Origin of the sequence: Pseudomonas sp. WMBT8 (assembly GCF_050916005.1) — a bacterium.
GTDB lineage: Bacteria > Pseudomonadota > Gammaproteobacteria > Pseudomonadales > Pseudomonadaceae > Aquipseudomonas.
Genome location: NZ_CP188096.1, coordinates 4385038 through 4610306, shown reverse-complemented (window position 1 = coordinate 4610306; position 225269 = coordinate 4385038). Strand labels below are relative to the sequence as shown.

Below are 225269 nucleotides of genomic sequence, written 5' to 3'. Positions count from 1 at the left end.
CTGCTCCATGAGTCCCGGCGCCCAGCCCGGTTATCGCCCGCTGCTGAGTTGGTGCTGCTGGATGAACAGGACCGGACGTTGTGGGATGCCGCGTTGATTGCCCAGGGCTGCGCGTTGGTGGAGCAGGCCCTGGCCACCCGGCGTTTTGGCCCTTACGGCCTGCAAGCAGCAATTGCCGCGGTGCACGCCGAGGCGCCGAGTGCGGCGCAGACCGATTGGCCACAGATTATTGGCCTGTATGACGTGCTGCTGAGGATGCTGCCGTCCCCGGTGATCGAGCTCAACCGCGCCGCCGCCGTGGCCATGCGCGATGGGCCATTGGCGGGGTTGCAACAGGTCGAGGGGATCCTGGCGCGCGGCGAGTTGCTGGATTACCACCTGGCGCATTCAGCGCGTGGCGAGTTCTGCCGGCAATTGGGGCGGATGAAAGAGGCGCGCCAGGCGTATGAAAAAGCCCTGTGCCTGACCCAGCAAATGCCAGAAAAACGCTTCATCGAACGACGCCTGGCAACCTGCACCGATAGGCCTGTGTAGGCGCCGGCGGAGGTTATTCGAGCATCTTTTCCAGCAACCAACTCCCCGCCGGGCCCGGCGGGTGTTGCCGCGACCACAACGCATCCACCGCCACCGAGCGCGGCCAGCCGCGAGCCTTGAGCTCCACCAGTTGGCCATTGGCAAAGCGCTCCACCAACCAGCTCGGCAAGGGGGCCCAGCCAAAACCGAGGATGGCCATTTCCATCAGCATCAAAAAGCTGGGGGCGGACCAGACTCGGCCGGTCAGCCGGTTTTCATTGGGGTTGATGATGCTTGCCAGGCGCAGCTCCCGGTGCTGTTGCAGGGTTTGCTGGTCGATGCCATCGAGGCTGGCCAGTGCGTGCCGCGGGGACACAAACAGCGCAAGTTGTGCGCGCTCCTCGATGGTGGCATGGGTCAGGTCTGGCGGGTAGACCTCCTGCGCCTCGATAAACGCCAACTGCGCGCGCCCGCTTTGCACCAGGGCGATGAGGTCTTCGCATTCGGCAATCAACCACTCCAGCTCCAGGTCCGGATAGCGCTGCTCCAGGGAGCCGAGCAGCGTTTCAAAGCGCCCCGACTGATAGGTATCAGACATGGCAATACTGAGCTTGGGCTCCAGCCCCTGGGATAACTGGCTGGCGGCAAGCTCCAGGCGACTGCTGGCCTCCAGCACCTGCTCGGCCCGTTGCAGCAGAACGTGCCCGGCCGGGGTCAGGCTGGGCTTGCGGCTGCTGCGGTCGAACAGCACCACGTCCAGATCAATCTCCAGGCTGGCCACTGCGGCGCTGACTGTCGACTGGCTCTTGCCCAGCTTGCGCGCCGCCGCCGAAAACGAGCCTTGGGTCGCCGCCTGCACAAACGCTTGCAACACTTCATGAGAAGCCATGATCTATCGCCTTGATCGATGGTTATTGATTATGAAGTATCGTTTCAGAGCGCGATGATGGCAACCCAAGACATTCACAGAGCAACACCTATGAACACCACCAAGTCCATCACCGAACGTGTTTTCCAGGCCCTTGGCTTCGAAGGCCTGGCCTTGCTGATCTGTACCCCGTTGCTGGTCTGGATCACCGGTCGCCCAGCGCTGGAAATGGGCGCGGTGACCCTGGCCATCAGCCTGTTGGCGTTGACGTGGAACATGATCTTCAACAGCGTGTTCGATCGCCTCAAGGTGCGCCTGCAACTGGCCAATAGCGTCAAGACCCGGATCATGCACGCCCTGCTGTTCGAGGGTGGGCTGATTCTGTTTGCCGTACCGCTGATTGCCGCGTGGCTCAATATCAGCCTGATGCAGGCGTTTATCCTGGATATCGGCGTGCTGCTGTTCTTCCTGCCGTACACCTATGTGTACCACTGGGGCTACGACGTGCTGCGGGAAAAGTTCCTGCAGCAACGTGCGCCAGAGCAAGTGTGAGGGTCAGACGAACATTCCGCCCGACGCCTCGATACGCTGCCCATTGATCCATTTGCTGCCATCGGCCAGCAAGGTGGAGATCGCCCCGCCAATGTCGTCCGGCAAGCCGACCCGACCCAGGGCCGTGTTGCTGGCGACAAAGGCATTGATGCCGGCGTTGTCGCGTACCGCGCCGCCACCGAAGTCGGTCTCGATGGCACCGGGGGCGAGGGTGTTGACGCTGATCCCCCGTGCGCCCAATTCCTTGGCCTGGTAACGGGTCAGCACTTCCACCGCGCCTTTCATTGAGGCGTAGGCGGCATAACCGGGCAGGCTGAAGCGGGCCAGGCCGCTGGAGATATTGATGATGCGCCCGCCATCGACGAGCAGCGCCAGGAGCTTCTGGGTCAGGAAGAACGGGCCCTTGAGGTGGATCGCGACCATTTGATCGAACTGCGCTTCGGTGGTCTCGACAAAGCTGGCATGGGTGCCGATCCCGGCGTTGTTGATCAGGAAATCGAAATGCGCCTGGGCGAAATGCGCTTGCAGGACCTCGCCGAGCTGGCTGACAAACCCGTCGAACGTGGCGCTCTGGCTTACATCCAGTTGCAGCATGGCGGCGCGGCCGCCGAGCTGTTCAATCTCTGCGACCACCGCCTGGGCCTCAGCGGCCTTGCTGTAGTAGGTGCCGACAATGTCGATGCCTTGCGCGGCCAGATGCAGGGCAGTGCTTTTGCCCAAGCCACGGCTGGCGCCGGTGATCAATGCGATTTTACGGGTCATGGTGCAGTCCTCGGAGCGGGTGGGTAATGGTGGAATGAGTGTATTTGTCCGGGTATTGCGTGATAAACAGAGTGAATCCGGAATCACTGGTCGGATCAGTCGAACAATCACGGGGCACCACCATGAACAAGCTGGACCTGTTGCGTACCTTTGTGCGGGTCACCGAACTGTCGAGTTTCACCCAGGCCGGCGACAGCCTGGGGCTACCGCGCTCGACGGTGTCCGAGCAGGTGCGCGCCCTCGAAGACCTGTTGGGCACGCGCCTGTTGCAGCGCACCACGCGCAAGGTGCAGGCGACCCAGGACGGGCGCGTGCTGTATGAGCGCAGCAAGGACCTGCTGGCCCATATGGAAGAGCTGGAGGGGTTGTTTCGCCAGGACGAGGCGCAATTGACCGGGCGGATCCGTATCGACATGCCCAATGTGATGGCACGTAAGGTGATCCTGCCGCACCTGCCGGAGTTTATGGACCGGCACCCCTTGATCGAGCTGCAAATCAGCAGCTCCGACCGCCAGGTCGACCTGCTGGCCGAAGGTTTTGATTGTGTGTTGCGCGTGGGCGTACAACCAGACCAGTCCGTGGTGGCGCGCCTGTTGTGCAGCATGCCGATGATCAACTGCGTAAGCCCCGGTTACCTGCAACGCTATGGCGAACCCAAGACCCTGGGCGATCTGGCCGCCCATCAACTGGTGCATTACGTGCGGCCGCTGGGTGCGCGCTCCGCGGGTTTTGAATATGTGCAGGGCAACAAGGTGCAACGTATTGCCATGGCCGGGCGGGTCACGGTCAGCAGCACGGATGCGTACCAGTCGGCATGCCTCGCCGGTTTCGGGATCATTCAGGTACCGGGGCTGGGCATCCGCGAATTGCTCGAAAAGGGCGAATTGGTGGCGGTGCTCCCCGACTATCCCGCGCCTGCGCTGGATGTATCGATGCTGTATGCCGGCCAGCGCCACTTGCCGCTACGGGTACGGGTGCTGATGGACTGGTTGTCGGCCACCTTGAAGGCCCAGCTTTAACGGCGTGTCGATAGTTGCTGGGGGGCGAGGAAGGCATCGTGGAAGTAGTCGCGAAACGCCTGCATCGCCGGGGTAAAGGTGCGCTCACGGTGCCAGGCCAGGCCGACGCTCATGGGCGCGACCTTGTCAGTCACGCTCAAGGTCTCGATGCGCTTGCCTTCCAGGGACCAGGGGCGGTGGACCAGGTCGGACAGAATCGCCACGCCACTGCCATTGGCCACCATACTGCGCACCGCCTCTACCGAACTGGTGCGCAGCCGCACCTTGGGCGTCTGCCCGGCCTGCTCCCAATAACGCATGGCACTTTGCTCGGCCTCGTCCACAGTCAGCAGGATATAGGGTTCCTGCGCCACATCCGCCAGGCTCACCGCACGCCGTTCACACAGCGGGTGGTGGCTGGGCAGCCACAGGCGGCGTTCGGAATTGAACAGGATTTGCGAGACGATATCCGGGTGGGTGAGGTTGGCGGTGAGCACCACGGCCATCTCGAACTGGCCATCCAGCATCCCTTGTTCGATGGCCTGGCGCTCCTGCTCGAAGACTTCGATGCTCACGTCCGGGTGCCAATGCTCCAGGCGTTGCAAGTGGTGCGGCAGGAAGTAACCCAACACCGTGTAACTGGCCGCGACTCGCAGCACGCCGCTGGCGCGCAAGTCTGGCAGCGGGCTGCTGAGGGCATCGTCGACACTGCGCACAATCACGTAGGCACGGTTGAGAAAATGCCGGCCGGCGTCGGTCAGGTTCATGCCCTGGGCCGAGCGTACAAACAGCTGGGCGCCGAGCATGGCTTCCAGCTCCTTGATCGCGGTGGTCACTGCCGACTGGGAGATATTCAGGTGAATCGCCGCCTGGGAAATCTGGCCGATTTCGGCGGTGGCGACAAAGTAGCGAACCTGGCGCAGCGTAAGCGACATGGGGATTTCTCTTGGGGGTATCTGATTTTCCGAAGATACCCTATCTGATAATAGATCTTCCCAAGGGGTCAAGGGCCAGCCTATTTTCCTTGGCACGAACCCTTGCGGAGCAGCCCCGATGCAGACAGTGGATTTCAACTCGGACATGGGCGAAAGCTTCGGCCCCTGGACCATTGGCGACGGTGTGGACAATGAGCTGATGGCGTTTATCAGCTCCGCCAACGTCGCCACCGGCTTTCATGCCGGCGACCCCGGCACCATGCGCCGCACCATCGAGCGCGCCAAGCAGTTGGGCGTGGCCATTGGCGCGCACCCGGGCTTTCGCGACCTGGTGGGGTTCGGCCGCCGCCACATCAACGCCCCGGCCCAGGAACTGGTGGACGACATGCTCTACCAACTGGGCGCCCTGCGCGAATTGGCGCGGGTGCAGGGCGTGACCTTGCAGCACATCAAGCCCCATGGCGCGCTGTACATGCACCTGGCCCGGGACGAAGAAGCGGCCCGCCTGCTGGTGGAAAACCTGCAACGCCTGGAGCCTGAACTGCTGCTGTATTGCATGCCCGGCTCGGTGATCTGGCGCATTGCCAAGGAACTGGGGCAGCCGGTAGTACGCGAGTTTTATGCCGACCGTGAGTACGATCTGTCCGGCTCCATCGTGTTTACCCGCAACGTGCGCGCCCTGGACCCGGCGACAGTGGCGGCGCGTGTGCTGCGGGCCTGCCAGACGGGGCTGGTGCGCACCGTCGAGGGCGAAGACCTGTTTATCGAATTCGATTCCATCTGCCTGCACAGCGATACGCCGGGCGCCCTGGACCTGGTGGAGGCGACCCGCAGGGCCCTGGACCAGGCGGGGATCGTGGTGCGCACACCCGTCTGAACCGCAGCCCCTGCATGATTTTTGCCTGCCTTTCTACAATGATTCCAAGAGGAACAGACATGGCTGAAACATCCCCGATTCGCTACAGCTTTGGCGCCGATGAGCATTTGTTCGCCGAGGTCAGCGAAAGCATGTCCCTGGAGGCGTTCTTCAAGGGCATGGCCGTCACCCGTGCGGTGCAGCGCCTGGAGCTGCCCGGCGTGCTGGATATCTGCCTGGCCAACGCCTCGTTCCAGATCCGCTTCGACCCCGACCTGATCGCCCCCCAGGTGCTGCTCGATGCGGTGCAAAGCGCCGAGGCCCAGGCCGTGGCCGAGCGCACCTTGCACACGCGGATCATCGAGATTCCGGTGCTGTACAACGACCCCTGGACCCATGAAACCCTGATGCGTTTTCGCGACCGACACCAGGACCCGACGGGCACTGACCTTGAGTACGCGGCGCGGATCAATGGCCTGGCGGATGTCGAGGCGTTTATCGCAGCCCATAGTGGCGCGCCGTGGTTTGTGTCGATGGTCGGCTTTGTGGCGGGCCTGCCGTTCATGTTCCAGATGGTCGAGCGCGAACGCCAGTTGCAGGTGCCCAAATACCTGCGCCCACGCACCGACACGCCAAAGCTGACCCTCGGCCATGGCGGCTGTTTCGGCTGTATCTACTCAGTGCGCGGCGCGGGGGGTTACCAGATGTTTGGCGTGACCCCGGCGCCGATCTACGACCCGGCCCAGCAGTTGGCCTATCTCAAGGAACACATGGTGTTCTTCCGCCCCGGCGATATCGTGCAATTCAAGCCCATCGACCGGGATGCCTACGACTTGGCGGTGGCCGAGGTGGAGGCCGGGCGTTTCGATTTGCGCATTCGCCCGGTGGAATTTTCCCTGGACGCTTTTTTTGCCGACCCGGTCGGCTACCCGAAAACCCTGCAGGAGGCGCTCGTATGATCAAGGTGCTCAAGCCCGGCCTGGCCACCTCCGTGCAGGACCTGGGGCGTGAAGGGTATTACCACTTGGGGATCCCGCCGTCCGGCGCCCTGGATCAGTACGCCTTGAGTGCGGCCAACCATCTGGTGGGCAATCCGGCGGGGGCGGCGGGGTTGGAATGCACACTGATTGGCCCGCAGCTGGAGTTCCAACAGGACGCCCTGGTGGCACTCAGTGGCGCGCTGATGTCTGCGCGCCTGGACGGTGAAGTGGTGCACCAGGACACGGCGTTCCAGGTGCGTGCCGGTCAGGAGCTGCGCTTTGAGTTTCCCCTGGCCGGGGCGCGCACCTACCTGGCGGTGGCCGGGGGGATCGACGTGCCGCTGGTGTTGGGCAGCCGCTCCACTTACACCCTCGGTGCGCTGGGCGGTTTCCACGGGCGGCGCTTGCAGGAGGGCGATCTGTTGCCTATCGGCCAGACCTGCGGCCAAGGCCGTGCCGGCAATAGCTTGCCGATGGCCTTGCGCCGCTCGGTGGGCGGCGATGTGACATTACGCGTGGTGCCGGGCTTGTACTACGAGCGCCTGACGCCCGCAGCCAAAAGCAGCTTTTTCGCCGAGCCCTGGACCGTGGGTTCCGAGGCCGACCGGATCGGCTACCGCTTCAAGGGCGGCAGTGCCTTGAGCTTCCAGCCACGGGAGCAGCCATTTGGCGCGGGCTCCGATCCATCGAACATCGTCGACAGTTGCTACCCCATCGGCTCGATCCAGGTCCCGGCTGGCCTGGAGCCGATCGTGCTGCACCGCGATGCGGTATCAGGCGGCGGCTACGCGATGATCGGCACGGTGATCAGCGCCGACCTGGACCTGATCGGGCAGATGCAGCCCAACCAGCGAGCGGGGTTTGTCGCAGTGACGCTGGAGGAGGCGCTGGAGGCGCGGCGGGTGTACAAGAAGCGGCTCAAAGCGATGGCTGGCTTATTCGCGGGCTAAGCCATCACACAAAAAAATGTGGGAGCGGGCTTGCCCGCGATAGCGGTGTGTCAGTCAAATATTTCTAACCTGATCCACTGCCATCGCGGGCAAGCCCGCTCCCACATTTTGCTGTGTGGTGATTCAGAAGATTTGGGTAAACAGCCAATACAGACTGCCCGACAGTACAATCGCCGCCGGCAACGTCAGCACCCAGGCCATCAGCAAATTGCGGATGGTCTTCATCTGCAAGCCGCCGCCATTGGCCACCATGGTCCCGGCCACGCCCGAGGACAGCACATGGGTGGTGGATACCGGCAAGCCAAACATATCGGCAGCGCCAATCGTCAGCATGGCCACGGTTTCGGCCGAGGCGCCCTGGGCGTAAGTCAGGTGGGTCTTGCCGATTTTCTCGCCGACGGTCACCACGATGCGCTTCCAGCCGACCATGGTGCCCAGGCCCAGGGCGATGGCCACGGCGATCTTCACCCACAGCGGGATAAAGCGTGTGGCGTTGTCGATCTGTTGCTTGAACAGTTGCAGCTTGCCCTGGGTGTCGGCATCGAAATGACCGACCTTGCCCTTGTCCATCAGGCGAATGGTTTCGCTGGTCAGGTACATGTCGTTACGCACGTTGCCCATCGCCTCGGCCGGTACCTTGGCCAGGGAGCCGTAGCCTTTGACTTGCTCACCGATATGCCCGGTCAGGGCGGCGAGGGCGGGGATCAGCTCGGGCGTGACGTCCTTGGTGCGCACATAGGTCGACAGAATCGGCCGTGGATCGGCTGGCGCCGCTTGTGGTGCGCTCTTGACCAGCGCTTGCTGGGTGACTTCTGCCACAGCGGCAAATTGCAGGGATTGATCGGCCGGCATGGTGCGGTTCAAGGCGTAGGCCATGGGCAACGTGCCCACCAGGATCAGCATGATCAGGCCCATGCCTTTTTGGCCATCGTTGGAGCCGTGGGCGAAGGACACGCCGGTGCAGGTCACGATGAGCATGCCGCGAATCCACCACGGCGGCGGGGTGTTGCCCTTGGGCGCCTTGTACAGCGCGCGGTTTTTCACAAAGGCCCGCAGTGCCAGCAACAGCAGGGCGGCAAAGCCGAAGCCGATCAGCGGTGACAGCAGCAGCGCATAGCCGATCTTGATCGCCTGGGCCCAATCCACGCCGCTGGTGCCGTCACGGCCATGCATCAGGGCATTGGCCACGCCCACGCCGATGATCGACCCGATCAGCGTATGGGAAGACGACGCCGGCAGGCCCAGCCACCAGGTGCCGAGGTTCCACAGGATCGCGGCGATCAGCAGGGCAAAGATCATCGCAAAACCGGCGGAAGAACCGACCTGCAAAATCAACTCCACCGGCAGCAGGGCAATGATGGCAAAGGCCACCGCGCCACTGGACAGCAGCACCCCGAGGAAATTGAAGAACCCCGACCAGACCACGGCGAATTGCGGCGGCAGCGAGTTGGTGTAGATCACGGTCGCCACGGCGTTGGCGGTGTCATGGAAACCGTTGACGAATTCGAACCCCAGGGCAATCAACAAGGCCACGCCCAGCAGCAGGAATGGGGTCCAGGTGGTGACCACCGTTCCCAGTTCGTGCATGTCGTGCATCAGGCTGTAGGCGGTGAACAACAGGCCCATGGCGAGCACTGCGAAGAACATGATCACCGTGAACAGGCCGGGTTTCTTGTCCAATTGCGGTTTTGCGTCAGTGGCGCCAGCCTGGGGCGAGGCAGTCAGGGAAGGGGTGGCCATGCCGGAGCATCCAGTGTGGGGAGGATGTTTCCCATGATCGTTGCAGAATGTTACAGAGATGCTGCGTCAAGTCAGTGTTTGGTGGATTGAGATAACCGCCGGTCCACAAATTCTGGGTAGGCGCCGGTTCAGTAATCCTGGCGCTTGCGAAATGCCCATCTGCCGGCAATCAAGGTGAACGTCGCCACCAACGCCACCAGGATCCAGAACCCCTCGGGGTCCTGGGATAGCGGCACACCTCCGACGTTCATGCCAAAAAAACCGGCAATGATATTGATCGGCAGCGCCAGTACCGTCACCACCGTCAAGGTGAACAGCGTGCGGTTGCTTTGTTCGTTGAGGTTGGCGGCGATTTCTTCTTGCAACAACTTGATCCGTTCGCCCAGGGCCGTGAGGTCGTTGATGATCAGGGCGAACTCTTCGGTGGATTTGCGCAGCTCCTTCACGTCCTCCTTTTGCAGCCACTGCGGCGGGCGGTTGAGCAGGCGCAGCAGCGAGCCCGGCTCCAGGGCCAGCAGGCGTTGCAGGCGCACCAGCACCCGGCGCATGGCCCCCAGTTCGGCGCGGTTGGTGGACAGGCGCGAGGACAGCAACTGGTCTTCGATCTGGTCGACGCTGAGGCTGGTCTTGCGCACGATCTGCGTCAGCACCTCGCCTTGGTCACGCAGCAGATGCACCAGCAACTCCAGGGGCGAGCGGAAGTGTTCGCCGGCCTTTACCGATGAGCGCAGCTTGTCCACCGAGTGCAGCGGTTGCAGGCGCGCACTGATCAGCAGGCGGCTGCGAGCGCAGACCCACAAGGTGGAAATGTCCGATGACATCATGCTGCTGAAGTTGAACACCACGTCGTTGACCACCGCCAGCAAGGCCGAGTCCACATGTTCGATACGGGTGGAGCGCGAGCCCTCGTGCAAGGCCTCGAAGAACTCCGGCGGCAACTCCAGGTGCGCCTGCATCCAGCGCTGGCAGGCGGCGTGGGTCAGGTTCAGGTGCAGCCACAGGAATTCATCGGGGTCGGCCGGGGCGTGCAAGGCCTTGAGCACGGTTGCCGAGTCGATCTGCTCGGCTTTCTCGCCGGGCCGAAAGCGGAAACCGTAAAGCAGGCCAAACAGGTCGGAGTCCTGGTGGCCGTGGTCGATGCTGTGGTTCATGGGGGCTCGCAGAGGCAGGCGATGGGCGCGCGTTGCGCAATCATTGCAAGGGGATTTGACAGTTTTGTGTCAGCTACGGGTCGCTCCCGCCCGACCGCTCATCCACTGGGCTCAAGAAGCGTCTGGCCCGGCCGATTCAAGGCGCAAGCATGCCATTGGATTGGCTGTGCGTTGGTTGACAGGGATGTTGCGGTGCAGGTCCCCATTTCCCTGTTTCGAGGCTTTTCCCCGATGAGTTTTTTGCGAAAGTCCTTGAGAGCACAGATCCTGTCGTTGCTCGGTGGCAGCTTGTTGGCAATGCTATTGATTGCCTTGGCGTGTTTTCATTTTCTCTCCAGCGGTGTGCAGAGTTATCGCAGTTTGCTGGAGGGGCCGTTGCAGACCTCACAGCTGATCGATGAGGCCAACGTGCAATTCAAGGTCCAGGTCCAGGAATGGAAAAACGTCCTGCTGCGTGGCAAACAGCCCCAGGACATGGACAAGTACTGGGGGCAATTCCAGGATCGGCAACGGGAAGTGCAGGGCATCCTCGCGCGCCTGGTGGCCAACACCGAGGGCGATCCAGGCTTGAGCCGTCGCCTGGACACCTTGCGCCAGGAGCACCAGTTGCTGGGCGTGGCTTACCAGAAGGGGCGTGATGCGTACGTGGCCGCCGGTGCCGATGCGGCGGCCGGGGACAACGCGGTCAAGGGCGTGGACCGCGCGGTGAGCGAACAGATGAGCGCGCTGGTCACGCAACTGCATGAGCAGGGCAAGTTGCAGTCGCTGGCAATCAGCGCCTATGCCGAACGTACCGTGATGCTGGGCTTGGCGGTGATGGTGCTGTCTGGGGTGCTGATCGGTCTGTTCAGCCTGTGGTTGATCAACCGCAACCTGATTTTGCCGATCCGGGGCCTGATCGACTATGTAGCCCAATTGAGCCATGGCCGGTTTGCCGAGCGCGTTGCCAGCCAGCGCCAGGATGAGCTGGGGCACTTGGCCCAAGCCGCCAACACGTTGCGTGATTTTCTCGCCGAAACCTTCGGCCGCCTGCAGCGCAGTGCCAAGGACCTGGTGAGCGCCAGTGGCGAGCTGAATTCGATTGCCGGGCAGATGGCGACGGGCACCCAGGACCAGTTCAGCCGGACCGACCAGGTGGCGACGGCGATGACCGAAATGTCCGCCACCGCCCAGGAAGTCGCGCGCCACGCGGCCAGTGCCTCGCGAGCGGCGGACGAGGCCGATCACTCGGCCCGTGAAGGCGGCCAGGTGATGCAAGTGACCATTGCCACCATCGGCCAGATGCGCAACGAGATCCTCAACACCGGTGGCATCATCCGCCGCCTGGAAGCCGACAGCGTGCGCATCGGCACGGTGCTGGAAGTGATTCGCGGGATCGCCGAACAAACCAACCTGCTGGCCCTCAATGCGGCAATCGAGGCGGCGCGAGCGGGCGAAGCCGGGCGTGGCTTTGCGGTGGTGGCCGATGAAGTGCGCAGCCTGGCGCAACGCACGGCGGCGTCGATCATCGAGATCAACCAGATTATCCAGGCGGTGCAGACGGGGGCGGTGGACGCCGCCGAGGCGATCATCAGCGGCCAGTCGTGCAGTGACGAGAGTGTCGAAAAAGTCACCCAGGCCGGGGCGATGCTCAGTCATATCACCCAGGCGGTGGAGGCGATCCGCGACATGAACCGGCAGATCGCCACGGCGGCCGAGGAGCAAACCTCGGTGGCCGAGGATATCTCGCGCAACATCACGCAAATCACCACGGTGGCCACCGCCAACCTGGACAACGTGCAGCGCACCGAAGCCGCCAGTCATAACCTGCGGGGCTTGTCGGCCGAGCTCAATGAAGTGACCGCGCGCCTGAGTGCCTGACCAGACACAACTGCGCCGCCCGAAGGCGGCGCGTTGTGTGGCTGGGGCAACTTAAGTGTCTTGTTTGTTTTCCAGCACTTCGCCGGTCTTGGCGTCGAGCTTCACATCCCACTTCTTGCCAGTGGTGTCGGTCAGGTCAACTTCGTAGACCAGGCGCCCGGCTTCGTTATCCAGCTCAGTGTCGTTGATGGTGGCGCCGGCATGTTTGGCCAGGGCGGCGGCGTTCAGCTGTTCAAATGGCTTCACGGCGCCCGATTGCAGCAGGCTTGGAATCTGGTCCGGGCGAACATCGGCCTGGGCCAGGCCGGCGGTCAGGGTCAGGGCGGCAGCGGCGAACAGAGCGGTCAGGTTTTTCATGATGGAGTCCTTTGGGGTGAGCTGTTTAAGTGGGATCAGATTACCTCGCGCAACTTAATTCACCCTTAATTGTGTAGGACGTTTGCGTTGTTTGTTCAATCGCCCCGTGCCGGGAGATTTCATGCTGGTGTCTCACCCACGGGAGACACTTATGAAACAGATATTGGCTTGGCTATACGCCCCCTTGTTCTGGGCAGGGTTTATTGGCGCGGGGCTCTGGTTGGTCACCCTAGGCGCCTCGCAGTGGCTGCTGGCGGTGTTTGCGCTGGCCATCGGCGTGTCGTTTATCGCCGAGCTGTGCTTGCCCTACGAGCCCCAGTGGAACCGCAGCCTGGGCGACCGACGCCGGGATGTCCTCCACGCGCTGGTCAATGAAAGCCTGAACGCCCTGGGCTTGCTGGCATTGCCGCTGCTCACGGCATGGCTGGCCATCGAGGGCGCCTGGCCGCGCGCCTGGCCGCTGTGGGCGCAATTGCTGTTGGCGATCATCATTGCCGACGCGGGCATCACCCTGATGCATTACGCCAGCCACCGCATCGCCGCACTCTGGCGTTTGCATGCGGTGCATCACAGCGTGCAGCGGCTCTATGGGTTCAATGGCTTGATGAAGCATCCCTTGCACCAGATGCTCGAGGCCACGGCGGGTTTGCTGCCGCTGATCCTGCTGGGCATTCCAGGGGAGGTGGCGATGCTGCTGGCGTTGGCCATTGCGATCCAGTTGCTGCTACAGCATTCCAATGTCGATATGCGCCTGGGGCCGCTGCGCTGGGTGTTTGCCTGGGCGCCGGTGCATCGCTTTCACCATATGAAATACGGGCGCGCGGGGGATGTGAATTTCGGTTTGTTTTTCAACCTGTGGGACTGGCTGCTGGGGACTGCGTTTTACACCGAGGATTATCGAATGGGCGAGGGCGACCTGGGGATTGGCAGCCGGCCGGACTATCCGCTGGATTACGTCGAGCAGTTGCGTGAGCCCTTCAGCCCCGCGCGATTGAGCAAGGAACCCCCGGTACCCACCGCACTACGGTAGGAGGTGTACTTGAAGATGGCGCAATGAGGCCCCGGCGGTCACGCCAAACAGCTGCTTCATGGTCCGCGAGAAGTGCGCCGAGTCGGCAAACCCAGCGCCGTGGGCCGCTTGGGTCAGGGTGTCGCCGTTCAGGGCCAGGTCCAGTGCCAGGCGCAGGCGGCGCCACATCACCAGGCGCCGTACCGGCACGCCGAGCTGGCTGACGAACAGGCGCTCCAACTGGCTCAACGACAGGTGCGCCGCCTGTGCCAATGATTGCGCCGAGACCTTGCCGCTCAACTGTTGATCGAGGGTGTGCAGGGCGCGTTGCACGCGCTCATCGTCTGCCTGGCGACGTGGCAGCTGGCGCAATGTCTGCGCAAGGCGCTCATGGGAAAAATCGGCGGTATCCAGGGCGTGTTGCAACGACTCGCGATCAAATGCACCGGGCTCCACATAGGCCATCAACACCGTGCCAGGGGCATGGACGATGGCATGGGGCTGGCGAGAGGGGATGAACAGGCGATACGCCGTTTGCAGCTGCCCATCAAGGCTGACCGTGATGGGGCTATGCGCGCACAGGATAAATTGATGGGCATAATGGGCGTGGGGCGCCGTGCGCCCCGTCTCACCGAGGATCAGGCCGTAATCCGGCCCCAGCCACAGTTGGCCTGACCACTCGCTCACTCAGTAACCGTTGTCCTGCAGCAGGTCCTGCACGCTGGACGACGGCCAGCGCTTGTAGAACTTCAGCAGTTCGGCGGCGCGGTTGGTGAAGATGCCATCGACCCCGGCGCTCATGACCTTCTCGAAATCCACCGGCTCGTCGACGGTATAGACGTGCACCAGCAGGCCCTTGTCGTGGGTCAGTTGGTTCATCTCGGGCTTGACCAGGTCCGAATAGCTCTGGTCGCCCAGGGCCGTCAGTTGTGCAGACGGGCCAGTGCCAATCGCACCGAGGCTCTTGGCTTCATCGACCCACTTCTCGAACTCGGCAGCGTCCTTGGGTTCCTGCTTGGCATAGTAGGCCGCCTTGGTTGGCTCGCCGGACTCGGCGAAGGTCACCTTGGACTTGGGCTCGATGCTGCCTTCACCCACCCACAACAGCAGGATTTTCGGGGTGTTGGGCATTTCTTTCTGCAGTTCCTTGAGGCTGGCCGTCTCGAAGGTTTGCAGCACTACGCGGCCCTTGCCCTGGCCGACGCCGGTGTTGCTCTTGCCCAGCTTGGAACCCACGGAACTCAGCCAGCCCTTATCCAGCAGTTTGTCCTTCAGATCGGCTTCGATCCCCGGAAACTGCTTGGGCTCCTTGGTTTCGATGTACAGGCCGGGTTTGTGCTGGGGGTTGCCTTCGGCGATCTTGATGATTTCGTCCAGGCTGAGGATTTTCAACCCGACGAAGCCCGGGCGCGCACGCTCCGGGTAGGCGGTGTTGAACCAACTGCCGGCATCCAGGGTTTGCAGCTCTTTCCAGGTGAATTCGTTGGCCGGGCTGTCCTTGCGCTCCGGGAACTTGGTGGCCACGTCGGTGGTGCGTTGCAGGTTGTTGTCGTGCAGGGCAAACAGCACGCCATCCTTGCTGCGCTGCAGATCCAGTTCCAGGTAGTCGGCACCCAGGTCGCGCGCGACCTTGTAGGCGGCAGCGGTGGACTCCGGCGCATCGAAGGACGCGCCCCGGTGGGCGATCACGGCTGGGTGGGGGATGCCGTCCTTGGTCGCCAGTTCAACCGGGCTGATGGGGCTTGCAGCCTGTGCGTGGCCAAGGCCCATCATCAGAGCGAGCAGCAGGGCACTCTTGGTAAACGTAGCAGGCATGTGCGAGGTCCTTTCGTGGAGGTAGCTTCAAGAAGGGTTCCTTTTTAACAATTGCATGCAAATCGCGCTATCACCAAACCGACATTAACGTGCGCATGCGCTATTTTTTCTGCGCTTTTGTGCCGTGCTATGCAGTATTCTTGGCCCGAGTTTCCCCGCCAGAGGGAACCCCATTGCCTTATTTCGCCGCCTCGCGTGTAAACCATCGTTCACTTCCCCTATGGGATTTTTCAGTGAGGTTTAGCATGCGCATCACATCGGAACTCATCTGCCAGGCCGCCGACCAACTCAACGGCTTTGTCGGCCTGAACCGCAAGACCGGCCAGTACATCGTACGTTTCAGCGAAGACTCGTTCGGCATGGACGTCGCCGACGACGGCATCATCCCCACCAGCGAGTTCGTCTGGCAGCCGGCGGCCGACCAGGCCATGACCCTGTCCCGCGAGCACATCCAACTGCTGCTGGACCAGAACATCGATGATCGCATCAACATCACTGAGCCGTTGCGCGTGTATATGCGCCGGGTCGAGATCCCGCAGATCAGCGCGGTGCGCAGCCTGGTGGGTTGATCACCATCACGCAAATCCCGTAGGCGTTGGGGCCGGCGCTCACGGGTTACGACACCGCCTTGTGGTTGCTGACGCGCCCGGACTGTCGGGCGCTGCTTTCAGTGGTGACGTTGTTCGACGAGCTGGGCCGGCACCTGAGCCATCCCTCGTAAGCGCCTACAACCCCACCCGCTCATTGGCAAACATACTCACCGCCCGCACGGCATCGCTGGCGCCTTCGCGAATCTGCAGGATCACCGTGCCGGCCTGGTTGGCCAGGCCCACGCCCTGGGCTGCGCGGTCGCGGGTGTTGTCCATGCTGTCGATGGCCTGGCGGGTCTCGCTCTGGATCATCTCGATCATGCTCGAGATCTCCGCCGTGGAGCCGCTGGTGCGTGCGGCCAGTTGTCGGACTTCATCGGCGACCACCGCAAATCCGCGGCCCTGGTCACCCGCGCGGGCGGCCTCAATGGCTGCATTCAAGGCCAGTAAGTTGGTCTGGTCGGCAATCGCGCGAATGGTGTTGACGATGGCGGTGATCTGCTGCGAGCGCTCGCCCAACTTGGCGATCAGTCTGGATGAGCTTTCAATGTCGGCGGCAATGTCATGGATGCCGCTGGCGGTCTGCTGAATCACCTCGGCGCCTTTTTCGGCGATGTCCCGGGTCTGTAGGGAGATGTGATAGGCCTGGGTTGCGCTCTGGGCATCTGCGGCGTGTTTTTCCACCATCGCGGTGACGTCGGAGGCGAACTTCACAATCTTGCACAGGCGCCCGCTGGCGTCGTACACCGGGTTGTAGTTGGCTTCCAGCCACAGCGTCTGGCCGGAGCGGGTGATGCGCTCGAACTGGCCGCTGAACAACTCACCCTGGTTCAGCCGGCGCCAGAAGTCCGTGTATTCCTGGCTGTTGGCCAGCTCCGGCTTGCAGAACAGGCGATGATGCTTGCCCTGGATTTCTGCCAGGTTGTAGCCCAGGCGCTGGAGGAAGTTCTGGTTGGCGGTGATGATGGTGCCGTCGAGGTTGAACTCGATCACGGCCATGGCCCGGTCAATCGCCTCGAGCTTGGCATTGGCTTCGCTTTCGGCCTGCATCCTGGCGCTTACGTCCAAGGCATATTTGATGATTTTCACCACTCGGCCGGCCTGGTCGCGTACCGGGTTGTAGCTGGCCTCCAGCCACACCGAATGACCGTCGGCGGCGACGCGCTCGAAGGTGCCCGATTGGAACTGGCCATTGCGCAGTTGCGTCCACAACTGGCTGTAGTCGGCGCTGCGGGCAAACGCCGGGGTGCAGAACAGGCGATGGGACTGGCCGACGACTTGATCCTCGCGGTAGCCCATGGTCTTGAGGAAGTTGTCATTGGCGCGCAACACACTGCCTTGTAGATCGAACTCGATCACGGCCATGGAGCGTTCGATGGCATCGAGCAGGCCAGCTTGTTGGCTGACAGTTTCTTGTAGGGTGGTGATGGTTTTTTTGTGGGCGGTAAATAGCATGGTTGCGTGCTCAGTGATGCAACGTGCGTGGATGTATCCATGGGTGCGCTTTCGCGCCGTGTAGCCCCAGGCCCACGGCAGACGTGCTTATTGCCGGCTTCCGTTATACCGGCAGACAGTACAGCTGGGAGCTCTGAGTCATGGGCACCAAAGGAAGTTCTATTCAGGCAGAGCGGGCGACCAGTGATTCGGCAACCGTCACCCGGTTGCGCCCGGTGCCTTTGGCGGCGTACAGCGCCTGGTCTGCGGCATTGAGCCACATATGCGCCTGGGTGAATTGCACCTGGTAGGCCGCCAGGCCAATGCTCAGGCTGACCCGCAGTTCCGGAACCTGCGGGTCGCGGTAGCGGCTGAACATTTCCCGCAGGCGCTCCATCACATAACTGGCCTGCTCCAGCGGCACGTCCGGGAGAATCACGCAGAACTCGTCGCCACCGTAGCGGCCCGCCAGGTCATTTTCCCGCACGTTGCGCTGCAATTCCTTACTCAGTTGTCGCAGCACGCGGTCACCGACGATATGGCCATAGGCGTCATTGATCTGCTTGAAGTGGTCGATATCGATCAACGCGATGGTGGCCTGGGACTGTTGCTGCTGGCACTTGTGGAACTTCAATTGCAGCAGGTCTTTCCAGGAACCGTGATTGAGCAGGCCGGTGAGGCTGTCGGTACGACTCAGGGCGCTCAGGGCACGTTTGTGTTCCGAGAGCTTGATGGCCAGGCGATAGCTGGCCATGCCGATGGCGACGGGGTAAAGGATCAACATCGGTAGGCACGAATACACCTGGATCAGGCCGACATTGGGGTTGAACGAGGGGCCGAATACCAGCCAGGCCAGCGCGACGCCCACCAGTTGCGCGAGCATGCCCTGGATCATCAACTGTTTGCCGCCCGCCGCGACGTTATGCATGGTCATCATCGCGAGGATGGTCACTGCGGTCAGCGGTGTGAATTGCGTGGCTGCGGCCCAGAACCCACCGGACAGTGAGTCATAGAGCAGGTTGCGGCGCTCAGCCTGGTAGGGAAATGCCGAATGACTCGACAGTTGGTACGCCAGGTGCGGCCAGATAAATGCGTTGAACAGCCACAGCGCCCAGATCCATCCGGGCATGGCCAGCGGGTACAGGGCGGCCAGCACGCAAATGCTGCCAACGCCCAGCCCGATAATGCGCGGCCGATAAATGCGCCGGGCAAACGACAGCCCTTTGCCTCGAAGGTTTTCCATAGATCCCTGCGTCAGGTTTTTCTTTTTTTTAGTGGCGAAGGCGTAGGTTATTCAAAGGCCATTTACGCCAGATGACAGGCGATTATTGTCAGTTATTTACGTGGGAATAATCAGTGTCCTTCCGGGCCATTTGCGTGGAGATCCAGAGGGATTACGGTAAAAACGACTTCTGAGCGTCGTATTGGCGACACAAGGGCTTATCGGGGAAGGGGAGCAATCTCGTAGCCGGCCAGGAACAGGTCCATTGCCGACTCGATCACGTTGGCCTGGGTAGCCAAGTCCAGGGTGGGCTGGCCGAGGGTGATTTGCGGCCAAAAGGCGAACGCCTTGAGCAGGCTTTGCACCTGATGGGCGGCAAAGCACGGGTCAACGGGTTTGAGACGCCCGTCTTCCTGGGCTGCACGCACCCACAAAGTAAACCCTTCTTCGCGCTCGCTCAGGCGATTGACGATGTCCTGGGCGCGTTCAGGAGAGTGGATGGTCGCAGCAATCGCTACCCGGGCCAGGTCGAGGAAGTTGGCGTCCGACATCATTTTCATCTTCGCTTCCAACAGCACTCGCAATTGGTCGCGCAGGGGTTGTTGGCTGCTGTAGCTGACATCCAGTTGCGCGACGCTGCTGGCCCACAGTTTATGCAGGATTTCGGTAAACAACTCCTCCTTGCTGGGGAAGTGGTTGTACACCGTGCGCTTGGAGACGCGGGCCGTGGCCGCAATCTTGTCCATGCTGGTGACCTCGAAACCGTTGTCGCGAAACTCGGCAATGGCTGCCGCCACAATGGCTTCGCGTTTACGGTCGGTGAGGCGTTGGGGTGCAGTCATGGGGCTATTCGGCTCTGGGAAGAAAATTACACTCGGTAGTTTACTTGGTCCGGGTTTTGTTGCAATCTTGAAACTACACTGTGCAGTGTAGTTGTTGATCTGCATCAGCAGAACGTACCGGAGTCACTTTGTAATGGCCACGATCTCTAACCGTCTCGACACCCCCTCTGCCGCGCTCAAGCCATCCGAGCAGCAGCAAGGCCACTTCAACAATCATGCGCCGGTCAATCGTGCGGGCTTTGGCAAAACCCTGCAGATTTTCTGGAAGATGCTCTTTCACAAGCCCCGCAGTACGCGGCCCGTGGGGGAGATTCCGGTGCAGCGCCTGACGCGTGAACAATTGCAGAGTGCCCCGGACCACAGTGTCTACCGCCTGGGACATTCCACCGTCCTGCTGAAAATGCGTGGCAAGTTCTGGCTGACCGATCCGGTGTTCGCCCAGCGTGCTTCGCCTTTCAGTTGGGCCGGCCCCAAGCGCTTTCATCAGCCACCCATCAGCCTTGAAGAACTGCCGCCGATTGAGGCGGTGATCCTGTCGCACAACCATTACGACCACCTGGACCGCCAGGCGGTGGTGCAGTTGGCGGTCAAGACCCGCTATTTTCTAGCGCCGCTGGGCGTCGGCGACACCTTGATCAAATGGGGTGTAGCGCCCGACAAGGTGCGGCAACTGGATTGGTGGCAGGGCACCGAGGTGGACGGTATCCGTTTTGTCGCAACCCCGGCCCAGCACTTTTCCGGGCGTGGGCTGTTTGATGGCAACCAGACGCTGTGGGCCTCGTGGGTGATGATTGATGGCGCCCGGCGTATCTTTTTCAGTGGCGACACCGGCTACTTCGATGGCTTCAAGCGCATTGGCGAGCAATACGGGCCATTTGACCTGACGCTGATGGAAACGGGAGCTTACAACGTCGATTGGCCCCATGTGCACATGCAGCCCGAACAAACCTTGCAGGCCCATATCGACCTGAAGGGGCGCTGGTTGCTGCCGATCCACAATGGCACTTTTGATCTGGCATTCCATGCCTGGCATGAGCCATTCGACCGCATCATGGCCCTGGCCTGGGAGCGCAATGTGTCGATTACCACGCCCGCCATGGGTCAGGCTTTCACGCTGGCGGCACCTGAGCGCGGGCATGCCTGGTGGCTGGACGTCGAGGCCCAGGTGACACAACCGCTGGCGAGTTGAAGGTGTTTGCAACGTTCTGTCTGTAAAAGGGCTTTTCAACGTATTTCTGCCATGAGAACCGACCGGAAAAGGATGGGATGATCTCGGGGAATTCATTTCCTGGGAGTGGGCCTTGATGGAGGACAAATGTAGGAAAATCCTGGCGCCAGGTGCTGCCTGTTCAGGGGGGCTACCTTTGCTGCTCAACATCCTTAACGCAGTGCCTTGTGCGCCGATAGCCCCCGCTGGGTCGACGGACAATGGGGCAACACCTCGGGGGGGCATTGAGTTCCAGCCTGCCGCAGCACCTGTTGTCCAGGGCCCCAGGTTCGATGTCCCGGGGCCGATGATGAAGACTGTGCGTGATCCGTCGTTATCGCTCATAGCCCTGAGCGGCGTCGACCCTGCGGGCCCGGTCATGGTGGCAGTCCCGCCAGTCATGGAAAACAATGCAGCGAAATCTGCTCCTGTCCTGGCCGATTGGCGTATCGGTTTTGCCGACCAATACCTGCGCAACGGTGTGCGTGAAACGGTGGAGCACTCCAGCGGATTTCTCCAAGCCTTGGAGGTGTTAAAGGATGCCGGTGCCGAAGTGGTGCCAGTGCAGGCGCAGTTACCGGATGCCGCTGCGTATTTCACCCTGGCGTCCAGCAACCAAATCGATGAGCGGGTGAGCGAACATCGCCTCGACGCGCTGGTGTCCGATGGCCAAAGCCCAGCTTTTCACGGCTTCTGCAAAACCGGATACCCAGGCGTATGCCAACTATTCAACGACGATCTCAACGGCACCAAGGTCGTGCTCTGGTTCTATGGTGCCCGCTGGGCGCGGGACTCGCTGTCGGCCTTGGTACGGATCTATCAACAGGCGATGCAGGCACGCGCCGGCATGTACGCGAGGTGAACCCGCTGCGCGGTCAGCGGGCCTATGCGCCGTTGGGATGAGGCGTATTCGACGATGTCGAGCCCAGCAGCCGTGCGATAAGGCTACGGCGACCAGGTTCGGCATCAGCCTGTGGTGTTGGGGAGCGACGCCCGCTCATGCCCCACCCCGGCGCAAACCCCGGGAAAAACACCAGGCCTTCGTGCTCAAGGCGAAATGCCAGGGCGATGCGGATGGCGTCATCCACCTCTTGATGGCTTTCAAAGCGCTGGACAGCGTCCACCCCAACCCCGGCGTGCCGGGCCAGGTCTTCCCGGCTCCAGCCCAGCAGCGCGCGGGCCTGCACACTGTGCCGTGGGGTGAACTGATGAAGGACGATTTGCTGATCTACGGTGGTGCTCACTGCCAGAGAGGACATGGGGGTTCTCCAGGAATCCAACGGGGGAGAACAAACTATACTGTGTTTTTGTACAGTTGTTTTGACCGTTCATCAACTCGATCATTTCCTGGATAGCTGGCCCGCGATTGGTGGACGCCTCAATTCATTTCTCCACCAGCCCCGGCGCCTCGCGGATCAGCAGGTGGTCAAGGTTCTGGATATCGGCGCTGAACACCCCGAATGTCTGCTCGGGGGTTTTCTTGCTCGGTACCTGTTTCAACTCCGGCGTCACCCCATAGAAGAAGCAATACAGCGGGCGTTCACTGTCTACAGCGGCCTTGATCTGCTCCAGGAACGCCTTGCGCTTGCGGTAGTTCTCGATCAGCTTTTTGTTCAGGTACACGTTGACGGAGTAGGGCTTCTTGTCGAGCCACACCTTTTTTTCGAAGTCGATGCGAAAGCTGCTGGTGTAGTCCTTGATCGCCTTGATCCGGCCCCAATAGATCAAGCCCTTGTTGTCTTGCAGGTATTCGATTTTCTTGAAAAACGCCCAATAGCTCGCGGTCTGCTCGCCGATCTTCAGCGGCATGCCCTTGAGCTTTTCCTTGTCGTCGATGTTGGACACGTAGCATTCGACCGGGTGGGCGAAGACGCTGGTCTTGTCTGGTGTGGTTTCGCTGGCACTGTGGGAAGTATTGGAGATTTCCGAAGGTGCTTTCGCCAGATCCTGTGGGAGAGTGTCTGTGGCGCCGCGGATGGCTGCCTTGCGTTCATACTGACGCCGAGTCAGCACAAATTCCGACGGAAAGTTCTCCTCGCGCCCATCCTCGGCTTCTCCTGGCACGGCTTTGTGACTGGCATAGCGGCAGCCGTCGATATGCCGGGTGCTGGGCAGGTTTTTGAAATGCGGGGTGCGCAGGTAATTGACGTTCTTTGCATTGAACGTACCCAGCACATTGCCCGTTGCAAACGCCGCACGGCAATCATCGTTGGGGCACAGGAAACTGTCCTTGTCGGAATCGAAGGCGGCGGTTTCGTCGAAATTCAGGTCGCGCACGTCATAGATCGACAGCTTTTCGTCCAGGCTCAGGCAATAGGCTGTGTCGAATTTCATCGGGGCGGGTCCGTGGGAAGATTCGCTATTAATAGCGGGGTTGTGCGGGTAGCACAAATGTCCGCTATCAGGGCGCAGCCCTTTCAACGCGTCTGAAAGGGCGGGTTCCAAGCGGCTTACGGCTTCGACTTGCCTCGACGCTTGGCCGAATGAAAATGCCGCCAATGCGCATCCTGCGCCGCCGCCAACAACTCGCGATCCCCGCGCGTGTCGCCCCAGGCCCTGAGCCGATACTCACCCAGGTCGCCATACACCGCTTCAAGCCGCAGCACCTTGTTCTCACAACGGCAGTTGTTACCCGTGAGGCGCCCACTCAACACCCCATCGACCACCTCAAGCTCGGTCCCGATCAGCTTGATCCCCAGGCGATCGGCAAAAGGTTGCAACACGATTGCCGGCGAAGCCGAACACAATGTCACTTCGGCGCCGGAGCCGATCTCATCGGCCACCGACTGCAAACCGGCAGGGCGCATTAGCTTGTTCCAGTAGGTCTTGCAGTATTCCTCGGCTTTCTGTTGCACCCAGGCTTTCTCAACGCCGGTCATAAAGGTGCGAATCAACTGCGCCTTGAGCTCATCCCGGCTCATCCGGCGCAACAGAAAACGCAAGCCCGGCAGCGCCAGCTTGAGCATCCGGCGATTGAATTCCTGCTTGCCGAAAGCAAACTTGAGAAACGGTACAAAACTGTCGTGGCGGGTCAGGGTGCCGTCGAAGTCGAACACTGAAAGTACCTTGGCGCCCACTGGGCCGGCTTCTAGCATGTCTGGGTTCACGGGGTGGCCTCGGTCCTATCTACTATTTTTTTGGAATGCATAAGCTGTGACCGCAGGAGTCTACTCCGGTATCAATCTGCTGATTCTCGAGTAAAACCCCGCAGTGAAATCATCCCGGTCACTCGACCGGTGACAACGCTGATGGCAATTGGGGCATAAGGCTACAGCATTGGAGATGCGATCCGAACCCTTCCGGGCCAGGTGCTTGAGGTGATGTACTTCAAGAAATGGCAAGCCGGCTCCCATAAAAAAGCCCTGGGTACGACCCCAGGGCTTTTTTCACGTCGCAACTATGAGCCGATCAATCCCAGCTCAACGCCCCACCGGTCTGATACTCGATCACCCGGGTCTCAAAGAAGTTCTTCTCTTTCTTCAAGTCCATGATCTCGCTCATCCACGGGAACGGGTTGGTGGTGCCTGGGTATTCTTCCTTCAAGCCGATCTGCGACAGACGACGGTTGGCGATGAACTTGAGGTAGTCCTCCATCATTGCCGCGTTCATGCCCAACACGCCGCGCGGCATGGTGTCGCGAGCGTATTCGATCTCCAGCTGGGTCCCTTGCAGGATCATCTGGGTCGCTTCTTCCTTCATCTCGGCATCCCACAGGTGTGGGTTTTCGATTTTGATCTGGTTGATCACGTCGATGCCGAAGTTCAGGTGCATCGACTCATCGCGCAGGATGTACTGGAACTGCTCGGCCACGCCGGTCATTTTGTTGCGTCGGCCCATGGACAGGATCTGGGTGAAGCCGCAATAGAAGAAGATGCCTTCCAGCACGCAGTAGTAGGCGACCAGGTTGCGCAGCAGTTCTTTATCGGTGTCGACGGTGCCGGTCTCGAATTTCGGATCGGAGATCGAACGCGTGTATTTCAGACCCCAGGCGGCTTTTTTCGCGACCGACGGGATCTCGTGGTACATGTTGAAGATCTCGCCTTCATCCATGGCCAGCGATTCGATGCAGTACTGGTAGGCGTGGGTGTGGATCGCCTCTTCGAAGGCCTGGCGCAGGATGTACTGGCGGCACTCCGGGTTGGTGATCAGGCGGTACACGGCCAGCACCAGGTTGTTGGCGACCAACGAATCGGCGGTGGAGAAGAAGCCCAGGTTGCGCATGACGATGCGACGTTCGTCGTCGGTCAGGCCTTCGGGGTTTTTCCACAGGGCGATGTCGGCGGTCATGTTGACCTCTTGCGGCATCCAGTGGTTGGCGCAGCCGTCGAGGTACTTCTGCCAGGCCCAGTCGTACTTGAAGGGCACGAGTTGGTTGAGGTCGGCGCGGCAGTTGATCATGCGTTTTTCGTCAACGGCGACACGGGCGGAGGCGCCTTCCAACTCGGCGAGGCCTTCGGCGACGTCGAGTTTGTCCAGGGCGGCCTTGGCGCGCACGATGGCGGCGGAGTCATTGGCGGTGACGGCGCGGGCCTCGATGGCGGCGGCGGCACCGGCACCGTCGAGGCGGTCCATGTTGGCTTCGGTGGCGTGGCCGGCGTTGGCGCCTTTAGCGGCTACTTCGCCTTCTTCTTCTTTGTCGAATTCGTCCCAGCTCAGCATGACGTGTCGTCTCCTGCGTGAGGGCCAATGGTGCCCGTGTGAAACCGGATGGTTGGGTGTTCACACGGCCCAGGGGCCGCGGTGGATCTTTAAGGAATCGTTTGTTGCAACAGCTAGCGCAGGCATTAAACGGAATAGGGCTACGGGTGCTCTGCATGAGGTCTGAGGGGCGGAGCGACTGTGTCTTACTCCTGCGGGGTCTCAGGTCTGGCTCGTTACCCCATGTAAAGGGATATTACAGGCCCGATTTACCCGCGCATTATAGGGAAAAATTTGCCTTTGTGTTGCGGCGGATGGTCTCGGTGGGCCGCCAAATTGACGGTGTTTGCGGCCAGAGTGCGGGTTTGCAAGGGTTTGCCAGCTGCGGATTTTTTTGACGGGCGGTAGGCGCTGCTTTTAATGCGCCAGCCGCAGGTAGATTTGGCATCGCAGTTCTTGCGCCCCTTGGCGCAAGAACTGGCCGCAGGGCCTTACTGTGCCGCCGCCTGAATGCTCGCAAACATCTGTTTCCCGGCCTTGGCCGGATCCGCGTTTTTATCGCTCATAAAGTGGCTGACCACATCAAACACCGCCCCTTGCACTGCCTGGGAAGTCGACATGTTGAACGCCATGCTCGGGGCCAGGGTGCCGGTTTTTTCGGCTTCGGCGAAATCCTTGGCGGAGGCCTGGGCGCAACTGTCGAACTGGCTCATGTCCAGGCCCGTGATCACCGGGATGGAGCCTTTGTTCTGATTGAATACCGTTTGAAATTGTGGCTCCAGGGCGATCTTGGCCAGGTCGTCGCGCGCGGCATTGTTGCCCGGTGTGTCATTTTTGCTGGACAGCTTGAACATCGCCAGGGAGTCGATGGTGTAGCTATAGATGCCTTGGGAGCCCGGGAAGGGCGCGCATTCATAATCGAGACCGGCCTTCTTGCCGGCGGCGCTCCATTCGCTCTTGGCCCAGTCGCCCATGATCTGCATGCCGGCCTGGCCCTTGATGACCTTGGCGGTCTCCATGTTCCAGTCCTGGCCCGTGCCGTCGGGGTCCATGTAGGTCTTGAGTTTGCGCAGTGCTATAAACACTTCGGTCATTTTCGGGCCGGTGAAGGTGGCTTCGTCGTGATCGATAAAGGCTTTCTTGAAGCCATCCGCGCCGAGGATGCTCAGCACCAGGCCTTCAAATACCGTGGTGTCCTGCCAGGGTTGGCCGCCGTGGGCGAGCGCAATAAAACCGGCGGCCTTGAGTTTGTCACCGGCGGCATACAGTTCTTCGAGGGTTTTCGGTACGTGGGACACGCCGGCCTGCTTGAGTACCGTGGGGTTGGTCCAGAGCCAGTTGATACGGTGGATATTCAGCGGCACGGCGACATAGTGGCCATCATATTTCATCAGTTGGGCAATGCTCTGGGGCAACAGCTTGTCCCAGTGATTGGCCTTGGCCACGTCGTCGATACTGGTCAGCAAGCCCAAATTGCCCCATTCCTGGATATCCGGGCCCTTGATCTGAGCGGCGGAGGGCGGGTTGCCGGACACGGCGCGAGTCTTGAGCACCGTCATGGCCGCTGCGCCCCCGCCACCGGCTACGGCGCTGTTTTGCCAGGTATAGCCGTCTTTTTCGATCAGTTGCTTGAGCACGTCCGCAGACTTGGCTTCCCCGCCCGAGGTCCAGTAATGCACGACTTCCACGCTGCCCTTGCTCTGGGCCCCATGGGCGCTGACTGTGCAAAGGCTGGCGAGGGAGATGGCAACGGCAAGGCGATTGACGATTTTCATAGGGAGTGGCCCTTTTTTGTTTTTGTGGTGAGAGGAGGGTACTTATTCCAGCCCCAGCCCTTTGCGGCCGAGGGCGTTCAGTTGCGAGGTCATGAAGCGGTCGCTCCAGTGCTTTTCGTAGTCTTCGCGGGGGAAGTCATCCGGCGAGGCACCTTGTTCGAAGGCCCGCAACACATCCCTGGCATAACGCAGATTTTTCAGACACATGGGGGCGGCTGGTACGTACATCACATTGCCCCAGCCCTGCTGGTTTTCGACGGGGGCGACGCTATGGACTACATCGCAGTGCCACCACACCGAATCGCCAGCCTGCACGTCCGGAATCGGTGACATGCCCTGGACCAGCAGCGGGTGCCACTTCTCCAGGATCGGCAGCACCTTGCCTGGCGCAACGCCACACAGCTCATCCTCGGGCACGTCATCGAGCAGCGGGCGCAGCAGCAGGTAGGCCATGGCCTTGGGGATCGGCAAGGTATGCAGCACGCCCTGGTCGGCATTCATGTCGCACAGCGCGGTCCAACCCTGGAAGGTGCGAAAGGCCGAGCATTTGGTACCTGGGTAGGCATATTCATCGACTTCGGTACGATGGGCGGCGTCCCACGGGTCGTAGGATTTGAAGTCATTGCAGTAAATCTTCTCGAACACCTTCAGGTAGGCCGGGTGCAGCCAGCGCTCCAGCGCCCCGGAGTCGGTGTGCGGGCCGAGGCCTTTGGACGTGGTGCCGGGCGGGCGCCGCCGTACGCGGTCCGGGTACAGGGCGTTGGTGTCGGGGTCGAACCACTGCTGGCCGTGGGAGTCGATGGTCCACAGGCGGTTCAAGAACGATTGGGCGCAGCCCATGCGCTCATGCTGGCGCAGTTGCATCTGGGCCTTGGACCAGTAGATCGGGAAGATTTCCGGGCGCGAGGCTTCCAGGTTGCCGAAGAAGTTGTCGGCAGGGCCCCGGTAAACCGCGTCGAACTGGTTGTGGTCCAGGTAGTCCAGCAGGCTCTTGTCCCACTCCAGCACCTGCTGCCTGGGAAAGTGGTTGCGGATCACCAGGCAGCCTCGGCGCTTGATCAGCGCGCGTTGTTGTTCTGTGACCTGGCCGTTGGCGAGGGTGGCAAAGTCCAGTTCGGGCCAGGCCGAGCCGGTCAGGGCTTGCTGGGCCTTGATCGCGGCGATTTCCGTGGCGATAAAGGCGCTGACTTCGGCAAACAGCGCGGGCACGTCGCCGATCTGTGCGCGCAGTGCCTTTTTCATGGCGACGATGCTGCGTTTGTAGTCGTCAGGTAGCTCGGCACTTGCGAAGGATGGGGAATTGTTCATGGGGTGGCCTGCATTTTTATTATTCATGCAGGTATGGAATCACTCCGGACGGCCTGGACGGCAGCCTCATTTGGCGCGTTGAGCAATACGATTGTGGCGTTTGATCATGTGCCTACAGAAGAATCGGCTTAGCCGTGCCTGGCTGGAAGTGATGCCCATGCTGACCACGGAAGTCTGAAGGCGTCATGCCCTTTTGCGCCTTGAACTGACGGTTGAACAGGGCCTGGGACGCGTACCCGACCTGTTCGGCGATGGTGCTGACGGCCAGGTTGCCTTGCATCAACAGGGCGCATGCGTGTCCGATGCGCAGCCGCACGATGTAGTCCAATGCTGTGCAGCGTGTGTGTTTGCGGAACATGCGGTGGAAGGCGGAAACGCTGACGCAGGCCATTTGTGCCAGCTCAGGGATGCTCAGGGGTTGCGCATAGTGGCCGTGCAGGTAGTCCAGGACCCGGCGGATGCGCGCATCTTCAATGATGTGAGGGGTTTGTTGCACAGCGATGCGCTGCGCCGCGACATCCCGTGACAGGGTATTGAGTACCGTCAGCAGGGAAATCAGGCGCTGGGAGGCGTCTTGCTCGACCATCGCCTCGATCACCGGGCGCAGGGCGCGCGAGGTGGCGTCGCTGAAACTCAGTGCATGCCGCGCGGCCGCCAGCAGGGCGCGGGTCGAGGCCATTTCCGGAAACAATTTGACCAGTGAATCGGCCCAGGCTTCAGAAAACCAGATGACCAGGGCGATGTGCGGTTGGGTCGGGTCGATAGTCTCGGCCGACGACCAGCTATGGGGAACATTCGGGCCCACCAGCACCAGGTCGCCATCATCGTAGCGTGCCACATCGTTGCTGATGTAACGGTGCCCACGACTGTTGAGGGTGAGGGTCAGCTCGTACTCAGGGTGGTGATGCCACTCAAACGGGATCGCCTGTGGCAGGCGCCTGTTGAGCAGGGTCCAGGAGGTGTTGGCCTCGGTGGGGATTTTCTCGAAACTGGCTCTCATGAACCCATCCTGCTGTGCAGAGGGAATAGCAACGCCACAATCGTAGCATTCGGTTCAAGCGAGAAGGGGAAGGTGCCGTGAACAAGTCTCTTTGCCGCAAGAACGATTCCTTGCGGCGAACATTGCCAGGTTAGGTTGTAACTAACTAAGTTATTAACCGTTAGAGCAACCGTTACCCATGACTTTGTAATTAAGGATATGACGCTGGCCTTGGTGATCTTCATATTCCATGCGTGCTGGAACAACTTCGCAGACATTCGGAATGGAACTCATGGACACCACCTTGGCAATATCCAGATCAGTGGCGTAGGTGTATTCCTCAACAATAGCGGTGTGCTGGCTGGCTACGTCAGTCGGGATCTCGTCGGCCAGGGCGGCGGTGGCGCACAGGCTGGCAAGGGCCATAACTAATAAAGCTTTCATTTCCAATTTACCTTTTTACAGTCGAAGGGGGTCACGGGGCCCTTGTGAGGCCACGTGTGTAACTTAAGTAGAGAGTTCGGATTAACGTGCCTTCGTGGGGGCTGCAACTTGGTTAATCACAGTGCCTTGTTGGCGAGGTTGATTTTAGGCGCCTGGGTTGCATTCATATACCCGTACTTTTGATAAACACTTTTGGTGGTTTTCGTAACAATCCACGACAGAGGTTTTTTCCGGTAGCGCAAAACGCGCTACAGGCCCCGGACCAGAGCGGTGCACGCACATATCAGGGCAATTTGTAGGGGCTTGTTACTACCATCGTCGAATGGTTCTATAGGCCTGCCCCGGCTACAACAGGGCCATACAACAACAACTATAGTCACCGAGGTAAGAAAGATGAGTGCGGCTTCCCTGTACCCCGTTCGCCCCGAAGTAGCAGCCAACACGCTGACTGACGAGGCGACCTACAAGGCCATGTACCAGCAGTCGGTGGTCAACCCCGACGGCTTCTGGCGCGAGCAAGCCAAGCGTCTTGACTGGATCAAGCCTTTCACCACGGTCAAGCAGACCTCGTTTGACGACCACCATGTCGATATCAAGTGGTTTGCTGACGGCACCCTCAACGTCTCCTACAACTGCCTGGACCGTCACCTCGCCGAGCGCGGCGACCAGGCGGCGATCATCTGGGAGGGCGACGATCCTTCCGAAAGCCGCACCATCACCTACCGCGAGCTGCACGAGCAAGTCTGCAAGTTCGCCAACGCCCTGCGCGGCCAGGATGTGCACCGCGGTGACGTGGTGACCATCTATATGCCGATGATCCCTGAAGCTGTGGTCGCCATGCTGGCCTGTACCCGCATCGGCGCGATCCACTCGGTGGTGTTCGGCGGTTTCTCCCCTGAAGCCCTGGCCGGTCGCATCATCGACTGCAAATCCAAGGTGGTGATCACCGCCGACGAAGGCATTCGTGCCGGCAAGAAGGTACCGCTCAAGGCCAACGTCGACGACGCGCTGACCAACCCGGAAACCAGCAGCATCCAGAAAGTCATCGTGTGCAAGCGCACCAATGGCCAGATCAAGTGGAACCAGCATCGCGACATCTGGTACGAAGACCTGATGAAAGTGGCGGGCACGGTCTGCGCGCCAAAAGAAATGGGCGCCGAAGAAGCGCTGTTCATCCTTTACACCTCCGGTTCCACCGGCAAGCCCAAGGGCGTGCAGCACACCACGGGCGGCTACCTGTTGTACGCCGCCCTGACCCACGAGCGCGTGTTCGACTACCGTCCGGGCGAAGTCTACTGGTGCACCGCTGACGTCGGCTGGGTCACTGGCCACACCTACATCGTCTATGGCCCGCTGGCCAATGGCGCGACCACGCTGCTGTTCGAAGGCGTGCCGAACTACCCGGATATCACGCGGGTCGGGAAAATCGTCGACAAGCACAAGGTCAATATCCTCTACACCGCGCCGACCGCGATCCGCGCGATGATGGCTTCCGGCACCGCCGCCTGCGAAGGTATCGATGGCAGCAGCTTGCGCCTGTTGGGGTCGGTGGGTGAGCCGATCAACCCGGAAGCGTGGGACTGGTACTACAAGAACGTCGGCCAATCCCGTTGCCCGATTGTCGACACCTGGTGGCAGACCGAAACCGGCGCGACCCTGATGAGCCCATTGCCGGGCGCTCACGCGCTCAAGCCGGGGTCGGCGGCACGTCCGTTCTTTGGCGTGGTGCCAGCGTTGGTGGACAACCTGGGCAACATCATCGAGGGCGCTGCCGAAGGCAACCTGGTGATCCTCGATTCGTGGCCGGGCCAGGCGCGTACCCTGTACGGCGACCATGACCGTTTTGTCGACACTTACTTCAAGACCTTCCGTGGCATGTACTTCACCGGCGACGGCGCGCGTCGCGATGAAGACGGCTACTGGTGGATCACCGGTCGCGTGGATGACGTGCTCAACGTTTCCGGGCACCGCATGGGCACCGCCGAGATCGAAAGCGCCATGGTTGCCCACCCCAAAGTCACCGAGGCGGCCGTGGTCGGCGTGCCTCACGACATCAAGGGCCAGGGCATCTATGTGTATGTCACCTTGAAAAACGGTGAGGAGCCGACCGAAGCGCTGCGCCTGGAACTGAAGAACTGGGTGCGCAAGGAGATCGGCCCGATTGCATCGCCGGACGTGATCCAGTGGGCACCAGGCTTGCCTAAGACCCGGTCGGGGAAAATCATGCGCCGTATCCTGCGCAAAATTGCCACGGCCGAGTATGACGGGCTGGGGGATATCTCCACCCTGGCTGATCCAAGTGTGGTGCAGCATCTGATCGATACCCACAAGACCATGAACGTCGCGTAAGCGGGTTTATGGGACCAAGCCCCATCCGGTGTAGGCCGGATGGGGCTTTTTTGTGGGGCCTCACTATGAAATACCATCAATGTAGGAGCCGGCCTGCCGGCGATAACGGTGGGTCAGTCAGCCCATTTGATACAGGCCCGCCGCTATCGTTGGCAAGCCAGCTCCTACATTGGATGGTGGGGGATGACAGACCGTCCTCAGCACCAAGCCAATAAATATCGGTTTATCTAGTAGGGCGTTTCTGAATGTTACCCGGTGGTGCAAATGTGTAACCTTGCGCCCAAACATGAGGCAAAGTGCTACATCCGCGCCCCGAAAACGCCCGTTTTAGACACCCTGAAAAATTAGATCAAACGCTACACTTGCCGGAATAGAAGGGTTTGCGAATAATAGGCCCGCAATTTGCAGCGTTAATAGGTTTAATATCTTTTGCCTCTGCATAAAAATCAGGGGTTGTCAATGGGTTGGAGTCGCTTTCTCGGTGCTTCTGTAAATTGTTGTCGCATTGAGGAAATATCGGCTTCCGGCCTGTCGTTAGAATGCCGATCACTCGCTCGTCGTCGCCGTGTTGAACTGGTGTAGGACGCAGCACCGCTATTCGGTTTCACTCAGTCGCATCGTGGGCCATGGCTCATACTGCTGTTTTTGTCCTATACCGATGGAGTCCCAAGATGAAGAAACTCGTGCTGTTGGGCGCCCTGGCGCTGTCCGTGCTGTCCATGCAGGCCTTCGCTGAAGAGAAACCGCTGAAAATTGGTATCGAAGCAGCCTACCCTCCGTTTGCCTCGAAGGCGCCGGACGGCAGCATCGTCGGTTTTGACTACGACATCGGCAACGCCCTGTGCGAAGAGATGAAGGTCAAGTGCACCTGGGTCGAGCAAGAATTCGATGGCCTGATCCCGGCGCTCAAAGTGCGCAAGATCGACGCAATCCTGTCGTCCATGTCCATCACTGACGACCGCAAGAAGTCCGTGGATTTCACCAACCGCTACTACCTGACCCCGGCACGCCTGGTGATGAAGGACAGCGTTACCGTCAGCGACAGCCTGGTTGAGCTCAAGGACAAGAAGATCGGCGTACAGCGCGGTTCGATCCATGACCGTTTCGCCAAGGAAGTCCTGGCGCCTAAAGGTGCGACCATCGTTCCCTACAGCACCCAGAACGAGATCTACCTGGATGTGGCGGCCGGTCGCCTTGATGGCACCGTGGCTGATGCGACCCTGCTCGAAGACGGTTTCCTGAAGACCGACTCAGGCAAAGGCTACGCGTTCGTAGGCCCTGCGTTCACCGACGCCAAATACTTCGGCGATGGTATTGGTATCGCGGTACGTAAAGGCGACAAGGCCAACCTGGACCGCATCAACGCAGCCATCGCCGCGATCCGCGCCAATGGCAAGTACAAAGAAATCGAGAAAAAGTATTTCAACTTCGATATTTACGGCGCTGACGCCAAGTAAACCTTCGCAGTTGTCTGTCCAGAATGGCGCAAGCACCAGGGTCTCTGAAGTTTGCGCCATTTTTTCATCCGCCTTTTCGAGGACCTGAATCATGTTGAAAGGCTACGGGGCCGTTATCCTCGATGGCGCATGGTTGACGCTTCAGCTCGCCTTGTCGTCCATGGCCTTGGCCATTGTTCTGGGTCTGATTGGGGTCGCATTGCGCCTGTCGCCGGTACGCTGGCTGGCTTGGCTGGGTGACCTGTACTCCACGGTGATCCGCGGGATCCCCGACCTGGTGCTGATCCTGCTGATTTTCTACGGCGGCCAGGACCTGCTCAACCGCGTCGCGCCGCTACTGGGCTACGACGACTATATTGACTTGAACCCCTTGGCCGCCGGTATCGGCACCCTGGGCTTCATCTTTGGCGCCTACCTGTCGGAAACTTTCCGCGGTGCGTTCATGGCCATCCCCAAGGGCCAGGCCGAAGCGGGCATGGCCTATGGCATGAGCCCGTTCCAGGTGTTTTTCCGGGTGATGGTGCCGCAGATGATCCGGCTGGCAATCCCCGGCTTTACCAACAACTGGCTGGTACTGACCAAGGCCACCGCGCTGATTTCGGTGGTGGGCCTGCAAGACATGATGTTCAAGGCCAAGCAGGCGGCAGATGCCACCCGCGAACCTTTTACCTTCTTCCTCGCGGTGGCGGCGATGTACCTGGTGATCACCAGCGTCTCGTTGCTGGCCCTGCGTTATCTTGAGAAGCGCTACTCGGTAGGCGTAAAGGCGGCTGATCTATGATCTTCGACTACAACGTCATCTGGGAGGCCATGCCGCTGTACCTTGGCGGCTTGCTGACCACCCTGAAATTGCTGTTGATCTCGCTGTTCTTCGGCCTGCTTGCCGCCGTGCCCCTGGGCCTGATGCGAGTGTCCAAGCAGCCGCTGGTCAATGGCTCGGCCTGGCTCTACACCTATGTGATCCGCGGTACGCCGATGCTGGTGCAGCTGTTTTTGATCTACTACGGCCTGGCCCAGTTCGAAGCGGTGCGCGAGAGTTTCCTCTGGCCGTGGCTGTCCAGCGCGACCTTCTGTGCGTGCCTGGCCTTTGCCATCAATACCAGCGCCTACACCGCCGAGATCATCGCCGGTAGCCTCAAGGCCACGCCCCATGGCGAGATCGAAGCGGCCAAGGCCATGGGCATGTCGCGCTACAAGCTCTACCGCCGCATCCTGCTGCCCTCGGCCCTGCGCCGGGCGCTGCCGCAGTACAGCAACGAAGTGATCATGATGTTGCAGACCACCAGCCTGGCCTCCATCGTCACCCTGATCGACATCACCGGTGCCGCGCGCACGGTGAACGCCCAGTACTACCTGCCGTTCGAAGCCTACATCACCGCTGGCCTGTTCTATCTGTGCCTGACGTTCATCCTGGTGCGCCTGTTCAAGCTGGCCGAGCGCCGCTGGTTGAGCTACCTGGCTCCCCGGAAGCACTGATATGGAACGCATCGAGCACGTACTGCCCTGGGGGCACCTGGGTTGCGAGCGCCAGTTGACGGTGTTCCGTTTCGGCCATGGCGAGCGCAAGGCGTATATCCAGGCCAGCCTGCACGCCGATGAGTTGCCGGGGATGCGCGCGGCCTGGGAGCTGAAAAAGCGCCTGGCCGCACTCGAAGCGCAGGGCGCCCTCAACGGTGTGATCGAGCTGGTGCCGGTGGCCAACCCGATGGGCCTGGGTCAGCTGCTGCAAGGCAGCCACCAGGGGCGTTTCGAGGTCGGCACCGGGAAGAACTTCAACCGTGATTTCGTCGAGTTGAGCGAGCCGGTTGCTGCCTTGCTGGAAGGCAGGCTGGGAGATGATCCCCACGCCAATGTGCGCATGATCCGCCAGGCAATGAGCGATGCGCTCAATGCACTGCCCGAGCCGAGCAGCCAGTTGCAAGGTATGCAGCGGGTTTTGCTGAGCCATGCCTGTACTGCCGATGTGGTCCTCGACCTGCACTGCGACGCTGAAGCCGCGCTGCACATGTACGCGCTGCCCCAGCACTGGCCGCAGTGGCGTTCGTTGTCGGCGCATTTGAATGTGAAGGTCGGCCTGTTGGCGGAAGATTCCGGCGGCAGCTCGTTCGATGAGGCCTGCTCGTTGCCGTGGCTGCGTTTGTCACGGGCGTTCCCCGAGGCGCAGATCCCTCTGGCATGCCTGGCGACGACCCTGGAGCTGGGCGGTCAGGCCGATACCGGTCGGGATGAGGCGATCTTCCACGCCGAAGGTATCCTCGCGTTCCTCGCCGAGCAGGGCCTGATCAAGGGAGAGTGGCCGGCGCCGCAACATGAACCGTGTGAAGGCGTGCCCTTCGAAGGCACTGAATTGCTGTTCGCGCCCCACGCCGGGGTGATCAGTTACTTGCGTAAAGCCGGTGACTGGGTGGAAACCGGCGAGCCGATTTTTGAAGTGATTGATCCTTTGGCCGACCGCGTCAGCATTGTTTGCGCGGGCACGTCAGGGGTGTTGTTTGCCGTTGAACGGCTGCGTTATGCCCAAGCGGGTTTCTGGCTGGCCAAGGTGGCGGGGCGCGAAGCGCTGCGTCACGGGCGCTTGCTCAACGACTGACCAACTGTTTTTGTGAGAACCGACCGCATGTACAAACTTGAAGTCCAAGACCTGCATAAACGCTATGGCAGTCATGAAGTGCTCAAAGGCGTGTCCCTGGCCGCCGCGGCCGGTGATGTGATCAGCATCATCGGTTCCAGTGGCTCGGGCAAAAGCACCTTTTTGCGCTGCATCAACCTGCTGGAGCAGCCTCACGCCGGCAAGATCCTGCTCAATAACGAAGAGCTGAAGCTGGTGGCCAACAAAGACGGCGCGATGAAAGCCGCCGACCCCAAGCAGTTGCAGCGTATGCGTTCGCGTCTGTCGATGGTGTTCCAGCATTTCAACCTGTGGTCGCACATGACCGCGCTGGAAAACGTCATGGAAGCCCCGGTGCATGTGCTGGGCATGTCGAAAAAAGACGCCCGTGAAAAGGCCGAGCACTACCTGGCCAAAGTCGGCGTGGCTCATCGCAAGGATGCCTTCCCCGGCCATATGTCCGGTGGCGAGCAGCAGCGCGTGGCGATTGCCCGGGCGCTGGCGATGGAGCCTGAGGTGATGCTGTTTGACGAGCCGACCTCGGCCCTTGACCCGGAGCTGGTCGGCGAAGTGTTGAAGGTCATGCAGGACCTGGCCCTGGAAGGCCGGACGATGGTGGTAGTGACCCACGAAATGGGCTTTGCCCGTGAAGTGTCCAACCAGTTGGTGTTCCTGCACAAAGGCATTGTCGAAGAGCGCGGCAACCCGCGTGAAGTGCTGGTCAACCCGCAGTCCGAGCGGTTGCAGCAGTTCTTGTCCGGTAGCTTGAAGTAAACAAGGCTGCGTTTATGCACTGAAATAGTGCATGCTTCGCAGCCTTGAGGTTGGCCTCGATTCCTTGTAGGAGCCGGCTTGCCGGCGATAGCGGTAAGCCAGTCCCACCGCTATCGCCGGCAAGCCAACTCCCACATTAGATCTCTGTTTGTTTTGAGATTTGTGTTGGTTTACGGGCTAGCATTGGCCCTTGTCTTCATTACCGTTTTCGTTTCGGATAGCCCTCCATGACAGCCCATCGCATCGGTTTCCTGATTTGGCCCAGCACTAAAGCCCTGACGCTTGCGCTGGCTGAGGAGGCCTTGCGTGTGGCCCAGCGGGTGCATCCAGACGTGGTCTACGAGGTGTCATTCCTGCAGGCCGAGCCGCCGGTCGAGGGTGACTGGAAGCTGCCCGGCGAACCCTGGGCCGGCAAGCTGGAAGGCTTCCAGAAGCTGTTCCTGCTGGCCGACGAGCCGCCCACCGTGATCGCGTCCCAGTTGGGCACCGCGCTCAAGCAACTGGTGCGTGCCGGCTGCGTGATCGGCGGCTTGTCGGCGGGCGTGTATCCGTTGGCGCAACTGGGTTTGCTCGACGGCTATCGCGCCGCCGTGCACTGGCGCTGGCAGGATGACTTTGCCGAGCGTTTCCCCAAGGTCATCGCCACCAGCCATTTGTTCGACTGGGACCGTGATCGCCTGACCGCCTGCGGTGGCATGTCGGTGCTCGACCTGCTGCTGGCGGTGTTGGCCCGTGATCACGGTGCCGAACTGGCCGGTGCGGTCTCCGAAGAATTGGTGGTAGAGCGCATCCGCGAAGGTGGCGAACGCCAGCGCATTCCATTGCAGAACCGCCTGGGGTCCAGCCATCCGAAGCTGACCCAGGCAGTGTTGCTGATGGAAGCCAATATCGAAGAGCCGCTGACCACTGACGAAATCGCCCAGCATGTGTGCGTGTCGCGACGACAACTGGAGCGCATCTTCAAGCAGTACCTCAACCGCGTTCCCAGCCAGTACTACCTGGAGCTGCGCCTGAACAAGGCGCGCCAGATGCTGATGCAAACCAGCAAATCGATCATCCAGATCGGCCTGTCCTGCGGCTTCTCCTCGGGGCCGCACTTTTCCAGCGCCTACCGCAACTTCTTCGGCGCCACCCCCCGTGAAGATCGCAACCAGCGGCGCAGCAGCAGCCCGTTCGAGTTGTCGTCGGTGCCATCCGAGCGCGGCTGAGCAGGGCCTTGCCCTGCGGATGCAGCTGAGCAAAATTCCCACGGCACTGCCGCAACCGCCTGTCTTCTGTTTAAACTGCGCCATTGCGAAGCTATTTGTCGCATTGGCGTAAACCCGCGTAAAACGGGGGTTGGCGCTATAAGAAGTTGTCGCTTGGCGGCAAGGCCGCGCTGAAAACTGTCCTTACAATCCCTGCATCGCCCGCCAGTTCCAGGCAGGCGTTCCTCTTCAGGAGACTCCGATGTCCGTTGAGCAAGCCCCGGTGCAACGTGCCGATTTCGACCAGGTCATGGTGCCCAACTATGCCCCTGCCGCCTTTATCCCTGTGCGTGGCGAAGGTTCCCGCGTGTGGGACCAGTCGGGTCGCGAGCTGATCGATTTTGCCGGCGGCATCGCAGTGAACGTGCTGGGCCATGCCCACCCGGCGCTGGTCGGTGCACTGACCGCCCAGGCCAACAAGCTGTGGCACGTCTCCAACGTCTTCACCAACGAGCCGGCCCTGCGCCTGGCCCATAAGCTGATCGACGCCACCTTTGCCGAGCGTGTGTTCTTCTGCAACTCGGGCGCCGAAGCCAACGAGGCCGCCTTCAAGCTGGCCCGTCGCGTGGCGTTCGACCGTTTCGGCAGCGAGAAATACGAGATCATCGCCGCCCTGAACAGCTTCCACGGCCGCACTCTGTTTACGGTCAACGTCGGTGGCCAGTCGAAGTACTCCGATGGTTTCGGTCCTAAAATCACCGGCATCACCCACGTTCCTTATAACGACCTGGACGCGCTGAAAGCCGCGGTGTCGGACAAGACCTGCGCCGTGGTGCTGGAACCGATCCAGGGCGAAGGCGGCGTGTTGCCGGCTGAGCTTGCGTACCTGCAAGGTGCCCGCGACCTGTGTGACGCCAACAACGCGCTGCTGGTGTTCGACGAAGTGCAGACTGGCATGGGCCGCAGCGGCCATCTGTTTGCCTACCAGCACTACGGCGTGGTACCCGACATCCTCACCAGCGCCAAGAGCCTGGGCGGCGGCTTCCCGATTGCCGCGATGCTGACGCGCGAAGACCTGGCCAAGCACCTGGTGGTCGGCACCCACGGCACCACCTACGGCGGCAACCCGCTGGCATGCGCGGTGGCCGAAGCGGTGATCGACGTGATCAACACCCCCCAGGTGCTGGCCGGCGTCAATGCCAAGCACGAGCTGTTCAAGGCCCGCCTGGAGCAGATCGGCCAGCAATACGGGATCTTCACCCAAGTACGTGGCATGGGCCTGCTGCTCGGTTGCGTATTGAGCGACGCGTTCAAGGGCAAGGCCAAGGACGTGTTCAACGCGGCCGAGAAAGAAAACCTGATGATCCTGCAGGCCGGCCCGGACGTGGTGCGTTTTGCGCCAAGCCTGGTGGTGGAAGAGGCGGACATCAATGAAGGTCTGGACCGCTTTGAACGTGCTGTAAAAACGCTGACGCAAGCTTGATAGATACACATTTATCTAACGAACCGGATCAAATGTGCGAGCGGGCTTGCCCGCGATAGCGATCTGTCAGTCGACGTTGTTGTGACTGGCCCACCGCAATCGTGGGCAAGCCCGCTCCCACATTGGAACCTGGGTGATTCCAGGTTCAGTGTCCGGCATTTTTTTATGAAGTTTTCGAGTTAAGGAGTGACACCATGCTGGTGATGCGCCCCGCGCAAATGGCTGATCTGGGCGAGGTACAGCGTCTGGCTGCGGACAGCCCGATTGGTGTCACCTCCCTGCCGGATGACGTTGAACGCCTGAGCGACAAAATCGCCGCCAGCGAAGCGTCCTTCGCCGCCGAAGTGAGTTTCAACGGTGAAGAAAGCTATTTCTTTGTCCTCGAAGACACCGTCGCCGGCAAGCTGGTGGGCTGTTCGGCCATCGTTGCCTCGGCCGGTTATTCCGAGCCGTTCTACAGCTTTCGCAATGAGACCTTCGTCCACGCGTCCCGCGAACTGAAGATCCACAACAAGATTCACGTCCTGTCCCAGTGCCACGACCTGACCGGCAACAGCTTGCTGACCAGCTTCTACGTGGTGCCGGAACTGGTGGGTTCGGCCTGGTCGGAACTCAACTCCCGTGGCCGCCTGCTGTTTGTCGCAAGCCACCCCGAGCGGTTTGCCGACTCGGTGGTGACCGAGATTGTCGGCTACAGCGACGAGAACGGTGATTCGCCGTTCTGGGACGCCATTGGCCGCAACTTCTTCGACCTCAACTACGCCGCCGCCGAGCGCCTGTGCGGGTTGAAGAGCCGCACCTTCCTCGCCGAGCTGATGCCCCACTACCCGATCTACGTGCCGCTGTTGCCCGACGAAGCCCAGGAAGCCATGGGCCAGGTGCACCCGCGTGCGCAGATCACCTTCGACATCCTGATGCGCGAAGGTTTTGAAACCGATCATTACATCGACATCTTCGACGGTGGCCCGACCCTGCATGCGCGGGTCTCGGGCATCCGTTCGATCGCCCAGAGCCGCGTGGTGCCGGTGAAGATCGGCGAGATGGTCAAGGGCGTCGGCCGCCAGTACCTGGTGAGCAACGCGCAGTTGCAGGATTACCGCGCAGTGATGCTGGAACTGGACTACGCGCCGGGCAAGCCGGTGACCCTGGACCTGGAAGCGGCCGAAGCCCTGGGCGTCGGCGAAGGCGCCAGCGTGCGCCTGGTAGCGGTTTAAAAAGCAGAGTTTCGCGGGTGGCTGCAAAGCGGCCCGTCTGAGGAGATAGCATGATCGTTCGTCCCGTACGCAGCAGCGATTTACCGGCCCTGATTGATCTGGCGCGCAGCACCGGCACCGGCCTTACCACCTTGCCGGCCAATGAAGAGCGCCTGACCCACCGGGTTGGCTGGGCTGAAAAGACCTTTCGCGGCGAAGCTGGGCGTGGTGATGCCGACTACCTGTTCGTGCTGGAAAACGACGAAGGCCGGGTGGTGGGGATTTCCGCCATCGCTGGCGCCGTCGGCCTGCGTGAGCCGTGGTACAACTTCCGGGTCGGCCTGACGGTCAGCGCCTCCCAGGAGCTGAACATCTATCGCGAGATTCCTACGCTGTTCCTGGCCAACGACCTGACGGGCAACTCCGAGCTGTGCTCGTTGTTCCTGCATGCCGATTACCGCAACGGCCTCAATGGCCGCATGCTGGCCAAGGCACGGATGCTGTTCATTGCTGAATTCCCGCAGCTGTTTGGCAACAAGATCATTGCCGAGATGCGCGGGGTGTCCAACGACGCCGGGCGTTCGCCGTTCTGGGAAAGCCTGGGCCGGCACTTCTTCAAGATGGAGTTCAGCCAGGCTGACTACCTCACCGGCGTAGGCAACAAGGCGTTTATTGCCGAGCTGATGCCCAAGTTCCCGCTGTACACCTGCTTTTTGTCCGAGGACGCGCGCAACGTGATCGGCAAGGTCCATCCCGACACCGAGCCGGCCCTGAGCATGCTCAAGAGCGAAGGCTTCAGCTACCAGGGCTACGTCGATATCTTCGACGCGGGCCCTGCGGTGGAGTGTGAGACCAGCAAGATCCGCGCGGTGCGTGACAGCCAGGCGCTGGTGCTGGCCATCGGCACGCCGGGGGACGACGCCACGCCGTTCCTGATGCATAACCGTAAACGTGAAGAGTGCCGCATCACCGCCGCACCGGCGCGCCTGGCTGCGGGCACCCTGGTGGTCGATCCGCTGACCGCCAAGCGCCTGCAACTGGTGGCCGGTGATCAAGTGCGTGCCGTACCGTTGTCTGCTGCCCGGGAGTCGAAATAATGAATTCGTTGTATATCGCAGGGAGCTGGCTGGCTGGCCAGGGTGAACGCTTTGAGTCGCTGAACCCGGTGACCCAGCAGGTGATCTGGGCCGGCAATGGCGCCAGTGTCGAGCAGGTCGAGTCCGCCGTGCAGGCTGCGCGCCAGGCATTCCCTGCCTGGGCCAAGCGCCCCCTGGAAGAGCGCATCAGCGTGCTGGAAACCTTTGCCGCCACCTTGAAGAGCCGCGCCGATGAAATCGCCCGCTGCATTGGCGAAGAAACCGGCAAGCCGCTGTGGGAGTCGGCCACCGAAGTTACCAGCATGGCCAACAAAATCGCGATCTCGGTGCAGAGCTACCGCGAACGTACCGGCGAGAAGAGCGGCCCCCTGGGCGACGCCACGGCGGTGTTGCGCCACAAGCCTCACGGCGTGGTCGCAGTATTCGGTCCTTACAACTTCCCCGGCCACTTGCCCAACGGGCATATCGTCCCGGCCTTGCTCGCGGGCAATACCGTGTTGTTCAAGCCGAGCGAGCTGACCCCTAAAGTGGCCGAGCTGACGGTACAGTGCTGGATCGAAGCCGGCCTGCCGGCGGGCGTGTTGAACCTGCTGCAAGGCGCGCGGGAGACCGGGATCGCCCTGGCCTCCAATCCAGGTATCGACGGCCTGTTCTTCACCGGTTCCAGCCGCACCGGCAATCACCTGCACCAGCAGTTCGCCGGGCGCCCGGACAAGATCCTCGCGCTGGAAATGGGCGGCAACAACCCGCTGGTGGTGGACCAGGTGGCCGATGTGGATGCAGCGGTCTACACCATCATCCAGTCGGCCTTTATTTCTGCCGGCCAGCGCTGCACCTGTGCCCGGCGGCTGCTGGTGCCGGAAGGCGCCTGGGGCGACGCACTGCTGGCGCGCCTGGTTGCCGTCAGTGCGACCATTGCCGTGGGGGCCTTCGACCAGCAACCACCGCCATTCATGGGCTCGGTGATTTCCCTGGGCGCGGCCAAGGCCTTGATGGCGGCCCAGGAATTGATGCTGGCCAACGGCGCCGTGGCGCTGCTGGAAATGACCCAGCCCCAGGCGCAGGCAGCCTTGCTGACACCTGGCATCATCGACGTGACCGCCGTGACCGAGCGCGAGGACGAAGAGCTGTTCGGCCCGTTGCTGCAAGTGGTTCGCTACACGGATTTCGAAGCGGCGATCAGCGAGGCCAACAACACTCAGTACGGTTTGGCCGCAGGGTTGCTGTCGGACTCCGAGGCGCGCTACCAGCAGTTCTGGCTGCAAAGCCGTGCGGGTATCGTCAACTGGAACAAACAGCTGACCGGCGCGGCGAGCACCGCGCCATTTGGTGGGGTAGGGGCGTCGGGCAATCATCGCGCCAGTGCCTATTACGCGGCAGATTACTGCGCGTACCCGGTGGCATCCCTGGAGACACCGAGCCTGGTCTTGCCAGCCGCGCTGACGCCGGGTGTAACGCTGAACTAAATGTGGGAGCGGGCTTGTGTGGGAGCTGGCTTGCCTGCGATGGCATCCCCTCGGTCTGGCTGAAAGACCGAGGTGCCCGCATCGCAGGCAAGCCAGCTCCTACACAAGCCAGCACCTGCAGTTGATCGGGTTTGCAAAGACAGGTTTGTGGTGTGTTGAAGACCTTTGATGCCTATAAAAACAGATGTTCGTGGAGCCTCGCCGATGAAATCCTGTGAAGTCAATTTTGACGGTCTCGTGGGGCCGACCCATAACTACGGCGGTTTGTCCTACGGCAACGTCGCGTCCCAGAGCAACAGCCAGCAATCTTCCAACCCCAGGGAAGCGGCGCTGCAGGGCCTGGCGAAAATGAAAGCCCTGATGGACATGGGCTTTGTGCAAGGTGTGCTTGCTCCCCAGGAACGTCCGGATGTCGCCGCGCTGCGCAGCCTTGGCTTTGCCGGTACAGACGCCCAGGTGATCCAGCAGGCGGCCAAGCACGCCATGCCGTTGCTGGTGGCCAGTTGTTCGGCCTCGAGCATGTGGGTGGCCAACGCCGCGACGGTCAGCCCGAGCGCCGACACGTTTGACGGCCGCGTGCATTTCACCGCCGCCAACCTCAACTGCAAATACCACCGCAGCATCGAACACCCGACCACCAGCCGCGTGCTGGGGGCGATGTTTGCCGATCAGCAGCACTTCGCCCACCACGCCGCGTTGCCGGCCGTGGCGCAGTTCGGTGACGAAGGCGCCGCCAACCACACCCGCTTCTGCCGCGAATATGGCGAGGCGGGCGTGGAGTTTTTCGTGTTCGGCCGCAGTGCGTTCGACACCCGCTACCCGGCGCCGCAAAAGTACCCGGCGCGCCAGACCCTCGAAGCGTCCCAGGCGGTTGCGCGTTTGCATGGCCTGCAGGATGACGGTGTGGTCTACGGCCAGCAGAACCCGGCCGTGATCGATGCCGGGGTGTTCCACAACGACGTGATCGCAGTGGGTAACGGCGAAGTGTTGTTCTATCACGAGGATGCGTTCCTCAATACCGAGCAGATGCTCGCTGAACTGCAGGCCAAGCTGGGCAAGCTCGGCGGCAATTTCCAGGCAATCTGCGTACCCCGCGCCCTGGTCAGCGTCGAAGACGCCGTGCGCTCCTACCTGTTCAACAGCCAGTTGCTGAGCCGCGCCGACGGTTCGATGCTGCTGATCGTGCCCGAGGAGTGCCGCAACAACGAGCGTGTCTGGCACTACCTGCAAAGCCTGACCAGTGCCGGTGGGCCGGTCGGCGAAGTGAAAGTCTTCGACCTCAAGCAAAGCATGCAGAATGGCGGCGGCCCGGCCTGCCTGCGTTTGCGCGTGGCGTTGAAGGAGGCTGAACTGGCGGCGGTCAATCCAGGGGTTATCATGACTGCACCGCTGTACGAAACGTTGACCCAATGGGTCGGCAAGCACTACCGCGACAGCCTGCGTGAAACCGATCTGGCTGACCCGCAGTTGCTGCTCGAATGTCGCACGGCATTGGATGAACTGACGCAAATCCTTAAACTGGGCTCGGTTTATCCTTTCCAGATCAATTAAAGCCACACGGCTGAGACTTATTTATGACCACCGATACCCTGAAGCTGATCCTTGAAGACACCGACGGCACCCAGCTGGAAACCTCCTGCACCCGCCTGGCCGTGGTGTGGCAGGGCAAGGAAATCTGGATCCAGCACGATGGCCGTGGCCAACTGCTGATCGGCGTGGACGTGGAAGAAGGCGACGCCGAGTACGCCAACCTGCTGATGCGCCCGCTGGCCACCAACCTGATGAGCCTGCAACTGGAAATGGAACCGGCCGACGTTGAAGGTGATGACGACGATCACGTCCACGGCCCAGGCTGCAACCACTAAGGAAGCTGCTCTATGCTCGCCCTCGGCAAACTGCTTGAACTGACCCTCGCCGGTCGTGAACCGGCGCAAAAAATTCAACTGACTGTCGACGGCGTGCAAATGCGCTGGCTCAGTGAGGGCGCACTCGAGGTGCGGCCTCCTGAGGCACGGGACAACGGCGCCGATGTGCTGCTGTCGTCCGGCATCCATGGCAACGAAACCGCGCCGATCGAATTGGCCGACCGCCTGTTGCATGGCATCGCCCGCGGGGAGATCAAGCCCCGTACCCGTATTCTGTTCCTGTTCGGCAACCCCGAGGCCATGCGTCGCGGCGAGCGTTACCTCGAGCAGGACGTCAACCGGCTGTTCAACGGCCGCCACGAACAAAGCATCGGCCCCGAAGCCATGCGCGCCGCCGAGCTTGAGCAGTTGGCCCGCACCTTCTTCAGCGTGCCCGGCCGTTCGCGCCTGCACTACGACCTGCACACGGCGATTCGCGGTTCGAAGATCGAGCAGTTCGCCCTGTACCCCTTCAAGGAAGGGCGCCAACACTCCCGCACCGAACTGGCCCGCTTGCGCGCGGCCGGCATGGAAGCGGTGCTGTTGCAGAACAAGACCTCCATCACTTTCACCGCGTTTACCTACGAGCAGCTGGGCGCCGAGTCGTTCACCCTGGAACTGGGCAAGGCCCGTCCATTCGGGCAGAACCAGGGGGTGGATGTATCGCGCCTGGAAACCCGCCTCAAGCAGATCATCGAAGGCAACGAGCCGGCCGCCGAGGGCCTGGACGGCCTGAAGTTGTTCAGCGTGGCCCGGGAAATCATCAAGCACAGTGACGCCTTCACCCTGCATTTGCCGGCGGATGTGGAGAACTTTTCGGAACTGGAGAAGGGCTACCTGCTGGCCGAGGACATCGCCAAGACCCGCTGGGTGATCGAGGAGGAGGGCGCGCGCATCATCTTCCCCAACCCGAAGGTCAAGAATGGCTTGCGGGCGGGCATCCTGATTGTGCCGACCACAGATGTTGGCCTGGCCTGAACCTTGGGTTCAGCGCGGTCAACTGTAGGAGCTGGCTTGCCTGCGATAGCATCAACTCGGTCTGTCAGTTACCTCGAGGCGATGCTATCGCAGGCAAGCCAGCTCCCACCCAGACCCAGTTTTTACACTGGGTTGGGTAGGGTTGCTTAGACTGCTAAGGCACGCGGCTCATTGCGGCGGATCGCGCGGATCTTGTGCAGGGTATCGGCGCAGGTCTGCGCAGCTTCCTTGCCCTTGTGCACAAAGTGCTCAAAGAAGAAGTTGTGGTGCTCGCTGCCCGCGTGGAAGTGATGCGGCGTCAGGGACACCGAGAACACTGGCACTTCGGTTTCCAACTGCACCTGCATCAGGCCGCTGACTACCGATTGTGCGACGAACTCGTGGCGATAGATCCCACCGTCCACCACCAGGGCGGCGGCGACGATGCCGGCGTAGCGGCCGGACTTGGCCAGTAGCTTGGCGTGCAGGGGCATTTCAAAGGCGCCGCCGACTTCAAAGAAATCGATGTCCGACTCTTGGTAGCCCTGGACGAGCATTTCGGCGAGGAAGCCTTTACGGCTCTGATCAACAATATCTTTGTGCCAGCAAGCCTGGATAAACGCGACGCGCTCACCGTGGTGGTTTTTGCTCTTGCTGTCGATTGCGGTGGGTTGCATGTTCTGACTCCTGTTTATGAAAAAAACAGGGCGTTATGAATCGAATGGGATTTAAGGGTACGAGCAGCTGTGTCATGCAGGCATGAAATCAGCACACGGCCCTTAGGCGCCAATCCCGTTCTCTCTTCATCCGGACTATGACCGTCGGCCCCGGGATCACACCGGGTCTGCTGACCTTGCCGCCGTCCTGCGTGAGCAGTTCGAGGCGCCAAGCGCTCGCGGGCTATGCGCATTGCGCGCAATTACCGCCGGTGGGGAATTGCACCCCGCCCTGAGAACGTTGCCGCCAGAACCCTGGCGGCGGAGAGTTTTTACCATACATTTCGAAAAACTGCATAGGGTGCTTGTTAATATCGACTATCGACAGGTTTGCCGATCAGCCTTGTAGGCGGTTGATATCTGTGGGCGATGCCCGCAGTAATCGGTTACAACAGGTCATTCCCCACTCGCAGAGGCCCGCTTGATGTCCGTTATTGATCTTCGTAGTGACACCGTGACCCAACCCACGCTGGGCATGCGCGATGCCATGGCCAGCGCACCGAGCGGCGATGATGTCTACGGTGAAGACCCCAGCGTCAACCTGCTGGAAGCCGAACTGGCCAAGCGCCTGGGCTTTGCCGCCGCGCTGTTCGTGCCGACCGGCACCATGAGCAACCTGTTGGCACTGATGGCCCACTGCGAGCGGGGCGAGGAATACATCGTCGGGCAACAGGCCCACACCTACAAATATGAGGGCGGCGGCGCGGCGGTGCTGGGTTCGATCCAGCCGCAGCCCCTGGAAGTCCAGGCGGACGGTTCGCTGGACCTGGCCCAGGTCGCAGAAGCGATCAAGCCGGATGACTTCCACTTCGCCCGCACCCGGCTGTTGGCGTTGGAAAACACCATGCAAGGCAAAGTGTTGCCCATGAGCTACCTGGCCGCTGCACGCGCATTTACCCGCGAACATGGCCTGGCCCTGCACCTGGACGGCGCGCGCCTGTACAACGCGGCGGTCAAGCTGGGGGTGGATGCGCGGGAGATTGCCGGGTATTTCGATTCGGTCTCGGTGTGCCTGTCCAAGGGCCTTGGCGCGCCGGTTGGCTCGGTGCTGTGCGGCTCCAGTGCGTTGATCGCCAAGGCCCGTCGTTTGCGCAAGATGGTCGGTGGCGGTATGCGCCAGGCGGGTTCTTTGGCGGCGGCGGGGCTGTACGCCCTGGACCATCAGGTAGCGCGCCTGGCCGAAGACCACGCCAATGCCCAGTGGCTCGGCGATGAGCTGCGCAAGGCCGGCTACAGCGTGGAGCCGGTGCAGACCAATATGGTCTACGTGCAGATCGGCGAGCAGGCCCAGGCGCTGAAGGCCTTTGCCGAAGCGCGTGGGATCACGTTGAGTGCCGCCCCGCGCTTGCGCATGGTCACGCACCTGGACGTCAGCCGGGCACAGATGGAGCAAGTGCTGGCGACATTTGTCGAGTTTTCCCGGAAATGACAGTGCAGGCCGTCTAATTGACTGTTTCTATCGTATAAACACGCTGTACCACGGGCAAAGGGCCGATATAATGCGGCCCTTTGCCGTCGCTCCGTCTGATGACGTTTAGCACTGGCCTTTGGCCGCAGCCTCCGTGGAAGAACCTAATGAAAAGCGCAGAAATCCGTGAAGCCTTCCTTCGCTTCTTCGAAGAGCAAGGTCACACCCGTGTCTCCTCCAGCTCCTTGATCCCAGGCAATGACCCAACCCTGCTGTTCACCAACGCGGGGATGAACCAGTTCAAGGACTGCTTCCTGGGCCAGGAAAAACGCGCCTACACCCGCGCCACCAGCAGCCAGAAGTGCGTGCGCGCCGGCGGCAAGAACAGCGACCTGGAGAACGTCGGCTACACCGCCCGTCACCACACCTTTTTCGAAATGCTCGGCAACTTCAGCTTTGGCGATTATTTCAAGCAAGACGCGATCAACTTCGCCTGGACCTTCCTCACTGGCGTGCTGAAGCTGCCGAAGGAAAAACTCTGGGTCACCGTCTACGCCACCGACGACGAAGCCTACGACATCTGGACCCAGCAGATTGGTGTGCCGGTCGAGCGCATGATCCGCATTGGCGACAACAAGGGCGCGCCTTACGCCTCCGACAACTTCTGGACCATGGGCGATACCGGCCCGTGCGGCCCGTGCACCGAGATTTTCTACGATCATGGCGCCGACATCTGGGGTGGCCCGCCGGGCTCGCCGGAAGAAGACGGTGACCGTTACATCGAGATCTGGAACAACGTGTTCATGCAGTTCAACCGCACCGCCGATGGCGTGTTGCATCCGCTGCCTGCGCCGTCGGTAGATACCGGTATGGGCCTGGAGCGGATCAGCGCGGTGATGCAGCACGTTCACTCCAACTACGAAATCGACCTGTTCAAGAACCTGCTGAGCGCGTCGGCCGCGGCCATTGGCTGCGCCAACGACAACCAGTCTTCGCTCAAAGTGGTATCGGACCATATCCGTTCCTGCGGTTTTCTGATTGCCGACGGCGTGCTGCCCTCCAACGAAGGCCGTGGCTACGTGCTGCGCCGCATCATCCGTCGCGCCTGCCGCCACGGTAACAAGTTGGGCGCCACGGGTAGCTTCTTCTACAAAATCGTTGCCGCGCTGGTGGCCGAGATGGGCGAAGCCTTCCCGGAACTCAAGCAGCAGCAAGCCAACATCGAGCGCGTGCTCAAGGCTGAAGAAGAGCAGTTCTCCAAGACCCTGGAGCACGGCCTGAAGATCCTGGAACAGGACCTGGCTGAGCTCAAAGGTACCGTGGTGCCGGGTGATGTGGTGTTCAAGCTGTATGACACCTATGGCTTCCCGATGGACCTGACGGCCGACATCGCCCGCGAGCGTGAACTGACGGTCGATGAGGTTGGTTTCGAGCGTGAGATGGAAGCCCAGCGTGTACGCGCGCGTTCCGCAAGCTCTTTTGGCCTGGATTACAACACCTTGGTCAAGGTTGACGTGGCGACCGAGTTCACGGGTTATCAGGCCACCGTCGGCTCGGCCAAGATCGTGGCTATTTATAAAGATGGCCAGTCGGTCGATGTCTTGAGCGAAGGCGAAGAGGCGGTGGTGGTGCTCGATCAGACGCCGTTCTACGCCGAATCTGGCGGCCAGGTCGGTGACTGTGGTTTCTTGCGCTCGACATCCGGTCGTTTCGACGTGCGCGACACCACCAAGACCGGCGGTGCTTTCCTGCATCACGGTGTGTTGGTGCTGGGTAACCTGACGGTCGGCGCTCCGGTAGAGACTCAGGTTGATGCTGATGTGCGGCATGCAACCGCCTTGAACCACTCGGCTACCCACTTGCTGCACGCGGCGCTGCGCCAGGTATTGGGCGAGCACGTCCAGCAGAAGGGGTCGTTGGTCGACAGTCAGCGCCTGCGCTTTGACTTCAGCCATTTTGAAGCGATCAAGCCTGAGCAATTGAAGGCATTGGAAGACATCGTCAACGCCGAAATTCGCAAGAACACTGCGGTAGAAACTGAAGAAACCGATATTGAAACCGCCAAGAAAAAAGGCGCCATGGCGCTGTTCGGCGAGAAATACGGCGACAACGTACGCGTGCTGAGCATGGGCGGCAGCTTCTCCGTGGAACTGTGCGGCGGTATCCATGCCAAGCGCACCGGTGACATCGGCCTGCTGAAAATCATCAGCGAAGGCGGCGTGGCTTCCGGTGTACGGCGTATCGAGGCGGTGACCGGTGCTGCGGCCCTGGCCTACCTCAATGCGGCCGAAGAACAACTCAAGGAAGCGGCGACCCTGGTCAAGGGCAGCCGTGACAACCTGATCGACAAGCTCTCTGCCGTACTGGAGCGCAACCGCCAGCTGGAAAAACAGCTGGAGCAGTTGCAAGCCAAGGCGGCCAGCGCAGCGGGTGACGACCTGTCAGCCTCGGCACTGGACATCAAGGGCGTGAAGGTTCTGGCCGCGCGCCTGGACGGTCAGGACGGCAAGGCGCTGTTGGCCTTGGTCGATCAGTTGAAGAACAAGCTCGGCCGCGCAGTGATCCTGCTCGGCAGTGTCCATGAGGAAAAGGTCGTACTGGTTGCCGGTGTAACCAAGGACCTGACTGGCCAACTCAAGGCTGGTGATTTGATGAAACAAGCCGCTGCGGCAGTGGGCGGGAAGGGCGGTGGTCGTCCGGACATGGCGCAAGGCGGTGGTGTAGACGCTGGTGCCCTGGACGCGGCCCTGGCCCTGACCGTGCCATTTGTCGAGGCCGGTATTTAAGGCGCTGTTAATGAGTCCATGGTCTAGTCATGGGCTCGCTTAGCTGCTGGAAGATTTGTTTATTGGGCGCCCCTTTACGGGCTGAGGCGGCTTAGAAATGGCTTTGATCGTACAGAAATTTGGAGGCACCTCGGTCGGCTCTGTCGAACGAATCGAGCAGGTCGCCGACAAGGTTAAGAAATTCCGCGATGCCGGCGACGACCTGGTGGTGGTGCTGTCGGCCATGAGCGGCGAGACCAATCGCCTGATCGACCTGGCCAAGCAAATCAGTGGTGATCAGGCTCCGCTGGCGCGTGAGCTGGATGTGATCGTGTCCACCGGTGAGCAGGTGACCATTGCTTTGTTGGCCATGGCGCTGAACAAGCGTGGCGTGCCGGCGGTGTCCTACACTGGCACCCAGGTACGGATCCTCACGGACAGCGCGCACACCAAGGCGCGCATCCTGCAGATCGACGACCAGAAGATTCGTGGTGACCTGAAGGCCGGTCGCGTGGTGGTTGTCGCCGGTTTCCAGGGCGTTGACGAGCACGGCAATATCACGACCCTGGGCCGTGGCGGTTCCGACACCACCGGCGTGGCGCTGGCGGCAGCCCTGAAGGCTGACGAATGCCAGATCTACACCGATGTGGACGGCGTCTACACCACTGACCCGCGCGTAGTGTCCGTGGCCCAGCGCCTGGACAAGATCACCTTCGAAGAGATGCTGGAAATGGCCAGCCTCGGGTCCAAGGTGTTGCAGATCCGTGCGGTGGAGTTTGCCGGCAAGTACAACGTACCGCTGCGCGTATTGCACAGCTTTAAAGAGGGTCCGGGCACCCTCATTACTATTGATGAAGAGGAATCCATGGAACAGCCGATCATTTCCGGCATCGCCTTTAACCGCGATGAAGCCAAGCTGACCATCCGTGGCGTGCCAGACACCCCGGGCGTGGCCTTCAAGATCCTTGGGCCGATCAGTGCGGCGAACATTGAAGTCGACATGATCGTGCAGAACGTCGCACACGATAACACCACCGACTTCACCTTCACCGTGCACCGCAACGAGTACGATGCGGCCGAGCGTATCCTGCAGAACACTGCCCAGGAAATCGGGGCGCGTGAAGTGGTCGGCGACACCAAGATCGCCAAGGTGTCGATCGTTGGTGTGGGTATGCGCTCCCATGCGGGCGTTGCCAGCCGCATGTTCGAGTCCCTGGCCAAGGAAACCATCAATATCCAGATGATCTCCACATCGGAGATCAAGGTGTCGGTGGTGATTGAAGAGAAGTACCTGGAGCTGGCTGTGCGTGCACTGCACACCGCTTTCGAACTGGACGCGCCGGCCCGACAGGGCGAGTAACGCGTTGCCAGGAAGGCGCGGTTGATCCGCGCCTTTCTTTTTTGCCGGGTGATGGCCCAGGCCTGTTCTTTTGCCCGTGCTCGACAATACTTAGGCATGCAGGGCCATGGCCGATGGGTTATAGGCCCAAGGCCTTTTTTTGCAGACTGTTGTTCCCGAAATGAAATGCGTGAGGAGAAAGGTATGCTGATTCTGACTCGTCGATGCGCAGAAAGCCTGATTATTGGTGATGGCGAAATCACCGTGACCGTGCTCGGCGTCAAAGGCAATCAAGTGCGGATTGGGGTCAATGCCCCCAAAGAGGTGGCCGTCCACCGTGAGGAAATCTACCTGCGGATCAAGAAAGAGAAGGACGACGAACCAAGCCATTAATTTTTATCGTTTTTTATGTTTGCAAACGGGGATGAAGCTGGTTAATATACGCCCCGTGTTGCGGAGAGCTGGCCGAGTGGCCGAAGGCGCTCCCCTGCTAAGGGAGTACACCTCAAAAGGGTGTCGGGGGTTCGAATCCCCCGTTCTCCGCCATTATTTGCTTAGTACGTTGCAATCTGGTTTTTTCGCTAAGTTGTTGAAATTAAACGAAAAAATAGCTTTACATAGAGATTGAACGGCCTATAATGCGCGGCAACAAATGCACTCGTAGCTCAGCTGGATAGAGTACTCGGCTACGAACCGAGCGGTCACAGGTTCGAATCCTGTCGAGTGCACCATTTAAGAGTTAGTTGCAGAAATGCAGGTAACTTGGCTCCAACCAGTTGTGATCTGGTATAAAACCACAATCTGCACTCGTAGCTCAGCTGGATAGAGTACTCGGCTACGAACCGAGCGGTCACAGGTTCGAATCCTGTCGAGTGCACCATACAAACAAAAAGCCCGCCTAGTGCGGGCTTTTTGCCGTCTGGGGTTTTTACTTTCCTGGCGGCCTGCGTAGGAATAGTCTCGGCCACGCAGGTTTTTCTCTCGCCCATGTGTTTTCTTTTCTATGGCTGTCGTCGCAGTTTCATACGTGTGGCCAACACTCAGCTTTGTTGTGCAAGCGCTTGTTCTTTCCAGTTTTTTAACGTTTAAAGCGGGCGCACGGTGTATCATTGCGCCCGTCAGCCCCGCCGGGGCTTGTGGAATACCTCCATGGACTTACCCAGTAGTTACTCAGTACCCCGTTTTACCAATCATGAATTGACTGATTGATCCTTCCGGCGTGCCCCGCTGCTGGGAGTGGAGTTCGCCTATGACCGAAGTAGAAGTAAAGAAAACACAAGAAAGCCTGCAGGATCGTCTGGCTCAAGTCGTCGAGCTGCTGCAGCGCCAGCGTGTGGTCGAAGATCTGACCCATCGCCAGGAAGGTCCTCATCAAGACCGGGTCGAGAACCTGGTCCATCGGCAGAATCTCGTCGAATTGCAGCGCAAGCTCGATGACCTGCACTCTGCCGACGTCGCCTACATCCTTGAAGCCCTGCCGCTGGACGATCGTCTGACGCTTTGGCAGTTGGTCAAGGCTGATCGCGATGGCGACATCCTCCTTGAAGTATCCGACTCGGTGCGTGAGACCCTGATCGCCGACATGGACGATCACGAGCTCCTGGCTGCGGCCAAGGAGATGGACGCCGACGAACTGGCCGACCTCGCCCCTGAGCTGCCCCGTGATGTTGTCCATGAGCTGATGGAGACCCTCGACGGTCAGCAGCGTGAGCGCGTGCGCTCCGCGTTGTCCTATGACGAGGAGCAAGTCGGCGCATTGATGGACTTCGAGATGGTGACTATCCGTGAGGATGTCAGCCTGGAAGTGGTCTTGCGCTACCTGCGGCGCCTCAAGGAACTGCCGGGGCACACCGACAAGCTGTTTGTGGTCGACTACGAGGGCATCCTCAAGGGCGTGCTGCCGATCAAGCGCCTGCTGGTCAACGACCCGGACAAACAAGTGGCCGAGGTCATGGCCAGCGATCCGGTGAGCTTTCATCCCGATGAAGACGCCTACGATGCCGCCCAGGCATTCGAGCGTTATGACTTGATTTCGGCCCCGGTGGTCGACAAGAACGGCAAGCTGATCGGCCGTTTGACCATCGATGAGATGGTCGACCTGATCCGTGAGGAAAGCGAAAACGAAGTCCTCAACATGGCGGGTCTGCGTGAAGAGGAAGATATTTTTGCGTCAGTCTGGCGATCCCTGAGCAACCGTTGGGCGTGGCTGGCGGTCAACCTGATTACTGCGTTCATTGCCTCGCGGGTGATCGGCCTGTTTGAAGGCTCTATCGAGAAGCTGGTGGCATTGGCGGCGCTGATGCCGATCGTGGCCGGTATTGGTGGTAACTCGGGTAACCAGACCATCACCATGATCGTGCGGGCGATGGCCCTGGACCAGGTGAGCACGGGTAATACCTCGCGCCTGATGCGCAAGGAATTGGCGGTAGGCCTGATCAATGGCCTGGTGTGGGGGGGCGTTATTGGGGTGGTGGCCTATCTGCTGTATGGCAGTTGGTCCCTGGGCGTGGTCATGACTGCGGCCATGACCCTCAACCTGCTACTGGCGGCCTTGATGGGGGTGTTGATCCCCATGACCCTCGCGCGCCTTGGGCGCGATCCGGCGATGGGCGCCAGTGTGATGATCACGGCCATGACTGACAGTGGTGGCTTCTTCATCTTCCTGGGCTTGGCGACGATCTTCCTGCTTTGAACCCAATAGGGGCCGGCAAGCCGGCTCCTGCATCCAAAGTAAAAAAACCACGCAAAAAAAAGCCAGCGCAAGGCTGGCTTCAGCTTTCAGTTGCCGGTTATTCGGCTTCTGCGGCTGCCTCAACGTCATGGGCAATCAGCGACACAAGCGCATTTTGCTGACGGTGGGACAGTTGGCGAAACCGCTGTAGCAGCTCGCGTTCGTGCAGTGACAGCTCCGGGCTGTCCATACGCATGCTCAGCTCATCACCCAGCGCGCCTTCCTGAATAAGGCTTTGCTCCATGCGCGCGATGATTTCAGAGTTCATGCTGCGGTGATGATTGCGAGCCACCTCGGCAATGCGTTCCCGCATTCCGTCTGGCAGACGTACGACGAACTTGTCAGCCGTACGGCTGGAATAAATTGCCTGTTTCAATGGGCGCATATATTTAACCGGTTAGTTCAGGGGAGCGGTTTTTGGAATTGGCCGCAACATGTGTGTTAGGACAAGGTTTGCGGACAAATGTTCAACCTGAATTGCAAAGAGGCCGCATCATGCCTCAGATTTGCCGGTTCCTTGGCGTCAATTCTGTGACAAATATTGAACTGACTACAGGCTTTATGCCAGTACTCATTATCAAATTTGCGGACTGGTTAGAAAACTTTTCTGCGCAGTATTCGCAGCGCAGGCTCTCGATGCCCGAGGGTCTTGCGGCGCACATCCTATAGCAATGTGGCCTTTTGCCCTTATTTTTAAGACTAGTGGCAAATGGCCGATTTGCGCGCCCAGGCGACATAAGGTCGGGTGAGAGGTGAGGGGGGGGGGCGGCGGGGGTGAATCGGTTGTTCAGCGCAGAACCGGGTCGAACTTGAAGCGACGCCCGACAATTGCGGCAATCACCCACGCGCTGGCGAACACGGCGCAGGCGCCTAGGGAAAGGGTGTGCCAATCATTCGACGTGGCGCTGAGCCCCATGACGCCGGTGATGAGGGTCAGAATGAAAAACAGCCAGGTGGTCTTGGTCATGATCGGCTCGCTTAGAAAATCCAGTGCTCAGAAGTGCCGGCGGCCTGCGCGCCTTGTGCCAACTGAACAGAGGGTTGCCCATTGGCTGTCATCAGTGCCAGTTGCGCGCGTTGCTGGGTCTGGTGGCTGCCTGTGTGGCTGATCTGCGCTGCATCGCTATCGCCACTGGTCTGGAACTGGAACATCACCAGTACCGCCAGGGCCAGGGCATTCAGAAGCAGGAGGGTGCTGTTCATGGGTGTTTCCCCGTGTTCATGTGCAGGACAGATTGTTAAGGGTAAAGAGTGCAGTCATCGTGCCAGCTGCTATTTTGATAAAAATCCTTAAAAAACAGTATGTTAGATTGATCTCAAAAGTATGGCTCGTTGCAAGATGCAATGATGGCCTTTCGTGCTAGTGCATTTTGCACGATGGGTCTTGGCAGCCCTGTAGGCAGGAGGTGGGCGCGTTAACGGCTTACGCCTAAAAAGCTTGCGGACGACATGACAAAACTCACCTTGGCCGTTAACATGCACGCCGTCTGTCGCGACGCCATTTGGCCTTGCGCCTGTCATAAGTCCCAGTAGCTCAATTGGATAGAGCATCCCCCTCCTAAGGGGAAGGTTGGCCGTTCGAACCGGCCCTGGGACACCATTTGCAGTCTCACCTCTACCCTGGCCGAGACGCTGAAAAACCCCGATCAGAATGCTCTGGCGGGGTTTTTTTATGGGCGGCTGTTTTCTTGGCCGCTTGGCCAGTGCCTTTGGGCTGGCTGGCGAGATATATTGTTAAAACCTTGTACCTCGCCCCCGGTCTGGATGCGTCTGACACGTAGCTGAACAGCGAAGGAACTGTTGGGTGCCAAGTTCATCGAAGGCTGCATGCTTCGGTGATCCCGAGGTTGTGCCGCTTGCTGGATCAAAATGCCCCTGGGTGCCTGTGTAGTTGGGTGCCTGGGCTTAACGACGCTTCGCCCTCAGGCTATGCGAATTGCCTGACACCCACTGCAAGGAGCCGCTCGGAACGCCGATGCGCCAGATCTGGAAATCTTTTCGAGCCCTTTATTTCGCCTCCTTGATGATGCTGATCGGCTCCGGCCTGCTCAGTACTTACCTGGCCTTGCGCCTGGCGGCGGATAACGTCGACAGCCTATGGGTCGGTGCGCTGATGGCGGCCAACTATTTTGGCCTGGTGCTGGGTGGCAAGATCGGGCATCGCCTGATCGCCCGCGTTGGTCATATTCGGGCCTATGCCACCTGTGCCGGAATTGTCGGTGCGGCGGTGCTGGGCCATGGCCTGGTGGACTGGCTGCCGGCCTGGATCGTGCTACGGATAATCGTCGGCCTCGGCATGATGTGCCAGTACATGGTGATCGAGAGCTGGCTCAACGAGCAGGCGGATGCCAAGCAGCGTGGCGTGGTGTTCAGCGGCTATATGATCGCGTCGTACCTGGGCCTGGTGCTGGGCCAGCTGATTCTGGTCATGCACCCCCAATTGGGACTTGAGTTGCTGATGCTGGTGGCGCTGTGTTTTGCCCTGTGCCTGGTGCCGGTCGCCATGACCCGGCGTATTCACCCCGCGCCCTTGCATCCGGCGCCGATGGAGCCGCGCTTTTTTATCAAGCGCGTGCCGCAGTCTTTGAGTACGGTGCTGGGGGCGGGCCTGATCGTCGGCTCCTTCTATGGCCTGGCGCCGCTGTACGCGGCCCAACAGGGCTTGAGCACCGAGCAGGTCGGCCTGTTCATGGGTAGCTGCATTTTTGCCGGCCTGTTGGTGCAATGGCCACTGGGCTGGCTGTCCGATCGCTATGACCGCGCCTTGTTGATTCGCTGTTTCGCCCTGTGCCTGGCGGTGGCGGCATTGCCGCTGGCGATCATGACCCAGGTGCCGCTGGAAGTGCTGTTTATTGCCGGGTTCCTGTGCTCGTTGGTGCAGTTCTGCCTCTATCCGCTGGCCGTGGCATTTTCCAATGACCATGTCGAAGGTGATCGCCGAGTGTCGCTCACCGCGATGTTGCTGGTGACCTACGGGGTGGGCGCGAGTATCGGGCCGTTGCTGGCCGGCGTGGTGATGAAGCTGTTTGGCAACCAGATGCTCTATGCCTTCTTCAGCCTGTGCGCATTGATCCTGGTCTGGCGTATTCGTCCCAAGGCTGTGACCAACCTGCATCAGGTGGACGACGCGCCGTTGCACCACGTGGCCATGCCCGACAGCATGTCCAGTTCGCCATTGGTGGCAGCCCTCGACCCGCGGGTGGATGAGCAGGTGGTCCAGGACCAGATGCAAACCGCCGCGCCAGAGCCTGCGCCCGACGCAGAGCCGGAGATGGAGCCGCAGCCCGAGCCCGAGCCGCCGGAGCATCCTGACCCGGATGAACACCCGCATGACCTGAGCCGGGCCCGTCCCTGAAACAAAAAACGGGCAGTTCCCAAAGGAGCTGCCCGTTTTTTTGTGCCTGTGGTTTGGCGCTTACATGTCGTCGTCTTTATCGAACCGTCGCGCCTCGCGCTGCAGTTGGTAGACAAACCGCTCAACCTGGCGCTGCACCAGGCCGCTCATGTTGTGAAAGCGCACACCGGCAAAGGTGGTGTTGATCCTTTCTTCGAAGTGCAGGTAGCGCAGCTCCACCGCCGTGGTCATGCTGCCGAAGGGCAGGGCGGCGATAAAACGGTCGTAGACCTGGCCTAGTTGCAGGCGCTCGGAGATATCACCTTCAAAGCGCAGCTTGCAGCCGGTGGCGGAGATATCCAGCAGCTTGCCACTGATAGGCGCCTTGAGTTTCTCACCACCCAGTTCGATATTCACCAGTTGCGCCAGTTTCAATGCCGCGCGAAAGGCATTGCGGCGCTGATGGTAGACCACTTCTTCTGGCAGGCTGCCTTTATAGATGCGGTGGCCGTCCTTTGCACCGATGGTCAGCGGGCCATTGCTGTCCCAGGCCACGCGCACGCCTTCGTGAAAGCCTTCGATACGAAATGCTTCGCCATTCTCCAGATAGCGTTCACCTTCGGGCGGGATCATTTCGTCCAGGCTCAGGGTCTTGCTGTCCTTGTCGACATCCACCAGGTAGCTTTGGAAGCGCTGGTTGCGTTCGTGGAAGGTGATGATCAGCGGGTCGTGGCTCTCTTGCAGCAGCCGCAGGGTGCTGGCAATTTCCAGAGGGGTGGTGAGGACCTTGGGGGGCTGCGGAGCATCTTCCGCGCTAAGGGTGTTGAACACGGTTCTTCCATCTCCAGACAAAATACGACTACACGCAAGAACCGGCATTTTGCCAGCATGTGGCACGCCTTGATAGGGCGCGCAATAAACCGGCGTCAGGCTTGGCTGAGTGTGCTGGGCTTGACCAGCCGTGAGGTGGAGCCCTGGGCGTTATACAGTGCTGGAGGTTCGCCGCCATGGAGGATGCGCAGCTGGTTGGCGGTGGTGGCTTGCTGCAGTTGGATCGACTGGCCATTGAGCACATTGGCTTGCTGGCAGTTGATCAACAACTCATTGAGCGCTGCGCTCTGGGCCAGCAACTGGTCGCCGACCGACGAGTGGCTGGCCAGTTGCTCCAGGCCGCTGTGATCAGCGGGCAGGCCCAGGCTGAGCAGGATCTGGCTGCGTTTCTGGCCGTGTTGTTCAAGCAGGATGATCAACGATTGCTTGCGTGCCAGGATATCTTCCAGCAGGCGCATATCGCGGCCGCACAGGGCTACGAATTCGTCTTGAAGCAGCTCCAGCAGGTGTTGCGCGGGAGCCAGGTCTTCAGTGATCAGGTGCAGCAGATTTTCGTCGTGCATGGCTGGCCTTGGGTTTTAAGCGTCCAAAAGCCTGGCGCAGGCCTTGGCCTAGCGCTCGGCTTTGATGATTTTGCCGGCTAAACGGTCGTTGTCGATCTGATAGCTGCCATCGGCAATCGCCTGTTTCAACTCGGCCACGCGGGCTTTATTGACAACTGGCTGATCGCGCAGCGAGTCCGTGATCTTCTGCAACTGTTGAGCCTCGTTGCTCAAATGCACCGATTCGCCACTTTGGGTCGAAGCGGTTTGTTCTGCCTTGGCGGGCAGTGCCGGGGCCTTGGCTTCAACGCTGTCCTTGGCCGCGTTGGTACGCGTGCCGCCGGGCGTTGCCTGGGCGCTGTTCAATCGGCTGAAATCAATGACCATGTTAAAAAACCTCTGGGTATTTGGACGCTTGCCATGTTTTCGGCCATACCCGGACAAACTTTAGGCTCGATCGACAATAAACCTGTGTACAGCGTGATCTCGGCACAGTGTAGGAAAAGCCAGCGTCCCACGCCAGTGATCTATAGCGCGACCTCCACCTGGCCAGGCGCTGTTACCCGGGCCTTGATCACGCGCTTGGAGTTGAGGTTCTTCACGCGAATCTGTTCGCTCATCCCGCCATTGGCCAGGGCTTCCCCCGGCATTTTCACGTTCAGGCCGCCACTGCTGGCGGATATCACCACCTGGTCACCTTTGCGCACCACTTCTGCCTGTTCCAGGTGAACCAGGGTGATGACCTGGTCGGTTACCATTGGTCGGGTCAGTTTCTGCCCGACCGCCTGGTCCACGGAGGTGAGGTAGCCCTGGCTGATCTGGCTGATGTCCCGCTCGCGCAGGGCCACGTCTTCATAGCCGATGATGCCGGTACGCTTGAGCGGGCGAGTAACGGTCACTACGTCACGAAACAACCGGACCTGGGCCGGCACGAACACGGTCCAGGGCGAACTGCCGTCGCAGCGCACGCGCACGGTCACGCGACCAATGGGCTGGGCGGGGCTTTCCAGGGAGCCTGTCAATTCCTTGTCGCACATGGGCATGCGCAAACGCGGGTCCAACTGGTTGACCTGGATTTCATAACGGCCCGGTGTCTGGGTGCTCGCCAGATAATCTTCTACAGTGAACTCAAGAAAGCCTTGAGTGACGCCGATAAGCAGATCAGGCAAGGTGACGTTGTCGGCGCGGGCCTGGTGGCCTGCGCCCAAGGCAAGCAACGCCATCCAGGCGCAGAGTAATCTGCGGTACTGTGGCGAGCGAAGGCGTCGGGAAACTGTCGTTTTGATGTCCATGGCCAATAAAAAGCAAAGCGCGTGCCGTTTCGTGTTGGGGGCGCGTCGTACCCGTAAGTTTTGTAGCGTAGGAGTCTGGGCATGGCGGGTGTAATGGATTCAGTGAACCAGCGCACACAGCTGGTAGGGCAGAATCGCCTGGAGTTGTTGCTGTTTCGACTCGATGGCAAGCAGCTATATGGCATCAACGTCTTCAAGGTGCGGGAGGTGCTGCAATGCCCCAAGCTCACCATAATGCCCAAGTCCAACCCGGTGGTGTGTGGCGTGGCCAACATCCGTGGCTCGACGATTCCGATTCTTGACCTGGCGATGGCCACCGGTTCTGCCGGTTTGCAGGATCGCGAGAACCCGTTTGTGATCATCACCGAGTACAACACCAAGACCCAGGGTTTCCTGGTGCGCTCGGTGGAACGTATCGTCAACATGAACTGGGAAGAGATCCATCCACCACCCAAGGGCACCGGGCGCGACCACTACCTCACGGCAGTGACGCGGGTCGATAACCAGTTGGTGGAAATCATCGACGTGGAGAAGATCCTCGCGGAAGTGGCGCCGACGTCGGAGCATATTTCGGTGGGTGTGGTGGATGAGCAGACCCAGCAGAAGGCCGTGTCCCTGCGGGTGTTGACGGTGGATGACTCGTCGGTGGCGCGCAAGCAGGTGTCCCGGTGTCTGCAGACCGTCGGTGTCGAAGTGGTGGCGCTCAATGACGGCCGCCAGGCGCTGGACTACCTGCGCAAGCTGGTGGATGAAGGCAAGAAGCCGGAAGAGGAATTCCTGATGATGATTTCCGACATCGAGATGCCGGAAATGGACGGCTACACCCTCACGGCCGAGATACGCAACGACCCACGCATGCAAAAATTGCATATCATCCTGCATACTTCATTGTCCGGTGTATTCAACCAGGCAATGGTCAAGAAGGTCGGTGCCGATGACTTCCTGGCCAAATTCCGTCCTGATGACCTGGCATCCCGGGTCGTTGAACGGATCAAATCTGCAGATCACGGCTAGGGGCTTTCTCCCTGGCGGTCACACGAGTTAAGAGGCGGTTTCATTGTCTACGGGTAATTTGGATTTCGAACAGTTCCGGGTCTTCCTGGAAAAAGCCTGTGGCATATTGCTCGGTGAAAACAAGCAATACCTGGTATCAAGCCGTCTCAACAAATTGATGGAGCAGCAGGGCATCAAGTCCCTGGGCGAGTTGGTACAGCGCATCCAGGGCCAACCGCGCAGCGGGCTCAAGGAGATGGTGGTCGATGCCATGACTACCAACGAAACCCTGTGGTTTCGTGACACCTACCCCTTCGAGGTGCTCAAGAACAAGGTATTGCCCGAGGCCATCAAGGCTAGCCCTGGCCAGCGCTTGCGCATCTGGTCGGCGGCGTGTTCGTCTGGGCAGGAACCCTATTCGCTGTCGATGTCCATCGATGAGTTCGAACGGACCAATATGGGCCAGTTGAAGGCCGGGGTGCAAATTGTTGCCACTGACCTGTCCGGCACCATGCTGACCAACTGCAAGACCGGCGAATACGACAGCCTGGCCCTGGGCCGCGGCCTGTCCCCGGAGCGCCTGCAGCGTTACTTCGACCCCAAGGGCGCCGGGCGCTGGGCGGTCAAGGCGCCGATCAAGAGCCGGGTGGAGTTCCGCTCGTTCAACCTGCTGGACAGCTACGCCAGCCTTGGCAAGTTCGACATCGTGTTTTGCCGCAACGTCTTGATCTACTTCTCGGCTGAAGTGAAGAAGGACATCCTGCTGCGCATCCACGGTACGCTCAAGCGTGGCGGCTATTTGTTCCTCGGCGCGTCCGAGGCGCTGAACGGTTTGCCGGATCATTACCAGATGGTGCAGTGCAGCCCAGGCATTATCTACCAGGCCAAGTGATGGCTTGAGCCGAGCCGACGCAAAAGGGAGCCCCCAGGGGCTCCTTTTTTTTGTCCGGCGATCCTGGGGCGTACCCTGCTGGAACTGATGTTTCCTTCCTCACCACCCAGCATTGGGTGGGCAAATTCAGCCCGCCCAATACGAAAGGTCGTGTTTGCGACGGTGGGATTGACTCTTCGTCGCGCTCACCAGAAGGAGGGTGTATGGGAAACGTTTCATCAGGGTACGGTCCGCAAGGTGCACGGTTTGCATTCGATTCTTCAGTTGAACAGCGGCGTATCGATGATCCCTTGGCGGGAAGAGGGCAGGCAGGTTCAAGGCCTGTATTTGGCGCCCATGGCCCCAGGCCGCCGGGTATGAATTTTGTCTCGGGTAATCCCAGGGCTTCGAGCCAGCCTTTCAATTATGGCGCTTATCCATCCGGCGGTAATTCTGCCCTGGCTCACAACAATTTTTTTCCTTCCAATAGCGCGACGCCGGGGAGAAAAACCGCGGATATTTTTGGCGGTTTTTTCCAGAGTGAAAACGGCAACTGCGCCACTATTTCAGCCATCAAGGCCTCAATGCAGCGTTTTGGCCAGAAACCGACCGATATCTTCAAGGACGTGAAGAAAACCGCCAATGGCTACCATGTCACCATGCGGGATGGGAAAACCGTGGATTTGACCCGGCAGGAACTGCAACAGGCCACCCAGCACGCCGGGCTCAAAGGAAGTGATCCCGCGATGATCAAGGACGCCAGCTTTATATACGCCGTCAGTGCCAAGCGGGCGCAGAACGAAAACCACGAAGGATCAGGGCACAGCTATGCCAAGGCCTTGGACTCTCTTAAAAACGGGGAGTACACCAAGGATGTGTTTGTCCGGTTGGGCCTGAAGGATCATGTCAGACAGGGGACTTTGCGCGACTTGCAAAGTGGCATGGTGGGTACGATAGACAAGGATGTGGGCGGTGCCGGTACCGCGCACTCGATGGCGGTAATTGGGGGAATGGAGGAGCGCTGGGGCAAAGTGGGACAGCGAGCCACGGCGGGCAAGATTTCCGATGGCAGGGGGCACGAATGGAAAGAGAACGTATTGGTTCTGACTTGATGGCACTCCTCCAGGCCACCTCCGCAGGAACCGGCAATCCGGCTCCTGCCGCTTTCTTTAAACGGCAATGCCCATTGCCGCTTTCCTGACGTTTCGCGGAAAAGCGTTGCCGCTTTTGCGCCATTGCCGCCGGCAATGCCTGCCTAACCCCTTGATTTATTGGGGTTGATAAACCTGGCATGGGGCTTGCTATAACCCTGTTACGAAAAGCAGGTCAGCCCCTAAAGGTTTCCGCCATGAGCATCAGCTTCGATAAAGCGCTCGGTATCCACGAACAAGCCCTGGGCTTCCGCGCCCAGCGTGCCGAAGTCCTGGCTAACAACATCGCCAACGCCGATACCCCGAACTACAAGGCTCGGGACCTGGACTTTGCCGCCGTGCTCGCCGCACAGAGCGACAAGACCAAGAACGGCTCCTTCGCCTTGAACATGACCAATAACCGTCATATCGAAGCCCAGGGCCTGAGCAGTGGCGATGAGTCGCTGATGTATCGCACGCCGATGCAGCCGTCGATCGACCAGAACACCGTCGATGCGCAGCTGGAGCAATCGAACTACGCCGAGAACTCGGTGAACTTCCAGGCCAGCTTCACCCTGCTCAACAGCAAATTCAAAGGGCTGATGTCAGCCCTGCGCGGAGAGTAAGCCATGTCTCTATCCAGTGTTTTCAATATTGCCGGTAGTGGCATGAGCGCCCAGACCACGCGTCTGAACACGGTCGCCAGTAACATTGCCAACGCCGAGACAGTGTCGTCGAGCATCGACCAGACCTACCGCGCCCGGCACCCGGTGTTCGCCACCATGTTCCAGGCCGGTCAGAACGGCGGCAGCGATTCGTTGTTCCAGAGCCAGGATGCTGCCGGCCAGGGCGTCCAGGTGCTGGGGGTGGTCGAAGACCAGAGCAACCTCGAAGCGCGCTACGAGCCCAATCATCCTGCCGCGAACGAAAAGGGCTACGTGTACTACCCCAACGTCAACGTGGTCGAGGAAATGGCTGATATGATTTCCGCCAGTCGCTCGTTCCAGACCAACGCGGAAATGATGAACACCGCCAAAGCCATGATGCAGAAGGTCCTGACCCTCGGTCAGTGATAAGGGGCGCTAAAGCATGTCTGTCACTAACGATGTGTCGAATCAGTCGACGATCCAGAGTCTGTTCGACTCCAAGGTCAAGGATGCCAAGTCCACCCAGGGCAACCTGGCCGACACGGCCAAGGCGGCCTCGGGCAACCAGTCCCTGGGCAAGGATGCGTTTCTGCAACTGCTGGTTACCCAGCTCAAGAACCAGAACCCGCTGTCGCCCCAGGACAACGGTGCGTTCGTCGCGCAACTGGCGCAGTTCAGCAGCCTGGAAGGCATCAACACCCTGAACGACTCGGTGAACACCATCACCGGCAACTACAAGTCGTCGCAGGCGCTGCAAGCCTCGTCGCTGGTCGGGCGTTCGGTAATTATCGAAACCAACAAGGCCATGGTCGACACCAGCAAGAGCTTCACCGGCTCGGTCGCCGTGGGTTCGTCGGTGGGCAACGTCACCGTCAAGGTCACCGACAAGGACGGCAAGCTGGTCAAGACCATCGATCTGGGCGCCCAGAGCGCCGGCAAGTCGGACTTTATCTGGGACGGCAAGAACGAGGCGGGCGAGCAGCTGGATTCCGGCACCTACACCTTCGCGGCCAGCACCAAGAATGACGCTGGTGATTCGGTTGCCCTGAAAACCTCGCTGCCGGCCACGGTCACCAGCGTGACCTTGAGCCAGACTGGCGGCGAAATGCTGCTCAATCTTTCTGGCGGCATGGGCAGCATCAAGCTGTCGCAAATTCAGACTATCGGTACATAGAGCCGGCTAGATACGGCAAGAGGAGAGAAACATGTCTTTTAATATCGGCCTTAGCGGCCTCTATGCGGCCAACAAACAACTGGACGTGACCGGCAACAACATCGCCAACGTCGCGACCACTGGCTTCAAGTCGTCCCGCGCAGAGTTCGGCGACATTTATGCGGCGTCCCGCTTGGGCACTGGCAATAAAACCATCGGCACGGGCGTTAACCTGGCGGCGGTCTCCCAACAATTCACCCAGGGTGAAGTCAACGGCAGCGGTGGCGTGTTGGACATGGGTATCCAGGGCGGCGGCTTCTTCGTGCAGAAGGGTAGCGACGGCTCGCTGGAGTACACCCGTAATGGCTCGTTCCAGGCGAACAAGGACGGCTACATCACCAACAACACCGGCACCTCGCGCCTGCAGGGCTACGCTGCCGATGAAGATGGCAAAATCTCCAAGAGCGGCCTGACCGACCTGCGGATCAACCTGTCCAACTTGCCGCCCAAAGCGTCGACCAAGGTTGATTCCAGCAGCAACCTGAACTCCTCCAAGCCGGTGATCGACCAGACGACCAGCCCGTTTGATCCGACTGAAGCGAGCACGTTTACCGAGCAGTACGGCACCACTTTGTATGACACTCAAGGCAATGCCCATGAGATGGTGCAGTACATGGTGAAAACCGGCTCCAATACCTGGAAGTCCTACACCCTGATCGACGGACGCAATCCTGACGGTACGCCGGTCAAGGGCACAGGTGCGGTTGCGCCGGTGGCCTCCACGGTGACATTTGATACATCAGGCACGCTCAAGGGGATCGTCACTCCGCCAAGCACCGTATCCAACACCACCCTGACCATCAGCAACTGGAAGCCGGGCGTCATGGACAATGGCGTGTGGAACCCTGACAACGGGGCTGCTGCCAACCCGGGCGGTATTGCGATCAACATGTCTGATATCACTCAGTACAACTCGGCCAGCTACCGCAACCCGCCGATCACTGATGGCTATGCCACCGGCGAAATCACCGGGCTGAAAATCGACGGCAGCGGTGTGCTGTTCGCCACCTTCAGCAACCAGCAGAGCAAGGCCATCGGCCAGATCTCCCTGGCCAGCTTCAATAATGAGCAAGGCCTGCAGCCTGCAGGTGGCACCACCTGGAAAGAAACCTTCGCCTCGGGCCAGCCTGGCTACGATGCACCAGAAGCCGGGACCCTGGGCTCGATCGTGGCCAACTCCCTGGAGAACTCCAACGTCAACCTGACCAATGAGTTGGTGGACCTGATCAAGGCCCAGAGCAACTACCAGGCGAACGCCAAGACTATCTCCACCCAGAGCACCATCATGCAGACCATCATTCAGATGACCTGATGCGCTAGTGCTGCACAAGAAGCCCCTCCTAGGAGGGGCTTTTTTGTGGGCGTAGGAAAACCCAGCGCAGAGCATCAGGTAACGCGTTGAAATGCATGGGAAGGAACACTCCGCTCCTGCTTCGCCACTGATGGGGCCAGAGCCCTGTTGGCTCACCAATCTTGGGAGGGCGGAGCATGGAGAGTCTAGGGTGGTCTGCACCAGGTACGGGGCGCGTGATGTTCACACCGGCTGCGGCACCGACGGTGTTGCCTGCCGTTGGGCCTGCTGGCGAAGCGTCGACGGTCAAGACGTTGCTCAGCCAACTGTTCGATGCCGAGCAAGCCGGCAAGACCCAGACGGTGCAGGATCTGCGCGACAAGTTGAATGATCTGCGCCAGAAAATGGGTGACGAAAAATTCAAGGAGGCGCTAAACAAGCTGGGCGAGAGCGCGGATAGCAAGTTTCTTGAGTTTCTCAAGCGGATGCTGGACGAATGGTTTCCCAGTGATGACGTAGCGCCACCCAGCCCGCCATCGCCAAGAGGTGGCGGTGGCGGCGGTGGAGGCGGCGGTAGAGTGAACCCTGCGGGGTTTGGCCCTGCCGAAAAAATGTCCGATAAGCCTTATACCAACGGGAGGAATTATTTCAACTACAAGCCTGATAACAGCAACCCCGGGCAAAAGCCGGGAACCGGTAAAGAGTCGGGCAATATCTGGAGTGGTTTCAAGCAAGGGCCTGACGGCAATTGTGTGACGGTTTCCGCAATAAAGGCCGCCATGATGCGGTATGGCAAGGAGCCTACGGATGTGTTCAAGGAGGTTAAAGGGGCGGGCGATGGCTATGACGTGACGATGCGCGATGGATACAAGGTTCATTTTTCCAAGGAAGAATTCAAGGAGGCCGCAAAGGAGGCCCGATTCGAGGGAGATGATCCTTCGATGATAACGTCCGCCAACTTCATATTTGCCGCGAGCGCCAAGCGGGCCCAGATGGAAAACAACGATGGTAAGGCTGCGCGCAGTTTCAAGGATGCCATCAAGACCCTTAACGATGGAGAGTACTCGCGAGAGGGTTTGGACCGCATAGGGCTCAAGGGGCTTTACAGGCAGGCGACCGATGCCGACTTGAGGAACAGCAAGGTCGGGACGGTGGAGTACGGCGGCCATTCGATGGCGGTGATTAACGGCCGCATTGAGCTGTGGGGGCAGCGAGGCGGTGTGCCTGCATCGGGTATAGCCACCGTGTTGATCTAGTCTCGTACGAGGGTTTTTCCGGGCAAAAGAAAGCCCCCGATACACTTTGGGTGTATCGGGGGCTTTTCAGCCTTGGAGGGTTAGCCCCAGGGCGGGCTCAGCTTATTGGCAAGCTTCGCAATCCGGCTCGTCAATCGCGCAGGCCTTTGGCACTGGCGCCGGACCGGCTGGAGCAGCCAGCACCGAATCATCACCGTGGTTGCCGCTGGATACAGCGTTCAGCTTACCGGTGTTGATGGTCGACTTCTCGGTGCTGGTCGCGGCCAGGGCACGGAGGTAGTAGGTGGTTTTCAGGCCACGGTACCAAGCCATGCGGTAGGTCACGTCGAGCTTCTTGCCCGAAGCACCGGCGATGTACAGGTTCAGGGACTGGGCCTGGTCGATCCACTTCTGACGACGGCTGGCGGCGTCAACGATCCACTTGGTGTCCACTTCGAAGGCCGTCGCGTAGAGCTCCTTGAGTTCTTGCGGGATGCGCTCGATCTGCTGCACCGAACCGTCGTAGTACTTCAGGTCGTTGATCATGACCGAGTCCCACAGGCCGCGGGCTTTCAGGTCGCGGACCAGGTACGGGTTGATCACGGTGAATTCGCCCGACAGGTTCGATTTCACATACAGGTTCTGGTAGGTCGGTTCGATCGACTGCGATACGCCAGTGATGTTGGCGATGGTTGCGGTCGGTGCGATGGCCATGATGTTGGAGTTACGAATACCTTTCTGCACACGGGCACGTACCGGCGCCCAGTCCAGGGATTCGTTGAGGTCAACGTCGATGTACTTCTGGCCACGCTGCTCGATCAGGATCTGTTGCGAGTCCAGCGGCAGGATGCCCTTGGACCACAGCGAACCCTGGAACGTCTCGTAGGCGCCGCGTTCGTCGGCCAGGTCGCAGGAAGCCTGGATCGCGTAGTAGCTGACCGCTTCCATGGACTTGTCGGCGAATTCGACCGCAGCGTCCGAACCGTAGGGAATGTGCTGCAGGTACAAAGCATCCTGGAAGCCCATGATCCCCAGGCCGACCGGACGGTGCTTGAAGTTGGAATTCTGCGCCTGTGGCACCGAGTAGTAGTTGATGTCGATAACGTTATCGAGCATGCGTACGGCGGTGTTGACGGTGCGTTCCAGCTTGGCGGTGTCCAGCTTGCCGCCCACGATGTGGTTCGGCAGGTTGATCGAGCCCAGGTTGCAAACGGCGATCTCGTCCTTGTTGGTGTTCAAGGTGATCTCGGTGCACAGGTTCGAGCTGTGGACCACGCCCACGTGCTGCTGTGGGCTGCGCAGGTTGCACGGGTCTTTGAAGGTCAACCATGGGTGGCCGGTTTCGAACAGCATCGACAGCATCTTGCGCCACAGGTCTTTGGCCTGGATGGTCTTGAACAGCTTGATCTTGCCTGGGTACTGGGACAGGGCTTCGTAGTACTCGTAGCGCTCTTCGAAGGCCTTGCCGGTCAGGTCGTGCAGGTCTGGTACTTCGGACGGCGAGAACAGGGTCCACGGGCCGTCATCGAAGACGCGCTTCATGAACAGGTCAGGGATCCAGTTGGCGGTGTTCATGTCGTGGGTACGACGACGATCATCACCGGTGTTCTTGCGCAGCTCGATGAACTCTTCAATGTCCATGTGCCAGGTTTCCAGGTACGCACACACTGCGCCTTTGCGCTTGCCGCCCTGGTTTACCGCGACGGCGGTGTCGTTCACTACCTTGAGGAACGGCACGACGCCCTGGGACTTGCCGTTGGTGCCCTTGATGTACGAACCCAGTGCACGCACCGGAGTCCAGTCATTGCCCAGGCCGCCGGCGAATTTGGACAGCATGGCGTTGTCGTGGATCGCGTGGTAGATGCCCGACAGGTCATCCGGCACGGTAGTCAGGTAGCAGCTCGACAGCTGTGGACGCAGGGTGCCGGCGTTGAACAGGGTCGGGGTCGACGACATGTAGTCGAAGGACGACAACAGGTTGTAGAACTCGATGGCACGGTCTTCTTTGTTCTTCTCTTCGATCGCCAGGCCCATGGCCACGCGCATGAAGAACACCTGCGGCAGTTCGAAGCGGATCCCGTCCTTGTGGATGAAGTAACGGTCATACAGGGTTTGCAGGCCCAGGTAGGTGAACTGTTGGTCACGCTCGTGGTTGATGGCCTTGCCGAGTTTTTCCAGGTCGAAGGTGGCCAGGATCGGGTTCAGCAATTCGAATTCGATACCCTTGGCGATGTAGGCAGGCAGGGCCTTGGCGTACAGGTCAGCCATTTCGTGGTGGGTAGCGCTCTCGGCGACTTTCAGGAAACCCAGGCCTTCGGCACGCAGGGTGTCCATCAACAGGCGGGCGGTGACGAACGAGTAGTTCGGCTCACGCTCAACCAGGGTACGGGCGGTCATCACCAGGGCGGTGTTGACGTCGGTCAGGGCCACGCCATCGTACAGGTTCTTCAGGGTTTCACGCTGGATCAGGTCGCCGTCGACTTCTTCCAGGCCTTCGCAGGCTTCGGTGATGATGGTGTTCAGGCGGCCCAGGTCCAGGGGCGCGAACGAACCATCAGCCAGGGTGATGCGGATCGACGGGTGAGCTTGCACGGCTTCGGCGGACGGTGCGTGTACGGCACGTTCCTTGGCACGCGAATCACGGTAGATCACGTAGTCGCGGGCCACTTTCTGCTCGCCGGCACGCATCAGGGCCAGTTCGACCTGGTCCTGGATTTCTTCGATGTGAATGGTGCCGCCCGAGGGCATGCGACGCTTGAAGGTCGCGGTGACTTGTTCGGTCAGGCGGGCAACGGTGTCGTGGATACGCGACGAAGCGGCAGCGGTGCCGCCTTCAACTGCAAGAAACGCTTTGGTGATGGCGACGGTGATTTTGTCATCGGTGTAAGGAACGACAGTGCCGTTACGCTTGATCACGCGCAATTGGCCGGGCGCGGTGGCGGACAGATCCATATTCGAATCAGCGCCCTGCGGCACGGAGCCTTGCGGGTTCTCGCGAGTTGTGTCGGTTTGCATGGGGGGTTGTCTCCACATTCTATATTTATTTGGGCACCATCACGGTGCCCACCGTTCCGTCCTGAAGCACTTACAACAGGCCTTGGCCTGGCATAACAACCTCGGGACAGGAGGAAGGGAGCTGTTCGCGCCGCTTCCATGCCGAAGTCTTCGGCGCCGAGCCTTGGGCTCTTTGCCGTATTCCTGAGTGGGTGTGGTTCGTATTGCAACACCCGTACCGCTTTCTCCCCTTCGGGCTTGAAAACAGCAGCCATCCGCGTGCGCGGTTTGGGCTTTCGAAAAAGGTTTAAGTTCCACCAAACAGGAGCAAGAAAGCACTTGAGTTTCTTGTCTGATTTGTGTTTGGTCTTTTCGCTTGAAACCCTACATGTAGGGTTTTTTTGGCGACGAGGTACAAGATAATGCGTTTTGGGGGGCTTAGCAACGCACTACCTGTGGATAACGCTGTGGGTAAAATGTGTATGAAAGGTAGAACCACCGTGTAGGCCGCAGTACTGCTGCATCGCACCGTTTGTCACCGAATATTCCAAGCTGAAAACACCCGGTTGGATTTTTGCGGGCGCGAACCCTATCACAAAAAAACGCGATCACCGAATGCATTTCCTGGCTTGTGTTTGAGGGTTGGGCCATGGCTACAATCGGCCTTTTATTCCTACACGGTTATGCCCTTTGTGCATGACAAATTAGGTATGGCTGGCGAAGATCCAAATGTGGGGGCGGGCTTGCCCGCGATAGCAGTGTGTCAGGCAACATATCTACTACTGATCCACCGTTATCGCGGGCAAACCCGCTCCCACATTTGGAACTGCGCAGTCCGGACAAATCCCTTATAAAAACGAGGACCACCCGTGGAGCAAGAAGCCTGGCAGGTACTGATTGTCGAGGATGACCAGCGTCTGGCTGAGTTGACCCGTGACTACCTGGAAAGCAACGGCCTGCGGGTCGCCATAGAGGGCAACGGCGCCCTGGCGGTGGCGCGGATCATTGCCGAGCAGCCGGACCTGGTGATCCTCGACCTGATGCTGCCCGGCGAAGACGGCCTGAGCATCTGCCGCAAGGTGCGCGAGCGCTACGACGGGGTGATCCTGATGCTCACCGCGCGTACCGACGACATGGACCAGGTCCTGGGCCTGGACATGGGCGCCGATGACTATGTATGCAAACCCGTGCGCCCGCGCCTGCTGCTGGCGCGGATCCAGGCCTTGCTGCGGCGCAGCGAAAGCGCCGAGCCCGCCGCCGCGGAAAAACAGCGGCGCCTGCAATTCGGCCCGTTGGTGGTGGACAACGCCTTGCGCGAAGCCTGGCTGCACGACGACGGCATCGAGCTGACCAGCGCCGAATTCGACCTGTTGTGGCTATTGGTGGCCAATGCCGGGCGCATCCTGTCCCGGGAAGAGATCTTCACCGCCCTGCGCGGGATCGGCTACGACGGCCAGGACCGCTCCATTGACGTACGCATCTCGCGGATCCGCCCGAAAATCGGCGACGACCCGATCCATCCGCGGTTGATCAAGACCATTCGCAGCAAAGGCTACCTGTTCGTCCCCGAAGCTTGCGCCGATATGCTGTCGTGAACTCGATCTTCCTGCGCATCTATGGCGGCATGTGTGCGGCGCTGATCCTGGTGGCTCTGCTCGGCGTCCTGGCCCTGCATCTGCTCAATGAGGTGCGCAGCGGCCAGTACCGCGAGCGCCTGGCCCACGGCACGTTTGCCCTGATGGGCGACAACCTGCAACCCATGAGCAGCATCGAGCGCCAGCGCGCCCTGGCGGTGTGGGAGCGTTTGTTGGGGATTCCCTTGCAATTGCAGGCGGTGGCGGATGCCCGCCTGGACCTGAGCCAGCGCAATCGCCTGCAGCGTGGCCAGGTCCTGGTGGAGCAGACCGGGCCCCATGCGGCCCGGGTGTTGCGCCTGGTCAGTGAAAAAGAGCAACTGCTGCTCACCGGCGAAGTGCAGCAGATCAGCGAGCAACTGGCCCGGGCCACCATTTATTTGCTGGCCGACGAACTCGTGCGGTTTCCGGTGGCCGAGCAGCCGCAACGGTTGGCAGACCTGAAGGAGGCCAAGGGTTTCGGCTTTGAAATGCACCTGCTGAAACCGAACGAAGCCGACATGGACGAGGACCAGCGGCGGCGCGTGGCTGAAGGCGACACGGTGATGGCCCTGGGTAAGGGCGGCGACTCGATCCGCGTGTTTGCCGGCATGGTCGGCACGCCGTGGGTCCTGGAAATCGGTCCGCTGTACCAGATGAACCCTTACCCGGCGCAATGGCTGGTGCTGATCGCCTTGATCGGCCTGACCCTGATCGGCCTGATCGTGTATTTGCTGGTGCGCCAGCTGGAACGCCGCCTGCGCGGGCTGGAAGCGGCCGCCACGCGCATCGCCAAAGGCAACCTGGAAGCCCGGGTGCCGGCGCGCGGTGCCGACTCGGTAGGGCGCCTGGCATCGGCCTTCAACGGCATGGCCGAGCACTTGCAGCGCCTGCTGGCGATCCAGCGCGAACTGGTGCGCGCGGTGTCCCACGAACTGCGCACGCCGGTGGCGCGCCTGCGTTTTGGCCTGGAGATGATCGGCGAAGCCGCCACCCCCGAAGCCCGGCGTAAATATATGGAAGGCATGGACAGCGATATCCAGGACCTCGACGGCCTGGTGGACGAGATGCTGACCTATGCCCGCCTGGAGCAGGGGTCGCCGGCCTTGAGTTTCCAGCGGGTCGACCTGAGTGCCTTGCTCGACCAGGTGATCGGCGAGTTGGCGCCCCTGCGGCCGGGGATCGACGTGGCGCGGGGGGTGTGCCTGTCATCGGCGCACCTGGACGGGGCCTGGGTCGATGCCGAGCCGCGCTATCTGCACCGCGCCCTGCAAAACCTGGTGAGCAATGCCATGCGCCATGCCCAGTCGCGGGTGCTGATCAGCTACCAGGTGGGCCAGGTGCGTTGCCGTATCGATGTCGAAGACGATGGCCCAGGGGTTCCGGAAAGTGCCTGGGAGCGGATCTTTACCCCCTTCCTGCGCCTGGATGACAGCCGCACCCGGGCCTCGGGCGGGCATGGCCTGGGCTTGTCGATTGTGCGGCGGATTATCTACTGGCACGGCGGGCGGGCGTTGATCAGCAAGAGCAACAATCTGGGTGGCGCGTGTTTCAGCCTGAGTTGGCCTCGGGATCAGGACAAACCTTGAGACCGACATCCCAGGCAAGCCCCACATTTTGATGGGTGAACACCGTCAAATGTGGGAGCGGGCTTGCCCGCGATAGCTATCTATCAGGCGCCGATAGCCACCACACTCAACAACTGCCCCTCATGCACCACAAACTGCGCCTCCAACTCCTTGCCATAACACCACTCACTGGACAACTCCGTCAGCAACCGCAGGCGCAGCGAGCCTGTATCAGACCACTCCAGCACCTCGGCATGCTCAAAATAGAAGCGCTTGTGCACAATCGGGTAGAGCGCCTTGAACAGGCTCTCCTTGGCCGAAAACGTCAGGGTCACGCACTGCGCAATCTGCTCCCGTGGCCCGGCGGCCATGCGTTGCATCTCATCGGCGGTCAGGATTTCCCCGGCCAGGCGCTCGGCCCGTTCCAGGGGCAGCAGGTTTTCCAGGTCCATGCCCAGCCCGCGCCATTGCGCCTTGTGCCCGACGATAGCCGCTGCATGCCCCGTGCTATGGGTGATCGAGCCGCTGATATGAGCGGGCCAGACCGGCGCGCGGTCCTCACCGATGGCGGGGATGCAGTCCAAGCCATCGAGCCGTTGCAAGGCACTGCGGGCGCACAGCCGTCCGGCCAGAAACTCCGCCTGCCGCTTGGCCACCGAACGCTGGATACTGGCCGGTGGCGGCACGGCGCAGCGCTGGAAGTCACCGGCCTCGAGCAGTTTGGGTTCGAAACGGGTGCTCAGGAACACCGTGCCGGGCAAGGCGACGGGCAGCGGCCAATGATCATCAAGTGGGGTGCAGCAGGCGGGTATCAGGTTCATGGCGGCTATTCTGCACGGGGCGGCACACACCTGGGTAGCCCGCCGGTTCAGACTGTGTTCAGTTCAACGGCCGTAAACTGCACAAGCATACCTTCAGGGCCGCTATGATGTTTCCCTGCGGGACAGTGGATTGGCCTTGGAGAGCGTTATGAAATTGCTGGTTGTCGAAGATGAGGCGTTGTTGCGCCATCACCTGTTGACCCGTCTTGGCGACAGCGGCCACGTGGTCGAAGCCGTGGCCAACGCCGAAGAGGCGCTGTACCAGACCGGGCAATTCAATCACGACCTGGCGATCATCGACCTGGGCCTGCCCGGCATGGGCGGCCTGGACCTGATCCGCCAACTGCGGGCCCAGGCCAAGACCTTCCCGATCCTGATCCTGACCGCGCGTGGCAACTGGCAGGACAAGGTCGAAGGCCTGGCCGCCGGGGCCGACGACTATGTGGTCAAGCCCTTCCAGTTCGAGGAACTGGAGGCACGGATGAACGCACTGCTGCGTCGCTCCAGCGGTTTTACCCAATCGACCATCGTCGCCGGCCCGCTGCTGCTGGACCTCAACCGCAAGCAGGCGTCCCTCGACGAACAGCCCCTGGCGCTGACGGCCTATGAGTACCGGATCCTCGAATACCTGATGCGCCATCACCAGCAAGTGGTGGCCAAGGACCGGTTGATGGAACAACTCTATCCCGATGACGACGAGCGCGACCCGAACGTGATCGAGGTGCTGGTCGGCCGCCTGCGTCGCAAGCTCGAAGGCCCGGCCGGGTTCAAGCCCATCGATACCGTGCGCGGCCTGGGCTACCTGTTTAACGAGCGCTGCCGTTGATCCGTTCGCTCCGTGTGCGCCTGATGCTGGCGGCCACCACCCTGGCCGTGTTGTTCATGCTGGCGCTGTTGCCGGCGATGCAGGGCGCGTTCAGCCTGGCGTTGCAGGATTCCATCGAGCAGCGCCTGGCGTCGGATGTGACCACACTGATCTCTGCCGCGCGGGTTGATAACAACCGCTTGCTGATGCCGGCGCAGTTGCCGGACGAGCGCTTCAACCTGACCGACAGCCGCCTGCTGGGCTACATCTATGACCGCGAAGGCCACCTGGTCTGGCGTTCGCGGGCGACCCGCGAAGAAAACATCAACTACCGCCCGCGCTACGACGGGCGCGGCAATGAGTTTGCGAAGATTCGCGAGGCCAACGGCCAGGAATTCTTCGTGTATGACGTCGAGGTCAAGCTACTGGGGGGCAAGAGCGCGGCGTTCAGTATCGTCGCCCTGCAACCGGTGCGCGAATACCAGGTGACCCTGGAAGGCCTGCGGGAAAACCTCTACCTGGGCTTCGGCGCCGCCTTGCTGGTGCTGTTGAGCCTGCTGTGGATCGGCCTGACCTGGGGCTTGCAGGCCTTGCGCCGGCTGAGTCAGGAGTTGGATGAAATCGAAGGCGGCACCCGCGAAAGCCTCAGTGAGCAACACCCACGGGAGCTGCTGCGCCTGACCGGCTCCCTCAACCGCTTGCTGCACAGCGAGCGCGAGCAGCGCACCCGTTACCGTGACTCCTTGGACGACCTGGCCCACAGCCTGAAAACCCCGCTGGCGGTGTTGCAGGGCGTGAGTGAAGACATGGCCCAGCGCCCCCAGGACCTTGAGCAGGCGAGGGTCCTGCAGTCGCAGATCGAGCGCATGAGCCAGCAGATCAGCTACCAGTTGCAGCGCGCCAGCCTGCGCAAAAGCGGCCTGGTGCGCCACCAGGTGCGCTTGCGGCCGGTGCTGCAAAGCCTGTGTGACACCCTGGACAAGGTCTACCGCGACAAACGCGTGCGGGTGTCTTTCGCGTTGCCGGAGCAATGCGACGTGCCCATCGAGCAGGGCGCCTTGCTGGAATTGCTCGGCAACCTGCTGGAAAACGCCTACCGCCTGTGCCTGAGCGAAGTGCGCGTGACCCTGGATGAAGGTGCCGATGGCGTGCGCTTGTGCATCGAAGACGACGGCCCCGGCGTGCCTCCCGACCAGCGTGCGCGGATCCTGCAGCGCGGCGAGCGTCTGGATCGCCAGCATCCGGGGCAGGGGATCGGGTTGGCGGTGGTCAAGGATATTATTGAGAGCTACGGCGCGCGGTTGACCCTGGGGGATTCGCCTTTAGGAGGCGCGGCGTTCAGGATTCATTTCCCGGCGCTGTGATCTTTGTTGATTCGCCGGGCGCATCGCAGGCAAGCCAGCTCCCACATTTAATTGTGTTTACACATCAAAATGTGGGAGCTGGCTTGCCTGCGATGGCGCCCGACCTCAACTCTCCTGCGCCCGATAAGCCCCCGGCGTCACCCCCGTCCACTTCTTGAACGCCCGATGAAACGCCGACGGCTCGGAAAACCCCAACTGCTCGGCAATCTCCTGCAACGACAGATCCGCCCGCCCCAGATGAAAAATCGCAATATCGCGGCGCAATTCGTCCTTGAGTGCCTGGAAGCTGGTGCCTTCGTCACGCAAATGCCGGCGCAAGGTCTGGGGGCTGATGTGCAGGTGCTGCGCCACGGCCTCCAGGTCTGGCCAGGGCGTGCGGTCGCGGCTCAGCAGGCGGCGTAACTGGCTGCGCAGGCTGTCGCCTTCGTCTGGCCGGGACAGCAGGTCGGCGGGTGAGCGTTCGAGGAAGAGCTTGAGGGTGCGCTCATCCTGTAGCAGAGGCAGGTTCAGGTAGCGGCAGTGGAACAGCAGGCTGCTGCTGGACGCGCTGAACACCAGAGGGCAGGGGAACAGCAGGTCGTATTCGCTGGCATGGGCCGGCATCGGGTAGCTGAAGGTTGCCTGCTCCAGGCGGATACGCTGGCCAATCAGCCAACTGCCGAGGCGATGCCAGATCACCAGCAGGCTTTCGCTCAAGAAATGATCCGGGTCCCACAGTTGCGAGTCATCCAGGCTCAGGCGCGCCATGTCGCCTTCACGGCTCAGGCGCCAGCGTGGCCCCTGGGGGAACAGGCTGTAGAACAACAGCCCGCGCTCCAGGGCCTTCTCCAGGGTGCGGCAGTGAATCAGTGCGTGGCACATCATGGCAAAGGTGCCGCGCTTGCTCGGTCCATCGGCGAAGCCCAGGTATTCGTCATCCAGGGCCAGCCACAACCGCTGCAACAGTTGCGTGAACTGCTCCGGCGCGATGCGCGCGCGGGGTTCTGCCAGCAGTTCCGGGGTAATCCCCAGTTGCTGCAACAGCGTCGAGCAGTCGTAGCCGGCCCGGCGCGCGCCGCCCAGGGCGGCGCGGGCGTAATGACTGGCGATGGTGCGTTCGCGCATGCAGGGGCCTCGTCCATTGAGTGGCCGATGGTAGCCATCGTGCTGTGGGTGGACAAGGCGGATATCCGCCAAATTGTAGGACGAGATCGGATCGCTGGGCGGATATCCGCCACCTGTCGTCATCTGCAAAACCACCGCTGATAGCCATCAACCCCCATGTTTTGCGGGCTCCAGGGCTTTTGAGGAAAGTGGCACGCCGTTTGCGATAGGGATTACAGATCTGCCAGCCAGCAGCTCGCCAAAACAAATCCCTCCAGTGCAGGAGGGTTCGCAATTCAAGTGTCGTGGGCAATGGCGGATATTTGCCCCACGGGACTCTTGAGGAAACTTTGCAATGACGACTCGTCAGCCGTTCTACAAAACCCTGTATTTCCAGGTAATCGTTGCCATCGTTATCGGTATCCTGCTCGGTCACTTCTACCCGCAGACCGGTGTGGCCCTCAAGCCATTGGGTGACGGCTTTATCAAGCTGATCAAAATGGTCATCGCCCCGATCATCTTCTGTACCGTGGTCAGCGGCATCGCCGGCATGCAGAACATGAAGTCGGTGGGCAAGACCGGCGGCTACGCGCTGCTGTACTTCGAAATCGTCTCCACCATCGCCCTGCTGATCGGCCTGGTCGTGGTCAACGTGGTGCAGCCAGGCGCTGGCATGCACATCGACGTTGCGACCCTGGACGCTTCGAAAGTCGCGGCCTACGTCACTGCCGGTAAAGACCAGAGCATCGTCGGCTTTATCCTCAACGTGATCCCCAACACCATCGTCGGCGCCTTCGCCAACGGCGATATCCTGCAAGTGCTGATGTTCTCGGTGATCTTCGGTTTCGCCCTGCACCGCCTGGGTGCCTACGGCAAGCCGGTGCTGGACTTCATCGATCGCTTCGCCCACGTGATGTTCAACATCATCAACATGATCATGAAGCTTGCGCCAATCGGTGCCCTGGGCGCCATGGCGTTCACCATCGGTGCCTACGGTGTCGGCTCGCTGGTGCAACTGGGCCAGTTGATGATCTGCTTCTACATCACCTGCGTGCTGTTCGTGCTGGTGGTCCTGGGTGGCATCTGCCGCGCCCACGGCTTCAGCGTCCTGAAACTGGTGCGCTACATCCGTGAAGAGCTGCTGATCGTCCTCGGTACTTCCTCCTCCGAATCCGCACTGCCGCGCATGCTGATCAAGATGGAACGCCTGGGTGCCAAGAAGTCGGTTGTAGGCCTGGTGATCCCGACGGGCTACTCCTTCAACCTCGACGGTACTTCGATCTACCTGACCATGGCTGCCGTGTTCATCGCCCAGGCGACTGACACCCACATGGACATCACCCACCAGATCACCCTGCTGCTGGTGCTGTTGCTGTCCTCCAAAGGCGCTGCGGGCGTGACCGGTAGTGGCTTTATCGTCCTGGCCGCAACCCTGTCGGCGGTTGGCCACCTGCCGGTTGCCGGCCTGGCGCTGATCCTCGGTATCGACCGCTTCATGTCCGAGGCCCGTGCCCTGACCAACCTGGTCGGTAACGCCGTGGCGACCATCGTCGTCGCCAAGTGGGTCAAGGAACTGGACACCGACAAGCTGCAAAGCGAGCTGGATTCCGGCGGTACCGGTATCTCCGAAACCCGCGAACTGGATGACCTGGGCGTGGCCGAAGGCCCGGCACCAGCGATCGAGTAAACGCTGGCGCAGTCCTGAAAAACCCATCTTCGGATGGGTTTTTTTATGGGCGCACGAGCACAACGGTCACTGTCGATGATGCTTACGGTAATTGCCGCTGTTGCCCAAGGCTGACTACTCTGTGCCCCATCGAACTGGAATCGGAGCTCCCATGTCAGGCCCCTTGGCGTCCCTTAAAGTGCTGGATTTCTCGACCTTGCTGCCGGGGCCTTTTGCCTCGCTGCTGTTGGCGGACATGGGCGCCGAGGTGCTGCGCATCGAATCCCCCACGCGCATGGACCTGCTGCGGGTGTTGCCGCCCCACGACCGTGGCGTGTCGGCCAGTCATGCCTACCTCAACCGCAACAAGCGCAGCCTGGCCCTGGACCTCAAGCAGCCCGAGGCGCTGGAGATCGTGCGGCAATTGGTGGCGGAGTACGACATTGTGCTGGAGCAATTCCGCCCCGGAGTCATGGAGCGCCTGGGCTTGGGGTATGAGGCGTTGAAGGCGCTCAACCCGAAGCTGATCTATGTGTCCATCACCGGCTATGGTCAGACCGGCCCCTACAAGGACCGCGCCGGCCATGACATCAACTACCTGGCCCTGTCTGGCGTCGCCAGCTACACCGGGCGCCAGGACAGCGGCCCAGTGCCCCTGGGCGTGCAATTGGCGGATGTGGGCGGCGGCTCGTTGCATGCCGTGGTCGGCCTGCTGGCGGCAGTGATTGCGCGCCAGCACAGTGGGCTGGGCCAGTACCTGGACGTGAGCATGACCGACTGCGCCTTCAGCCTCAACGCCATGGCCGGCGCGGCCTACCTGGCCTGTGGCGTGGAGCCTGGGCGCGAAGACCAGGTACTCAATGGCGGCAGCTTCTACGATTACTACCGCTCGCGGGACGGGCGCTGGCTGTCGGTGGGCAGCCTGGAGCCGGGGTTTATGCAGCAACTGTGTGGCGCGCTGGGGCGCCCGGAATTGGCGGCCCAGGGCCTGTCACCCAAGCCCGAGCAGCAGAAGGCACTCAAGCAGGCATTGCAGATTGAGTTTGAGCGACACAGTTTTGAGGAACTGTGTGCGTTGTTTGCCGGGGTCGATGCTTGCGTGGAGCCGGTGCTCAGCCTTGGCGAAGCCCTGGAGCATCCGCAGTTGCAGGCTCGGGCGCTGGTGAGCCTGGTGCCCCGTGGGGATGGCTCGTTCCAGGCGCAGATGGCGTGCCCGCTGAAGTTTTCCGAGGGCGTGCCGCAGCCGAGGCATATTGGCGCTGCGGTGGGGGCGCACAGTGATGAGGTGCTGGGGGAGTTGGGTTTGAGCACTCAGCGGATAGCCGAGCTGCGGGGTGCCAGGGTGGTGGGGTAGTGGCTGTTCGGGCCCCATCGGGGGCAAGCCCGCTCCCACATTCTGAATGTATTCACAAATCAAAATGTGGGAGCGGGCTTGCCCGCGAAGGGGCCCAAACAGGCCCCCAAAAACCTCACTCCACCCGCGTCTCCCCAGTAAACACCAACGTCTCCCGACAGCGCCGGCACAAATACCGCCGGCCCTGGTTCACCAGCCCATGGCGCTGGGCCGAGAACGGGAAGTCACTGTCGGCACACGGGCACCGGTAGATATAGCGGGTCACCCGCCGGCGCTGAATCTCATAGGTATGGCAGCGATCAGGCGGCAGTTCGTAGACCCCGCGCATGATCAGTTGCCATTCCTCGCCATGGGGCTGGATGCGCTCGCCAAACAACTGGTGGGCGATCAAGTGCGCCACTTCGTGGGCCACCGTCTGTTTGAGGAAGTGTTGGCTGTTTTCTCGGTACAACTGGGGGTTGAAGCGCAGCAGGTTCTCGTGCAAATGCGCGACACCGGCTTTCTGCCCACGCAGCTTGAGGCTGACCTGGGGGCGTTTGAAACTTCGTTTGAAAAAGGATTCGGCTTGTAGGAAACAATCTTCGACGCGGGTATTGAGTTGCTCGGGCATGCTGTACATATCTCCAGAGACGCCCAGTATGCCGCATCCACGGGTGTTTCCGAATCTGTCAGGCGCCGAATGGTCATGCATAACGCACAAAGCCACCTTGCGGTGGCTGTTCCTGCGCTGGTAAGACGGCTAGTTGGTGTAGATCGGCCCCACGCCCAGGCCCCAGACAATCACGGTAAACGCCATGATCGCCACCAGTACCACCAGGCCTACGGCCAGTACCGAGCTGGAAAACAGGAAGCCTTCGTCCGGGTCGATGCTCATGAAGGTCGGCAATCCCACGTACAGCAGGTACACCGTGTAGCAGATGGCGGCCGTGCCCACGACCATGCCCAGCCACATATGCGGATACAGCGCCGCCAGCCCGCCGATAAACAGTGGCGTCGCGGTATAGGTGGCGAACGCGACGCAGCGCGCCATGCTCGGATTGGCGTCGTAGGTGCGCGCCATCCAGTGAATGAAGGCGCCCATCACCGCAACGCCGCCGAGCATCGCCAGGTACGACATGATAGTCATCCACAATGCACTTTCCTGGGTCAGCATGACCGGGGAGCGATTGCCGATGACCCAGCCGACCTGGGTGGTGCCGATAAAGGCTGATACGGCGGGGATCGCCGCAAGAATCAGCGTGTGAGTGAGGTACATGTGGCCGATGCTTTCTTCTTTATCGCCACGAATTTCCCGCCATTCCTGGTCGGGATGGGTGAAAAGCCCCACGACGTGATGGATCATGCCAGTCACTCCTGTCGTTATTACCATCGCCCCCCAAGCGGAGCGCCCGCCGGCCAAGTGGCCTGAAAGGTCTGGATACATGTGCGACCTTATGTCGCAGTATAGGAAGTGATGACCGGAAAAAGTGTGGGGCTTTAGAGCAAATTGCGCTGTAAACACTGGGCTTAATCGCGCCTGGGTCTGTGACGTGGAATACAGCCTCCTGTGGGAGCTGGCTTGCCTGTGATGGCGGTGGGCCAGTTGCCAGAGACAGTGGCTGGACTGCCGCTATCGCGGGCAAGCCCGCTCCCACAGGGGATCTCACTGGGGCAGAGAATTTTGGCCCCACCACAGATCAAGTGTAGGAGCTGGCTTGCCTGCGATGGCGGTGGGTCAGTTACCAGAAACAGTGGCTGGACTGCCGCTATCGCGGGCAAGCCCGCTCCCACAGGGGATCTCACTGGGGCAGAGAATTTTGGCCCCACCACAGATCAAGTGTAGGAGCTGGCTTGCCTGCGATGGCGGTGGGTCAGTTACCAGAAACAGTGACTGGACTGCCGCTATCGCGGGCAAGCCCGCTCCCACAGGGGATCTCACTGGGGCAGAGGATTTTGGCCCCACCACAGATCAAGTGTAGGAGCTGGCTTGCCTGCGATGGCGGTGGGTCAGTTGCCAGAAACAGTGGCTGGACTGCCGCTATCGCGGGCAAGCCCGCTCCCACAGGGGATCTCACTGGGGCAGAGAATTTTGGCTCCACCACAGATCAAGTGTAGGAGCTGGCTTGCCTGCGATGGCGGCGGGTCAGTTACCAGAAACAGTGGCTAGACTGCCGCTATCGCGGGCAAGCCCGCTCCCACAGGGGATCTCACTGGGGCAGAGAATTTTGGCCCCACCACAGATCAAGTGTAGGAGCTGGCTTGCCTGCGATGGCGGTGGGTGAGTTGCCAGAAACAGTGGCTGGACTGCCGCTATCGCGGGCAAGCCCGCTCCCACAGGGGATCTCACTGGGGCAGAGAATTTTGGCCCCACCACAGATCAAGTGTAGGAGCTGGCTTGCCTGCGATGGCGGTGGGTCAGTTACCAGCAACAGTGGCTAGACTGCCGCTATCGGGAGCAAGCCCGTCCCACATTGGAACTCGGTGCTCCATACCGCTAAAATGCCCGGCTTTTCGTCACACACCTTTTTCGCGGATCCAAGCGCCATGGGCACCCTTACCGTCAATCAGAACAAACTGCAAAAACGCCTGCGGCGCCTGGCCGGTGAGGCTGTCGCTGACTTCAACATGATCGAGGAGGGCGACAAGGTCATGGTCTGCCTGTCCGGCGGCAAGGACAGCTACACCATGCTGGACGTGCTGATGCACCTGCAGAAGGTCGCGCCGATCAAGTTCGACATCGTTGCCGTCAACATGGACCAGAAGCAGCCCGGGTTCCCCGAGGACGTGCTGCCGGCCTACCTCAAGACCCTGGGCATCGAGTACCACATCGTCGAGAAAGACACCTATTCGGTGGTCAAGGAACTGATCCCGGAAGGCAAGACCACCTGCTCGCTGTGCTCGCGCCTGCGCCGTGGCACCCTGTACACCTTTGCCGATGAAATTGGCGCAACCAAGATGGCCCTGGGTCATCACCGCGACGACATCGTCGAGACGTTCTTTCTCAACATGTTCTTCAACGGCTCCCTCAAGGCCATGCCGCCCAAGCTGCGCGCCGACGACGGCCGCAACGTGGTGATCCGCCCGCTGGCGTATTGCAACGAGAAGGACATCCAGGCCTACTCCGACTTCAAGCAATTCCCGATCATCCCCTGCAACCTCTGTGGCTCCCAGGAGAACCTGCAGCGCCAGGTGGTCAAGGACATGCTCCAGGAGTGGGAGCGCAAGACGCCGGGGCGCACCGAAAGCATCTTCCGCAGCTTGCAGAACGTGATCCCGTCGCAACTGGCCGACCGCAACCTGTTCGACTTCACCAGCCTGCGCATCGACGAGACCGCCGCTTCGCGCTTCGTCAACATTGTGAACCTCTGAGTCTTTTCCAGGCTCTGACAGACGGCGCTCATAGGCGCCGTTTTCATTTCAACCCGTAGGAGAGGGCATGCGCGATTACAAATGGCTGCACGAATACTGTCTGAACCGCTTTGGTTCGGCGGCCGAGCTCGAAGCCCACCTGCCTGTGCCCAAGACGCCGGCGCAATTGCGCCAGATCAGCGATGACCGCTACCTGTCGACCCTGTCGCTGCGGGTGTTTCGCGCCGGGCTCAAGCACAGTGTAGTGGACGCCAAGTGGCCGGCGTTCGAGCAAGTGTTCTTCGGCTTTGATCCCGAGAAAGTCGTGTTGATGGGCGCCGAGCACCTTGAGCGGCTGATGCAGGACACGCGGATCATCCGCCACCTGGGCAAGCTCAAGAGCGTGCCGCGCAATGCGCAGATGATCCTCGATGTCGAGCAGGAGAAGGGCAGCTTCGCGGCGTTGATCGCCGACTGGCCGGTGACCGATATCGTCGGCTTGTGGAAATACCTGAGCAAGCACGGCCACCAGTTGGGCGGGCTGTCGGCGCCGCGCTTTTTGCGCATGGTGGGCAAGGACACGTTTGTGCCGAGCTACGACGTAGTCGCGGCGCTGAATGCGCAGGAGATTGTCGACAAGGCCCCCACCAGCCTGCGGGACCTGGCGACGGTGCAGGCGGCGTTCAACCAATGGCACGCCGAGAGCGGGCGGCCGATGTGCCAGTTGTCGATGATGCTGGCGTTTACCGTCAACCATTGAGACCGCGGTGCTGCCATCGCAGGCAAGTCGGATCGTCGCACCACCGTAGCTCCCACATTTGGAATGCATTCCCCTGTGGGAGCTGGCTTGCCTGCGATGGGGGCCTGACTGGCCCCACATACCCCTCAGGCTGGCTGACCTTCCCCCGCCAACCGCCGATTCAACTGGAACCGCCAGCGCACATACAGCAGCGCCGTGCAGAACACCGCCAGGCTCGCCAGCATCTCCAGCACGCCAAACCACTGGCGGTTCGGGTCATAGGCCGCCAGGGCGCCCTTGATGAAATACAGATTCACCACAAAGCACATCCACGAATGCCCACGCGCACTGCCCATGAGCATGCCCGGCGCGAGGATCAGCAACGGCACCAGTTCGATCAGCAAGATCACCCAGGGCCGCGCGCCATGCAGGTCGGCGACCAGCAGGTAGTACACGCAGAGCAACCCCACCAGGCCCAGGAACGCCAGCAGGCTCAAGGCCCGTGCCACTTTGACCCGGGGTTCCAGCCAGGCCTGGGCCGGCAGGACTTTAGGCTTCTTGGCCACGGCCACTCTCCAGTTTCGCCGCAGTTTTCGCCAGGCGTAGGCCCAGGGCGCGGCACAGGGCGATTTCATGGGGGTCCAGGGCGCGTTTGCCGTCAGCGCCGGAATGGTGGCTGGCGCCGTAGGGCGTGCCGCCGCCCTGGGTGTCGAGCAAGGCCTGTTCGCTGTAGGGCAGGCCGGTGATCAGCATGCCGTGGTGCAGCAACGGCAGCAGCATGGACATCAAGGTGGTTTCCTGGCCGCCATGCAGGCTGGCGGTCGAGGTGAAGACCCCGGCCGGCTTGCCGACGAGGGCGCCGGTCAGCCACAGGTTGCTGGTGCCGTCGAGAAAGTACTTCAGCGGCGCGGCCATGTTGCCAAAACGCGTCGGGCTGCCTAGGGCCAGGCCCGCGCAGTTCTTCAGGTCGTCGAGGCTGGCGTAGAGTGCGCCTTCGGCGGGGATGCTCGGGGCGACGGCCTCGCATTCGCTGGAAATCGCCGGCACAGTGCGCAGGCGTGCTTCCAGGCCGCCTTGCTCGATGCCCCGGGCAATTTGCCGGGCCATTTCGCTGACCGAGCCGTTGCGGCTGTAATACAACACCAGGATGTAGGGCGCGCTCACGGCAGAAGCTCCAGGACGTTTTCCGGCGGACGGCCAATCACGGCCTTGTCGGCGGTGGCCAGGATCGGCCGCTCCATCAACTTGGGATGGGCGGCGATGGCGGCAATCAACTGCGCCTCGCTGAGGCTGGCGTCGGCCAGGTTGAGGGTCTTGTATTCGTCTTCGCCGGTGCGCAGCAATTGCCGGGCGCCGATCCCCAGCTTGCCGAGCAGGGCTTCAAGCTGCGCGGCGTCCAGCGGGGTTTCCAGGTAACGCACCACGTTGGGCGTGAGGCCACGGGCTTGCAGCAGTTCGAGCGCACCGCGGGATTTCGAGCAGCGCGGGTTGTGATAAAGCGTCAGATCGGTCATGTGCGGGTCGCATCTTGCGTAAGGTGGCGGGTATTCTACCCGCGCTGCGGCGTGTCCTTAAACCGTAAGAGGCGATCGGCCGCAGCCCACGTTCATTTTTGCTAAGGATTACCCCATGACACGGCGACTGATAGGCGCACTGGCAGTTATCACCACACTCCTGCTCAGCGGCTGCGGCAATGATTATGGCGTTGACCAATACGGCCAGAAAGTCGCGTCCGAGCGCGTCGACAAACAATGGTTGGTGATCAATTACTGGGCCGAATGGTGTGGCCCGTGCCGCATCGAGATCCCCGAACTCAACGCCCTGGCCGAGCAACTCAAGGGCCAGCCGGTCAGTGTGTTCGGCGTCAACTTCGACAATGTGCAGGGTGAAGAGCTCAAGAGCGCCAGCGAGAAGCTGGGCATCAAGTTCACCGTACTGGCGCAGAACCCCGAGGCGATTTTTGATATCCCGCGCAGCGAAGCGTTGCCGGTGACCTACATCATCGATGACAAGGGCAAGGTGCGGGCACAGATGTTGGGCGAGCAGACGGCGGCGGGGGTATTGGCCAAACTCAAGGAGCTGCGCGGCTAAACCCCTTGTAGGAGCCGGCAAGCCGGCTCCTGCTGGGTGGTCAGCCTTCTTCCAGCCACAAGCGCAGTGGCTTGCCTTCGGCAGGCCAGAAACGGGTCTGCTCGATGGGCGAGATGTCCCAGCGTTGCACGGTTTGCAGGGCCTTGAAGAAGCGCTGCTCCTGCTCCATCAGGGCTTCGGCACACAGCTTGCGGGTGCTGCCGATCTTGCCAAAGCTGAGTTTGTCACCATCCAGGCTGTAGGGTGCGAACCAGTGGTTGCAGCCGCCATTGCCATAGGCCCGGCCATCGGCTCCGAGGGTCACGGTCAGGTGGGCGTAGTCCATCAGGGGCCGTTCGCCGATCCATTCGACGATATAGCTGTGATCCTGCTTGAGCTTGACCTCATCGCTGGCACAGCCGGCAAGGCCTGCGCCCAGCGCTGCGACCATCAGCAGGCTCTTCATGGCGCGGCCTGCTGGCATTTCGGGCAACGGTGCTTGTCGCCGACGGTGGCCCAGCCCAACTCGGCAATGCGCGCAGTGGCGGCCGGTTGCAGCGGTTCCTTGGTAAGTTTGGTTTCTACCGAGAACTCAAACTCCAGCACGGCGTCGCAGCTGTCGCAATTGACCTTCCAGGTGTGAATTTCCAGTTCGCCGAACTTCGGCCCCTGCGCCATGGCCACCCATTGTCCGGCCGGGCGGATGGAGTAGCGCGCATCGCCTTCGACGGTCAGGCGCATCGACAGGGTCTTGCTGCCGCGCAAGGTGACGATCAGCACATCGCCATGCTTGATCGAGCCACCATTGCCGGTGACTTGGTAACGACCCGGCACCAGGGCGCGGCATTCGATCAGGGTGTGTTGTGGGCTCAGCAAACTGAAGCGGAAATCGTGTTCGGCCATGGATCCTCCAAATAGGCGCGGCATCCTATCACGCTCGTCTGTTTACCATGCGCGCGGTATGTGACCGTTGATCATCCGTGCACCAGGTTTTGTGGCTGGCCGTTGGCCCAGGCCTGGATATTGGCCAGGGTGGTCCCGGCAATCGCCGCCAGCGCCTCGCGCGTGAGGAATGCCTGGTGCGCGGTGATGATCACGTTGGGGAAAGTCAGCAGGCGCGCCAGTACATCGTCCTGCAAGGGCAGGTCCGAGCGGTCCTCAAAAAACAGCTGGGCTTCTTCTTCGTACACATCCAGGCCCAGGTAGCCCAATTGCCCGTCCTTGAGCGCCTCGATCAGCGCCGGGGTATCCACCAGGCCACCACGCCCGGTATTGATCAACATCGCCCCCGGCTGCATATGGGCCAGGGATTGGGCATTGATCAGGTGCTTGCTGTCGGCGGTCAGCGGGCAGTGCAGGCTGATGATCTGCGCCTCGGCCAGCAGTTGGGGCAGGCTGACATAGCACGCGCCAAGGGCTTCGACCTGCGGATTGGGATAGGGGTCGTACGCCAGCAAGGTGCAGCCAAAGCCAGCCATGATCTTGGCAAAGGTCGCACCGATCTGCCCGGTGCCCACCACGCCCACGGTCTTGCCCACCAGGTCGAAGCCGGTCAGGCCGTGCAGGCTGAAGTCGCCGTCGCGGGTGCGGTTGTAGGCGCGGTGCAGGCGGCGGTTGAGGGCCAGCACCAGGGCCACGGCATGTTCGGCCACCGCGTGGGGCGAGTAAGCCGGTACGCGCACGATGGTCAGGCCCAGGCGCTTGGCGGCGGCCAGGTCCACATGGTTGTAGCCGGCCGAGCGCAGGGCGATCAGTTGCGTACCGCCGGCGGCCAGGTGTTCGAGCACCGGGGCGCTGAGGTCGTCGTTGATAAACGCACAGACCACTTCGTGCTTGTCGGCCAGGGCCACGGTGTCGAGGTTCAGGCGCGCCGGTTGGAATTGCAGCTCCATGCCTGCGGGCAAGGATTGGGCGAGAAAGCTGTCGCGGTCGTAGGTCTGGCTGCTGAAGAGGATGATGCGCATCAAAAGGCTCCCTGCAAAATAGCGTGTGGTGACACAAATCCTGTAGACACCGGCGTACCGGCGCCTACAGGAGATGTTGCCCGTGATTGGCGTTGGGCGTGTTGCTCTGCATCAGGCGTTGACGCGGGCCTCGCTGGCCAGGCGGGCAATGGCCAGGTCCAGCTCATCGAGGGCGGCCATGGCTTTGGCGTCATCCTGCTTGAGCAGGGTTTCGGCGCGTTGGCAGGCTGCACGCAATTGCGGCACGCCGCAGTAGCGGGTGGCGCCGTGCAGGCGGTGGACCCGTTCGATCAGTGCGTTATTGTCGTTGGCTTCGCGGGCAACGCAGACCGCCTCACGGTCGGCCTCCAGGGACGCCAGCAGCATGGCCAGCATATCGGCGGCCAAGTCAGCCTTGCCGGCCGCCAGGCGCAGGCCTTCCTCATGGTCCAGCACCGGCAGTTGCGCGGCGGGGCCGTGGCCTTCGACGGCGCGCTCCGGGCCTTGGTTGCGCAGGGCCAGGCCGGTCCATTTGAGCACCACCTGGGCCAGTTGCCGTTCGCTGATGGGTTTGGTCAGGTAGTCATCCATGCCGCTTTGCAGCAGGGCGCGCTTTTCATTGGCCATGGCATGGGCTGTCAGCGCGACGATAGGCAGCGGCGTGCCGTGGCGCTCGCTTTCCCACTGGCGAATCGCCTCGGTACTCTGGCGGCCGTCCATACCGGGCATCTGCACGTCCATCAGCACCAGGTCGAAGGCTTCTTTTTTCACCGCCTCGATGGCGGTATAGCCGCTTTCTACGGCCTGCACCTTGGCGCCCATGTCTTCGAGCAGGGTTTGTACCAGCAACAGGTTGGCCGGGTTGTCGTCGACACACAGTACCCGTGGCGCGCGGCTGGACAGCGGCTCGCCCGGTTCGCTGCGCAACGGCCGCGGGCTGATCAGGTCGGACAGCGCCCGGCGCAATTTGCGGGTGCAGGCCGGCTTGGCCTGCAACTGACTATTGGGGTTGGGCACCGACAGGTTGAAGAGCATCTGCTCGGTGGTCGGGCACAACACCAGCACTTTGCAGCCCAGGTGTTCGAGGTCCCACAGGTGTTGGTTGAGGCGCTCCGGCGGAATGTCGTTGGCGGTGATGCCCAGTACGGCCAGGTCGATCGCCTGTTCGGTCTGGTGTGCGCTGGTAATGCCGTTGGTCAGGTTCTCCAGGCTGTTGAACGGCGTGACCTCCAGGCCGCAGTCTTCCAGCTGGTGTTGCAGGGCCTGGCGCGCCAGTTCGTGATTCTCCAGCACCGCCACGCGCCGGCCCAGCAGCGGCGGGGCGGGCAGGTCTTCGATATCGTCGCGGGTCTTGGGCAGGTTGAGGCTGATCCAGAACTCCGAACCCTGGCCCGGCGTGCTGTCGACGCCAATTTCACCGCCCATCTGCTCGATCAGGCGCTTGGAGATCACCAGGCCCAACCCAGTGCCACCGGGCTGGCGCGACAGCGAGTTATCGGCCTGGCTGAAGGCCTGGAACAGGGCGCGCACATCCTGGTTCGACAGGCCGATGCCGGTGTCCTGCACGCTGATGCGCAGTTGCACGCTGTCTTCCTGTTCGTCTTCGAGCATGGCGCGGGCGACGATGGTGCCTTCGCGGGTGAACTTGATGGCGTTGCTGACCAGGTTGGTGAGGATCTGCTTGAGACGCAGCGGGTCGCCCACCAGCGATAGCGGCGTATCGCGGTAGACCAGGCTCACCAGCTCCAGCTGTTTGGCGTGGGCGGCCGGGGCGAGGATGGTCAGGGTGTCTTGCAGCAGGTCGCGCAGGTTGAACGGGATATTGTCGAGCACCAGCTTGCCGGCTTCGATTTTCGAGAAGTCGAGAATTTCGTTGATGATGCCCAGCAGGTTGTCGGCGGACTTTTCGATGGTGCCCAGGTAATCCAGCTGGCGGGGCGACAGCTCGCTTTTCTGCAACAGGTGGGTGAAACCGAGGATGCCATTGAGCGGCGTGCGTATTTCATGGCTCATGTTGGCCAGGAACTCCGACTTGATGCGGCTGGCCTCCAGGGCTTCCTTGCGGGCCAGGTCCAGCTCGATGTTCTGGATCTCGATGGTTTCCAGGTTCTGGCGCACGTCTTCGGTGGCCTGGTCGATGCTGTGTTGCAGTTCTTCCTGGGCGTTTTGCAGGGTTTCGGCCATGCGGTTGATGCCGGACGCCAACTGATCCAGCTCCTGGCTGCCCAGGGGCGGCAAGCGGGTTTCCAGGTTGCCATCCTTGAGCTGCGCCACCGCTTGTTTGATCTGGCCGATGGGCGAGTTGATCGTGCGGCTGATGCGCAAGGCCAGGGCGGCGGTGCAGATCAGGCCGATGGCGATCAACATCAGGCTGGCGAACAGGCTGCGATAGCCGCGCAACAGCATGCCGTTATGGGACAGTTCCAGCTCGACCCAGCCCAGCAGGCGATCGGCTTCGTCGGGGATCAGCTCGCCAGCGAGGTTGCGATGACGGCCGAACACGGGCAGCAGGTAGCGGGTGGCGTCATTACCGGTGCGTTGCAACAGGTGCGAGCTGTTGCCGATGGGCGGTTGGTTGAGCATGGTCGGGCCGGCATGGGCCAGGGGCGTGCGGTCGGGCGCCAGGAAGGACACGGCCCGTACATCGACTTGTTCCAGGGACTGGGTGGCGATGCGTTCCAGCAGATCGGTGTTCTTGTTGCCCAATGCCGGTGCCACCAGCGGCGCCAGCTGTTCGGCGATCATCTCGCCGCGATTGAGCAATTGGGTTTGCAGGTCCGAGAGCTGCATCCAGGTGAAATAACCGCCCAAAAGCAATGCCATCAGGCTGGTAGGCAACAAGGTCAGCAACAGTACGCGGCCTTTTATCCCCATTCTTCTTAGCACGCCACTCTCCTGCTACCACACTGATGTCGAGATTCTACGCAGGCATCCGGCCTGCGCCACCTGCGCAGTGTAGCCATATGAGGGGCTTGGAATCTTGCAAAAGATGCTTGAGGGGGCAAGGCGCTGGCTTGTCGGGTTGCTGCATCGCGGCGCTGGCGCCAGCAAGGCCCCTTGGCTACTACCGATTACGCTGCTGGCGCTTTTTCCACTGATGACCCACCCACCACCGCCAGTACACCATGGTCAGGCAGTACGCCAGCGCGCCCAATACCAGGCCCATCACCACCGAGCCCAGCAGGAACGGCTGCCACATGGTCGACAGTTGCCCGCTGATCCATTCCCACGTCAGTTCATCGGGCAGGGTGCGCGGCGGGATGTTCATCAGCCAGGTGCCGGTCATATAGGTGCAGAAAAACACCACGGGCATGGTAATCGGGTTGGTCAGCCACACCAGGCTCACGGCGATGGGCATATTGCCGCGCACGGAGATGGCGAGGACGGCGGCCAACAGCATCTGCAAGGGAATGGGAATGAATGCGGCAAACAGGCCGACAGCCATGGCCCGGGCAACCGAGTGCCGATTGAGGTGCCAGAGGTTGGGGTCATGGAGCAGCGTGCCGAGAAAGCGTAAGGACTTGTGTTCCCGAATGCTGGTCGGATCGGGCATGTACCGTTTGAATAAGCGCCGTGGCATAAGGGGTCCAGGTCAGTTCGAGGGGCAAGTATGCCCGTATTCTACGAACGGGAAATTCAGACTTTGTGACAAAAAATCATAGTTCGCCTTGAACCACTCGGCTAACACTCGATGGGTCACTTTAAAGGAATGATCCATGCGCACAGGGATGTTTGCGCTGGCGTTGGGGCTGCTGGCGTTGCGCCTGCTGCCTGCCTTGCCGCCGGTCGGTTGGTTGCTGGTCATGTTGGTGGTGGCGTTGATGCTGCTGCCATTTCGTACTTATCCGCTGGCGCTTTTCCTGTTGGGCCTGGCGTGGGCTTGTTTCAGCGCGCAACGAGCACTGGACGAGCGGCTCGTGCCCGCGCTGGACGGCCAGACCCGTTGGCTCGAGGGGCGTGTCAGTGGGCTACCGCAGCAGGCCAATGGGCTGGTGCGCTTCGAGCTAAGCGACAGCCGGTCACGCCAGGACCGGCTGCCCCAGCGCATCCGGCTGAGTTGGCAGGGCGGCCCGCCAGTGCGCAGCGGGGAGCGCTGGCGTTTGGCTGTCACTCTCAAGCGCCCGTCCGGCCTGCTGAATTTCCATGGTTTCGACCAGGAGGCCTGGCTATTGGCCCAGCGTGTGGGGGCGACCGGGTCGGTCAAGGATGGCCAGCGCCTGGCGCCTGCCCGACATGCCTGGCGCGATGGGATCCGCCAGCAGTTATTGGCGGAGGATGCCCAGGGACGCGCAGCCGGGCTGGCCGCCTTGGTACTGGGCGACGGCTCCGGTTTGGCCTCCGAGGATTGGCGCATCTTGCAGGACACCGGCACCGTGCATCTGTTGGTCATCTCTGGCCAGCATATCGGCCTGTTGTCGGGGCTGATCTATGCGCTGGTGGCCGGCCTGGCCCGTTACGGTTGCTGGCCCAGGCGCTTGCCCTGGCTGCCCTGGGCCTGTGGCCTGGCATTCGCCGCGGCGCTGGCCTATGGCGTGCTCGCCGGTTTTGCCGTGCCGGTGCAGCGGGCCTGTGTGATGGTGGGGCTGGTGTTGCTGTGGCGCCTGCGGTTTCGCCATCTGGGGATCTGGTGGCCCCTGCTGCTGGCACTCAATGCAGTATTGATCCTTGAACCCCTGGCCAGCCTGCAACCGGGTTTCTGGTTGTCATTTGCCGCCGTGGCCGTGTTGCTGCTGGCCTTCAGCGGCCGTCTGGGGCCCTGGCGGGCGTGGCAGGCCTGGAGCCGTGCCCAGTGGCTGATCGCTATCGGGCTGTTTCCGCTGCTATTGATACTCGGCTTGCCGATCAGCTTGAGTGCGCCGCTGGCCAATCTGTTTGCCGTGCCGTGGATCAGCCTGCTGGTGCTGCCGTTGGCGCTGGCGGGCACGTTGTTGCTGGCAGTGCCGTGGCTGGGCAGTGGCCTGCTGTGGTTGGCGGGTGGCGCGCTGGATTGGCTGTTCAGCGCCCTGACCTTGCTGGCCGGGCACATACCGGCGTGGCTGCCGGCCGAGGTGCCCGTGGGCTACTGGTTGCTCAGTGTGCTGGGCGCCGTGCTGTTATTGATGCCCAAGGGCATTCCCTTTCGCCTGCTGGGGTGGCCTTTGTTGCTGCTGGCGGTGTTCCCGCCCCGTGAGTCGATCCCGTTGGGCCAGGTGGCGGTGGAGCAACTGGATGTCGGCCAGGGCTTGTCGATCGTGTTGCGCACCCGCAACCACGTGCTGTTGTATGACGCCGGGCCACGGGTGGGGGACTTCGATCTCGGTGAGCGCGTGGTTCTGCCGGCTCTGCGCAAGCTGGGGGTTGGCCAGTTGGACTTGATGCTGCTCAGCCATGCCGACGCCGATCATGCCGGAGGCGCTGCGGCGATCGCGCGCGGGTTGCCGGTCAAGCGCGTGGTGGGCGGGGAAACCCAGGGCCTGCCGGCATTTCTCGATACCCAGGCCTGTGTCAGCGGTGAGCAATGGGAGTGGGACGGCGTGGCGTTTGAGCTGTGGCAATGGGCGGATGCCAGCAACGGCAACGCGAAGTCGTGCGTGCTGCAGGTCCAGGCCAATGGCGAACGGTTGCTGCTGACCGGCGATATCGACCGCGAGGCCGAGCGCGCCTTGTTGGCCACACCCCTGGCGGTCGCCACGGATTGGTTGCAAGTGCCCCATCATGGCAGCCGCAGTTCTTCGTCATGGCCGTTTGTCCAGCAATTGGCCCCCAAGGCGGTGCTGATCTCTCGGGGGCGCGGCAATAGCTTTGGCCATCCGCACCCGCAAGTGCTGGCACGCTACCAGCATTTTCACAGCACCATTTATGACAGCGCCGAGCAGGGCGCCGTGCGCCTGCGCCTGGGGGCTTTCGAGGCGCCGATCATGGCACGCAGCCAGCGTCGTTTCTGGCGTGCGCCCGTCACTGACAGTTACCAAAGGCCGGTACCTGCGACATGATGGCTGTCGGCAGGCAGGTCCTTCCTCGCCAGCCTGTATGCTAAAGTGGCGCACTTTTTCGAGGGGACATTCACTGTGTGGGAATTGGTCAAATCCGGCGGCTGGATGATGTTGCCGATCATTCTGAGCTCCATCGCCGCACTCGGCATTGTTGCCGAACGCCTGTGGACCCTGCGCGCCAGCCGTGTAACCCCTGATCATCTGCTGGGGCAGGTCTGGCGCTGGATCAAGGACAAGCAACTGGACAAGGAAAAGCTCAAGGAACTGCGGGCCAATTCCCCCCTGGGCGAGATCCTCGCCGCTGGCCTGGCCAACTCCAAGCACGGTCGCGAGATCATGAAGGAGTGCATTGAAGAAGCCGCCGCCCGGGTGATCCACGAGCTGGAGCGCTATATCAATGCCCTGGGCACCATCGCCGCAATGGCGCCGTTGCTCGGCCTGCTCGGCACGGTGCTGGGCATGATCGATATCTTCAGCGCCTTTACCGGTTCGGGCATGACCACCAACGCCTCGGTATTGGCCGGGGGCATTTCCAAGGCCTTGATCACCACGGCGGCGGGCCTGATGGTGGGTATTCCGGCGGTGTTTTTCCACCGTTTCCTGCAACGGCGCATTGATGAACTGGTGGTGGGCATGGAGCAGGAAGCGATCAAGCTGGTGGAAGTGGTCCAGGGCGACCGCGATGTCGACCTGGTCGAGGGCAAAGCGTGAAATTTCGCCGCAAGCCCCGGGAAACCGTCGATATCAACCTGGCCTCGTTGATCGATGTGGTGTTTATCCTGCTGCTGTTTTTTGTCGTCACCACCACCTTTACCCGGGAAACCCAACTGCGGGTCGAGCTACCGGAAGCCGTCAGCGGCTCGCCGGCCGAAGACCAGCAGCTCAAGCAACTGGAGATCACCATCAGCGCCGAAGGGGTGTTTTCGGTGAACAACCAGTTGCTTGAGAAAAACGACGTGGCCAGCGTGATGGATGCGCTGCAGAAGGAGTCCGGCGGTGATACACAAATGCCGCTGTCCATCAGCGCCGATGGCAAGACCCCACACCAGGCCGTGATCACCGCGATGGATGCTGCCGGCAAGCTCGGTTTCAGCCATTTGCGCATGACCACCGTCGAGGCGGCGGGGCAGCCCTGATGGCCTTGTCCGATCGTTTGCTCCAGGCCTGGTATGACGGCCACCCGGCGCTCAAGCTCCTGCAACCTCTGGAGGCACTCTATCGCCGGGTGGTCAGGCGCAAGCGCGAGCGGTTCCTGGCGGGCGAGGGCACGATCTATCAAGCGCCGGTGCCCATCGTGGTAGTCGGCAATATCACCGTGGGTGGCACGGGCAAGACGCCGTTGATCCTGTGGTTGATCGAGCATTGCCAGCGCAGTGGCCTGCGGGTCGGCGTGGTCAGCCGTGGCTACGGGGCCAAGCCTGCGCAGTTGCCATGGCGGGTGCAGGCTAGCGACAGCGCTCAAGTGGCCGGCGACGAGCCGTTGTTGATCGTGCAGCGCAGCGGCGTCCCGCTGATGATCGACCCCGATCGCAGCCGTGCGGTGCAAGCCCTGTTGGCCAGCGAGACCCTGGACCTGATCCTCTCCGACGATGGCCTGCAGCATTACCGCCTGGCCCGTGACCTGGAACTGGTGCTGATCGACAACGCCCGTGGCCTGGGCAATCGCCGCTGCCTGCCTGCCGGGCCGTTGCGCGAGCCGGTCGAGCGCCTGCACAGCGTCGATGCCCTGCTCTATAACGGCGCCGGGGCTGATCGTGAGGACGGCTTTGCTTTCCGTCTGCTGCCGACCACGCTGGTCAACCTGCTGACCGGCGAGCGCCGGCCGCTGGACCATTTTCCCGTGGGGCAGCAGGTGCATGCGGTCGCCGGTATCGGCAACCCGCAACGTTTCTTCAATACCCTTGAAACGCTACACTGGCGGCCGATACCCCATGCGTTTGCCGACCATGCGCCCTACAGCGCCGAGGTCCTGAATTTTACGCCGTCACTGCCGCTGGTCATGACTGAAAAGGACGCGGTGAAGTGCCGCGCCTTTGCCCAGGCACACTGGTGGTACCTTGCAGTTGATGCGGCACCGTCACCGGCGTTTATCGCCTGGTTTGACACGCAACTGATGCGTCTGCTGCCCGCTCGACTTTTGCCTTAAAACGCTTTTATCCAGGAAACCCCCATGGACACCAAACTGCTCGATATCCTCGCTTGCCCGATCTGCAAAGGCCCGCTCAAGCTCAGCGCCGACAAGACCGAGCTGATCAGCAAAGGCGCTGGCCTGGCATACCCGATCCGCGATGGCATCCCGGTGATGCTGGAAAGCGAAGCCCGCACCTTGACCACCGACGAGCGCCTGGATAAATGACCACTGCCTTCACTGTTGTCATCCCCGCGCGCTATGCCTCTACCCGCCTGCCCGGCAAGCCGCTGCAGATGATCGGCGCCAAGCCGATGATCCAGCTGGTCTGGGAGCAGGCCTGCAAAAGCAGCGCCCAGCGCGTGGTGGTGGCCACTGACGACCTGCGGATCATCGAGGCCTGCAAGGGGTTTGGCGCCGAAGCAGTGCTGACCCGTGAAGACCACAACTCCGGCACCGACCGCCTGGCCGAAGTCGCCACGCACCTGGGCCTGGCGCCGGACGCCATCGTGGTCAACGTGCAGGGTGACGAACCGCTGATCCCGCCGTGTGTCATCGACCAGGTCGCCGCCAACCTGGCCGCCCATGCCGAAGCGCGCATGGCGACCCTGGCCGAACCTATCGAAGACATCCAGACCCTGCTCAACCCGAACGTGGTCAAGGTGGTCAGCGACATCAATGGACTGGCCCTGACCTTCAGCCGTTCGACCCTGCCCTGGGCGCGCGATGAGTTCGCCAAGCAGCGTGACGTATTACCGGCTGGCGTACCTTATCGTCGCCATATCGGCATTTACGCCTACCGCGCGGGCTTCCTGCATGACTTCGTCAGCTGGGGCCCGTGCTGGCTGGAAAACACCGAGGCACTGGAACAACTGCGAGCCCTGTGGCACGGCGTGCGCATTCATGTCGATGATGCGCTGCAAGCGCCGCCAGCCGGCGTCGATACGCAGGAAGACCTTGAGCGCGTGCGTCGGTTGCTGGGGGCGTGATGGAAGTCCTGTTTGTCTGCCTGGGCAATATCTGCCGCTCGCCCACCGCCGAAGGCGTGCTGCGCCACAAACTGCGGGCCGCCGGGCTGGCGGACCGGGTCGAGGTGGCCTCTGCCGGTACCGGTGAATGGCATATCGGCAAGGCGCCGGACAAGCGCAGCCAGCAAGCAGCGCTGCGCCGTGGCTACGACTTGTCGGCCCAGCGTGCGCAGCAAGTGTCGCGTGCCGACTTTGCGCGCTACGACCTGATCCTGGCCATGGACCAGAGTAACCTGCGCAATCTCAAGGCTATGCAGCCGGCCCAAGGCAAGGCGGAGCTGGATCTGTTCCTGCGCCGCTACGACTCGGCGGTGGATGAAGTGCCGGATCCGTATTACGACGGCGAACAGGGTTTCGAGCAGGTCCTGGACCTGATCGAGGCCGCGTGCGACTTGCTGGTGATCGAGTTGAAGGGGCGGTTATGAGTCTGGATGTGCAGCCCCAGGTTTCCCTGAAGGCCTTCAACAGTTTTGGCATCGATGTGCGTGCGCAGTTGTTCGCCGAGGCCCATAGCGACGCCGATGTGCGCGAGGCCCTGGCCTATGCGGCCGCGCAACAGTTGCCATTGCTGGTGATCGGTGGCGGCAGCAACCTGCTGCTGACCCAGGATATCCCGGCGCTGGTATTGCGCATGGCGACCCAGGGTATCCGCGTCCTGCACGAGGACACCCAGCAGGTTGTGGTGGAAGCCGAGGCGGGTGAGGCCTGGCATCCTTTTGTGCTGTGGACCCTTGAGCAAGGGTTGTCTGGCCTGGAAAACCTCAGCCTGATCCCCGGCACTGTCGGCGCCGCGCCGATGCAGAACATCGGCGCCTACGGTGTCGAGATCAAGGATGTGTTCGCCGGCCTGACCGCCCTCGACCGCCAGACCGGCGAGTTGCGCGATTTCAGCCTGGCAGAATGCAACTTCGCCTACCGCGACAGCCTGTTCAAGCACGAAGTGGGGCGCTGGTTGATCCTGCGGGTGCGCTTTGCCTTGAGCCGCGTCGCGCACCTGAAGCTCGGCTATGGCCCGGTGCAGCAGCGCCTGGCCGAGCAGGGCATTACCCAGGCGACCCCCAGCGATGTCAGTCGGGCCATTTGCAGCATTCGCAGTGAAAAACTGCCCGACCCTGCGGTCCTGGGCAACGCTGGCAGTTTCTTCAAGAACCCCTTGGTGCCCCAGGTGCTGGCGGCGCAATTAAAGCTGCAATATCCCGATCTGGTGGCTTATCCCCAGGCTGATGGCCAAGTGAAACTGGCGGCTGGCTGGTTGATTGAAAAGGCCGGCTGGAAAGGCTTTCGCGACGGTGATGCCGGCGTGCATCGCTTGCAGGCGCTGGTGCTGGTCAATTATGGCGCGGCCACCGGGCTGGATATTGCCAGCTTGGCCCAGCGCATCCAGAGCGATATCGCCGAGCGCTTCAAGGTCGAGTTGGAAATGGAGCCCAATCGTTATTGAGCTACGCTTCTAGCCTGTTGAACCAAGCCCTGCATTGCAGGGCTTTTTTGTTAATGCTGGGTTAACTTAGCAGGCTAACGATGCCTGTTTATTGTTCGATAGACGCTGTTTATCAAAGGCCCGGTGAAGACCTGTCTTCACAAGAGAGCCCGATTAGCCTGAGCCATCTGCGTGAACCGACTCCGCTCCTTTGAAAGCGGCAGATAGCTCGACCCCATAATCCAATCACTATGCGGGCGTGCCCATGATTACTCTCAAACTCAACGGTCAAGATCATCCACTGGATGTCACCGAGGACATGCCCCTGCTGTGGGCGATCCGCGACGTGGCGGGTTACAACGGCACCAAGTTCGGTTGCGGCATGGGTCTGTGCGGTGCCTGCACCATTCATATCGACGGCTCGCCGGCGCGCAGTTGCATCACGCCCATCGGCTCGGTCAAAGGGCAGAACGTCAGCACTATCGACAACCTGCATAACGACCCGATTGGCCAGGTGGTGCAGCAGGCGTGGCTGGACACCGCAGTGGCGCAATGCGGTTACTGCCAGGGCGGGCAGATCATGTCGGCCACGGCCTTGCTCAAAACCAACCCCAACCCCAGCGATGCGCAGATTGAAGAGGCGATGGTCGGCAATATCTGCCGTTGCGGCACCTATAACCGCATCAAGACGGCGATCCGCCAGGCCGCGACCCACTTGCAGGAGGCCAAGGCATGAGCCAGTTGCCGAGCAATTTCGCCCTGAACAACCTCAGTCGCCGTGGGTTCCTCAAGGGGGTCGGCGCGACCGGGGCGCTGGTGGTGGCTGCCAGTTGGGGCTTGCCCCAGGCCTTTGCCGCCGAGGCCAAGCAATACGGCGGGGCCGCGATGCCCCATGGAGTGGTCGATGATCCCAAGGTCTATGTCAGCATCGCCACCGACGGCACCGTCACCGTGATTTGCAACCGCTCGGAAATGGGCCAGGGCGTGCGCACCAGCCTGACCATGGTGGTGGCCGATGAACTGGAGGCCGATTGGGCGCTGGTGAAGGTTGCGCAGGCACCGGGCGATGAAGCGCGTTTTGGCAACCAGGATACCGACGGTTCGCGCAGCATGCGCCATTGGTTCGAGCCGATGCGCCGGTGCGGCGCCGCCGTGCGAACCATGCTGGAACAGGCCGCTGCCGAGCAGTGGCAAGTCCCGCTGGGCGAATGCCGGGCGCAGTTGCATAAAGTGATTCACCAGCCCAGCGGCCGCGAACTGGGCTATGGCGCCCTGGCCGCAGCCGCCGGTGCGCTGGCGGTGCCGGCGCGCGACAGCCTGCGGCTCAAGCAACCCTCGGAATTTCGCTATATCGGCAAGGAAGCCACCAAGGCCATCGACGGTGCCGATATCGTCAACGGCCGGGCGGTGTACGGCGCCGATGTGCATTTTGACGGCATGCTGTTCGCGACCATTGCGCGGCCCAAGGTGTATGGCGGCAAGGTCAAGTCGTTCGATGCCAGCGCGGCGCTGAAAGTCCCCGGGGTGATCAAGGTCCTGCAAATCGAAAGCCGGCCCTTGCCCTCGGAGTTCCAGCCATTGGGCGGCGTGGCGGTGGTGGCCAGCAACACCTGGGCGGCGATCAAGGGGCGCGAAGCGTTGCAGATTGTCTGGGAGGACGGCACCAATGCCGGCTACAACTCCATCGATTATCGCAAGACCCTGGAAGCGGCGGCCCTCAAGCCCGGCAAAGTGGTGCGCAATACCGGCAGCATCGACCAGGCCCTGAGTGATGCCGACAGCACCCTCGAAGCCGCGTATTACTTGCCACACCTGGCGCAGTCGCCGATGGAACCGATGGTTGCCGTGGCCCGCTATCAAGACGGGCAATGCGAGGCCTGGGCCCCGAGCCAGGCGCCACAGGTCACCCGCGAACGGGTGGCCGAGCGCCTTGGCCTGCCGTTCGATAACGTCACGATCCACGTCACCCTGTTGGGCGGCGGTTTCGGGCGCAAGTCGAAACCGGACTTCATCATCGAAGCTGCGGTGCTGGCCAAGGAGTTTCCCGGCAAGGCTGTGCGCGTGCAGTGGACCCGTGAAGACGATGTCCATAACTCCTATTTCCATACCGTCTCCGCCGAGTACCTCAAGGCCGGCCTGAACAAGGACGGCATGCCTGCCGCCTGGCTGCACCGCACCGTGGCACCCAGCATCACCGCGTTGTTTGCGCCGGGCATGAACCACGAGGCCGCGTTCGAGCTGGGCATGGGTTTTACCAATATGGCCTATGCCATTCCCAATGTGCGCCTGGAAAACCCCGAGGCTGCTGCCCACACCCGCGTGGGCTGGTACCGTTCGGTGTCGAACATCCCCCACGGGTTTGCCATTCAGAGTTTTGTCGATGAACTGGCGCACAAGGCCGGCCAGGATCCGCTGAAGTATCAGCTCAAGCTGCTGGGCCCGGATCGTCAGATCGATCCGCGAACCTTGAGCGAAGAATGGAACTACGGCGAGTCCCCCGAGCGTTATCCGATTGATACCGCGCGCATGCGTGGCGTGCTGGAAACCGCGGCCAAGGCTGCCGGTTGGGGCCGTGCGCTGCCCAAGGGGCGTGGCCTGGGGCTGGCGGTGCACTACAGCTTCGTGACCTATGTGGCGGCGGTGATCGAGGTTGAGGTCAAAGATGATGGCACACTGATTGTGCACAAGGCCGACATCGCCGTGGATTGCGGCCCGCAGATCAACCCGGAGCGCATCCGCTCGCAGTTCGAGGGCGCGTGCGTCATGGGCTTGGGCAATGCGGTCCTGGGGGAAATCAGCTTTAAGGATGGCAAGGTCCAGCAGGACAACTTCCATATGTATGAAGTGGCGCGCATGTCCCTGGCGCCCCGGGAAATCGCCATACATTTGGTCACCCCAACAGGTGAGGTGCCCTTGGGCGGTGTCGGTGAACCGGGTGTGCCGCCGATTGCGCCGGCGCTGTGCAATGCGATATTTGCCGCCACCGGCAAGCGTATCCGCAACTTGCCTGTGCGTTATCAGCTACAGGGCTGGCAGCAGGAGGCGAAGGCCTGATGGACAGCGTGGATCTGAATGTCCTGCGCAGCGTGCTCGAATGGCGCCGCGCCGGGCAGCGGGTGGTGCTGTACAGCGTGGTCCAGACCTGGGGCAGCGCGCCACGGCCGCCGGGGGCGATGCTGGCCCTGCGCGGCGACGGGGTGGTGATCGGCTCGGTGTCCGGTGGCTGCATCGAGGATGACCTGATCGCCCGGCTGCATGATGGCCGCTTGCCTGATGACGGGCCGCCGGTGCAACTGGTGACCTATGGCGTCACCCGCGATGAAGCGGCGCGCTTTGGCCTGCCATGCGGCGGCACCTTGCGCCTGACGGAGGAGCGGGTGGGTGATCCTGCGTGGGTCGCCGAGTTGCTGGCGCGTTGTGAGGCTCATGAAATAGTGGCCCGGGAGTTGGACTTGGCGACGGGCACCGTGCGTTTGAGCGCGGCGAGCAAGTACGACATTGTCAGTTTTGACGGTGGACGCTTGCGGGCTATCTATGGCCCGCGCTGGCGCCTGTTGTTGATCGGTGCAGGCCAGTTGTCGCGCTATGTGGCGGAAATCGCGCGGCTGTTGGATTTTGAAGTACTGATCTGCGACCCACGCACGGAGTTCGTGCATGGCTGGGAAGAACAACACGGGCGCTTTGTGCCGGGAATGCCCGATGAGGCGGTGCTCAATATCCAGACGGACGAGCGCACGGCCATTGTGGCCCTGACCCACGATCCGCGCCTGGATGATATGGCGCTGTTGACCGCGCTCAATTCCCGGGCGTTCTACATCGGTGCCCTGGGGTCACGGGCCAATAGCCGTAAGCGTCGCGAGAACCTGGCCGTGCTGGGGCTGGGAGCCGAGGCGATTGCGCGGCTGCATGGTCCGATCGGTCTTGATATTGGCAGTCATACGCCGGCAGAGATTGCCTTGTCGTTGATGGCGCACATCGTCGCGATCAAGAACGGCGTAGAGCTGTTGCAAGCGAAACCCGTGCGGGAGGCGGTCAGTTGACGAGCGCCATCACCGCCATTGTCCTGGCGGCGGGGCAGGGCAGTCGGTTCCGCGCGTTAAGCGGTCAGGACAAACTGCTGGCGCCTTGTGTGGGGCGTGATGGGGTGACGCGGCCGGTCTTGGAGCAGGTGCTGGTCAATTTGCCCGCCAGTGTCACCCGGCGTTGGGTGGTCACATCGCCGGAGCGCAGCGAGGTTGTACGCCTGGCGCGCCATTATGGGTGCGAAGTGCTGCTCCTGGATTCGGCGGGCATGGGCGACAGTATTGCGGCAGCGGTGGCCGCCAGTGGCCCCGCGACGGGTTGGCTGGTGGTGTTGGGGGATATGCCGTTTATCCAGGCGGCGAGTATTGAGCGGGTGATAGAGCGGGTGGAGGGGGTCAGTGTGCCGGTGCATGCTGGCCGGCAAGGCCATCCTGTTGCGTTTGGCCAGGCACTGGGGCCGGTGTTGATGGGGTTGACCGGGGATTGTGGGGCCAAGGCGCTGTTTGCCCAGGCTGAGGTGCGGGAAGTGCGGGTGGATGATCCTGGGGTGTTATGGGATGTGGATGTGCCGCAATCACTGGAATTCAGGTAGGGGCTGGAAGAGCTGCTCGGGGTGTCAGGTATTTATCCGTCATCGTTAACGACCATCGCAGGCAAGCCAGCTCCCACGTGTCGCATAAAAAAGCCCCGCCTGAGTGATCAGGCGGGGCTTTTTAGTTGCCGTTGGAATCAGGCGAGGGGTTTAGGCTCGTGCTCTTCTTCCAGGGCTTTGGGGTTGTGCTCTACCACTTCTTCAACGGAACGCAGGTTCTCGTCGATGGTTGGGGCAGTGTGCTCAACTTCTGCTTCGATGGCCGGTGCTTGCGCAACCGCTTCGACTACGGCCGGGGCCGCTGCCGCTGCTTCTTCGGCTTCTTTCTGCAGACGCTCGGCTTCACGCTTGCGACGACGCACTTCACGTGGGTCGTTAGGCGCACGGCCGTTTTCGGTGAGGGCGCTGGCAGGGGCTTCAACCATTGGGGCGGCCACTTCGGCAACCACTGGGGTTTCCACGACCACCGGAGCAGGCTCGGCAATCACAACCGGTTCTGCAACCACCGCAGGTTCGGCGATAACCACTTCAGCAGCCGGTGCTGGAGCTTCTTCTACCGGTGCCGGGGCAGGGGCTTCGGTGACGACGGCTGGCTCGGCAGTCCACTGGAAGGCGGTCTGTTCTTCGCGAACTTCACGCACTTGCGGGGTTGCTTCAGCGGCTGGCGCTTCAACAACTGCTTCAACCACAGGCTGTGGCTCAACCACGATTGCGGGTGCAGCCACGACTTCGGCTTCAGGCTGGGCTTCACGAACCGGTGCAACTTCCACTTCTACAGCCGCTGGTGCTTCAACCACGGTGGTGGCTTCGACAACCGGTGCTTCAACTGCGGCAGTTTCCTGCACGGCAGCGGTGGCACGTTCGGCCTGCTGGTTGGCTTCGGCTTCGGCAGGTGCGCTGATGACCGAGCTGGCAACCGCAGCGGTAACGGCCAGGCCAGCAGCCAGTTCGGTGCTGGTGGGTTCGTTGTTGGCGTTGTCTTCGCTGGCTTCGCCGGTCTCTTCCGAGCCTTCGATCACATTGCCGTTGGCGTCACGTTGACGCTCACGACGGTTGCTGCGGCGACGCTGGCCACGGGAGCGGCGGCGTGGACGATCGCCTTCGGCGTTGTCCTGGCCATCTTCCTGTGGCTGTTCGTCATTGTTCAGCAGTTCTTCTTCGCTGGCTGCGGCAGCCTGCTCGGCACGTGGTTGACGCTCTTCACGCGGAGGGCGTGGGGCGCGCTCTTCACGGGGTTGGCGGGCCGGGCGTTCTTCAGTCGCGACATCAGTTGCTACGGCGGCAACAGCTGGGGCAGCATCCAACGGTTCACGCAGTTCACGTACACGTTCTTCACGCTCGCCACGTGGCTTGCGATCTTCACGTGGGGCGCGAGGGGCACGCGGTGCGCGTTCTTCACGTGGCGCACGCTCTTCGCGCGGAGCACGTTCTTCACGGGCTACGGCTGGGGTTTCTTCACGGGCTTCGCGCGGCTGGCGCTCTTCACGGGGTGCGCGCTCTTCACGCGGTGCACGTTCTTCGCGAGGCTTGCGCTCTTCGTCGCGGCGACCGTTGCGGTTACGGCTCTGCTGGCGACCGTTGCGACGCTCTTCGTTGCGTGCAGGGCGTTCAGCGGCTGGCTTCTCGACCACGGCAGGAGCTACCGGCTCTTCCTTGGTGGCGAACAGGCTGACCAGCGACTTCACCAGGCCCTTGAACAGGCTTGGCTCCGGCAGGACGGCAGGCGCGGCCACCGGGGCAGCGGCTTCAGTCGGCACCGGTGCGTTGGCACGGGCCGGCGCGGTCTTGACGGCGGCTTCCTGGCGAACCAGGGTGCGGGTCGCGGCGGCTGGCTGGACTTCTTCGACTTCGGCAGCGGCAGCGGCGATTTCGTAGCTGGACTGGCCGCTGTGGGCTTCCGGGCTGTCGTCACGCAGGCGCTGGACTTCGAAGTGCGGCGTCTCGAGGTGATCGTTCGGCAGGATGACGATACGGGCACGGGTGCGCAGTTCGATCTTGGTAATCGAGTTGCGTTTTTCGTTGAGCAGGAAGGCTGCAACCGGGATCGGCACTTGCGCGCGGACTTCGGCGGTGCGGTCTTTCAGGGCTTCTTCTTCGATCAGGCGCAGGATCGCCAGGGACAGCGATTCAACGTCACGGATGATGCCGGTGCCGTTGCAACGCGGGCAGACGATGCCGCTGCTTTCGCCCAGGGATGGACGCAGGCGCTGACGGGACATTTCCAGCAGGCCGAAGCGCGAGATGCGGCCAACTTGTACGCGGGCACGGTCGGCTTCCAGGCATTCGCGGACTTTTTCTTCCACGGCGCGCTGGTTCTTGGCTGGGGTCATGTCGATGAAGTCGATCACGATCAGGCCGCCGATATCACGCAGGCGCAGTTGGCGAGCGATTTCTTCGGCTGCTTCCAGGTTGGTCTGCAGGGCGGTTTCTTCGATGTCGCTGCCTTTGGTGGCGCGCGCCGAGTTGATGTCGATGGACACCAGGGCTTCGGTCGGATCGATCACGATGGAGCCGCCGGAAGGCAGTTCGACCACGCGCTGGAAGGCGGTTTCGATCTGGCTTTCGATCTGGAAACGGTTGAACAGCGGCACGCTGTCTTCGTACAGCTTGATCTTGCTGGCGTACTGCGGCATCACCTGGCGGATGAAGGTCAGGGCTTCGTCCTGGGCTTCAACGCTGTCGATCAGTACTTCGCCGATGTCCTGGCGCAGGTAGTCGCGGATGGCGCGGATGATCACGTTGCTTTCCTGATAGATCAGGAATGGCGCGGAGCGGTCCAGGGACGCTTCTTTAATAGCGGTCCACAGTTGCAGCAGGTAATCGAGGTCCCACTGCATTTCTTCGCTGCTGCGGCCAAGGCCGGCAGTGCGCACGATCAGGCCCATGTCGGCCGGGGCGATCAGGCCGTTCAACGCTTCACGCAGTTCGTTGCGCTCTTCGCCTTCGATGCGACGGGAGATGCCGCCAGCACGCGGGTTGTTCGGCATCAGGACCAGATAACGGCCAGCCAGGCTGATGAAGGTGGTCAGGGCTGCGCCCTTGTTGCCACGTTCTTCTTTTTCGACCTGGACGATGACTTCCTGGCCTTCGCTCAGGACGTCCTTGATGTTCACGCGGCCTTCAGGGGCTTTCTTGAAGTACTCGCGGGAGATTTCTTTGAGGGGCAGGAAGCCATGGCGCTCAGAGCCAAAATCGACAAAGGCAGCCTCAAGGCTTGGCTCGATACGAGTAATCCGGCCTTTATAGATGTTGGCCTTCTTCTGCTCGCGTGCACCGGACTCGATGTCCAGGTCGTAGAGGCGTTGGCCATCTACCAGTGCAACACGCAACTCTTCGGGTTGAGTTGCGTTAATCAGCATTCTTTTCATGTTGTACCGTCGGTTTCCGGGCTGCCGGAAACGGCGTTCGGCACACACGACTTCTCACGGTCGGTGTCAGGTGCGTCAAGAGTGGTTGGCCACTCCAGTGTCCAGCAATACTGGCCAATTGGGCTGGTATCGCGACTTACGCGTCCTGCTTGCTGTGGTGACTTAATAAGCACTCAGTCAGGAGGAGGAATCAACCGGCGACTGTGGACGAGATGAAGCGTCTAAATATAAGCCTAGTGCTACACAGTCCGACGGTTGTGCATCTCCACCCTACACGTATCCCTGATAATTCGGGTGCTGCCGCGCGCAGAATCCGCAGCGGGTTGGCATTTACCGTGTTCTCCAATGGGGAGTTCACGCTCATGGCTAATAACAGGCGTTGTTTCCGAAGCATTCGCCGTGGTCTGGTACAAGACTGACTGCACTTTGTGAACTGGCCGTAAATATCGGCGCAAGAGGCGAGTAATCACTCTGCTTCCTGCACTCGCTTCAGGCCTCATGTCACCTGCGCTTGTTACAATCTTGAGCCTTCCAGTATGGCAAGAGCCCCGTAGGACGGCCTCGCGTCCTGATGAATTGCGATGGTCAGGGGCGGCAGTTTGCCGCGAGTCCTCTGTCCAGGCCGCTTTTGGCGGCGTTCGCGACTATAGCAGCAATGATTAAGTGCTTCAATTCCATAAAAAATTGTTATCATTCCCGACATGACGACTACCACCCCCCCGACCCCCAGCGTCCAGCTGCTTGAGGTCTCGCCGGAATATGCCGGCCAACGCATCGACAATTTTCTTCTGGCCAGGCTCAAGGGCGTGCCCAAGACCTTGATTTATCGCATTTTGCGCAAAGGCGAAGTGCGGGTGAACAAGGGCCGGATCAAGCCTGAGTACAAGCTGCAGGCGGGCGATATCGTCCGCGTGCCGCCTGTTCGCGTGCCTGAGCGCGACGAGCCCGTGCCGCTGGCCCAGGGCCTGTTGCAGCGCCTTGAGGCGTCGATTGTCTTCGAGGACAACAAGCTGATCGTGATCAACAAGCCGTGCGGCATTGCGGTGCACGGCGGCAGCGGCCTGAATTTCGGGGTGATCGAAGCCTTTCGTCAGTTGCGTCCGGATGCCAAGGAGCTGGAGCTGGTCCATCGCCTGGATCGCGACACCTCCGGCCTGTTGATGATCGCCAAGAAGCGCAGCATGTTGCGCCACCTGCATACCGCCCTGCGCGGCGATGGCGTGGACAAGCGTTATATGGCGCTGGTCCGCGGCAATTGGGCGTCCTCGATCAAGAGCGTGCGGGCGCCGTTGCAGAAGAGCAACCTGCGCTCCGGCGAACGCATGGTCGAGGTGGACGAGGAGGGCAAGGAGGCGCTGACCCTGTTCAAGGTGCTGCGGCGCTTCGGTGATTTCGCGACTATGGTCGAGGCCAAGCCGGTGACCGGGCGCACCCACCAGATCCGCGTGCATACCTTGCATGCGGGCCACTGCATTGCTGGCGATACCAAGTACGGCGACGAAGGGTTCTCCAAGGAGATTCGTGACCTTGGCGGCAAACGCCTGTTCCTGCATGCCTACATGCTGACGGTGCCGTTGCCCGATGGTGGCGAATTGAAGTTGCAGGCGCCTGTGGACGAGATGTGGGCCAAGACCGTGGAGCGCCTGAGTGTCGCGCCCTGACTACAAGCTGCTGATCTTTGACTGGGATGGCACCCTGTGCGATTCCATTGGTCGGATTGTCGAGTCCATGCACATGGCCTCGACCCGTTCCGGCTTTGAGCTGTGCAGTGACCTGGCGGTCAAGGGCATCATCGGCCTGGGCTTGCCCGAAGCCATTCGCACCTTGTATCCGCAGATCGCTGACAGTGAGCTGGTGGCGTTTCGCGAGCATTACGCCGATCACTACATTGCCCTGGAGGCCGAGCCGTCACCCTTGTTTGAAGGGGTAGTGCAGTCCCTGGCGGCATTTCGTGAGCAGGGCTATCACCTGGCGGTGGCTACCGGCAAGGCCCGGCGCGGCCTGGATCGGGTGCTCAAGGCCAATGGCTGGGAAGATTATTTTGATATCACCCGCGCCGCCGATGAAACCGCAAGCAAGCCTCACCCATTGATGTTGGAGCAGATCATGGCCCATTGCGGCGTGTCTGCCCGTGAGTCGTTGATGGTGGGCGATGCTTCGTTCGACCTGCTGATGGCGCGCAACGCCGGCATGGACAGCGTTGCCGTCAGCTATGGCGCACAGTCCCCCGAAGCCTTGCAGGCTTACGAGCCGCGACTGACGATTGACCGGTTTTCGCAATTGCACGCCTGGCTCAACCAGGCCCGTTAAGTTTTTGCTGGGGTAGATGGCATGACCGATGAGTGGAAAGCACCGACCAAGGCCGGTGCCGACAATGGCGATGATAAAAGCTGGAAACTGCTGGAAAAAACCCTGCTGGCGGGCGTCCAGGAGCAGCGTCGCGCCCGGCGCTGGGGGATCTTCTTCAAGCTCCTGACCTTTACCTACCTGATTGGCATGCTGGTGTTGTTCAGCCCTTTGGTGGATATGGAAAAAAGCGCCGCCCGCAGTGGTAGCTACACCGCGCTGATCGAGGTGCGTGGGGTGATTGCCGACAAGGAGTCCGCCAGTGCCGACAATATCGTCAGCAGCCTGCGCACGGCCTTCGAGGATCCCAAGGTCAAGGGTGTGGTGCTACGCATCAACAGTCCGGGTGGCAGTCCGGTGCAGTCGGGCTATGTCTATGACGAGATCCGTCGCCTGCGCGCGCTGCATCCAGAGACCAAACTGTACGCGGTCATCTCTGACCTGGGTGCCTCGGGTGCCTATTACATTGCCAGCGCCGCCGACCAGATCTACGCCGACAAGGCCAGCCTGGTGGGCTCCATTGGCGTGACGGCGGCTGGCTACGGGTTTGTCGGGGCCATGGAGAAGCTGGGGGTTGAGCGGCGTACCTACACCTCGGGCGAGCACAAGTCTTTCCTGGATCCGTTCCAGCCGCAAAAGGCTGATGAAACCCAGTTCTGGCAGAGCGTGCTCGATACCACTCATCGCCAGTTCATTGCCAGCGTCAAGCAGGGGCGCGGTGAGCGGCTCAAGGATAAAGAGCATCCGGAGTTGTTCTCCGGCCTGATCTGGTCCGGTGAGCAGGCGTTGCCGCTGGGCTTGATCGATGGTCTGGGCAGTGCCAGTTCGGTGGCGCGGGATGTGATTGGCGAGAAGGAGCTGGTGGACTTTACCGTCCAGGAGTCGCCGTTCGATCGCTTCTCCAAGCGACTGGGTGCCAGTGTGGCGGAGAAATTGGCGCTGTATATGGGCTTCCAGGGGCCGACCTTACGCTGAGCTCGCGATTGGCGTAGCCCAAAATGTGAGAGCGGGCTTGCTCGCGATGGCAGTGGATCAGTCGGTACATATTTGGCTGATCCGCCCTAATCGCGGGCAAGCCCGCTCCCACATTGGGTTTTGTGGTGCTTTCAGGGGATCTGCACGCCTTCGGCCAGCAGCATGTCCACCAGGCGAATCAGCGGCAGGCCGACAAGGCTTGTCGCATCCGGCCCTTCGGTGCTTTGAAACAGGCTCACCCCTAAACCTTCGGCCTTGAAGCTGCCGGCGCAGTCGTAGGGCTGCTCGATCCGCAGATAGCGTTCGATCTGTGCCGGGTCCAACTGGCGCATCGTGACGGTGAAGGGGATGCAGTCCACCTGGCAATGCCCGGTGTCGCTATTGAGCAGCGCCAGGCCGGTCAGGAAGCTGACCTGCCGGCCGCTGGCCGCCAGTAATTGCTCGCGGGCCTTTTCAAAGGTGTGGGGCTTGCCGATGATCTGGCCATCCAGCGCTGCGACCTGGTCCGAACCGATGATCAGATGCCCAGGGTGGCTGCCGGCGAGGGCTCGGGCTTTCTGCTCGGCCAGGCGCTTGACCAGATCGGCTGCTGGCTCGTTGGCGTGATGGCTTTCGTCGATATCCGGCGAGCTGCAGATGAACGGCAGATGCAGGCGGTTCAGCAGTTCCCGGCGATAAACCGAGCTGGAAGCGAGTAATAAAGGCAACATGTGGCTCTCCTCAAGGCAGTCGCGGATTCTAGCGAGCGGACAGTCTGGCGCACAGGGCTGAATTTCCTTTGACATGGGCGGGTGCATCCCTATAATGCTGCGCCTATGTTGAATGACCCGATTCCACCTCACGTTGACCCGCGCAAATTGGCTGATCGTGGCACCACCCTCCAAGGTGAAGTGTTGCTGGCCGATTTGGAGAGACTCTGCGACCCGCTTTCCGACAATGTCGGTACGGTGCAGGCTAAATTCGTTTTTGAGCGAGATGAACGTAAATCTGTGGTAATCCACAGCTTTATCGACACCGAGGTCAAAATGGTTTGCCAGCGTTGTCTTGAGCTGGTCACCCTGCCGATCCACAGCGAATGCAGTTATGCTGTGGTGAAAGAGGGTGCGAATACCCAGTCGTTGCCGAAAGGTTATGACGTGCTGGAACTGGGCGAAGATCCTTTGGATCTGCATGCACTGATCGAGGAGGAGCTTCTGCTCGCCTTGCCCATTGTGCCTGCTCATCATCCGGAAGAATGCCAGCAGCCGGCGGGGCTCGATGACGAGTCCGAACCGAGCGAGGACGAGGTAACGCGGTCCAACCCGTTCAGTGTATTGGCGCAGTTAAAGCGTGACCCAAACGTTTAGGAGTTAATCAATTATGGCTGTTCAGCAGAACAAAAAATCCCGCTCTGCCCGTGACATGCGTCGTTCGCACGATGCCCTGACGGCAAGCACTCTGTCTGTAGAAAAAACCACCGGTGAAATTCACCTGCGTCACCACGTATCGCCAGAAGGCGTATACCGTGGCCGTAAAGTGATCGACAAGGGCGCTGACGAGTAATCACTTGTCTGCTCAAGTCATCGCGATTGACGCAATGGGCGGGGACTTCGGTCCCCGCAGCATTGTCCAGGCATGCATTGCCAGCCTGTCTGCTACGCCCTCGCTGCACCTGACCCTCGTCGGTCAACCCTCCCTACTTGAAGAACTGATTGCCAGCCATGCGGCTGTGGATCGCGCGCGCCTGACGATAACGCCGGCCAGCGAAACCATCGGCATGGATGAAAAGCCGGCCCAGGCCCTGCGTGGCAAGCCTGACTCCTCCATGCGCGTGGCCCTTGAGCTGCTGCGCGATGGCAAGGTCCAGGCTTGTGTCAGTGCCGGCAATACCGGGGCCTTGATGGCCTTGTCCCGCCATGTGCTGAAAACCCTGCCGGGCATTGACCGGCCGGCGATGGTCGCGGCGATCCCGACGCAGCGTGGCTATTGCCAGTTGCTGGACCTGGGGGCGAATGTCGATTGCAGCGCCGAGCACCTGCTGCACTTTGCCCTGATGGGCTCGGTCGCGGCCGAGGCGCTGGGTGTGGTGCGGCCAAGGGTGGCCTTGCTGAACATCGGCACCGAGGACATCAAGGGCAACCAGCAGGTCAAGTTGGCCGCCAGCCTGTTGCAACAGGCGCGGGGCTTGAACTACATCGGGTTTGTCGAAGGCGATGGGTTATATCGTGGCGAGGCCGATGTGGTGGTTTGTGACGGGTTTGTCGGAAATATCCTGCTTAAGTCCAGCGAAGGCCTGGCTACGATGATTGCTGCGCGGATCGAGGCGTTGTTCAAGCGCAACCTGGCTTCCCGCCTTGTGGGGGCCCTGGCGCTGCCGTTGATGCGACGCCTGCAGGCGGACCTGGCCCCGGCGCGGCATAATGGCGCAAGCTTCCTCGGGTTACAGGGGATTGTGGTAAAAAGCCACGGTTCGGCGGGGGTCCAGGGTTTTCAGAGTGCCATTGCGCGTGCGCTGATCGAGATCCAGGAGAACCTTCCGCAGCGCTTGCATGGCCGTCTTGAGGATCTGTTGCCTTAGGCGAATCGGGCCGGGAATGCTTAAATGTGACCGGCCAGTTCAATTGACCATCCAATCTGTCAGTTTCTTGCGCTCCCAGCTGTGGGGCGTCAATTCACCGACGACCAGATCATTAGGGGCTTGTTACATGTCTACATCCCTCGCATTCGTCTTTCCAGGGCAGGGTTCGCAGTCCCTCGGCATGTTGGCCGAGCTGGGCGCGCAATACCCGCTAGTCCTGGAGACATTCAAGGAAGCGTCTGCTGCCTTGGGCTACGACCTTTGGGCATTGACCCAGGACGGGCCGGAAGAACTGCTCAATCAAACCGATAAAACCCAGCCGGCCATCCTGACGGCTTCCGTCGCGCTGTGGCGCGTTTGGCTGGCCGAAGGCGGCGCACGTCCGGCTTTTGTTGCCGGTCATAGCCTGGGCGAATACAGCGCCCTGGTCGCGGCAGGCAGCCTGACCCTCGCTGAGGCGGTCAAGCTGGTAGAGCGCCGTGGCCAACTGATGCAAGAAGCGGTTCCAGCCGGGCAGGGCGGCATGGCCGCGATCCTGGGCCTGGACGACGTCGTGGTGATCGAAGCCTGCGCCGAAGCGGCCCAGGGCGAAGTGGTCAGCGCGGTGAATTTCAATTCCCCAGGCCAGGTAGTGATCGCCGGTGCCAAGGCTGCGGTTGAGCGTGCCATCGAAGGCTGCAAGGCCCGTGGCGCCAAGCGTGCGTTGCCACTGCCGGTCAGCGTGCCGTCCCATTGCGAGTTGATGCGCCCGGCGGCCGAGCGTTTTGCCGAGTCCATCGCAGCCATCAACTGGCAGGCACCGCAGATCCCGTTGGTGCAAAACGTCAGCGCCGACGTGGCGCCGGACCTGGAAACCCTCAAGCGCGACCTGCTGGAGCAACTGTACAAGCCGGTACGCTGGGTTGAATCAGTCCAGACCCTGGCCGCCAAGGGCGCTACCCAACTAGTTGAGTGTGGTCCGGGTAAAGTCCTGGCCGGCCTCAACAAGCGCTGCGCCGAGGGCGTGTCGACGTCCAACCTCAATACCCCGGATGGCTTCGCCGCCGCCCGCGCCGCACTGGCCTGAACTAAGGAGAAGCCTGCATGAGTCTGCAAGGTAAAGTTGCACTGGTTACCGGCGCAAGCCGTGGCATTGGCCAGGCGATTGCCCTGGAACTGGGCCGTCAGGGCGCGGTAGTGATCGGAACTGCCACATCCGCCTCGGGCGCCGAGCGTATCGCCGCGACCCTCAAGGAAAACGGCGTGCAGGGTACCGGCCTGGAGCTCAACGTGACCAGTGATGAGTCCGTGGCTGCTGTTTTGGCCCAGATCACTGCACAGTTCGGAACACCGGCCATTCTGGTGAACAACGCCGGAATTACCCGCGACAACCTGATGATGCGCATGAAAGACGACGAGTGGTACGACGTGGTCGATACCAACCTGAACAGTCTGTTTCGCCTGTCCAAGGGTGTTTTGCGCGGTATGACCAAGGCGCGCTGGGGCCGAATTATCAATATTGGCTCCGTAGTGGGTGCCATGGGCAACGCAGGCCAAGTAAACTACGCCTCTGCCAAGGCCGGCCTGGAAGGTTTCAGCCGTGCCCTGGCGCGTGAAGTCGGCTCGCGGTCGATTACGGTCAACTCGGTGGCTCCAGGGTTTATCGATACCGATATGACCCGCGAATTGCCTGAAGCGCAACGTGATGCGTTGCTGACGCAAATTCCGCTGGGCCGTCTGGGCCAGGCCCAAGAGATCGCCAATGTGGTCTCTTTCCTGGCATCTGACGGTGCGGCATACGTGACTGGGGCTACAATCCCGGTGAACGGCGGGATGTACATGAGTTAAATTGTGACGGATCGCTTCAAAAAAATGTCATACGAGCTGTCTAAAATCCGTTATAAAGCTGCAATCTATTTATAGACAGGTGGTCGGTAGGGTACGAGGGTGAAGCTTTCAGTTGAAAAGCTGAAAAGCCTTTCTATACACTTACCCACTGGCCAGCTGCCTGAATTTGTCCATTAGGAGTGAAAACAAGGTATGAGCACCATCGAAGAGCGCGTCAAGAAAATCGTTGCCGAGCAACTGGGCGTTAAAGAAGACGAAGTGAAAAACACTTCTTCCTTCGTTGAAGACCTGGGTGCCGACTCCCTTGACACCGTTGAGCTGGTGATGGCTCTGGAAGAGGAATTCGAGACCGAAATCCCGGACGAAGAAGCTGAAAAAATCACTACTGTTCAAGCTGCTATCGACTACGTTACTAGCCACCAGGCGTAATAGTTTGTAATCGTCGCTTGCTGTCATGGAAAAACCGCACTGCTATAACGGCGTGCGGTTTTTTCTTTAGCTCTGATGAAAAATGAGCTTTGAAACAAAGTGTCGTCATTAGAAAAAGGAGAGTGCTGTGTCGCGTAGACGCGTCGTAGTCACCGGTATGGGTATGTTGTCGCCACTGGGTACGGATGTGCCGAGCAGTTGGCAGGGCATTCTGGCTGGCCACAGTGGTATCGGTCTGATTGAGCATACGGACCTTTCTGCCTATTCCACCCGTTTTGGCGGCTCGGTAAAGGGCTTCAATGTCGAGGAATATCTCTCGATCAAGGAATCCCGCAAACTCGACCTGTTCATTCAATACGGCCTGGCAGCCGGTTTTCAGGCAGTGCGTAATGCTGGCCTGGAAGTCACCGATGCCAACCGTGAACGCATCGGCGTGGCCATGGGTTCGGGTATTGGCGGTCTGACCAATATCGAAGAAACCAGCCGCACGCTGCACGACTCCGGCCCTCGTCGAATTTCACCGTTCTTCGTCCCGGGCTCGATCATCAATATGATTTCCGGCTTCCTGTCCATCCATCTGGGTGCCCAGGGGCCTAACTACGCCATTTCCACAGCGTGCACCACGGGCACTCACTGCATCGGCATGGCGGCGCGCAATATCGCCTATGACGAGGCTGACGTGATGATCGCAGGTGGTGCCGAAATGGCCGCCTGCGGCCTGGGCATGGGCGGCTTCGGCGCGTCCCGTGCGCTGTCGACGCGCAATGACGAGCCGACCCGTGCCAGCCGTCCGTGGGACAAGGGCCGTGATGGCTTTGTACTGTCCGACGGTGCCGGTGCCCTGGTCCTCGAAGAGTTGGAGCACGCCAAGGCCCGTGGCGCGACGATCTACGCCGAGCTGATCGGTTTTGGCATGAGTGGCGATGCGTACCACATGACCTCGCCACCCGCCGATGGCGCGGGCGCTGCGCGTTGCATCAGCAATGCCCTGCGCGATGCGAAGATCAACGTCGACCAGGTGCAGTACATCAACGCCCACGGCACCTCGACGCCAACTGGCGACCTGGCGGAAGCCCAGGCCATCAGGTCGGTGTTCGGCGAGCACGCCTACAAGCTGGCGGTCAGCTCCACCAAGTCCATGACCGGTCACCTGCTGGGTGCGGCTGGCGCGGTTGAAGCGATTTTCAGTGTGCTGGCGATCAAGGACCAGGTCGCGCCGCCGACCATCAACCTTGATGAGCCGGATGAAGGCTGCGACCTGAACTTCGTGCCTCACGAGCCGCAGAAAATGCCGATCGACGTGGTGCTGTCCAACTCGTTCGGTTTTGGTGGTACCAACGGTTCCCTGGTGTTCCGCCGGTTCGCCGAGTGATGCACTGCTGGGTCGACGGTCAGCCAGCGGACGCAGTGTCGCTGAAAGATCGCGGCCTGGCCTACGGCGATGGTTTGTTTGAAACCATCGCGGTCAAGGCCGGGCAGCCCGTGCTGCTGGATCGTCACCTGCAACGCCTCGACGAGGGCTGCAGGCGCCTGGCGCTTGCGGTGACCCCGGATCTGATCCGCAGCGAGGTGCTGGCTTACGCGGCAGCCCTCGGTGACGGCGTTCTCAAGTTGATCCTCACCCGTGGCGATAGCCTGCGCGGTTATGGCATCAATGCAGGCGCCCCAGCGCGGCGTATCCTGCAAGGCAGCCCGCCTGCCGCCTATCCCCAGGCTCATGGTTCATCCGGCATACGCCTGTTTCCCTGTGCCACCCGTTTGTCCGAGCAACCCTTGCTCGCAGGTCTCAAGCACCTCAATCGTCTCGAACAGGTCCTGGCCCGCGCCGAGTGGCAAGATGCCGATCACGCGGAAGGATTGATGCTGGATATGTCCGGGCGCGTCATCGAAGGTGTGTTCAGCAACCTGTTCCTGGTGCATGCCGGCCAACTGCTGACGGCCGACCTGAGCCGCTGTGGCGTGGCCGGCGTCATGCGTGCCGAGTTGCTGGCCAGTGCCGAGGCGCTGGGCATTGTCACCACGGTTGCCGATATCAGCCTTGCGCAACTGCAACAGGCTGATGAAGTGTTCGTCTGCAACAGCGTGTATGGCATTTGGCCGGTGCTTGGATGTGGGCCAATGAGCTGGTCGGCCGGGCCACTCACCCGTAAACTGCAGGGCATTGTTCGCGCGCTATTGGGTGTTTGATTTGATACGTAAAATTGTATTGCTGCTGGAGATCGGCCTGGTCCTGGCGGGTTTGCTCCTGGGCTTTTCGGCCTGGAAGCTGGACTCGGCCTTGAAGCAGCCGCTGAATCTGTCCCAGGAGCAATTGCTGGATGTAGCCGCTGGCGCGACCCCTACGGGTACTTTCAATCGCCTGGAAAACGACGGCGTGCTTGAGGATGCCTTCTGGCTACGCCTCTACTGGCGCTTCAATCTTGATGGCCAGCCCCTGCACAGTGGCGAGTACCGCATGACGCCCGGCCTGACGGCCCAGGGCCTGATCGGCCTGTGGCAGCGCGGCGACGTGGTGCAGTACAGCCTGACCCTGGTGGAAGGCTGGAACTTCCGCCAGGTGCGCAGTGCCTTGGCCAAGCATGAAAAAATCGAACAGACCCTGGCGGGCTTGAGTGACACTGAGGTGATGGAAAAAATCGGCCATCCCGACGAATTCCCCGAAGGGCGGTTCTTCCCCGACACCTACCGTTTTGTGCGCGGCATGACCGATGTCGAGTTCCTGAAGAAAGCCTACAACCGCCTGGACGAGGTGCTGGCCCAGGAATGGCAGCGACGCGCCCCGGACGCGCCCTATACCGATCCCTACCAGGCGCTGATCATGGCGTCGCTGGTCGAGAAGGAAACCGGTGTGCCCGAGGAGCGTGGGCAGATTGCCGGGGTGTTTGTGCGGCGCCTGAAGATCGGCATGCTGCTGCAAACCGACCCCACCGTGATCTACGGCATGGGCGAGCGCTATAACGGCAAATTGACGCGCGCGCACCTCAAGGAAGCCACGCCCTATAACACCTACATGATCAGCGGCCTGCCGCCGACGCCAATTGCCATGGTCGGCCGCGAGGCGATCCATGCCGCGTTGAATCCGGTGCCGGGCAGCAGCCTGTATTTCGTGGCCCGAGGCGATGGCAGCCATGTTTTTTCCGACAGCCTGGATGCCCATAATGCCGCCGTGCGCGAGTACCAACTCAAGCGTCGCGCCGATTATCGCTCCAGCCCTGCGCCGGCTGCACCCGCGACCGTTGAGCCTGCCGCGCCCGACGCTGCGCCCACGCAAAGCCCGCAATGACTCTGACTAAGGACTGCCTGTGACTGGCTTGTTTATTACCCTGGAAGGCCCGGAAGGCGCCGGCAAGAGTACCAACCGTGAATACCTGGCCGAACGCTTGCGGGCCGAAGGGATCGAGGTGCTGCTGACCCGCGAGCCTGGCGGCACGCCCCTGGCGGAAAAAATCCGCGAGGTGCTGCTGGCCACTGGCGACGAGGTCATGAACCCCGACACCGAGCTGTTGCTGGTGTTTGCCGCACGTGCCCAGCACCTGGCCGAGGTGATCCGCCCGGCCCTGGCCCGTGGCGCGGTGGTGATCTGCGACCGTTTCACCGACTCCACCTACGCCTATCAGGGCGCTGGCCGCGGCCTGTCCCTGGAACGCATCGCGACCCTGGAGACCTTCGTCCAGGGTGACCTGCGCCCGCACTTGACCCTGGTTTTCGACCTGCCGGTAGACGTCGGCCTGGCCCGGGCCAGTGCCCGTGGGCGCCTGGACCGTTTCGAGCTGGAAGGCCGGGGGTTTTTCGAGGCGGTACGCGCGGCTTACCTGCAGCGTGCCCAAGCTGCGCCGTCGCGCTACTGCCTGCTGGATGCCGCGCAGCCGCTGGAGCAGGTGCAGCAGGCCATCGATGCGCTGCTACCCAAACTGTTGGAGCTTTACCGTGGCTGAAGCCTATCCGTGGCAGGACAGCCTGTGGCAGCAATTGGCCGGGCGCGCCCAGCACGCCCATGCCTATTTGCTCCATGGGCCGGCAGGCATCGGCAAGCGCGCCCTGGCCGAGCGCTTGATGGCACGCTTGCTGTGCCAGAATCCGGCTGGGCTGGAGGCGTGCGGGCACTGCAAGTCATGCCTGCTGCTCAAGGCCGGCAGCCATCCGGACAACTACGTGCTGGAACCGGAGGAGGCCGACAAGGCGATCAAGGTCGACCAGGTGCGCGACTTGGTGAGCTTCGTGGTACAGACCGCGCAGATGGGCGGGCGCAAGGTGGTGCTGATCGAGCCGGTGGAGTCGATGAACATCAACGCCGCCAACGCCTTGCTCAAGAGCCTTGAGGAACCTTCCGGCGATACGGTGCTGCTGCTGGTCAGCCACCAATCCAGCCGCCTGCTGCCGACTATCCGCAGTCGTTGCGTGCAGCAGGCCTGCCCGTTGCCGAGCGAGGCCATGAGCTTGCAGTGGCTGGGCCAGGCCTTGCCCGAGTGCAGCGAGCAGGAGCGGGTCGAGTTGCTGACCCTGGCGGCCGGCTCGCCCCTGGCTGCGGTCAGCTTGCAGGCCCAGGGCGTGCGCGAGCAGCGCGCGCTGGTGGTCGACGGGGTGAAGAAGCTGCTCAAGCAAGAGCATTCCGCCACGCAACTGGCCGAAGGCTGGAAAGATGTGCCGCTGTTGTTGTTGTTTGACTGGTTTTGCGACTGGTCCAGCCTGATCCTGCGCTATCAACTGACCCAGGACGAAAACGGCCTGGGCCTGATGGACATGCGCAAGGTCGTGCAATACCTGGCGCAGAAGAGTGCCCAAGACAAGGTGTTGAACATTCAGGACTGGATCCTCGCCCAGCGCCAGAAAGTCCTGGGCAAGGCCAACCTGAACCGCGTGCTGTTGCTCGAGGCCCTGCTGGTGCAGTGGGTCGGGTTGCTCGGCCGACGTTGATATTCTCGGGGTCGACGGATGTTTCGTCGGCCAGACACTTCCTGTGACGCAAGTTGTAACTTCTTATGCTCGTAGATTCCCATTGCCACCTTGATCGCCTCGACCTCGCCGCCCACAACGGCTCCCTGGATGCTGCCCTCGAGGCTGCGCGCCAGCGTGGGGTCGGGCACTTCCTGTGTATCGGTGTCAGCGCCGAGAACGCCGCCGACGTCAAGGCCCTGGCCGAGCGCTATGCCGATGTAGATTGCTCGGTGGGCATCCATCCTCTGGATCTCAAGCCTGGCGAAGCCCCGGCCCTGGAGTGGCTGCTGGACGAACTCAATCACCCGCGAGTGGTGGCCATCGGCGAGACAGGCCTGGATTACCACTACGAGCCGGAGGCCGCCGACCTGCAGCAGGCCTCGTTCCGCCTGCACCTGCAAGCGGCGCAGCAGACCGGCAAGCCTGTGATCGTGCATACCCGTGGCGCCCGCGCCGACACCCTGGCCCTGCTGCGCGAAGCGGCGCTGCCCCAGGCGGGTGTGTTGCACTGTTTTACTGAAGATTGGGAGATGGCCAAGGCGGCCCTGGACCTGGGGTTCTATATTTCCCTGTCGGGCATCGTCACCTTCCGCAACGCCGAGGCCCTGCGTGATGTGGCGCGCCAGGTGCCCGCCGACCGTCTGCTGGTGGAGACCGACTCGCCATATCTGGCGCCGATCCCTCATCGCGGCAAGCCGAACCTGCCGGAATATGTGCGGGATGTGGCGGATTACCTGGCGATGTTGCGCGGCGAGTCGGTGGAGCGTTTTGCCGAGCAGACCACCGAGAACTTCAAGCGTCTGTTCCCCCTGGCGCACGTTCGCTGAATTGCAGGCAAAAAAAACCCGGGTTCTGGGGGGGGAATCCGGGTTAAGACCATTAGGAGTAAACAAGGGTACGCGGTCCGTTGGTACCCATATCGGTGTTTCACTTGGGGGAGATGTCACACCGACAGATGAAGTATTGATCAGTATCCCGTGCAGTCCAGCCGCATCTGGTCGTTTTTTAAACAGATTTGGAATACGTGCGCTTCGCTTGAGTTCTCATTGAGCGGCAATACATTGCGCGAATCGACGTTTAATTTCTGACCCGCATCGCCTGATTCGTTGGCGCGCTGTAAGTTTAGTGTATGGGTTGTTCATATAGACGTTGCCCAACGACCGTTCAGTCGGGATAATCCCTCGCACCGGGTAAAACGTTCCGTCATCGGGGCATCGAACCCTTCCAATACTGACCTCTGCAGACCTCTTTCTATGCACAAAGAACCCCGTAAGGTCCGTGAGTTTCGCCGCCGTGAGCAGGAAATTCTCGACACCGCGCTCAAATTGTTCCTCGAACAGGGTGAAGACAGCGTCACCGTCGAGATGATTGCGGATGCCGTGGGTATCGGCAAAGGCACCATCTATAAACACTTCAAGTCCAAGGCCGAGATCTACTTGCGCCTGATGCTCGACTACGAGCGCGATTTGAACGAGTTGCTGCACTCGGCCGACGTCGACAAGGATAAGGAAGCGCTGTCCCGGGCGTACTTTGAGTTCCGCATGCGCGACCCGCAGCGCTACCGCCTGTTCGACCGCCTGGAAGAAAAAGTGGTCAAGGGCCACCAGGTGCCGGAAATGGTCGAGGAGTTGCACAAGATCCGTGCCTCGAACTTCGAGCGCCTGACCCTGCTGATCAAGGGCCGCATCAGCGAAGGCAAGCTGGAAGATGTGCCGCCTTATTTCCACTACTGCGCCGCCTGGGCCCTGGTGCATGGCGCGGTGGCGCTGTACCACTCGCCATTCTGGAGCAACGTGCTGGAAGATCAGGAAGGCTTCTTCCAGTTCTTGATGGACATCGGCGTGCGCATGGGCAACAAGCGCAAGCACAGCACCGAGCTGCCGAACCCCGAGACGCCTGCCACATAAGGCATTCACCCGGACAATGGCCGGCTGATTTACTGCCCTATGTAGTAACCCAGGAATATACTCAGGCAAGGACCTTGCTAAAATCTGATTTATGAGTCAGGTTTTAGCGCGCCCGAATTATCCGCTGCCGGAGTGATCCATGATCGTTGATCGTCAAGGCAGGCGTTTTCGCAATTTGCGGATCAGCCTGACCTCAGCCTGCAATTACGCCTGTACCTACTGCGTGCCCAACGGCAAGCGGCTGGTGGCTGCGCAGGACGAACTCTCGGCCGAAGCCATGGCGCGTGGCGTGGCCTACCTGATCGAGGCGGCGGGCATCGATCGCCTGCGCATTACCGGCGGCGAGCCACTGGTCAGCCCCAAGCTCGAAACGTTCATGCGGGCCGTCGGGCAGATGGGCTTGAGCGATATCAGCCTGACCACCAATGGCCAGTTACTGGCGCGCAAGTTGCCATTGCTGGTCGATGCCGGCATTCGCCGTATCAATGTGTCCCTTGACACCCTGGATGCCGATGCCTTTCGCGGGATCGCCCGGGGTGGCGACCTGGCCACCGTCCTTGATGGCATGGACCAGGCTCGTGCAGCGGGGATCAAGATCAAGGTCAATATGGTGCCGCTGCGCGGGCAGAACCTCGACCAGGTCATGCCGCTGCTGGAATATTGCCTGGCGCGCGGTTATGAACTGCGTTTTATCGAGTTGATGCGCATGGGCCATCTGGCCAGCGACTCCAACGCCTTCCTGCAGCAATTCGTCAGCCTGCAACAACTGCTGAGCCTGATTGGCGAGCATCACGAATATCTGCAGGCCGACGCCCCCGTGGACGCCACCGCCGTGCGTTATGAAATTCCCGGCCAGGGCTTCTTCGGCGTGATCGCTAATGAAAGCGTGCCGTTTTGCCGAACCTGTTCGCGCCTGCGGCTGTCTTCCACGGGGTGGCTGCACGGCTGCCTTTCGTCGAGCAACCGGCACTATGTCGGCGACCTGTTGGACAAGCCGCGCCATCAGGCCCTGCCGGCGTTACAGGGCTTGCTGGTCAAGGCCTTGGGCGATAAGCAGGAAGTGGCGTTTTCGGGCGGGGCGACGGTGATGAAGATCATTGGCGGCTAGCCAGGCAAGCTGGCGCAAAATCTGCATCTTGTGCCCATTCGCCGGTTTTCCGTCACCGGCCTCTGGAGGATAGGATGCGTAGTCTGGTTTTGTTGCTGGCGTCGTTCGCGCTGGGTGGCTGCATGACAGTCAGCGATATGGCCGAAGGCACTCGCTATCAGATGAGCGATGCCGGCTTGCTGGACCACAGCGATACCCGCCGTTCCAACTCGGTTCGCATTCAGCCCGATTCCTTTGTGTTTATCGCCCAGGGCGCGTTCACGCCGCCGGGCAGTGCCTATCCGCGGCCCAATGTGGTGGCCGAAGAAGCCTTCAACGGTTTCATCGAATACTTCCCCATGGTCCGCCGCGCCCGCGCCCCGGAAGGCCTGGAGCAGGCCATGGCCGAAGCCCGCGAGGTAGGCGCCCATTACCTGTTGTATACGCGGTTCGCCAAGGCCGATGATCGCATCGGCAATGCGGATGAGTGGGCCGACCAGGAAGCCCTCGACCGGCTGGGTGTCGACAGCGGTGTGATCCAGATTATGTTGATCGAGACCAGCACCCAGTATTTGATCGATACTGCACGGATCCGCAGTCGTGGCGGTTTACTGACGTTCCACGACAACAAACCCGAAGATTTGCTTGGCCCACCGCTGCGCCAGTACGCCCGCAGCCTGCTGGGCATGAGCGACCAATAATTCAAAGGAGAACAGCATGACGGGTTCGGCCAAGGCCAATGATTTGTTGGCACAGTTGCCCAAGGGCAAGGGACCTGCACCGGTTCACCTGTGGAACCCGGATTTCTGTGGCGATATCGACATGCGTATCGCCCGTGATGGCACCTGGTATTACCTGGGCACGCCCATCGGGCGCAAACCGATGGTCAAGCTGTTCTCCAATATCATCCGCCGCGATGGCGATGATTACTTTCTGATCACACCGGTGGAAAAGGTTGGGATCAAGGTGGATGACGCGCCTTTTGTGGCGGTGTCGCTGGAGGTCGAGGGGCAGGGCGAAAGCCAGCTCCTGCGGTTTACCTCCAATGTCGAAGACCTGATCGAAGCCGGCCCGGCGCACCCGCTACGGGTGGTGATCGCTCCCCACACCCAGGAACCTTCGCCCTACGTGCTGGTGCGCAATAACCTTGAGGCACTGGTCCATCGCAACGTGTTCTACCAATTGGTGGACTTGGCGGTGACGCGCCAGATCGAAGGCGAGAGTTGGCTGGGCATCTGGAGTGGCGGGGTGTTCTTTCCGATAGGCCTGGAGCCCAGGGATTGATACTGGCATGACGCAGAATATCTACGATACCCCGGCCTTTTTCGCTGGCTACAGTCAAATGGGCCGCTCCCTGCAAGGGTTGGCAGGCGCGCCGGAATGGCCCGCGTTGCAGGCGTTGTTACCGCCGATGCGGGGCTTGCAGGTGGTGGACCTGGGCTGTGGTTATGGCTGGTTCAGCCGCTGGGCCCAGGAGCAGGGCGCCGAACAGGTGCTGGGGCTGGACGTCTCACAGAAGATGCTGGCGCGGGCGAAGGAAATGACGTCATCCTCGGCCATTACTTATGCCATTGCCGACCTCGAACAACTTGATCTACCCGATGCTGCTTACGACTTGGCCTACAGCTCGTTGGCCTTTCACTACATCGCCGACCTGCCCGGGCTGTTTGCCCGCATTCATAGGGCCTTGAAACCGGGAGGGCGGCTGGTTTTTTCCATCGAGCACCCGATCTTCATGGCACCCCGCCAGCCGGGCTGGCAGGTCGATGAGCAAGGCCGCAGAAGCTGGCTGCTGGACAGTTATCAATTGGAAGGACCGCGGGTCACCGACTGGCTGGCCAAGGGCGTGATCAAGCAGCACCGTACCCTGGGCACTCTGCTCAACCTGTTGATCAAGGCAGGCTTGAGCCTGAGCCATATTGAAGAATGGGGTCCGAGTGCCGCGGGCCTTGTGGCCCGGCCTGAGTTGGCGGAGGAGCTGGAGCGGCCGATGATGTTGCTGGTGGCCGCGCAACGCCCAACGCTGTAGGTAATGCCTGGCGAGGGGCGACGCAGCCTCGCCAGGGCTCGACAGCCGCTACGGTTGGCTTTCCAGCTTGCGGGCGGCGTCCACGCCAGAGGCCGTCAGTTTGATCGGCAGGTGCAGCGCATGTTCGCCAGCCTCGTTGCAGGTCACATGGCCTTCCTTGATCAGTCCACGGTCCTGAAGGGTGGCCAGGGTGCTGGCCACGACTTTTTCGCCCCGGTAGTTATCCAGCACCTCCTTACCCAAACCGTTCGGGTGCGCGTGCAGCAGGCGGGTGAGGACTTCTTTCTCCAGGTTTTTATCGACGTTCATGCATACCTCTCAGGGTCAGTGGTGGGGTAGTGTTCGTCTGTCGACCAAGGGGTCAAGGTTGTTTCGGTGCGCCGGGCAGGTTGTCATCGTTGCCGCTTGGGGCGGCATTCTTGCCGGGGCCGATCTTGCCGTTCTCCACATCGGTACCCAGGCCCTGGCGGTTGCCGTCATTGCCTTGGGTGCGGGGGTCGGCACCGTTCTGGATGATGGCTCCGCCATTGGTATCCAGGCCGGTGCCCATGGAGTCTTTGCTCTCTTGGGTGGCAGGGTTGGGCGGGCTGCCAATCGGGTCGGTCTTGCCGGTGGAAGGGTCGGACGCGGCGAAGCTGCCCAGGGAAACCGCAGACAGCAAACCGGCGAGGGCGAGGGCAGTCACTTTGGAAGTATTCATGGTGGAGCCTCCATAGGAATAAAGTCCTTACCTTAGGTTGGTCCGCCCGCTCATATTGTTGGTGCCTGGATCACGACGAACGGTGTCAGCTCACCTGTAAGATTTTGTGTTTCGAAGCCCGGCGCCAGATCAGGCGCGCCAGCGTAATCAGCCAATTGAGCAAGGCGATGCAGAGTTTTCCTCCAACGGGAGCAGTAGGGGGCATGGGCAAACCTGGGCGTCTGTTGGATTTATGGCGGACTTTTTACCACGCGCGATTGCACCATTTGTTCTGCGGTTACAGGTGCCAACATTGCTGCAGTTACGGAGTAACTGCGTGCATAAAACCCTGCAAACGGTTATCAAAGGGCCTTAGTATGTGTCCTTTATTTTTAGCCGCAGGCCTGTTCATGACCATCGAGATTCGTCCCGCCGTGCCCAGCGATGCTGCGCAGATCCTGACCTTCATCACCGAGCTGGCCGAATACGAAAAAGCTCGCCACGAAGTGATCGCCGGCGTGGTGGACATCGAACGCAGCCTGTTCAGCGAAGGCGCTACCGCCCATGGCCTGATCTGCCTGCGTGACGGCTTGCCGATCGGGTTTGCGGTGTTCTTCTTCAGCTATTCCACCTGGCTGGGCAGCAACTGCCTGTACCTGGAAGACCTGTACATCAACCCGGAACAGCGCGGCGGCGGGGCGGGCAAGAAGTTGCTGCGCCACCTGGCAAAGATCGCCTACGACAATGGCTGTGGGCGCTTCGAATGGAGCGTTCTGGACTGGAACGAGCCGGCCATTGCCTTCTACAAATCCATCGGCGCCCAACCCCAGGAAGAATGGGTGCGCTACCGCATGGAAGGCGATGCGTTGCGTGAGTTTGCCCAAGGCTGAGATCGGCCCTGTCTTGCGGCCCGGCATTTGCCATAATGGCCGCCGCTTTCGCATTTCTAGATAGGCCCAAACATGCAGGAAAACCCAGCGATCCCCGCCAAAGACCCCGCGCCCACCGGCACCCAGACCTTGCTGCGCGGCCTGGGCGTGGTGCAGGCGGTGGCGGCGGGGGCGCGGGATCTCAAGGAGATTGCCCGGCGCATCGGCACCACCCGCAGCACCACGCATCGCCTGGCCAGTTGCCTGGTGGATGAGCGTTACCTGCGGGTGGTGCCGCAAGTCGGTTACCTGTTGGGGCCCAAGCTGATCGAGTTGGGGTTCCAGGCGCGGGAAGAACTGCCGCTGGTGACGCTGGCGATACCCTATCTGGATGAACTGTCGGCGCTGACCGGCGACACCATCCACCTGGCGATCCGTGAGTACGACGAGGTGCTGTACCTGCACAAGAATCCTGGTCGCAATGGCCCGGAAATGCGTTCCCGCGTCGGTCACCGCATGCCCCTGGCGCGCACCGGGATCGGCAAGGCCTTGCTGCTCGATGACACGCCAGAAGAATGGCAGCGCCTGTATCAGGCCAGCTTGCCGATAGGCGGGAAAAACCTGCACTGGCCGCAGCACCCGGAGCAATCCTGGGAGCAGTTCGAGCAGCGCATGAAAGAGTATGTGGCGGGCGGCTATGCCTTCGACCTGGAAGACAACGAGCCGTCGATCCGCTGCGTGGCCGCACCCGTGCGCGATGCCAGCCGACGGATTATCGCCGGCATCAGCATCGCCAGTACGGTGCCCTACATGCCGCTGGAAAAAATGGCCGAGCTGATTCCTGTGGTCAAACAGGTCGCGGCCCGGCTGTCAGCGGAGTTGGGGGCCAAGGCCTGATCAGGCCTTCAAGGTGGCCATGTCGATCACGAAACGGTACTTCACGTCGCCGGCAATCATGCGCGCAAAGGCTTCGTTGATCTGGCGGATATCGAGCATTTCGATGTCGCAGGTAATGCCGTGCTCGGCGCAGAAATCCAGGACTTCCTGGGTTTCGGCAATGCCGCCGATCAGCGAGCCGGCCAGGACTTTACGACCCAAGACCAGCTTGGCGGCATTGACCGGCGGGTCGACCGGTTCGATCAGGCCCACCAGGATATGCACGCCATCAAAACGCAGGACATCGAGGTACGGGTTCAGATCGTGCTGCACCGGGATGGTGTCCAGCAGGAAGTCGAAACTGCCGGCTGCGGCCTTCATCTGCTCGGCATCGGTGGACACGATCACATGATCAGCGCCTTGGCGACGGCCTTCCTCGGCCTTGCTCGCCGAGCGGGTGAACAGCGTGACTTCGGCGCCCATGGCCTTGGCAAACTTGATGCCCATATGGCCCAGGCCACCCATGCCGAGAATCCCGACTTTGTCGCCGGCCTTGACCCCGTAGTGCTTGAGCGGCGAGTAGGTGGTGATGCCCGCGCAGAGGAGCGGTGCGGCGCTGGCCAGGTCGAGCTTGGCCGGAATCTTCACCACGAAGTGTTCGCTGACCACGATGCTGTCGGAGTAGCCGCCCATGGTGTTGCTGCCGTCCACGCGATCCGGGGTGGCGTAGGTCATGGTCGGGCCTTCGAGGCAGTATTGCTCCAGGTCTGATTTGCACGCTTGGCAGTGGCGGCACGAATCCACCATGCAGCCCACGCCGACCAGGTCGCCAACCTTATGGGCGGTGACGCTGGCGCCGACAGCAGTGACCTTGCCGACAATCTCGTGGCCCGGCATCAATGGGTACACGGCGATACCCCATTCGTTGCGCGCCTGGTGGATGTCGGAGTGGCAGACGCCGCAGTACAGGATTTCGATTGCCACGTCATCGGCGCGCGGGCTGCGACGCTCGAAGGACATGGGGGCGAGGGGAGTGGTGGCCGACTGGGCGGCGTAGCCGATGGCGGTGTACATGGTGAAAACCTCGCAAAAGCTTGGGCGGGAGAGGTGGCGAATTCTGCGCGTGGACCCTGTGGGCGAACATGGCAAATGCTCCGAGTCTCATGCCTATTCGTCCGGGAGTGCCCGTGGATTGGATTCATTGGCCGCCAGACCTGCGATGATGTTCCTATCCCTTTTTCGCGAAGTTTTTTGCCATGTTGTTGACCCGCCATCTCGATGCCAACGCTGCGCTGGTTTCCTTGATTGAGGGGCTTACGCCCTGCGACGGTTTCTCCCCGACCCATCTGGCGGGCGTGAAGGTGCTCCGCGCCAGTTGCGACGTGGCGCGCGGGCCGCAGATCTATGAGCCGAGCCTGATGTTCGTGGCCCAGGGCAGCAAGCTCGCCTACCTGGGGCCGCGTACCCTGGAATACGGCGCCGGGCATTACCTGATCCAGGCGATGCCGGTGCCGTTCGAGTGCGAGACGTTTGCCATGGCCGCCGATGCCCCGCTGTATGGCGTTACCGTAGGTATTGATCGGGTGGTGCTGGGCGAATTGGTGATGGCCATGGGCATGCAGGCCGGCCCGCCGCCGGCGGCGCAGACGTTGGAGTCGATGAGCTCGGTGGTGCTCGATGACGCGATGCGTGGTTGCGTCGAGCGGCTGTTGCAGTGCCTGCACGATCCACTGGAAGCGCGGATCATGGGGCCGGCACGAGTACGGGAATTATTGTTCAGCGCCTTGCGTGGGCCACAGGCCGATGTACTGCGGGCGCTGGTGGAACAGCAGGGGCAGTTCTCGCGGATTGCCACCTCATTGAATCACCTGCATGCCCATTACGCCGAACCGCTGAACATCGAGACCCTGGCCGGTTATGCGCATATGAGTGCGTCGACATTCCATGAACACTTCAAGCGCTGCACCTTGTTGTCGCCGGTGCAGTACCTCAAGCGCTTGCGCCTGCTCAAGGCCCAGCAGTTGTTGCTGGCACAAGGCATGGGGGTAGCGCAGGCAGCGCATAACGTGGGGTATCAGAGTACGTCGCAGTTCAGTCGGGAATATAAGCGCTATTTCCTGCGCAACCCTGGTGAAGAGCGAGCGGCATAAATCCCGGAGATACCTCTATCCAAATGTGGGAGCGAGCAAGCCCGCTCCCACATTAGATTTGTGTCGGCCATAAAAAAGGCTCTCCAGTGGAGAGCCTCACGTTCAAGCAGATGGCTTACATATTCGGGTAAGTCGGCCCACCCGCGCCTTCCGGCGTAACCCACGTGATGTTCTGCGAAGGGTCCTTGATGTCGCAGGTCTTGCAGTGCACGCAGTTCTGGGCGTTGATCTGGAAGCGTTTCTCACCGTCTTCCTGGGTGATCACTTCGTACACGCCAGCCGGGCAGTAGCGTTGCGCGGGCTCATCGTAGAGCGGCAGGTTGGTGCCGATGGGGATGCTCGGGTCCTTGAGCTTCAGGTGGCACGGCTGCTCTTCTTCATGGTTGGTGCTGGAGAGGAACACCGAGCTCAGCTTGTCGAAGCTCAGCTTGCCGTCGGGCTTGGGGTAATCGATCTTCTGGCTGTCCTTGGCCAGTTTGAGGCAGGCGTAGTCCGGCTTGGTGTCGTGCAGGGTGAACGGCATTTTGCCGCCGAGGATGTTCTGGTCGAACCAGTTGAAGCCGGCACCGATGATCGGGCCGAACTTGTGCATCGCCGGGCCGAAGTTACGGGTGGCAAACAGTTCTTCGTAGAGCCAGCTGGCTTTGAAGCTGTCGACGTAGGCGGTCAGTTCATCGCCGCCTTCGGACTCGGCGAACAGGCGATCAGCCACTGCATCTGCAGCGAGCATGCCGGACTTCATCGCGGTGTGGCTGCCCTTGATCTTGGCCACGTTCATCGTGCCCAGGTCGCAACCGATCAGGGCGCCGCCCTTGAATACCATCTTCGGCAGCGAGTTGATGCCGCCCTTGGCCAGGGCGCGCGCGCCGTAGCTGATGCGCTTGCCGCCTTCCAGGTACTGGGCCAGCACCGGGTGATGCTTGAGGCGCTGAAACTCATCGAACGGCGACAGGAAGGTGTTGCTGTAGGACAGGTCGACGATCAGGCCTACCACCACCTGGTTGTTTTCCAGGTGATAGAGGAACGAGCCACCGGTGTTCTCGTTGCTCATGATGTCCAGCGGCCAGCCGGCGGTGTGGACCACCAGGCCTGGTTGATGCTTGGCCGGGTCGATTTCCCAGATTTCCTTGAGACCGATGCCGTAGTGCTGCACGTCGGCGTCGCTGTCCAGGTTGAAGCGCTGGATCAGTTGCTTGCCCAAGTGCCCACGGCAGCCTTCGGCGAACAGTGTGTATTTGCCGCGCAGTTCCATGCCGGGGGTGTACAGGCCTTCCTTTGGGTGGCCTTCACGGTCGACGCCGAGGTCGCCGGTGATGATCCCGCGCACTACGCCGTTTTCGTCGAACAGTACTTCCTGGGCCGCGAAGCCCGGGTAAATTTCCACGCCCAGGTTCTCTGCCTGCTGGGCCAGCCAGCGGCACAAGTTGCCCAGGGAGATGATGTAGTTGCCTTCGTTGTGCATGGTCTTGGGCACAAAGAAGTCTGGAACCTTGGTGGAGCTGTCGCTGCTGCGCAGTACATAGATGTCGTCGCGCACCACCGGGGTGTTGAGCGGGGCGCCCAGTTCTTTCCAGTCCGGGAACAATTCATTCAGGGCGCGTGGTTCAAACACGGCACCGGACAGGATATGTGCACCGACTTCGGAGCCTTTTTCGACCACGCAGACGCTGATTTCCTTACCGGCTTCGGCGGCCTTCTGCTTCAGTCGGCAGGCGGCAGACAGGCCCGACGGCCCTGCGCCGACGATGACCACGTCGAATTCCATGTATTCGCGTTCCACAGGCTATCTCCTACTCAAGGCTCAACAGTTTTTTTTCTAATGGGTGGAGGTTCGGTGTTTTATCTGTCGTCTTCTGCGCCAATTTCTTACAAAGGGGCAGGGGACGACCCACCTTTCTCTCTAGGTGGCGCATTATATCTACACCACTCTCAGCGTCCAATACAAACGTTTGTTTGAATTGCCCGCGAGCTAGGTAAATCAAAGCAACGCGGCTTATATCTGACCATTTTGCTGTATTGACCGGAAAAGGTGTTCCGGTCAATATACGGTCGGTTTTGCGCTTCTCGTAGGCGGACTGCCGGTTTCAAGGCCACGTCCAAAGACAAGGCAATGCTCTTACAGGTTGACGCGCACGTAATGCTGGCGCGCAGTTTACACGTTGCGACGATGAATGACTTGTCAGTCACCGCTGACGAACGGTCTTTATTATTGAGTACGTGCAACGTTACCTGTCATGACGGCCTGCGTTTTTAGAGGTGCCCTTGTGCGCCGTTGAGCATCTACCGCCAGGTTTATCCGGGCGGCTTCCTTTTCACCGGAGAGTAACGAGGAATCCATGAAGGTTCTTGTAGCTGTCAAACGCGTTGTCGATTACAACGTGAAAGTTCGCGTCAAGGCGGACAATTCCGGCGTCGATCTGGCTAACGTCAAAATGTCGATGAACCCCTTCTGCGAAATCGCCGTGGAAGAAGCCGTACGCCTGAAAGAAAAAGGTGTTGCGACTGAAATCGTCGTCGTTTCCATCGGTCCGACCACTGCTCAAGAGCAGCTGCGTACCGCCCTGGCGCTGGGTGCCGATCGCGCCGTTCTCGTCGAATCCGCTGAAGACCTGACTTCGCTGGCCGTTGCCAAGCTGCTCAAGGCCGTTGTCGACAAGGAACAGCCGCAGCTGGTAATCCTCGGCAAACAAGCCATCGACAGCGACAACAACCAGACTGGCCAGATGCTGGCTGCACTGACCGGTTACGGCCAGGGCACGTTCGCCTCGAAAGTCGAAGTGTCTGGCGACAGCGTTGCCGTGACCCGTGAGATCGATGGCGGCGCGCAGACCGTTTCGCTGAAACTGCCGGCCATCGTCACCACCGACCTGCGTTTGAACGAGCCGCGTTATGCGTCCCTGCCAAACATCATGAAAGCCAAGAAGAAGCCGCTTGAAGTGCTGACTCCGGATGCTTTGGGCGTTTCCACCGCCTCCACCAACAAGACCGTCAAAGTCGAAGCGCCAGCTGCACGCAGCGCGGGTATCAAGGTCAAGTCGGTGGCTGAACTGGTCGAGAAACTGAAAAACGAAGCGAAGGTGATCTGATCATGACTATCCTCGTAATCGCCGAACACGATAACAAGGTGCTGGCCCCGGCCACCCTGAACACCGTTGCCGCTGCTGCGAAAATCGGTGGTGATATCCACGTCCTGGTCGCTGGCCAGAACGTGGGTGCGGTGGCTGAAGCCGCCGCGAAAATCGCGGGCGTGAGCAAAGTACTGGCCGCCGACAACGCTGCCTACGCGCATCAGTTGCCTGAAAACGTTGCGCCACTGGTTGCAGAACTGGGCGCTGGCTACAGCCACATCCTGGCTGCCGCCACCTCCAACGGCAAAAACATCCTGCCGCGCGTTGCTGCGCAGTTGGACGTTGACCAGATCTCCGAGATCGTTTCGGTCGAAAGCGCCGACACCTTCAAGCGCCCGATCTACGCCGGTAACGCCATTGCCACCGTGCAATCGACCGCCGCCATCAAAGTGATCACCGTGCGCGCCACCGGTTTCGACCCGGTTGCAGCTGAAGGTGGTTCGGCTGCCGTTGAAGCGGTGGCTGCTGTCCACAACGCTGGCACTTCCAGCTTTGTTGGCGAAGAGCTGGCCAAGTCGGATCGTCCTGAGCTGACCGCTGCCAAGATCGTCGTTTCCGGCGGGCGTGGCATGCAGAACGGTGACAACTTCAAGCACCTGTATGCCCTGGCCGACAAGCTGGGCGCTGCGGTCGGCGCCTCCCGCGCGGCCGTCGACGCAGGTTTTGTACCCAACGACATGCAGGTTGGCCAGACCGGCAAAATTGTTGCGCCACAGCTGTACATCGCGGTCGGTATCTCCGGCGCGATCCAGCACTTGGCCGGTATGAAAGACTCCAAAGTGATCGTTGCGATCAACAAGGACGAAGAAGCACCGATCTTCCAGGTGGCTGATTACGGCCTGGTGGCGGACTTGTTCGAAGCCGTACCTGAGTTGGAGAAGCTGGTCTAAACCAGCCGCTTCACTTATAAAGAGCCCGGTCTTATGACCGGGCTTTTTTTTGCACGCAACTATTTGATCGGGAAACCACGCCATGGAACTGCGCCGCTGGACTGTACTGCTGGGCCTGTCACTGCTGCCGACCTTGTCTGTCGCGGCCGGCAAATGCGAGCGCCTGGTCGTGACCGGCAGCCCGGATGCGCCGCCCTATCTGTGGCGCGACCCGCAAGCCCCCACCCACCTGATCGGCGCCAACGCCGATGTGTTGCAGCAAGTGGCCAAGGACCTGGGACTGAAAATCGACCTGCTGTACGGCGGCAAGCGTTCTCTGGCCCTGGAGGAAGTGCGCAGCGGGCGCATGGACATGTTGGTCGATGCGCCGTTGAGTGTCAGCGAACTGGAGACCCTGGACTACATCCACCCGGCGCTGATGCAGGCCGATTATCGGGTGTGGACCCGCGTTGACTCGCCCCTGGTCTATACCAGCGCGGCCGACCTGCATGGCCACAAGGGCGCAGTCTCGGAGCGGGCGCGCCTGTCCCCTGAATTTGAAGCCTTTGCCAGCGAACACCTGACCCTGGAACGCCTGCCAACCGTGACCCCGGCCTTGCAGAAACTGCTGCTGGGCGAAGTGGACTACGTGCTGGCCGGACGTTACTCCGGCATGGCCATGGCCCAGACCCTGGGCATGAGCAAAGACCTGCTGGCCCGGGAACTGCCGATTGACCAGCCGGGGCTGTTCCTGGCGATTTCCCACAACTCGGCCTGCAATGATCCGTGGTTGCGCGGACAGCTCGCCAAAAAGATGACAGAATTGGCCGCGTCCGGTCTGACGGAAGCCGCGTTGCAGCGCAATATCGAACGCTGGAAGACGCAGTTGCAGCAACCCGTCGGCACCCCAACAAAGTAGGGATTTTTAGTGACTATTCGACCTCTTTTCGCCGCCCTCGCCGTAGTAACGCTGGCGGGCTGTGCCGCAGATCCTGCGCCGAATGAGCAAATGCGCCTGACCCAGCAAGCCTTGGAGCAAGCCGCCGCCGTGGGGGCCGTGGCTGACGACGTGCCCGAGTTGAAACTCGCCGAGACGAAGCTGGCCCAGGCCAAGGCCGACATGGCTGACCAATCCTACAAGGATGCCCGCATGCAGGCTGAACAGGCCGAACTGGATGCCCGCCTGGCGGAGGCGCGGGTGCTGACGCAAAAGAGTCAGGAACAGTTGAATGTCCTCGAGATCCGTATCACCCGCCTGCGCAAACAGCTGGGAGATGCCCAATGATCCGTCTGACCTGTGGGCTGCTGTTGAGCAGCGTGGTGCTCGCCGGCTGTGCCAACCACCCCAATAGCGATATCGCGTTGCAGCAGGCTGGCAGCGACTTCCAGAAGGTCAAGGAAGACTCCAACGTGCTGCGCATCGCGCCCAAGGACGTGATCCGCGCCGGTGAATCCCTGGCCCGCGCCGACCGCCTGTCCAGCTACTGGGGCAGCGGTGGCGACGTGGTGCATTACGCCTACCTGAGCCAGCGCTACAGCGCGATTGCCCGCGAGCATACCGAGTTGGTGCTCAACGAAGAGCGTGCGGCCAAGCTCGAACTGGAGCGCCAACGTCTGCAATTGGCGCTGCGCGAGGCCAAGTTGTTGAGCGTGCAGCAACAGGGCAAGTGGCTCGAAGAGCAAATTGCCAGCCTGACCACCACCCAGACCGATCGCGGCCTGGTGATGACCCTGGGCGACGTGCTGTTCGACACCGGCCAGGCAGAACTGAAAAACTCGGCTAACCGTACAGTGTTGAAGATCGTGCAATTCCTGCAACTGAACCCCAAGCGGGTAGTGCGGATCGAGGGCTACACCGACAGTACCGGCGGCGAGCAGGAAAACCTCAAACTGTCCCGCGACCGGGCGCAGGCCGTGGCGGATGTACTGGTTGACCTGGGCATTGATGACAAACGCATCCAGGTAGAAGGTTATGGCGATCAGTACCCGGTGGAAGTGAATGCTTCCGAACGGGGGCGTGCGCAGAACCGGCGTGTGGAAATCGTCTTTTCCGACGACAAGGGCCAGCTCGGCGCTGCGCGCTGAATCTCAGTTCTTGTGGGAGCTGGCAAGCCAGCTCCCCCAGGGAATATGCCGTGTGTCTCGCCCCGCAACCCGATCCTCGATCGGGTTTTTCATGCCTGCAATTGCCTTCTCAACCCATACAGTTTTCTCTATCACTGGCGCCCATCCTCGACTATTGTGGCAACTGTCCCCGTACACTTCTAAACTGTGCCGGTATGTTTCACACAAAAATAAAATACCCGTGAAATCGAGTGCTGCGTCATGACCAATCTCTTGCTTTACCAACGTATCGCCCAGCAATTGGCTGAGGATATCCGGCGCGGTGTCTATCAGCCGGGTGAGCGCGTGCCTTCGGTGCGCAAGATGAGCTCCCAGCTCAATGTCAGTCATGCCACAGTGTTGCAGGCCTACGCCAATCTCGAGGACCAGGGGCTGATCCGCGCACGCCCGCAGTCCGGGTATTACGTGCACCAGACGCCGGCCCTGACCGCACCAACGCCGGATATCGCGCGGGTCGAGCGCCCGGGCCTGGTCACCCGCAGCAGTATCATTCAACAGGTATTGGTCGAGTCCCGGCGCGAAGGGGTGTTCCCGCTCGGCGCCGCCGTGCCCAGTGTCGACTACCTGCCGGTGCGCGCACTGCACCAGCAACTGGCCAAGGTCACGCGCTTCCAGAGCCCGCGGGCGTTCAGCTATATGTTCAGCCCAGGCTTTGAGCCGCTGCGACGCCAGGTCGCGATCCGCATGCGCGATGCCGGCGTGGTGGTCGACCCGTCCGAGGTGGTGATCACCCACGGGTGTGTTGACGCATTGCAGATGTCCCTGCGGGTGCTGACCCGTCCCGGTGACCTGATCGCCGCTGAGTCCCCCACCTATTACGGCCTGTTGCAACTGGCGGATCTGCTCGGCCTCAAGGTCATCGAAATCCCCAGCGACCCCGCCACCGGCATGAGCCTGGAAGCCCTGCAACTGGCGGCCAACCAATGGTCGATCAAGGCCCTGGTGCTGACCACGCGCCTGAGCAATCCCCTGGGCGGCACCATGCCGGAAGAACGGCAGAAACAGTTGCTGCGCCTGGCCTCGGATTTCGATATCCAGATCGTCGAAGACGATATCTACGGCGAATTGATGTTCGAGCTGGGCCGCACCAAGGCCCTCAAGGCCTATGACCGCCTGGACCGGGTGATCTACTGCTCCAGCTTCTCCAAGACCCTGTCCCCCGGCGTGCGTATCGGCTGGATGATTGCCGGCAAGTACCAGCAAGAGCTCCAGCGCCTGCAGATGTTCAGCACGCACTCGGCGTGCAGCGTGACGCAGATGGGCGTGGCGGCGTACCTGGAGAATGGCGGCTACGACCGGCACCTGCGTTACATTCGCCAGGAGTACCGCAAGAACCTCAGCGCCTTCCAATTGGCGGTGCAGCAGTATTTCCCGGAGGGCACGCAGATGAGTCGGCCGACCGGCGGTTTTATCCTGTGGGTCAGCCTGCCGGGGCGGGTCAATACCCAGGAGTTGCACGTGCGCGCCCTGCAACAGGGCATCAGCATTGCGCCGGGGCTGATCTTCAGCAATACGGAACAGTTCAACCACTGTATTCGGCTCAATTGCGGCACACCCTGGAATCGTGAAGCCGAGCGCGCCTTGATGACCCTGGGGATGCTGGCCAACCAGTTGTGCCAGGAGGCAGCGGGCGGTTTTTGAAGCGCCAAAACGGGGCCTGAACGGTAGCTGGCTAATCACCGCGCTTGTCATGCCGCGCTCAACAAGCGAGCATATGGCCTTCTGCCGTTAATGCTGTTGGCGATATGACCTCTATTTTTCCTGCCGCGCTGTTGATCTGTCTGGCGAGCCTGTGCAACGCCACTTCTGTAGTGGCAGCGCCTGCCAGTGCGCCAGTTGTGCTGGCAGCTGCCGAACAAAAGCCGGCGCCGGCGAAAAAAACAGTCCAGGCGAAAAAAGCCGCCCCGGTTAAAAAAGCCGCCAAGGAAAAAAAGCGCGCACCTATCGCCAGCAAGTCCAAGTCAGCCCGTGAAGTGGCCCAGACCAAGCTACCACCGGCGAAACTGGACCTCAGCCTGCCCCAGGAAATGGTCCGACATCTGCAGCCCCTTGGCACTATGCCGCAGCCCAAGAACGTGCCGTTGTTGCCGCCGATGTTTGGCGAGAAACCGGTCGATAACAGCGCATTCCAGATTAACGGACGCCTGCTGAGCAACGAAATGCAGTTGCAAATGCGCAATGAGGAGCGGCGCGATGTAGAAGGCGCAGCCCTGGATTTTGAATTCAAGAATTAATCTTTCCCGCCAAAGTGACCTGAGCCACTGACCTTCTGTCGCAGACTGGTCGGTCACTTTTGTTTTCTTTGAAAAACCTCTGTTAGACCATTTTAAAACGAATGTTTTAGGGCGTACTCTAGCCCGGCCATCAACACTTTGTCGTCGAGGACCTGCTGGTCATGAAATGCCGTGAAGGCTGTGGCGCCTGTTGTATCGCCCCTTCCATCAGTTCGCCGCTGCCCGGTATGCCCAATGGCAAACCCGCGGGCGAACGCTGCCTGCATCTGTCGGTCGAACAGCTGTGCCAACTGTTTGGCCAGCCTGAGCGGCCCGCGGTGTGCGGTGCCTTTGCGGCGGATCTTGAGGTCTGTGGTAGTAGCCAGGAAGAAGCGATCAGGTTGATCGGCTGGTGGGAGCAGATGACGGCGGCTTAGTGGGCTTTAATGTCAGAACTTCAACAATAAGGAATACAACAATGGGTTCGCTGAAACGAATGGCTGTGTTGTGCGGTTTTACGGTGTTGTTTGCAGCTACTGCACAGGCAGAAGAGTGGCAGGTTGCCAAGGATGAGGAAGGTATCAAGGTTGCCTTGAGTGAAGTGGCCGGCTCCAAATACAAGGCGTATCGCGGCGTTACCGTGATCAAGGCGCCATTGGCCAAGATCCAGGCCCTACAGGACGATGTCGTCGGCGCCTGTAAGTGGATTCACGAATGCAAGTCGCAGAAGCTGCTCAAGAAGGAAGGTGACAAGAGCTGGACCTACACCCAGTTCAAGGCCCCGTTCCCGGTGACCGATCGTGACTCGATCCTGGAAATCACCACCACCCAGGCCGCCGATGGCAGCGTGACCCGCAAACTGCTGGAAGTGCCGACCTATCTGCCGGAAGAGAAAGGCTATGTGCGCGTGGCCCAGGTCGAAGGCTTCTGGAAATTGGCGCCCAAAGGCGCCGACCAGACCGAAGTGACCTACCAGGTTCACACCGAGCCAGGTGGCAGCGTGCCTTCCTGGCTGGCCAACAAGTTTGTGGTTGAAGCGCCTTTCAACACCTTGAAAGCCCTCAAGGCAGCGGCCGAGAAGCCGTAAGCCCAACCGATCATATGCCTCCTGCCTTGAGTGGAACGATCACCGTGCCCTCAAGGTCCAGATATGTGTAAGCCCATCCATGGGCTTTATCGAGGAGGCACTGATGCAAAACTGGCAAGTTACCTTCGTTGACGATCACGGCGTGCAATCGGTAGAGCTGTTCGCCTGTGCGCAAAAGCCCAGCCTCGAAGATGCGGCGCAGATGATTCGCGCCAAATTGCTGCCCATCCCCGCCAAGCTGGACCTCAATGACCTGGATGGCCGGATCGCCGAACCGACGGTCAAGAGCTTGAAGGACCAGAACAGTATCCAGATCCTCGACATTTCTCCCGCCGCCTGAATATTCCCTGTACGTCTTTAAAGCGCTGCTGGTGGAGGTGATAGCTTCGCGCTACTCTGCAAGGGAGATCAGCGAATGAATCGCTAAGGTCTGGTCTTGTCAGCTACATGCTTGTTTTCCTGCGGCGATGTCATTGCCGTCAACCTGCGCCGTTCGCGCGCAGGCTCTGGGAAGCACGGAAAGTCTATCCATCGGTTTAGGAGGACGTTTCATGAGCACAGCCTATCAAGAAGACATCAGCACCCACGTGTTACGCCGCATGAAAGAGGGCGGCTTTGACTTCTCGCGCTTCCACCCCATTGAGTTCTACGCCATTTTCCCGGATGAGGAACGTGCGCGCCGGGCTGCGGGTCGGTTTCGTGGGGAGTCGATCAATGCCCAGGTCAGTGCACGGGATGACGGTGCCTGGTTCTTGGAATTGAGCAAAGTCATGTTCGCCACCTACGACGGTATTGGTGATTTCGAGCAGGACTTTGAGGCGGTAGTCGAGCCCTTGGGCGGGATTATCGAGGGATGGGGCGTGAAGCACGAGGTTCGTGGGTTACCCATGTAGACACATGATCAATAAAGCAGCGTATCGGCTGACCCTCGGGTCGGCCGATTTTGTTTGTGGCGCGGCAAAGTACTTGGAACTTATTGCGAAAATTCCTCCACAAAAAAAAGCCACCCGAGCAGGGTGGCTAAAAGGGAAGACCGGAAAGAAGGGGAACCGGTCGGTACTTGCACAAGCAAATTACCGGCGGTGACGAGGTGATGCTGTAGGACGAATCCTGTTCAGCGGATGAGCGTGATTATCCGCAAGCTTTCCCGGGCAGTGAAATCAACTCTGGCTATGCTGGTGATAGGCAATGCCTGCGTCGCTTTGAAGCGCGAGTGGCAAGGCCCGGGCGGTTGTTGCACCAGGACGGTGCGGTGCTGCCTTTGGCTATATCCAACTAATTGATACTTAAGTGTTTATGCCGCTGGCACGGGCCTTGCGACAGTCCGTTGCGTCCGGGTGACAAGGAGTTCGGCATGATCCGCACTTATTACGATGAAATGTACGATGAGGCTGGCCAGGTCCGCCCTCACTATCGCGAGTTTGCCCGCTGGCTGGATCAAACCCCTGCCGAGCTGCTGGCCCAGCGTCGGCGTGAAGCCGATTTGCTGTTCCACCGCGCGGGTATCACCTTCACCCTGTACGGCGACGAGCAGGGCACCGAGCGCCTGATCCCCTTCGATACCATCCCGCGCAGCATTCCCGCCAGCGAATGGCGAATTGTCGAACGAGGCTGCATTCAACGGGTCAAGGCATTGAACCTGTTCCTTGCCGACCTTTATCACGACCAACGAATTATCAAGGCCGGGATCATTCCTGCCGAGCAAGTGCTGGCCAATGAGCAATACCAGTTGGCGATGCAGGGCTTGGACCTGCACCGCGATATTTATTCCCACGTCTCGGGTGTCGACCTCGTACGGGATGGCGACGGCACGTACTACGTGCTGGAAGACAACCTGCGCACCCCCAGCGGCGTGAGCTATATGCTCGAAGACCGCAAGATGATGATGCGCCTGTTCCCCGAACTGTTCGCCGCCCAGCGCATCGCGCCGATCGATCATTACCCCAACCTGCTGCTCGATACCCTGAAAAGCTCCAGCCCACTGGATAACCCCAGCGTGGTGGTGCTGACGCCGGGGCGCTTCAACAGCGCGTTCTTCGAGCATGCGTTCCTCGCCCGGGAAATGGGTGTGGAGTTGGTGGAAGGCGCTGACCTGTTTGTGCGCGACGACCGCGTATTCATGCGCACCACCGACGGGCCCAAGGCTGTGGACGTGATCTACCGGCGCCTCGACGATGCCTACCTCGACCCGCTGGCCTTCAACCCCGAATCCATGCTTGGTGTGCCCGGCCTGCTGGCCGCCTACCGCTCGGGCAATGTGGTGCTGGCCAATGCCATTGGCACCGGGGTGGCGGATGACAAGTCGGTGTATCCCTTCGTCACCGACATGATCCGTTTTTACTTGGATGAAGAGCCGATCCTGAAGAATGTTCCGACGTTCCAGTGCCGTAAGCCTGACGAACTGTCTCACGTGCTGGCGAACCTACCGCAGTTGGTGGTCAAGGAGACCCAGGGCTCCGGTGGCTACGGCATGTTGGTCGGCCCGGCTGCCACGGCTGCTGAGATCGAAGCCTTTCGTGCGCGGATCAAGGCCAAGCCCCATGCCTACATCGCCCAGCCGACCCTGTGTCTGTCGACGTGCCCGACCTTTGTCGAAAACGGTATAGCGCCCCGGCATATCGACCTGCGGCCGTTCGTCCTGTCCGGCAAGGAAACCCGTGTGGTGCCCGGCGGGCTGACCCGTGTGGCGCTGCGGGAGGGTTCGTTGGTGGTCAACTCATCCCAGGGTGGCGGCACTAAAGACACCTGGGTGGTCGAGGAATGAAACCATGCTGAGCAGAACTGCCTCGGATTTATATTGGATGTCGCGCTACCTGGAGCGCGCGGAAAACCTCGCGCGCATGCTGGATGTCAGTTATTCGCTGTCGCTGATGCCCCAGGATGGGCGCGGCGATGGCCTGCACGAACTGGCCATGCCCCTGCTGATCACCGGCACCCTGGACGACTATCACGCGCGTCACGGCGAGTTGCATGCCGAGCGTTTGTTGCACTTCTTTGCCCTGGATGCCGCCAACCCGGCGAGCATCTACAGTTGCCTGGGCGCCGCCCGCGCCAGTGCCCATGCCGTGCGTGGGCGAATTACTGCGGACATGTGGGAAAACATCAACGCCACCTGGCTGGATATTCGCGTCATCGCCCAGGAGGGCCTGAGCCGCTATGGCATGAGCCGTTTCTGCGAATGGGTCAAGGAACGATCCCACCTGTTTCGTGGCGCCACCTACGGCACCATCATGCGCAACGACGCTTTTCGCTTTATTCGCCTGGGCACCTTTATCGAAAGGGCCGACAACACCCTGCGCCTGTTGGACGCCCGCTACGAGATGGCCGGCGACCAGGCCGACGTGGTGATTGATGGCACCGCCCACGCCTATTACCAATGGAGTGCGCTATTGCGGGCCTTGTCGTCCTTCGAGGCCTACACCGAGATCTATCGTGATGCGCCCGGCGCCCGGCAGGTGGCCGAACTGTTGCTGCTGCGTGCCGATGTGCCGCGTTCCCTGCGCGCGTGCAGCGAAGAAATCGACCAGATCCTCGCCAGCCTGCCTGGCATCAACGGCCGCCCGGCCCAGCGCCTGGCCGCCGAAATGGACGCGCGCCTGCGCTTTACCGCCATTGACGAAATCCTTGAAGAAGGCCTGCACGCCTGGCTGACCGACTTCATCCCGCTGGTACGCCAGTTGGGTAACGCTATTCATCATTCCTACCTGGAGGCGGCATGAGACTTTCCATCAGCCACGAAACTACCTACCGCTATGAAGACCAGGTGCGTGCCAGCATCCAATACCTGCGCCTGACCCCTCACGACAGCGAGCGTCAGCATGTGCTCAGTTGGCAGCTGGATCTGCCACGTCCGGTGCGGGCCCAGTTGGACCCATTCGGCAATATCCTGCATGTGCTGACCCTGGATGAGCCCCACGAATCGATCGTCATCGGCGCCCGAGGCCAAGTGGATATTGACGAGTGGCGCGAGGCCGAGCACGACAGCCAGTCGCCATTTCCTTTCCAGCGTTGCACGCGCCTGACTGAGCCGGACGAGGCCCTGCGCGCCTTTGCCCAGCAGCACTGCGGTAAACGCCGGGATCGCAATGCCTTGATCGATCTGATGCACGCCCTCAACCAGCATATCGCCTACGTGCCGGGGGCCACGCAAGTGGAAACCTGTGCGGCCGAGGCGTTCGCCGGGCGTGCCGGGGTGTGCCAGGATCACGCCCATGCATTCCTGGCCTGCGCGCGCAGCCTGGGGATCGCCACGCGGTATGTGTCGGGGTATTTGTATAGCGAGGACAGCGAGCACCTGGCCAGCCATGCCTGGGCCGAAGCCTGGCTGGATGACGCCTGGTACAGCTTCGATGTGACCAACCAACTGGCCCGCCCGGAGCGGCATCTGAAACTGGCGGTGGGCCTGGATTACCTCGATGCGTGCCCGGTGCGCGGCATGCGCCGTGGCGGCGGGCACGAGCAGATGCATGCCAGGGTATTTGTGGCGCCGAGCCCGGTGATCCTGGTGCAGCAGCAATAACCCCGTCACCCCCTTGCCGGCGATGAGCCCAGAATGATCCTCATCGTCGGCAAGCCGGCATCAGGTGCTATTTAGCGGCTGACACCCGCCACACCTTATTCCCCACATCATCGGCCACCAGCAAGCCGCCTTGCTGGTCGATCACCACGCCCACCGGCCGGCCCATGGCTTTCTCATCACTGTTGAGGAACCCGGTCAGCACATCCACCGGTGCGCCGTTGGGCTTGCCCCCCGCAAATGGCACAAAGATTACCTTGTAACCACTGTGCGGCTTGCGATTCCACGAGCCGTGCTGGCCAATAAACGCGCCATGGACAAATTGTGCCGGCAGCGTGTTGCCTTCAGCGAAGGTCAGGCCCAACGATGCGGTGTGTGGCCCGACGGCATAGTCCGGGGCAATGGCCTTGGCCACCAGGTCCGGATCCTGCGGCGTGACCCGTACATCCACATGTTGGCCGTAGTAGCTGAACGGCCAGCCGTAAAAGCCACCGTCCTGGACCGAGGTGATGTAGTCCGGCACCAGGTCGCTGCCGATTTCATCGCGCTCGTTGACCGCCGTCCATAGCTTGCCGCTTTGTGGCTCCCACGCCATGCCATTGGGGTTGCGCAGCCCGGAAGCAAAAATCCGCTGCTTGGCGCTGGCCCGGTCGACTTCCCAGATCGCCGCACGGCCCTGTTCGGCTTCCAGGCCGTTTTCACCGACGTTGCTGTTGGAACCCACGCTTACATACAACTTGCTGCCATCCTTGCTGGCCACCACGTTTTTCGTCCAGTGGTGGTTGAGCGGGCCGCCCGGCAGGTCGATGACCTTGGTGCCCTGGGCCTTGATCGCGGTTTCCCCCGGTTGATAGGGAAAGCGCAGCAGCTTGTCCGAGTCGGCCACGTACAGGTCGTTGCCCACCAGGGTCATGCCAAACGGCGAGTTGAGGTTTTCCAGGAACACCGTGCGGGTTTCTGCCACGCCGTCATGGTCGGCATCGCGCAGCAGGGTGATGCGGTTCGGGCTAGGTACGCCGGCCCCGGCACGGCCCATGACCTTTTCCATGACCCAGCCGCGAATGCCCTTGGAGTCATCCGGCTTGGGCGGCGCGTTGGTCTCGGCCACCAGCACGTCGCCGTTGGGCAATACATACAACCAGCGCGGGTGGTCCAGGCCTTCGGCGAAGGCGCCGACCTGGGTGCCCGCAGCCGCGGTCGGCTTGGCGCCATCGGGCCAGCCAATGGCCGGGGCGATGTTGACGGTGGGGATCAGGGTTTTGTTCGGTTCCGGCAGCTTGGGCGACGGCCCGGTGCCATCGGAGACTTGCAAGGTTGAGCTTTCGCCACAGGCAGCGAGTGCGCCTGCGGCCATGATCAGTACGGCGAGTCGGGTCTTGTGCATGTTTTTCTCCTCAATGCCTGTAGTCATAGAGGTACAGCGCGCGGCGATGGTTCAAGTGCATGGCCGGCTTTAATTGACGCTGTACCCCCAACCCACTAACCTTCGCCGCTTGTTTCAGGTGCTCTGTGACGTACCCGTCGACCGAGTGAAACAGGGAAGCCGGTGAGTGCGCGCACTTTTCTACAGTGCGGCCACGATCCCGGCGCTGCCCCCGCAACGGTAAATGAGTCAAGACGCTGCTTTTGCCACTGTATCGCCTGCGATATGGGAAGGCGCATCGTCGGCTCGCCCTGCTCAACAGGGCGCCACTCATGAGCCCGGAGACCGGCCTGATCCATCCAACAGCATCACGGTGGGCGATGCTTGGCTTCATTTAAGTGGTCTTTTCCTGCCCGCCGTTTTTGTCCAGCCCCAACGGAGAGCTGCCATGACTGATTCCCCCGATCGTGACGAACGCCACCTGGCGCGCATGCTGCGCAAAAAAGCGGTGATTGACGAGCGCATTGCCAATTCACCGAACGAATGCGGTTTGCTGCTGGTATTGACCGGCAACGGCAAAGGCAAGAGCAGCTCGGCCTTTGGCATGCTCGCCCGGGCCATGGGCCACGGTATGCAATGCGGCGTGGTGCAGTTCATCAAGGGCCGCAACAGCACCGGGGAAGAGCTGTTCTTCCGCCGCTTCCCCGAGCAGGTGCGTTTCCATGTGATGGGCGAGGGCTTTACCTGGGAGACCCAGGACCGCCAGCGTGATATCGCCGCTGCCGAAGCAGCCTGGAAAGTCTCCCGGGAAATGTTGCAGGACCCGTCCATCGGTCTGGTGGTGCTGGATGAGCTGAATATCGCGCTCAAGCACGGCTATCTCGACCTCGACCAGGTGCTTGGCGACCTGCAAGCTCGCCCACCCATGCAGCATGTGCTGGTCACCGGGCGTGGCGCCAAGCCAGAACTGATTGAAATGGCCGACACCGTCACCGAAATGGGCATGCTCAAGCATGCGTTCCAGGCCGGTATCAAGGCACAGAAGGGCATCGAACTTTGAACCAGCCGCGCCATTGCCCTGCCGTGCTGATCGCCGCGCCGGCGTCAGGCCAGGGCAAGACCACCGTCACCGCCGCCCTGGCCCGTTTGCACCACAACCTGGGGCGCAAGGTCCGGGTGTTCAAGTGCGGCCCGGACTTTCTCGACCCGATGATCCATGAGCGCGCCAGTGGTGCGCCGGTCTATCAATTGGACATGTGGATGGTCGGCGAGCAGGAAAGTCGCCGCCTGCTGTGGGAAGCAGCGGGGGAGGCGGACCTGATCCTGATCGAGGGCGTGATGGGCCTGTTCGACGGCACACCTTCCAGCGCCGACCTGGCGCGCCATTTTGGCGTGCCGGTACTGGCAGTGATCGATGGCACCGCCATGGCCCAGACGTTTGGCGCCCTGGCGCTGGGGCTGGCGCGTTACCAGGCAGACCTGCCGTTCGCCGGGGTCCTGGCCAACCGTGTCGGCACCGTGCGCCACGCCCAACTGCTCGAAGGCAGCTTGACCGAAGGCCTGCGCTGGTACGGCGCACTGTCCCGGGAAACCGGCATTGAGCTGCCCAGCCGTCACCTGGGCCTGGTGCAGGCCAGCGAGCTGAATGACCTGGACCTGCGCCTGGATGCTGCCGCCGCCGCCCTGGCCAGCAGTTGCGAGGTAGCGCTGCCACCGCCGGTGGAATTCGCTGCGCCCGAGCTGATCGAAGCCCAGCCGTTGCTGACCGGGGTGCGGATTGCCGTGGCCCGTGACGAAGCCTTTGCCTTCACCTACGGCGCCAGCCTGGATTTGCTGCGAGCGATGGGCGCGCAGTTGCACTTCTTCTCGCCGATCCATGACCGCGTGCTGCCCGACGCCGACAGCCTCTATCTGCCCGGTGGCTACCCGGAACTGCATCATCAGGCGCTGTCGCAAAATAGCGCGATGCTGCAGGCGATCCGTGCCCATCACGCTGCCGGCAAACCGTTGCTGGCTGAATGCGGGGGCATGCTCTACCTGCTCGATTCCTTGACCGATGTCGAGGGCACGCGCGCCGAACTGCTGGGCCTGCTGCAAGGCGATGCGGTCATGCAAAAACGCCTGGCGGCCCTGGCCCTGCAAACGGTCGAGCTGCCGGAAGGCGTGCTGCGCGGGCATACCTATCATCATTCCCTGACCAGCACGCCGTGGCAGCCGATTGCCCGTGGCCTGAGCCCCAACGGCGGGCGCGGCGCCGAGGCGGTGTATCGCCAGGGGCGGATGACGGCCTCCTATGTGCACTTTTACTTCCCGTCGAACCCGGCTGCGGTGGCCGCGTTGTTTGCGCCAGACCGGCAAGCCGGCATGGCAGGCGACCACGGTTCAAATGTGGGAGCGGGCTTGCCCGCGATAGGGCCATGACCGACCACGCCTACCCCCAGGCCGAGCGCGACGCGATCTACCGCGCCATCGCCGAACGTCGCGACATGCGCCACTTCAGCGGCGGCACCGTCGCCCCCGAGCTGCTGCAGCGCCTGCTGCAGGCCGCGCACCAGGCCCCCAGCGTCGGCCTGATGCAGCCCTGGCGCTTTATCCGCATCAGCGACCGCAACCTGCGCGGGCAGATCCAGCAGTTGGTGGAAGCCGAACGCATCCGTACCGCGCAAGCCCTGGGCGAGCGTTCGGACGATTTCATGAAGCTCAAGGTCGAAGGCATCCACGACTGCGCCGAGGTGCTGGTGGCGGCGTTGATGGATGATCGCGAGCGGCATATTTTCGGGCGTCGGACCTTGCCGGAAATGGACCTGGCGTCGCTGTCCTGCGCGATCCAGAATCTATGGCTGGCCTCCCGCGCCGAAGGCCTGGGCATGGGCTGGGTGTCGCTGTTCGAACCCCAGGACCTGGCCGACCTGCTCGGCCTGCCGCCCGGCGCCAAGCCGCTGGCCGTGCTGTGCCTGGGCCTGGTGACGGAGTTCTACCCGGCACCGATGTTGCAACTTGAGGGCTGGACCGAACCGCGTCCGCTGAGTGACATGCTGTATGAGAATTATTGGGGAGTGAGTCAATGAGTGTGGCCTTGCTGAGCGTCGCCGCAGTGGCGCTGGATGCGCTGCTGGGTGAGCCCAGGCGCTGGCATCCGCTGGTGGCGTTCGGCAATTTTGCCGGGCGCATCGAGCAGCGTTTCAACTCTGCGGGGCGCGGCTGGCGCAGCCATGGCGTGACGGCGTGGTTTATCACGGTGATACCGCTGACCTTGCTGGCCACGGCCTTGTCCTGGGCGCCTTACTTCGGCTGGGTGATCGAGATCCTCGCGTTGTACCTGGCCCTGGGCATGCGCAGCCTGGGTGAGCACGTGCTACCGGTGGCCCAGGCCCTGCGCAGCGGCAACCTGGACGAGGCGCGCACGCGTGTCAGTTACCTGGTCAGCCGTCAGACCAGCGAATTGGACAGCACCGAAGTGGCGCGCGCCGCCACCGAGTCGGTGCTGGAAAACGGCAGCGATGCGGTGTTCGCCGCACTGTTCTGGTTTGTCGTGGCCGGGGTGCCGGGCGTGGTGCTGTACCGCCTGAGCAATACCCTGGATGCCATGTGGGGCTATCGCAACGAACGCTTTGAGCGCTTTGGCTGGGCGGCGGCGAAGATTGACGATGTGCTCAATTACATTCCGGCACGCTTGGTTGCGTTGACCTACGCCGTGCTCGGCAAGACCCGCCTGGCGCTCACATGCTGGCGCCGCCAGGGCCCGACCTGGGACAGCCCGAATGCCGGGCCGGTGATGGCTGCGGGCGCGGGCGCCCTGGGTGTCGAGTTGGGCGGGGCGGCGATTTATCACGGCGAGTTGCACCAGCGTCCGACCCTTGGCGAAGGGCCGCCGGCCGATGCCGATTCCATCGAGCGTGGCTGGCAACTGGTGCAGCGCGGCGTGTGGCTGTGGGTGTTGATCCTGTGTGCGGGGGCGCAATTCTATGCTTGAACACGGTGGACGGCTGCGCAAGGCGGCGTTGCAGTACGGCATCGCCCAGGAAGACTGGCTGGACCTGTCCAGTGGCCTCGCGCCCTGGCCCTGGCCAATCCCGCCCATCCCGCTGCGGGCCTGGGCCCGCCTGCCAGAGACCGATGACGGCCTGGAGCAGGCCGCCTGCGACTACTACGGCGCAGCCCAGGTGTTGCCGGTGCCGGGTTCCCAGGCGGCGATCCAGCTGCTGCCGCGCCTGCGCCGGGCGGGCAAGGTCGGCGTGTTGTCGCCGTGCTACGCCGAGCATGCCCAAGCCTGGCGCCGCGCCGGTTACATCGTGCGCGAGGTGCTGGAGCAGGAAGTCGACTTCTTCCTCGATAGCCTCGACGTGCTGGTGGTGGTCAATCCCAACAACCCCACCGGCCTGAGCCTTACGCCCCAGCGCCTGCTGGATTGGCATGCACGCCTGGCCCAGCGCGGTGGTTGGTTGGTGGTGGATGAAGCCTTTATGGACAACACCCCGCACTTGAGCCTGGCGAGCCAGGCCAATCAAGTGGGGTTGATTGTGTTGCGCTCGTTCGGCAAGTTTTTCGGCCTGGCCGGGGTGCGCCTGGGCTTTGTATTGGCCGAGCGCAAGCTGCTCAAGCTGCTGGCCGAGCAGGTCGGCCCGTGGGCGGTGAGCGGGCCGACGCGGGAGTTGGGCCAGGTGTGCCTGCGCGACAGTACCGGCCACACCTACCAGCGCCAGCGCTGCGAAGACGCCAGCCAGCGCCTGTTTCGCCTGTTGGAGCAGTATGGCCTGCGCCCACAAGGCGGCTGCGCGCTGTTCCAGTGGCTGATCACCGACCGCGCCGAGCTGCTACATGAGTTCATGGCCCAGCGCGGCATCCTGCTGCGCCTGTTTGTCCACGACAGCAGCCTGCGTTTTGGCCTGCCCGGGACTGACGCCGATTGGCTGCGCCTCGAACACGCCCTGACTGCCTGGAAGCAAACTTCATGACCACCCTGATGGTGCAAGGCACCACCTCCGACGCGGGCAAAAGCACCCTGGTGACCGCGCTGTGCCGCTGGGTCGTGCGCCAGGGCGTGCCGGTAGTGCCCTTCAAGCCGCAGAACATGGCGCTCAACAGTGCGGTCACGGCAGAAGGGGGCGAGATCGGCCGCGCCCAGGCCGTGCAGGCCCAGGCCGCCAACCTGGCACCGCACACCGACATGAACCCGGTGCTGCTCAAGCCCAATAGCGACACCGGCTCCCAGGTGATCATCCATGGCCATGCCGTGACCAGCATGAATGCAGTGGCCTATCACGATTACAAAGCCATCGCCATGCAGGCGGTGCTGGCCTCCCATGCGCGCCTGAGCGCGGCCTACCCGGTGGTGATGGTCGAAGGCGCAGGCTCGCCGGCCGAGATCAACCTGCGGGCCAACGACATTGCCAATATGGGGTTTGCTGAAGCGGTGGATTGCCCGGTGCTGCTGATCGCCGACATCAATCGCGGCGGGGTGTTTGCTCATCTGGTGGGCACGCTGGAGTTGCTGTCGCCGTCGGAGCAGGCGCGGGTCAAGGGCTTTATCATCAACCGCTTCCGTGGCGATATCGCCCTGCTGCAACCGGGCCTCGACTGGCTTGAGGCGCGCACCGGCAAACCGGTGGTGGGCGTGCTGCCGTACGTGATGGACCTGCACCTGGAAGCCGAGGATGGCATCGACCAGCGCCAGATCGACAAGGCCGCGCAGGTACTCAAGGTGGTGGTGCCGGTATTGCCGCGCATCAGCAACCACACCGACTTCGACCCGCTGCGCCTGCATCCCCAGGTGGATCTGCAGTTTGTCGGGCCGGGCCAGGCAATCCCCGCCGCCGACCTGATCATCTTGCCCGGCTCGAAAAGCGTGCGCAGCGACCTGGCCTATCTGCGCGCCAATGGCTGGGACCGCGCGATTGCCCGGCACTTGCGCTATGGCGGCAAAGTCCTGGGCATCTGCGGTGGCCTGCAAATGCTGGGTGAGCAGGTCCACGATCCGCTGGGCCTGGAAGGCGCGGCGGGTTCCAGCGCTGGCCTGGGCCTGCTAGCGTTCAGCACCACCCTGGAAGCCGAGAAACAATTGCGCAATGTGCGCGGCCGGCTGGTGCTGGAAGAGGCGCCGGTCAGTGGTTATGAGATCCATGCGGGCGTGACCCGAGGGCCTGCCCTGGAGGAGGCGGCGGTGCGCCTGGATGATGGCCGCAGCGACGGTGCTTGTAGCGATGATGGGCAGATCCTTGGCACTTATCTGCACGGTCTGTTCGAGACGCCCGCCGCATGCAGCGCCTTGCTGCGCTGGGCCGGTTTGCAGGATGTGCAGGAAGTCGATTACCACGGCCTGCGCGAGCGCGATATCGAGCGCCTGGCGGATTTGGTGGAGCAGCATCTGGACACTCGGTTGCTGCGCCAGTTATGTGGCATTTGAGGGCTTGACCATGTTGCAACTGATCCTCGGCGGCGCCCGCTCCGGTAAAAGCCGCCTGGCCGAACAACTCGCCAGCGACAGCGCCATGCCCGTCACCTATATCGCTACCAGCCAGCCCCTGGACGGTGAAATGAACGCGCGCGTGGCCCTGCATCGCCAGCGTCGTCCCAGCCATTGGGGGCTGATCGAGGAACCGCTGGAATTGGCGCGGGTGCTGCGTGAAAACGCTGCCCCGGGCCGTTGCCTGCTGGTCGATTGCCTGACCCTGTGGCTCACCAACCTGTTGCTGCTGGACGACCCACAGCGCCTGGGCGTCGAGCGTGAATCCCTGCTGGACTGCCTGGCGTCGCTGCCGGGGGAAATCATTTTTGTCAGCAACGAGACCGGTCTGGGTGTCGTGCCGCTGGGCGAATTGACTCGCCGCTATGTGGATGAAGCCGGTTGGCTGCATCAAGCCTTGGCCGAGCGTTGTCAGCGTGTAGTGCTGACCGTTGCGGGCCTGCCCCTGACTTTGAAAGGTACTGCGTTATGAGCCAATCCTGGTGGCTGCAACCCTGCAAGGCGCTGGACGCCACGGCCTATGAACAAGCCCTGGCCCGCCAGCAGCAACTGACCAAGCCCGCCGGGTCGCTGGGGCAACTGGAGGCGCTGGCAGTGCAACTGGCCGGGTTGCAGGGCCGGGTCAAGCCAACGGTCGAGCAGGTATGGATCGCGATCTTTGCTGGCGATCACGGTGTGGTCGCCGAAGGCGTCTCGGCCTATCCCCAGGAAGTCACCGGGCAGATGCTGCACAACTTTGTCAGCGGCGGTGCGGCGATCAGCGTGCTGGCCCGGCAACTGGATGCACAGCTGGAAGTGGTGGACCTGGGCACCGTGACGCCATCGCTCGACCTGCCGGGCGTGCGCCACCTGAATATCGCCCCGGGCACGGCCAATTTTGTGCTGGGCGCGGCCATGACCGAGGCCCAGGGTCAGTTGGCCCTGGCGGCGGGGCGTGACAGCGTGCAGCGGGCGATCAACGCTGGTGCGCAGCTGTTTATTGGCGGCGAGATGGGCATCGGCAACACCACTGCCGCCAGTGCACTGGCCTGCGCCTTGCTCGATTGCCAGGTCAGCGACCTGACCGGCCCCGGCACCGGCCTGAATGCCCAGGGCGTAAGCCATAAAGTGGCGGTGATCGAGCGCGCCCTGGCGTTGCATGCCGGGCAGCGGGGTGACCCGTTGCAGACCCTGTTCAACCTCGGTGGCCTGGAGATTGCGGGGTTGGTGGGGGCCTATTTGGCCTGCGCCCAGGCGGGGGTGGTAGTGCTGGTCGACGGGTTTATCTGCACCGTCGCGGCGCTGGTCGCCACGCGCCTGAACCCGTCTTGCCGGCCATGGCTGTTGTTCGGCCATCGGGGCGCCGAGCCGGGCCATCGCCATGTGTTGCAAAGCCTTGAAGCCCAGCCGCTGCTGGAACTGGGCCTGCGCCTGGGCGAGGGCAGCGGTGCGGCGCTGGCGGTGCCCCTGTTGCGCCTGGCCTGTGCGTTGCACGGGCAGATGGCGACGTTCGCAGAAGCCGCCGTGGCGGATCGCCCGGCATGACCTTGCACCTGGACCTGCTGCGCCATGGTGAAACCGAACTGGGCGGTGGTTTGCGCGGCAGCCTGGATGATGCGCTGACCGCCAAGGGTTGGGCGCAGATGCGCGAGGCGGTGCTGGCGCGCGGGCCGTGGGATCGACTGGTCAGCTCGCCGCTGCAGCGCTGCGCGCGGTTCGCTGAAGAGTTGGGCGCACGCCTGAACCTGCCGGTGAGCCTGGAACAGGATCTACAGGAGCTGCATTTCGGCGCTTGGGAAGGGCAGAGCGCGGCGCAGTTGATGGCGACCGACGCCGAGGCGCTGGGCCTGTTCTGGGCGGATCCCTATAGCTTTACGCCGCCGGATGGCGAGCCTGTCGAGGCGTTTTCCCAGCGCGTGCGCGGCGCCGTCCTACGTCTGCATCAGCTGTATGCCGGACAACGGGTGCTGCTGGTCAGCCATGGTGGCGTCATGCGTTTACTGCTGGCCCAGGCCCGTGGCTTGCCCCGTGAACAGTTGCTGAATGTCGAGGTCGGCCACGGTGGCCTGTTCAGCCTGCGGGTCGAAGCCGATGGCATGTTGAGCGAGGGCGCCTGAATGTTGCCGTTCTGGATTGCCTTGCAGTTTCTCAGCAGCTTGCCGATCCGCCTGCCGGGCATGCCGCAACCCCAGGAGCTGGGGCGCTCGCTGCTGTTTTATCCGCTGGTGGGGCTGTTGTTCGGGCTGCTGCTGTGGGGCTTGAATACGCTGTTGATGGGCGCGCCTTTGCTGTTGCATGCGGCCCTGCTGCTGACGGCCTGGGTGTTGCTCAGTGGCGGCCTGCACCTGGATGGCCTGGCGGACAGCGCTGACGCCTGGCTGGGCGGTTTTGGCGACCGCGAACGCACCTTGAGCATCATGAAAGACCCGCGCAGCGGCCCGATTGCGGTGGTGACCCTGGGCTTGGTGCTGCTGCTCAAATTCACCGCGCTGGTGGCGCTGATCGAGCAACACAATGGCGCCGCGTTGATCCTCGCGCCGTTGATCGGTCGCAGCTCGCTGCTGGCACTGTTTCTTACTACCCGCTATGTGCGCGCCGGGGGCCTGGGCCAGGCGCTGGCTGACCACTTGCCACGGATTGTCGGGCAGCAGGTGCTGATCCTCAGCGGCCTGGCGTGTGTGTTGATCGGCGGTTTCAGTGGCGGGATTGCGGTGTTGCTGGCGGCCATCTGCTTTGTGGGCTTGCGGCAACTGATGATCAATCGGCTGGGCGGCACCACCGGTGACACGGCCGGCGCCTTGCTGGAGCTGCTTGAGGTAGCGGTGTTGATCGGTCTGGCTCTGTAACACTTTCTTGCATTTCCTTAATCGCGGGTATATACACGTTCCATGCTTGCCTCCCAATGTTTATGCACCAACCTGCGTCGTGCCGCCCGTGGCGTCAGCAGGCACTATGACGGCGCCCTCGATGGCTTCGGGATCAACGTCGCCCAGTATTCCTTGCTGTGTAACCTGCAGCGCCTGAACCAGCCGAGTATTTCTACCCTGGCCGATGCCATGGGCCTGGATCGCAGCACCCTGGGGCGTAACCTGCGGGTGTTGGAGGGTGAAGGCCTGGTGCGGTTGGTGGAGGGCGATGACCTGCGCAACCGTTTGGTCGTGCTCACGGAGGAAGGCAAACAGCGCCTGGCGGCCGCGTTGCCGGCCTGGGAAGCGGCGCAGCAGAAACTGATTGATAAGTTAGGCGTGCAAAAACGCGAAACCCTGTTGGCCTTGCTGGATGAACTCGCTTAAAAGCGGGCTCGTTCGAATATAAGCGGGTATATACCCGTAGCGGAGAATAATAATGACCTCGATGTGGCGTACCAGTGGCTGGATTCTTGTCGGGAGTGCGCTGATCCTGGCCCTTTCCCTGGGCGTGCGACATGGCTTTGGCCTGTTCCTGGCGCCCATGAGCGCCGAGTTCGGCTGGGGCCGTGAAACCTTTGCCTTCGCCATCGCCCTGCAGAACCTGATCTGGGGCCTGGCGCAGCCGTTCACCGGGGCCCTGGCCGACCGCTTTGGCGCGGCCAAAGTGGTGATGATCGGTGGCGTGCTGTATGCCTTGGGCCTGGTGTTCATGGGCTTATCCGATTCGGCGTGGTCGCTGTCGTTGAGTGCCGGCTTGTTGATCGGGATCGGCCTGTCCGGTACCTCGTTCTCGGTGATCCTCGGCGTGGTCGGGCGTGCCGTGGCTCCGGAAAAACGCAGCATGGCCATGGGCATTGCCAGCGCCGCCGGGTCTTTTGGCCAGTTCGCCATGTTGCCGGGCACCCTGGGCCTGATTGGCTGGCTGGGCTGGTCCGCCGCCTTGCTGGTGCTGGGCCTGCTGGTGGCGCTGATCGTGCCGTTGGTGACGATGATCAAGGACCGCCCGCTGCCGGTGGTGGCAGGCCAGCAAACCCTGCGCGAGGCCCTGCACGAAGCCTGTTCCCATTCCGGTTTCTGGTTGCTGGCCTTTGGCTTTTTTGTCTGCGGATTCCAGGTGGTGTTTATCGGTGTGCACTTGCCGGCCTACCTGGTGGACCAGCATCTGCCGGCGACCGTCGGCACCACGGTGCTGGCGCTGATCGGCCTGTTCAACATCTTCGGCACCTACACCGCAGGCTGGCTCGGCGGGCGGATGTCCAAGCCACGTTTGCTTACCGCGTTGTACCTGCTGCGGGCGGTGGTGATCGTGTTGTTCCTGTGGGCGCCGGTGACGCAAATGAGTGCCTACCTGTTCGGCATGGCCATGGGCTTTTTGTGGCTGTCGACCGTGCCGCTGACCAACGGCACCGTGGCGACCTTGTTTGGCGTAAGAAACCTGTCGATGCTGGGTGGGATCGTGTTCCTGTTCCATCAGTTGGGCTCGTTCCTCGGCGGCTGGCTGGGGGGCGTGGTCTATGATCGAACCGGTAGCTACGATTTGATCTGGCAGGTGGCGATCGTCTTGAGCCTGGTCGCGGCCGCCCTTAACTGGCCTGTGCGTGAGCGACCTGTGGCCAGGTTGCAAGCGCAGATGGGGGTTGCATGAACTCGATCGGGTACTGGGTTGGCGCAGCCGGCCTGCTGACGTTGTTGCTGCTGGCCTGGTGGGGCTGGCAGCGCAGCGGGCTGGCGTTGATGCAACTGGGTATGTCGATCTGTTAAGTTGCTTGCCTGACTTTGTTCAAGGACACCCCACATGTTAATGCGTTGGCTTGCAGTACCCGCCCTGATGATGGCCTTTGGTGGTGTCGCCATGGCCGCCGATTGCCCGACGTTGCTTGAAGGCCAATTGCCGAAGTTGCGTGCCAAGGAATCCATCGATCTGTGCCAGCGCTTTGCCGGCAAGCCTCTGGTGATCGTCAATACCGCCAGCTTTTGTGGGTTCGCCCCGCAGTTCAAGGGCCTGGAGGCGTTGTATCAGCGCTACAAGGGCGATGGCCTGGAAGTGATTGGCGTGCCTTCCGATGACTTCAAGCAGGAAGCCAAGACGGGCGAGGAGACGGCCAAGGTCTGCTACGTGAATTACGGCGTGACCTTCACCATGACCGAGCCACAGAAGGTCAGGGGCCCTGATGCGGTACACCTGTTCAAGGTCCTGGCCGAACAAAGCAACGCGCCGAAATGGAATTTCTACAAGTACGTGGTGGATCGCCAGGGCAAGGTGATCGCCAGCTTCTCCAGCCTGACCAAGCCGGACAGCCCGGAGCTGATCGAGGCTGTGGAGCAGGCGCTGGCATCCAAGCCCTGATTATCGGCCACTAAAAAGCCCCGCCTCCTGTGCAGGAGAGCGGGGCTTTTTTATGCAGCGCTGGATCAGAACTTGTACGTCATGCCCAGGCCAAAACCGTTGGCGCTGTTTTCATATTTGGCGTTGTACGTCTGGCCCAGCTTGTTGTGGCTGTTGACCTTGATGTCTTCTTCCTGGAGGTACGAGTAAGCCAGGTCGATGGTCATGTTATCCATGACCGCGTAGCCCAGGCCAACACTGAAGATTGTCCGGTCGCCGGTAGGGATACGTGGCGAACGATTAGTGTTGTTGGTAGGCGACTGGTCGAAGGTCAGGCCGGTCCGCAGGACCACTTGCTTGGTCAGCTGGTACGAGGTACCGACTGCGTAAGCCCAGGTGTCGTGCCAGTTCTGTTCTTCCGTGATGGTGCCCACCAGCTGTGGTGCTGCACCGCCGCCGTTGCCCGCAGTGACACCTTCGTTGTTGACGGTGATGTCTTTCAGGCGGCTCCAGCGTGTCCAGGTCGCACCGGCATACAGCTTCCAGGCATCGCTCATGTCCTGGGTCACCGACAGGTCCCAGGATTCAGGGGTGTCGATCTTCAGCGAAGCGTCGTAGCGGTTGCCGCGCAGCAACTGGCCTGGAACGCCGGTGCCTGGGGACACTTCGGTGTGGCCTTCGAGCTTGTACTTCACTTTCGAGTGGTAGGTCAGGCCCACGCGAGTGGTGTCGGTGGCTTGTACCAGCACGCCAACGTTAAAGCCCAGGGCGGTATCGTCACCCTTGATCTTGATGTTGTTGACGGCGTTAGGCACTTGCGGCAGCGAAACATCCGACTCCAGCGTACCGGCGATGCGGTTGAAGGTCGGACCGAAACCTACGGACACCCGGTCGTTGAAGGCATAGCTGACAGTTGGCTGGAAGGTAATGACCTTCACTTCGCTCTTGCTGCCAAAGCCGCGACCCTGGAAGCCACGTTCGTAGTCAGTGACCAGGCCGAACGGTGCATAGACGCCGAAACCGACTGCCCACTGCTCGTTGAGTTTGTTGGTGTAAAAGCCGAACGGCACGGCAGTGAAAGGCACCATATCGCCTTTGTTGCTACCGGAAGTGTTGGTGTTGCCGCTGACCTGGCTGATATTGGTCGTGGCATCAATCGCTGCAACACCGCCTGTGACTTGCTGGCCTTCAAGGCGAGCCATACCGGCAGGGTTGCCAAAAACAGTGCTTGCATCATCGGCAGAAGAAGAACGGCCTGCGAAACCGGTACCCATCCCGCTAACACTCTGTTCGTTGAGGGCAAAGCCGCTTGCGAACAGTTGGGAAGAGGCCATGGCAACGGCGAGGCTAAGTGTGGTCTTGAGCATTACTTTTTTCATTATTAGAACTCCGTGGTGATCACCGCTGCGGAAAGTATCAATAAAATTAACTTAGCGCTATAGGCTGTAATGTAGGAGATAGAGCGGTTTTGTAGGACAATCCGACCAAAATTGCCGCTTTTTGCCGAATCTTGCAAAGTGCCCGATCAGCAGGCGACCTGATTCATTGGGTTTACACAGGTTTGCCAGGCCTGGGTGTAATCGCGCAGCCGACCCTGGGGGTGAAATATTTCTTTCCAGATACGCGCCATGGCCAGCAGGTCGTCGGGTTGGGGCAGCTCGGGGCGATGTTGTTCCACCAGCGACCAGGCGATGGCGGTGGCGTAACGCAGGTTGACCGCCAGCTCCAGCTGCGGCCCGCTGAGGAAGGCATGCTGGCTGGCGAGGCCGCGCACAAGGCTTGCACGCTCGGGGTCCAGGGCCAGGTAGTTGTCCCACAGGGCTCTGTGACGCGGTTCGGTGATGCGATACAGGCCGTGGCCGCGCCGGTCGTGCAAGGCAGAACCCAGTTCCGATTGGCTGGCGGCAACTCCCAGCAGCAGGGTTTCTGCTGTCTGGCTGTGGCGACCGAGGTAAATCAGCGTGGGTCGGATCACATAACGACACAATTCGCCGGCGGCAATGCCCATAAAACCCTCGAAACCTTGAAAGTGGTCGACGAGGCCTGAGAAGGGGGGCTTGGCAGCGGTGAATCGGATCTCAGGCTCGCCGGAGGCGGATCATGCCGCCTGAGTTGAAGTGTAGTGTCAGATTCACGACGTAAAGGACTGTTTTTAAAATATTTCCGGCCGGTGGTTATAAGCGTTATATCTGTTTGGCCTAAAAGGAACTGCTGAAAAACCGAATCGCGGGCAATAAAAAACCCTGCCTTGCGGGCAGGGTTTTCGATGTTCAGCGTCGGGTCAATCAGGCAACCAGGGCCTGACGGGTACGCTCGATCACGGCCTGCAGCGGTTCTGCGCTGGAGTATTGATCGGGGTACAGGCGTTCGCTGTGACGAGCGATACCGTGTTCGTTGACCAGGGTGAAGCTGAAGCAGCCTTTGCGAGCGGCCATGATCAGGCAGTTCATTGGGGCAAAAGCATTGGTGAGGGTGCGAATGGCATCCTGAGTATGGATTTGAGTGGACATATTATTGGTGTTCCTACAAATGACACGGATAAGATCCGTGCAACGTTAAAACGTTCCAGTGACGCTGATCACCATTGATCATGCGAAGAACCCGACTGGAACAAAGCAGCCAGTTTGAAGCGCTAAATAGTTTGGCGCGCTTGGGCTGGCAGGTAGGTACTTAGGAGGGCAGGCAACACGACAGGGGCAAAGGTTCTGGGCCCAGGGTGAAGATCCTGATCAATTTGCAGGTTGGTTCGGTCAGAGTATGGAAACTTCGCGACACCCTTTGCATTGTTCAAAGGCAGTGTCGTCGCAAGTGATACCTGGAAACCATCGAGGTGGTCGATCCCATCAAGATTGACAGAACTTCTCTTTAGGGAAGCTACATCGCGGGGATTTGTTCGACCAGAATTGACTTTCAGCTTGGTACTAACGCCGCAGATAGTAATGGCTTGAAACAGGTAAAGCAAGTGTGTTAGCCAAAATACTTTATTGGGGGCCAGGCCTCGGTCCGGGCTAGTGTGTCACCGGCGTAACGTTTTGCGCCGTGTGAGGGTGGGGATATAACCGCCAGGCAGGTAGTTGTGCACATTGGTTGCGCAGTGTGTCACCAGGATGGTGCGCGGCCCGATTGACCCACGAATGCCTGCATCGAAAATTTAAGTCAATGAAAAACCTGGCTTTTTTTTATTGGTGAAAAAATCGTCAGTTTAAGCGCGGCCCCCATTCCATGGGCCTTTGCGCGAGTTAAAGCACGGTTGTCCACTGAGTTATCCACAGCTTCTGTGGATTGTCCCGAGCGCTTGCTCTAGAACGGGCGTGCAGGGTTTTTTCAGCTTTACCCGTACGAAAAAAGGAGTAGAGTGGCGCGCCTTCCGTTCTGCCCTACAGTGCTTTATGAAGTTTCGCTCAGTATCACCTTCTGTTACCGACAACCCTGCTAGTGTTACCCCGCCCAAGCGTTTCTCCTTGAAGGTCGCCTTGTGGCTGCTGGATAGCCCCCGCATCGGCGATAACCCCAACATCAAGCATTTCGCCGGACGTTTGCTCAAGCAGCCGGCTCGTGAAGGTGTGGTCGTGGCACAGAGCCGCCTGGGCCTGTTGATGTGTCGCGAGTGCGGCAATGCCCGGGACCGCCGCATCGGCCATGACCTCCTGCGCCAGGCCGCCCGTGCCGGCGACGTGGGCGCCCAGCGTGAATTGGGTCAGCTCAAAGACTGAGCTGTCCACGAAGCGCCTGCTTGGTTAACCTTCCTCTTTTACCGTAATGGCAGGAATGGCTATGGCTTTTGACTGGACCAGTGTGGCACTGGGCCTCGCCGCTGCGGCGTTGCCTCTATCGGTCCTGTGCTGGCAGATCCAGCGCCGCCTGAACGCACGCCGCACCGGTTGGGAACTGCTGGAAGAGCGCCTGGCCACTGCGCAACTGGCCCAGGAAGGCCTGGCCGCGCAACTGGACGCCAGCCGCGACGAGATCAGCGACCTGAGCCAGGCCAATGCGGCCAAGCAGGCGGATCTGGCAGCGGTACGCCGGGAAGTCGAGTTGCTGCAAATCGATCGCGATAACGCGCGGGATGCGGCCCACGCCTGGAACATCGAGCGCTCCGCCAAGGAAGGTGAGCTACGCCGCCTGGATGCCTTGTCGGCCTCCCTGCGCGCCGAACTGCGCGAGCAGCAGGACAGCCATCAACAACGCCTCAACGACCTGCAAGGCTCGCGGGATGAACTGCGTGCGCAGTTCGCCGAGCTGGCCGGGAAAATCTTCGATGAGCGTGAGCAGCGGTTTGCCGAAACCAGCCAGCAGCGTCTGGGGCAATTGCTTGACCCGTTGAAGGAACGCATCCAGTCGTTCGAAAAGCGCGTGGAAGAAAGCTATCAGAATGAAGCGCGCGAGCGTTTTTCCCTGGGCAAGGAGCTGGAGCGCCTGCAGCAATTGAACCTGCGCCTGTCGGACGAAGCCACCAACCTGACCCGCGCCCTCAAGGGACAGAAGACCCAGGGCAACTGGGGCGAACTGATTCTGGAGCGCGTGCTGGAACATGCCGGCCTGGAGAAAGGCCGTGAGTACCAGACCCAGGTCAGCCTCAAGGGCCCGGATGGCGAGCGTTTCCAGCCGGACGTGCTGATCATGTTGCCGGGCGACAAGCAGGTGGTGGTGGACTCCAAGGTCAGCCTGACCGCCTATCAGCAGTACGTGGCGGCCGATGACGAGGTGATCGGCCAGGCCGCCCTCAAGCAGCATGTGCTGTCGTTGCGCAATCATGTCAAAGGCTTGGCCGGCAAGGACTATAAGCGCCTGGAAGGCCTGCACAGCCTGGATTTCGTGTTGTTGTTCGTACCCATCGAGGCGGCGTTTTCGGCCGCGTTGCAGGCCGAGCCGAACCTGTTCCAGGAGGCCTTCGATCGCCATATCGTGATCGTCAGCCCGACCACCTTGCTGGCGACCCTGCGGGTGATCGACAGCCTGTGGAAGCAGGAGCGGCAAAGCCAGAACGCCCGGGAAATCGCCGAACGCGCCGGCTGGCTGTACGACAAGTTCGTGCTGTTTATCCAGGACCTGGATGAAGTCGGCAATCGATTGCAGCAGTTGGATAAGGCTTACAGTGCTGCGCGCAACAAGCTCACAGATGGTCGCGGCAATCTGGTCAGCCGGGTGGAGCAACTCAAGCTGCTGGGTGCGCGGGCCAGTAAAGGCCTGCCTGCCGATCTGCTGGAAAAAGCGATGACTGACGAAGATGGCGTCGCCCAGCTACCTGACTAAACACAGAACTCTATGTGGGAGCGGGCTTGCTCGCGAAAGCAGTGGGCCAGTCAACATCAATGTTTGCTGGGTCGACGTCTTCGCGGCGATGCGGCGATCCGACAAGCCCGCTCCCACAGGGGGGCTCGTTCACTTAACTGAGCGGCATTACGGCAAGCCAGCACCCGCACGTTACAACGGCAAATGCCGGTTCAGCAGTGCGCGCAATGCCGCCGGTTTTACCGGCTTGGCCAGGTAATCCAACCCCGCTGCATGTACCTCGGCCACCATCTCCGGACGGCCATCGGCGCTGATCACCACCCCAGGAATCGGCTCCGCCAGTTGCGCGCGCAGCCAGCCCATCAACTCTGTGCCGGTCTCGCCGTGGTCCAGGTGGTAATCCACCAATGCCAATTGCGGGCGCATGCCCTCGGCCAGCAACGCCGCGCATTGCGCCTGGTCGCGTGCGGTCCAGACCTGGCAGCCCCAACGACTCAACAGGCTGCGCATGCCAATCAGGATGCTGTCTTCGTTGTCCACGCACAGCACCTGGGCGCCGCTCAGTGGCAGGCCCTTGTCCGGTGTGGCCTGCACCTGCAAGCTGGTCTGTGCCTTGGCCAGCGGCACACTGACGCTGAACACGCTGCCTTTGCCTGGCCATGAGCGCACGCGCAAGCGGTGACCGAGCACGCGGCACAGCCCGTCGGCAATGGCCAGGCCAAGTCCCAGGCCCTTTTCGGCACGGGTCTGGTGGCTGTCCAGGCGCTTGAACTCTTCGAAGATGACTTTCTGTTTATCCAGCGGGATGCCTGGGCCACGATCCCACACCTCCAAGCGCAGTTCGCCGCGACGCCGTCGTACACCCAGCAGTACCGGGCCGTGGGCATAGCGAAAAGCGTTGGTCAGGAAATTCTGCAGGATTCGCCGCAGCAGCTTGATATCACTGTCGATGCGCAAGCGGCTGCCGCGCAGGCGGAAACTCAAGCCTTGCTCCTGGGCCAGCACCTTGAACTCCGCGCCCAGGGCGTCGAACAGTTCACTCAAGGCAAACGGCTGGCGCTGAGGGTTGATCTTGCCGTTTTCCAGGCGGGAGATATCCAGCAAGTCGCTGATCAGGTCTTCGGCCGAGCGCAGCGAACTGTCCAAGTGCTGCACCAGTTGCCGGGCCTCGCCGGACAAGCCTTCGCTCTGGTGGGAGAGGGCGGCCGAGAACAGTCGCGCCGCGTTCAACGGTTGCATCAGGTCGTGACTGACGGCGGCGAGGAAGCGGGTTTTCGACTGGTTTGCCGACTCGGCCACGCCCTTGGCATCGGTCAGGGCCACGTTCAGTTGCGACAGTTCATGGGTGCGCTCGGTGACCCGCTGTTCCAGCCCTTCATTGGCCTCGGTCAGAGCCTGCTCGGCCTCGCGGAACGCAGTAATGTCAGTAAAACTCATGACAAACCCCCCGCCCGGCATCGGGTTGCCGATCAACTCGATCACCCGGCCGTTGGGAAACAGCCGTTCCGACGTATGTGCCCGGCCCTGGCGCATCCAGTGCAGGCGCCGCGCCACGTGGACTTCGGCCTCACCCGGGCCGCACAGCCCGCGCTCGGCGTTGTAGCGAATAATGTCGGCAATCGGCCGGCCGACGCTGATCAGGCCGTCGGGATAGTTGAACAGTTCCAGGTAGCGACGGTTCCAGGCCACCAGCTTGAGGGACTGATCCACCACACTGATGCCCTGGGTGATGTTCTCGATGGCGCCTTGCAACAGCGCCCGGTTGAACTGCAGCACTTCGGAGGCTTCGTCTGCGATACGAACTACGTCCTCTAGCTGCATTTCGCGGCCTTCAATGGCCGCTTTCACCACCGCCCGTGTCGATGAGGCGCCGAGCACGCCAGCCAGCAGTCGTTCGGTGTGGGCAATCCAGTCGTTGTCGGCGTTCTGGTTGGGGTTAAAGCCTTTGCCTTGGCGATAGGCGAAGCGGATGAAGCTCTGCTGCGCGCGTTCCTCGCCAACAAACCGCGCGGCCAGGCTCAACAGGTCATTGATTTGCACCGACAGCATGGAGCGGGCGCTGGCGCGCTGGCTGGTTTCCTGGCCGATAAAGCGCCCGGCCTGCCAATGCTCCGACACCCGTGTACGCGACAGCACCGAGACCCAGGCAAACAGGGTGAAGTTACCGGCCAAAGACAGCACCACACCCTGGGTCAGTGGCGTGATAGGCAGCCCCAGCGGGTTGCCGTGCAGCCAGGCCAGGCCCGGGAAGATATTCAGCGACCAGCCCAGGCTATGGGCGGCAATCGGCAACACCAGGGTGTAGAACCACAGGAAGGTGCCTGCCGCCAGGCCGGCAAACACGCCGCGTCGGTTGGCTTGCTTCCAGTACAGTGCGCCGAGCATCGCCGGTGCCAGTTGGGTCACCGCAGCAAAGGCGATCTGGCCGATGGTCGCCAGGCTGGCGGTGGAACCGAGCAGGCGATAACTGACATAGGCCAGCAGCAGGATAATCACGATGCTGACCCGGCGTACCGAGAGCATCCAGTGGCGGAAGACTTCGAACGGGCGCTCGGCGTTGGTGCGGCGCAGCAGCCAGGGCAGCAACATATCGTTGGAAACCATGGTCGACAGCGCCACGCTCGCGACGATGACCATGCCGGTCGCCGCCGAAGCGCCGCCGATAAACGCCAGCAGCGCCAGGGCCGGATGGGCTTCGGCCAGGGGCAGGCTGATCACGTAGGAGTCCGGCAGCACCGAGCCGGGCAGCAGCATTTTGCCGCCCAGGGCAATCGGCACCACAAACAGCGCAGCCAGCACCAGGTACGCGGGGAACACCCACTTGGCCAGGCGCAGGTCCTGGGGCTCGATGTTCTCCACCACGGTGACGTGGAACTGGCGGGGCAGGCAGATGATCGCCATCATCGCCACGCCGGTCTGCACCACCATCGACGGCCAGTTGACGGTCTCTTTCCAGTACTCCTCCAGCCTCGGCGCGAGCATGGCCTGGCTGAACAGATCGTTGAAACCGTCGTACAGGCCGTAGGTAACAAATGCACCGACGGCAAGAAATGCGAACAGCTTGACCAGGGATTCGAAGGCAATCGCCAGCACCATGCCACGGTGGTGCTCCGTGGCGTCGAGGTTGCGGGTACCGAATACGATGGTGAACAGTGCCAGCACCAGGGACACGATCAGGGCGGTGTCCTGGGCTCGCGTGCCGGTGGCATCGGCACCGGCGCCAATCAGCAGGTTGACCCCCAGCACGATGCCTTTGAGTTGCAGGGCAATATAAGGCAGCACGCCGACCAGGCAGATCAGCGCCACGACCACCGCCAGGGACTGGGATTTGCCATAGCGCGCAGCGATAAAGTCAGCGATGGAGGTAATGTTTTCCTGCTTGCTGATCAGAATCATCTTTTGCAGGACCCAGGGCGCCAGCACCAGAAGCAGGACGGGGCCCAGGTAGATCGGTAAAAATGCCCACAGCTGTTCAGCAGCCTGGCCCACAGCGCCGAAGAAGGTCCAACTGGTGCAGTACACCGCCAGCGACAGGCTATACACCCACGCGCGCACCCGTGGCGGCAGCGGCGCGCGGCGGCGGTCACCGTAGAAGGCGATGGCAAACATAATGGCCATGTAGGCCAGGGCAACGGCGGCGATCAGCCCGCTGGACAGCGTCATGAGTACTCCGGACATAAGAACACCCGGGCATTCCAGGCCCGGGGCGACAGTCTCGCATGATGGCCGGGGTTAGTCAGTGTCGACGAAGGTCGTGTAGGGGCGGTTCCTACGAACGTGGAGGTAGGGTCTTCTGACGCAGGATGTAGATCGTCACCAGCACCGCACTGGTCAACATGAACCCGCGTGCCCAGGGCAATGGCACCAGGTAGCAGGACAGGCCGATGCTCAGCCACATCAGGCCGATGGCGTACACCTTGCCTTTTAATGGAATGCCGTTGCCGTCCAGGTAGTCGCGAATCCACGGACCAAGGCGCGGGTGATTCACCAGCCAGTCATAGAAACGCGGGGAGCTGCGGGCAAAGCAGCCGGCAGCCAGGAGCAGGAAGGGGGTGGTCGGCAAGACCGGCAGGAAGATCCCGATCACCCCGAGTGCGACACTCAACCAGCCAATGGCCAGCAGCACGTAGTGCACAATCGGGGAGCGGTTGCCCATGGGCGCCACGGGCGGGGTACTCAGTGGTGGCGAGGCTTGAGGATCGCCGGTTTTTCGTCGGGGGCGTTGCACAGCAGGTACAGGGCGGTCAGTGCTTCCGGGATCTGTACGATCATGTCGTCCATCAGGTTGGCGTCGCTGGCGATATCGGCGAACTCAGGCTGGTCGTCGAACAGGCCGGAACCGACCATGATCGGCAGCAGCATTTCGCTGACTTCTTCCTCGGCGGTTTCGAACCAGGCCGCTTCACGCAGGAACACACCTTCCATGAAGCCAATGCACCAGCCGCGCAGGTCGGAGTCGTCGGGCTCTTCGCCGAGGTCGAGGTCGCAGGGCAGCTCGAACTCCTCATCGGACGCCAATTGGCGTGAGATGTGGGCCTTGAGCTGGAGCAGGGTTTCTTCGATCTCGGTGCGCTGGGCCTCATCCTTGTAGTGCGGCTCTTCGGCGAACAGGGCATCGATCCATTCACGATCAGGCACCGGTTCGGAGCAGATCGACAGCGCAGTCAGGTAGCCGTGGGCGGCCACGTAGTCCAGCGCCTCGTCATGCAGCTCATCGGCATCGAGGAAGGCTTGCAGGCGGTTTAGTTGCTCAGCGAAGGACATTGAAAGACTACCTTGGGAATAAACGATGCTGAATTCTAGGCCTTCTTGAGCGTGCAGGCCAGCCGCACGGCATATTTGCAAGGTTTTCAGATGGGCCGCTATTCGTCAGTGGCGCCCTTTGCCGGGGAGCGCTCGGGTATACTGCCGCGTTTTGTGATGCCCCTGCAGGCCGGATGCGGTTGCGGGAAAAGTTCGCTTACGGATTATTTCCTGGCCAGGCGCGCTTTTTCAGCCAGCCTGTACAGAGGGATTTCGGTGGAATTTGGAGTTTTTCATGCTTGAACAGGCTCAACGCGTCCTCAAGGACATCTTCGGCTACGACAGCTTTCGTGGCCGCCAGGGTGCGATCATTGAGCGCGTGGCCAGCGGCGGTGATGCGCTGGTCCTGATGCCTACCGGTGGCGGCAAGTCGTTGTGCTTCCAGGTGCCGGCATTGTTGCGTGAAGGGCTGGCGGTAGTGGTCTCGCCATTGATCGCGCTGATGGACGATCAAGTGGCCACCCTGGAAGAGTTGGGCGTCGCCGCCGCCGCGTTGAACTCTACCCTGAGTGCCGAACAGCAACGCGACCTGGCGGCGCGGATCCGCCGTGGCGAAGTGAAGATGCTCTACCTGGCGCCCGAGCGTCTGGTCCAGCCGCGGATGCTGGCATTCCTGCAGAGCCTGGAAATCTCCCTGTTCGCTATCGACGAGGCCCACTGTGTATCCCAGTGGGGCCACGATTTCCGCCGTGAATACCTGCAATTGGGGCAACTGGCCGAACTGTTCCCCAATGTGCCGCGCATCGCCCTGACCGCCACGGCCGACAAGCGCACCCGCGAGGAAATCGTCGAGCGCCTGCACCTGCAGAACGCCGAGCGTTTTCTCTCCAGCTTCGACCGTCCCAACATCTTTTACCGCATCGTGCCCAAGGAACAGCCACGCAAGCAGTTGCTGGCGTTCCTCTCCGAGCGGCGCAGCGATGCCGGGATCGTCTACTGCCTGTCGCGCAAGAAGGTCGATGAAGTGGCGGCGTTCCTGTGTGAGCAGGGCTATCCCGCGCTGCCTTACCATGCCGGCCTGCCCAACGAGTTGCGGGCCTATCACCAGAAGCGCTTCCTTAACGAGGAAGGCCTGATCATGGTGGCGACCATTGCGTTTGGCATGGGCATCGACAAATCCAACGTGCGCTTCGTGGCCCATATGGACCTGCCCAAGTCCCTTGAGGCGTACTACCAGGAAACCGGGCGTGCCGGTCGCGATGGCCTGCCGGCGGATGCCTGGATGGTCTACGGCCTGCAGGATGTGGTGATGCTCAAGCAGATGCTGCAAAACTCCGAAGGCGATGAGCGCCACAAGCGCCTGGAGCAGCACAAGCTCGACGCCATGCTGTCGCTGTGCGAAGAAACCCGCTGCCGTCGTCAGACCTTGCTCGCCTATTTCGACGAAGACATGCCCCAGCCTTGTGGGCATTGCGACAACTGTGTGGACGGCGTGCAGACCTGGGATGCTACCGAGCCGGCGCGCCAAGGCTTGTCGGCGATCTTCCGGACCGGCCAGCGTTATGGCGTCGGCCATCTGGTGGATGTACTGCTGGGCAAGGACAACGAAAAAATCCGCAGCTTTGGCCATCAGCACCTATCGGTGTACGGCGTAGGCAAGGCGCGGGCTGAAGGCGAATGGCGCTCGCTGTTCCGCCAGATGGTGGCACGCGGCCTGGTGGATATCGACCTGGAAGGCTACGGCGGCCTGCGCCTGAACGATAGCTGCCGGCCACTGCTCAAGGGCGAGGTCAGCCTGGAGCTGCGCCGCGACCTCAAGCCGCAGACCACTGCCAAATCCAGCAGTACCAGCCAGGCCAGCCAATTGGTGCGGGGCGAAGAGCGCGAACAGTGGGAAGCCCTGCGTGCCTTGCGCCGCAAGCTGGCGCAAGAGCACAGCGTGCCGCCCTACGTCATCTTCCCCGACTCCACGTTGCTGGAAATGTTGCGCGAGCAACCGACCACCATGGCCGAAATGGCCCGGGTCAGTGGCGTCGGCGCGCGCAAGCTTGAGCGTTATGGCCAGGCCTTCCTGGAGGTCCTTGGTGGCCAGACCGAGGCACCCAAGGAAATCGCCGATATCCGCCACGAACTGATCAGCCTGGCCCGCGCCGGCATGACCCCGATCCAGATCGCCGGGCAGTTGCAGTGCTCGGAAAAAAACGTCTACACCTTGCTGGCCGAGTCCATTGGCAAACAGCAATTGTCCCTGGAGCAGGCCCTGGATCTGCCGGAAGATTTGCTGGGTGAAATCCAGGATGCGTTTCTCGACGGCGAGGGCGAGTTGCCACCGGTGTCCGACATCGCGCCGCTGTTCACCGGGCGGGTGCCGGAGGGTGTTTTGTACTGTGTGCGGGCCGCTTTGCAGTCGGAATTCGAGATTTGATGCGCCAATTACGACAATGTAACGAATCAGTACATTGCAAGCCTTGCCTACTGTCATAGGTCATGCTTAGCTGACTAATAATTAGCCACACTTTATTTTCAGTCTAATCCATGAGTTTTTTATGCCGTTAACCGATCAACACCGTTTTGGCATGCAGTTGGCGCAAATGTCCCGTGGCTGGCGCGCCGAACTGGATCGCCGCCTGGCTGGGCTGGGGTTGTCCCAGGCGCGCTGGCTGGTGCTGCTGCATCTGGCCCGCTTTGAAGAAGCACCGACCCAGCGTGAGCTGGCCCAGAGTGTCGGGGTGGAAGGGCCTACATTGGCGCGCCTGCTCGACAGCCTGGAGAGCCAGGGCCTGGTGCAACGCCAGGCTGTGTTGGAAGACCGGCGAGCCAAGCGCATTGTGTTGTGTGATCCAGCAAGGCCGTTGATCGATCAAATCGAGACCATTGCCACGGCTTTGCGCCAGGAGCTGTTTGTGGGGGTCGATGAAGAAGAGATGCGGGTGTGCATGCGTGTGCATGGGCATATTCTGGCGAACCTGGAAAAGACCTGATCCGATTACGCCGCTGATCAAAATGTGGGAGCGGGCTTGCTCGCGAAAGAGGTGTGTCAGTCAATGTATCCGGTGACTGAACCACTGCTTTCGCGAGCAAGCCCGCTCCCACACAAGCCTGCCCCTCATGTTGGTTCAGCGTCGTTGTTAGAACGTCTGCCCAAGATTCAGATACACCGCCTTCTGATTGTCATCATTAAACCCATAGCTGAAGTTCAACGGCCCCAGCGGTGTATCAAACCCGAGGAAGATGCTCGCGGCATTGATATAGCCACTGTCGAACTCATTGTCGTTGTTCCACGCCCGCCCGCGTTCCAGGGAGGCGCCCAGGTACAGCGGGAAGTCCAACGGCAAGTAGGAGCGTGGGGTGAGGCGGCGGTAGTAGACCGCGCGCATCAGGCTGACGTTCTGCCCGGAAATCGCATCCTGGCGGAACCCTGACAGCTGCCGCGCACCGCCCAGCAGGAAGCTGGAAATCACCACGTCGGAATCATCCAGGGTGCGCCCGTAGCGCCCGCCCAGTACCAGGGTGTCCGGGCCGTGGCTCATGGCCTTGTCCAGCTTGAACTCCCATTGCCGGTAGCGCTGGTCGGAGCCCAGGCCCGGTTCGAATTCGCGGTAGGCCAGGCCAATATCTTCACCGGTATGGGGGAAGTACACGTTGTCCAGGGAGTCGAAGGAGTACTTCAGTTCATAGAAGCCCTCGTTGAAGCTCACGCTGGGCAAGTCGCGGTCGCCGATGCGCACATCGGCCTTGCCCCAGGCTTCGCCGACGCCGAAGCGGATTTCGCCGCTGTTGCCGATCTGCCGGCCAACGTTCAGGCCAAACCCATAGCGCTCCAGACGGTATTCGGAGATCGGGTCGTTATCCAGGATCAGTTCGACGTTCTGCGCCTGCGCGCTGATATAGGGTGCGACGAAGTAACGCGAGCCGGTATCCATCGGCTGGTAGAACTCACTGTACAGCTCCTGCCGATCGCCGATCTGCACCCTGGTGAGCCATTCGGCGCCAAGGCGGTTGATGCCGTTGACGCGGTAGCTGGCGCCGAGGTTGAACGCGCTGTCGCCGCGCATGTCATCGGACAGGTTGAGCCCCAGGCGCAGGTAGTCGGTGCCGCTGCGTTTGCCGCGCGCGCTGATGACCAGGGTGTTGTCCGGGCCTTTTTTCACCACGCGGTATTGCACCTGCTCGAAGTAGTCCAGGCCGTACAGGGTGCCCATGTCCGATTGCAGGCGGGCCAGGTTCAGCGGCTCGCCAATGGGTTGGCGGATGTAGTAGCGGATCACGTCGTCGCCGACTTTCGAGTCGTTCTCCACCTTGATCGCGGTAATTGTCGGGTTGCGCTGGCCTGGGGTGCGGGCGGCGGTCAGTTCGGCGTCCACCGACCCGGTTGGGCGCAGGCGTGCCAGGCGGGTATCCAGGGCCCTCGTGGCGCGGTAGCCGGCGTCGATCATGTCCTTGGCGCGGCCAAAATCGGTCACGCCATATGCGGCCAAGGGTGGCTGGATCAGCACGTCGCCTGGGTGCAGGGCCTTGAGTTGCTCCTCGGAGTTGCGGCGGGTCATCAGGGTGATGGACTGGTTGAGCACATCCACCACCGTCGCCAGTTGCTTGCGGTTGCGCAACGGCGTGCCGATATCCACCACGATGGCGATATCGACTCCCATCTCCCGCGCCACATCCAGGGGGATGTTATCGGTCATGCCGCCATCCACCAGCAGCCGGCCGTCCAGTTCCACCGGGGCGAACACTGCGGGGATCGACATGCTGGCGCGAATCACCTGAGGCAGATGGCCCTTGCGAAACACCACTTTCTCGCCGCTGGTGATGTCGGTGGCCACCGCGCGAAAGGGAATCGGCAGCTTGTCGAAGTCGCGGGTGTTGCTGCTGTGGGCGAACATGCTCTCCAGCAGCAGCGCCAGGTTCTGGCCTTGGATCACGCCCAGGGGCAGGCCCAGGCTGCCGTCGTCGCGAAAGCTCAGTTTCTGCTTGATCAGGAAGTCCCGGTCATCCTGCTTGCGCCGGAACGGCACGTCTTCCCTGGGCGGGGCGTCGGACAGCGCTAATTGCCAGTCGATGCTCAGTGCCAGTTTTTCCAGTTCGTCGATCTTGTAGCCCGACGCGTACAGCCCGCCAATCACCGCGCCCATGCTGGTGCCGGCAATCGCATCGATGTGGATGCCTTGCTCTTCGAGGGCCTTGAGCACGCCGATGTGCGCCAGGCCACGGGCGGCGCCGCCGGAAAGCACCAGGCCGATTTTCGGGCGTGGGGCTTCAACGGCTTGGGCAAGGACAGGGAGCAGGCACAGCAACAGGCAGGACAACAGGCGGCGCATCATCAATCTCGGGGCTGGGCGGCAAAGGCCGGTATTATAGCCATCCGATCCACCTGTCTCGTCATCTCAGGAGTTCTTCATTTTATGTCCGCATCCAAGCCCGAGATTGTCATCACCTATTGCACCCAATGTCAGTGGCTGCTGCGCGCCGCGTGGCTGGCCCAGGAACTGCTGAGCACCTTTGCCGACGACCTCGGCAAAGTCGCCCTGGAGCCGGCGACCGGCGGGGCGTTTCGCATCACCTGCGACGGCGTACAGATCTGGGAGCGCAAGGCCGATGGCGGTTTCCCGGAGGCCAAGGTGCTCAAGCAGCGGGTGCGCGACCAGATCGCCCCAGAACGGGACCTGGGGCACAACGACCGGACTTCGTAGGCGACACTGCCGGCGCATGGCCGGCAGTGTGGGGTGGTTTATTTGGCGGCCATTTTATTCTTGATCCAGCCGACGACAAACGTCAGCACCAGGCCGCCGACACCGCCGCCGACGATATTGCTGCCCACGGCGGCAACATCCAGCGCGCCACCGGCTGGCATGCCGGTGATCGCCGCGACGATCTGCCCCAGCACCAGGCCGCCGACGCCACCGACCACCGTATTGAGCCCGGAGCCCAGGCCTTGCTTGCTCAGGCCGGCAATGTTGCCGCCGACTGCGCCACTGATGATCTGAATGATCAGGGGGATGAACATGTCCATGGTGAAACTCCTGCGTAGCATTAAGGGAGCGACCACTCGCATGCAGCAACTTCAAGGACCACGGCTGTCGTCGAGGAGTCTGTATCCGTTGAACGACAGCTGACTGTTGCGGATAGGAAAAGTATAGATCAGGCCATGGCCGGCGGCTGTTTGGCCTTGGCCGGGCGGCTCATCAAGCCCGAGACGACGATGGCGGCAATGATCAGCGCGCCGCCCAGCAACATGCGCAGGGTCGGGGTTTCGCTGAACAGCAGCCAGGCTACGGTGATGCCATACACCGGCTCCATGGCGAACACCACCGCGGCGGTGCGCGCCTTGAGCACCTTGAGGCTGGCGACAAACAAACTGTGGGCCAGGCCGGTACAAAACACCCCCAGCAGACCGATCCACAACCAGTCCAGGGCACGTACCTCGCCAAGGCCTGGAGCGGCGACGGGCAGCAGGCACACTGCGACCACTACGTTTTGGCACAGGGCTGCCTGCACCGGGGGAATGCTGGCGCTGGCGCGGTTGTTCAACGAGAGCAACGAGAACAGCAGGCCCGAGACCACGGCCCAGACCAGGCCGCTGGTGGCTTGGCTGGCCAGGTCGAAGTCCGGGGTGACGAGCACCAGGCCGACGCTGACCAGCACCACCAGTACCATTTCATTGGCGCGGATCCGCTCGCGGAAGATCAGGCCTTCAAGGATCACCGTGAACGCCGGGAACGTGGCGAACCCCAGCGTCGCAATCGCCACCCCCGCCACTTTTACCGCGATGAAGAAACTCACCCAGTGCCCGGCCAGCAGCAGGCCGCTGAGCAGCAGGCGCCGCAGGTCAGTGCTGTAGAGTTTTTGCCATGGTGTGCTGCTGGCAAAACGCGCGAACAGCACCAGGGCCAGCACCGCGAAAGCGGCACGGCCAAACACAATAATGCTCGGCGAGGCGGCGGCGAGTTTGCCGAAGACGCCAGTAAGGCCAAACATCAGTGCACCGATGTGCAGGGCGCCGAGGGCAGTGCGCGGGGTCATGACAATCCTTAAAGCAGTGGGCAGGCAGGCATCCAGTCTAGAGCGCCTGGCGCCTGGGTGTCTGTCGTGGGAATCGCCGGTTTTATCGCAGGACTAGCGCCCGTTGTCGAGCCGGCGCAGGGCCCCGGGCGAGCTGCCGAACGCGCGCAACATCGCTGCGGCAAACGCACTTTGCGAACCGTAGCCAACCCGCGCGGCGATCTCGCCAATCGGCAGGTGGCTGTCGCGCAGCAAGCCACGGGCCATGTGCAGGCGGCGGTTGCGGATGTAGTCCATGGGGGTCAGCCCGCATTCGGCGATAAAGCGTGCGTGCAGGCGGGCGACGGACATATCCGCCAGCCGCGCCAGATCCGCGACCTGCAGCGGGTAGGCCGCATGCTGGTCGATATGGGCGTTGAATGCGCCATAGGGCAGGCGTCGCGCGCCGGTTTGAGCCTGCGGCTGGCCATTGAGCGTAGCCAATAACAGCACCGCGCCTTGCTGGGCGATCAGTGGGTCATCCAGGGCGCCGCTCGCCAGCCAGTTGACCAATTGGCCCTGGCGGGCATCCAGGGTCACCCGGGCCGGTTGGTCGAGCAGGCGGCGACTGGCATCCGCGTGCTCGCCCAAAGATTGCACCATCCACTGTTCGTCGGGCACATCCAGCACCAGGCATTGGCTGCCCCGGGGGCTGCCACAGCTGTGGTGGGTGGAGAAGGGCAGGACCATCACCCCTTGTGGGCAAATCTCGCCGCCCATGCCTTCGACCTCGAAATCCAGGCGGCCGGCCAGGCCGAACACTAGTTGCGCGTGGTCATGGCTATGGGCAATCAGGTCATGGGTGTAATGGCGCAGCGTGAGGGTCGGTCTCATCGCAATCTCCCGGGCAGGCCGGCAGTTTACACCGCCCGACGGGCGGGGGGGCGCTGTCATCTGACTGACGCAAGACTGTCATGGGCTATTAATTGCCCGGGAGCAAGCTGGCGAAAACACCCTCGAGGTATGCCATGACCAGCGCCGAGATCGCCAAACCCAGCCGCAAGCAACGGGTTCGTACCCTGTGGATCTCCGACGTGCACCTGGGCACCCGGGACTGCCAGGCGGAACATCTGTCGCAGTTCCTCAAGGGCTACCATGCCGACAAGGTGTACCTGGTGGGCGATATCATCGACGGCTGGAAAATGCGCGGCGGCATGTATTGGCCCCAGGCCCATACGAACGTGATCCGCCGCCTGCTGACCATGAGCAAGCGCGGCACCGAGGTGATCTACGTCACTGGCAACCACGACGAGTTCCTGCGCCGCTATTCAAAGCTGATCCTGGGCAATATCCAACTGGTAGACGAAGCGGTGCATGTGACCGCCGATGGCCGGCATTTGCTGGTGATCCACGGCGACCAGTTCGACGTGATCACCCGCTACCACCGCTGGCTGGCGTTTCTTGGCGATTGGGCCTACGAATTCACCCTGACCCTCAACCGCTGGTTGAACCACTGGCGGGCGCGTTATGGATATGGCTACTGGTCGCTGTCGGCGTACCTCAAGCACAAGGTGAAGACCGCGGTGAGCTTTATCAGCGATTTCGAGGAAGCCATCGCCCACGAAGTGACCAAGCGCGAGTTGCACGGCGTAGTGTGCGGGCATATCCACCATGCGGAGATTCGCAAGGTGGGCGAGGTGGACTACCTCAATTGTGGGGATTGGGTGGAGTCGTGCACGGCATTGATCGAGCACTGGGATGGGCATATCGAGTTGTATCGGTTGGCGGATGCCCAGGCCAGGGAGGCGCAGGTCAAGGCCGAGATGGTTGCGGGCTGAAGATCGCCTCGGTCAAAAATGTGGGAGCGGGCTTGCTCGCGAATGCGGTGTATCAGTCAACATATCCATCACTGACCCACCGCATTCGCGAGCAAGCCCGCTCCCACATTTGATTCGGTTTCGTCAGTTGCGGCACACGTCTGCAATGGCCTCGGCCAGCAACCCCAGCCGCGTTTCATCAATCCCGGCCACGTTGGCGCGCCCGGAACTGACCATGTACACGCTGTGTTTTTCCCGCAGCTGTTTCACCTGCTCGGCGCTCAGGCCGGTGTAGGAAAACATCCCGCGCTGCACGCCGACATGGGCAAAGCGCTCAGACAACCCGTGGGGCGCCAGCGCTTCGACCAGGCCCGAACGCAATTGCGCGATACGCGAACGCATGCCTTCGACTTCGCTGCTCCACAGCTGCTTGAGCGCACTGTCACCGAGGATAGTCGCGACCACGGCGGCCCCGTGATCCGGTGGTGTCGACCACAGGTTGCGCGCGATAAACGCCAGTTGGCTGCGCACATCCAACAGTTTCTCGGCATCGTTGGCACACACGATCAGCGCGCCGACGCGGTCGCTGTACAAGCCGAAATTCTTCGAGCAGGAGCTGGTGATCAGCACCTCAGGCAGTTCATCGGCAAACAGGCGTACCGCCCATGCGTCCTGCTCCAGACCATCGCCAAAGCCCTGGTAGGCGAAGTCGATCAGCGGCAGCAACTGGCGCTCGCGCACGATCTGCAGCACCTGGCGCCAGTCGTCCTGGGACAGGTCGAAACCGGTGGGGTTGTGGCAGCAGGCGTGCAGCAGCACCACGTCGCCCTCGGGCACGGTGGCCAGGGTGGCGAGCATGGCCGGCACGTCCAGGCGGTTGTCACTGCCCACATAGGGGTAGTGGCTGACCTTGAGCCCGGCCTTGGCGAAGATGGTTTCGTGGATCGGCCACGTCGGGTTGCTCAGCCACACGCCACGGCCTGGCAGGCTGTGGGCGATGAAGTCGGCGCTCAGGCGCAGGGCGCCGGTGCCACCCGGGGTTTGCGTGGCGCCGGCGCGTTGTGCCTTGAGCAGCGCGGAGCCTGCGCCCAGCACTAATTCACTGATCAGGCGGCCGAAAGCCGGGTCGCCATGCCCGCCGATGTAAGTCTTGGTGGTTTGCTGCTCGACCAGGCGCTGCTCGGCGCGTTTTACCGCCTGCAGGACCGGGGTCAGGCCCTGGGCATCCTTATATACGCCCACGCCCAGGTCGAATTTTTGCGGGTTGGCGTCCTTGGCATAGGACTCCATCAGCCCCAGGATCGGATCACCAGGCACCCGGCCAATCGCGGCGAAATGCATCACTTGCGGCCCTCGGCGTCCTTGGCCACTTCGTCGGTGCGCGCGGCCATGATGAAGTCGTTGCGGTGCAGGCCCTTGATCGAGTGGCTCCACCAGGTCACGGTGACTTTGCCCCATTCGGTCAGCAGGCCTGGGTGATGGCCTTCAGCCTCGGAGATTTCGCCCATGGCGTTGGTAAAGGCCAGGGCGAATTTGAAGTTCTTGAACAGGAATACTTTTTCCAGCTGCATCACGCCGTCGCGCACTTCGATGTTCCAGTCGGGGATCTGCTTGATCAGCACCGGCAGTTCTTCGTCGCTGACTTGCGGGGCGTCGGCGCGGCAGGCTTCGCAATGGGCTTGGTTCAAGGTGGTCATAAAGGTGTTCCTGAAATCGAGTATGTGGAATTCGGTTGCCAGTCGCGTCACCCTAAAGCAACGCGCGGCCAGGGAACAGGCTCACCTGGCCTTTAAAGCATCAGTTCAAGCCGCCTTGGGCTTGGGTGGGAACAGCGGAGCGTGCAGACCCAGCTGCATGCCGCGCTCGACCATGCCCATGATGTCTTCCTGCGCCACTTCGAACAGGCGCTTGAGGTTGGGCAGGGCGAAATACAGCGGCTGCAGGATGTCGATGCGATACGGCGTGCGCATGGCTTCCAGAGGGTCGAAGGCTTGGTGCTTGGGCTCATCCGAGAGGCAGTACACCGTCTCCTTGGGCGACGACAGGATGCCGCCACCATAGATGCGCCGGCCTTCGGGGGTGTCCACCAGGCCGAACTCGATGGTCATCCAGTACAGGCGCGCTAGGTACACGCGCTGCTCCTTGGTGGCTGCGAGGCCGAGCTTGCCGTAGGTGTGGGTGAATTCGGCGAACCAGGGGTTGGTCAGCAGTGGGCAGTGTCCGAAAATCTCGTGGAAAATATCCGGCTCTTGCAGGTAATCCAGCTCTTCGCGGGTACGAATAAAGGTCGCCACCGGAAACTGCTTGTTGGCGAGCAATTCAAAGAAGGTCTGGAAGGGGATCAGCGCCGGGACCCGCGCCACTTGCCAGCCAGTGGTTTCGGCCAGCACTTCGTTGATTTCGGCGAGTTGCGGAATACGGTCATGGGGCAGGCCGAGCTTGTCGATGCCGTCCAGGTATTCCTGGCAGGCGCGACCCTCGATCACTTTCAATTGGCGAGTGATCAGGGTGTTCCACACCGCATGCTCTTCGGGCGGGTAGTGGATAAAACCTTGCGCATCGGGCTCGCGGGCCACGTAGTGCGTCTGCTTCATACGGCTCTCCTGCTAGGCATTCGTTCTTGTTATGTCCTGCTATGGGCTTATTGATACTCCGCCTGGCGGTGGATTCCACCTGCCACTAGGTTAAGGCTGTAGGAAAATTCACCAGTTTTCGTAAAGTATTCGTTACGGTTGGGTGGTTATGCACCCGGCATTGGGATTTTCGGGTTTGAAAAGGTCACTGTCTGTCACATAATCTTGACGACTATCTGCGTCCGGCGACAAAAAGACGCAGCCCGATCAGCCCTCCTACAACAAACCGGGCCTTTACATGCGTATCAAAGTGCATTGCCAGAACCGCATTGGCATCCTGCGGGACATTCTCAACCTGCTGGTGGAGTACGGCGTCAACGTGGCCAAGGGCGAGGTCGGCGGCGAGCACGGCAATGCCATTTACCTGTATTGCCCGAACCTGGTGAACATGCAATTCCAGGCCCTGCGCCCGCAGTTCGAGGCGATTGCCGGGGTGTTTGGCGTCAAGCGGGTAGGGCTGATGCCCAGCGAGCGTCGGCATATGGAGCTCAACGCCTTGCTGGGGGCGTTGGAATTCCCGGTGCTGTCCATCGACATGGGCGGCTCGATTGTCGCGGCCAACCGCGCGGCGGCGCAGCTGCTCGGGGTGCGCGTGGATGAGGTGCCGGGCATTCCCTTGTCGCGCTACGCCGAGGACTTCGACCTGCCGGAGCTGGTGCGTGCGAGCAAGTCGCGGATCAATGGCCTGCGGGTCAAGGTCAAGGGCGACGTGTTCCTCGCCGACATCGCCCCGCTGCAATCATCCGAGCATGACGACAGCGAAGCCATGGCCGGCGCCGTGCTGACCTTGCACCGCGCCGACCGCGTCGGCGAGCGTATCTACAATGTGCGCAAGCAGGAGTTGCGGGGCTTTGACAGTATTTTCCAGAGCTCCAAAGTCATGGCCGCGGTGGTGCGTGAAGCCCGGCGCATGGCGCCCCTCGATGCGCCCCTATTAATAGAAGGCGAAACCGGTACCGGCAAGGAACTGCTGGCGCGCGCCTGTCACCTGGCCAGCCCGCGCGGGCAGTCGCCGTTGATGGCGCTCAATTGCGCGGGGTTGCCGGAGTCGATGGCCGAGACCGAGCTGTTCGGCTACGGCCCCGGTGCGTTTGAAGGGGCGCGGGCGGAGGGCAAGCTGGGGCTGCTGGAGTTGACGGCGGGCGGTACGTTGTTTCTGGATGGCGTGGGCGAAATGAGCGCGCGGTTGCAGGTGAAGTTACTGCGCTTTCTGCAGGACGGTTGCTTCCGGCGCGTAGGCAGTGACGAAGAGGTTTATCTGGATGTGCGGGTGATCTGCGCGACCCAGGTGGATTTGTCGGAATTGTGTGCCCGAGGGGAGTTTCGCCAGGACCTGTATCACCGGCTCAATGTGTTGTCGCTGCATATCCCGCCGCTGCGCGAATGCCTCGACGGGCTGCCGCCGTTGGTCGAGCACTTTATCGACCAGGCCAGCCGCCTGATCGGCTGCCCGCTGCCCAGGCTGGCGCCGGCGGCCATGGAGCGGCTCAGTCACTACCATTGGCCGGGCAATGTGCGGCAGTTGGAAAACGTGCTGTTCCAGGCGGTGTCGTTGTGCGAGGGCGGCACGATCAAGGCTGAGCATATTCGCTTGCCGGACTACGGCGCGCGCCAGCCGCTTGGCGATTTCTCCCTGGAGGGCGGCCTGGAAGAGATTGTCGGGCGGTTTGAAAAGGCGGTGTTGGAAAGCCTGTATGCAGAGCACCCCAGCAGTCGCTTGCTGGGTAAGCGCCTGGGCGTGTCCCACACCACCATCGCCAACAAATTGCGCGATTACGCAGTGCTCAAGGCCGACAAATAAACCCCTGGCACAACGGGATTAAAAGTGTGGGAGCGGCGGTGCGACGATTCGACTTGCTCGCTCCCACAATGGACCTGTGTCACTGCCAAGACCGGTGTTTGCCGCAACCGGCAGAACTCCGCCGTTTTTCCGACTCGTCCTGCCCCTGCAATAATCCTTGATACGCCCCAACCCCTTGCCCCACCTGCCTTTTCCTGACTTTTAAAAAGTTGGTGCGCAAATTGCTAAAGACTCCTCAGTACATCGGTGGGCGGCAAACGTCCGTCAGTAAGAGGAATGAGCGTGGACAAGTACCTTTATGTGGCAATGACCGGCGCCAGCCAGAATGCACTGGCGCAAAAGGCCCATGCCAACAACCTGGCGAACATTTCCACCAACGGTTTTCAGCGTGACCTGGAACAGGCCCGCTCGATGCCGGTGTTTGGTGACAGCTTTCCGGCGCGGGCGTTTGCCCTGACCGAGCGCCCCGGCACCGATTTTTCCCCTGGCTCGATGGTCGAGACCGGCCGTGACCTGGACGTTGCCGTCGGCGGTGACGGCTGGATCGCCGTGCAAACCCCCGATGGCGGCGAAGCCTACGTGCGCACCGCGAGCATGAATATCGACGCACTGGGCGTGCTGCGGGCCGGCAACGGTATGCCGATCATGGGCAATGGCGGGCCGATTTCGGTGCCGCCCGAGCAAAAGGTCGAAGTCGGCGAAGACGGCACCATCAGCATCCGCGCCATGGGCGAAGGCCCGCGGGTGATGGCTGAAGTGGACCGCATCAAGCTGGTCAAGCCGGACCTGGCCAACATGACCAAGGGCCTGGATGGCGCGATCCATACCAAGGACGGCCAGCCGGCGGTGGCCGATGCCAGCGTCAAGGTGAACTCGGGCTTCCTGCAGTCGAGCAACGTCAATGCCGTCGAAGAAATGACGGCGGTGCTGGCCCTGTCCAAGCAGTTCGAATTGCACGTGAAAATGATGAACAGCGCCAAAGAAGACGACCAGGCCATGACTCGCGTCATGCAGATGAGCTGATTGCAGCGCCACTGACTACTAATTTTGTAACGCGGCGCCAACAAACAGGCGCACGAAGGAGAACAGCATGCTTCCGGCTCTATGGGTTGCCAAAACCGGTCTGTCCGCCCAGGACACCAACCTGACCGTTATTTCCAACAACCTGGCGAACGTTTCGACCACGGGCTTTAAACGTGATCGCGCCGAGTTCCAGGACCTGCTCTATCAAATCAAGCGCCAGCCGGGTGCACAGTCGACCCAGGACAGCGAATTGCCGTCGGGCCTGCAAGTGGGTACCGGTGTGTCCATCGTCGGCACCCAGAAGAACTTCACCGCCGGCAACCTGCAACAGACCGGGCAGCCGCTGGACATGGCGATCAATGGCCGTGGCTTCTTCCAGATCCTGCAACCGGATGGCACTACGTCCTACACCCGTGACGGTACTTTCCACCTGGACTCTAACGGCCAGGTCGTGACCGCCAACGGTTTTGCCCTGGAGCCGGCGATTGTCGTGCCCAACGATGCCCAGACCTTCACGGTCGGCGCCGACGGCACCGTGTCCGTCACCATTGCCGGCAACCCGGCGTCGCAAGTGATCGGCAACCTGCAGACCGCCGACTTCATCAACCCGGCCGGCCTGCAAGCCACCGGTAACAACCTGTTCCTGGAAACCGCCGCCAGCGGCGCGCCGCAAGTCGGCACCCCGGGCCTCAACGGGTTTGGCACCACCCTGCAAAGCACCCTGGAAACCTCCAACGTCAGCACCGTGGAAGAGATGGTCAACATGATCACCACCCAGCGTGCCTACGAGATGAACTCCAAGGTGATCTCCACCGCCGACCAGATGCTTTCGTTCGTTACGCAGAATCTGTAATCCAGTCTATGGGGCGCTCATAAGGCGCCTGCAACACCGTGAGGGAAGGGTCATGAGTCGCTTTGTTTCTGTTCTGGCATTGAGTGGGATTGCCGTGCTCGCGGGCTGTGTCGCCCCGACGCCAAAACCCAATGACCCGTACTACGCGCCGGTGTTGCCGCGCACGCCGCTGCCAGCTGCCGCCAACAATGGCTCGATCTACCAGGCCGGTTTCGAACAGAACCTGTACAGCGACCGCAAGGCGTTCCGTGTGGGCGACATCATCACCATCACCCTGAACGAGCGCACCACGGCGAGCAAGAACGCCAACTCCCAGGTGGCCAAGAACAGCAAGACCGGCATCGGCCTGACCTCGCTGTTTGGCGGTGGCTTGAACACCAACAACCCCCTGGGCAGCGGTGACTTGAGCCTGGACGTGGGCTACAGCGGCGACCGTGCCACCAACGGCAGCAGCAAGGCCGGGCAGGGCAACAGCCTGGTGGGCTCGATCACGGTGACCGTGGCCGATGTGCTGCCCAACGGCATCATTGCCGTGCGCGGCGAGAAGTGGATGACCCTCAACACCGGTGACGAACTGGTGCGCATCGCCGGCATGGTGCGCGCGGACGATATCGCCACCGACAACACCGTGCCGTCCACACGGATTGCCGATGCGCGCATTACCTATTCGGGTACGGGTTCGTTTGCCGACGCCAGTCAGCCGGGTTGGTTCGACCGTTTCTTCCTTAGCCCGCTGTTCCCTTTCTAGGTGATCACTTTGAATTTCAAACAGCTGATGGCAGCGGTGTTGTTGCTCTCCCTGAGCGTTGCTGCCCAGGCCGAACGCCTGAAGGACATCGCCAGTATTTCCGGGGTGCGCACCAACCAGTTGATCGGCTATGGCCTGGTGGTGGGGCTCAATGGCACGGGTGACCAGACCACCCAGACCCCGTTCACCCTGCAGACCTTCAACAACATGCTCTCGCAGTTCGGGATCAAGGTGCCGCCAGGGTCGGGCAACGTACAGTTGAAAAACGTCGCGGCGGTGTCGATCAGTGCCGATCTGCCGGCGTTCTCCAAGCCGGGGCAGGTGGTGGACATCACCGTATCGTCCATCGGTAACTCCAAAAGCCTGCGCGGCGGCACCTTGCTGATGACGCCGCTCAAAGGTATCGACGGCAACGTCTATGCCATCGCCCAAGGCAACCTGGTGGTGGGCGGGTTTGATGCCGAGGGTCGCGACGGCTCGAAGATCACCGTCAACGTGCCATCGGCCGGGCGGATTCCTGGCGGTGCCACGGTGGAGCGCACCGTGCCCAGTGGTTTCAACCAGGGCAACAGCCTGACCCTGAACCTCAACCGTTCTGACTTCACCACCGCCAAGCGCGTGGTGGACAAGATCAACGACATGCTCGGCCCTGGCGTGGCCCAGGCCATCGACGGCGGCTCGATCCGCGTGACCGCGCCGCTGGACCCAAGCCAGCGTGTGGACTACCTGTCGATCCTGGAAAACCTTGAGGTCGATCCGGGCCAGGCGGTGGCCAAGGTCATCATCAACTCGCGCACCGGTACCATCGTGATCGGCCAGAACGTCAAGGTGTCGCCGGCGGCCGTAACCCACGGCAGCCTGACCGTGACCATCACCGAAGACCCGATTGTCAGCCAGCCTGGGCCGTTGTCCGGTGGCCAGACCGCTGTGGTCCCGCGTTCGCGGGTCAATGCCCAGCAAGAAGCCAAGCCGATGTTCAAGTTCGGCCCCGGTACCACCCTGGATGAAATCGTACGTGCGGTGAACCAGGTGGGTGCGGCGCCCGGCGACTTGATGGCGATCCTCGAAGCCCTGAAACAGGCCGGCGCCTTGCAAGCCGACCTGATCGTGATTTGAGGTCATGGCCATGGACATGCGCAAGAGCGGTATCGCCAGCACGGCAGACTCGGGGTCTTACTCCGACCTGAACCGGCTTAACCAGCTCAAGTTCGGCGACAAGAACAGCGACGGCAACATGCGCAAAGTGGCGCAGGAATTCGAGTCGCTGTTTCTCAACGAGATGCTCAAATCCATGCGCTCGGCCACCGACGCCCTGGGCAAGGACAACCCGCTGAACACCCCGGCGGCCAAGCAGTATCAGGAAATGTACGATCAGCAACTGGCGGTCTCGCTGTCCCGCGAGGGCGGCGGTATCGGCCTGGCGGACGTGCTGCTGCGCCAGATGCAAAAGAACAAGCCGGTGGAAGGGCAGGCCTCGACCCTGCAGGGCCCGGACGCGGCAGAGAAGAAAGTCGACGTGCCGACCCCGATTGCCGCCGGCACCCTGGCGGATGGCCCGCTGGGCCGTTCCAATGGCCAGCGCGCGCTGTGGGCGGCGCGGGTCGAGGTCGCGCCACGGGCCGATGAAGGCACCCTGCGCAATGACATGGCGCTGATGAATCAGCGGCGCATCGCCTTGCCGAGCAAGCTCACCGATCGCCTGCTGGCCGGTATCGTGCCAGGTGTCGAGGCGCCGGCTGCTGCCAAGGCGGCGCCGCTGCGCAACAGCGCCGCCGAAGATGGCGTGATCAACGGTGCCGCGCGCACCTTTGCCGCCCGCGATTCGCGCATGCAGATTTACGGCCGCGCCGTGGCCCAGCCACCGCTGGCCCCGGCGAAAAAAGCCTTCAGTTCGCAAGACGAGTTTGTCGCCACCATGCTGCCCATGGCCAAGCAGGCGGCCGAGCGCATTGGCATCGACCCACGCTACCTGGTGGCCCAGGCCGCCCTGGAAACCGGCTGGGGCAAATCGGTGATGCGCCAGCAAGACGGCAGCAGTAGCCACAACCTGTTTGGCATCAAGGCCGGGCAGAGCTGGCAGGGCGCCCAGGCGCGCGCGATCACCAGCGAGTTTCGCAATGGCGAGATGGTCAAGGAAACGGCGCAGTTCCGTTCCTACGACTCGTACCAGGACAGCTTTCACGACCTCGTGACCCTGTTGCAAAGCAATGATAGATATCAAGAAGTTCTGAAGTCGGCCGATAACCCGGAACAGTTTGTACGCGAGTTGCAAAAAGCCGGTTATGCAACGGATCCGGACTACGCCAGCAAGATTTCGCAGATCGCCAAAACCATGAACAGCTACCAAAACTACGCTGCCGCTGGCGCATCCACTCATTTATAAGGTTTGAACCATGGGTTTGCTCAATATCGGGATGTCAGGACTCAATGCGGCTCAGGGATCGCTTGCGACCTTGAGTAACAACATTGCCAACGCCAAGACCCCTGGATACTCGCGTCAGCAGACCATGCAGACGGCCAATGGCATGTCCGGGGTCGGCGGGGTCTTTGTCGGCACTGGCACGACGCTGTCGGATGTGCGCCGGGTGTATAACCAGTTCCTCGACACCCAGTTGCAGACCACCACATCGCTGAACTTCGACGCCAAGGCCTACCTGGACCAGATCGGTTCGGTGGACAAGCTGCTGTCCGACAAGTCCACCGGGGTCGGTGCGGCCTTGAACAGTTTCTTCGCCGCGTTGCAGACGTCCTCGGCAAACCCTAGCGACAACTCCGCGCGCCAGTTGGTCTTGACCATTGCCCAGACCCTGGGCAATCGCTTCAACTCGATTGCGACCGAACTGAATAAACAGAAAGAAGGCATCAACAGCCAACTGGAAACCATCACCGGCCAGGTCAACCAGTTGACCTCCTCGATTGCCGCCCTCAACCAGCAGATTTCCCAGGCCAAGGGCCAGGGCAACGGCGAGCCGGCGAACTTGCTGGATGCGCGCAACGAAGCAGTGCGCTCGCTCAACGAACTGGTGGGGGTCAAGGTCACTGAGGCGGACGGCCACTTCAATGTCTCCCTGGGCACCGGGCAAACCCTGGTCGCGGACGGCGTGTCGAACAAGCTGTCGGCGGTGCCGAGCAAGGATGACAAGAGCCAGTACTCGGTGGTGTTGACCACCGGTGGGCAACCGATGGACGTCAGTTCGGTGGTCAGCGGTGGCTCCATTGGCGGCTTGCTGCGGTATCGCCAGGACGTGCTGATGCCGGCCATCAACGACCTGGGGCGTACCGCCATGGTTGTCGGTGAAGCGGTCAACACCCAGCTGGGGCAGGGCCTGGACGCCAACGGGCAGTTCGGCGCCGCGCTGTTCAATGACATCAACAGTGTGTTTGCCATCGGCCAGCGCAGTGTGGGCGGCTCCAGCAACAGTGCGAACTCCGGCAACCTGAACGTCACGATCAAAGACACCAGCAAACTGAGCACCTTTGACTACAAGGTGACCTTCAGTGACGACAAGAACTACACCGTGCTGCGTTCGGACGGTAAGTCCATGGGCACCTTCGACATCACCCAGACGCCACCGGAAATCGACGGCTTCACCCTGGCCCTGGATGGCAAGGGCCCGGTGGCTGCTGGCGATACGTTCAAGGTCAGCCCGACCGCCGGTGGCGCCATGGACCTCAAGGTGGTGATGACCGACCCCAACAAGCTGGCGTTTTCTGCGCCGCTGCTGGCCGAGGGCAACAAGAACAACAGCGGCACTGGCGTGTTTGATCCGCCGACCCTGACGCTGCCCCTGGATATCCATGGCGGTGCCGACACGGCGCAGTTGGAAGCGGCAATCAAGAGCTCGATGCCGGTCAAGATGACCTTTGGCGAGCGTGCCGCCGATGGTACCCAGAGCTATGTGATCAATAATGCCCAGGGCCAGCCCATTGGCACCGGTACCATCGTGCCCGGCCAGGACAACAAGCTGACGATCAATGTGCCCTACGTCGACGGCGCCGGTAATGCGAAGACGTTCGGGGTCAACACAGTGATCCGTGGCGAACCCAAGCCGGATGATAGCTACACCGTGTCGTTCAACAGCAGCGGCAAGCTCGACAACCGCAACGCCCTGCAATTGCTCGACCTGCAAACCCGCAAGACCGTGGGCGCCACCGATGGCAACGCCGGCGTGAGCATGAGCACCGCGTACAGCCAGTTGGTCTCGTCCGTGGGCGGCAAGGCCAGCCAGGCCAACGTCGACAACAGCGCGACCAGCGCCATGCTTGCGGCCGCCACCTCTAATCGCAGCTCTGTGTCCCAGGTCAACCTGGACGAGGAGGCCGGCGACATGATCCGTTTCCAGCAGTACTACACCGCGTCGTCGCAGATCATTAAAGCTGCGCAAGAAACCTTCAGCACGCTGATCAACAGTCTTTAAGGGAGTTTGAGACGATGCGTATCTCGACCGAACAGTATTTCAATACCACGACTGCGCGTTACACCAACAACTTCTCCAACGTCATCAAGACGCAGCAGCAGATCGACTCCGGCGTGCGTATTCAAACTGCGGCGGATGATCCTGTAGGAGCGGCGCGTTTGCTACTGCTGCAACAGCAGCAGGACATGTTGGGGCAGTACGCCGGCAATATCGGCAGCATGAAGAACTCGCTCAACAGCGAGGAAAGCGTGCTTGACGCTCTCGACACTGCGCTGCAGCGTGCCAGTGAACTGTCGCTGAAAGTGGCGGGTAAGGGCGGTGGCGGTATCAGCGATGCCGAGCGCAAGACCGTGGCCGCCGAAATCGGTGAAATCGAGAAGCAGGTGCTGAGCCTGCTCAACAGCAAGGACTCGTCCGGTCATTACCTGTTTGCCGGCGGCAAGAGCGATACGCCGCCCTACGCCCGTAACAGCGACGGCACCTACAGCTACCAGGGTGACGAAACGCCCCTGAGCCTGAAGGTCTCGGACACTTTGTCGATGGTGGTCAACGATACCGGCAAGTCGATCCTCGAAGGCACGGTGAATGCTGGTCGCACCCAGGCCATCGGTAGTGTCAACGATGGCAAGGTGCTGGTCTCGGGCGGCATCGTGACCTCGCCGTCGACCTACGACAGCAGCTTCACTGGCGGCCAGCCGTACAAGCTGACCTTTATCAGTAGCACCGAATACACCGTGTCGGATGCGGCGGGTAACGACATCACGTCGCAAACCCCGGGCAACGGCAAGTTCGATGCGACCAAGGAAGGCAGTGCGTCGGTCACCGTGCGCGGCGTGACGTTTGATATCGGCCAGAACCTGGGCGACGCCAAGCCCGGCGCCGAAGCGGACGCGATCTACAAGGACCGCGAATTCACCCTGCAAAGCAAGCCGGACAGCTTCAGTGTCTCGCGCACGCCGAGCAACCAGTCCTCGGCGCAGTTGGCGGGTGGCACGGTCACCAGCCAGGCTGACTACAGCAGCACGTTCCCGAACAAGGGCGCGGTGATCAAATTCACCTCGGCCACTGCTTACGAGGTGTACGCCCAGCCGATCACCGCCGACAGCAAGCCGGTCTCCAACGGCACTGTGGTACCTGGCACGCCAGCGCAGCCGGGGCCACCGCCGGTGCCCGCGACACCAGACAGCATCACCGCTGCGGGCGTGAAGTTCGACCTCACCGGCGCGCCAGACATCGGTGACCAGTTCGCCGTGGGTTCCAATACCCACAAGACGCAAAATGCCCTGGATACCCTCAGCCAGTTGCGCCAGGCCCTGGAAACCCCGTCCGACGGCAACCCGCTGGCCCAGGCCATGGTGACCGATGTGGTCAACGCGGCCATTACCAATATCAAGGCTTCGCAGGTTCAGATCGATAGTGTGCGCGGCTCCATTGGCGCGCGGATGAACTCGCTGGCAATTCAGGAAACGGAGAACACCAGCATGGTTCTGGCCAACAAGTCGACCATCGCAGTCATTGGTGACACCGATATGGCTGGAGCCTCGATTGATCTGGCTTTTCAGAAGGCAATGTTGGAGGCCTCGCAGTTGGCCTTTGTGAAAATCTCTCAGCTGAGCCTGTTCAGCAAGATGTAAACGCTTGAGCAATCCCCGACGGCCCACCGTGGAAACACGGTGGGCCGTCGTCGTTTCTAGCGCAGGCTTTTGAACAAAGCGCACAAAAATGAGTGACCTATGAGTCATAAAGCGCATCTTCACTGTATCGTGTGAAAAGGCCAGACCGCTTTGCAGGCTTTGGCTTCGGTAGTTTCGGCGGGTTTTTGCGGGGTTATCCCCTTTATTGTCAGCGCTCCTGAAGGGTTTTCAGGGGTGTTCTCCAGCTATTTTGTATTGGGAAGCCACAATGATTGGCATAAAAAGCATCGCCAGCTACGTGCCGGCAGAAGGGCTGGACAACTACGCCCAGGGTGCAAAATTCGCCAAGGATGAAGAGTTCATCATTGGCAAGATCGGCTCGGCGTTCCTGCCGCGCAAGGATGCTGCACAGGAAACCTCGGATTTGTGCGTCGAGGCAGTCAATGCCTTGTTTGCCAACAACCCCGGGCTCAAGCGTGAGTCGATTGACGCGCTGATCGTCGTGACCCAGAACGGCGACGAAGAAGGGCTGCCGCACACCGCCGCCATCGTCCAGGACAAGCTGGGCCTGCCAACCCACGTCGCGGCCTTCGATATTTCCCTGGGCTGCTCCGGCTACGTCTACGGCATCTACGCGATGAAAGGCTTCATGGAAGCCGCCGGCCTGAAAAACGGCCTGCTGGTGACCGCCGACCCGTACTCGAAGATCGTCGACCCGGAAGATCGCAACACCACCATGCTGTTTGGCGACGCCGCCACCGCTACCTGGATGGGCGAAGACGCTCCCTGGCAGCTGGGCAAGGCCAAGTTCGGCACCGACGGCTCCGGCGCACCGCACTTGAAGGTCAGCGATGGGGTGTTCTTCATGAATGGCCGCCAGGTCTTCAACTTCGCATTGCTCAAAGTGCCGGCGCATTTGCACGAGCTGCTCAAAGAGTCGGACCTTGTGGCCGATGACATCGACGCGTTCTGCATCCACCAGGGCAGTGCGGCGATTGTCGACGCCGTGGCCCGCCGTTTTGAAGATGCACCGGTGGAGAAATTCATCAAGGATATGGTCGAGACCGGTAACACCGTGTCATCGAGCATTCCGCTGCTGCTGGAAAAGCACGTGATGGACGCCGAGTGGAAGCGCGTGGCCCTGAGTGGGTTTGGCGTTGGCCTGTCGTGGGGCTCGGCGATTATCTATCGGCCGTGATGCTTTGATAGGCTGCATAAAAAACGCCCAGGGTCGAAAGATCATGGGCGTTTTTTTATGCGCGTATTGAGGCGGTGTTCTGGCGCCAGTAACCCGTGATCGCTGGCATTTTGACCATCTATAAGGCCTTGAAATACAAGGGGTGGCACAGGGCTAGTAAAAAAATTCAAAAAAATCCTCAAGCAACCTGCATTCACGACGATAACTATTACGAAGGTTCTCTAGGCCACACCCGGCGGTTGCCAGGGCCGGAAGCCGCAGTATCCAACCCACGAGGATTTCGTCATGGCTTTATCAGTAAACACCAACATTACATCGTTGACCGTTCAGCGGAACCTGAACAAAGCCGGCGATGCCCTGGGCACCTCGATGACCCGTCTGTCTTCCGGCCTGAAAATCAACAGCGCCAAAGACGACGCCGCTGGCATGCAGATCGCTAACCGTCTGACTTCCCAAGTCAAAGGCATGACCGTTGCCATCGCCAACGCCAACAACGGTACTTCCATCGCCCAGACCGCTGAAGGCGCGATGCAAGAATCCACCAACATTCTGCAACGTCTGCGTGAACTGGCTCTGCAGTCCGCGAACGGTGATAAAAGCGACGCTGACCGTGCTTCCTTGCAGCAAGAGTTTACGGCTAAATCCGGTGAGCTGACTCGTATTGCTCAGACCACTACTTTCGGTGGTCGTAAACTGCTGGATGGCTCCTTCCAGAACGTTGGCTTCCAGATCGGTGCTGATGCCAACCAGACTATTTCGTTTGGTATGAGCGACCTGAGCGCTGCGGGCCTGAAGGGTACTTACAGCGAAGCAAATGTAAAAGGTGCAACCACCTCCCTATCGGCTTCCGTTACTGCTAATGCTGTAACGCTGCCAGGTGGTACTCCAGCAGTCACTACCACTACTCCGTTCACCTCTACCGGTAACGCTGCGTGGGGCACCATCCCAGCTGGTGGTGAAACACTGACCATCAACTCTAAAGCGGTAACGCTGACAGCTGGCATGACGTTGACTGCAGCCATTACTGCAATCAACAACACCGCAGATATTGGTGTTGTTGCAAGCGACGATGCCGGCAAGCTGAAACTGACCTCTGCTGCGGCAATCACTGTAGCTGGTGGTACTGCCAACAGCGGTATGACTACTCCAGCTGTGGTTGCAGGTACTACTACCACTACCCCGGCTGTGCCTGGCAAGCTGGACGCTAAAGCTGAGATTAATATCAATGGCAAAAACGTTGCCTTTGCTGTTGGTGACGACCTAGCTGCAATCGCTGGCAAGATCAACACTGCGGCCGCTGATGTAGCTGGCCCGCCGATTGTTCCTGGCACTGGCGTTACCGCCACTGTTTCTTCGGAAGGCCGCTTGCTGCTGAGCTCCGCTGATGGCAAAGCTATCAAGCTGGGCAACGGTACTGGCGTAGCTACAAATGGTGGTGCTGGCGCACTGGCCAAGTTGGGTCTGTCGGCCGGTACTACTGAAGCCAAGCTGGGCACCGCTACTTCGGTAAGCTTGAACGGTACTGAAGTGAAGTTCACTGCTGGTTCGACCATGGCTGACATCGTGTCGTCCATCAACAGCGCCAGTACCGGTGTGACTGCCAGTAAAAACGCTGACAACACCCTGAACCTGTTCTCCACCAAAGACATCACTGTTGCTGACGGTAGCGCCGGTACTGGCTTGGCTACCTTGGGTCTGACCGCAGCGTCTGCAACTCCGACCGCAGCTACCACCATGGACACGACTGTTGCTGACCTGAGCATTCTGAGCGCAACCTCTGCTCAACAAACCATCCAGGCTCTGGAAGGCGCGATTCAGCAAGTGGATAGCCAGCGTTCGCAACTGGGTGCTGTACAAAACCGTTTCGACAGCACCGTGGCCAACCTGCAAAGCATCTCTGAAAACTCCACTGCTGCCCGTAGCCGTGTACAGGACGCCGACTTCGCTTCTGAAGCCGCTGAACTGACCAAGCAGCAAACCCTGCAACAGGCTTCGACTGCGATCCTGTCCCAGGCCAACCAACTGCCATCCGCTGTTCTGAAGCTGCTTCAGTAATAGTCGGTATCGGTTGATTAACGGAAGGGCGCGTCTACGTGCCCTTTCGTTTTTTTCAGTTTTGAGGTGATGACATGGACATGAGCATCAAGCTGAACGCGTCTTACCCGGCTGGGACAACCCAGGCCCCTAGCGCTTCCGTCACGCCGGTCAAGCCCGCGCCGGAGAATGACTCGGCTTCCACCGAGGCCCCGCAGCGTGTGGCATTAGAAAAAGCTGTAACCGATATTCGCGAGTTTGTGCAGGCTACCCAGCGTAACCTGGACTTTTCCATCGATGACACCACCGGTAAAGTGGTCGTCAAGGTGATCGCCACCGACAGTGGCGAAGTGATCCGCCAGATTCCATCGGAGACCGCGCTGAAGCTGGCGCAGAACCTGAGCGATGCCAGCAGTCTGTTGTTTGATACACGGGCTTGAGTTGGCACGAAACATGTTTCTGATTGCTGTCTGGGCGTTCATCCGCCAATAAAGCGGCAGCCGCAGGACAAGGAGAAAAGCAAATGGCTAGTTCAACGATTTCCGGCCCGGGTTCGGGCTACGACACGCAGGCTATCGTCAAGGCGTTGGTGGGGGCGGAAAAAGCGCCAAAGCAATCCCAAATCACCAACCAGCAAAAAATTACCACAACTCAGTTGTCGGCAGTTGGCACTGTAAAGAGTGCGCTGGAAGCCTATCGGGCGGCGATCGCCAAGTTGAACAACGTGTCAGCCTTCAATGGGCTGGCGGCTACCTCGTCCGAAGATAAAAACATCAAGGTTACACTGGGTGATGCAGCCTCCAGTGGCAAATACGTGGTTGTGGTAAATGACTTGGCGACTTCGTCCAAGGCAACCACTAAGGTATTCACTGGTGCGGCAGCAGTAGCCAACCCAACTGAAGAAAACCAGACGCTGACTATCACTCAGTCGGGCAAGAATTACGACGTATTGATACCAGGCGGCGCGACCCTGCAACAAGTGCGTGAGTCGATCAACACCCAGCTGTCTGCCCAAGGTATCAGTGCCAACGTGTTGAGTGACTCCAACGGCGCACGCCTGGTGATTGGCTCAAGCAATACCGGCGTTGGAACCGACATCACATTGAGTGGCAACGCAGACCTGGCAGTTGGTTACGACAAGGGGCCAGTCGCGCAGAACGCGAAGTACACCATCGATGGTATTGCCATGGAGTCCACGAGCAACAAGGTGACTTCTGCTATCAGTGGTGTGACGTTGGACTTAGTAGCGGCTGACAAAACCAAGCCAATCACCATCAACGTTGAAAGCAACACGGCTACGCTGAAGACCTCGGTGCAGTCCTTTGTCACGGCGTACAACGCCCTGATGACGAGTATCAATGCCCAGACCAAGGTTACCGCCACCGGCGATGCTGCGACTACCACGGCTGGCGCCTTGACCGGTGATGCGTCGATGCGCGACCTTGTTTCCAGCGTGCGCAGTGAATTGGTCAACGGTTCGGGCGGGGGATCTATTAGCAGTCTTTCCCAGATGGGTATCACCACGGATCAGAAAACCGGCTTGTTAAGCCTGGACGATAAGTCGTGGGATAAGGCAGTGGTTAAGGGGGCGGCTGATATTGCCAAGCTCTTCACGGGTACCAATGGCTTGATTTCGCGTATGACCAAGGTCACCGATTCCTACGTCGGTACCACTGGGACGCTGGCCTCTCGTGTCACGGATCTCAATAACAAGTTCACGGCTCTGACAACCCAGCAGGCAGACCTTGATCGGCGCATGGAGAGCTTGCAGACGAGCCTCATGTCCAAATACACGGCGATGGACACGATGATCGCCAAGATCAATGCCAGCAGCTCCAGCATCATGACCACTCTCAACTCGCTGAATAATCCCAAATCATCGAGCTGATCCCGGGCTGGCTGACGTGCTCAAGAAGGGTACGTCAGCTCCTTCGGGGGGCGAGTGCTGGATTAAAGTTTTTTACGTCCTGGTCGAAAAACTGGTTAGAGCAAACCTATTCGCCCATGGCGTGTAACGAGGTAGCAACATGAACCCGATGAAAGCCCTTCGCCAATATCAGAAGGTTAACTCCCACGCTCAGGTGTCCGAGGCCAGCCCTCACCGCCTGATCCAGATGCTGCTTGAGGGCGGCCTTGATCGTATGGCTCAGGCCAAAGGGGCAATGGCCCGTGGCGACGTGGCTCAAAAATGCGTACTGATTGCCAAGGCTATCGACATCATCACTGGGTTGCGTCAAGGGCTCGATGAAGAGAAGGCTGACGATCCTGCCGCGATCCAGCAGTTGGACAGTCTGTACGAATATATGAATACACGTCTGGTTCAAGCCAATTCCAGCAACGATCCCGAAATTATCGACGAAGTTGCCCGCCTGATGATCACCGTGAAACAAGGCTGGGATGCCATCGCGCCACAATAAGGCCGTCGGCCTTGAGGAACACAGCATGAGCCACGCACTGCAACGGATTGACGAAACCCGCGACGCTTTGGTTGGCGCACTGGCAGAGCGCAATTGGGATGCGATCAGCGAATTGGACATGGGCTGCCGTGTCTGGATCGACGAGGTGCTCAGCGAGGCGCCGGTGGACGAGGACGCGCTGCGGGAGAAGCTGGAAAGCCTGTTAGCGGTCTACCAGCAGTTGCTGGAAGTGACGACCGGCGAGCGCCAGGCGATATTTGAAGAGATGTCGCAGATCAACCAAGCGAAAAATGCGTCAAAGGTTTACCATCTGTTCGGCTGATCTGGCTCAGTTAATCCGAACATAGTGCGTCATAAATTTGACTGCTCGCATAATTTTGACTTAACTAGTGCTATTTTCAGACGTCAGGTATCCGTAGCGCAGAAAACGCCTACAGCTATCTAGATTGCCCCGATTCGAGGGCATTAGAGTTTTACTAGGGAAGTTGCTATTGCATGTGGCGTGAAACGAAAATTCTGCTGATTGATGACGATAGCGTCCGTCGCCGCGACTTGGCGGTGATTTTGAATTTTCTTGGCGAAGAAAATTTGCCCTGCGGTAGCCACGATTGGCAGCAGGCGGTCAGCTCTTTGTCGTCGAGCCGTGAAGTCATCTGTGTGCTGATCGGGACGGTAAACGCTCCTGGCGCAGTTCCTGGCCTGTTAAAGACACTCTCAACCTGGGATGAGTTCCTTCCGGTGTTGCTGATGGGCGATATTTCTTCCGTGGATTTGCCGGAAGACCAGCGCCGCCGTGTGCTTTCCACCCTGGAAATGCCCCCCAGCTACAGCAAATTGCTCGACTCCCTGCACCGTGCCCAGGTCTATCGCGAGATGTACGACCAGGCCCGCGAGCGTGGACGTCACCGCGAACCCAACCTGTTCCGCAGCCTCGTCGGCACCAGCCGTGCGATCCAGCACGTGCGCCAGATGATGCAGCAAGTGGCCGATACCGATGCCAGCGTGCTGATCCTCGGCGAGTCCGGCACCGGCAAGGAAGTGGTCGCGCGTAACCTGCATTACCACTCCAAGCGCCGCGACGGACCTTTCGTGCCGGTCAACTGTGGGGCGATCCCTGCGGAGCTGCTTGAAAGCGAACTGTTCGGCCACGAGAAGGGCGCCTTCACCGGGGCGATCACCAGCCGTGCCGGGCGTTTTGAGCTGGCCAACGGCGGCACCCTATTCCTCGACGAAATCGGCGATATGCCGCTGCCGATGCAGGTCAAGCTGCTGCGCGTATTGCAGGAGCGCACTTTCGAGCGTGTGGGCAGCAACAAGACCCAGAGCGTCGACGTGCGCATCATCGCGGCCACCCACAAGAACCTCGAAAGCATGATCGAGGTCGGCAGCTTCCGCGAAGACCTGTACTACCGCCTCAACGTATTCCCCATCGAGATGGCCCCGCTGCGCGAGCGCGTGGAAGACATCCCGTTGCTGATGAACGAACTGATCTCGCGCATGGAACACGAAAAGCGCGGCTCGATCCGTTTCAACTCTGCCGCGATCATGTCCCTGTGCCGCCACGGCTGGCCGGGCAACGTGCGCGAGCTGGCCAACCTGGTGGAGCGCATGGCGATCATGCATCCGTACGGGGTGATCGGTGTGGTCGAGTTGCCGAAGAAATTCCGCTACGTCGACGATGAAGACGAGCAGCTGGTGGACAGCCTGCGCAGCGACCTCGAAGAACGCGTCGCGATCAACGGCCACACCCCGGACTTCGGCGCCACCGCCATGTTGCCGCCCGAAGGCCTGGACCTGAAGGACTACCTCGGCAGCCTCGAACAAGGGTTGATCCAGCAGGCCCTGGACGACGCCAATGGCATCGTTGCCCGTGCCGCCGAGCGCCTGCGCATCCGCCGCACCACCCTGGTGGAGAAGATGCGCAAGTACGGTATGAGTCGGCGTGAAGGTGATGAACAGGCGGATGATTGACGCCTGTTTTTCAACCTGTTGAAAAATAAGGATATTTTTTTAGGCACGGGTATTGCTATAGCACTCGCAACGTTCCGTTTAACTGACGGTCAGCCAAGCGAGAGAGCACGATGCCCCACGCCGCCCACCTTTCTTCAGTCCCTGACACCCAGGGACTTGTCCCGTCCGTAGAGCAGATCAGCCGGCAAGGGCTTGAGCAGGCGTTTTCGCTGTTCAGCCAGATGTCCAGCCAGTTGACGGATTCCTACAGCCTGCTGGAGGCCCGGGTTTCGGAGCTCAAGGGCGAGTTGGCGGTGGTCAGCGCCCAGCGCATGCAAGAGCTGGCCGAGAAAGAGCGCCTGGCCAATCGCCTGCAAAACCTCCTCGACCTGTTGCCCGGTGGCGTGATCGTGATCGACGACCAGGGCCGCGTGCGCGAAGCCAACCCGGCAGCCTGCGACCTGCTGGGCCTGCCGCTGGAAGGCGAGCTGTGGCGCCATGTCATCACCCGCTGCTTTGCCCCCCGTGAAGACGACGGTCACGAAATTTCCCTCAAGGACGGGCGCCGCCTGTCCATCGCCACCCGTTCCCTGGATGCCGAGCCCGGCCAACTGGTGCTGCTCAACGACCTGACAGAAACCCGGCACCTGCAGGACCAATTGGCGCGCCATGAACGCCTGTCGTCCCTGGGGCGGATGGTCGCTTCTCTGGCGCATCAGATTCGCACGCCGTTGTCCGCCGCGTTGATCTACGCCAGTCATTTGACTGATGAGCAATTGCCAGCCGCCACCCATCAGCGGTTTGCCGGGCGGCTCAAGGAGCGCCTGCATGAGTTGGAGCACCAGGTGCGCGACATGCTGGTCTTCGCCCGGGGCGAGTTGCCGCTGACCGACCGCGTCACGCCCGCCGCCTTGCTGCAGGCGCTGCAAGCCGCCGCCGCCACCCATGTCCAGGAAGCGTCGGTGCGCTGGCAGTGCGACAGCCATTGGGGCGAGTTGCTGTGCAACCGCGACACCCTGGTAGGCGCGCTGCTCAACCTGATCGAAAACGCCAGCCAGGCCAGCGGCCCGGGGGCGCGGCTCAAAGTGCACCTGTACAGCCGCGGGCAAACCCTGCGCCTGTGCATCAGCGACAGCGGCAGCGGGATTGATCCGGCGGTGCTGCAACGCCTGGGCGAACCTTTCTTTACCACCAAGACCAACGGGACCGGCCTGGGGCTGACCGTGGTCAAGGCAGTGGCCCGTGCTCATCAGGGAGAATTGCAGTTGCGCTCCCGTGTGGGGCGCGGCACCTGTGCATTGATAACGCTGCCGCTGTTTTCAGGCGCGGCAAGCGCGGAGTAAGGATAAATGGCTATCAAGGTTTTACTGGTTGAAGACGATCGCGCCCTGCGTGAAGCACTGGCTGACACGCTGCTGTTGGCGGGCCATGACTATCGGGCGGTCGGTTCGGCCGAGGAAGCCTTGGCGGCGGTGGAGCAAGAGTCCTTCAGCCTGGTGGTCAGTGACGTCAACATGCCCGGCATGGACGGTCACCAGTTGCTCGGCCTGCTGCGCGCACGCCAACCGCAACTGCCGGTACTGTTGATGACCGCCCACGGCGCGGTAGAGCGCGCGGTCGATGCCATGCGCCAGGGCGCGGCGGACTACCTGGTCAAGCCATTCGAGCCCAAGGCGCTGATCGAGCTGGTGGCGCGCCATGCGCTTGGCGTGGTGGGCGCGGCAGACGGCGAGGGCCCGATCGCCTTCGAGCCGGCCAGTGCGCAATTGCTCGAGCTGGCGGCCAAGGTCGCCCGCAGTGACTCCACGGTGCTGATCTCTGGTGAGTCGGGTACCGGCAAGGAAGTGTTGGCGCGCTACATCCACCAGCAATCCCATCGGGCCAGCCAGCCGTTTATCGCGATCAACTGCGCGGCAATCCCCGACAACATGCTCGAAGCCACCTTGTTCGGCCATGAAAAAGGCTCGTTCACCGGCGCCATTGCCGCCCAGGCCGGCAAGTTCGAGCAGGCCGATGGCGGCACCATCCTGCTCGACGAAATCTCCGAAATGCCCCTGGGCCTGCAAGCCAAGCTGCTGCGCGTGCTGCAAGAGCGCGAAGTGGAGCGGGTGGGGGCGCGCAAGCCGATCCAGCTGGATATCCGCGTGGTCGCCACCACCAACCGCGACCTTACCGGCGAAGTGGCGGCGGGGCGCTTTCGTGAAGATCTGTTCTACCGGCTTTCGGTGTTCCCGCTGGCCTGGCGCCCGCTGCGTGAGCGCCCGGCCGACATCGTGCCACTGGCCGAGCGCCTGCTGAGCAAGCACGTCAATAAAATGAAGCACGCCCAGGCGCGCCTGTCGGCCGAGGCTCAGGCCTGCCTGATCAGTTACCCATGGCCTGGCAACGTGCGCGAACTGGACAACGCGATCCAGCGCGCGCTGATTTTGCAGCAGGGCGGCCTGATCCAGCCCCAGGACTTCTGCCTGGCCGTCGGCGCCGGTTCTGCGCCGATGCCGAGCCTGGCCCCAACCCCGCTGGAAAGCGCCCCGGCCGAGGCTGCCGGTGGCCTGGGCGACGACCTGCGGCGCCGTGAATTCCAGATGATCATCGACACCCTGCGCGCCGAGCGTGGCCGGCGCAAAGAGGCGGCCGAGCGCCTGGGCATCAGCCCGCGCACCCTGCGCTACAAGCTGGCGCAAATGCGCGATGCCGGGATGGATGTGGAAGCGTTCCTTTTCGCCAGCTGAGATACACATTGGCTGACAAGGTTTGTTGGCTTTTCTTACGAGTTGCCAGGGAGCTGGCACCCTTGTTGCTACTACCCGTACTAACCGCTGCGTAGTGTCAAAAAATTGCGGGTCGTCGGAGAGAGAAGTTCATGAGCCAAGGTGTTGAGTTCAATCGGTTGATGTTGGATATGCGTTCCATGCAAATGGACGCCATGTCCCAGCCGAAATCCGTCGCGCAAGTGCCGGAATTGGGCCAAAGCAGCTTTGCCGACATGCTCGGTCAAGCCATCAACAAAGTCAGCGACACCCAGCAGGCGTCCACTCAATTGTCGACGGCCTTTGAAATCGGCAAGAGCGGCGTGGATCTCACCGACGTGATGATCGCTTCGCAAAAAGCCAGCGTTTCCTTCCAGGCTCTGACCCAAGTGCGTAACAAGCTGGTTCAGGCTTATCAAGACATCATGCAGATGCCGGTTTAAGGACGAGATTTAAGTCATGGCAGAAGCAGTCGTGGATAACGTACCCGCCAAGACAGACGGCAAGCCGCCGCTGTTTGGCCTGTCGTTCCTGGAAAACCTCTCCGAAATGACCATGTTGCGTCAGGTGGGCCTGATGGTCGGCCTGGCTGCCAGCGTGGCGATTGGTTTTGCCGTGGTGTTGTGGTCCCAGCAACCCGATTACCGGCCGCTTTATGGCAGCCTGGCGGGGATGGACGCCAAGCAGGTCATGGAAACCCTGGCCGCCTCCGATATCGCCTACACCATCGAACCCAACTCTGGCGCCTTGCTGGTCAAGGCCGACGACGTCGCCCGTGCCCGCCTGAAGCTGGCCGGCGCGGGTGTGGCGCCGACCGATGGCAACATCGGCTTTGAGATTCTCGATAAAGACCAGGGCCTGGGTACCAGCCAGTTCATGGAAGCCACCCGCTACCGTCGCGGCCTGGAAGGCGAACTGGCGCGCACCATCGCCAGCCTGAATAACGTCAAGGGTGCCCGTGTGCACCTGGCCATCCCGAAAAGCTCGGTATTCGTGCGCGACGAGCGCAAGCCCAGCGCCTCGGTATTGGTCGAGCTGTTTGCCGGGCGCTCCCTGGAGCCGGGCCAGGTCCTGGCCATCGTCAATCTGGTGGCGACCAGCGTGCCCGAGTTGAGCAAGTCGCAGATCACCGTGGTCGACCAGAAGGGCAACCTGCTCTCCGACCAGGCGGAAAACTCCGCGCTGACCATGGCCGGCAAGCAGTTCGACTACAGCCGCCGCATGGAAAGCATGCTCACCCAGCGTGTGCACAACATCTTGCAACCGGTGCTGGGCAACGACCGCTACAAGGCTGAAGTGTCTGCCGACGTGGACTTCAGCGCCGTCGAGTCGACTTCCGAGCAGTTCAACCCCGACCAGCCGGCCCTGCGCAGCGAGCAATCGACCAGCGAGCAGCGCACCGCCGCCAATGGTCCGCCGCAAGGTGTACCCGGCGCCCTGAGCAATCAGCCGCCAGCCCCGGCCAGTGCCCCGCAAACCACCGGTGGCGCCGCCGCGACCGCCAGTGCCGTGCAGCCGGGCCAGCCACTGCTGGACGCCAACGGCCAGCAAATCATGGACCCGGCCACCGGCCAGCCGATGCTCGCGCCATACCCGGCCGACAAGCGCCAGCAGTCCACCAAGAACTTCGAGCTGGACCGCTCCATCAGCCACACCAAGCAACAGCAAGGGCGCTTGAACCGCCTGTCGGTGTCGGTGGTGGTGGACGACCAGGTCAAGATCAACGCCGCCAACGGCGAAACTACCCGCGCGCCGTGGACCGCCGATGAATTGGCGCGCTTCACCCGCCTGGTGCAGGACGCCGTGGGCTTCGATGCCAGCCGTGGCGACAGCGTCAGCGTGATCAACATGCCGTTCTCCCTGGAGCGCGCTGAGGTGATCGCCGATATTCCGTTCTACTCTCAACCCTGGTTCTGGGACATCGTCAAGCAAGTGCTGGGGGTGTTGTTCATCCTGGTGCTGGTGTTTGGCGTGCTGCGCCCTGTGCTCAACAACATCACCGGCCACGGCAAGAAGCAGTTGGCGCCGTTCGGCGATGTCGAGTTGGGTGGCATGGGCGGCCTGGATGGCGAACTGGCCAACGACCGCGTCAGCCTCGGCGGGCCGCAGAGCATTCTGCTGCCAAGCCCGAGCGAAGGGTATGACGCGCAGTTGAATGCAATCAAAAGTCTGGTGGCAGAAGATCCGGGTCGTGTGGCCCAGGTCGTGAAAGAGTGGATCAACGCAGATGAGTGATAATCGAGCCTCTGTTGCCAAGCTGACCCGGGTCGACAAAGCCGCCGTGCTGTTGCTGTCCCTGGGTGAGACCGACGCGGCCCAAGTGCTGCGCCATATGGGCCCCAAGGAAGTGCAACGGGTCGGCGTAGCCATGGCGCAGATGCGCAATGTGCACCGTGAGCAAGTCGAGCAGGTGATGAGCGAGTTCGTCGAGATCGTCGGCGACCAGACCAGCCTGGGCGTCGGCTCCGACAGCTATATCCGCAAGATGCTCACCTCGGCCCTGGGCGAAGACAAGGCCAACGGCCTGATCGACCGCATCCTGCTGGGCGGCAACACCAGTGGCCTGGACAGCCTCAAGTGGATGGAGCCGCGGGCGGTGGCGGACGTGATCCGTTACGAGCACCCGCAGATCCAGGCGATTGTCGTGGCTTACCTGGACCCGGACCAGGCCGGCGAAGTACTCGGCCATTTCGACCACAAGGTGCGCCTGGACATCATCCTGCGCGTCTCGTCGTTGAATACCGTGCAACCGGCGGCCTTGAAAGAACTGAACACGATCCTGGAGAAGCAGTTCTCCGGCAACTCCAACGCGGCCCGCACCACCCTGGGTGGTATCAAGCGCGCGGCCGACATCATGAACTTCCTCGACAGTTCGGTGGAAGGCCAGTTGATGGACTCGATCCGCGAGATCGACGACACCCTGTCGGTGCAGATCGAAGACCTGATGTTTGTGTTCAACAACCTGTCCGATGTCGACGACCGTGGCATCCAGGCGTTGCTGCGCGAAGTGTCCTCCGATGTGCTGGTGCTGGCCCTCAAGGGTTCGGACGAGGGCGTCAAGGAAAAGATCTTCAAGAACATGTCCAAGCGTGCCTCCGAACTGTTGCGCGACGACCTCGAAGCCAAGGGCCCGGTGCGCGTCAGCGACGTGGAAACCGCGCAGAAAGAAATCCTCACCATTGCCCGCCGTATGGCCGAAGCCGGAGAAATCGTTCTCGGCGGGAAGGGCGGCGAAGAAATGATCTAAGGCCCAGCGCATGTCGAACAATGATGAGACGCCCAGCGATCTGATTCGCGCCCGGGACGTCGGCGGGTTCGACGTCTGGTCGCTGCCCAGCTTCGACCCGCACAAGCCTGAGCCCGAGCCTGAGCCGGTGGAAGAAGTGCCGGTGGAAATGGAAGAAGTGCCCCTGGACGAAGTCCAGCCACTGACCCTCGAAGAGCTCGAAAGCATCCGCCAGGAGGCTTACAACGAAGGCTTTGCCACTGGCGAGAAAGAAGGTTTCCACAGCACCACCCTCAAGGTCCGCCAGGAAGCTGACGCGGCCCTCAGTGTGAAACTGGCCAGCCTGGAGCGCCTGATGGGCAGCCTGTTTGCGCCGATTGCCGAGCAGGACTCGCAATTGGAAAAAGCCATGGTGAGCCTGGTGGAGCACATCACTCGCCAGGTTATCCAGCGTGAACTGGCGCTGGACTCCAGCCAGATTGAAAGCGTGATGCGCGAAGCCCTCAAGCTGCTGCCCCTGGGCGTCGGCAACGTGCGGCTGTACATCAACCCGCAGGATTTCGAGCAGGTCAAAGCCCTGCGCGAGCGTCATGAGGAAACCTGGCGGATTGTCGAGGATGCCGCGTTGCAGCCCGGTGGTTGCCGGGTCGAGACCGAGCACAGCCGGATCGATGCTACGGTCGAGACGCGCATCACGCAGATCATGGCCAAGCTGTTCGACCAGTTGCACGAACAGGCCCTGCACCCAGCGGCGCCCGACCTGAGCACCGACCTGGACGCGCCTGATGCGCCTTGACCGCACCAGCTTCGCCAAGCGCCTGGGCGGTTATATCGAAGCCACCGAGTTGCCCGGCCAGCCGATCCTTGAAGGCCGCCTGCTGCGCATGGTCGGCCTGACCCTCGAAGCCGAAGGCCTGCGCGCCGCCATGGGCAGCCGCTGCCTGGTGATCAACGATGACAGTTACCACCCGGTACAGGTGGAAGCGGAAGTCATGGGCTTTTCCGGCAACAAGATTTTCCTGATGCCAGTCGGCAGCCTCGCCGGCATCGCGCCGGGCGCGCGGGTCGTGCCGCTGGCCGATACCGGGCGCCTGCCGATGGGCATGAGCATGCTCGGGCGGGTACTCGACGGCGCCGGCCGTGCGCTGGACGGCAAGGGCGGGATGAAGGCCGAAGACTGGGTGCCGATGGACGGCCCGACCATCAACCCGCTCAAGCGCAACCCCATCAGCCAGCCGCTGGACGTGGGCATTCGCTGTATCAACGGTTTATTGACGGTCGGTCGCGGCCAGCGCCTGGGCCTGTTCGCCGGTACCGGCGTGGGCAAGAGTGTGCTGCTGGGCATGATGACGCGCTTTACCGAGGCCGACATCATCGTGGTCGGGTTGATCGGCGAGCGGGGCCGTGAGGTGAAGGAGTTCATCGAGCATATCCTCGGTGAAGAAGGCCTCAAGCGCTCGGTGGTGGTGGCGTCCCCGGCGGACGACGCGCCGCTGATGCGTCTGCGCGCGGCCATGTACTGCACGCGGATTGCCGAATATTTTCGCGACAAGGGCAAGAATGTCCTGTTGCTGATGGACTCGCTCACGCGTTTCGCCCAGGCCCAGCGGGAAATCGCCCTGGCCATTGGCGAGCCGCCGGCGACCAAGGGTTATCCGCCGTCCGTGTTCGCCAAGCTGCCCAAGCTGGTGGAGCGGGCGGGGAATGCCGAGGCCGGTGGCGGCTCGATCACGGCGTTCTACACCGTGTTGTCCGAAGGCGATGACCAGCAGGACCCGATTGCCGACTCGGCGCGGGGCGTGCTCGACGGGCACATCGTGCTGTCGCGGCGCCTGGCCGAGGAAGGGCATTACCCGGCCATCGATATCGAGGCCTCCATCAGCCGGGTCATGCCGTCGGTGGTTAGCGCCGAGCATATGACCCGCGCCCAGCAGTTCAAGCAGTTGTGGTCGCGCTACCAGCAGAGTCGCGACCTGATCAGCGTCGGCGCCTATGTGGCCGGCGGCGACCGCGAGACCGACCTGGCGATTGCCCTGCAGCCGCAACTGGTGACCTACCTGCGCCAGGGCCTGAACGACAACATCAGCATGGCCGAAAGCGAAGCGCACCTGGCCTCGGTGTTCGCGCCTGCGCCTGGCGGTTAACCGGCCATGGCAACCAGTCGCGCCGCGCGCCTTGCTCCCGTGGTGGAGATGGCCGAAAGCGCCGAACGCACCGCCGCCCAGCGCCTGGGGCATTTCCAGGGCCAGGTACGCCTGGCCGAGAGCAAACTGGGCGACCTGGAGCGCTTTCGGGGCGAATACCAGCAGCAGTGGATCGATCGCGGCAGCAAGGGGGTTTCCGGGCAGTGGCTGATGAACTACCAGCACTTTCTCAACCAGCTGGAAAGCGCCGTCGGCCAGCAGCGCCAGAGCCTGGCCTGGCACCAGAACAACCTGGACAAGGCCCGCGAAGGCTGGCAACAGGCCTACGCCCGGGTCGAAGGCCTGCGCAAGCTGGTGCAGCGCTACATCGACGAAGCACGGGCGCTGGAGGACAAGCGCGAGCAGAAGTTGCTCGATGAACTGTCCCAGCGCCTGCCGCGTCAGGATCAATACTAGCCACGCCGGCAGGCAAAAATTGCGATAGCTATGAGTATTTACACAACCCCAGGAACCATCAAAGAGTTGTGTAGAGGCTCATGCTGCGCTAGCGGTGGGTCAGTCGCTCATTTGTTTCTGATAAACCGCTATCCAGGGCTTGCCCTAATGCCCGTCAGTCAAGCCCGCTCCCACACTTGATCTGTGGTGGTGCCAACATTCTCTGCCCCAGTGAGATCCCCTGTGGGAGCGGGCTTGCCCGCGAAAGCGGCAGTCCAGTCACTACTTCTGGCACCTGATCCACCGCCACCGCAGGCAAGCCACACACATTTGATCTTCACTGCGTTGAGCATTGCGTTCGCTTGACTGATCAGCATCAGGCCAAGCCCGCACCACCCAAGCGCGCCACCCATTTGATTGTGTTTGTTGCCCACTCTGCGATCACCTGCTAAACCTTGTTGCACCTACCCACGACAAGGAAGCAGTCGTATGTCAGTCGCGTCAGAAGTGTCCCTGGATGGGAAGGAGTTGACGATCGCAATCAAGGGCCGGTTCGATTTCGGCAGTCACCAGGCCTTTCGTGATGCCTATGAGCGGTTCTACAAGGTCCCCCAGACCTACATCGTGGACTTGAAAGAGGCCACCTATCTCGACAGTTCGGCCCTGGGCATGCTCCTGTTGCTGCGCGATCATGCGGGTAACGCGGCAGATGTGCGTGTGATCAACAGCAACTCTGACGTGCGCAAGATCCTCGCGATCTCCAACTTCGACAAACTGTTTGCTATCAGTTGAGCGCCCAGGCTCCCGAAACCCTGACCGTGCTGATCGCTGAAGACAGCGCTACCGATCTTTTGTTGCTCTCGACCATCGTGCGCGGCCAGGGCCATCAAGTGCTCACCGCCAGTGACGGCGCGCAAGCGGTGCAGGTATTTGCCCGCGAGCGCCCGCAGTTGGTGTTGATGGATGCCTTGATGCCGGTGATGGATGGCTTCGAGGCGGCCCGGCAGATCAAGCAGTTGGCCGGCGAGGCGCTGGTGCCGATCATCTTCCTCACGTCCCTGCGTGAGAGTGAAGCCCTGGCACGCTGCCTGGATGCCGGCGGCGATGACTTCCTGGCCAAACCCTACAACCGGATCATCCTGGCGGCGAAGATCAATGCCATGGACCGCCTGCGCCGGTTGCAGGCCACCGTACTTGAGCAGCGCGACCAGATCGCCCGGCACCATGACTACCTGCTGCATGAGCAGCGGGTGGCCAAGGCGGTGTTCGACAATGTCGCCCACTCCGGCTGCCTGAATGCCGCGCGCAACATCCGTTACCTGCAATCGCCCTATGCGCTGTTCAATGGCGACCTGCTGCTGGCGGCCTACACGCCGTCGGGCGATATGCATGTGTTGCTGGGCGATTTCACTGGCCATGGCTTGCCGGCCGCCGTCGGCGCGATGCCCCTGGCCGAGGTGTTCTATGGCATGACCGCCAAGGGCTACGGCCTGGCGCAGACCCTGCGGGAGATGAACGCCAAGCTTAAGCGCATCCTGCCGGTGGACATGTTCTGCTGCGCCACGCTGCTGTGCCTCAGTGTGCAGCGGCGGGTGGTGGAGGTGTGGAACGGCGGCATGCCCGATGGCTATGTGCATGACGTGGCCACGGGGCGCCGAACGCCGCTGGTGTCGCGGCATTTGCCGCTGGGCGTGCTGGCCCCCGAGGCCTTTGATGACCGCACCGAGGTCTGGCCGATGGCCTTGGGCGACCGGGTGTTCCTGCTGTCTGATGGCGTGATCGATACTGCTGATGCCAACGAGCAATTGTTTGGGGTGGAGCGCTTGCAGCAGGTGTTTTCTGCCAACCGCGAGCCCGAGCGCCTGTTTGTCGAGATCGAGCAGGCGCTGGCCGCGTTCCGTGGCCAGGTGCGGGACGATATCAGCATGGTCGAGATCCGTTTGCTGGCCGAGCAGCCCCTGTACCCGGCGACCCTGCTGTACACCGACAGCGGGCAGTCGTGCCCGCTGGACTGGTCGGTGAGTTTCGAGTTTCGGGCCGAGACCCTCAAGCGTTACAACCCGTTGCCGTACCTGTTGCAGTTACTCCTGGAAATCCACGGCCTGCGCGGCCAGAGCGGGGCGCTGTACAGCGTGATGGCCGAGCTGTACTCCAATGCCCTGGAACATGGTGTGCTGGGCCTGGACTCCCAGCTCAAGCGCGATGTGCAAGGCTTTGCCCGCTATTATCGCCAGCGCAACGAGCGGCTCGACCAGTTGAGCAGTGGCTACGTGCGTGTGCACCTGGACGTGGTGCCGACCGAGGCGGGCGGGAGCCTGAGCCTGCGTATCGAAGACAGCGGCCCGGGCTTTGATGTGGAAAAAGTCCTGGCGCGACCGCTGGATGTCGACCGCCTGTCCGGGCGCGGGCTGAGCCTGGTGCGGCAACTGAGCAGCAATGTACGCTGGGCGGATGGCGGGCGCAGTGTGTGCGTGGAGTTTTGCTGGGTGGCTCTGGCATAATCCGCCGATTCTTGATCAAGGAGCGAACAAGTGACGCACAAACATATGGACCGTGAAGTGTTGGTGGGTTTGCAGGAAGTGATGGAGGGCGACTATCCCCATTTGCTCGACACCTTCCTCGATGACTCGCAAAAACGTGTCGAAGCCTTGCGCAAGGCCCGCGATGACGCCAAGGCGCTGGGGCGCATAGCCCACAGCTTCAAAGGCAGCAGCGGCAACCTCGGTGCGGTGCGCCTGGCGCGCCTGTGCCAGCGCCTGGAGGTCGAGTCGGCCAAGAATGAGATTAGCGACCTGGGCAATCTGGTCGACCAGATTGATCACGAGTTCGCGTTGGTCAAGCCGCTGTACGAGTCGGAGCGCCAGCGCTTCTAGGGTTGGCGGGGCTGGTTGGAAAAGCTGGCCCGACTTTTGCTCTCTATCTTCTGCCTGCGCCCTCGACCCTGCGCAGCGGAGACCTGACTTATGCCTCTAGCCCCCAACTCGCTCCTGCAGGCCGCTCCCGCGGTCAAGCCGCAGGCTTCCCCCGCCAATGCGCAGGCAACGGCCGCGGACGCGCGGGCCAAAGCGCCAGGCTTTGCACAGGTGTTCGCCAAGGAGTCCAAGGCGCCACCCGCCAAGGCTGTGGATATGGCGCCCAAGCCCAGCCGCGACAAGCCGACCGACACCAGCGCGAAGAAGGATGTCGGCAACGACAAGCCTGCCGCTGGCACTCCAGCCGTTGCCGATAGCGGCAAGACTTTGCCTGCCACGCCGCCCGCCAAGGCGGACGCGCCAGCCAGCAGCGATGACGATAAAAATACCGACAAGGACCTGGCGCAAGCCCAGCCGCCAGCGGTCGATGGGGTGGTCGATCCGGCCTTGATCGCGGCCGTGGCACCCGCACCGGTAGCGGTTCAGGCCGCCGTGGTGGAGGAAGTCGCCACGCCGCTGCTGACCACGCCGCCGGTCACTGAAGAAGTTGCACCTGCCTTCGACCCGGAAGCCGACCCGCTGGACTCATTGCCGGCCGTGCGCCTGGCGATGGAGCAGGGCGGTCATGTGTCCGCCAGCAGCCAGGCTACGCAAAAGAACCTGCCAACCCAGGCCGAACCTACCGCCGCGCAGAACTTCAGCAACGGCCTGGCGGCCATGGTCGACCAGCAGGCGGCCAAGGACAGCACCGACCAGGGTGGCGAAAAGGCCTTCAGCGGCCTGCTCGAAGACGGCCTCAAGGACTTGAAGGGCGCGAGCAGCGACACCCGCGTCGATGACTTCGCCAATCGCCTGGCCGCCCTGACCCAGGCTGCCACGCCCAAGACCGCCAACGCCTTGCCACTGAATAACCAGCCACTGGCCATGCACCAGGGCGGCTGGACCGAGGAAGTGGTGAACCGGGTCATGTACCTGTCCAGCGCCAACCTCAAGTCTGCCGATATCCAATTGCAGCCTGCCGAGCTGGGGCGCCTGGATATCCGCGTGAACATGACGGCCGACCAGCAGGCCCAGGTGAACTTCATGAGCGGCCATGCCGCCGTGCGTGAGGCCCTGGAAAGCCAGTCCGGGCGCCTGCGGGAGATGTTCGCCCAGCAGGGCATGGGCCAGGTCGACGTGAACGTGTCCGACCAGTCCCGTGGCTGGCAGGGCCAGGGCCAGGAACAACAGCAGAATCAGGCGCGGGGTGTCAGTGGCAGTGGCGGACACAGCGACGGGCATGACACGGGCCTGGCTGGCGAAGTCACCGAAGTGGCGGCACCGATAGCCCAGTCCGTCATCGGCTCCAGCGCCGTGGACTACTACGCCTGACCTGAAACTGGCGTCGATCAAAATGTGGGAGCTGGCTTGCCTGCGATAGCGGTGTGTCAGCGACATAGTTCGTGCCTGATACACCGCTATCGCAGGCAAGCCAGCTCCTACATTGACGCGTTCCCCCTCACCGCAGACAACTCTGGCATAACACTTGCTCTTGCCTTCCCGTGGATCTATGAAACCCCGAATAGTGACGGATTATTGGCATGGCGAAGAGTGACGACGCAGCAACAGCACCTGCAGCAGGCAAGGGCAAGCTCAAGATGATCCTGCTGATTGTCGTGGCCTTGTTACTGGCCATCGGCGTGTCGGTGGGGGCTACCTGGTACTTTATGCACAGTGCCCAGAGCAAGCCGGTACCTGCGGCCGAGACTGCCAGCAACGTCAAGCAACCGGCAATTTTCGAGCAGATGCTCCCGGCCTTTGTCGCCAACTACAACCAGAACGGTCGCCAGCGCTACCTGCAGGTGAGTATTTCCCTGCTGGCGCGCAACCAGGCGGACCTCGATGCGCTCAAGGTGCATATGCCGGTGATCCGCAACAACCTGGTGATGCTGTTCTCCGGGCAGAGTTTCGATAGCCTGGCCACCCCCGTGGGCCAGGAAATGCTGCGCCAGAAGGTCACGGCCAGCGTGCAGGAAGTGGCCCAGAAAGAACTGGGCAAAGTCGTGGTCGAGCAGGCGCTCTTCACTAATTTCGTATTGCAGTAGGATCACGACATGGCCGTGCAAGACCTGCTGTCCCAGGATGAAATCGACGCCCTGTTGCATGGTGTCGACGATGGTCTGGTACAGACCGAAATGGCTGCCGAGCCCGGCAGCGTCAAAAGTTATGACCTGACCAGCCAGGATCGCATCGTCCGTGGACGCATGCCGACCCTGGAGATGATCAACGAGCGTTTTGCCCGCTACACCCGGATCAGCATGTTCAACATGCTGCGCCGCTCGGCGGACGTGGCGGTGGGCGGCGTGCAGGTGATGAAGTTTGGCGAGTACGTGCATTCGCTGTACGTGCCCACCAGCCTGAACCTGGTCAAGATCAAGCCGTTGCGCGGCACCGCCTTGTTCATCCTCGACGCCAAGTTGGTGTTCAAGCTGGTGGACAACTTCTTCGGCGGCGACGGCCGTCACGCCAAGATTGAAGGCCGCGAGTTCACCCCCACCGAGTTGCGCGTCGTGCGCATGGTGCTGGAGCAGGCCTTTATCGACTTGAAGGAAGCCTGGCAGGCGATCATGGAAGTCAATTTCGAGTACATCAACTCGGAAGTGAACCCGGCCATGGCCAACATCGTCGGGCCCAGCGAAGCCATTGTGGTCTCCACCTTCCACATCGAACTCGATGGCGGCGGCGGCGACCTGCACGTGACCATGCCGTACTCGATGATCGAGCCGGTGCGCGAGATGCTCGACGCCGGCTTCCAGTCCGACCTCGACGACCAGGACGAACGCTGGGTCAAGGCCCTGCGCGAAGACCTGCTGGATGTCGATGTGCCGCTGAGTGCCACCGTGGCGCGCCGCCAGTTGCGCCTGCGCGATATTTTGCACATGCAGCCGGGGGATGTGATTCCCGTCGAACTGCCGGACGAATTGATCATGCGCGCCAATGGCGTGCCGTCGTTCAAGGTCAAGCTCGGCTCCCACAAAGGGAACCTGGCGTTGCAAGTGGTTGAGCCGATCAACCGTCGCTGATGCATCCCCTAATTGATGATTTTTGCTGCGCCGAGGACATGTAATGGCTACCGAACACGAAAACACTTCCGCCGAAGACCAGGCCCTGGCTGACGAATGGGCGGCAGCCCTGGAAGAGACCGGCGATGCAGGCCAGGACGATATCGACGCCTTGCTGGCGGCCGACGCCGCCACTGCGCCGGTGGGTAACCGCCTGCCCATGGAAGAGTTTGGCAGCGTGCCGAAGAACCATGAGCCCGTATCGCTCGATGGGCCCAACCTGGACGTGATCCTCGATATCCCGGTGTCGATTTCCATGGAAGTGGGCAGCACCGAAATCAACATCCGCAACCTGTTGCAACTCAACCAGGGTTCGGTGATCGAGCTTGATCGCCTGGCTGGCGAGCCGCTGGATGTGCTGGTCAACGGCACGCTGATCGCCCATGGCGAAGTGGTGGTGGTCAACGAGAAGTTCGGCATCCGCCTGACTGACGTGATCAGCCCCAGCGAACGTATCAAGAAGCTGCGCTGAGATGAGTCGCCGCTTGCTGGGACTGTTGTGGGCGCTGCCGCTGGGCGTCTTCGCGGCTGAACCGGTGGCCCAGGTCGCCGCGCCGGCCGGCGGCGGCAGCGTAACTGGGCAGCTGACTCAGTTGGTGCTCGGCCTGTTGCTGGTGGTGGGATTGATCTTTGCCCTCGCCTGGTTGTTGCGCCGGGTACAGCGCATTGGCCCGGGCCATGCCCAGGTCATTGAGCTGGTGGGGTCGCGGGCCCTGGGGCCGCGTGATCGCCTGGTGCTGGTGCAGGTGGGCGAGGAACAGATCCTGCTCGGCCTCACCCCTGGCCGGATTACCCCGTTGCACGTGCTCAAACATCCGGTGAGCGTGGCCCAGACCGAGGCCGCCACACCGGAGTTCGCCCAGCGCCTGATGGAGCTGATGGGCAAGGACCAGAAGGATAAGAAGTAATGCGCGTTCTATTGGCGCTCATGCTGTTGCTGGCCGCGCCCCTGGCGTTCGGTGCCGACCCGTTGTCGATCCCGGCGATCACCCTGGGCACTAACGCGGCCGGGGCCCAGGAGTATTCGGTCAGTCTGCAGATCCTGCTGATCATGACCGCGCTGAGCTTTATCCCGGCGTTCGTCATGCTGATGACCAGCTTCACCCGGATCATTATCGTGTTCTCGATTCTGCGCCAGGCCCTGGGCCTGCAGCAGACCCCGTCGAACCAGATCCTTACCGGCATGGCGCTGTTTCTGACGCTGTTTATCATGGCGCCGGTGTTCGACAAGGTGAACCAGCAAGCCCTGCAACCCTACCTGGCGGAGAAAATGAGCGCCCAGGATGCGGTGGAAAAGGCCCAGGGCCCGATCAAGGATTTTATGCTGTCGCAGACCCGTTCCAGTGACCTGGAACTGTTTGTACGCCTGTCCAAGCGCACCGATATCGCCAGCCCGGACCAGGCGCCGCTGACGATCCTGGTGCCGGCGTTCGTCACCTCGGAGCTCAAGACCGCGTTCCAGATCGGGTTCATGATCTTTATCCCGTTCCTGATCATCGACCTGGTGGTGGCCAGTGTGCTGATGGCCATGGGTATGATGATGCTGTCGCCGCTGATCATTTCGTTGCCGTTCAAGATCATGCTGTTTGTCCTGGTGGACGGTTGGGCGCTGATTATCGGCACCCTGGCCGGCAGTTTCGGAGGGGTATAGCGCCATGACCCCGGAAGTCGCCGTCGACCTGTTTCGTGAAGCATTGTGGCTGACCACCCTGATGGTCGCCGTGCTGGTGGTGCCCAGCCTGTTGGTGGGTTTGCTGGTGGCGATGTTCCAGGCTGCCACGCAGATCAACGAACAGACCCTGAGCTTCCTCCCGCGCTTGCTGGTGATGCTGGTCACGCTGATCGTGGCCGGCCCCTGGCTGGTGCAGACCTTCATGGAATACATCCTGCAGCTGTACGGCAGTATTCCGCAGTTGATCGGCTGACCTGATGCAGTCCTTGCTGGCATTGACCGACACCCAGATCAGCACCTGGGTGGCCGCGTTCATCCTGCCGCTGTTTCGTGTGGGCGCGTTGCTGATGACCATGCCGGTGATCGGCACGACCCTGGTGCCCAAGCGCGTACGGCTGTTTTTCACGGTGGCGATTACCGTGGTCATCGTGCCGACGCTGCCGGCGATGCCGCCGGTCAACGCCCTGGACCTCAGTGCGCTGCTGCTGATTGCCGAACAGATCCTGATCGGTGCCTTGATGGGCTTCTCCCTGACCCTGTTCTTCCAGGCCTTCGTGATTGCCGGGCAAATCGTCTCGATCCAGATGGGCATGGGCTTCGCGTCCATGGTCGACCCCACCAACGGCGTGTCGGTGGCGGTGATCGGGCAGTTCCTGACCATGCTGGTGACCTTGCTGTTTTTGGCCATGAACGGCCATCTGGTGGCGTTTGAGATTCTCACCGAAAGCTTCACCACCTTGCCGGTGGGCGAGGGGCTGATCGTCAATCACTTCTGGGAAGTGGTCGGCCGCCTCAGTTGGGTGCTGGGCGCGGCGTTGCTGCTGGTACTGCCGGCGATCACCGCGTTGCTGGTGGTCAACATTGCCTTCGGCGTGATGACCCGCGCCGCGCCGCAGTTGAATATCTTCGCCATTGGTTTCCCGCTGACCCTGGTGTTGGGCCTGGGGATTTTCTGGATCGGCCTGGCCGACATTCTCAATCAGTATCAACCGCTGGCCAGTGACGCCTTGCAGTTCTTACGTGATCTGGCACGGGCGCGCTAAGCCATGGCCGAGAGCGAGAGTGGTCAGGACAAGACAGAAGACCCCACGGAGAAACGTAAAAAGGACTCCCGGGAAAAGGGCGAGATTGCCCGCTCCAAAGAGCTCAACACCCTGGCGGTGATGCTCGCCGGTGCCGGTGGCCTGCTGATCTACGGCGGCGGGCTGGCCCAGGACTTGATGGAGATCATGAAGCACAACTTCTCCCTGCCCCGGGATGTGCTGCTGGACCCGCGCGCCATGGGCATCTACCTGCTGCACTCGGGGAAGATCGCGATCCTGGCCGCGCAGCCGGTGCTGATCACCTTGCTCCTGGCGGCGATCATCGGGCCGATTTCCCTGGGTGGCTGGCTGTTTGCGGCCGGCAGCCTGGCGCCTAAATTCAGTCGGATGAACCCCGGTGCGGGGATCAAGCGCATGTTCTCCGCCAAGGCTGTGGTAGAGCTGCTCAAGGCCCTGGCGAAATTTTTTATCATCCTGTTCGTGGCGCTGGTGGTGTTGAAGTCAGACATCGACGACTTGCTGCGCATCGCCCATGAACCGCTGGAGCTGGCGATCATCCACAGCGTGCAGTTGGTGGGCTGGAGCGCATTGTGGATGGCCTGCGGCCTGATCCTGATTGCCGCAGTGGATGCGCCGATCCAGCTGTGGGAAAGCCACAAGAAACTGCTGATGACCAAGCAGGAAGTGCGCGACGAGCACAAGGACCAGGAAGGTCGGCCGGAAGTGAAGCAGCGTATCCGGCAACTGCAACGCGACATGTCCCAGCGCAAGATGATGGCTTCGGTGCCGGATGCCGATGTGGTCATCACCAACCCGACCCACTACGCCGTGGCGCTCAAATACGACGCCGAGAAGGGCGGCGCGCCGCTGTTGCTGGCCAAGGGTAGCGACTTCACTGCCTTGAAAATCCGCGAAATCGCCCAGGCCAACGACATCCTGCTGTTGGAATCGCCGGCGCTGGCGCGTTCGATTTTCTATTCCACCGATCTCGATCACGAGATCCCGGCCGGGTTGTACCTGGCGGTGGCCCAGGTGCTGGCCTATGTCTACCAGATTCGCCAATACCGCGCGGGCAAGGGCAAACGCCCGGATCCGCTCAAGGACTTGCCGATTCCGCCGGATTTGCGGCGCGATTCTTGAGTCTTCTGCTGCCTCTTTCGACGTCATCGCGGGCCAGCCCGGCTCCCACATTTGATCGCATTCCAATGTGGGAGCCAGGCTGGCCCGCGATGGCGTCGGAACAGGTGTTTACCGTTCGTCCAACTCCCTTCCGACCTGTCAACTTTGACAGTAGCCAGCCCCCGTGCAGCGCGCTTTGATAGACCGGGAACAGGCACTGATTTGGGAGAAGGGCAATGGCAACGGGTACGGTGAAGTGGTTTACCGATTCAAAGGGCTTTGGATTCATCACGCAAGACGCTGGAGGAGAGGACCTGTTTGTGCACTTCTCGAGCATTCAAAGCAACGGCTTCAAGTCGCTGGCGGAGGGCCAGAAGGTGGAATATGAAGTTGTAGAGGGTCCGAAAGGCAAGCAGGCATCAAACGTGCGTCCACTCTGATGATCGTTCCCACGCGCCTGCGTGGGAACGATCTCGTCCCTGAAGCAAAAGTTGGAAGGCTTCTTGCAATACCGCCTTCAGGACGCCTCTCGGCGTCAAAAGTTTGCTTCAAGGTGACGAGGAATACCGGTGGATCGCTCTAATATGTTCAACACAGCCCGTGGCACTCTGACGGACCTCTCGCGAGGCAATCTGGGTGTGCCGTTGTTGCTGTTGGTCATGCTGGCAATGATGATGTTGCCGATGCCGCCGTTCCTGCTGGACGTGTTCTTCACCTTCAACATTGCCCTGTCTATCGTCGTGCTGCTGGTTTGCGTGTACGCGCTGCGGCCTTTGGACTTTGCGGTCTTCCCCACCATTTTGCTGGTTGCCACGCTGCTGCGCCTGGCCCTTAACGTGGCCTCCACGCGGGTGGTGATGCTGCACGGCCAGGACGGCCACGCCGCCGCCGGCAAGGTGATCCAGGCCTTCGGCGAGGTGGTGATCGGCGGTAACTACGTGGTCGGTATCGTGGTGTTCGCGATCCTGATGATCATCAACTTCGTGGTGGTGACCAAGGGCGCCGGGCGGATTTCCGAGGTCAGCGCGCGTTTTACCCTCGACGCCATGCCCGGCAAGCAAATGGCGATCGACGCCGACCTCAACGCCGGCCTGATCGACCAGAACCAGGCCAAGGCCCGCCGCTCGGAAGTGGCCCAGGAAGCCGAGTTCTATGGCTCCATGGACGGTGCCAGCAAGTTCGTGCGCGGCGACGCCATTGCCGGCCTGTTGATCCTGTTTATCAACCTGATCGGCGGCATGGCGGTCGGTATCTTCCAGCACGGCATGACCTTTGGCGATGCGGGCAAGGTTTACGCCCTGTTGACCATTGGTGACGGTTTGGTGGCGCAATTGCCATCACTGTTGTTATCGACAGCGGCGGCGATCATGGTCACCCGTGCGTCCGGCTCCGAAGACATGGGCAAGCAGATCAACCGCCAGATGTTCGCCTCACCCAAGGCCCTGGCCGTGGCGGCCGGCATCATGGCGATCATGGGCATTGTGCCGGGCATGCCGCATTTCTCGTTCCTGACCATGGCCGCGCTGGCCGCCGGCGGGGCGTACCTGTTCTGGAAAAAGCAGAACACCATCAAGGTCCAGGCCTTGAAAGAGGTGGAGCGCCAGCAAGACCTGCTGCCGTCGCCGGCCCGCGCCCAGGAAACCAAGGAGTTGGGCTGGGATGACGTGACCCCCATCGACATGATCGGCCTGGAAGTCGGCTACCGCCTGATCCCCCTGGTGGACCGCAACCAGGGCGGCCAGTTGCTGGCGCGGATCAAGGGCGTGCGCAAGAAGCTGTCCCAGGACCTGGGCTTTTTGATGCCCACCGTACATATCCGCGACAACCTCGACCTGGCCCCCAGTGCCTACCGCCTGACGCTGATGGGCGTGACCCTGGCCGAAGCCGAGATCTACCCCGACCGCGAACTGGCGATCAACCCCGGCCAGGTCTTCGGCACCCTCAGCGGCATAACCGCCAAAGATCCGGCTTTTGGCCTGGACGCGGTGTGGATCGAAGTCAGCCAGCGCAGCCAGGCGCAGTCCCTGGGCTACACCGTGGTCGATGCCAGCACGGTGGTGGCGACCCACCTCAACCAGATTCTGTACAAGCACTCCCACGAGCTGATTGGCCACGAAGAAGTCCAGCAACTCATGCAATTGCTGGCCAAGGCCTCGCCAAAGCTGGCCGAAGAGCTGGTGCCGGGGGTGTTGTCGCTGTCGCAACTGCTCAAGGTGCTGCAAGCGCTGTTGGCCGAACAGGTACCGGTGCGGGACATTCGCAGCATTGCCGAGGCTATCGCCAACAATGCCGCCAAGAGTCAAGATACTGCCGCGCTGGTGGCTGCGGTGCGCGTCGGTTTGTCGCGCGCCATCGTCCAAAGCATTGTAGGGCTTGACTCTGAGCTGCCTGTGATCACCTTGGAACCAAGGTTGGAACAAATATTGCTCAATAGTATCCAGAAGGCAGGGCAGGGCCAGGAAGAGGGCGTCCTGCTGGAGCCAAGCATGGCTGAAAAGCTGCAGCGTTCGTTGATTGACGCCGCACAGCGCCAGGAAATGCAGGGCCAACCGGTGATTCTGCTGGTGGCAGGCCCCGTCCGGGCGATGTTGTCGCGGTTTGGACGCCTGGCAGTACCGAATTTGCACGTTTTGGCTTACCAGGAAATTCCTGACAATAAGCAAGTGACTATCGTCGCGACAGTAGGGCCCAACGGCTGAGGTAGTGGGTTATGCAAGTAAAGCGTTTTTTCGCCGCCGATATGCGTCAGGCCATGAAGCTGGTTCGTGATGAACTGGGCGCCGACGCGGCTATTATCGGTAACCGTCGCATTGCCGGCGGTGTCGAGCTGACGGCTGCCCTGGATTACAAACCCCAGGCCTTGGCGCCGCGCGTGCCGAACATGGAACTCGAAGACGAGTTGCGCAAGACCGCCTCGCGTATTGTCTCGGCCCAGGCCGAGCTGAGCATGCGTGGCGACAGCGATGCGACCACCAATCGCCAATTGTTTGCCGGCCTGCCGCTGACGGCGGCCGAGCCACTCGTCGAACCGACTTTTGTCGAGCCGCCACGTCCCGCCGCGCCAGCACCGGCCGCTGCGGTCGACCAGCGCGTGTTCGACTCGATGCGTTTTGAACTCAATGGCCTGCGTGAACTGCTGGAAGTGCAGTTGGGCTCGCTGGCCTGGAACCAGTTGCAAGGCAGCAAGCCGCAACAGGCCAACCTCTGGCGCCGCCTGCAACGCATCGGCCTGTCCGGCCCGTTGTCGCGCGACTTGCTGGAACTGACCACCGGCATAGAAGAGCCTCGCCAGGCCTGGCGCATGTTGCTGGCGCACCTGGCGCGGATGATCCAGACCCCGGAAATCGAACCCCTTGAAGAAGGTGGCGTGATTGCCATGGTCGGCCCTGCCGGCATGGGCAAGACCACCACCCTGGCCAAGCTGGCCGCCCGTTATGTCCTCAAGTACGGCGCCCATAACATTGCGCTGGTGAGCATGGACAGCTACCGCATCGGTGCCCAGGAACAGCTCAAGACCCTGGGCCGGATCCTCAATGTGCCGGTGACCCATGTCGACCCGGGCCAGTCCCTGGCCAACGCCCTCGACCCGCTGCTGCGCAAGCGCGTGGTGCTGATCGATACCGCTGGCCTGCAAGCCAGCGACCCGGCATTGCGCATGCAACTGGAAAGCCTGGCCGGGCGCGGGATCAAGTCGAAAAATTACCTGGTACTTGCAACAACCAGCCAGAAACAGGTTCTGACTGCTGCGTACCACAGCTACAAACGTTGTGGGCTGGCCGGTTGCATCCTGACTAAGCTGGATGAAACCGCAAGCCTGGGCGAAGTGTTGAGCCTTGCCATCAGCCATGAATTACCGGTCGCCTACCTGACCGACGGGCCGCGGATCCCGGATGACTTGCATCTGCCGCGCCGTCATCAGTTGGTCAGCCGCGCGGTCAGTGTGCAAATGCAGGACGAACCCAGTGAAGAGGCGATGGCGGATATGTTCGCCGACCTCTATCACAACCCAGCCAAGCGGGTCGGCTGAACGGCAACATGCAACACAGTGCAATGTACCTACATCGATGGTCTGCTACCGCGGCCACCCTATGTAGCCTGCGGCTAAGCAAGACAAGGTAAAGAAAGAACATGGGCAGCATGCATCCCGTACAGGTGATCGCGGTGACCGGCGGCAAAGGTGGCGTCGGGAAAACTAACGTGTCAGTGAATTTGTCCCTGGCCCTGGCAGAGCTTGGCCGCCGCGTCATGCTGCTGGATGCCGACCTGGGCCTGGCGAACGTTGACGTTCTGCTGGGACTGACGCCCAAACATACCCTGGCCGATGTCATTGAAGGCCGCTGTGAGCTGCGCGACGTGCTGTTGCAGGGGCCTGGGGGGATTCGCATCGTCCCGGCCGCCTCCGGCACCCAGAGCATGGTGCATCTGAGCCCGGCGCAGCACGCCGGCCTGATCCAGGCCTTCAGTGATATCGGCGACAACCTCGACGTGCTGGTGATCGACACTGCCGCCGGGATCGGCGAGTCCGTGGTCAGCTTCGTGCGCGCCGCGCAAGAAGTATTGCTGGTGGTCTGCGACGAACCCACCTCGATCACCGACGCCTACGCCCTGATCAAACTGCTCAACCGCGACTACGGCATGAACCGCTTCCGCGTGCTTGCCAACATGGCCCAGAGCCCGCAAGAAGGGCGCAACCTGTTCGCCAAGTTGACCAAGGTCACGGATCGCTTCCTCGATGTCGCCTTACAATACGTCGGCGCAGTTCCCTATGACGAGTGTGTGCGCAAGGCTGTGCAAAAGCAGCGTGCAGTCTATGAAGCGTTCCCTCGTTCGAAATGCGCGTTGGCGTTCAAGGCAATTGCTCAGAAGGTCGATACCTGGCCACTGCCCGCCAATCCCCGGGGGCATCTGGAGTTTTTCGTCGAGCGATTGGTGCATCAGACGAGTGCGGGACCGGTGCTATGACAGCCAGCGGCTACAACCTTTACAAAAAATCAGCGCGTGACAGCCAGGGCGAATTGATCGAGCGCTATGCGCCCCTGGTCAAGCGCATTGCCTACCACCTGCTGGCACGCCTGCCCGCCAGTGTCCAGGTCGAAGACCTGATCCAGGCGGGGATGATCGGCCTGCTCGAAGTGTCGACCAAGTACGACGCGAGCAAGGGTGCGAGTTTCGAGACGTATGCGGGTATCCGTATCCGTGGCGCGATGCTCGATGAAGTGCGTAAAGGTGATTGGGCGCCGCGTTCGGTCCACCGCAATACCCGGATGGTGAGTGACGCAATTCGCTCAATTGAAGCAAAAACCGGTCGCGACGCTAAAGATCACGAAGTTGCGGCCGAACTCCAATTGAGTCTCGACGATTACTACGGGATTTTGAACGATACCTTGGGCAGCCGCCTGTTCAGTTTCGACGACCTGCTGCAGGACGGCGAACATGAAGGGCTGCACGAGGATGGCGCGAGCGCTCACCAGGAGCCTTCACGCGACCTGGAAGATGAACGCTTCCAGGGCGCCCTGGCAGAGGCGATTGCCAATCTGCCGGAACGTGAGCGGCTGGTGTTGGCGCTGTACTACGACGAAGAGCTGAACCTCAAGGAAATCGGTGAGGTCCTGGGGGTCAGCGAATCGCGGGTCAGCCAGCTACATAGCCAATGCGCGGCCCGCTTGCGGGGGCGTTTGGGAGAGTGGCGAGCGCGCTGACAGGCAGTGTGGGGACAGTGCGAACGATAACCGCCACGGCGCAAGCCCGGCGGGAGCGGCCCGTGATGTGCCCCAGCAGTCCTTTTTGTGTAATGCCTGTTGAATGATATGGCGCGCCCAGGTGCTGGACGCGTTTAAGACTGCTTGGAGGTCGAATTGGACAAGAACATGAAAATCCTCATCGTTGATGACTTCTCAACGATGCGGCGGATCATAAAAAACCTGTTGCGTGACCTTGGGTTCACTAACACGGTCGAGGCGGATGACGGTATTACGGCGATTCCGATCCTCAACAGCGGGAGCATCGACTTTCTGGTAACCGACTGGAACATGCCTGGCATGACCGGTATCGATCTGCTGCGCCACGTGCGCGCTGATGAAAAGCTGCGCAGCCTGCCTGTGCTGATGGTGACCGCTGAAGCCAAGCGTGAACAGATCATCGAAGCCGCCCAGGCCGGGGTCAACGGCTACGTGGTCAAGCCATTCACTGCACTGGCCTTGAAAGAGAAGATTGAAAAAATCTTCGAACGCATCGGTCATTGATGCTGCCACGGGGGAGCTATGGAGCATAAAGAATCATCGCAGGCCGACTTTGAGTCGACCCTGAAAAAACATGCTCACCAACTCGTCGAAAGCCTGGAAAAAGGCCAGTTCGGCGACGCAGTGCAGTTGATCCATGAGCTCAACCAGACCCGCGACCGCGGCCTGTATCAGGAAGTGGGCAAGCTCACCCGTGAGTTGCACAGTGCGATCGTCAATTTCCAGATCGACCCGCACATGCCCCAGGCCGAGGAAATCTCGCAGATCACCGATGCCACCGAACGCCTGTCCTACGTGGTCAGGCTGACTGAGGCGGCAGCCAATCGCACCATGGACCTGGTGGAAAACGCCACGCCCCTGGTGAACGGCATGGCCAATGAGGCCAAGGCGTTGAGCGCTGACTGGGGGCGCTTCATGCGGCGCGAAGTGGGTGCTGAAGAATTTCGCGAGCTGGCGCGCCGGGTCGAGGGTTTCCTGTCACGCAGCGAGCAGGAAAACCGCACGGTTTCCAGCAACCTCAATGACATCCTGCTGGCCCAGGACTACCAGGACCTGACCGGCCAGGTGATCAAGCGCGTGACCCTGCTGGTCACCGAAGTGGAAAGCAACCTGCTCAAACTGGTGCTGATGGCCGGTCAGGTCGACCGTTTTGCCGGCATCGAACACGACCGCGAAGCGATCCTCTCGGAAAAAGATCCACAAAAACACCTCGCCAAGGGTGAAGGTCCGCAGATTCATGCCGATAAACGTGAAGACGTTATGTCAGGTCAAGATGACGTAGACGATTTGCTGTCCAGTTTAGGCTTCTAAGGAGCACGCAATATGAGCTTCGGCGCCGATGAAGAAATCCTTCAGGATTTCCTTGTAGAGGCCGGCGAAATTCTAGAGCAGTTGTCCGAGCAACTGGTCGAGCTGGAAAGCCGACCGGATGATGCGAACCTGCTCAATGCAATTTTTCGCGGTTTTCACACTGTAAAAGGGGGCGCCGGCTTCCTCCAGCTCCATGAGCTGGTGGAGTGCTGCCACATCGCCGAAAACGTGTTCGACATCCTGCGCAAGGGTGAGCGTCACGTTGATTCGGAATTGATGGACGTGATCCTCGAAGCCCTGGACGCGGTCAACGGCATGTTCAATGAAGTGCGCGAACGCGCACCGATTACGGCTGCCACCCCGGAACTGCTGGCCGCCCTGGCGCGCCTGGCAGAGCCTGCCGCTGTATCTGCCGCCCCGGTGGTTGAGGCGGCGCCTGAGCCGGTGGCTGAACCCGACGTTACCGACAGCGAATTCGAACAACTGCTGGACTCCCTCAATGCCGTCAAGGCCGAGGCACAAGCACCGGCAGCGGCTGCGCCGGCCATGGTGCCGACCAGCGAAGACATCACCGACGCCGAGTTCGAGTCATTGCTCGACCAGTTGCACGGCAAGGGCCAGTTCGCCCCGGACGCCGTGGCAGCCACACCGGCGCCTGTGGAGCCGGCAGCGCCAGCGGCCAGCACCGACATTACCGACGACGAATTTGAAGCACTGCTGGATCAGTTGCACGGCAAAGGCTCGTTTGCCGCCGATGCCCTGCCGGCAGTCGCTGCGGCGGTTGCACCTGCCGCTGCCACGCCTGCCGCTGCCACGCCTGCTGCTGCGGCACCGGCGGCGGATGGCCTGATCACCGACCATGAATTTGAATCCCTGCTCGACGAATTGCACGGCAAGGGCAAGTTCTCCGAAGTAGCGCCTGGCGCCGCAGCCACCGCGACCGCCACCGCAGCGGTGGCCAAGCCGGCACCCGCTGCCGCCAAGGCTGCTGCACCGGCTGCGGCCCGTGCCGCCGCCCCGGCGCCAGCCCGCGCGCCGGCAGTTGCCGAGAAAGCCCCGGCCAGTGAAGCCGAAACCACCGTGCGGGTCGATACCGCGCGCCTGGACGACATCATGAACATGGTCGGCGAACTGGTGCTGGTGCGTAACCGCCTGGTGCGCCTGGGCCTGAACAGCGGCGACGAAGCCATGCAAAAGGCCGTGTCGAACCTCGACGTGGTCACTGCCGACCTGCAGACCGCGGTGATGAAGACGCGCATGCAGCCGATCAAGAAGGTTTTCGGGCGCTTCCCGCGCCTGGTCCGTGACTTGGCCCGGCAGTTGAAGAAAGAGATCGCCCTGGAACTGGTGGGCGAAGAAACCGACCTCGACAAAAACCTTGTCGAGGCCCTGGCCGACCCGCTGGTCCACTTGGTGCGCAACGCGGTCGACCACGGTGTGGAAACCCCCGAAGAGCGCGAAGCCAGCGGCAAGCCGCGCCTGGGCAAAGTGATCCTGGCCGCCGAACAGGAAGGCGACCATATCCTGCTGTCGATCACCGATGACGGCAAAGGCATGGACTCCAATATCCTGCGCGGTATCGCGGTCAAGCGCGGCGTCATGGACAAGGACGCCGCCGACCGCCTCACCGACACTGAGTGCTACAACCTGATTTTTGCCCCGGGCTTCTCGACCAAGACCGAGATTTCCGACGTGTCCGGCCGTGGCGTGGGCATGGACGTGGTGAAGACCAAGATCAGCCAGCTCAACGGCTCGATCAATATCTACTCGACCAAGGGCCAGGGCTCGAAGATCGTCATCAAGGTGCCGTTGACCCTGGCGATCATGCCGACCCTGATGGTGATGCTGGGCAACCAGGCGTTCGCCTTCCCGCTGGTCAACGTCAACGAAATCTTCCACCTCGACCTGTCGCGCACCAATGTGGTCGATGGCCAGGAAGTGGTGATTGTGCGGGACAAGGCCCTGCCGCTGTTCTACCTCAAGCGTTGGCTGGTGGCGTCCGCCGCTCATGAAGAACAGCGCGAAGGCCACGTGGTGATCCTGTCCGTGGGCACCCAGCGTATCGGCTTTGTCGTCGATCAACTGGTTGGCCAGGAAGAAGTGGTCATCAAGCCATTGGGCAAGATGCTGCAAGGAACGCCAGGCATGTCGGGTGCGACCATTACCGGTGACGGTCGGATCGCGCTGATTCTCGATGTTCCGAGCATGCTCAAGCGTTACGCC

At 61.3% G+C, this 225269-nt stretch carries 218 protein-coding genes, 4 tRNA genes, 5 pseudogenes and 2 riboswitches (2 of these 229 only partly in view); of the genes and pseudogenes, 165 read left to right on the top strand and 62 right to left on the bottom strand.

Features of this window, described 5'->3' with window-relative positions:
* Positions 1–534: the 3' portion of an RNA polymerase sigma factor gene (locus ACO77H_RS20925; protein WP_432754520.1), read on the top strand. 696 nt of this gene lie to the left of the window's left edge; 534 of the gene's 1230 nt are visible here — the last part of the coding sequence; its start codon lies off the left edge, out of view; it ends in the stop codon at positions 532–534.
* A 13-nt stretch (positions 535–547) separates the two neighbouring features.
* Here ACO77H_RS20925 and ACO77H_RS20920 read toward each other — a convergent pair whose 3' ends face one another.
* Positions 548–1402 carry a LysR family transcriptional regulator gene (locus ACO77H_RS20920; RefSeq protein ID WP_432754519.1) on the bottom strand — a complete coding sequence of 285 codons (855 nt, stop codon included), beginning with the start codon at positions 1400–1402 and terminating at the stop codon, positions 548–550.
* A gap of 90 nt (positions 1403–1492) precedes the next feature.
* Here ACO77H_RS20920 and ACO77H_RS20915 point away from each other — a divergent pair, with 90 nt between their 5' ends.
* The gene (locus tag ACO77H_RS20915) at positions 1493–1933 is read left to right on the top strand and encodes a multidrug/biocide efflux PACE transporter (RefSeq protein ID WP_169955322.1); all 441 of its coding nucleotides are present in this window, start codon (positions 1493–1495) and stop codon (positions 1931–1933) included.
* 3 nt (positions 1934–1936) lie between these two features.
* On the opposite strand, the gene ACO77H_RS20910 is transcribed toward ACO77H_RS20915, so the two are convergent.
* Positions 1937–2695, bottom strand: coding sequence for an SDR family NAD(P)-dependent oxidoreductase (locus ACO77H_RS20910; protein ID WP_170041936.1), 759 nt, complete (start codon positions 2693–2695; stop codon positions 1937–1939).
* 122 nt (positions 2696–2817) lie between these two features.
* On the opposite strand from ACO77H_RS20910, the gene ACO77H_RS20905 reads away from it, so the two are divergent.
* A complete protein-coding gene (locus ACO77H_RS20905) occupies positions 2818–3714 on the top strand; it encodes a LysR family transcriptional regulator (protein ID WP_432754518.1) in 897 nt (298 codons plus the stop codon).
* Here the strand turns inward: ACO77H_RS20905 and ACO77H_RS20900 are convergent.
* Positions 3711–4628 (bottom strand): LysR family transcriptional regulator, encoded by a 918-nt coding sequence (locus tag ACO77H_RS20900; RefSeq protein ID WP_432754517.1) that lies wholly within the window; start codon positions 4626–4628, stop codon positions 3711–3713. The two genes, ACO77H_RS20905 and ACO77H_RS20900, sit on opposite strands and share 4 nt — an antisense overlap.
* Before the next feature lie 118 nt (positions 4629–4746).
* Between ACO77H_RS20900 and ACO77H_RS20895 the strand changes: the two genes are divergently transcribed.
* Genes ACO77H_RS20895 through ACO77H_RS20885 form a run of 3 tightly spaced genes read left to right on the top strand, consistent with a single transcriptional unit; the run spans position 4747 to position 7414 of the window.
* On the top strand, positions 4747–5505 hold the full coding sequence (locus ACO77H_RS20895; RefSeq protein WP_169955318.1) for a 5-oxoprolinase subunit PxpA: 759 nt from the start codon (positions 4747–4749) through the stop codon (positions 5503–5505).
* 59 nt (positions 5506–5564) lie between these two features.
* On the top strand, positions 5565–6443 hold the full coding sequence (locus tag ACO77H_RS20890) for a 5-oxoprolinase subunit B family protein (protein WP_169955317.1): 879 nt from the start codon (positions 5565–5567) through the stop codon (positions 6441–6443).
* Positions 6440–7414 carry a biotin-dependent carboxyltransferase family protein gene (locus tag ACO77H_RS20885; protein WP_432754516.1) on the top strand — a complete coding sequence of 325 codons (975 nt, stop codon included), beginning with the start codon at positions 6440–6442 and terminating at the stop codon, positions 7412–7414. Before ACO77H_RS20890 ends, ACO77H_RS20885 begins: the two co-directional genes overlap by 4 nt.
* A 123-nt stretch (positions 7415–7537) precedes the next feature.
* Here ACO77H_RS20885 and ACO77H_RS20880 read toward each other — a convergent pair whose 3' ends face one another.
* Together ACO77H_RS20880 and ACO77H_RS20875 are read right to left on the bottom strand one after the other, a co-directional pair.
* Positions 7538–9154: an inorganic phosphate transporter gene (locus ACO77H_RS20880; RefSeq protein WP_170056885.1), complete on the bottom strand. Its 1617-nt coding sequence runs from the start codon at positions 9152–9154 to the stop codon at positions 7538–7540.
* Positions 9155–9282: 128 nt separating this feature from the next.
* Positions 9283–10305, bottom strand: coding sequence for a transporter (locus ACO77H_RS20875; RefSeq protein WP_432754515.1), 1023 nt, complete (start codon positions 10303–10305; stop codon positions 9283–9285).
* A 21-nt stretch (positions 10306–10326) separates the two neighbouring features.
* Here ACO77H_RS20875 and ACO77H_RS20870 point away from each other — a divergent pair.
* Positions 10327–11232 (top strand): annotated as a pseudogene (locus tag ACO77H_RS20870) (hypothetical protein); the annotation flags it as partial.
* A 165-nt stretch (positions 11233–11397) separates the two neighbouring features.
* Positions 11398–12165 carry a methyl-accepting chemotaxis protein gene (locus ACO77H_RS20865; RefSeq protein ID WP_407073432.1) on the top strand — a complete coding sequence of 256 codons (768 nt, stop codon included), beginning with the start codon at positions 11398–11400 and terminating at the stop codon, positions 12163–12165.
* A 51-nt stretch (positions 12166–12216) separates the two neighbouring features.
* On the opposite strand, the gene ACO77H_RS20860 is transcribed toward ACO77H_RS20865, so the two are convergent.
* Entirely contained in the window at positions 12217–12522 is a 306-nt protein-coding gene (locus ACO77H_RS20860) for a PepSY domain-containing protein (RefSeq protein WP_038442689.1), read from the bottom strand.
* Positions 12523–12673: 151 nt separating this feature from the next.
* Between ACO77H_RS20860 and ACO77H_RS20855 the strand changes: the two genes are divergently transcribed.
* The gene (locus ACO77H_RS20855) at positions 12674–13552 is read left to right on the top strand and encodes a sterol desaturase family protein (protein WP_432754514.1); all 879 of its coding nucleotides are present in this window, start codon (positions 12674–12676) and stop codon (positions 13550–13552) included.
* Here ACO77H_RS20855 and ACO77H_RS20850 read toward each other — a convergent pair.
* Both ACO77H_RS20850 and ACO77H_RS20845 read right to left on the bottom strand, forming a co-directional pair.
* Positions 13544–14218 carry a helix-turn-helix domain-containing protein gene (locus tag ACO77H_RS20850; protein ID WP_170041942.1) on the bottom strand — a complete coding sequence of 225 codons (675 nt, stop codon included), beginning with the start codon at positions 14216–14218 and terminating at the stop codon, positions 13544–13546. The genes ACO77H_RS20855 and ACO77H_RS20850 overlap by 9 nt on opposite strands.
* On the bottom strand, positions 14219–15346 hold the full coding sequence (locus ACO77H_RS20845) for a glycerophosphodiester phosphodiesterase (RefSeq protein WP_170056887.1): 1128 nt from the start codon (positions 15344–15346) through the stop codon (positions 14219–14221).
* A 245-nt stretch (positions 15347–15591) separates the two neighbouring features.
* On the opposite strand from ACO77H_RS20845, the gene ACO77H_RS20840 reads away from it, so the two are divergent.
* Together ACO77H_RS20840 and ACO77H_RS20835 are read left to right on the top strand one after the other, a co-directional pair.
* Positions 15592–15915, top strand: coding sequence for a DUF2025 family protein (locus ACO77H_RS20840; RefSeq protein ID WP_076962912.1), 324 nt, complete (start codon positions 15592–15594; stop codon positions 15913–15915).
* 38 nt (positions 15916–15953) lie between these two features.
* Positions 15954–16067: pseudogene (locus ACO77H_RS20835) on the top strand (LysR family transcriptional regulator); the annotation flags it as partial.
* 4 nt (positions 16068–16071) lie between these two features.
* Here the strand turns inward: ACO77H_RS20835 and ACO77H_RS20830 are convergent.
* The 4 genes and pseudogenes from ACO77H_RS20830 to ACO77H_RS20815 all read right to left on the bottom strand — a co-directional run.
* A pseudogene (locus ACO77H_RS20830) lies at positions 16072–16509 on the bottom strand (methyl-accepting chemotaxis protein); the annotation flags it as partial.
* Between the two features lie 165 nt (positions 16510–16674).
* Positions 16675–17301: pseudogene (locus ACO77H_RS20825) on the bottom strand (PAS domain-containing protein); the annotation flags it as partial.
* Positions 17302–17554: 253 nt separating this feature from the next.
* Positions 17555–18613 carry a diguanylate cyclase gene (locus tag ACO77H_RS20820; RefSeq protein ID WP_169955308.1) on the bottom strand — a complete coding sequence of 353 codons (1059 nt, stop codon included), beginning with the start codon at positions 18611–18613 and terminating at the stop codon, positions 17555–17557.
* A 197-nt stretch (positions 18614–18810) separates the two neighbouring features.
* Entirely contained in the window at positions 18811–19434 is a 624-nt protein-coding gene (locus ACO77H_RS20815) for a TetR/AcrR family transcriptional regulator (protein WP_169955307.1), read from the bottom strand.
* A 133-nt stretch (positions 19435–19567) separates the two neighbouring features.
* Here ACO77H_RS20815 and ACO77H_RS20810 point away from each other — a divergent pair, with 133 nt between their 5' ends.
* Both ACO77H_RS20810 and ACO77H_RS20805 read left to right on the top strand, forming a co-directional pair.
* A complete protein-coding gene (locus tag ACO77H_RS20810) occupies positions 19568–20623 on the top strand; it encodes an MBL fold metallo-hydrolase (RefSeq protein ID WP_169955306.1) in 1056 nt (351 codons plus the stop codon).
* A gap of 328 nt (positions 20624–20951) precedes the next feature.
* Positions 20952–21503, top strand: coding sequence for a hypothetical protein (locus tag ACO77H_RS20805; protein ID WP_407073431.1), 552 nt, complete (start codon positions 20952–20954; stop codon positions 21501–21503).
* A 22-nt stretch (positions 21504–21525) separates the two neighbouring features.
* Here the strand turns inward: ACO77H_RS20805 and ACO77H_RS20800 are convergent, their stop codons facing one another.
* The 9 genes and pseudogenes from ACO77H_RS20800 to ACO77H_RS20760 all read right to left on the bottom strand — a co-directional run bounded on the left by ACO77H_RS20800 (position 21526) and on the right by ACO77H_RS20760 (position 29785).
* Entirely contained in the window at positions 21526–21900 is a 375-nt protein-coding gene (locus ACO77H_RS20800; protein WP_170041945.1) for a helix-turn-helix domain-containing protein, read from the bottom strand.
* A gap of 124 nt (positions 21901–22024) precedes the next feature.
* On the bottom strand, positions 22025–22975 hold the full coding sequence (locus ACO77H_RS20795) for a hypothetical protein (RefSeq protein WP_170041946.1): 951 nt from the start codon (positions 22973–22975) through the stop codon (positions 22025–22027).
* Between the two features lie 116 nt (positions 22976–23091).
* Positions 23092–23736 (bottom strand): HAD-IB family hydrolase, encoded by a 645-nt coding sequence (locus tag ACO77H_RS20790; protein WP_169955303.1) that lies wholly within the window; start codon positions 23734–23736, stop codon positions 23092–23094.
* A gap of 72 nt (positions 23737–23808) precedes the next feature.
* Positions 23809–23985 (bottom strand): annotated as a pseudogene (locus ACO77H_RS20785) (HNH endonuclease); the annotation flags it as partial.
* A gap of 64 nt (positions 23986–24049) precedes the next feature.
* Positions 24050–25300, bottom strand: coding sequence for a ribonucleotide-diphosphate reductase subunit beta (locus tag ACO77H_RS20780; protein ID WP_170056891.1), 1251 nt, complete (start codon positions 25298–25300; stop codon positions 24050–24052).
* Positions 25301–25770: 470 nt separating this feature from the next.
* Positions 25771–27054 (bottom strand): ABC transporter substrate-binding protein, encoded by a 1284-nt coding sequence (locus ACO77H_RS20775; RefSeq protein WP_169955150.1) that lies wholly within the window; start codon positions 27052–27054, stop codon positions 25771–25773.
* 42 nt (positions 27055–27096) lie between these two features.
* Positions 27097–28362 carry a DUF1479 domain-containing protein gene (locus tag ACO77H_RS20770; protein ID WP_432754513.1) on the bottom strand — a complete coding sequence of 422 codons (1266 nt, stop codon included), beginning with the start codon at positions 28360–28362 and terminating at the stop codon, positions 27097–27099.
* A gap of 112 nt (positions 28363–28474) precedes the next feature.
* Entirely contained in the window at positions 28475–29362 is an 888-nt protein-coding gene (locus tag ACO77H_RS20765; protein ID WP_169955152.1) for a helix-turn-helix domain-containing protein, read from the bottom strand.
* 153 nt (positions 29363–29515) lie between these two features.
* Positions 29516–29785, bottom strand: coding sequence for a DUF2790 domain-containing protein (locus ACO77H_RS20760; RefSeq protein WP_170043792.1), 270 nt, complete (start codon positions 29783–29785; stop codon positions 29516–29518).
* A gap of 393 nt (positions 29786–30178) precedes the next feature.
* Between ACO77H_RS20760 and acs the strand changes: the two genes are divergently transcribed.
* The 14 genes from acs to astE all read left to right on the top strand — a co-directional run bounded on the left by acs (position 30179) and on the right by astE (position 46281).
* A complete protein-coding gene (gene acs / locus ACO77H_RS20755) occupies positions 30179–32134 on the top strand; it encodes an acetate--CoA ligase (RefSeq protein ID WP_169955154.1) in 1956 nt (651 codons plus the stop codon).
* A gap of 671 nt (positions 32135–32805) precedes the next feature.
* Positions 32806–33591: an ABC transporter substrate-binding protein gene (locus ACO77H_RS20750; RefSeq protein WP_070994684.1), complete on the top strand. Its 786-nt coding sequence runs from the start codon at positions 32806–32808 to the stop codon at positions 33589–33591.
* Between the two features lie 91 nt (positions 33592–33682).
* Positions 33683–34372: an ABC transporter permease gene (locus ACO77H_RS20745; RefSeq protein WP_029294434.1), complete on the top strand. Its 690-nt coding sequence runs from the start codon at positions 33683–33685 to the stop codon at positions 34370–34372.
* Positions 34369–35067, top strand: a complete 699-nt coding sequence (locus ACO77H_RS20740; protein WP_115128781.1) for an ABC transporter permease — start codon at positions 34369–34371, stop codon at positions 35065–35067. The genes ACO77H_RS20745 and ACO77H_RS20740 overlap by 4 nt, the downstream gene beginning before the upstream one ends.
* Position 35068: 1 nt before the next feature.
* Positions 35069–36181, top strand: coding sequence for a succinylglutamate desuccinylase/aspartoacylase family protein (locus ACO77H_RS20735; RefSeq protein WP_432754512.1), 1113 nt, complete (start codon positions 35069–35071; stop codon positions 36179–36181).
* A gap of 27 nt (positions 36182–36208) precedes the next feature.
* On the top strand, positions 36209–36973 hold the full coding sequence (locus ACO77H_RS20730) for an ABC transporter ATP-binding protein (protein ID WP_029294441.1): 765 nt from the start codon (positions 36209–36211) through the stop codon (positions 36971–36973).
* 227 nt (positions 36974–37200) lie between these two features.
* Positions 37201–38181 (top strand): transcriptional regulator ArgR, encoded by a 981-nt coding sequence (gene argR, locus ACO77H_RS20725; RefSeq protein ID WP_169955156.1) that lies wholly within the window; start codon positions 37201–37203, stop codon positions 38179–38181.
* A 241-nt stretch (positions 38182–38422) separates the two neighbouring features.
* Complete coding sequence (locus tag ACO77H_RS20720) at positions 38423–39643, top strand: aspartate aminotransferase family protein (protein WP_169955157.1); 1221 nt, start codon at positions 38423–38425, stop codon at positions 39641–39643.
* Positions 39644–39837: 194 nt separating this feature from the next.
* Positions 39838–40857: an arginine/ornithine succinyltransferase subunit alpha gene (gene aruF / locus ACO77H_RS20715; protein WP_032861580.1), complete on the top strand. Its 1020-nt coding sequence runs from the start codon at positions 39838–39840 to the stop codon at positions 40855–40857.
* A gap of 50 nt (positions 40858–40907) precedes the next feature.
* Positions 40908–41933, top strand: coding sequence for an arginine N-succinyltransferase (astA, locus tag ACO77H_RS20710; protein ID WP_169955158.1), 1026 nt, complete (start codon positions 40908–40910; stop codon positions 41931–41933).
* On the top strand, positions 41930–43399 hold the full coding sequence (gene astD, locus ACO77H_RS20705; RefSeq protein WP_432755774.1) for a succinylglutamate-semialdehyde dehydrogenase: 1470 nt from the start codon (positions 41930–41932) through the stop codon (positions 43397–43399). Before astA ends, astD begins: the two co-directional genes overlap by 4 nt.
* Before the next feature lie 204 nt (positions 43400–43603).
* Positions 43604–44950, top strand: a complete 1347-nt coding sequence (astB, locus tag ACO77H_RS20700; protein ID WP_172312950.1) for an N-succinylarginine dihydrolase — start codon at positions 43604–43606, stop codon at positions 44948–44950.
* A gap of 23 nt (positions 44951–44973) precedes the next feature.
* A complete protein-coding gene (locus ACO77H_RS20695) occupies positions 44974–45264 on the top strand; it encodes a hypothetical protein (protein ID WP_029294458.1) in 291 nt (96 codons plus the stop codon).
* 12 nt (positions 45265–45276) lie between these two features.
* Positions 45277–46281 (top strand): succinylglutamate desuccinylase, encoded by a 1005-nt coding sequence (gene astE / locus ACO77H_RS20690; protein WP_170043789.1) that lies wholly within the window; start codon positions 45277–45279, stop codon positions 46279–46281.
* 146 nt (positions 46282–46427) lie between these two features.
* On the opposite strand, the gene ACO77H_RS20685 is transcribed toward astE, so the two are convergent.
* Positions 46428–46937: a 6,7-dimethyl-8-ribityllumazine synthase gene (locus ACO77H_RS20685; protein ID WP_169955161.1), complete on the bottom strand. Its 510-nt coding sequence runs from the start codon at positions 46935–46937 to the stop codon at positions 46428–46430.
* Positions 46938–47050: 113 nt separating this feature from the next.
* Positions 47051–47220: riboswitch (FMN riboswitch) on the bottom strand.
* A gap of 180 nt (positions 47221–47400) precedes the next feature.
* Here ACO77H_RS20685 and ltaE point away from each other — a divergent pair.
* The 8 genes from ltaE (at position 47401) to mgtE (ending at position 55180) form a co-directional block, all read left to right on the top strand.
* Positions 47401–48405, top strand: coding sequence for a low-specificity L-threonine aldolase (ltaE, locus tag ACO77H_RS20680; protein WP_432754511.1), 1005 nt, complete (start codon positions 47401–47403; stop codon positions 48403–48405).
* A 146-nt stretch (positions 48406–48551) separates the two neighbouring features.
* The gene (gene alaS, locus ACO77H_RS20675; protein ID WP_170043788.1) at positions 48552–51170 is read left to right on the top strand and encodes an alanine--tRNA ligase; all 2619 of its coding nucleotides are present in this window, start codon (positions 48552–48554) and stop codon (positions 51168–51170) included.
* Between the two features lie 97 nt (positions 51171–51267).
* Positions 51268–52509: an aspartate kinase gene (locus ACO77H_RS20670; RefSeq protein ID WP_038442619.1), complete on the top strand. Its 1242-nt coding sequence runs from the start codon at positions 51268–51270 to the stop codon at positions 52507–52509.
* A gap of 183 nt (positions 52510–52692) precedes the next feature.
* Entirely contained in the window at positions 52693–52881 is a 189-nt protein-coding gene (gene csrA / locus ACO77H_RS20665) for a carbon storage regulator CsrA (RefSeq protein ID WP_003178872.1), read from the top strand.
* Between the two features lie 62 nt (positions 52882–52943).
* Positions 52944–53034: transfer RNA gene (locus tag ACO77H_RS20660), tRNA-Ser, on the top strand.
* Positions 53035–53142: 108 nt separating this feature from the next.
* Positions 53143–53219: transfer RNA gene (locus tag ACO77H_RS20655), tRNA-Arg, on the top strand.
* Positions 53220–53291: 72 nt separating this feature from the next.
* Positions 53292–53368, top strand: a tRNA-Arg gene (locus ACO77H_RS20650).
* A gap of 369 nt (positions 53369–53737) precedes the next feature.
* Entirely contained in the window at positions 53738–55180 is a 1443-nt protein-coding gene (mgtE, locus tag ACO77H_RS20645) for a magnesium transporter (RefSeq protein ID WP_169955164.1), read from the top strand.
* A 97-nt stretch (positions 55181–55277) separates the two neighbouring features.
* Here the strand turns inward: mgtE and ACO77H_RS20640 are convergent, their stop codons facing one another.
* From ACO77H_RS20640 to ACO77H_RS20630, 3 genes are all read right to left on the bottom strand, one after another.
* Positions 55278–55604 carry an Arc family DNA-binding protein gene (locus tag ACO77H_RS20640; protein ID WP_029294475.1) on the bottom strand — a complete coding sequence of 109 codons (327 nt, stop codon included), beginning with the start codon at positions 55602–55604 and terminating at the stop codon, positions 55278–55280.
* 402 nt (positions 55605–56006) lie between these two features.
* Positions 56007–56186, bottom strand: coding sequence for a PA3371 family protein (locus ACO77H_RS20635; protein ID WP_169955165.1), 180 nt, complete (start codon positions 56184–56186; stop codon positions 56007–56009).
* An 11-nt stretch (positions 56187–56197) separates the two neighbouring features.
* A complete protein-coding gene (locus ACO77H_RS20630; RefSeq protein ID WP_432754510.1) occupies positions 56198–56422 on the bottom strand; it encodes a hypothetical protein in 225 nt (74 codons plus the stop codon).
* Positions 56423–56742: 320 nt separating this feature from the next.
* On the opposite strand from ACO77H_RS20630, the gene ACO77H_RS20625 reads away from it, so the two are divergent.
* A tRNA-Arg gene (locus ACO77H_RS20625) sits at positions 56743–56819 on the top strand.
* 375 nt (positions 56820–57194) lie between these two features.
* Positions 57195–58574 (top strand): MFS transporter, encoded by a 1380-nt coding sequence (locus ACO77H_RS20620; RefSeq protein WP_169955172.1) that lies wholly within the window; start codon positions 57195–57197, stop codon positions 58572–58574.
* 60 nt (positions 58575–58634) lie between these two features.
* Here the strand turns inward: ACO77H_RS20620 and ACO77H_RS20615 are convergent, their stop codons facing one another.
* The 4 genes from ACO77H_RS20615 to flgA all read right to left on the bottom strand — a co-directional run bounded on the left by ACO77H_RS20615 (position 58635) and on the right by flgA (position 61218).
* Entirely contained in the window at positions 58635–59384 is a 750-nt protein-coding gene (locus ACO77H_RS20615; RefSeq protein WP_169955173.1) for a flagellar brake protein, read from the bottom strand.
* A gap of 95 nt (positions 59385–59479) precedes the next feature.
* Entirely contained in the window at positions 59480–59947 is a 468-nt protein-coding gene (locus ACO77H_RS20610) for a flagella synthesis protein FlgN (protein WP_170043774.1), read from the bottom strand.
* A gap of 48 nt (positions 59948–59995) precedes the next feature.
* Positions 59996–60313, bottom strand: coding sequence for a flagellar biosynthesis anti-sigma factor FlgM (gene flgM, locus ACO77H_RS20605; protein ID WP_057960432.1), 318 nt, complete (start codon positions 60311–60313; stop codon positions 59996–59998).
* 140 nt (positions 60314–60453) lie between these two features.
* Entirely contained in the window at positions 60454–61218 is a 765-nt protein-coding gene (gene flgA, locus ACO77H_RS20600) for a flagellar basal body P-ring formation chaperone FlgA (RefSeq protein WP_432754509.1), read from the bottom strand.
* 81 nt (positions 61219–61299) lie between these two features.
* On the opposite strand from flgA, the gene ACO77H_RS20595 reads away from it, so the two are divergent.
* From ACO77H_RS20595 to ACO77H_RS20560, 8 genes are all read left to right on the top strand, one after another.
* Positions 61300–62232 carry a chemotaxis protein CheV gene (locus ACO77H_RS20595; protein WP_169955176.1) on the top strand — a complete coding sequence of 311 codons (933 nt, stop codon included), beginning with the start codon at positions 61300–61302 and terminating at the stop codon, positions 62230–62232.
* 43 nt (positions 62233–62275) lie between these two features.
* Positions 62276–63103 carry a protein-glutamate O-methyltransferase CheR gene (gene cheR / locus ACO77H_RS20590; protein WP_057439687.1) on the top strand — a complete coding sequence of 276 codons (828 nt, stop codon included), beginning with the start codon at positions 62276–62278 and terminating at the stop codon, positions 63101–63103.
* Between the two features lie 203 nt (positions 63104–63306).
* The gene (locus ACO77H_RS20585; RefSeq protein WP_170056924.1) at positions 63307–64194 is read left to right on the top strand and encodes a hypothetical protein; all 888 of its coding nucleotides are present in this window, start codon (positions 63307–63309) and stop codon (positions 64192–64194) included.
* A 236-nt stretch (positions 64195–64430) separates the two neighbouring features.
* A complete protein-coding gene (flgB, locus tag ACO77H_RS20580) occupies positions 64431–64838 on the top strand; it encodes a flagellar basal body rod protein FlgB (protein WP_057439685.1) in 408 nt (135 codons plus the stop codon).
* 3 nt (positions 64839–64841) lie between these two features.
* Complete coding sequence (gene flgC / locus ACO77H_RS20575) at positions 64842–65285, top strand: flagellar basal body rod protein FlgC (protein ID WP_169955178.1); 444 nt, start codon at positions 64842–64844, stop codon at positions 65283–65285.
* A 16-nt stretch (positions 65286–65301) separates the two neighbouring features.
* Entirely contained in the window at positions 65302–66033 is a 732-nt protein-coding gene (gene flgD / locus ACO77H_RS20570) for a flagellar hook assembly protein FlgD (protein ID WP_169955179.1), read from the top strand.
* 31 nt (positions 66034–66064) lie between these two features.
* Positions 66065–67384, top strand: coding sequence for a flagellar hook protein FlgE (flgE, locus tag ACO77H_RS20565; protein WP_169955180.1), 1320 nt, complete (start codon positions 66065–66067; stop codon positions 67382–67384).
* Between the two features lie 218 nt (positions 67385–67602).
* Positions 67603–68619, top strand: a complete 1017-nt coding sequence (locus ACO77H_RS20560; protein WP_170043771.1) for a hypothetical protein — start codon at positions 67603–67605, stop codon at positions 68617–68619.
* A gap of 102 nt (positions 68620–68721) precedes the next feature.
* On the opposite strand, the gene ACO77H_RS20555 is transcribed toward ACO77H_RS20560, so the two are convergent.
* Positions 68722–71613, bottom strand: a complete 2892-nt coding sequence (locus ACO77H_RS20555; RefSeq protein WP_170043770.1) for a ribonucleoside-diphosphate reductase subunit alpha — start codon at positions 71611–71613, stop codon at positions 68722–68724.
* Between the two features lie 848 nt (positions 71614–72461).
* Here ACO77H_RS20555 and ACO77H_RS20550 point away from each other — a divergent pair.
* Together ACO77H_RS20550 and ACO77H_RS20545 are read left to right on the top strand one after the other, a co-directional pair.
* Positions 72462–73187 carry a response regulator gene (locus tag ACO77H_RS20550; RefSeq protein ID WP_432754508.1) on the top strand — a complete coding sequence of 242 codons (726 nt, stop codon included), beginning with the start codon at positions 72462–72464 and terminating at the stop codon, positions 73185–73187.
* Positions 73184–74794 (top strand): ATP-binding protein, encoded by a 1611-nt coding sequence (locus tag ACO77H_RS20545; protein WP_170056927.1) that lies wholly within the window; start codon positions 73184–73186, stop codon positions 74792–74794. Before ACO77H_RS20550 ends, ACO77H_RS20545 begins: the two co-directional genes overlap by 4 nt.
* 83 nt (positions 74795–74877) lie before the next feature.
* Here the strand turns inward: ACO77H_RS20545 and ACO77H_RS20540 are convergent, their stop codons facing one another.
* Entirely contained in the window at positions 74878–75594 is a 717-nt protein-coding gene (locus tag ACO77H_RS20540; RefSeq protein WP_432754507.1) for a 4'-phosphopantetheinyl transferase family protein, read from the bottom strand.
* A gap of 148 nt (positions 75595–75742) precedes the next feature.
* Here ACO77H_RS20540 and ACO77H_RS20535 point away from each other — a divergent pair, with 148 nt between their 5' ends.
* Both ACO77H_RS20535 and ACO77H_RS20530 read left to right on the top strand, forming a co-directional pair.
* Entirely contained in the window at positions 75743–76420 is a 678-nt protein-coding gene (locus tag ACO77H_RS20535; RefSeq protein WP_169955185.1) for a response regulator transcription factor, read from the top strand.
* On the top strand, positions 76417–77763 hold the full coding sequence (locus ACO77H_RS20530) for an ATP-binding protein (protein ID WP_170043768.1): 1347 nt from the start codon (positions 76417–76419) through the stop codon (positions 77761–77763). The genes ACO77H_RS20535 and ACO77H_RS20530 overlap by 4 nt, the downstream gene beginning before the upstream one ends.
* A 105-nt stretch (positions 77764–77868) precedes the next feature.
* Here the strand turns inward: ACO77H_RS20530 and ACO77H_RS20525 are convergent, their stop codons facing one another.
* Entirely contained in the window at positions 77869–78867 is a 999-nt protein-coding gene (locus tag ACO77H_RS20525; protein WP_170043767.1) for an AraC family transcriptional regulator, read from the bottom strand.
* A 334-nt stretch (positions 78868–79201) separates the two neighbouring features.
* Here ACO77H_RS20525 and ACO77H_RS20520 point away from each other — a divergent pair, with 334 nt between their 5' ends.
* Both ACO77H_RS20520 and ACO77H_RS20515 read left to right on the top strand, forming a co-directional pair.
* Entirely contained in the window at positions 79202–80533 is a 1332-nt protein-coding gene (locus ACO77H_RS20520; protein WP_432754506.1) for a dicarboxylate/amino acid:cation symporter, read from the top strand.
* A 151-nt stretch (positions 80534–80684) separates the two neighbouring features.
* Positions 80685–81866, top strand: a complete 1182-nt coding sequence (locus ACO77H_RS20515) for a CaiB/BaiF CoA transferase family protein (RefSeq protein WP_432754505.1) — start codon at positions 80685–80687, stop codon at positions 81864–81866.
* 115 nt (positions 81867–81981) lie between these two features.
* Here ACO77H_RS20515 and ACO77H_RS20510 read toward each other — a convergent pair whose 3' ends face one another.
* A complete protein-coding gene (locus ACO77H_RS20510; RefSeq protein ID WP_169955190.1) occupies positions 81982–82476 on the bottom strand; it encodes a SprT family zinc-dependent metalloprotease in 495 nt (164 codons plus the stop codon).
* Positions 82477–82605: 129 nt separating this feature from the next.
* The gene (locus tag ACO77H_RS20505) at positions 82606–83208 is read right to left on the bottom strand and encodes a Yip1 family protein (protein ID WP_057439628.1); all 603 of its coding nucleotides are present in this window, start codon (positions 83206–83208) and stop codon (positions 82606–82608) included.
* A 1181-nt stretch (positions 83209–84389) separates the two neighbouring features.
* Between ACO77H_RS20505 and ttcA the strand changes: the two genes are divergently transcribed.
* Both ttcA and ACO77H_RS20495 read left to right on the top strand, forming a co-directional pair.
* The gene (gene ttcA, locus ACO77H_RS20500) at positions 84390–85214 is read left to right on the top strand and encodes a tRNA 2-thiocytidine(32) synthetase TtcA (RefSeq protein ID WP_029299748.1); all 825 of its coding nucleotides are present in this window, start codon (positions 84390–84392) and stop codon (positions 85212–85214) included.
* Between the two features lie 67 nt (positions 85215–85281).
* A complete protein-coding gene (locus tag ACO77H_RS20495; protein WP_057960415.1) occupies positions 85282–85953 on the top strand; it encodes a DNA-3-methyladenine glycosylase I in 672 nt (223 codons plus the stop codon).
* A 125-nt stretch (positions 85954–86078) separates the two neighbouring features.
* Here ACO77H_RS20495 and ACO77H_RS20490 read toward each other — a convergent pair whose 3' ends face one another.
* Genes ACO77H_RS20490 through arsC form a run of 3 tightly spaced genes read right to left on the bottom strand, consistent with a single transcriptional unit; the run spans position 86079 to position 87446 of the window.
* Complete coding sequence (locus ACO77H_RS20490) at positions 86079–86498, bottom strand: DUF2069 domain-containing protein (RefSeq protein ID WP_038442506.1); 420 nt, start codon at positions 86496–86498, stop codon at positions 86079–86081.
* The gene (gene wrbA / locus ACO77H_RS20485; protein ID WP_169955192.1) at positions 86482–87096 is read right to left on the bottom strand and encodes an NAD(P)H:quinone oxidoreductase; all 615 of its coding nucleotides are present in this window, start codon (positions 87094–87096) and stop codon (positions 86482–86484) included. The genes ACO77H_RS20490 and wrbA overlap by 17 nt, the downstream gene beginning before the upstream one ends.
* Positions 87093–87446 carry an arsenate reductase (glutaredoxin) gene (gene arsC / locus ACO77H_RS20480; RefSeq protein WP_432754504.1) on the bottom strand — a complete coding sequence of 118 codons (354 nt, stop codon included), beginning with the start codon at positions 87444–87446 and terminating at the stop codon, positions 87093–87095. The genes wrbA and arsC overlap by 4 nt, the downstream gene beginning before the upstream one ends.
* A gap of 115 nt (positions 87447–87561) precedes the next feature.
* On the opposite strand from arsC, the gene ACO77H_RS20475 reads away from it, so the two are divergent.
* The gene (locus ACO77H_RS20475) at positions 87562–88023 is read left to right on the top strand and encodes a TlpA disulfide reductase family protein (protein WP_057439622.1); all 462 of its coding nucleotides are present in this window, start codon (positions 87562–87564) and stop codon (positions 88021–88023) included.
* A gap of 40 nt (positions 88024–88063) precedes the next feature.
* On the opposite strand, the gene ACO77H_RS20470 is transcribed toward ACO77H_RS20475, so the two are convergent.
* The 5 genes from ACO77H_RS20470 to ACO77H_RS20450 all read right to left on the bottom strand — a co-directional run bounded on the left by ACO77H_RS20470 (position 88064) and on the right by ACO77H_RS20450 (position 93525).
* Entirely contained in the window at positions 88064–88468 is a 405-nt protein-coding gene (locus tag ACO77H_RS20470) for an META domain-containing protein (protein WP_169955194.1), read from the bottom strand.
* Positions 88465–88905 (bottom strand): hypothetical protein, encoded by a 441-nt coding sequence (locus ACO77H_RS20465; protein ID WP_169955195.1) that lies wholly within the window; start codon positions 88903–88905, stop codon positions 88465–88467. The genes ACO77H_RS20470 and ACO77H_RS20465 overlap by 4 nt, the downstream gene beginning before the upstream one ends.
* Before the next feature lie 71 nt (positions 88906–88976).
* Positions 88977–89966: a 2-hydroxyacid dehydrogenase gene (locus ACO77H_RS20460; RefSeq protein WP_432754503.1), complete on the bottom strand. Its 990-nt coding sequence runs from the start codon at positions 89964–89966 to the stop codon at positions 88977–88979.
* Between the two features lie 111 nt (positions 89967–90077).
* Positions 90078–92831: a response regulator gene (locus tag ACO77H_RS20455; protein WP_169955197.1), complete on the bottom strand. Its 2754-nt coding sequence runs from the start codon at positions 92829–92831 to the stop codon at positions 90078–90080.
* Positions 92832–93009: 178 nt separating this feature from the next.
* Positions 93010–93525, bottom strand: a complete 516-nt coding sequence (locus tag ACO77H_RS20450) for a DUF2062 domain-containing protein (protein ID WP_169955198.1) — start codon at positions 93523–93525, stop codon at positions 93010–93012.
* A gap of 136 nt (positions 93526–93661) precedes the next feature.
* Between ACO77H_RS20450 and ACO77H_RS20445 the strand changes: the two genes are divergently transcribed.
* The 12 genes from ACO77H_RS20445 to ACO77H_RS20390 all read left to right on the top strand — a co-directional run bounded on the left by ACO77H_RS20445 (position 93662) and on the right by ACO77H_RS20390 (position 105108).
* Positions 93662–95917 carry a DNA internalization-related competence protein ComEC/Rec2 gene (locus ACO77H_RS20445; protein ID WP_432754502.1) on the top strand — a complete coding sequence of 752 codons (2256 nt, stop codon included), beginning with the start codon at positions 93662–93664 and terminating at the stop codon, positions 95915–95917.
* A 75-nt stretch (positions 95918–95992) separates the two neighbouring features.
* On the top strand, positions 95993–96628 hold the full coding sequence (locus ACO77H_RS20440) for a MotA/TolQ/ExbB proton channel family protein (protein WP_029299724.1): 636 nt from the start codon (positions 95993–95995) through the stop codon (positions 96626–96628).
* The gene (locus ACO77H_RS20435; RefSeq protein WP_029299722.1) at positions 96625–97053 is read left to right on the top strand and encodes an ExbD/TolR family protein; all 429 of its coding nucleotides are present in this window, start codon (positions 96625–96627) and stop codon (positions 97051–97053) included. The genes ACO77H_RS20440 and ACO77H_RS20435 overlap by 4 nt, the downstream gene beginning before the upstream one ends.
* Positions 97053–98063, top strand: a complete 1011-nt coding sequence (lpxK, locus tag ACO77H_RS20430) for a tetraacyldisaccharide 4'-kinase (protein ID WP_172312911.1) — start codon at positions 97053–97055, stop codon at positions 98061–98063. Before ACO77H_RS20435 ends, lpxK begins: the two co-directional genes overlap by 1 nt.
* 24 nt (positions 98064–98087) lie before the next feature.
* The gene (locus ACO77H_RS20425; protein WP_003174668.1) at positions 98088–98273 is read left to right on the top strand and encodes a Trm112 family protein; all 186 of its coding nucleotides are present in this window, start codon (positions 98088–98090) and stop codon (positions 98271–98273) included.
* Entirely contained in the window at positions 98270–99034 is a 765-nt protein-coding gene (gene kdsB, locus ACO77H_RS20420; RefSeq protein WP_169955201.1) for a 3-deoxy-manno-octulosonate cytidylyltransferase, read from the top strand. Before ACO77H_RS20425 ends, kdsB begins: the two co-directional genes overlap by 4 nt.
* Entirely contained in the window at positions 99034–99498 is a 465-nt protein-coding gene (locus ACO77H_RS20415) for a low molecular weight protein-tyrosine-phosphatase (RefSeq protein ID WP_154842658.1), read from the top strand. Before kdsB ends, ACO77H_RS20415 begins: the two co-directional genes overlap by 1 nt.
* On the top strand, positions 99495–100514 hold the full coding sequence (murB, locus tag ACO77H_RS20410; protein ID WP_432754501.1) for a UDP-N-acetylmuramate dehydrogenase: 1020 nt from the start codon (positions 99495–99497) through the stop codon (positions 100512–100514). Before ACO77H_RS20415 ends, murB begins: the two co-directional genes overlap by 4 nt.
* 244 nt (positions 100515–100758) lie before the next feature.
* Entirely contained in the window at positions 100759–101229 is a 471-nt protein-coding gene (locus ACO77H_RS20405; protein WP_076964157.1) for a (2Fe-2S)-binding protein, read from the top strand.
* On the top strand, positions 101226–103547 hold the full coding sequence (locus tag ACO77H_RS20400) for a molybdopterin cofactor-binding domain-containing protein (protein WP_432754500.1): 2322 nt from the start codon (positions 101226–101228) through the stop codon (positions 103545–103547). Before ACO77H_RS20405 ends, ACO77H_RS20400 begins: the two co-directional genes overlap by 4 nt.
* Positions 103547–104533: an XdhC family protein gene (locus ACO77H_RS20395; protein ID WP_172312905.1), complete on the top strand. Its 987-nt coding sequence runs from the start codon at positions 103547–103549 to the stop codon at positions 104531–104533. The genes ACO77H_RS20400 and ACO77H_RS20395 overlap by 1 nt, the downstream gene beginning before the upstream one ends.
* Positions 104530–105108, top strand: coding sequence for a nucleotidyltransferase family protein (locus ACO77H_RS20390; RefSeq protein ID WP_432754499.1), 579 nt, complete (start codon positions 104530–104532; stop codon positions 105106–105108). Before ACO77H_RS20395 ends, ACO77H_RS20390 begins: the two co-directional genes overlap by 4 nt.
* A 137-nt stretch (positions 105109–105245) precedes the next feature.
* On the opposite strand, the gene rne is transcribed toward ACO77H_RS20390, so the two are convergent.
* Positions 105246–108476 (bottom strand): ribonuclease E, encoded by a 3231-nt coding sequence (gene rne / locus ACO77H_RS20385; protein WP_432754498.1) that lies wholly within the window; start codon positions 108474–108476, stop codon positions 105246–105248.
* Positions 108477–109177: 701 nt separating this feature from the next.
* On the opposite strand from rne, the gene rluC reads away from it, so the two are divergent.
* The 3 genes from rluC to ACO77H_RS20370 are packed head-to-tail and all read left to right on the top strand — an operon-like array spanning position 109178 to position 111797.
* Positions 109178–110137: a 23S rRNA pseudouridine(955/2504/2580) synthase RluC gene (rluC, locus tag ACO77H_RS20380; RefSeq protein ID WP_005790558.1), complete on the top strand. Its 960-nt coding sequence runs from the start codon at positions 109178–109180 to the stop codon at positions 110135–110137.
* Entirely contained in the window at positions 110124–110786 is a 663-nt protein-coding gene (locus ACO77H_RS20375) for an HAD-IA family hydrolase (protein WP_170043759.1), read from the top strand. The genes rluC and ACO77H_RS20375 overlap by 14 nt, the downstream gene beginning before the upstream one ends.
* 21 nt (positions 110787–110807) lie before the next feature.
* The gene (locus tag ACO77H_RS20370; protein ID WP_169955208.1) at positions 110808–111797 is read left to right on the top strand and encodes a S49 family peptidase; all 990 of its coding nucleotides are present in this window, start codon (positions 110808–110810) and stop codon (positions 111795–111797) included.
* Between the two features lie 131 nt (positions 111798–111928).
* On the opposite strand, the gene ACO77H_RS20365 is transcribed toward ACO77H_RS20370, so the two are convergent.
* Complete coding sequence (locus tag ACO77H_RS20365) at positions 111929–112507, bottom strand: Maf family protein (RefSeq protein ID WP_170043758.1); 579 nt, start codon at positions 112505–112507, stop codon at positions 111929–111931.
* A 105-nt stretch (positions 112508–112612) separates the two neighbouring features.
* Between ACO77H_RS20365 and ACO77H_RS20360 the strand changes: the two genes are divergently transcribed.
* The 17 genes from ACO77H_RS20360 to ACO77H_RS20280 all read left to right on the top strand — a co-directional run bounded on the left by ACO77H_RS20360 (position 112613) and on the right by ACO77H_RS20280 (position 126568).
* Positions 112613–113143: a YceD family protein gene (locus ACO77H_RS20360; RefSeq protein WP_029299696.1), complete on the top strand. Its 531-nt coding sequence runs from the start codon at positions 112613–112615 to the stop codon at positions 113141–113143.
* A 13-nt stretch (positions 113144–113156) separates the two neighbouring features.
* Positions 113157–113339: a 50S ribosomal protein L32 gene (gene rpmF, locus ACO77H_RS20355; RefSeq protein ID WP_008152339.1), complete on the top strand. Its 183-nt coding sequence runs from the start codon at positions 113157–113159 to the stop codon at positions 113337–113339.
* 4 nt (positions 113340–113343) lie between these two features.
* Positions 113344–114354: a phosphate acyltransferase PlsX gene (plsX, locus tag ACO77H_RS20350; protein WP_169955210.1), complete on the top strand. Its 1011-nt coding sequence runs from the start codon at positions 113344–113346 to the stop codon at positions 114352–114354.
* A 127-nt stretch (positions 114355–114481) separates the two neighbouring features.
* The gene (gene fabD / locus ACO77H_RS20345; protein WP_432754497.1) at positions 114482–115420 is read left to right on the top strand and encodes an ACP S-malonyltransferase; all 939 of its coding nucleotides are present in this window, start codon (positions 114482–114484) and stop codon (positions 115418–115420) included.
* Between the two features lie 17 nt (positions 115421–115437).
* Complete coding sequence (gene fabG, locus ACO77H_RS20340; RefSeq protein WP_169955212.1) at positions 115438–116181, top strand: 3-oxoacyl-ACP reductase FabG; 744 nt, start codon at positions 115438–115440, stop codon at positions 116179–116181.
* A 192-nt stretch (positions 116182–116373) separates the two neighbouring features.
* Entirely contained in the window at positions 116374–116610 is a 237-nt protein-coding gene (acpP, locus tag ACO77H_RS20335; RefSeq protein WP_076964148.1) for an acyl carrier protein, read from the top strand.
* Between the two features lie 127 nt (positions 116611–116737).
* Complete coding sequence (gene fabF / locus ACO77H_RS20330; RefSeq protein WP_169955213.1) at positions 116738–117982, top strand: beta-ketoacyl-ACP synthase II; 1245 nt, start codon at positions 116738–116740, stop codon at positions 117980–117982.
* Complete coding sequence (gene pabC / locus ACO77H_RS20325) at positions 117982–118797, top strand: aminodeoxychorismate lyase (RefSeq protein WP_170043797.1); 816 nt, start codon at positions 117982–117984, stop codon at positions 118795–118797. Before fabF ends, pabC begins: the two co-directional genes overlap by 1 nt.
* A 1-nt stretch (position 118798) precedes the next feature.
* The gene (mltG, locus tag ACO77H_RS20320; protein ID WP_172312901.1) at positions 118799–119893 is read left to right on the top strand and encodes an endolytic transglycosylase MltG; all 1095 of its coding nucleotides are present in this window, start codon (positions 118799–118801) and stop codon (positions 119891–119893) included.
* 19 nt (positions 119894–119912) lie between these two features.
* The gene (gene tmk / locus ACO77H_RS20315) at positions 119913–120545 is read left to right on the top strand and encodes a dTMP kinase (protein ID WP_169955215.1); all 633 of its coding nucleotides are present in this window, start codon (positions 119913–119915) and stop codon (positions 120543–120545) included.
* Complete coding sequence (locus ACO77H_RS20310) at positions 120538–121524, top strand: DNA polymerase III subunit delta' (RefSeq protein WP_432754496.1); 987 nt, start codon at positions 120538–120540, stop codon at positions 121522–121524. Before tmk ends, ACO77H_RS20310 begins: the two co-directional genes overlap by 8 nt.
* Positions 121525–121589: 65 nt before the next feature.
* Positions 121590–122372 carry a TatD family hydrolase gene (locus tag ACO77H_RS20305; RefSeq protein ID WP_169955217.1) on the top strand — a complete coding sequence of 261 codons (783 nt, stop codon included), beginning with the start codon at positions 121590–121592 and terminating at the stop codon, positions 122370–122372.
* 426 nt (positions 122373–122798) lie between these two features.
* Positions 122799–123452 (top strand): TetR/AcrR family transcriptional regulator, encoded by a 654-nt coding sequence (locus tag ACO77H_RS20300; RefSeq protein ID WP_169955218.1) that lies wholly within the window; start codon positions 122799–122801, stop codon positions 123450–123452.
* Between the two features lie 139 nt (positions 123453–123591).
* Positions 123592–124560, top strand: a complete 969-nt coding sequence (locus tag ACO77H_RS20295; protein ID WP_170056938.1) for a GTP 3',8-cyclase MoaA — start codon at positions 123592–123594, stop codon at positions 124558–124560.
* 74 nt (positions 124561–124634) lie between these two features.
* The gene (locus tag ACO77H_RS20290) at positions 124635–125240 is read left to right on the top strand and encodes a DUF4823 domain-containing protein (RefSeq protein ID WP_038442470.1); all 606 of its coding nucleotides are present in this window, start codon (positions 124635–124637) and stop codon (positions 125238–125240) included.
* A gap of 16 nt (positions 125241–125256) precedes the next feature.
* Positions 125257–125823 carry a DUF1285 domain-containing protein gene (locus ACO77H_RS20285; RefSeq protein WP_432754495.1) on the top strand — a complete coding sequence of 189 codons (567 nt, stop codon included), beginning with the start codon at positions 125257–125259 and terminating at the stop codon, positions 125821–125823.
* Positions 125824–125830: 7 nt separating this feature from the next.
* On the top strand, positions 125831–126568 hold the full coding sequence (locus ACO77H_RS20280) for a class I SAM-dependent methyltransferase (protein ID WP_432754494.1): 738 nt from the start codon (positions 125831–125833) through the stop codon (positions 126566–126568).
* Between the two features lie 48 nt (positions 126569–126616).
* Here the strand turns inward: ACO77H_RS20280 and ACO77H_RS20275 are convergent, their stop codons facing one another.
* Positions 126617–126877: a hypothetical protein gene (locus tag ACO77H_RS20275; RefSeq protein ID WP_169955223.1), complete on the bottom strand. Its 261-nt coding sequence runs from the start codon at positions 126875–126877 to the stop codon at positions 126617–126619.
* Positions 126878–126929: 52 nt separating this feature from the next.
* Positions 126930–127268, bottom strand: a complete 339-nt coding sequence (locus tag ACO77H_RS20270) for a hypothetical protein (protein WP_057439593.1) — start codon at positions 127266–127268, stop codon at positions 126930–126932.
* A gap of 389 nt (positions 127269–127657) precedes the next feature.
* On the opposite strand from ACO77H_RS20270, the gene ACO77H_RS20265 reads away from it, so the two are divergent.
* Positions 127658–128137: a GNAT family N-acetyltransferase gene (locus tag ACO77H_RS20265; RefSeq protein ID WP_169955224.1), complete on the top strand. Its 480-nt coding sequence runs from the start codon at positions 127658–127660 to the stop codon at positions 128135–128137.
* 72 nt (positions 128138–128209) lie between these two features.
* Positions 128210–129013, top strand: a complete 804-nt coding sequence (locus ACO77H_RS20260) for an IclR family transcriptional regulator (protein WP_169955225.1) — start codon at positions 128210–128212, stop codon at positions 129011–129013.
* Here ACO77H_RS20260 and ACO77H_RS20255 read toward each other — a convergent pair whose 3' ends face one another.
* Positions 129014–130066, bottom strand: coding sequence for an NAD(P)-dependent alcohol dehydrogenase (locus ACO77H_RS20255; protein WP_169955226.1), 1053 nt, complete (start codon positions 130064–130066; stop codon positions 129014–129016).
* Positions 130067–130248: 182 nt separating this feature from the next.
* Here ACO77H_RS20255 and ACO77H_RS20250 point away from each other — a divergent pair, with 182 nt between their 5' ends.
* Entirely contained in the window at positions 130249–131142 is an 894-nt protein-coding gene (locus tag ACO77H_RS20250; RefSeq protein ID WP_169955227.1) for an AraC family transcriptional regulator, read from the top strand.
* Positions 131143–131257: 115 nt separating this feature from the next.
* Here ACO77H_RS20250 and ACO77H_RS20245 read toward each other — a convergent pair whose 3' ends face one another.
* Positions 131258–132922, bottom strand: coding sequence for an electron transfer flavoprotein-ubiquinone oxidoreductase (locus tag ACO77H_RS20245; protein WP_169955228.1), 1665 nt, complete (start codon positions 132920–132922; stop codon positions 131258–131260).
* Positions 132923–133478: 556 nt separating this feature from the next.
* Between ACO77H_RS20245 and ACO77H_RS20240 the strand changes: the two genes are divergently transcribed.
* From ACO77H_RS20240 to ACO77H_RS20175, 14 genes are all read left to right on the top strand, one after another.
* Positions 133479–134228 (top strand): electron transfer flavoprotein subunit beta/FixA family protein, encoded by a 750-nt coding sequence (locus ACO77H_RS20240; protein ID WP_169955229.1) that lies wholly within the window; start codon positions 133479–133481, stop codon positions 134226–134228.
* A 2-nt stretch (positions 134229–134230) separates the two neighbouring features.
* A complete protein-coding gene (locus ACO77H_RS20235) occupies positions 134231–135160 on the top strand; it encodes an electron transfer flavoprotein subunit alpha/FixB family protein (protein ID WP_169955230.1) in 930 nt (309 codons plus the stop codon).
* Between the two features lie 82 nt (positions 135161–135242).
* Complete coding sequence (locus ACO77H_RS20230) at positions 135243–136058, top strand: substrate-binding periplasmic protein (RefSeq protein ID WP_432754493.1); 816 nt, start codon at positions 135243–135245, stop codon at positions 136056–136058.
* Between the two features lie 9 nt (positions 136059–136067).
* Positions 136068–136424, top strand: coding sequence for a DUF4398 domain-containing protein (locus tag ACO77H_RS20225; protein ID WP_432754492.1), 357 nt, complete (start codon positions 136068–136070; stop codon positions 136422–136424).
* Complete coding sequence (locus ACO77H_RS20220; protein WP_432754491.1) at positions 136421–137224, top strand: OmpA family protein; 804 nt, start codon at positions 136421–136423, stop codon at positions 137222–137224. Before ACO77H_RS20225 ends, ACO77H_RS20220 begins: the two co-directional genes overlap by 4 nt.
* A gap of 240 nt (positions 137225–137464) precedes the next feature.
* Entirely contained in the window at positions 137465–138904 is a 1440-nt protein-coding gene (locus tag ACO77H_RS20215) for a PLP-dependent aminotransferase family protein (RefSeq protein ID WP_169955234.1), read from the top strand.
* Positions 138905–139008: 104 nt separating this feature from the next.
* Positions 139009–139497: a translation initiation factor 2 gene (locus tag ACO77H_RS20210; RefSeq protein WP_432754490.1), complete on the top strand. Its 489-nt coding sequence runs from the start codon at positions 139009–139011 to the stop codon at positions 139495–139497.
* Between the two features lie 161 nt (positions 139498–139658).
* Positions 139659–139913 (top strand): YkgJ family cysteine cluster protein, encoded by a 255-nt coding sequence (locus ACO77H_RS20205; RefSeq protein ID WP_076961156.1) that lies wholly within the window; start codon positions 139659–139661, stop codon positions 139911–139913.
* A gap of 41 nt (positions 139914–139954) precedes the next feature.
* Positions 139955–140563: an START domain-containing protein gene (locus ACO77H_RS20200; RefSeq protein WP_170042592.1), complete on the top strand. Its 609-nt coding sequence runs from the start codon at positions 139955–139957 to the stop codon at positions 140561–140563.
* Positions 140564–140666: 103 nt separating this feature from the next.
* Positions 140667–140903, top strand: a complete 237-nt coding sequence (locus tag ACO77H_RS20195) for a hypothetical protein (protein WP_262377002.1) — start codon at positions 140667–140669, stop codon at positions 140901–140903.
* A 211-nt stretch (positions 140904–141114) separates the two neighbouring features.
* A complete protein-coding gene (locus tag ACO77H_RS20190) occupies positions 141115–141456 on the top strand; it encodes a ribonuclease E inhibitor RraB (protein ID WP_029299641.1) in 342 nt (113 codons plus the stop codon).
* Between the two features lie 461 nt (positions 141457–141917).
* Positions 141918–143327: a circularly permuted type 2 ATP-grasp protein gene (locus ACO77H_RS20185; RefSeq protein WP_170042593.1), complete on the top strand. Its 1410-nt coding sequence runs from the start codon at positions 141918–141920 to the stop codon at positions 143325–143327.
* A gap of 4 nt (positions 143328–143331) precedes the next feature.
* Positions 143332–144282: an alpha-E domain-containing protein gene (locus tag ACO77H_RS20180; protein ID WP_169955240.1), complete on the top strand. Its 951-nt coding sequence runs from the start codon at positions 143332–143334 to the stop codon at positions 144280–144282.
* A complete protein-coding gene (locus ACO77H_RS20175; protein WP_169955241.1) occupies positions 144279–145082 on the top strand; it encodes a transglutaminase family protein in 804 nt (267 codons plus the stop codon). The genes ACO77H_RS20180 and ACO77H_RS20175 overlap by 4 nt, the downstream gene beginning before the upstream one ends.
* A 67-nt stretch (positions 145083–145149) precedes the next feature.
* Here the strand turns inward: ACO77H_RS20175 and ACO77H_RS20170 are convergent, their stop codons facing one another.
* Positions 145150–146463 carry a PQQ-dependent sugar dehydrogenase gene (locus ACO77H_RS20170; protein ID WP_432754489.1) on the bottom strand — a complete coding sequence of 438 codons (1314 nt, stop codon included), beginning with the start codon at positions 146461–146463 and terminating at the stop codon, positions 145150–145152.
* A 99-nt stretch (positions 146464–146562) separates the two neighbouring features.
* Positions 146563–146810, top strand: a riboswitch (cobalamin riboswitch).
* An 80-nt stretch (positions 146811–146890) separates the two neighbouring features.
* Between ACO77H_RS20170 and cobO the strand changes: the two genes are divergently transcribed.
* The 13 genes from cobO (at position 146891) to ACO77H_RS20105 (ending at position 158140) form a co-directional block, all read left to right on the top strand.
* On the top strand, positions 146891–147502 hold the full coding sequence (cobO, locus tag ACO77H_RS20165; RefSeq protein WP_032857045.1) for a cob(I)yrinic acid a,c-diamide adenosyltransferase: 612 nt from the start codon (positions 146891–146893) through the stop codon (positions 147500–147502).
* Positions 147499–148863, top strand: a complete 1365-nt coding sequence (locus tag ACO77H_RS20160; RefSeq protein ID WP_432754488.1) for a cobyrinate a,c-diamide synthase — start codon at positions 147499–147501, stop codon at positions 148861–148863. Before cobO ends, ACO77H_RS20160 begins: the two co-directional genes overlap by 4 nt.
* Entirely contained in the window at positions 148860–149510 is a 651-nt protein-coding gene (gene bluB, locus ACO77H_RS20155; protein ID WP_432754487.1) for a 5,6-dimethylbenzimidazole synthase, read from the top strand. The genes ACO77H_RS20160 and bluB overlap by 4 nt, the downstream gene beginning before the upstream one ends.
* Positions 149507–150415 (top strand): adenosylcobinamide-phosphate synthase CbiB, encoded by a 909-nt coding sequence (gene cbiB / locus ACO77H_RS20150; RefSeq protein ID WP_169955246.1) that lies wholly within the window; start codon positions 149507–149509, stop codon positions 150413–150415. Before bluB ends, cbiB begins: the two co-directional genes overlap by 4 nt.
* Entirely contained in the window at positions 150408–151397 is a 990-nt protein-coding gene (gene cobD, locus ACO77H_RS20145) for a threonine-phosphate decarboxylase CobD (RefSeq protein WP_170056946.1), read from the top strand. Before cbiB ends, cobD begins: the two co-directional genes overlap by 8 nt.
* Positions 151394–152845 carry a cobyric acid synthase gene (locus ACO77H_RS20140; protein ID WP_170056947.1) on the top strand — a complete coding sequence of 484 codons (1452 nt, stop codon included), beginning with the start codon at positions 151394–151396 and terminating at the stop codon, positions 152843–152845. The genes cobD and ACO77H_RS20140 overlap by 4 nt, the downstream gene beginning before the upstream one ends.
* Positions 152846–152855: 10 nt before the next feature.
* On the top strand, positions 152856–153377 hold the full coding sequence (gene cobU, locus ACO77H_RS20135) for a bifunctional adenosylcobinamide kinase/adenosylcobinamide-phosphate guanylyltransferase (RefSeq protein WP_170056948.1): 522 nt from the start codon (positions 152856–152858) through the stop codon (positions 153375–153377).
* Positions 153374–154429 (top strand): nicotinate-nucleotide--dimethylbenzimidazole phosphoribosyltransferase, encoded by a 1056-nt coding sequence (cobT, locus tag ACO77H_RS20130; protein ID WP_169955250.1) that lies wholly within the window; start codon positions 153374–153376, stop codon positions 154427–154429. The genes cobU and cobT overlap by 4 nt, the downstream gene beginning before the upstream one ends.
* The gene (cobC, locus tag ACO77H_RS20125; protein ID WP_170056950.1) at positions 154426–155001 is read left to right on the top strand and encodes an alpha-ribazole phosphatase family protein; all 576 of its coding nucleotides are present in this window, start codon (positions 154426–154428) and stop codon (positions 154999–155001) included. Before cobT ends, cobC begins: the two co-directional genes overlap by 4 nt.
* Entirely contained in the window at positions 155002–155730 is a 729-nt protein-coding gene (locus tag ACO77H_RS20120; RefSeq protein ID WP_169955252.1) for an adenosylcobinamide-GDP ribazoletransferase, read from the top strand.
* Positions 155731–155772: 42 nt separating this feature from the next.
* Positions 155773–156177, top strand: a complete 405-nt coding sequence (locus tag ACO77H_RS20115; protein ID WP_169955253.1) for a MarR family winged helix-turn-helix transcriptional regulator — start codon at positions 155773–155775, stop codon at positions 156175–156177.
* A 61-nt stretch (positions 156178–156238) separates the two neighbouring features.
* Positions 156239–157438, top strand: a complete 1200-nt coding sequence (locus tag ACO77H_RS20110) for an MFS transporter (RefSeq protein WP_169955264.1) — start codon at positions 156239–156241, stop codon at positions 157436–157438.
* 150 nt (positions 157439–157588) lie between these two features.
* Positions 157589–158140 (top strand): glutathione peroxidase, encoded by a 552-nt coding sequence (locus tag ACO77H_RS20105; protein WP_169955254.1) that lies wholly within the window; start codon positions 157589–157591, stop codon positions 158138–158140.
* Positions 158141–158205: 65 nt separating this feature from the next.
* Here the strand turns inward: ACO77H_RS20105 and ACO77H_RS20100 are convergent, their stop codons facing one another.
* From ACO77H_RS20100 to ACO77H_RS20090, 3 genes are all read right to left on the bottom strand, one after another.
* On the bottom strand, positions 158206–159498 hold the full coding sequence (locus tag ACO77H_RS20100) for an OmpP1/FadL family transporter (RefSeq protein ID WP_169955255.1): 1293 nt from the start codon (positions 159496–159498) through the stop codon (positions 158206–158208).
* A 146-nt stretch (positions 159499–159644) separates the two neighbouring features.
* Entirely contained in the window at positions 159645–160127 is a 483-nt protein-coding gene (locus tag ACO77H_RS20095) for a hypothetical protein (protein ID WP_169955256.1), read from the bottom strand.
* Positions 160128–160404: 277 nt separating this feature from the next.
* Positions 160405–160629 carry a hypothetical protein gene (locus tag ACO77H_RS20090; protein ID WP_007898912.1) on the bottom strand — a complete coding sequence of 75 codons (225 nt, stop codon included), beginning with the start codon at positions 160627–160629 and terminating at the stop codon, positions 160405–160407.
* An 879-nt stretch (positions 160630–161508) separates the two neighbouring features.
* Here ACO77H_RS20090 and ACO77H_RS20085 point away from each other — a divergent pair.
* Complete coding sequence (locus tag ACO77H_RS20085) at positions 161509–161832, top strand: sel1 repeat family protein (protein ID WP_169955257.1); 324 nt, start codon at positions 161509–161511, stop codon at positions 161830–161832.
* A gap of 175 nt (positions 161833–162007) precedes the next feature.
* On the top strand, positions 162008–163372 hold the full coding sequence (gene rmuC / locus ACO77H_RS20080) for a DNA recombination protein RmuC (protein ID WP_169955265.1): 1365 nt from the start codon (positions 162008–162010) through the stop codon (positions 163370–163372).
* 171 nt (positions 163373–163543) lie between these two features.
* On the opposite strand, the gene ACO77H_RS20075 is transcribed toward rmuC, so the two are convergent.
* From ACO77H_RS20075 to ACO77H_RS20065, 3 genes are all read right to left on the bottom strand, one after another.
* Entirely contained in the window at positions 163544–167014 is a 3471-nt protein-coding gene (locus ACO77H_RS20075; protein WP_169955886.1) for a hybrid sensor histidine kinase/response regulator, read from the bottom strand.
* Positions 167015–167120: 106 nt separating this feature from the next.
* Positions 167121–167507, bottom strand: a complete 387-nt coding sequence (locus ACO77H_RS20070) for a YbaN family protein (RefSeq protein WP_432754486.1) — start codon at positions 167505–167507, stop codon at positions 167121–167123.
* A gap of 20 nt (positions 167508–167527) precedes the next feature.
* Positions 167528–168115: a YecA family protein gene (locus ACO77H_RS20065; RefSeq protein WP_169955890.1), complete on the bottom strand. Its 588-nt coding sequence runs from the start codon at positions 168113–168115 to the stop codon at positions 167528–167530.
* 274 nt (positions 168116–168389) lie between these two features.
* Between ACO77H_RS20065 and recQ the strand changes: the two genes are divergently transcribed.
* Complete coding sequence (gene recQ, locus ACO77H_RS20060) at positions 168390–170519, top strand: DNA helicase RecQ (protein WP_169993290.1); 2130 nt, start codon at positions 168390–168392, stop codon at positions 170517–170519.
* A 121-nt stretch (positions 170520–170640) separates the two neighbouring features.
* Positions 170641–171075: a MarR family transcriptional regulator gene (locus ACO77H_RS20055; RefSeq protein WP_169955894.1), complete on the top strand. Its 435-nt coding sequence runs from the start codon at positions 170641–170643 to the stop codon at positions 171073–171075.
* Positions 171076–171222: 147 nt separating this feature from the next.
* Here the strand turns inward: ACO77H_RS20055 and ACO77H_RS20050 are convergent, their stop codons facing one another.
* Positions 171223–173412, bottom strand: a complete 2190-nt coding sequence (locus ACO77H_RS20050) for a patatin-like phospholipase family protein (RefSeq protein WP_169955896.1) — start codon at positions 173410–173412, stop codon at positions 171223–171225.
* 84 nt (positions 173413–173496) lie between these two features.
* Here ACO77H_RS20050 and ACO77H_RS20045 point away from each other — a divergent pair, with 84 nt between their 5' ends.
* A complete protein-coding gene (locus ACO77H_RS20045) occupies positions 173497–173784 on the top strand; it encodes a SelT/SelW/SelH family protein (protein ID WP_169955898.1) in 288 nt (95 codons plus the stop codon).
* A 38-nt stretch (positions 173785–173822) separates the two neighbouring features.
* Here the strand turns inward: ACO77H_RS20045 and ACO77H_RS20040 are convergent, their stop codons facing one another.
* From ACO77H_RS20040 to ACO77H_RS20030, 3 genes are all read right to left on the bottom strand, one after another.
* Positions 173823–174104, bottom strand: a complete 282-nt coding sequence (locus tag ACO77H_RS20040) for a hypothetical protein (protein WP_169955899.1) — start codon at positions 174102–174104, stop codon at positions 173823–173825.
* A 128-nt stretch (positions 174105–174232) separates the two neighbouring features.
* The gene (locus ACO77H_RS20035; protein WP_432754485.1) at positions 174233–175114 is read right to left on the bottom strand and encodes a DMT family transporter; all 882 of its coding nucleotides are present in this window, start codon (positions 175112–175114) and stop codon (positions 174233–174235) included.
* 93 nt (positions 175115–175207) lie between these two features.
* Positions 175208–175966, bottom strand: a complete 759-nt coding sequence (locus ACO77H_RS20030; RefSeq protein WP_432754484.1) for an AraC family transcriptional regulator — start codon at positions 175964–175966, stop codon at positions 175208–175210.
* A 134-nt stretch (positions 175967–176100) separates the two neighbouring features.
* Between ACO77H_RS20030 and ACO77H_RS20025 the strand changes: the two genes are divergently transcribed.
* On the top strand, positions 176101–176910 hold the full coding sequence (locus ACO77H_RS20025) for a UDP-2,3-diacylglucosamine diphosphatase (protein WP_432754483.1): 810 nt from the start codon (positions 176101–176103) through the stop codon (positions 176908–176910).
* 123 nt (positions 176911–177033) lie between these two features.
* On the opposite strand, the gene ACO77H_RS20020 is transcribed toward ACO77H_RS20025, so the two are convergent.
* The 3 genes from ACO77H_RS20020 to phhA form a co-directional block, all read right to left on the bottom strand.
* Positions 177034–178233: an aromatic amino acid transaminase gene (locus ACO77H_RS20020; protein ID WP_170042609.1), complete on the bottom strand. Its 1200-nt coding sequence runs from the start codon at positions 178231–178233 to the stop codon at positions 177034–177036.
* Positions 178230–178586 carry a 4a-hydroxytetrahydrobiopterin dehydratase gene (locus ACO77H_RS20015; protein WP_017134918.1) on the bottom strand — a complete coding sequence of 119 codons (357 nt, stop codon included), beginning with the start codon at positions 178584–178586 and terminating at the stop codon, positions 178230–178232. Before ACO77H_RS20015 ends, ACO77H_RS20020 begins: the two co-directional genes overlap by 4 nt.
* Positions 178587–178691: 105 nt before the next feature.
* The gene (gene phhA, locus ACO77H_RS20010) at positions 178692–179483 is read right to left on the bottom strand and encodes a phenylalanine 4-monooxygenase (RefSeq protein ID WP_432754482.1); all 792 of its coding nucleotides are present in this window, start codon (positions 179481–179483) and stop codon (positions 178692–178694) included.
* Between the two features lie 277 nt (positions 179484–179760).
* Between phhA and ACO77H_RS20005 the strand changes: the two genes are divergently transcribed.
* From ACO77H_RS20005 to ACO77H_RS19795, 43 genes are all read left to right on the top strand, one after another.
* Positions 179761–181323 (top strand): sigma-54-dependent transcriptional regulator, encoded by a 1563-nt coding sequence (locus tag ACO77H_RS20005; RefSeq protein WP_432754481.1) that lies wholly within the window; start codon positions 179761–179763, stop codon positions 181321–181323.
* A gap of 282 nt (positions 181324–181605) precedes the next feature.
* A complete protein-coding gene (locus ACO77H_RS20000) occupies positions 181606–182346 on the top strand; it encodes a flagellar basal body rod protein FlgF (protein WP_057438904.1) in 741 nt (246 codons plus the stop codon).
* A 67-nt stretch (positions 182347–182413) separates the two neighbouring features.
* A complete protein-coding gene (flgG, locus tag ACO77H_RS19995; protein ID WP_057958870.1) occupies positions 182414–183199 on the top strand; it encodes a flagellar basal-body rod protein FlgG in 786 nt (261 codons plus the stop codon).
* Between the two features lie 52 nt (positions 183200–183251).
* Positions 183252–183947 carry a flagellar basal body L-ring protein FlgH gene (gene flgH / locus ACO77H_RS19990; protein ID WP_032859002.1) on the top strand — a complete coding sequence of 232 codons (696 nt, stop codon included), beginning with the start codon at positions 183252–183254 and terminating at the stop codon, positions 183945–183947.
* A 27-nt stretch (positions 183948–183974) separates the two neighbouring features.
* Positions 183975–185063, top strand: coding sequence for a flagellar basal body P-ring protein FlgI (locus tag ACO77H_RS19985; RefSeq protein WP_169955967.1), 1089 nt, complete (start codon positions 183975–183977; stop codon positions 185061–185063).
* 4 nt (positions 185064–185067) lie between these two features.
* Positions 185068–186330 carry a flagellar assembly peptidoglycan hydrolase FlgJ gene (gene flgJ, locus ACO77H_RS19980; protein WP_432754480.1) on the top strand — a complete coding sequence of 421 codons (1263 nt, stop codon included), beginning with the start codon at positions 185068–185070 and terminating at the stop codon, positions 186328–186330.
* A gap of 10 nt (positions 186331–186340) precedes the next feature.
* Positions 186341–188365 carry a flagellar hook-associated protein FlgK gene (gene flgK / locus ACO77H_RS19975; RefSeq protein WP_170042612.1) on the top strand — a complete coding sequence of 675 codons (2025 nt, stop codon included), beginning with the start codon at positions 186341–186343 and terminating at the stop codon, positions 188363–188365.
* Between the two features lie 14 nt (positions 188366–188379).
* On the top strand, positions 188380–189999 hold the full coding sequence (locus ACO77H_RS19970; RefSeq protein WP_170042613.1) for a flagellar hook-associated protein 3: 1620 nt from the start codon (positions 188380–188382) through the stop codon (positions 189997–189999).
* 268 nt (positions 190000–190267) lie between these two features.
* Positions 190268–191197 (top strand): ketoacyl-ACP synthase III, encoded by a 930-nt coding sequence (locus ACO77H_RS19965; protein WP_170042614.1) that lies wholly within the window; start codon positions 190268–190270, stop codon positions 191195–191197.
* 285 nt (positions 191198–191482) lie between these two features.
* Positions 191483–193252, top strand: a complete 1770-nt coding sequence (locus tag ACO77H_RS19960) for a flagellin (protein WP_169955915.1) — start codon at positions 191483–191485, stop codon at positions 193250–193252.
* Positions 193253–193326: 74 nt separating this feature from the next.
* The gene (locus ACO77H_RS19955; RefSeq protein ID WP_170042616.1) at positions 193327–193671 is read left to right on the top strand and encodes a flagellar protein FlaG; all 345 of its coding nucleotides are present in this window, start codon (positions 193327–193329) and stop codon (positions 193669–193671) included.
* Between the two features lie 83 nt (positions 193672–193754).
* Complete coding sequence (gene fliD / locus ACO77H_RS19950) at positions 193755–195119, top strand: flagellar filament capping protein FliD (RefSeq protein ID WP_169955917.1); 1365 nt, start codon at positions 193755–193757, stop codon at positions 195117–195119.
* A 139-nt stretch (positions 195120–195258) separates the two neighbouring features.
* Positions 195259–195648 (top strand): flagellar export chaperone FliS, encoded by a 390-nt coding sequence (gene fliS, locus ACO77H_RS19945; protein WP_169955918.1) that lies wholly within the window; start codon positions 195259–195261, stop codon positions 195646–195648.
* A gap of 25 nt (positions 195649–195673) precedes the next feature.
* Entirely contained in the window at positions 195674–195970 is a 297-nt protein-coding gene (locus tag ACO77H_RS19940; protein WP_057438799.1) for a flagellar assembly protein FliT, read from the top strand.
* Positions 195971–196143: 173 nt separating this feature from the next.
* Positions 196144–197619, top strand: a complete 1476-nt coding sequence (locus tag ACO77H_RS19935; protein ID WP_169955919.1) for a sigma-54 dependent transcriptional regulator — start codon at positions 196144–196146, stop codon at positions 197617–197619.
* 110 nt (positions 197620–197729) lie between these two features.
* Complete coding sequence (locus tag ACO77H_RS19930) at positions 197730–198941, top strand: sensor histidine kinase (protein WP_178121051.1); 1212 nt, start codon at positions 197730–197732, stop codon at positions 198939–198941.
* A gap of 6 nt (positions 198942–198947) precedes the next feature.
* Positions 198948–200327: a sigma-54-dependent transcriptional regulator gene (locus ACO77H_RS19925; RefSeq protein ID WP_170042617.1), complete on the top strand. Its 1380-nt coding sequence runs from the start codon at positions 198948–198950 to the stop codon at positions 200325–200327.
* 131 nt (positions 200328–200458) lie between these two features.
* Positions 200459–200788: a flagellar hook-basal body complex protein FliE gene (gene fliE / locus ACO77H_RS19920; protein WP_169955921.1), complete on the top strand. Its 330-nt coding sequence runs from the start codon at positions 200459–200461 to the stop codon at positions 200786–200788.
* 16 nt (positions 200789–200804) lie between these two features.
* The gene (fliF, locus tag ACO77H_RS19915) at positions 200805–202580 is read left to right on the top strand and encodes a flagellar basal-body MS-ring/collar protein FliF (RefSeq protein WP_432754479.1); all 1776 of its coding nucleotides are present in this window, start codon (positions 200805–200807) and stop codon (positions 202578–202580) included.
* Entirely contained in the window at positions 202573–203592 is a 1020-nt protein-coding gene (fliG, locus tag ACO77H_RS19910; RefSeq protein WP_029292514.1) for a flagellar motor switch protein FliG, read from the top strand. Before fliF ends, fliG begins: the two co-directional genes overlap by 8 nt.
* A 10-nt stretch (positions 203593–203602) precedes the next feature.
* Positions 203603–204367 (top strand): flagellar assembly protein FliH, encoded by a 765-nt coding sequence (fliH, locus tag ACO77H_RS19905; protein WP_432754478.1) that lies wholly within the window; start codon positions 203603–203605, stop codon positions 204365–204367.
* On the top strand, positions 204357–205715 hold the full coding sequence (fliI, locus tag ACO77H_RS19900; protein ID WP_169955926.1) for a flagellar protein export ATPase FliI: 1359 nt from the start codon (positions 204357–204359) through the stop codon (positions 205713–205715). The genes fliH and fliI overlap by 11 nt, the downstream gene beginning before the upstream one ends.
* A 6-nt stretch (positions 205716–205721) precedes the next feature.
* Positions 205722–206171: a flagellar export protein FliJ gene (gene fliJ, locus ACO77H_RS19895; protein ID WP_057444567.1), complete on the top strand. Its 450-nt coding sequence runs from the start codon at positions 205722–205724 to the stop codon at positions 206169–206171.
* 468 nt (positions 206172–206639) lie between these two features.
* On the top strand, positions 206640–206942 hold the full coding sequence (locus ACO77H_RS19890) for an STAS domain-containing protein (RefSeq protein ID WP_169955928.1): 303 nt from the start codon (positions 206640–206642) through the stop codon (positions 206940–206942).
* Positions 206939–208651: an ATP-binding SpoIIE family protein phosphatase gene (locus ACO77H_RS19885; RefSeq protein WP_432754477.1), complete on the top strand. Its 1713-nt coding sequence runs from the start codon at positions 206939–206941 to the stop codon at positions 208649–208651. Before ACO77H_RS19890 ends, ACO77H_RS19885 begins: the two co-directional genes overlap by 4 nt.
* Positions 208652–208696: 45 nt before the next feature.
* Positions 208697–209023: an Hpt domain-containing protein gene (locus ACO77H_RS19880; protein WP_178121103.1), complete on the top strand. Its 327-nt coding sequence runs from the start codon at positions 208697–208699 to the stop codon at positions 209021–209023.
* A 90-nt stretch (positions 209024–209113) separates the two neighbouring features.
* Positions 209114–210433 (top strand): flagellar hook-length control protein FliK, encoded by a 1320-nt coding sequence (locus ACO77H_RS19875; RefSeq protein ID WP_432754476.1) that lies wholly within the window; start codon positions 209114–209116, stop codon positions 210431–210433.
* A 209-nt stretch (positions 210434–210642) separates the two neighbouring features.
* Positions 210643–211146, top strand: coding sequence for a flagellar basal body-associated protein FliL (fliL, locus tag ACO77H_RS19870; protein ID WP_169955936.1), 504 nt, complete (start codon positions 210643–210645; stop codon positions 211144–211146).
* Positions 211147–211155: 9 nt separating this feature from the next.
* Complete coding sequence (fliM, locus tag ACO77H_RS19865) at positions 211156–212124, top strand: flagellar motor switch protein FliM (protein WP_029292532.1); 969 nt, start codon at positions 211156–211158, stop codon at positions 212122–212124.
* Between the two features lie 43 nt (positions 212125–212167).
* Entirely contained in the window at positions 212168–212635 is a 468-nt protein-coding gene (fliN, locus tag ACO77H_RS19860; RefSeq protein WP_029292534.1) for a flagellar motor switch protein FliN, read from the top strand.
* Between the two features lies 1 nt (position 212636).
* Entirely contained in the window at positions 212637–213071 is a 435-nt protein-coding gene (gene fliO / locus ACO77H_RS19855) for a flagellar biosynthetic protein FliO (protein ID WP_169955938.1), read from the top strand.
* Positions 213071–213814: a flagellar type III secretion system pore protein FliP gene (fliP, locus tag ACO77H_RS19850; protein WP_170042619.1), complete on the top strand. Its 744-nt coding sequence runs from the start codon at positions 213071–213073 to the stop codon at positions 213812–213814. The genes fliO and fliP overlap by 1 nt, the downstream gene beginning before the upstream one ends.
* Before the next feature lie 4 nt (positions 213815–213818).
* Positions 213819–214088: a flagellar biosynthesis protein FliQ gene (gene fliQ / locus ACO77H_RS19845; RefSeq protein ID WP_003192936.1), complete on the top strand. Its 270-nt coding sequence runs from the start codon at positions 213819–213821 to the stop codon at positions 214086–214088.
* Between the two features lie 4 nt (positions 214089–214092).
* Complete coding sequence (fliR, locus tag ACO77H_RS19840) at positions 214093–214878, top strand: flagellar biosynthetic protein FliR (protein ID WP_038446990.1); 786 nt, start codon at positions 214093–214095, stop codon at positions 214876–214878.
* Between the two features lie 3 nt (positions 214879–214881).
* Positions 214882–216018 carry a flagellar biosynthesis protein FlhB gene (gene flhB, locus ACO77H_RS19835; RefSeq protein WP_169955940.1) on the top strand — a complete coding sequence of 379 codons (1137 nt, stop codon included), beginning with the start codon at positions 214882–214884 and terminating at the stop codon, positions 216016–216018.
* 215 nt (positions 216019–216233) lie between these two features.
* Positions 216234–216437: a cold-shock protein gene (locus tag ACO77H_RS19830; RefSeq protein WP_169955942.1), complete on the top strand. Its 204-nt coding sequence runs from the start codon at positions 216234–216236 to the stop codon at positions 216435–216437.
* A 144-nt stretch (positions 216438–216581) separates the two neighbouring features.
* Positions 216582–218696, top strand: coding sequence for a flagellar biosynthesis protein FlhA (gene flhA / locus ACO77H_RS19825; RefSeq protein WP_169955943.1), 2115 nt, complete (start codon positions 216582–216584; stop codon positions 218694–218696).
* An 11-nt stretch (positions 218697–218707) separates the two neighbouring features.
* A complete protein-coding gene (gene flhF / locus ACO77H_RS19820) occupies positions 218708–220024 on the top strand; it encodes a flagellar biosynthesis protein FlhF (protein ID WP_029292553.1) in 1317 nt (438 codons plus the stop codon).
* A 101-nt stretch (positions 220025–220125) separates the two neighbouring features.
* A complete protein-coding gene (fleN, locus tag ACO77H_RS19815) occupies positions 220126–220959 on the top strand; it encodes a flagellar synthesis regulator FleN (RefSeq protein ID WP_003192912.1) in 834 nt (277 codons plus the stop codon).
* Complete coding sequence (fliA, locus tag ACO77H_RS19810) at positions 220956–221696, top strand: RNA polymerase sigma factor FliA (RefSeq protein ID WP_029292560.1); 741 nt, start codon at positions 220956–220958, stop codon at positions 221694–221696. Before fleN ends, fliA begins: the two co-directional genes overlap by 4 nt.
* Before the next feature lie 168 nt (positions 221697–221864).
* The gene (locus tag ACO77H_RS19805) at positions 221865–222239 is read left to right on the top strand and encodes a chemotaxis response regulator CheY (protein WP_005790040.1); all 375 of its coding nucleotides are present in this window, start codon (positions 221865–221867) and stop codon (positions 222237–222239) included.
* 18 nt (positions 222240–222257) lie between these two features.
* A complete protein-coding gene (locus ACO77H_RS19800; protein WP_169955945.1) occupies positions 222258–223046 on the top strand; it encodes a protein phosphatase CheZ in 789 nt (262 codons plus the stop codon).
* Positions 223047–223058: 12 nt separating this feature from the next.
* A protein-coding gene (locus ACO77H_RS19795; protein WP_432754475.1) for a chemotaxis protein CheA crosses the window boundary here: on the top strand, positions 223059–225269 show its 5' portion. Its footprint extends 15 nt past the window's final position; the window shows 2211 of its 2226 coding nt (coding positions 1–2211); its start codon is at positions 223059–223061; its stop codon lies beyond the right edge, outside the window.

Excerpts from the sequence above, each read along its gene's own strand:
- flhB (WP_169955940.1), top strand. The coding sequence starts at position 214,882 with ATGGCCGAGAGCGAGAGTGGTCAGGACAAGACAGAAGACCCCACGGAG.
- flgH (WP_032859002.1), top strand. The coding sequence starts at position 183,252 with ATGAGTCGCTTTGTTTCTGTTCTGGCATTGAGTGGGATTGCCGTGCTC.
- ACO77H_RS20515 (WP_432754505.1), top strand. The coding sequence starts at position 80,685 with ATGTCAGGCCCCTTGGCGTCCCTTAAAGTGCTGGATTTCTCGACCTTG.
- ACO77H_RS20250 (WP_169955227.1), top strand. The coding sequence starts at position 130,249 with ATGTTGTTGACCCGCCATCTCGATGCCAACGCTGCGCTGGTTTCCTTG.
- ACO77H_RS20465 (WP_169955195.1), bottom strand. The coding sequence starts at position 88,905 with ATGGCCGAACACGATTTCCGCTTCAGTTTGCTGAGCCCACAACACACC.
- ACO77H_RS19875 (WP_432754476.1), top strand. The coding sequence starts at position 209,114 with ATGCCTCTAGCCCCCAACTCGCTCCTGCAGGCCGCTCCCGCGGTCAAG.
- ACO77H_RS20820 (WP_169955308.1), bottom strand. The coding sequence starts at position 18,613 with ATGGAAAACCTTCGAGGCAAAGGGCTGTCGTTTGCCCGGCGCATTTAT.
- ACO77H_RS20595 (WP_169955176.1), top strand. The coding sequence starts at position 61,300 with ATGGCGGGTGTAATGGATTCAGTGAACCAGCGCACACAGCTGGTAGGG.
- alaS (WP_170043788.1), top strand. The coding sequence starts at position 48,552 with ATGAAAAGCGCAGAAATCCGTGAAGCCTTCCTTCGCTTCTTCGAAGAG.
- ACO77H_RS20035 (WP_432754485.1), bottom strand. The coding sequence starts at position 175,114 with ATGACCCCGCGCACTGCCCTCGGCGCCCTGCACATCGGTGCACTGATG.
- ACO77H_RS19800 (WP_169955945.1), top strand. The coding sequence starts at position 222,258 with ATGGAGCATAAAGAATCATCGCAGGCCGACTTTGAGTCGACCCTGAAA.
- ACO77H_RS20760 (WP_170043792.1), bottom strand. The coding sequence starts at position 29,785 with ATGAAAGCTTTATTAGTTATGGCCCTTGCCAGCCTGTGCGCCACCGCC.
- ACO77H_RS20875 (WP_432754515.1), bottom strand. The coding sequence starts at position 10,305 with ATGAACCACAGCATCGACCACGGCCACCAGGACTCCGACCTGTTTGGC.
- ACO77H_RS20905 (WP_432754518.1), top strand. The coding sequence starts at position 2,818 with ATGAACAAGCTGGACCTGTTGCGTACCTTTGTGCGGGTCACCGAACTG.
- ACO77H_RS20275 (WP_169955223.1), bottom strand. The coding sequence starts at position 126,877 with ATGAACGTCGATAAAAACCTGGAGAAAGAAGTCCTCACCCGCCTGCTG.
- ACO77H_RS20365 (WP_170043758.1), bottom strand. The coding sequence starts at position 112,507 with ATGTTGCCTTTATTACTCGCTTCCAGCTCGGTTTATCGCCGGGAACTG.
- kdsB (WP_169955201.1), top strand. The coding sequence starts at position 98,270 with ATGACCACTGCCTTCACTGTTGTCATCCCCGCGCGCTATGCCTCTACC.
- ACO77H_RS20025 (WP_432754483.1), top strand. The coding sequence starts at position 176,101 with ATGACCAGCGCCGAGATCGCCAAACCCAGCCGCAAGCAACGGGTTCGT.
- ACO77H_RS20070 (WP_432754486.1), bottom strand. The coding sequence starts at position 167,507 with ATGGGCAACCGCTCCCCGATTGTGCACTACGTGCTGCTGGCCATTGGC.
- ACO77H_RS20770 (WP_432754513.1), bottom strand. The coding sequence starts at position 28,362 with ATGAACAATTCCCCATCCTTCGCAAGTGCCGAGCTACCTGACGACTAC.
- lpxK (WP_172312911.1), top strand. The coding sequence starts at position 97,053 with ATGGCCTTGTCCGATCGTTTGCTCCAGGCCTGGTATGACGGCCACCCG.
- ACO77H_RS20120 (WP_169955252.1), top strand. The coding sequence starts at position 155,002 with ATGTTGCCGTTCTGGATTGCCTTGCAGTTTCTCAGCAGCTTGCCGATC.
- ACO77H_RS20075 (WP_169955886.1), bottom strand. The coding sequence starts at position 167,014 with ATGACGCTGTCCAGCGGGCTGATCGCCGCCGTTGCCCTGGCCTACATG.
- ACO77H_RS20205 (WP_076961156.1), top strand. The coding sequence starts at position 139,659 with ATGAAATGCCGTGAAGGCTGTGGCGCCTGTTGTATCGCCCCTTCCATC.
- ACO77H_RS20805 (WP_407073431.1), top strand. The coding sequence starts at position 20,952 with ATGAAGACTGTGCGTGATCCGTCGTTATCGCTCATAGCCCTGAGCGGC.
- ACO77H_RS20790 (WP_169955303.1), bottom strand. The coding sequence starts at position 23,736 with ATGCTAGAAGCCGGCCCAGTGGGCGCCAAGGTACTTTCAGTGTTCGAC.
- ACO77H_RS20360 (WP_029299696.1), top strand. The coding sequence starts at position 112,613 with ATGTTGAATGACCCGATTCCACCTCACGTTGACCCGCGCAAATTGGCT.
- ACO77H_RS20255 (WP_169955226.1), bottom strand. The coding sequence starts at position 130,066 with ATGTACACCGCCATCGGCTACGCCGCCCAGTCGGCCACCACTCCCCTC.
- ACO77H_RS20040 (WP_169955899.1), bottom strand. The coding sequence starts at position 174,104 with ATGGACATGTTCATCCCCCTGATCATTCAGATCATCAGTGGCGCAGTC.
- ACO77H_RS20815 (WP_169955307.1), bottom strand. The coding sequence starts at position 19,434 with ATGACTGCACCCCAACGCCTCACCGACCGTAAACGCGAAGCCATTGTG.
- fliH (WP_432754478.1), top strand. The coding sequence starts at position 203,603 with ATGTCGAACAATGATGAGACGCCCAGCGATCTGATTCGCGCCCGGGAC.
- fliL (WP_169955936.1), top strand. The coding sequence starts at position 210,643 with ATGGCGAAGAGTGACGACGCAGCAACAGCACCTGCAGCAGGCAAGGGC.
- ACO77H_RS20170 (WP_432754489.1), bottom strand. The coding sequence starts at position 146,463 with ATGCACAAGACCCGACTCGCCGTACTGATCATGGCCGCAGGCGCACTC.
- ACO77H_RS20180 (WP_169955240.1), top strand. The coding sequence starts at position 143,332 with ATGCTGAGCAGAACTGCCTCGGATTTATATTGGATGTCGCGCTACCTG.
- ACO77H_RS19940 (WP_057438799.1), top strand. The coding sequence starts at position 195,674 with ATGAGCCACGCACTGCAACGGATTGACGAAACCCGCGACGCTTTGGTT.
- ACO77H_RS20735 (WP_432754512.1), top strand. The coding sequence starts at position 35,069 with ATGGAACGCATCGAGCACGTACTGCCCTGGGGGCACCTGGGTTGCGAG.
- ACO77H_RS20505 (WP_057439628.1), bottom strand. The coding sequence starts at position 83,208 with ATGATCCATCACGTCGTGGGGCTTTTCACCCATCCCGACCAGGAATGG.
- ACO77H_RS20285 (WP_432754495.1), top strand. The coding sequence starts at position 125,257 with ATGACGGGTTCGGCCAAGGCCAATGATTTGTTGGCACAGTTGCCCAAG.
- rne (WP_432754498.1), bottom strand. The coding sequence starts at position 108,476 with ATGAAAAGAATGCTGATTAACGCAACTCAACCCGAAGAGTTGCGTGTT.
- ACO77H_RS20510 (WP_169955190.1), bottom strand. The coding sequence starts at position 82,476 with ATGCCCGAGCAACTCAATACCCGCGTCGAAGATTGTTTCCTACAAGCC.
- fliD (WP_169955917.1), top strand. The coding sequence starts at position 193,755 with ATGGCTAGTTCAACGATTTCCGGCCCGGGTTCGGGCTACGACACGCAG.
- flgA (WP_432754509.1), bottom strand. The coding sequence starts at position 61,218 with ATGGACATCAAAACGACAGTTTCCCGACGCCTTCGCTCGCCACAGTAC.
- ACO77H_RS20265 (WP_169955224.1), top strand. The coding sequence starts at position 127,658 with ATGACCATCGAGATTCGTCCCGCCGTGCCCAGCGATGCTGCGCAGATC.
- ACO77H_RS20295 (WP_170056938.1), top strand. The coding sequence starts at position 123,592 with ATGATCGTTGATCGTCAAGGCAGGCGTTTTCGCAATTTGCGGATCAGC.
- ACO77H_RS20400 (WP_432754500.1), top strand. The coding sequence starts at position 101,226 with ATGAGCCAGTTGCCGAGCAATTTCGCCCTGAACAACCTCAGTCGCCGT.
- fabD (WP_432754497.1), top strand. The coding sequence starts at position 114,482 with ATGTCTACATCCCTCGCATTCGTCTTTCCAGGGCAGGGTTCGCAGTCC.
- ACO77H_RS20730 (WP_029294441.1), top strand. The coding sequence starts at position 36,209 with ATGTACAAACTTGAAGTCCAAGACCTGCATAAACGCTATGGCAGTCAT.
- ACO77H_RS20110 (WP_169955264.1), top strand. The coding sequence starts at position 156,239 with ATGTGGCGTACCAGTGGCTGGATTCTTGTCGGGAGTGCGCTGATCCTG.
- ACO77H_RS20555 (WP_170043770.1), bottom strand. The coding sequence starts at position 71,613 with ATGCAAACCGACACAACTCGCGAGAACCCGCAAGGCTCCGTGCCGCAG.
- arsC (WP_432754504.1), bottom strand. The coding sequence starts at position 87,446 with ATGACCGATCTGACGCTTTATCACAACCCGCGCTGCTCGAAATCCCGC.
- ACO77H_RS20495 (WP_057960415.1), top strand. The coding sequence starts at position 85,282 with ATGCGCGATTACAAATGGCTGCACGAATACTGTCTGAACCGCTTTGGT.
- ACO77H_RS20780 (WP_170056891.1), bottom strand. The coding sequence starts at position 25,300 with ATGCTGAGCTGGGACGAATTCGACAAAGAAGAAGAAGGCGAAGTAGCC.
- fliO (WP_169955938.1), top strand. The coding sequence starts at position 212,637 with ATGAGTCGCCGCTTGCTGGGACTGTTGTGGGCGCTGCCGCTGGGCGTC.
- ACO77H_RS20635 (WP_169955165.1), bottom strand. The coding sequence starts at position 56,186 with ATGACCAAGACCACCTGGCTGTTTTTCATTCTGACCCTCATCACCGGC.
- ACO77H_RS20670 (WP_038442619.1), top strand. The coding sequence starts at position 51,268 with ATGGCTTTGATCGTACAGAAATTTGGAGGCACCTCGGTCGGCTCTGTC.
- cobC (WP_170056950.1), top strand. The coding sequence starts at position 154,426 with ATGACCTTGCACCTGGACCTGCTGCGCCATGGTGAAACCGAACTGGGC.
- ACO77H_RS20280 (WP_432754494.1), top strand. The coding sequence starts at position 125,831 with ATGACGCAGAATATCTACGATACCCCGGCCTTTTTCGCTGGCTACAGT.
- argR (WP_169955156.1), top strand. The coding sequence starts at position 37,201 with ATGACAGCCCATCGCATCGGTTTCCTGATTTGGCCCAGCACTAAAGCC.
- ACO77H_RS20185 (WP_170042593.1), top strand. The coding sequence starts at position 141,918 with ATGATCCGCACTTATTACGATGAAATGTACGATGAGGCTGGCCAGGTC.
- ACO77H_RS20235 (WP_169955230.1), top strand. The coding sequence starts at position 134,231 with ATGACTATCCTCGTAATCGCCGAACACGATAACAAGGTGCTGGCCCCG.
- ACO77H_RS20535 (WP_169955185.1), top strand. The coding sequence starts at position 75,743 with ATGAAATTGCTGGTTGTCGAAGATGAGGCGTTGTTGCGCCATCACCTG.
- ACO77H_RS20775 (WP_169955150.1), bottom strand. The coding sequence starts at position 27,054 with ATGAAAATCGTCAATCGCCTTGCCGTTGCCATCTCCCTCGCCAGCCTT.
- ACO77H_RS20765 (WP_169955152.1), bottom strand. The coding sequence starts at position 29,362 with ATGAGAGCCAGTTTCGAGAAAATCCCCACCGAGGCCAACACCTCCTGG.
- ACO77H_RS20405 (WP_076964157.1), top strand. The coding sequence starts at position 100,759 with ATGATTACTCTCAAACTCAACGGTCAAGATCATCCACTGGATGTCACC.
- ACO77H_RS19880 (WP_178121103.1), top strand. The coding sequence starts at position 208,697 with ATGGACCGTGAAGTGTTGGTGGGTTTGCAGGAAGTGATGGAGGGCGAC.
- ACO77H_RS19930 (WP_178121051.1), top strand. The coding sequence starts at position 197,730 with ATGCCCCACGCCGCCCACCTTTCTTCAGTCCCTGACACCCAGGGACTT.
- aruF (WP_032861580.1), top strand. The coding sequence starts at position 39,838 with ATGCTGGTGATGCGCCCCGCGCAAATGGCTGATCTGGGCGAGGTACAG.
- ACO77H_RS20745 (WP_029294434.1), top strand. The coding sequence starts at position 33,683 with ATGTTGAAAGGCTACGGGGCCGTTATCCTCGATGGCGCATGGTTGACG.
- cobO (WP_032857045.1), top strand. The coding sequence starts at position 146,891 with ATGACTGATTCCCCCGATCGTGACGAACGCCACCTGGCGCGCATGCTG.
- ACO77H_RS20900 (WP_432754517.1), bottom strand. The coding sequence starts at position 4,628 with ATGTCGCTTACGCTGCGCCAGGTTCGCTACTTTGTCGCCACCGCCGAA.
- cbiB (WP_169955246.1), top strand. The coding sequence starts at position 149,507 with ATGAGTGTGGCCTTGCTGAGCGTCGCCGCAGTGGCGCTGGATGCGCTG.
- ltaE (WP_432754511.1), top strand. The coding sequence starts at position 47,401 with ATGTCCGTTATTGATCTTCGTAGTGACACCGTGACCCAACCCACGCTG.
- fliR (WP_038446990.1), top strand. The coding sequence starts at position 214,093 with ATGCAGTCCTTGCTGGCATTGACCGACACCCAGATCAGCACCTGGGTG.
- ACO77H_RS19925 (WP_170042617.1), top strand. The coding sequence starts at position 198,948 with ATGGCTATCAAGGTTTTACTGGTTGAAGACGATCGCGCCCTGCGTGAA.
- ACO77H_RS20215 (WP_169955234.1), top strand. The coding sequence starts at position 137,465 with ATGACCAATCTCTTGCTTTACCAACGTATCGCCCAGCAATTGGCTGAG.
- ACO77H_RS20610 (WP_170043774.1), bottom strand. The coding sequence starts at position 59,947 with ATGCACGACGAAAATCTGCTGCACCTGATCACTGAAGACCTGGCTCCC.
- ACO77H_RS20620 (WP_169955172.1), top strand. The coding sequence starts at position 57,195 with ATGCGCCAGATCTGGAAATCTTTTCGAGCCCTTTATTTCGCCTCCTTG.
- fliQ (WP_003192936.1), top strand. The coding sequence starts at position 213,819 with ATGACCCCGGAAGTCGCCGTCGACCTGTTTCGTGAAGCATTGTGGCTG.
- ACO77H_RS20015 (WP_017134918.1), bottom strand. The coding sequence starts at position 178,586 with ATGACCACCTTGAACCAAGCCCATTGCGAAGCCTGCCGCGCCGACGCC.
- ACO77H_RS19970 (WP_170042613.1), top strand. The coding sequence starts at position 188,380 with ATGCGTATCTCGACCGAACAGTATTTCAATACCACGACTGCGCGTTAC.
- ACO77H_RS20450 (WP_169955198.1), bottom strand. The coding sequence starts at position 93,525 with ATGCCACGGCGCTTATTCAAACGGTACATGCCCGATCCGACCAGCATT.
- ACO77H_RS20475 (WP_057439622.1), top strand. The coding sequence starts at position 87,562 with ATGACACGGCGACTGATAGGCGCACTGGCAGTTATCACCACACTCCTG.
- fliF (WP_432754479.1), top strand. The coding sequence starts at position 200,805 with ATGGCAGAAGCAGTCGTGGATAACGTACCCGCCAAGACAGACGGCAAG.
- flhF (WP_029292553.1), top strand. The coding sequence starts at position 218,708 with ATGCAAGTAAAGCGTTTTTTCGCCGCCGATATGCGTCAGGCCATGAAG.
- ACO77H_RS20840 (WP_076962912.1), top strand. The coding sequence starts at position 15,592 with ATGCGCATCACATCGGAACTCATCTGCCAGGCCGCCGACCAACTCAAC.
- ACO77H_RS20190 (WP_029299641.1), top strand. The coding sequence starts at position 141,115 with ATGAGCACAGCCTATCAAGAAGACATCAGCACCCACGTGTTACGCCGC.
- astB (WP_172312950.1), top strand. The coding sequence starts at position 43,604 with ATGAAATCCTGTGAAGTCAATTTTGACGGTCTCGTGGGGCCGACCCAT.
- flgB (WP_057439685.1), top strand. The coding sequence starts at position 64,431 with ATGAGCATCAGCTTCGATAAAGCGCTCGGTATCCACGAACAAGCCCTG.
- ACO77H_RS20855 (WP_432754514.1), top strand. The coding sequence starts at position 12,674 with ATGAAACAGATATTGGCTTGGCTATACGCCCCCTTGTTCTGGGCAGGG.
- ACO77H_RS20795 (WP_170041946.1), bottom strand. The coding sequence starts at position 22,975 with ATGAAATTCGACACAGCCTATTGCCTGAGCCTGGACGAAAAGCTGTCG.
- ACO77H_RS20220 (WP_432754491.1), top strand. The coding sequence starts at position 136,421 with ATGATCCGTCTGACCTGTGGGCTGCTGTTGAGCAGCGTGGTGCTCGCC.
- ACO77H_RS20920 (WP_432754519.1), bottom strand. The coding sequence starts at position 1,402 with ATGGCTTCTCATGAAGTGTTGCAAGCGTTTGTGCAGGCGGCGACCCAA.
- ACO77H_RS20210 (WP_432754490.1), top strand. The coding sequence starts at position 139,009 with ATGACCTCTATTTTTCCTGCCGCGCTGTTGATCTGTCTGGCGAGCCTG.
- flgE (WP_169955180.1), top strand. The coding sequence starts at position 66,065 with ATGTCTTTTAATATCGGCCTTAGCGGCCTCTATGCGGCCAACAAACAA.
- ACO77H_RS19985 (WP_169955967.1), top strand. The coding sequence starts at position 183,975 with ATGGCAGCGGTGTTGTTGCTCTCCCTGAGCGTTGCTGCCCAGGCCGAA.
- ACO77H_RS20230 (WP_432754493.1), top strand. The coding sequence starts at position 135,243 with ATGGAACTGCGCCGCTGGACTGTACTGCTGGGCCTGTCACTGCTGCCG.
- cobD (WP_170056946.1), top strand. The coding sequence starts at position 150,408 with ATGCTTGAACACGGTGGACGGCTGCGCAAGGCGGCGTTGCAGTACGGC.
- ACO77H_RS20090 (WP_007898912.1), bottom strand. The coding sequence starts at position 160,629 with ATGTCCACTCAAATCCATACTCAGGATGCCATTCGCACCCTCACCAAT.
- cobU (WP_170056948.1), top strand. The coding sequence starts at position 152,856 with ATGTTGCAACTGATCCTCGGCGGCGCCCGCTCCGGTAAAAGCCGCCTG.
- rluC (WP_005790558.1), top strand. The coding sequence starts at position 109,178 with ATGACGACTACCACCCCCCCGACCCCCAGCGTCCAGCTGCTTGAGGTC.
- ACO77H_RS20200 (WP_170042592.1), top strand. The coding sequence starts at position 139,955 with ATGGGTTCGCTGAAACGAATGGCTGTGTTGTGCGGTTTTACGGTGTTG.
- ACO77H_RS20305 (WP_169955217.1), top strand. The coding sequence starts at position 121,590 with ATGCTCGTAGATTCCCATTGCCACCTTGATCGCCTCGACCTCGCCGCC.
- ACO77H_RS20300 (WP_169955218.1), top strand. The coding sequence starts at position 122,799 with ATGCACAAAGAACCCCGTAAGGTCCGTGAGTTTCGCCGCCGTGAGCAG.
- acpP (WP_076964148.1), top strand. The coding sequence starts at position 116,374 with ATGAGCACCATCGAAGAGCGCGTCAAGAAAATCGTTGCCGAGCAACTG.
- ACO77H_RS20525 (WP_170043767.1), bottom strand. The coding sequence starts at position 78,867 with ATGCGCGAACGCACCATCGCCAGTCATTACGCCCGCGCCGCCCTGGGC.
- ACO77H_RS19960 (WP_169955915.1), top strand. The coding sequence starts at position 191,483 with ATGGCTTTATCAGTAAACACCAACATTACATCGTTGACCGTTCAGCGG.
- ACO77H_RS20115 (WP_169955253.1), top strand. The coding sequence starts at position 155,773 with ATGCTTGCCTCCCAATGTTTATGCACCAACCTGCGTCGTGCCGCCCGT.
- fliM (WP_029292532.1), top strand. The coding sequence starts at position 211,156 with ATGGCCGTGCAAGACCTGCTGTCCCAGGATGAAATCGACGCCCTGTTG.
- ACO77H_RS20260 (WP_169955225.1), top strand. The coding sequence starts at position 128,210 with ATGCAGGAAAACCCAGCGATCCCCGCCAAAGACCCCGCGCCCACCGGC.
- ACO77H_RS20845 (WP_170056887.1), bottom strand. The coding sequence starts at position 15,346 with ATGCCTGCTACGTTTACCAAGAGTGCCCTGCTGCTCGCTCTGATGATG.
- ACO77H_RS20105 (WP_169955254.1), top strand. The coding sequence starts at position 157,589 with ATGTTAATGCGTTGGCTTGCAGTACCCGCCCTGATGATGGCCTTTGGT.
- ACO77H_RS20520 (WP_432754506.1), top strand. The coding sequence starts at position 79,202 with ATGACGACTCGTCAGCCGTTCTACAAAACCCTGTATTTCCAGGTAATC.
- ACO77H_RS20370 (WP_169955208.1), top strand. The coding sequence starts at position 110,808 with ATGACCGATGAGTGGAAAGCACCGACCAAGGCCGGTGCCGACAATGGC.
- ACO77H_RS19805 (WP_005790040.1), top strand. The coding sequence starts at position 221,865 with ATGAAAATCCTCATCGTTGATGACTTCTCAACGATGCGGCGGATCATA.
- ACO77H_RS20560 (WP_170043771.1), top strand. The coding sequence starts at position 67,603 with ATGTTCACACCGGCTGCGGCACCGACGGTGTTGCCTGCCGTTGGGCCT.
- ttcA (WP_029299748.1), top strand. The coding sequence starts at position 84,390 with ATGGGCACCCTTACCGTCAATCAGAACAAACTGCAAAAACGCCTGCGG.
- ACO77H_RS20800 (WP_170041945.1), bottom strand. The coding sequence starts at position 21,900 with ATGTCCTCTCTGGCAGTGAGCACCACCGTAGATCAGCAAATCGTCCTT.
- ACO77H_RS20030 (WP_432754484.1), bottom strand. The coding sequence starts at position 175,966 with ATGAGACCGACCCTCACGCTGCGCCATTACACCCATGACCTGATTGCC.
- flgD (WP_169955179.1), top strand. The coding sequence starts at position 65,302 with ATGTCTGTCACTAACGATGTGTCGAATCAGTCGACGATCCAGAGTCTG.
- fliP (WP_170042619.1), top strand. The coding sequence starts at position 213,071 with ATGCGCGTTCTATTGGCGCTCATGCTGTTGCTGGCCGCGCCCCTGGCG.
- ACO77H_RS20290 (WP_038442470.1), top strand. The coding sequence starts at position 124,635 with ATGCGTAGTCTGGTTTTGTTGCTGGCGTCGTTCGCGCTGGGTGGCTGC.
- astE (WP_170043789.1), top strand. The coding sequence starts at position 45,277 with ATGCTCGCCCTCGGCAAACTGCTTGAACTGACCCTCGCCGGTCGTGAA.
- ACO77H_RS20585 (WP_170056924.1), top strand. The coding sequence starts at position 63,307 with ATGGGAAACGTTTCATCAGGGTACGGTCCGCAAGGTGCACGGTTTGCA.
- ACO77H_RS20425 (WP_003174668.1), top strand. The coding sequence starts at position 98,088 with ATGGACACCAAACTGCTCGATATCCTCGCTTGCCCGATCTGCAAAGGC.
- bluB (WP_432754487.1), top strand. The coding sequence starts at position 148,860 with ATGACCGACCACGCCTACCCCCAGGCCGAGCGCGACGCGATCTACCGC.
- astA (WP_169955158.1), top strand. The coding sequence starts at position 40,908 with ATGATCGTTCGTCCCGTACGCAGCAGCGATTTACCGGCCCTGATTGAT.
- ACO77H_RS20470 (WP_169955194.1), bottom strand. The coding sequence starts at position 88,468 with ATGAAGAGCCTGCTGATGGTCGCAGCGCTGGGCGCAGGCCTTGCCGGC.
- ACO77H_RS20860 (WP_038442689.1), bottom strand. The coding sequence starts at position 12,522 with ATGAAAAACCTGACCGCTCTGTTCGCCGCTGCCGCCCTGACCCTGACC.
- flgG (WP_057958870.1), top strand. The coding sequence starts at position 182,414 with ATGCTTCCGGCTCTATGGGTTGCCAAAACCGGTCTGTCCGCCCAGGAC.
- flhA (WP_169955943.1), top strand. The coding sequence starts at position 216,582 with ATGTTCAACACAGCCCGTGGCACTCTGACGGACCTCTCGCGAGGCAAT.
- ACO77H_RS20050 (WP_169955896.1), bottom strand. The coding sequence starts at position 173,412 with ATGCGCCGCCTGTTGTCCTGCCTGTTGCTGTGCCTGCTCCCTGTCCTT.
- ACO77H_RS20445 (WP_432754502.1), top strand. The coding sequence starts at position 93,662 with ATGCGCACAGGGATGTTTGCGCTGGCGTTGGGGCTGCTGGCGTTGCGC.
- flgC (WP_169955178.1), top strand. The coding sequence starts at position 64,842 with ATGTCTCTATCCAGTGTTTTCAATATTGCCGGTAGTGGCATGAGCGCC.
- fliJ (WP_057444567.1), top strand. The coding sequence starts at position 205,722 with ATGGCAACCAGTCGCGCCGCGCGCCTTGCTCCCGTGGTGGAGATGGCC.
- cobT (WP_169955250.1), top strand. The coding sequence starts at position 153,374 with ATGAGCCAATCCTGGTGGCTGCAACCCTGCAAGGCGCTGGACGCCACG.
- ACO77H_RS20460 (WP_432754503.1), bottom strand. The coding sequence starts at position 89,966 with ATGCGCATCATCCTCTTCAGCAGCCAGACCTACGACCGCGACAGCTTT.
- ACO77H_RS20915 (WP_169955322.1), top strand. The coding sequence starts at position 1,493 with ATGAACACCACCAAGTCCATCACCGAACGTGTTTTCCAGGCCCTTGGC.
- ACO77H_RS20810 (WP_169955306.1), top strand. The coding sequence starts at position 19,568 with ATGGCCACGATCTCTAACCGTCTCGACACCCCCTCTGCCGCGCTCAAG.
- ACO77H_RS19830 (WP_169955942.1), top strand. The coding sequence starts at position 216,234 with ATGGCAACGGGTACGGTGAAGTGGTTTACCGATTCAAAGGGCTTTGGA.
- ACO77H_RS20140 (WP_170056947.1), top strand. The coding sequence starts at position 151,394 with ATGACCACCCTGATGGTGCAAGGCACCACCTCCGACGCGGGCAAAAGC.
- ACO77H_RS20195 (WP_262377002.1), top strand. The coding sequence starts at position 140,667 with ATGCAAAACTGGCAAGTTACCTTCGTTGACGATCACGGCGTGCAATCG.
- ACO77H_RS20865 (WP_407073432.1), top strand. The coding sequence starts at position 11,398 with ATGGCGACGGGCACCCAGGACCAGTTCAGCCGGACCGACCAGGTGGCG.
- ACO77H_RS20750 (WP_070994684.1), top strand. The coding sequence starts at position 32,806 with ATGAAGAAACTCGTGCTGTTGGGCGCCCTGGCGCTGTCCGTGCTGTCC.
- ACO77H_RS19965 (WP_170042614.1), top strand. The coding sequence starts at position 190,268 with ATGATTGGCATAAAAAGCATCGCCAGCTACGTGCCGGCAGAAGGGCTG.
- ACO77H_RS20100 (WP_169955255.1), bottom strand. The coding sequence starts at position 159,498 with ATGAAAAAAGTAATGCTCAAGACCACACTTAGCCTCGCCGTTGCCATG.
- mgtE (WP_169955164.1), top strand. The coding sequence starts at position 53,738 with ATGACCGAAGTAGAAGTAAAGAAAACACAAGAAAGCCTGCAGGATCGT.
- fliS (WP_169955918.1), top strand. The coding sequence starts at position 195,259 with ATGAACCCGATGAAAGCCCTTCGCCAATATCAGAAGGTTAACTCCCAC.
- ACO77H_RS20630 (WP_432754510.1), bottom strand. The coding sequence starts at position 56,422 with ATGAACAGCACCCTCCTGCTTCTGAATGCCCTGGCCCTGGCGGTACTG.
- ACO77H_RS20395 (WP_172312905.1), top strand. The coding sequence starts at position 103,547 with ATGGACAGCGTGGATCTGAATGTCCTGCGCAGCGTGCTCGAATGGCGC.
- ACO77H_RS20415 (WP_154842658.1), top strand. The coding sequence starts at position 99,034 with ATGGAAGTCCTGTTTGTCTGCCTGGGCAATATCTGCCGCTCGCCCACC.
- fliI (WP_169955926.1), top strand. The coding sequence starts at position 204,357 with ATGCGCCTTGACCGCACCAGCTTCGCCAAGCGCCTGGGCGGTTATATC.
- flgM (WP_057960432.1), bottom strand. The coding sequence starts at position 60,313 with ATGGTCATTGATTTCAGCCGATTGAACAGCGCCCAGGCAACGCCCGGC.
- pabC (WP_170043797.1), top strand. The coding sequence starts at position 117,982 with ATGCACTGCTGGGTCGACGGTCAGCCAGCGGACGCAGTGTCGCTGAAA.
- ACO77H_RS20880 (WP_170056885.1), bottom strand. The coding sequence starts at position 9,154 with ATGGCCACCCCTTCCCTGACTGCCTCGCCCCAGGCTGGCGCCACTGAC.
- ACO77H_RS20720 (WP_169955157.1), top strand. The coding sequence starts at position 38,423 with ATGTCCGTTGAGCAAGCCCCGGTGCAACGTGCCGATTTCGACCAGGTC.
- ACO77H_RS20085 (WP_169955257.1), top strand. The coding sequence starts at position 161,509 with ATGAAGTTTCGCTCAGTATCACCTTCTGTTACCGACAACCCTGCTAGT.
- recQ (WP_169993290.1), top strand. The coding sequence starts at position 168,390 with ATGCTTGAACAGGCTCAACGCGTCCTCAAGGACATCTTCGGCTACGAC.
- ACO77H_RS20005 (WP_432754481.1), top strand. The coding sequence starts at position 179,761 with ATGCGTATCAAAGTGCATTGCCAGAACCGCATTGGCATCCTGCGGGAC.
- ACO77H_RS20175 (WP_169955241.1), top strand. The coding sequence starts at position 144,279 with ATGAGACTTTCCATCAGCCACGAAACTACCTACCGCTATGAAGACCAG.
- ACO77H_RS20540 (WP_432754507.1), bottom strand. The coding sequence starts at position 75,594 with ATGAACCTGATACCCGCCTGCTGCACCCCACTTGATGATCATTGGCCG.
- flgK (WP_170042612.1), top strand. The coding sequence starts at position 186,341 with ATGGGTTTGCTCAATATCGGGATGTCAGGACTCAATGCGGCTCAGGGA.
- ACO77H_RS20640 (WP_029294475.1), bottom strand. The coding sequence starts at position 55,604 with ATGCGCCCATTGAAACAGGCAATTTATTCCAGCCGTACGGCTGACAAG.
- fleN (WP_003192912.1), top strand. The coding sequence starts at position 220,126 with ATGGGCAGCATGCATCCCGTACAGGTGATCGCGGTGACCGGCGGCAAA.
- ACO77H_RS20740 (WP_115128781.1), top strand. The coding sequence starts at position 34,369 with ATGATCTTCGACTACAACGTCATCTGGGAGGCCATGCCGCTGTACCTT.
- csrA (WP_003178872.1), top strand. The coding sequence starts at position 52,693 with ATGCTGATTCTGACTCGTCGATGCGCAGAAAGCCTGATTATTGGTGAT.
- ACO77H_RS20240 (WP_169955229.1), top strand. The coding sequence starts at position 133,479 with ATGAAGGTTCTTGTAGCTGTCAAACGCGTTGTCGATTACAACGTGAAA.
- ACO77H_RS20045 (WP_169955898.1), top strand. The coding sequence starts at position 173,497 with ATGTCCGCATCCAAGCCCGAGATTGTCATCACCTATTGCACCCAATGT.
- ACO77H_RS20270 (WP_057439593.1), bottom strand. The coding sequence starts at position 127,268 with ATGAATACTTCCAAAGTGACTGCCCTCGCCCTCGCCGGTTTGCTGTCT.
- fliN (WP_029292534.1), top strand. The coding sequence starts at position 212,168 with ATGGCTACCGAACACGAAAACACTTCCGCCGAAGACCAGGCCCTGGCT.
- flgJ (WP_432754480.1), top strand. The coding sequence starts at position 185,068 with ATGGCCATGGACATGCGCAAGAGCGGTATCGCCAGCACGGCAGACTCG.
- ACO77H_RS20910 (WP_170041936.1), bottom strand. The coding sequence starts at position 2,695 with ATGACCCGTAAAATCGCATTGATCACCGGCGCCAGCCGTGGCTTGGGC.
- ACO77H_RS20885 (WP_432754516.1), top strand. The coding sequence starts at position 6,440 with ATGATCAAGGTGCTCAAGCCCGGCCTGGCCACCTCCGTGCAGGACCTG.
- ACO77H_RS20065 (WP_169955890.1), bottom strand. The coding sequence starts at position 168,115 with ATGTCCTTCGCTGAGCAACTAAACCGCCTGCAAGCCTTCCTCGATGCC.
- murB (WP_432754501.1), top strand. The coding sequence starts at position 99,495 with ATGAGTCTGGATGTGCAGCCCCAGGTTTCCCTGAAGGCCTTCAACAGT.
- fliG (WP_029292514.1), top strand. The coding sequence starts at position 202,573 with ATGAGTGATAATCGAGCCTCTGTTGCCAAGCTGACCCGGGTCGACAAA.
- ACO77H_RS20890 (WP_169955317.1), top strand. The coding sequence starts at position 5,565 with ATGGCTGAAACATCCCCGATTCGCTACAGCTTTGGCGCCGATGAGCAT.
- acs (WP_169955154.1), top strand. The coding sequence starts at position 30,179 with ATGAGTGCGGCTTCCCTGTACCCCGTTCGCCCCGAAGTAGCAGCCAAC.
- ACO77H_RS19890 (WP_169955928.1), top strand. The coding sequence starts at position 206,640 with ATGTCAGTCGCGTCAGAAGTGTCCCTGGATGGGAAGGAGTTGACGATC.
- phhA (WP_432754482.1), bottom strand. The coding sequence starts at position 179,483 with ATGAAGCAGACGCACTACGTGGCCCGCGAGCCCGATGCGCAAGGTTTT.
- ACO77H_RS20095 (WP_169955256.1), bottom strand. The coding sequence starts at position 160,127 with ATGGGCATTGCCGCCGGCGAATTGTGTCGTTATGTGATCCGACCCACG.
- ACO77H_RS20685 (WP_169955161.1), bottom strand. The coding sequence starts at position 46,937 with ATGCAACCCACCGCAATCGACAGCAAGAGCAAAAACCACCACGGTGAG.
- ACO77H_RS20055 (WP_169955894.1), top strand. The coding sequence starts at position 170,641 with ATGCCGTTAACCGATCAACACCGTTTTGGCATGCAGTTGGCGCAAATG.
- fabG (WP_169955212.1), top strand. The coding sequence starts at position 115,438 with ATGAGTCTGCAAGGTAAAGTTGCACTGGTTACCGGCGCAAGCCGTGGC.
- fliE (WP_169955921.1), top strand. The coding sequence starts at position 200,459 with ATGAGCCAAGGTGTTGAGTTCAATCGGTTGATGTTGGATATGCGTTCC.
- fliA (WP_029292560.1), top strand. The coding sequence starts at position 220,956 with ATGACAGCCAGCGGCTACAACCTTTACAAAAAATCAGCGCGTGACAGC.
- rpmF (WP_008152339.1), top strand. The coding sequence starts at position 113,157 with ATGGCTGTTCAGCAGAACAAAAAATCCCGCTCTGCCCGTGACATGCGT.
- ACO77H_RS19955 (WP_170042616.1), top strand. The coding sequence starts at position 193,327 with ATGGACATGAGCATCAAGCTGAACGCGTCTTACCCGGCTGGGACAACC.
- ACO77H_RS19935 (WP_169955919.1), top strand. The coding sequence starts at position 196,144 with ATGTGGCGTGAAACGAAAATTCTGCTGATTGATGACGATAGCGTCCGT.
- ACO77H_RS20695 (WP_029294458.1), top strand. The coding sequence starts at position 44,974 with ATGACCACCGATACCCTGAAGCTGATCCTTGAAGACACCGACGGCACC.
- ACO77H_RS20895 (WP_169955318.1), top strand. The coding sequence starts at position 4,747 with ATGCAGACAGTGGATTTCAACTCGGACATGGGCGAAAGCTTCGGCCCC.